Source organism: Pseudomonas zeae (assembly GCF_014268485.2).
GTDB lineage: Bacteria > Pseudomonadota > Gammaproteobacteria > Pseudomonadales > Pseudomonadaceae > Aquipseudomonas > Aquipseudomonas neuropathica.
Map to the genome: position 1 here is coordinate 3,130,319 of NZ_CP077090.1, position 230,686 is coordinate 3,361,004.

Below are 230,686 nucleotides of genomic sequence, written 5' to 3' on the forward strand. Positions count from 1 at the left end.
CGCATCACGTCCTCCAGGAATGAAGAAATAACCTTCACCTTGTCTTTCACTTACAGCCATCCAATATTGCGCGAGTGGATATCCTGCATTTGCAGATTTCTCTAGCCACTTATGATCCAAGGTGATTTCGTACATTAAATACAGAGATTCTGGATCGCCATCATTTGCCTTCGGCAAAGTGATTTTCTTGGCTTCCACGAACCACTCGGCTTGAGTTTTTTTAGCCGGTGGGCAGTTTTCCATTATTACGCAAAGATCGTTTTTTGCTCTGCCCAACTGAATCATAGCGTATATGGAGCCATTCATCGCCGCCGTTTCATACCAGTGCTGTGCTTCTGGCGTCATATATCGGTTGCGCTTTCTTAGCGCTTCGCCTAAGTAGTATTGCGACTCCACATTTCCAGATTGCGCTTCTTTTTCTAATGAGGGAAAGGCCGCGTCAAATTTTAACTGATTATATAAAGCAATGCCTGCAGAAACTTCGCGCGCTGATTTTGACGCAAAAGCAGGCGTGGTAATTATTAAAAATGTTGCAACAAAGAAATACCTGAATAGCCTCACTGGCGTTAATATCCTAGCTTGTCAGGGAAGAACGAGAGAGGCGGATGGTTGGCCTTCCACGTTTTTGCGAGTTCTTTTGCTTTCCCTATCTGCTCTGTTGACAGGTTTTTTTCCACTTCTGGCAAAACATCGTTGACATTGTTTATTACGTTTCCACCACCATCAAGCTCTAGTAGATTTGATAGTAGCGCATATGACGTCACTGGGTCTGAGGTGAATCCGTATTTTGGTTCAACTTCGCCTATATAAGAAGCATAACCAAAAACCGCTGATACGTAGCCTGAATCTGCAGCTTTTTCATTCCAAGTTCTAAACGATGAAAAGTCGGCTTTTTCAAGCCTGGCAGCGGCAAATCCCATCATAGCTGGAGGATAGCCATTCTCTGCAGACGCTTTCATCCACTTTTCGATTTCATCTGATCTTCTGGAGGGCAGTAGGAATACTCCGCCACCTTCTTGATATTTAGTCGCTAAACGAAATTGCGCCAATGCGAAACCTTTTTCTGCAGATTTTTCTAACCATTCATCGTTCCCTGTTATTTCCCATAACAAGTACATAGACTCAGCATTTCCATGAGATGCCTGATCAGTTGCAAGCTTCTTAGCTTCATTCATCCAGCCTTCAGGCGATTGCTCAGAGGGGGAACAATTCTTCATGGTTACGCACAAGTCTTGGTCCGCTCCTCCGAGCCGGATCATAGAATAAATATTGCCTTTTTTTGCTGACTCCTCGTAAGCTTTTTGTGCTTCCCGAGTCAAGTATCTGTTGTTTTTTCTTATTGATTCACCTAGGTAATAGAGTGCCTCATCATCGCCACCATCAGCGGCGATCTTCAAAAACTCAATCGCAGAAGTGGCTTTGTATTGATTGTAGAGTTTTATCCCCTCGTTTTTTGATTTTTGTTGTTGGGTGGATAGCTCGGAGTTTGCATGTTTGCTGAACAGTATGCATGCAAACGCCAAGCTTAGAGTCAAGATTTTGAGTAGTTCAAAGTAACTTGGTCTCGCAATTAAGCTTGTTTTTAATTGTAGAGACTGATGCAAGATTAAAAGCCTATTTTTTCAGGGAAGAAAGAAAGAGGCGGGTGAGTAGCCTTCCATTCAATCGCATATTTTTTTGCTTCCTCAATTTGAGCGGGCGTCATTTTCTCCGCTATTTGAGGTAACTTGCCTTCGACATAAGCTTGAATGTTTCCACCACCATCCAGTTCTTTAAGCAAGGATACGAGTGCGTAGCCTTTAACGAGATCTATGGTATAGCCAACCTTGTCGGGAGTATGGGATAGATACGCACCATAACTTGCAACGGCGGCTTGGTAACCGGTTTTTGCCGCCACTTCCCACCAATATCGAACACTTTCTAAATCGTTCCGTTGGAAAAGGATCGATATATATTCAATCATCGCTGGGGGGTAGCCACCTTCAGAGGCGGATTTTAGCAACTCCTCCTCAGTATTCTTCCTCTTCCAAGGAAGTAAAAATGTGCCTTCGCCCTCGGCATAACGATTGGCGAGTAACCACTGTGAAGGTGCATATCCGGCTGCCGCTGACTTTTCCAACCACTTTAACTCTGCAGTTGCATTGTACAAAATCGCCATTGCTTCGGCATCCCCACTTACGGCGCGAGGAGTTGCGGTTTTTATCAACAGGTCTAACCATTCACTCGGTTTTTTGCTTCCTGGAGGACATTGATTGATGACGGAGCAAAGATCTCCTGAAGTCGTTGCAAGTTTGAACATTGCATAGTAATCGCCTTGGGAGGCCGAAGCCTCATACCACTTTTGTGCCTCGACGGTCATTCGCTGCTTTTGCTGGCGAAGCTCATCTGCTAGATAGAACTGTGCCTCCGAATCTCCAGCCTCTGCGGCAACACGTAGTTCAGATTCCGCCGGTTTGTATTGCTTGAATAACATTATCCCGCGAATTTTTGCAGCTTGTTGGTAAGGAGTCAGTTGGGCGAGCGTATGTCCAGAAAATAGTATTGTGATTGCAGTGAGAATGTTTATTAATGTGCGTGACATCTTATTTTCCCCCTTCAAATTGTTGGGGCGGAGGTGTATAGGTTGCTTTTCCACCGGGAACGAAAGTTTTTCCGTAATATTGAACTCTATGGCATGAGCCATCTAATCTGGCTCCTAAAAGCTTCACATGTGATTTGTAGCGCGAGCGCATCTCGTCATTTTCATCATTGTGTAATCTTAAAACGGCCTCTGACATAAAGTTGTCCATACGCAACCGATTTTCGCAATAATTCTGCTCTGCACCAATAGCTGTTTTGGTCCCAAAGCGATTCATACTCATACAAGCTTCTTCAAATTGTGCTTGAGCAAGTGGTATCGTTCCTTGTGCGTTAGCTTGACGTACAATCAGTCCAAGCATCCGCTCAATAGCTTGTTGTTGAAGTAGTTGGCACTGGTCTTTTGAGTATGTTTTTGTTTTTGCGCCGCTTCCGCCGTATTCCTCTATCTTAAATTCTTCAGCAGCGGAAATTAGTGTCATGAACATAGGGCCAAGCGCACCAGGGGTTGCTGCTAAGATCCATTGGTCCAGCTCAGTTTGATTACGATAGTTCATAATCGTATGAGCGATCGTCGCCCCTCTACCTCCGCCGGTTAACGCCTCATACAACGACATTACGATATCAACACCTTGCATGTAAAACATTGCAACTTCAAAGCCATTAGCACCTAGGAAGTTTAGTTTGTCGATGTACTCGGCAGCTTCATCCGTAACAAAAATCAGCGATTTATCCTGATTTTTGTGCATCTCACGGCGCAGGATATTAATCAAGTCAGTAACACCGTCATAACCGACTTCGAACTGGAATTCGCCGCCGGCTCCGGCACCGACAATGACGGATGCCTTGAACCGCATGATGAAGCGGCCTTCGTGCAAGGAAATACCGATGTCTGCTGATGCACCGAGGCCGTATGCGGCGGTGAAACCGGCGGTCAGTCGCGCCAGACTCGACCATTGGCTGGCTTTGGTACTGTTGACGCTATTGGCCATTCCTGGTGAAGGCGCGGTGCGCAATGCTGCGATTTCTTTTGGCGGCGCCCAGTTCAAGGCGCCTGTCAGTAGGATCCCTGCCTGCACTCCCGCAAAGAGGTTGAACTGGGCTTTGGCGCCGTCCTCTACCCGAACTTTTGCCGCGTTACCTTCCAGCACCGGTTCGCTTCTCGCGGTTGCAGCGGTTGCATGTGTCGTATCCGGTCGTTTTGCGTCGGTGATTTCCGGTAGGTTCAGGCCGCCTTGCACGTTTGCACGTCCCAACTGCACGCTGGAGGAAAGGAGGAGGGTGGCGCCGGTGTATCCCCAAGCTCTAGCGCCCAGGTGGATCGAGAACCGACCTAGATTCAGGTTTTTGCGGTTTTTCTCATAGTCGAGGTAAGGGATCAGGATGTCTTGGGCCTGATCTCTGCCCGGAAGATCCATTTTCATCAATTCAACTTCGCCACGGGCGAGGTCAATGCCCAGACTCACTTCTGCCTTCGCGGAGGCTTTGAAGTTATCCGCCACACTGAATGTCGGGCCGGTTATCTTGGCGCCGGTGTGGATTGATGGCTGTGGCGGTGTGAGGCAACGCACGAGTTGAGCTTGAGGACTATTGTCGAACAGGCGCAAGGAGCTTCTGACTTCTTCCTTGAACAGCAACTGACGAAGACGAAGTCCCCAATCCTTGCGGGCTCCGGCATCCTCAAAGGTTTCGACCTTGTAGTTCTTCGATTTCAGGTAAGAGTGGAACATTTCCACATCAAACCAGCCTTTCTCATCAAACCAGTCACTCTGCTGATCTTTGATGGCGAGTGCACCTTCAAGCCGCAGCCACTCATGGAAAGGATTGTCGTCAGTGTCCGACGTTGCTTTCCCGGTGCTGTTCCCCGGAAGTTTCTGCAAGTCTTTGCTTGCCTTGGCGCCGATTTCACTCGCGTCCTTTTTCAATACCTTTGTGATGCCCTCGAGATTGAGCAGGCTCAGGTGTTTGACAGGACTGTTGGGGCTATTTAAAAGTGCTACTTCGCGCAAAGGAAAGCCTGCTTTGACCAAGCGTTCTTCCGGTTTCGGCTGAAATTGCTCGGGCTCCCACAGCAGATGTCGCAGCGGCAGGGCTGCGGCCACTGCAGCCTCTGCGTCATCGCGAAGTTGCAGGCGATCTTGCTGAATGCGCTGCCATTCTGCCCGTTCCGCCTCCACGATACCTGCAGGTGCCGCGACGTTTTGCCCGCTGGCGTCAATCCAGGCTTTATATTTCGTGCGGATCTGCTCCGTGAGCTTGATCTGCCGCTGCTCCATCTCGAGATATGCCTTGAATTTCTCGATACCTGCGCTGATGTCGCCAGTGTCAGGAATAAGCGCAAATTCCGGTAGGGCCAGCCCATAGTCGGCAACTTTCAAAATCGCATCGATATAAGCAGCAAAGTCTTTTTCGACTTTTTCGCGCTCGTTGGCGACTTCCTTTAAATAACCACACATCCGGGCTTTGCCATCGATGACGCAGTTTGTCGCATCCAGATAGGCCTTTTTGTTTTTCTGAAAGTCTGCCTCTTTCAGAGTCGTCAACTTGCCACTCTTGGTGAGCGCAGCGCGGGCTTTCAAGTAAGTCTGCACGCGATTTCTTGCTTCGATCGCCCCTGGGGAAAACAGGTTGCCGCTTTCGTAGGTGTAGCCAGCAATTTTTGCCTGTGCGACCGCAACCGCTTTCAGCTTTTTCCATTCGTTATAGAGGCGTTGCAGTTTCTGCCCGTCAGAGTTGGCTTCAAGCAGGCTCGCTTGCTGTTGATTGGCAAGCTCCCGATTGCGAGCGTATTCGCTTTGGTCCGGCAGTTTGTCCAGCGCTGCGGAGTTTCGAGCCTCTCGGCTGACAGCCTTCAATCGCATAGCCATCGTGGGCTGCGCGATATCGGGTTCCTGAGCCTCGATTTCGAGCATTCGGCTTTTTTGCTCGCCTTGCAGGAAATTACTCAGCTTCGGCTCTAGAAAGTATTCCAGAAGCCCTGCGGTGTTCATCCCCTTGAGTCGTTCTTCTGGAGATTTGCTGGCGCTGATATGTTGCTCGAGTTCATTCATCGCCTCTTTGATCGAGCTGGCTGCACGTTTAGGCAACAGGTAAAACATTTTTTCTTTGGTGGCGTAGATCACTTCGCCATATTCCGTCGAGCAGGCCGTCTTTACCTGGTCGAACGCGTTGGAACAACTGTCAGGCGCTTCAGGCTGGGGATCAAGTTCCAGGGCAGGCTTGCTCTCGACCGGTACCGCTGAAGTCGATGGGTTCGCAGCTGGTTTGTTGAAATCTACCTTGGGTGCTACTGAGATATCAGTTTCCATTTTGCTTCCATTCATTCTTTACGGACGGGTCATCAAGCAGCGCTGATAGCGAGTTGCTGCAACTGCTGCACTTTGATGAACGACTCTTCCCTGGATTGCAGGATGGCCATTGCCTGAGGGTGCGTCTCGAGCAGCGGGCCGTTGGTGATTTGGCCCAGTTTCAGTAAATGACGACCTTCGTAAATGTTGTGCGCAACCAGCACGTTGAGGTTTTCCACGAGGTTGGGCAGTTGTTCGTCGGTGGGTTCACCGTAGGCAGCGTATTGCTCGTCTGCCCAGTAAACCCAACCCAGATGCTCCTGAACCTTTGGCGCTGTTGGCGGCAGGTTGAACGCTGAGACGTCGCCCAGCCATTCAAGTTCCGAAACGGGGCGCCAGCTGAGCCAGCGACCGCGATTGCGCCCGAAGTGGACCGGTGCCGGGCTGTAAACGTGTTGCCAAGGGCCGAAAAGCTGATGCGAACTTTCACCAGCGGTGTAGGCCAGCGCGGCCCACAGGCTTGGCTTGTGATAGCTCAATAGGCTTTGGCCACCGGAGCCATCGTTGGCACGCAGGAGCCAGCGGGCATGTGCCAGTGCCTTGGCTGGATCTGTTGTGGAGAGGGCAATGCCGGAGAAATTTTCTTCGCAGAGCTTTGCCGCTTCGGCTGCGAGTCGACTGCCCCACGGGGCGACCAGCCAGAGAGGGCCTTCAGCGGCGATTTCAGCGAAGTCGGTGTTGAGAAACAGACCTTGGGTGTCTACGGGCTCACCGACACGGTAGAAGCGGCTCATGGCTTCCGGCTGGCGGACGCGATCGATGATGAAACACAGGGTCAGGTCGGAGCTTTCTCTCGGCAGTTCCTCGAACCCATGGCGTGGCGCTTCGAGGAGGGCGCTCAGCGCTTTTACATGCATGTGCAATCCTTACGGCTGCAGGCGCCGTTGCTTTGTTTTCCGCACAACGGCGTGATACCTGACTCGTTCAGACGCTTTGGAAGCGGGATGAGTACTTTTCCGGCCTTGTCCGCATCCGCCACTTTCATCGGTCCCGGCAGCAATGGTGCCGCAGGCGTCCCAACCCCAGGCGAGCCGCCAGTGTTGACCTTCACCTCGGCGCCGCTGATGGTCACGCCACCCGCGTCGACCTTGACGAAACTCCCACCAGCCTTGGCCGTGAGTTCCATTGCGCCTTCGACCACCACTTTCTGACCGGCGTAGTAATGGATTTCTGACCCAGCCTCAACAAACTGCGCAGTCCCCACCTTCAAATGCTGCGTCACTCCAACCGTCAGATGATCATCCGCCCGCATCTCGCTAATCCGATCCAGATGCGTAATCCGGTGCTCTTCAACCTTGAACTCGCTCAGCGTATTGGCTTCAACGGTGTCGTGCCGTTCATTGCCCACCCGAATCTTCTGGTCGTGCTCGATGTTTTCGTCCCAGTCGCGCTGGGCGTGGATGTAGATCTGCTCGACGCCTTTCTTGTCTTCGATGCGGAACTCGTTGTAGCCCTTGCCGCCCGGTGAACTCAGGGTTTTGAAGGTGCTGCGGGTCTTGTTGGCCGGCAGGTCGTAGGGGACGACGTTTTCCTTGTGGTACAGGCAACCGGTGACCAATGGCTGGTCGGGATCGCCTTCGAGGAAGGTGACGAGGACTTCCATGCCAATGCGCGGGATGGCGATGCCGCCGTACGCGGCGCCGGCCCAGCCGCTGGCGACGCGCATCCAGCAGGTGGTTTTGTCGTTGGACTGACCGTCGCGGTCCCAGTGGAATTGCACTTTGATCCGGCCGTACTGGTCGCAGTGGATTTCTTCGCCTGCGGGGCCGGTGACGACGGCGGTCTGGCTGCCGAGGACTTTTGGTTTCGGGTGTTCGAGGGCAGGGCGGTAGTGCGCGTCCCACGGGGTGGCGAGGAAGCTGTTGCGGTAGCCCTGGTGGAAATCGCTTTTTTTGTCGGTGACGTCGCTGGTGACGTTTTCGCCGAGTACTTGCGGTTGTTTGCCTTCGTGGAAGACTTCCAGCAGCAGCCACAGGTCATTCCATTCGGCGCGCGGGTGTTCGGCGAGGGTGAGGAAATGGCCGCTGGTGAGGGTCGGTTCGTCACCTTTGCCTTCGGCGAGTTTGTAGTCGCTGCGATGGCGTTCGAGGGCGCGGGTGGAGAGGAACTTGCCGCGTTCGCGGGTGGTGAAGCGGCCGGGGTAGTCGTAGTCCTCGAGGTCCGGGGCGAACTCGGTTTTGACTGCGCCTTCGGGGAGGATCTTCGGTTTTTCGAAGTCGTAATCGCGCCGGCTGACGCGGGTGGTGCGGGTTTCTAGGCGCAGGTTGAAGCGTTTGATCACCGGTTTGTCAGCGGCCATGCCGGAGTCTTGCTGGTAGCTCACCGGTTTCAGCTTGCGGAATACGGTCTGGTCGTCGCCGAACACCAGTTTGTGGCCGCTGCTGCTGTGCTGGAAGTGGAAGTGAATGCCTTCCTCTTCGCACAGGCGCTGGATGAAATGCAGGTCGGATTCGTCGTACTGCACGCAGTATTCGCGCTGCGGGTACTCGGCGTTGAGCTGGAAGCTGTAGGCGTCGGCAAGAATGCCGCGATCTTCCAGCACCTGAGCGATGATCTTCGGTACGGTCAGTTGCTGGAAAATCTGCTGATCGTGGTTGTGCCGCAGGTAGGCCAGTTGTGGCACCAGGCTGAGGCTGTAACGGGTCAGGGTTTTGCCGGAGTCGCCTTGCTCGATGCGATAGACCAGACCGTGGATCTTGCCTTCGCCGGTCGGGCCGAAAGTCAGGACGCCGGGCTTGTGCAGCAGCTCTTCGAGTTTGAGGTCGGGGCGGGCGCTGACGAGTTCGAGGTCGAAACGGAACGGTTCGTTGAGGGCTTCGCGACCAGTGAAGCTGAGGACTTGCAGGTCGGCGTTGGCGCCTTCAAGCGTGAGGGTAATGTGGGTTGCGTTGGCGTCCAGCATGCCTTGAATTCCGTCCGTTGAATAAGCAGGTGACGGATGATGGAGGATTCAGCCGCCTCGTTCAAGGCACAAAAGCCGTAGGTCTGGCAGGTTTGCGGTATAGGGAAAACCCTTAGGTGAGGTGTTTCGCCCAATGAAACCGGGCGTTTGCTGCGAATTGGTGTTGATCGCCGGCAACTTTTCCCACGACCCTGCGTTGAAGAATCCTCAGTCAGATTCAGACTAAAGTCGCCTGTAGCACGTCAAAGCCATCTGCCATCATTGCCGTTCACCCCTGCGTGTTCACTTTCTCCTGGTTCAATCTGACCCGGGACGGGAGCTATTTTTCTGGCTTGTTGCGCGCTTGCGCAAACGCTGCATTGTTGGAGTTTTTCATGCGTCCCCCATTTCCCCTCATCACCCCGCGCCAGTCGTTTGGCTTCGGAGCCTTTGTGCTGTGCGCAGGTTTTACCGCACAGGTTCAGGCCAGCGGATTTTTTGAAGACACCACGGCGAAGATCGAATCGCGCACGGTGTACTTCAACCGCGATTTCCGTGATGGGCACACCACGAACGATCAGGGCGCGTCCAAGCGTGAAGAGTCGGCACAGGGTTTTATTCTCAACCTGCAATCGGGCTACACCGAAGGTACGGTGGGTTTTGGTATCGATGCGCTGGGCATGCTCGGCTTTCAACTCGATTCCAGCCCGGACCGCAGCAACAGCGGCTTGCTGCCCTCCAGCGGCAACGACCCGCGCGGCTCGAAAGGCCAGTACGCGAAAATGGGCCTGACCGCCAAGGTCAAGGTCTCGGACACGGTGCTGAAGTACGGCGCACTGCTGCCGGATCTGCCGTTGCTGAAATACAACGACGGCCGTTTGCTGCCGACGATGTTCAACGGCGCCATGCTGACTTCTAAAGAGGTGAAAGACCTGACCTTTATGGCCGCGCGCCTGGACAAGTACACCGCGCGCGATTCCACCGACTCGCAAGACATCCGCGTGCACTGCAAGAACAAGCGTTATGCGTGCAACACCACCGCCGACCATTTCGACATGTACGGCTTCGACTACAAGATCAACGATCGCCTGACCGCGCAGTATCACTACGCCGAACTGGAAGACATTTATCGTCAGCACTTCGTCGGGCTGTTGGGTAATCAACCGATAGGTGGCGGTGTGCTTAAAGCGGATCTGCGTGTGCTGAAAAGTGCCGACAGCGGTGATGCCAAGGCCGGTTCCATCGATAACCGGGCGTTGAGCGGCATGTTGTCGTATGCGCACAGCGGTCACACGTTCAGCGCCGGTTGGCAGCGCATGAACGGCGATAACTCGATGCCGTACCTCGATGGCAGCAATCCGTATCTGGTCAACTACGTGCAGGTCAACGACTTCGCCGCTGCGCAGGAACGCTCGTGGCAGTTGCGTTATGACTATGACTTTAAAGCTATTGGCATTAATGGTTTGAGCTTCCTGACCCGCTATGTGAACGGTGACCACATCAAGGTTTTGGGCAGTGATCAGGAAGGCAAGGAGTGGGAACGCGACAGCGAGTTGAAGTATGTGATTCAGACGGGCACGTTCAAGGATGTGAGTTTGCGTTTGAGGAATGCTACGTATCGCACTAATTATGAGAAGTTTGCCCGGGATGTGGATGAGACCCGGTTGATTGTGAGTTATAGCTTTTCGGTGTTGTAAGGCGTGGAGTTGTAGCGTCTGATCGATTGCTTTCGCGAGCAGGCTCGCTCCCACATGGGATCAATGTCGGACACAACATGTGTGTTCACTGAAGATCTTTGTGGGAGCGAGCCTGTTCGCGAAGGCGTCCTTACAACCAATGCCAGAACCGGCTCCAGAACCCCCGATTCAAATCCTCTTTGCACCCGGCATACTGCCGCGCATACACATCCGAACGATTCTGCACTTTGCGCGCCGTCGGCATCAGCCAGGCTTTGCTCGCGTAAGTCTTGTTGCGGAACCCGCCCCAGCCTTCGTGGTAGTTGAGGTATTGGTTGTAGGCGTCGTACTTGTACACGCCATTGATCGAGTAGGTCTTGTCCATGTACCAGCCGACAAAGTCGATGGCGTCGTCGAAGTCTTCGCGGTCGGCCCAGTTGCGGCCGGTGCTTTTCTGGTAGTCGGCCCAGACTTCATCTTTGGCTTGCGCATAACCCGAGGCGGTCGAGACGCGGCCCCACGGGATTACCCAGAGCAAGTATTTGCGCGGAGTCTTGGCGTCGTAGCGGTAGCCGGATTCCTGATACATGATCGCGAAGGGCACCTGAATCGGCACGCCCCAGCGCTTTTGCGTGACTTGCGCGGCGTCGTACCAGTCGCTTTTTTCCCGGAAGATTTCGCAGATGTCTTCCGGCGAGCGGGGCGGCGAGGTGCCGCACCCGCTCAGAAGCGTTGCCAGTGTCAGTAGTCCAAGCGTCTGCCTGTAATTCAAAAGCCGTTATCCCGTCGTGCGCAAAAAGGCCGACAGTCTACGCGCTCAGCTCAATTGGTGACGATAGGGCAGATCCGGACCGGTCTTGCTGCAAGTCAGCGCGGCGACTTGCACAGCGAACCTGAGCATGGCGTCGATCTGTTCGCGAGCGAGTTGCTGCACGCCTTCGACCGAATCCAGACCGTGCTCGGTCAGCCAGGTGATCAGCGCGGCCTGGAAGGTGTCGCCCGCGCCAACGGTGTCGGCGATCTGCACCGAGGCCGCCGGCACTGACCAGTTGCCATGCTGGCGGCTGAACACGCTGGCACCGTCGCCGCCACGGGTGAGGAAGACGATCTGGCAGCGGTGTTCAAGCCAGCCTTCGATCACGCGTTGTGGGTCCTGCTCGGGGTAGAGCAGGCTCAAGTCTTCGTCGCTGACCTTGATCAGATCGGCCAGTGGCACCAGCGTCGCGATGCGCTCGCGCCACAGGTCGATATTCGGCTGGGGATTGAGGCGTACGTTCGGGTCGAGGGTGATCAGGCGTTTGCCGCTTTCACGCTGTACCAAGGTCAGCAAGGTGTCGCCGATCGGCTGCACCACTAGCGAGAACGAGCCAATGTGCAAGCCGCGCACCTCAGCGCCCAGCTCTGGCAGATGCGCCAGACTCAACTGCCGATCGGCGCAGCCTTCACCGCGAAAGCTGTAGTGCGGCGAGCCATTGGCACCGACGGCGACCATGGCCAGCGTGGTCGGTGCGGCGAAATCCACCAGATAGTCCGGGCACACACCTTCGTCCTGCAGCACTCGCTGCAAACGACGGCCGAGGTAGTCGGTGGACAGCCCGCCAAATAAGGCCGAGTCCACGCCCAAGCGGCGCAAACCGACGGCAACGTTGAACGGCGAGCCGCCAGCAATCGCCTTGAAAGTCACTTTCGAGGCCAGACCGCTGGCGTCGTCTTCACTGAAAAAATCAAACAGGGCTTCGCCACACACCAAATACATAATTGTTTGCTCTTTATAGGGTTGCGACATGCTGTTGATAGCGTTCATAGGCCTGCTGGAACGCCGCGACGTTGGCGGCAATCGGTAGGGTTTCACTGCTTGAGTCGAGTTTCACGCAGCGCTGGCACAGATCGGCGAGGGTGTCTTCGTGGCCGTTCGACCAGGATTTGCACCACGCCACTTGAATCGCTGCGCCCAAGGCTGCGGCTTCACTTTGTTCGGTACAGATCACCGGGGTGTTCATGATGTCGGCGACGATCTGCCGCCACACCGCGCTTTTCGAACCGCCGCCGATCAGGCAAATGCTGCGGCTTTGTAAACCATTCTGGCGGAGCAAATCCAGCCCGTAGCGCAAACCGAAGGTGGTGCCTTCGACGGCGGCGCGGCACAGATTGGCCTGGGTCAGGTTGTCCAGCGTCAGACCGTGCAGGCTGCCGGTGGCGTGGGGCAGGGCGGGGACGCGTTCGCCGTTGAGAAACGGCAGCATGCTCACGCCGTCAGCGCCGATGGGGGCTTGAGCGACGAGGTCGTTGAACTGCTGCAGATCGAGGTCGAACAGCTCGCGGATCGCGCCGGTGGCGTTGGTCAGGTTCATGGTACAGATCAGCGGCAACCATCCGCCGCTGGACGAGCAGAACGTCGCGACCGAGGCGTCCGGGCTGACTTTCGGCACTTCGGAATAGGCGTACACCGTGCCGGAGGAACCGAGGCTCATGGTGATCGCGCCGGGCTGAATATTGCCGGTGCCGATGGCGCCCATCATGTTGTCGCCGCCACCGCTCGATACCAACGCGTTGGGGTTGATGCCGAGGTGTTCGGCAATCGCCGGGAGGAGAGTGCCGACGCTTTGGTGCGCATCGATCAGCTCAGGTAGCGCCGCTTGCAGGCGTCCGCTGGCGTCGATGTCGCGCAGCAGTTGCAAGTCCCATTGGCGGGTGCGCACGTTGAAATAGCCGGTGCCGGAAGCGTCGCCGTATTCGCTGCAGGCGCGGCCGGTCAGCCAGAAATTCAGGTAGTCGTGCGGCAGCAAAATGCGTGCGATGCGCGAGAACACCACAGGGTGTTGTTCTTTGGTCCAGAGCAGTTTCGACACCGTGTAGCCCGGCGCGATGACTACGCCGAGGCGTTCCAGCGAGCCTTTTTCTCCGCCCAGATGAGTGAGCAGACGGTCGTTTTCGGCGCTGGTTTCGGTGTCGCACCAGAGCTTGGCCGGGCGCAGCACTTCACCTTGATCATCGAGCAGGACCAGACCGTGTTGCTGGCCGGAGACGCCGATGCCGAGGATCGACTGGCCATCGACATTTGCCGCCAGTAATGCCTGGCGGGTAGCGATGGCGAAGGCGTCCAGCCATTGCTGGGTGTCTTGTTCGCGACGACCGTTGGCGGCGCTGATCATTGTGTGCGCGGCGGCGCCTTGGCCGAGGACCTGGCCGGTGGCGGCGTCGAGGATGATGGCTTTGGTGCCTTGGGTGCCGCAGTCGATGCCTAGGAACAGTTGTTGTGTTGTCATGTGTGAACCACTCGGGTGTGGTGAAGATCAAGAGCTTACCCCCTCACCCCAACCCTCTCCCCCAAGGGGGCGAGGGGGAAAGGGAGCCGATCGGGGGATGTTCAAAAGCTGAGTTCGACTCCGGTTCTTTCAAACCGGAGCTGTTCAAAAGCTGAGTTCGACTGCGGTTCTCTCAAACCGGAGCTGTTCAAATCCTGAGTTCGACTCCGGACGTTCAGGTCGATGTAACTTGCACAAACCACTCGGTCAGTTCCCTCTCCCTCCGGGAGAGGGCTAGGGTGAGGGGCTTTTCAATCCAGAATCCGCTGGAGAGTCCGCGTCACACCATCCTCGCGCAAGCTGTTGCAGCACCACTCAAACGCCGCGACAAACTCCGCCGAACGCGGAATCACCGTGCCAAAAATCTCCTCAACCGCCAACAACCGCTGCGTGATTAAAGCATCGTCCGCCACCAACGCCTGACAAAACGCCGCGCGCGGATCCGGAATCGAATAGCTATCGCCATTCTCATCCACCCCCTTCAAATACAACGCCCACGCCGCCACCACCAACGCCGCGCGTTTAGTCTCCTGCCCATCAGCAATCAAGCGGTTGATCGTCGGAATGGTGAACTTGGGAAACTTCGACGAACCGTCCGAACACACCCGCTCCAACTGATCGGCAATCGCCTGATTGGAAAACCGCGCCACCAGCGTGTTTTTGTAATCCGTCAGATCAATGCCCGGCACCGGCGCCAGTTGCGGGGTTACGTCCAGGTCCATATAGGCGCGCATATAACGCACGAACAGCGGGTCATTCATGGTTTCGTGCACAAACCGGTAACCCTTCAAAAAGCCCAGATAGGTCAGCGCCAGGTGGCTGCCGTTGAGCAGTTTGATTTTCATCTCTTCATACGGCGAAACATCGTCGGTGAACTGCACACCGACCTTTTCCCACGCCGGGCGGCCATTGACGAATTTATCCTCCAGCACCCATTGCACAAACGGCTCGCAGACCACCGGCCAGGCATCATCGACGCCGTGTTTGTCGGCCAGTTGCAGGCGATGCGCGGTGCTGGTCATTGGCGTGATGCGGTCGACCATGGCGTTGGGGAAACTGACGTTGGCGTCGATCCAGCTGCACAGGTTGCTGTTACGCAACGTGGCAAACGCCAGCAGCGCCTTGCGCGTCACGGCGCCGTTGTGCGGCAGGTTATCGCAGGACATCACGGTAAACGCCGGGATGCCTGCCGCGCGGCGTTTTTCCAGGGCTGCACACAGGAAACCGAACACGGTTTTCGGGTTTTCCGGGTGGGCCAGATCGTGCTGAATCTGCGGCAAGTGCGCCATGAATTCGCCGTTGCTGTCATCGATGCAATAACCGCCCTCGGTGATGGTCAGCGAGACGATGCGGATTTGCGGATCGGCGAGTTTGTCGATCAACGCCTGAGCGCCGTCCTCGGCCAGCAGCATGTCGCGAATCGCGCCGATCACGCGGACTTCGGTGTCGTCGCTGTCGCCGAGTTCGAACAGGGTGAAGAGGTAATCCTGCTCCTTGAGATCGTCGCGGGCGCGGCGATCTTCGGCGCGCAGGCCGACGCCACAGATCGCCCAGTCGAGGGCTTCGCCGGTGTTCATCAAGGCATCGGTGTAATACGCCTGATGCGCGCGGTGGAAGCCGCCGACGCCAATGTGAGCGATGCCCTGGCGCGTGTCGCTGAGGCTGTAGGCCGGCAGTTGCACTTCGCTGGCCAGACGATGGAGATTCTGTTGGTTGAGTTTCATCGGGAATTCTCGAAATCAGGCCGCAGCGCGCAGCGGACGGGTCAACGCGACACCTTGGGCATCGAATAAATGGCAGTGCGCAGCATCTAGGTGCAGGCTCAGTTGTTCGCCGTAACGGCTGGCCAGATCCCCGCGCACGCGCATGGTCAGGGCTTCGCCGGCGTTGGTGGTGACGTGGCAGAAGGTGTCGCTGCCCAGTCGTTCACTGACGTCGGCGGTGACTTGCAGGGAGCAGTCGCCCGGTTGCGCCAGCTCCAGATGTTCCGGGCGAATGCCCAGGGTCACGGCGCTGCCGACACTGAGGTTGGCGGCATTAAAGGGCAGGGTGATGCGCGTACCGGCGTCCAGCGAGACTTCGCAGCTCTGGCCATCGACGCGGGCGATTTTACCTTTGAGGAAACCCATTTTCGGCGTGCCGAGGAACCCCGCGACGAACAGGTTCGCCGGGTTGTGATACAGGTCCAGTGGCGAGCCGACCTGTTCGATCTTGCCGCCATTGAGTACCACAACCTTGTCGGCCATGGTCATCGCTTCGACCTGATCGTGGGTCACGTAGATCATCGTCGCTTGCAGGTCTTTGTGCAGGCGCAGCAGTTCCAGACGCATCTGCACACGTAGCGCGGCGTCGAGGTTGGACAGCGGTTCGTCAAAGAGGAAGATTTTCGGATTACGCACGATGGCGCGACCGATCGCAACGCGTTGACGCTGACCACCGGAGAGCTGTTTCGGCTTGCGCTCAAGCATCGGCCCGAGTTCGAGAATCCGCGCCGCTTCGCCGACTTTCTTCTCGACTTCGGCTTTCGGCACGCCGGCCAGATCGAGGGCGAACGACATGTTCTTTTTCACGGTCATGTGCGGGTACAGCGCGTAGGTCTGGAACACCATCGCCAGATCGCGCTTGGCCGGGCTGACTTCGGTGATGTCGCGGCCATCGAGTTCGATGGTGCCGTCGCTGACTTCTTCCAGACCGGCAATCAGCCGCAGCAAGGTGGATTTGCCGCAGCCCGACGGGCCGACGAAGACCACGAATTCCTTGTCGTTCACTTCAAGGTCGATGCCCTTGATGATGGAGAAACCTTCGAAGCCTTTTTGCAGATTCTTGATTTTCAGGTTGGCCATGATGATGGGCCTCCGCAATTTATTATTGGGTTAAACCAGATCGGCTTTTCTGTGGGAGCGACGGTGCGACGATTCGACCTGCTCGCGAATGCGGTGTGCCATTCAACAACGATGGCGACTGACACGGCCTCATCGCGAGCAGGCTCACTCCTACAGGGGAATGTGTTGGGTTCGGGATGTTCATTTCACGGCGCCAAAGGAGAGGCCGCGTACCAGTTGTTTCTGGCTGATCCAGCCGAAGATCAGGATCGGCGCACAGGCCAGGGTCGACACCGCCGACAACTTGGCCCAGAACAAGCCTTCAGGACTCGAGTAAGAAGCGATCAAAGCAGTCAACGGCGCGGCCTTCGACGAGGTCAGGTTCAGCGACCAGAACGCCTCGTTCCAGCACAGAATCAGCGACAGCAGCACGGTCGAAGCGAGGCCACCCTTGGCGATCGGCAGCAGCACGCGAACCATTTCCTGCCACAGCGTGGCGCCGTCGAGGCGGGCGGCTTCGAGGATGTCTTTGGGGATGTCCTTGAAGTAGGTGTAAACCATCCAGACCACAATCGGCAGGTTGATCAGCGTATAGATCACGATCAGCGCGATGCGCGTGTCGAGCAGGCCGAAACTCTTCGCCAGCAAGTAGATTGGCATCAGCACGCCCACCGGCGGCAGCATCTTGGTCGAGAGCATCCACAGCAGCGTGCCTTTGGTGCGCTGGGTTTCGTAGAACGCCATCGAGTACGCCGCCGGCACCGCGATCAGCAGACAAAGGGCCGTGGCACTGAAGGAAATCACCACTGAATTCCAGGCGAAACTGAAGTAATCGCTGCGCTCATTGATGTGCAGGTAGTTCTCCAGCGTCGGCGTGAAGATGAACTGCGGCGGTGTGGCGAACGCGTCGATTTCGGTTTTGAAACTGGTCATCACCATCCAGAAGATCGGGAAGAAAATCACGATCGCGATGGCCCAGGCCAGGGTGCCGAGCAGCAGGCTTTGCAGCCGGCGGGATTGTTGAAGAGTCATGGCAGGCCTCAGGCTTTGTCAGTCAGGTTTTTGCCGATCATCCGCACCAGAATGATCGCGGCGATGTTGGCGATGACCACGGCAATCAAGCCGCCCGCCGAGGCCATGCCGACATCGAACTGCACCAGCGCCTGGTTGTAGATCAGGTAGGCGAGGTTGGTCGAGGCGTAGCCGGGGCCGCCGTTGGTGGTGGTGAAAATCTCGGCGAACACCGACAGCAGGAAGATCGTTTCGATCATCACCACCACGGCAATTGGTCGCGCCAGATGCGGCAGGGTCAGGTGCCAGAAGATCGCGACCGGCCCGGCGCCGTCGAGGCGCGCGGCTTCCTTCTGTTCCTGGTCGAGGGACTGCATGGCCGTCATCAGAATCAGGATCGCGAACGGCAGCCATTGCCACGAAACAATGATGATGATCGACAGCAGCGGGTAGTGCGCGAGCCAGTCCACCGGTTGCGCGCCGAACAGTTTCCAGATGTAGGCGAGGATCCCCGAGACCGGATGGAAAATCAGGTTCTTCCAGATCAATGCACCGACCGTGGGCATGATGAAAAACGGCGAAATCAGCATGACCCGCACGATGCCGCGCCCGAGGAATTCACTGGCCTCCAGCAATGCACTGATCAGCACGCCGAAGACCACGCTGATCAACAGCACGCTACCGACCAGCAACAGCGTGTTGGTAGCGCCGGGCATGAAGCCCGAGTCGGTCAGAAAGTAGCTGAAATTCTCCAGCCCGACGAACTGGTTTTCACCGGGGTAGAGCAGGTTGTAGCGGATCATCGAGAAGTAAATGGTCATGCCCAGCGGCACGATCATCCACAGCAGCAACAGGGCCACCGAAGGGCTGACCAGAAACCAGCCGGGATTGCGTACGCGGACTTTGCGCGCAGGCTGCGATAGGTCGATGTGGGCTTTGGCAGTTGAAGTATTCATGGTGATCACAACCGAGTCATACAGACCTATGAAGATCCCATGTGGGAGCGAGCCTGGTCGCGAAAGCGCTGGATCAGTGCCATGTGTTTTGGCTGGCACGACGCCTTCGCGAGCAGGCTCGCTCCCACAGGAGGCAGGAGCAAGTCGTTCAGCGGTTACTTGGGATAACCGGCGCGCTTCATCTCGCGTTCAGTGGTTTGCTGCGCAGCCGCCAAGGCTTGATCCACCGTGGTCTGGCCGATCAGCGCCGCCGAGAACAGCTTGCCGACCTGGGTGCCCACCGCCTGGAACTCTGGAATGGTCACCAGTTGAATGCCGATGTACGGCACCGGTTTCAGCGTTGGCTTGCTCGGGTCAGCCGCTTTCAGCGATTCCAGCGTGACCTTGGCAAACGGCGCGGCGCTCATGTAGGCATCGCTGTAGGTCGAGGCGCGGGTGCCTGGCGGTACGTTGGCGATGCCGTCAGTTTTGGCCACCAGCTCGCCGTACTCTTTGGAGGTCGCCCAGGCGCTGAACTCTTTGGCGGCGTCTTTGGCTTTGGAACTGGTCGGAATCGCCAGCGCCCACGAGTACAGCCAGGCCGAGCCTTTGTCAGTCACTTGATGCGGGGCGAAGGTGAAGCCGACATGATCGGCAACCTTGCTCTGGGTCTTGTCGGTGACGAACGAGCCGGCGACGCTGGCATCGACCCAGATCGCGCATTTACCGCTGTTGAACAGTGCGAGGTTTTCGTTGAAACCGTTGCTGGAGGCGCCCGGCGGGCCGGATTTCTTCATGGTGTCGACGTAGAAATTCAGCGCGTTTTTCCATTCCGGCCCGGTAAATTCAGGCTGCCATTTCTCATCGAACCAGCGCGCGCCATAGGCGTTGGCGACGGTGGTGATCAGCGCCATGTTCTCGCCCCAGCCGGCCTTGCCGCGCAGGCAGATGCCGTACTGTTCCTTGTCCTTTTTCGTGAGCTTTTCGGCGAAACCGGCAATCTCTTCCCAGGTCGGACGCTCGGGCATGGTCAGGCCGGCATCCTTGAACAGGTCGGTGCGGTAATAGGTGATCGAGCTTTCCGCGTAGAACGGCAGGGCGTACAGCGAACCCTTGACCGACAGGCCTTCACGCACCGACGGGAACACATCGTCGAGGGCGTAACTGGCCGGCAAATCCTTCATCGGTTCGAGCCAGCCTTTGGCGCCCCACAGTGCCGCTTCGTACATGCCGATGGTCAACACGTCGAACTGGCCACCCTGAGTGGCGATGTCGGTGGTCAGGCGTTGACGCAGGACGTTTTCTTCCAGTACCACCCAGTTGAGCTTGATGTCCGGATGCTCGGTCTCGAAGGTTTTCGAGAGCTTTTGCATGCGGATCATGTCGCTGTTGTTGACGGTGGCGATGGTCAGCGTCTGGGCGCCAAGGCTGACGCTGCTGAGGGTCATGCAGGTGAGGGCAAGCAGAGCTTTTGCAGTCGGTTGCATCGTGCACTCCTTTTCTGCACCCTGAGGGTTACAGAAGGACAGTTATTGTTTTTGTGTCTTCCTGTGCAGGAAGAATGTGCGCTGATTACAGCCTTCAATCGCAGGGCTGACAAATCATCCCTAGCACTTTTATCGATACTTTTTTGCACTGGGCATTTGTGGGGCGAACGCAGGGCAGGGCTTTTCAGCGAGGGGGCGCTATCGAATGCGTACAGGTTTCAGGGCATTGCGATGAACTTTGTGGGAGCGAGCCTGCTCGCGAAAGCGGTGTGTCATTTACCAATGATGGTGACTGACACGGCCCCTTCGCGAGCAGGTTCGCTCCCACAGGGGGAAAGTTGTTTTGTCAGTGATGGTTTTGTTCCGTCAGACGCTGCACCGCGAGCCGTCGGTAATGCGAGGGCGTCATACCCTTGAGCTGCTGAAAGCGCCGATTGAAGTTGGAAATATTGTTGAATCCGGACTCGAAACACACTTCGGTCACCGGTTTGTCGCCATCAGCCAGCAATTCGCAAGACTTGCTGATACGCAGCCGATTGACGAACTCGATGAAATTGCGCCCGGTGGCCTGTTTGAATACGCGACTGAAATAGGTCGGCGTCATGCCCAAATGCTCGGCGACTTCCTCCAGGGAAATGTCGCGGGCGTAGTGGCTGAAGATGTAATCGACCGCGCGGTTAGTGCGGTCGATATTGTGTTCATCGGCCAGTTGCGGCGTGGTCGCACCGGACAGCAATTGGAAATCATCGCTCGCCGCGAGCAACTCCATCAGGATGAAGAAGTGCCCGAGGCGGGTGATGCCCTTGCTGTCGGCGATACGCTGCATCAGCGTCATGGCCTGGCGAATGGTGCGCTTGCAGCGAAATTCGATGCCGTACTGCGCGCGCTCCAGCAGGGGCGCCAGGGTTTTCAGTTCGGCAAACACCTGGTGGCCACTCTCGAATAACTCGTCGGTGAAGTTCACCAGCATGTCACGCTTCTCCACGACCTCGTCTTCGGCCACCTGACTGATCCAGTTATGCGGCAGGTTGGGGCCGGTGAGAAACAGGGTTTCGGGGTAAAAGTTGCCGATGTAGTCGCCGATGAACACCTTGCCTGAGCTGGCCACGATCAAGTGCAGTTCGTATTCCTTGTGGAAATGCCAGCGCACCAGTGGGCACGGAAAACCGTGCTGGCGGTAGATGATGGACAACCCGTTATGGTCATCCATCAACTCGTACGAGGGGTCGGTCACGCGGGCGGTTCGGGTCATGGCCTGAGTACTTTTTCATGATCGCCAGGCGATCATGCCTCGTTTGCCGTGTGGTGCGCCAGCCTCGTTCAAGCCGGCTGTTGGTGGAGGGGCATTCTGGACTTCTCGATGGCTTTCTCCACATTGGCCTGTTGGCAAAAAAACACCACTTTCGAGTTTTTAATGAAGTCGAAGTTAATGATATTGCACTTTTTTGCCCAGTCTGACTTTGCGGGATCAAACCAGTTGTCCAGATTATTGAGAATGCGCAAAGGGCCGCTGGCGATATAACAAGTTGCGCTCAGAGACCAAGGACGCAAGTGGCTGATGGAAGTGCCCATGACTTCTTTTATATAGCCGTGCAACTGGTGGGTGGTCACCAGGGTCTGGTTGATCCATTTATGATTGATTTGTGCCTGGAACCGGCTGTCTCGGGTTTCCCATGTCATCGGCGCAGCAACCAGGACCCGCTGTAGTCGGCTGACTTGTTTAAGTTGGCCTAGTGTCAGGTGGCGGTTTTCGGCAGGAATCATGTGTTGGCCAAAATGCTCGAGCATCAACTGTTTGAATTCAGCGTGGTTGAATTGCGCGTTGCCATTAGCCAATTCGTGGAAGTCAAGAATGATGAACTCATCGAAGCTGCGCTCAAGAAATGCCTTGACGTCGCGGATCAGATCGCCGAGATGGCGCGAAGATGTAAAGCCGTTGTGCTGGAAGCGAAATCTCTCAAGCCCCTGTGCCTGAGCGTCGTACAGCAGGCGCACATCAAGTGCCCGGGAGCCGCGATTGAGTTGCGCATAAAAGGGGATGTCCTGGCATGCCAGCCAGAGGCTCCCGGGGAGCAGAGCGTAGGAGGCTTCCAGGTCGCAGCCTGCATTGTGTGTACCTGGCAACGTCAACTCATTGAGAGACAAGTTATCAATCTGTGGTGTGTTGACCATCCATTGATGGGGTTGGAAATCATGAAAGTTCATGGTGTATATCCTGCGTGGATAGTGATTTAAAGTTATATGAGTGCGCGCAGGATCGTTATAGAGTCAAGTTTGTATTTGGCCAATCGCTGTTTGAATGCAAGTTATGTAGAAGTTCCGGATTGATCTTGGTTTGCTGTGGTGTTGCGGTTTTTTGCTTCAATCCATTGCGCCATATATTGAGTGCTTTTGTGCGCGTGATGGCGCAGCATGCTGCCGGTGAAGTTGTTGTTTCTGAGTGTTTGCAAGTGCTGTTGGCAGTGACGAAGTTTCTCAATAAGTGCCGGTCCGTGTATCGCTTGTTGGTAGCGCTCTGTGAGTAGCTGGGTTCCCGCCAGACAAGCTTCTTGCCAACGCGCCTCGTCCTTGTAAAGCGCCACGGCAGTGTTGGCGAGCTCGATTGCGCTGTTTGAAATGGAACCGGGCCAAGTGTGATCACCCTGCATTGCCTCAGCACCAACCGGCGTCGTGACGCTGGGTGTACCGCACAGCATGGCGTCGACCAGTTTGCCCTTGATCCCGGCACCAAAGCGTAAAGGCGCCAGGCACACCCGCGCAGCAGACATCACCTGCAACGCATCTTCGGCCCAGTTCATGATGTGGAAGCCTTCATTGGCGTTATGCAGCGCCGTGGCTTTGGGCGGCGTGTAGGCGCCGTAGATGTGCAATTGGGCCTGGGGCAACTGTTGGCGAATCAGCGGCCAGATGGTGCTTTTCATCCACAGCACGGCATCCCAGTTGGGCGCATGGCGGAAGTTGCCGATGCTCAAGAAGTTCGCCCGATCTGCAAATGCTGCCGGCCCGGCCGTCGGCGGGTCGATCATCAGCGGGCACCAGTGCAGCAATTGCCGAGGCAAGCCGAACTGCTCGATCAGCAGTTCGATTTCCACTTCGGAGATCATCAGGTTCAGATCGCAACGATACAACGCGGCAATTTCGCGTCTGGCCAGATCGGTCTGGGCCATCAGCTCGAACTCGTCGCGCAGGGCCGGGGCAAATACATCACTGAAATCATTCTGGTCCGGATTGACCTTGAGGCGAGACTTGAGCCGTTGGTGGCGCGCATGCCGCAGACTTTGCAGGTCGGAAGTTTCCAGCACGCGCAGTGCCTGAGGGCATTGTTTTTCAACCCGCCAGCCGAACTGTTCTTCCATCATGAACTGGTCAAACAACACAATGTCCGGCGCCAGTTCACTGATGAAGTGGTCAAAGCTGCTGTTGTTGAGTTCGATGGCCACTTCGCGGATGCCGAGTGCAGCAAGATCTGCTTTGTGCTCACCGGGGCCGGCCGGGCTGCTGAAGGTAATGTCCCAGCCTTGTTGCAGGAAGGTTTCGAGGATCTGCATGACGTGCCCGCTCGCCGCTGAGGAACGCGGTTCTGGCCAGACGTATCCGATGACCAGGACTTTGGTGGCGGGAGGCTGAATCATGCGAGTTTTTCCTGTGCAGCAAACGAGGGATGCGATGAAGGCACAATTAAACCATGGCAGGGGCGGTATTTAACACTGTTATCAATATGCTTGGGCTTTACGGTAAAAATGCAGGTGAGAGGGGTGTTCTGCTATTGATTAATGTAAGTGTTGTGCAAGATTTGCTAATGGTTATTAGCTTTATGAGTGCGCGGCAGTATTGATAGTTTCGCTTGCGCCACAGTCGTTGAAAGATGCCGTCCGCATTTTAGTACTGTGCGCAGGAGACTATATGAGCAATCAACTACCCGGGCTTTATGCCGACTCCGAAGAATCGTTACTGTGGCTGCTGGATCCTTTGGCAGATGCCGATGAGACGTCAGTATTGTCGAGGGCGAGAAACGCCAGTTCGGTCTTGTCGTCAGGGGATGTCGTGGAAGGCGTCAATGTAAAAGAGCTGGCTCAGGAGATACTGCAAGGGTGTGCCGCAGTTATGGATGAGGTGAGTTTTGATCCTGCTCATTTCATTCGCGAGCGTATTGATGAAACTGTATTGGAAATTGTCGTTGAAGACGATGTTCGCAAGCGTATTCAGCATGATTCCGCGGTCAGCGTTAAGTATTACGAGTTGGAGGCGCCCAAGCGCAGCGACTCGCTCCACGGAGAGAAAAAAGCGGTTGTCTGGAAAGAAAAAACATTCACTCTCGCAGAAATCTGCACTGACTATCACGTGCGTGTTTTCAAAGGACTCTATGGGGTGACCATTCAGTGGCCTTCCTATTATCCGCAGAAACTCAGGGAGGTGTTCAATGATGCGGACTATCAAGAGGACTTTAAACAGTATGTAAAAGATAATTTGCGATCGCCTGCGGTTAGCGCATTTGGCCGCTTATTGAAAAAAACAGAGCTGAACAAGTTGGTCGTGGAATTCATCAAGAGTGATGCTCGCTCCCTGGATGATCAAGTCATCGCTTTCGAGTATCTCAAAGGCATGATTCCACCACGCTTGCTTAACTTGCACAGCGATCCTGATTTGAATGTAGATAACGCTGTCTTTATCGGACGAAGCAATCTGGACCGTGGCCTGGTGTTTTTCCTGGGGGAAGACAGTGCGGCCTTCGAGTTTCCCGCCGGACATGATGCCCGTGGGCGTTTTGTTGAAAATAACCAAGACTTCCAGAAGCGCCTGCTCAAGCGCGTGCCGTTACGCGATCAACAGAAACCGTATGTTCGTGATTTCAAATATCGCGGCGCAGAATTTCCCGTGTTCGTCACCCGTGCCAACTACCGGGAATTGGTATTTCGATCCAGTTCGGATATCGGTCAGGATTTGTTCGATCGTCAAATCGCGCGGGCACTTGCCGACATCGATACGCTCGTTTCAACGGAAGCCGAACGCTGGACCGATTTTGCATTGGAGGCGGCCGGTTATCTCCTGCAATGCGTTGCGTTTGCCGCCTCGTTGCCTTACGGCGGAACGGCGGCATTTGCGTCTGCTCCGATTCGCATGCTGATTCCTTTTCTCCTGGGACTCGGGGCCTCCGCGACCGATTTGATTCGTGCAGAGATGTCGGATGATCCTTCCGAGACCGAGCGGTTGCGGATCAACGCCGCGATCGGTTTGCTGGCCGAACTTGCAGGCCCGATAGCCGAAAGGCTGATCGGCAAGACATTGTCGCTTGCGCTCAAGAGAGACGTGGGGCGCCGGGTGCTCCAGGCGCTCAAAAACAGCAATCGGCCTTCGGTCTTTCGCCGCTCGGCGACACGGCTGCGTCAACAGTTGGCGAGCACGACAGGAAAAGAGATTCCACACGCGGCTAAAGGCTTGCTAGTTGCCGGTTATCTCGCCGAGTTGTCAGGCGGCCCGAACGTAGCGCAAAAGCTGGCAACGGAGACGCGGGTCATCCGCTTGTCCGGTCCCGAAAAAGGCTTTGTTTATCAGGGGTTCGTCTTTCGGGGAGACATGCGAGACCCTTCACTCATCTTTCAGAAGGGATTTACCCAGCGCGCACCGATCAAGCACCTCGATCAGATCAACGGTTTGAAGGGGGGATATGGCGGCGCTCATGACGCACTCAGTCCTGATGGCGCGGGTATTTCCACCTCGGCATTCTATAAAAAGGACGGGGCGGGAGCCTTTGTCTATGGGGGACAGAAGGGGGGATTTACCTATTTCATCGACGCACGCCAGGTGGAAGGCTTTCATTTATACGCCAACACCGAACTGGCTTTTCGCCCCAACTCAGGCTTGAAAACCCTGCCACCGCTGGAGATCAATTATGGCGTTGACCTACCACCGGGTCTGATTCTGGGCGCCTATGACCCGGCCGGCAACTTCATCGCCAATCCCAAAGCGATCAATCGGGCCATTGCGGCGAGTGAAATCAACCCGCTGGCGGGAGCGGGCCGGGATGTGGGCAACAAATTACGTCAGCCATTTGCTGACGGTGAGTTGTTGTCACCCGTCGATTTCGGCAACGAAGCGCTGAACGCGCAGGAAGCGCTTGTGATGGCGGCTCAGTCTGCGTCGGAGGGCATGCGACCTGCGACAGGGAAGGTTGATAGCAGTGATATCAGTGCCTTCCGGGAGCGGCAGAACGCTAAACGAGATCGCTTGAACGCGAGAAACTGACACCTCAGGAAACCTCTGCCAGTTCGCGGTAAAGCATTTTGCCGATGAAGAAATGGCAATCGTGCGCCGGACTGGCATCCATGGGCTCGACAAAAACGAGTGTTGCGGGGGCACTGGCTGCGGCTGAGGTAAGCGAATATCAATATGCAGGAGTCGCGCCAAGCTATTCCTTGAACGATACGCTTTGAAGAATGCTCTTGACTTTGTCGCGTAATTGATCGATGGAAAATGGCTTGCCGATAACATGCATGTCAGCAGGGGCGTCAATGTTTTCGGCATAACCACTGGCAAACAGAATCGGCAGGGCGGGGCGCAGTTTTCGTGCTTCGCCTGCCAGTTCGCGGCCATCCATGCCAGGCAAACCGACATCGGTCATCATCAGGTCAACCTCTTTGGTGGCGTCCTGGAGAACCTCCAGAGCCTGTTCGCTCCCATCTGCTTCGAGCACCTTGAACTCCAGCTCCTCCAGCACATCGACGATCAGCATGCGCACGATGTTGTCGTCTTCTACGACAAGGATGGTGGGGGCGGGGTTAGACATATTAAGGCTCTCGAAAGTCAGTTCAGGGTCGCCGGTCGATCAAAAATGCCGGGCTCTTTCATCAGTAAGTGGCGCAGTGCCACAAGTTCCCTGCCCGAGACAAAAAAAGCATAGCCGCAGACGGGGTCGCAAGGATAACTGTTCAAGGCTGTAAAGGTGCTGGTGCATGTAGGAATTTGCGGCGAAAGATGTGAGAAAAATGGATCCACGCCGTCGTTTTGGGGCAAACTGCCGGTTTTTCAACAGTTCGACAAGGCTGCCCCATGTCCTCTCCGTCTACGGTTGATGAGCAACGGTTTCGCAAACTCCTGAGTCGCAACATCAGTCTGCCTTTGGGCGTCGGTGTGCTCAGTGCCGTGTTCTTCGTGTCGCTGATCACTTATCTGCTGTCGGTAATCCAGTGGGTGGAGCACACCGACCGGGTGATCAATAACGCCAACGAAGCGGTGAAGCTGACCGTGGACCTTGAAACCGGCATGCGTGGTTTCCTGCTCAGCGGCGACGAGCATTTCCTCGACCCGTACGAAACGGCCAAGCCGCGCATCGCGGTGGCCCTCAGTACCTTGCTCGAACTGACCGCCGACAACCCTGTACAAACCGATCGTCTGCGCCGTCTGCAAGCTTTGCAGGTTGAGTGGTCCAATTACGCCCAGTCGATGATCGATCTGCAGCGCTCCAGTGGCGATTACCGGGGCGCGGTCAAGGCCGGCCGCGGCAAACGCCTGACGGACGAGATCCGCAAGCAATTCGAAGACGTCATCGAGACCGAACAGGTCCTGCGCACCACGCGTAACGAAGACGTGCGCCGCACCACGATCTGGAGCATCAGCCTCTATCTGGTGTTCATTGCCGGTATCAGTGGCTTGCTGGCCTATATCGGCCGGCGTGATCTGGTCAATCTGTCGACCAACTACAGCGCCAACCTTGCCGCTCAACAAGCCAGTGCCGAACGTCTGGAGCAGCAGGCGTGGTTGCGCAATGGTCAGACCGAACTGGCCGAGCAGGTGCTGGGGCAACTGACGCTGAATTTGCTGGGGCGCAATATTCTGCAATTCTGCGCGCAATATCTGGGCACCGCCGTGGCCGCACTGTATGTGCGTGAAGAACACGGCGGCCTCAAGCGTGTGGCCACTTACGGTTTCTCCCGCGAGCAGGAAGAGCAAGACCAATCGATCTACAGCGGCGAAGGCATTGTTGGCCAAGTGGCGCAGCAGGCGCGGTTGATCCGTCTGGATTCGGTACCGTCGGACTACTTCAAAGTCAGCTCCGGGTTGGGCGAGGGCTTGCCGCACAGTGTGCTGGTGGTGCCGACCAGTGATGACGACCGCGTCAATGGCGTGATCGAACTGGGTTTCCTGCGTCCGCTCTCGGATCGCGATATCGAACTGCTGGAGCTGATTGCCGCCAACATCGGTACGTCCATCGAAGCTGCGCGCTATCGCCAGCGCTTGCAGGAAGTGCTGGCGGAAACCCAGCAGCTCAACGAAGAGTTGCAGGTGCAGCAGGAAGAGTTGAAAACCGCCAACGAAGAACTGGAAGAGCAGTCGCGGATTCTCAAGGAATCCCAGGCGCATCTGGAAACCCAGCAAGTCGAACTGGAACAGACCAACGAGCAACTTGCCGAACAAGCGCAGACGCTGGCCGAACAACGCGACGCCATGGATCTGAAAAACACCGAACTCAATCAGGCTCAGGTACAACTCGAAGAGCGCGCCGAAGAGCTTCAACGCTCGAGCAAGTACAAGTCCGAATTCCTTGCCAACATGTCCCACGAACTGCGCACGCCGCTGAACAGTTCGTTGATTCTGGCCAAGTTGCTCGCGGAGAACCCACAGGACAACCTCAGCGCCGAACAGGTCAAGTTTGCCGAGTCGATCTACTCCGCCGGCAACGATCTGCTCAACCTGATCAACGACATTCTGGACATCTCCAAGGTCGAGGCGGGCAAGCTCGAAGTGATTCCGGAGAACACCAGCGTGGCGCGTCTGGCCGATGGCCTGCGCAGCGTGTTCGAACCTTTGGCAGCGGACAAACAGCTGACCTTCAGCGTCGATGTGCAACCTGGCGCACCGGGCATGCTCTACACCGACCGTCAGCGGCTGGAGCAGGTGATCAAGAACCTGCTGTCCAACGCCGTGAAGTTCACCGAGAAGGGCGCGGTCAGCCTGACCATCGCCGGCCAGCCGGATGATCGGGTCGCGTTCATCGTGCGCGATTCGGGTATCGGCATCGCCGCCGATCAGCAGGAGAGCATTTTCGAAGCCTTCCGCCAAGCCGACGGCACCACCAACCGCAAGTACGGCGGCACCGGTCTGGGCCTGTCGATTTCGCGGGATCTGGCGACCTTGCTTGGCGGTTCGATCAGCGTCAGCAGCACACCGGGGCAGGGCAGTGTGTTCACATTGCTGTTGCCGCAGCAGTTCAACGAGTCCAATGAAGTTGCGTTCGCACCGTTGACCCTTACCCCGCCAGCGGCGGTGGCCAGCGCGCCACTGGCGCCGGTTGTTTCGCCGTTGGCGCCGGTGCATATTCCGCGCTTCGCCGATGACCGCAACAAGGCGCCATTCGCCACGCGCTGCATTCTGGTGGTGGAAGACGAGCCGAACTTTGCGCACATCCTCTACGATCTGGCGCATGAATTGGGCTATCAGTGCCTGGTGGCCCATGGCGCGGACGAAGGTTACGACCTCGCCAAAGAGTTTGTGCCGGACGCGATCCTGCTCGACATGCGCCTGCCGGATCACTCCGGCCTCACCGTGCTGCAACGGTTGAAGGAACACGCTGGAACCCGGCACATCCCGGTGCATGTGATTTCCGTCGAGGACCGTGTCGAAGCGGCAATGCACATGGGCGCGATCGGCTATGCGGTCAAACCGACCACCCGCGAAGAGCTCAAGGACGTGTTCGCCCGTCTCGAAGCCAAGCTGACCCAAAAGGTCAAACGCGTGCTGTTGGTCGAGGACGACGATTTGCAGCGCGAAAGCATTGCCCGACTGATCGGTGACGAAGACATCGAAATCACCGCCGTCGGCCTCGCGCAGGACGCGCTGGAGCTGCTGCGCACGACGATCTACGACTGCATGGTCATCGACCTGAAGTTGCCGGACATGCTCGGCAATGACCTGCTCAAGCGCATGTCCACCGAGGACATCTGCTCGTTCCCGCCGGTTATCGTCTACACCGGGCGCAACCTGACTCGCGATGAAGAGGCCGAACTGCGCAAGTACTCGCGCTCGATCATCATCAAGGGCGCACGTTCGCCAGAGCGCTTGCTGGACGAGGTCACACTCTTTCTGCACAAAGTCGAATCGCAGTTGTCCCATGAACGGCAGAAGATGCTCAAGACCGCGCGCAGCCGCGACAAGGTCTTCGAGGGTCGCAAAGTGCTGTTGGTGGACGACGATGTGCGCAACATTTTCGCCCTCACCAGCGCTCTGGAGACCAAAGGCGCAGTCGTGGTGATCGGTCGTAACGGGCGTGAGGCGATTGAAAGACTCAATGAAGTCGAGGACATCGATCTGGTGTTGATGGACGTGATGATGCCGGAAATGGATGGTTTTGAAGCCACCATTGAAATCCGCAAGGATCCGCGCTGGCGCAAGTTGCCGATCATCGCGGTGACGGCCAAGGCCATGAAAGACGATCAGGAGCGCTGCCTGCAGGCGGGCGCCAATGATTACCTGGCCAAGCCTATCGACCTGGATCGCCTGTTCTCGCTGATTCGCGTGTGGTTACCAAAAATGGAACGCATTTAGTGGAACGCAGTACGCCAGCCGAACGAAACAGTGAAATCGAACTGCGCTTGTTGATTGAGGCGATCTACCTCAAGTACAGCTACGATTTTCGCGATTACTCCGGCGCTTCGATCAAGCGCCGGGTGCAGCACGCGCTGAGCCAGTTCGAGTGCGCGACCATTTCGGCATTGCAGGAAAAGGTTCTGCATGACCCGACAGCGTTCATGCAGTTGCTGCAATTGCTGACGATTCCGGTCAGCGAGATGTTTCGTGACCCTTCGCACTTCCTCGCGATCCGCCGGGAAGTGGTGCCGCTACTGCGCACTTATCCTTCGATCAAGATCTGGATCGCCGGGTGCAGCACGGGCGAGGAGGTCTATTCGATGGCGATTCTGTTGCGCGAAGAAGGCCTGCTCGATCGCACGATCATCTATGCCACCGATATCAACCCGCGCTCGCTGGACAAGGCCAAGCAGGGGATTTTCTCGATGGAGAATGTTCGTGCGTACACGGCCAACTATCAGCAGGCTGGTGGCCAGCGCTCGTTTGCCGACTACTACACTGCAGCTTACGGTTACGCGATTTTCGACAAGAGCCTGTGTGAGAACGTGACCTTCGCCGACCACAGTCTGGCGACGGACAGCGTGTTCTCCGAAACTCAATTGATTTCCTGTCGCAACGTACTGATTTACTTCAACAAGAAACTTCAGGACCGCGCCTTTGGTCTGTTTCATGAATCGCTGTGCCACCGCGGATTTCTGGTGCTGGGCAGCAAGGAAACGCTGGATTTCTCCGGTTACGCGAATCAGTTCGAAGCGCTGGTCAAACAAGAACGGATCTACCGTAAAACATGAATGAGGCTGTGGATTTACCTCGCGTCGAGGCAATAGTGGTCGGAGCTTCCGCCGGTGGCGTCGAGGCGCTGCTGAGCCTGCTCGGACCGCTGCGCCGAGGCTACAGGTTGCCGATCATTGTGGTCCTGCACCTGCCCGAAGAGCGCCGCAGCCAATTGGCCGAGGTCTTCTCTCGGCGTGTGGAGATGCCGGTGCACGAGGCTGCCGACAAACAGGACATCGTTGCCGGCAACGTGTATTTCGCCACGCCGGGTTATCACCTGTCGGTGGAGCAGGATCGCAGCCTCTCGTTGAGCCAGGAGGAGCGCGTGCATTATTCGCGGCCATCGATCGACTATCTGTTTGAATCGGCCGCCGACGCCTACGGTTCTTCCCTGGCCGCTGTACTGCTGACCGGCGCCAATCACGATGGCGCGCGCGGGTTGGCCGAGGTCAAGCGTTGCGGCGGTTTGACCATCGTCCAGGACCCCGAAGACGCGCAAGTCGCCACCATGCCCTTGGCTGCACTGAAGATTCAGCAGCCGGATCATGTCCTACCCATTCACGGCATCGGCCGTCTGCTTGTCGAGCTGGAACGAATCGCATGCTGAGTAATATCCAAGCCAAACTGCTGATCGTCGACGATCTGCCGGAGAACCTGCTGGCGCTCGAAGCGCTGATCAAGCGCGAAGACCGTACCGTCTATAAAGCTCTATCGGCGGATGAAGCGCTGTCGTTGTTGCTGCAACATGAGTTCGCCATGGCCATCCTCGACGTGCAGATGCCGGGCATGAATGGCTTCGAACTCGCCGAGTTGATGCGTGGTACCGAGAAAACCAAGAATATCCCGATCATTTTCGTCAGCGCCGCCGGCCGTGAACTGAATTATGCGTTCAAGGGTTACGAGAGCGGGGCGGTGGACTTTCTGCACAAACCGCTGGATATCCATGCGGTCAAAAGCAAGGTCAATGTCTTCGTCGATCTGTACCGCCAGAGCAAAGCGCTCAAGCAACAGCTCGAAGCCCTGGAGCAGGCCCGTCGCGAGCAGGAAGCGCTGCTGCAACAACTGCAGAATACTCAGCTGGAGCTGGAGCAGGCCGTGCGCATGCGTGATGACTTCATGTCGATCGTTGCCCACGAAGTGCGGACGCCGCTCAACGGCCTGATCCTCGAAACCCAGTTGCGCAAGATGCACTTGGCTCGGGACAACGCTGCGGCGTTTACCCTCGACAAGATGCACGCCATGGTCGACCGCGATGAACGGCAGATCAAAAGCCTGATCCGCCTGATCGAAGACATGCTCGACGTCTCGCGTATTCGCACGGGCAAATTGTCGATCCGACCGAGCCGCTTCGATCTGGTGCAACTGGTGAGCAACCTGCTGCAAAACTTCGCACAACAGATCGAAGCCGCTGAAACCGAAGTGTCGTTTACCGCGCCAGTACCGGTGGAAGGCCATTGGGACGAGTTCCGCATCGAGCAGGTAGTCACCAATCTACTGACTAACGCTCTGCGTTACGGCGGTCGCAGTCCGATCCAGGTGCGGGTTTACTGTGAAGGTGATGAAGCGCGGATCGAGGTGCAGGACCGTGGCATCGGCATCAGCCAGGAGAACCAGAAGCGTATTTTTCAACAGTTCGAACGGGTTTCCGCCAAGACGGTAGTGGCCGGGCTCGGGCTGGGTCTGTTCATTTCCGAGCAGATCGTCGCCGCCCATGGCGGCTCCATCGTCGTCGAGAGTGAAATCAACGAAGGCGCCCTGTTTCGCGTTTGTCTGCCAATCCAGGAAAACGGCAAATCCGACGCAACCTCTGAGTGACCACACGGTCGTATCAGCAGCTATTGACCGAACAAAGGCTTCCCATGAGCGTAGATGCACAAGATGTAGTACTCGTCGTCGAGGACGAACCGGTTATCTTGATGGTCCTGACGGATTACCTGTCAGGGCAGGGGTATCGCGTGTTGCAGGCCGAAAACGGCGAGCAGGCGTTCGAAATTCTTGCGAGCAAGCCACATCTGGACATGTTGATCACCGATTTCCGTTTGCCCGGCGGGATCTCCGGTGTGCAGATCGCCGAGCCGGCCGTTAAGCTGCGCCCGGACCTTAAAGTGATTTTCATCAGCGGTTATCCGCAGGAAATCCGCGAAACCGGCAGCCCGATCACGCGCAAGGCGCCGATCCTGGAAAAGCCGTTCGACCTGGATGTGTTGCAGGAAAAGATTCAGGAATTGCTCGCCTGATATCTGGGTAGAAGCTGCCGCAGGCTCGGGCCGCGATCGGACGATCTTTTGATCTTTTTTAACGATCAACATCAAAAGATCGCAGCCTGCGGCAGCTCCTACAGTTTCAGTATTATCAGCTCTTGATCATCTCCCGCACTTTGGCGGTCAACAGGTCGAAAGTGAACGGTTTGGTGATCATCTGCATCCCCGAATCGAGGAACCCGCCACGCACTCCCGCGTGCTCGGCGTATCCGGTGATAAACAGGACCTTCAGACCTGGCCGATATTGTCGACCAACCTCCGCCAGTTGCCGGCCGTTCATGCCCGGCAGACCGACATCACTGATCAGCAGATCGATGCGCTGCGTCGAATTCAGAATCGGCACCGCGCTGTCCGCATCCCAGGCCTCGACGAAGGCATAACCCAACTCACCGAGTACCGCGCAAACCAGCACGCGCACGGCGGGGTCGTCTTCGACGATCAGCACGGTTTCGCCGTCAAGCGCATCCGGCAATTGCGGAATATCGGCGACGGGGCTGGCCAGTTCTTCGCCGCGAAAGCGCGGCAAGTACAGTCTCACTGTGGTGCCTTCATCGATCTCGCTGTCGATCGAGACATGGCCGCGTGACTGCTTGCTGAAACCGTAGATCATCGACAGGCCCAGTCCCGTGCCCTGGCCGATCGGTTTGGTGGTGAAAAAAGGGTCGAACGCACGGTTGATGACACTTTGTGGCATGCCACTGCCGTTGTCGGTGACGCTGAGCATCACGTAATCACCGGGTTCGAGGTTGTTGTAGGCCTCGGTGAATTCGCGCTTGAGCACCTGGTTGCTGGTCTCGACCACGAGTTTGCCGCCGTCGGGCATCGCGTCGCGGGCATTGATCACCAGATTGAGCAGGGCGCTTTCCAGTTGATTGGGATCCGCCTCCGCAACCCACAGATTGTCGTTGAGGCGCATGTCCAACTGAATGCTTTCATTGAGGCTGCGTTGCAGCAACTCGCCCATGGACTGCACCAGGGCGTTCATCTGCACGGCTTTTGAATCGAGCGACTGCCGACGCGAAAACGCCAACAGGCGATGGGTCAGACCGGCGGCACGGTTGGCCGAAGTCACGCCCAGATCGATCAGGCTGTCGAGGTCATCGGTGCGACCACGGGCCAGACGTCGACGCAACAACTCAAGACTGCCGATGATGCCAGTGAGCATGTTGTTGAAGTCGTGGGCGATACCACCGGTGAGTTGGCCGACCGCTTCCATTTTCTGCGATTGGCGCAGCGCTTCTTCGTTATGGCGCAGTTGTGCGGTGCGCTCTTCGACCTGTTGCTCAAGGGTTTCCAGGGTCGATTGCAGGCGCCGTTCGCTTTCACTCAGATCGATCAGCCGGTCGCGGGCTTCGTATTGTCGTCGACGGCCGCGCAATGCGGCGGAAACCATACTGACCAGCGTCGCCGGATGAAACGGTCGCTCAAGGAACGTCACGTTGCCCAGCAGATCGCTGAGGCGTGAGGAGGGGCCTTGTTCCTGACCGCCGTGATGGGTCAACAGCACAATCGGCAGATCCGACCAGGCAGGTTGCTCTTGCAGATACAGGAACAGCGCTTCCTGTTCCGGCCCGCGCAACGCTTCAGCGGCGACCAGCAACAGACCGGCACCGATTTCCAGTTCCGTACACAACGAACTCAGACTCGGAGTGACGACTCCACCGTAACCCGCCTCGTTGAGGATCATCTGCGCAATCTGGCTGTCGCGACCCACGGGCGCGAGAATCAGCGCCCGTTCGGCCAGCGGAACCTCGACCGTCACAAGCGCTCTTCCTGCAACAACGGATTACTCGCGCCGAGGTAGGTCGGGACGCCGCGCAGTACACCTTGAAAGGCTTCCAGCGGTTCGCCGATGGTCATGCCTTGCGTGGAAATGCGGTATTCGCGAATGGTCGATTCGTGGCTGCCGGTGCGTTTCTTGATGATCGAGATCGCGCGGCGGACTTTGCCCAGTGCTTCGAAGTAGCGCAACAGAATCACCGTGTCAGCCAGATAAGTAATGTCGACCGGCGCTTGCATGTCGCCGACCAGACCATGCTGGGCAACCGTCATGAAAGTCGCCGCGCCTTTGCGGTTCAGGTACAGCAACAGTTCGTGCATGTGCAGCACCAGCGCGTTTTCTTCCGGCATTGCTGCCTGATAGCCGTTGATGCTGTCGATAACCACGGTTTTGATTTGACCTTCATCGACACAGCGCCGCACGCGGTGGGAGAACTCGCCCGGTGACAGTTCGGCGGCGTCGACCTGTTCGATCAACAGATTGCCGGTGGCTTGCAGGGCCTTGAGGTCGATGCCGATGTTTTTCATGCGCTCGAACAGCAGGCCCAGCTCTTCATCGAAGATAAACAGTGCGGCTTTCTCGCCACGGAGCACGGCAGCGGCGGCGAAGATCATCGAGATCAGCGATTTACCGGTACCGGCAGGGCCGAGAATCAGCGTGCTGGAGCCGGTCTCGATGCCGCCGCCGAGCAGGGCGTCCATTTCCGGGATGCCACTGGACAGTTGCAAACGCGCATAGTCGCCACGGTGTTCAGCCGCCACCAGACGCGGGAACACGTGCACGCCGTCGCCCATGATGGTGAAGTCGTGGAAACCGCCGCGATATTTCTGGCCTCGGTACTTGACCACTCGCACGCGTCGCCGCTCAGCGCCGTAGTTAGGCGTCAGCTCTTCGAGGCGGATCACCCCGTGGGCCACGCTGTGCACGGTTTTGTCGAGGGATTCGGTGGTCAGGTCGTCAAGCAGCAGAACCGTGGCGTTGTAGCGCACAAAGTAGTGCTTGATGGCCAGAATCTGGCGGCGATAACGCAACGAACTCTGCGCCAGCAAGCGGATCTCCGACAGGCTGTCGAGCACCACACGCGTGGGCTTGAAACGTTCGACCGCTTCGAAAATCTGCTTGGTGGCTTCGCCCAGTTCCAGGTCGGAGGAATACAGCAGGCTCTGTTGGTGTTCAGCATTGAGCAGGCTTTCCGGGGGCGTCAGCTCGAAGATCTTGATGTTGTCATCCAGCGTCCAGCCGTGCGACGACGCCCCTTGCCTCAGTTCGCGCTCGGTTTCCGAGAGCGTGATGTACAACGAGCGTTCGCCGGCTTTCGCGCCGGCCAGGAGAAAATGCAAAGCGACTGTGGTTTTGCCGGTACCGGGTTCACCCTCCAGCAAAAAAACATGACCGCGAGACAAACCACCGGCCAGGATGTCATCCAGACCCACAATGCCGGTAGCGGCTTTCGCACTGATCAACTCGTTAGAAGTAGACAAAAAATGCCCTCTCATGACTAAGGGAAGCGAGGCCGCCAACTAATTGAGCGGCCTGATTAACTTGACCCTATGGCGTGATGGCAGTTCCGAAATTCCTTGCCGGATGTGTCCAGTGAGCGGTCAAAAGTACTTCAGAGGCCTTGCTGTAACTCAGGATCATCCGGGTTCAGTTGCTCCAGTTGCGCCAGCAGGATCTGCACATTCTGCAGTTGTCCGCTTTCCTTCCAGTAATTGATCAGCAAGACCCGCGCCTTGCGGTCGGCGGGGTGGCGCTGGACGATTTCCTGCAACTGCTTCTGCGCCGCTTCCAGTTCTTCGGCGCTGTGCAGGGTGGTGGCGAGGTCGTAGCGATAATCCTTGTTGTCCGGCTCAAGCTCCACGGCTTTGGACAAACCGAGCAGGGCGTATTCGCGCTGATCGTGGTGCAACAGCCAAAGGCCCAAGGCATGTTGCAGATAAGCCGAGTCAGGTTGTGCCTTGAGTTGCTGGCCCAGCAATTGGCGGGCGGCATCGGTTTGGCCCTGGCGATCGAGGACATCGATCTGCATCACCAGCGCCTGCAGATTGCCGGGATCCAAGCGCAGGGTATTCTCAAGCGCGACCTGTGCCTCCTTGAGTTCGGCGTTGTGTAGATGCAGTCGGGCCAGTTGCGCGTAGTTGCCAGCGCTTTCCGGCAATGCCTTGAGCGTTTGCTCCCAACCGTCGATCGCTTGTTGCAGCGGCGCGAAATACAGCCCCAGCTCATCCGGGGTCAAGCCGAGCAGGGCGTTGATCGCAGCGAAGCGAACAGTTTGATCCTCATCCTCGAGCATTGGCCCGAGCAACAGGCTCCGTTGCCCGCCCGGCACCAGTCCGACCACGCTTCTGATCGCCGCCAGCCGCACGGCGGGGGATTCGTTTTGCAAGTCTGTGTCGGCCAGCTTCAACGCCTGTGGACTCGGGTAGTTAGGCAGCTCGCCATGCAGCCACACGCGGCGCTTGACCGAAATGTCCGGACGGCCCAGTTGCTGATACAGCTGACGCGCCGCGCCCGGTTGACCCTTGCGCGCGGCATCCAACGCCTCGCTATAGCCGTGTTTGATCGCATCGGGTATGACCGGCACGGTGCTGCGCACGGACAACCAAGCGACAATGACGACAAGCACAAGGCCCAGGCTGATAAGCAAGTAGCGGCGAGACTGAGGCATGCAGGTTTCCGAAACAGGCGTTCTTGAGCAGAGCGGCAAGCTTCGGTCAGCTTCGGCCATGAGTCAAACTCTTGCATGCGAATCGCCCTACAAACTGCGTCGACTCAGTTACCCGTCAGTCTTTCGTTGCAGTGTCTACGCTTGCAGAAGTCGCTTCGATGAGTTTACCCATGCAAGCCCTGTTCAATTACTTCAAGGCCGTGATTCACCCTGGTCAGGCCGTCCTGCTGTTCGCCCTGCGAACCATTGCGGCGGGGTTGCTGACGCTGTATCTGGCGTTTCTGTTCGATCTCGATCAGCCCAAGTGGTCGATCATGGCGGTGGTCATTGTCAGCCAGCCGTTGGCCGGAATGGCGCTGGCACGCAGTTTCGGCCAGGTGATCGGCACGACGCTTGGGGCAGCGGTGGCAGTAGTGATCATGGCGATCTTTCCCCAGGCCCCGCTGCCATTCATTACCACCCTGGCCCTGTGGCTGGCGCTGTGCACGGCCGGCGGCACGTTGCTGCGCTACACCAGCTCGCAAGCGTTTGTGCTCAGTGGTTACACCGCTGTGGTCGTGGCGTTATTGGCAATTCCCGACCAGGACGGCACGTTTCTGTTGGCGGTAACCCGCGTCACGGAAACCTTGTTGGCCGTGGCGTGCGTGTGTGTGGTCAGCCTGCTGACGGCGCGCCCACAAGCGGTGGCCAAGGGGTATTTCGCCAAAGTCGATCAGGTGATCAAACTGGCCGCCAGCCATGCCGCCGCCGTGCTCCGTACGGAAGAAAGCGAAGCGGAGTTCCAGCGCCGGCAAATGCAACTGCTCGGCGAGATCAGCGCCCTTGAAGGCCTGCGGCGGCACTTGTATTTCGATGCGCCGCGCTTGCGCAGCGCCAGCCATCTGGTGCTGCTGTTGGGCAACCAACTGATGCTGCTGACCTCTCGGTTGACCGCATTACGTCATCAGCGCGAACTGCTTACCGAACGCTGGGAAGGCGATCTGCCGCTGGACATCCAGCGCTTGCGCGCCGAAGAGCTGGCGCTGCTCGATCAGTTGGCGGAGCAGGGGCGAGCGCTGCCCGAACCCGCACGCCAGCACTTCGTCAAGCTGCAACAACAGTTCGAGGCGTTGGCGTATCAGGCCGAGCAGTTGACTGAAGACATGAGCGCCACCTTGCGCTCGCTGGCCTGGGCGCTGCGCTGGGAACAGGCGCGGCTATTGCAGCAACTGGAGCAAATCCTTGAACTGAGCGATGCGATTCAGGAAGGGCGCGAGGCCAGTTGTCTTTATCGCGGTCAGGTCAGCCCTCTGCATCTGGATTTCACCCTGGCGTCGATGAATGCGATCCGTGCGTTTACCGCGCTGCTGGTCGCCGGATTGATCTGGATCGAAACCGCGTGGGACGGTGCGCGGGGCGGGATGATTCTGGTGGGAATCCTCTGCTCGCTGATGGCGACGTTCCCGCGTCCGCTGATGGCCGCGCAAAGTTACGCCCGTGGCCTGGGGCTGGCGCTGGTGGTCTCGGCGTTCTACCAATTCATGCTGGTGCCGGCGATCAGTGATTTCGAGCTGCTGGCAATGCTGCTGGCGCCGCTGCTGTATGTGATCGCAATCGGTCTGGCCAGCCCGGCGACGGCAGGCATCGGCATGGGGCTGGGGTTGTCGAGTTTCCTGATGCTCGGTCCGCAGAATGTTGGTACCGGGCAGAACACCGCGATTCAATGGTTCGAATTTGCCGGCGCCTACGTCAGTGCGGCCATGCTTGCCCTGATCGTTTATGCGTGGATTTTCCCGTTTCGTCCGGCGTGGCGCCTTCGCCGTTTGTATAACGAAGCGCGCGAGCAGGTGTATGCGCTGACCAAAGCCCCCGCGACCGATGAGCAACAGTTTGCCTTTGAAAGCCGCATGGTCGATCGCCTGACCAGCATGCTCGGCCTGCTGCCGTCGGTGAACAGCCGGCCCATGCAGCAACTGTATGAAATCAGCCTGGCTTGCGTAGCTCTGGGTGTAGCGATGCATCAATTGAGGCAGCAGGCACACAACAATGCATTGCTGACGGACGCTTTCAATCAGCGTCTGGCTTCGGCCGTGCGCAAGACCGGGCGCTTTGTCGCCGGGCGGCAGGACGTTCAACTGGCGCCATTGTTGGCCACGCTACACACATTGGGCGACGAGCTGGATGAACTGCACGTCGCCAGCCACGAGCATGTGTGGTCGCTGTTTCGTATGCGCGTGGCCCTGCTGATCGTGGTGTCATTCCTGCAGCGCCACGGTGACGCCATCCAGCATTCTGTTCCGGAAGGAGAAGCAGCCCTTGCCCATTGATTTCGAGATTGGCGGTGTCTATCTGCCGCCCATTGCTCAGGCGCTATTGTTGGCCATCCCGATATTCATGCTGCTGGACTGGGGATTGCGGCGTCTGGGCGTGTTGCGTCTGGTCTGGCATGAGGCGCTGTTCGAGGGCGCCTTGTATGCCTGTGTGTGTGCCACGCTGATTTTGCTGATGGGAGCCTGATGCCTTGAAAGTGCTATTCACGCGATTGATTACATTGGCAGTGGTGTTGCTGGCGATCGTACTCGGCTGGTTTGCCTGGGAACATTACACGCGCGCGCCATGGACTCGCGATGCCCGGGTCAGGGCAGACGTGGTGACGCTGTCGGCGGATGTATCGGGGCGTATTGTCAGTCTGGCGGTGCAGGACAACCAGCATGTGCAGAAGGGGCAGCTGTTGATGGAGATCGACCCGGCGCGCTACCGCCTGGCGGTAGAGCACTCGCGACGTTCGGTGGAAGTGGCGAAGGCAACGCTGGGGCAGTCGCAAGCGGCCATTGTTGCCAGTGAAGCCTTGCTCAAGCAGCGGCAAAGCGAAGAGCGTCGGCGGCGCACGCTCAAGCAGGGTTTTGCGATTTCCGGGGAGGAGTGGGAGAAGTCCAGTACCGATGTGGCGGTGGCCCAGGCGGATCTGCTGCGCAATCAAGCCAATCTCGGCCTCGCAGAGGCGAACGTGCAGTTGGCGATTGCCGCAATGACCCAGGCCGAACTGGATCTGCAGCGCACCCGCGTCGAGTCCCCAGTCAGCGGTTACGTGACCAACCTCCTGACCCGTGAGGGTGACTACGCGGTGAGCGGCGGTGCTTTGTTGGCGCTGGTCGACAGTGACTCGTTCTACATCAGTGGTTATTTCGAAGAAACCAAACTGCCACGAATCGGCGAGGGCGATCGGGTACGCGTGCAATTGATGAGCGGGGAGACGTTCGGCGGCACGGTGCAAAGCATTGCCTTCGCAATTGCCGACCGCGAAAACGCACCGGGCAGTCGGCTGCTGGCCAACATCAACCCGAGTTACACCTGGGTGAAGCTGGCGCAACGGGTGCCCGTACGGATCGAAATCGATGGCGACTACGCCGGCAAAAATCGCCTGCGTGCGGGCACCACAGCGACCGTCACCGTGCTGGAAAACACCCAATCTGAGGAACACCGTTAACCCTGTGGGAGCGAGCCTGCTCGCGAAAGCAATGGATCAGCCCCGATGGTGTCGCCTGACACACCGCATTCGCGAGCAGGCTCGCTGCCACAAGATTTCATTGATCAAAAATAAAAAAAAGCCCCGCGACCGAATGATACGCGGGGCAAAAAAATTGGTTGGTTGCGGCCAACCAAAGGAGCTCTTTAACAATCGATTACTTGCTGGCGACAGTCTCCGGTTGCCAGCCGCCGCCAAGGGCCTTGTAGATCGCGACGATGCCGCGATACAGGTCGACTTCGGCCTGGGCCTGGCTGTCTTCGGCGTTCAGACGTTCACGCTGAGCGTCGAGCAGTACGAGGAAGTCCGTGGTGCCTTCGCGATAGCGGACTTCAGCCAGGTCAGCAGCCTTGCGGCTTGATTCACTCTGACGGATCAACGAGATCAGGCGTTGCTGACGCTTGCCGTAATCGCTGAAGGCGTTTTCCGATTCTTCCAGTGCCAGCAGCACTTGTTGCTCGTAAGTCGCCAATGCGCCTTCGGCATCAGCATCGGCGCCACGCAAACGCGCGCGCACGCTGCCAAGGTCGAACGCTGCCCACGTAATGCTCGGGCCGAGTGCCCAGGCGTTGGCCGCCGAGGAACCGATCTGCGAACCACGCCCGGCCGTCCAGCCGAGGAAGCCGCTGAGGCTGACCCGTGGGAACAGATCGGCTTTCGCCACGCCGATACGCGCCGTGGCCGAAGCCAGTTTGCGTTCGGCGCTGAGAATGTCCGGACGACGCTGCAGCAGTTCGCCCGGATCACCGATCGGCAAGGCCTTGGCAATCGCTGGCAAGTCTTTTGGACTCAGGTCGACAGTCAGCTTGTCCGGACGCTCACCGAGCAGGGTGGCGATGCGGTTTTTCTGCCGAACCTGTTCCGCCTGCAACTGCGGCACGGTGGCTTCAACGTTGGCCAGACGCGCATCCGCGCGCTCGACATCGAGCTGATCACCGACACCGGCGTCTCGCAGGCTGATGGTGATCTTGCGCGACTCTTCTTGGTTTTTCAGGTTGGCCACGGCGATCTTTTCGCGCAGTTGCGCACCACGCAGTTGACCATAAGCGTCCACCAGTTCGGCAATCATGGTGACTTGCAGTTGGTACAGATCGGCTTCGGCGGCTTGCTGGTCGGCGTCGCTGGCTTCCAGATTGCGCTGAATGCGGCCAAACAGGTCCAGCTCCCAGGCCATGTCCAGACCGAGGTCATAGCGTTCGCTATTGACCCGGTCAGTGGTCTGGCCGGGAATTTGGCCCTTGGCCAGATCACTGCTGGCGCGGCTGGTGATGGTCGGCATCGCATCGTTGCTGGCGTCGTCGCGGATCGCCCGGGCGGCTTTCCAGCGCGCGAACGCCACGCGCAGTTCACGGTTGCCTTGCAGCGATTGGGTCACCAACTGGTTGAGGGTCGGATCGTCGAATTGCTGCCACCAGATGCCTTCGAATTTAGAACGGTCGAAGTTCTTTTGCCCGGCGGCGCCGTCGGTGGCGGCCGTGATATTGGCCGCCTCCGTGGCTGGGGTCTTGTAGTCGGGGCCGACGGCGCAGGCACTGAGGGCCAGCACCAGCAGACTCGGCAGGAAGACTTTCAGACTCATTGTTGCGCCTCCAGTTTCAGAGCTTTGGCCGCTTTGCGGGCTTCGCCGCGTTCGACAAAGTTACGGATCAGTACGTAGAACACTGGTGTCAGCAACAGACCGAAGAAGGTCACCCCGAGCATGCCGGAGAACACCGCCACACCCATGGCGTGACGCATCTCGGCACCTGCACCGCTGGAGAACACCAGTGGCACCACACCCATGATGAACGCGAAGGAGGTCATCAGGATCGGCCGCAGACGCAGACGGCAGGCTTCGAGTACCGCCGCGAGCGGATCGAGGCCTTCTTCCTGTTTGTCCTTGGCGAACTCGACGATCAGAATCGCGTTCTTACAGGCAAGTCCCACCAGTACGATCAAGCCGATCTGGGTGAAGATGTTGTTGTCACCGCCCGAGATGATCACGCCGGTGATGGCCGACAGCAGGGTCATCGGTACGATCAGGATCACCGCCAGTGGCAGGCTCCAGCTTTCGTATTGAGCGGCAAGCACCAGGAACGCCAGCAGTACGCAGAGCGGGAACACGAACAGCGCGGTGTTGCCGGACAGGATCTGCTGGTAAGTCAGGTCGGTCCACTCGTAGGTCATGCCATTTGGCAGTTCATCCTTCAGCAGTTTCTCGATGGCTTTCTCGGCCTGGCCGGAGCTGTAACCCGGGGCCGCCGCGCCGTTGATTTCTGCAGTGATGAAGCCGTTGTAGTGCATCACGCGATCCGGACCCGAGGTGTCGCTGACCTTGATGAAGGTCGCCAGCGGGATCATTTCGCCTTTGTTGTTGCGTACTTTCAGCTGACCGATCTGATCGGATTCGAGGCGGAACTGTTGCTCGGCCTGAACGTTGACCTGATAGGTGCGCCCGAAGCGGTTGAAGTCGTTGGCATACAGCGAACCCAGGTAGATCTGCAGGGTGTCGAAGATGTCGCTGACGGCCACGCCGTGAGTCTTGGCTTTTTCACGGTCGATGGCGGCATCGACCTGAGGCACGTTCACGGTGTAGCTGGTGAACAGCCCGGCCAGTTCCGGCACGCTGTGGCTTTTGTTGATGATGTTCATGGTCTCTTTGTACAGCTCGTCGTAGCCCAGGTTGCCCCGGTCTTCGATTTGCAGGCGGAAACCACCAATAGTGCCCAGACCTTGTACCGGCGGTGGCGGGAAGATCGCCATGTACGCCTCTTGAATGTTCGCGTACTGGCCGTTCAAGGCCCCGGCAATCGCACCGGCGGACATGCTCGGGTCTTTACGTTCGTCGAACGGTTTCAGGGTCACGAAGACGATGCCGGCGTTCGGGCTGTTGGTGAAGCCGTTGATCGACAAGCCCGGAAACGCTACGGCGCTTTCCACGCCTGGCTGTTTCAGCGCCAGGTCGGACATGCGCTTGATCACGTCTTCGGTGCGATCCAGGCTAGAAGCGTCCGGCAACTGCGCGAAAGCCACCAGGTATTGCTTGTCCTGGCCGGGTACGAAACCAGTCGGGGTACTGGAGAAACCGAAGAAGGTCAGCACCATCAGGCCTGCGTACAGCAGCAGGGCGATGCCGCTGCCACGGATAACCCGGCGCACGGTGCCGACATAACCATGGCTGGCACGGTCGAAGAAACGGTTGAACGGACGGAACAACCAGCCACCGAAGATCTTGTCGAGCACTTTGGAGAAGCGGTCTTTCGGTGCGTCATGGCTTTTCAGCAACACAGCGGCCAGTGCTGGCGACAGGGTCAGCGAGTTGAACGCCGAGATCACGGTCGAGATTGCAATGGTCAGTGCGAACTGCTTGTAGAACTGCCCGGTGAGGCCGGAGATAAACGCCGCCGGAATGAACACCGCACACAGCACCAGAGCCGTAGCAACGATCGGGCCGGTCACTTCACGCATGGCGCGCTTGGTGGCTTCGACCGGATTCAATCCGAGCTCGATATTGCGCTCGACGTTCTCCACCACCACGATGGCGTCGTCCACCACGATACCGATCGCCAGTACCAGGCCGAACAGCGACAAAGCGTTGAGCGAGAAGCCGAACAGGTGCATCACCGCAAACGTACCGATCAACGACACCGGCACTGCCACCAGCGGAATGATCGAGGCACGCCAGGTTTGCAGGAACAGGATCACTACCAGCACCACGAGAATCAGCGCTTCAAAGAGGGTGTGAACCACCGCCTCGATCGAGCCTCGCACGAAGATCGTCGGGTCATAGACGATGCTGTAATCCATGCCTTGCGGGAAGTTTTTCTTCAGCTCGTCCATCTTGCCGCGAACTTCGTTCGAGATGTCGATGGCATTGGAGCCTGGGCGCTGGAAGATCGGAATGGCCACTGCCGGCTGGTTGTCCAGCAACGAACGCAGCGCGTATTGGCTGGAGCCCAGCTCGACGCGAGCGATGTCTTTGAGGCGAGTGATTTCACCGTTGTCGCCTGCGCGAATAATGATGTTCTCGAACTCTTCCTCGCTGACCAGTCGGCCCTGAGTGTTGACCGACAGCTGGAAGCTCTGGGCATTCGGGGCAGGGGGCGCACCGAGTTGACCGGCCGCGACTTGACGGTTCTGTTCACGAATTGCCGTGACCACATCAGTCGCCGTCAGATTGCGCGAAGCGGTCTTGTTCGGGTCAAGCCAGACACGCAGCGAGTAGTCGCCCATACCGAACAGCTGCACGTCACCGACACCGTTCAGACGAGCCAGCTCATCCTTGATGTTGAGGATTGCGTAGTTGGACAGGTAGAGCATGTCGTAGCGCTTGTCCGGAGAGGTCAAGTGCACAACCATGGTCAGGTCGGGCGACGCTTTGTCGACGGTGATACCGATGCGCGTCACTTCCTCGGGAAGCTTCGGCTCGGTGCGGGTCACCCGGTTTTGCACCTGCACCTGCGCATTGTCCAGGTCAGTGCCCAGGGCGAAGGTGATGGTCAGGGTGATCTTGCCGTCAGCGGTCGACTGCGAGGACATGTAGAGCATGTTCTCGACGCCGGTGATGGCCTGCTCCAGCGGAGCGGCCACGGTTTCACCGATGACTTTAGGGTTGGCGCCCGGGAAGTTGGCACGTACCACCACGGTAGGTGGCACGACTTCCGGGTATTCGCTGATCGGTAGCTGGAACAGCGAGATTGCACCGGCGATCAGGATCAACAGCGACAGCACCGCTGCGAAGATCGGCCGTGAAATGAAGAATTGGGAAAAATTCATCGGAGTTGTCGTCCCTTAACCGCGTGGGGTCGTAGCAGCCAGCTTCACAACCGAACCGGACGCGCCTTTGGCAGGAGCGACTTTGGGCAGGTTGCTGGCTTCCAGCGCTTGACGTTGTTGAGCGAGTGCCGCGATGGTCTGTTCGCTGGCCATCGGCACCACTTCAGGGGTAACCGGGGAGCCAGGACGAACCCGTTGCAGACCCTTGACGATGATCGTGTCGTCCTTGTTCAGGCCGGTACGGACGATGCGCAGGCCTTCGATCTTCGGACCCAGTTCAACGGCGCGGTACGCGGTTTTGTTGTCCGCATCCATCACCAGTACGAACTTCTTGCCCAGGTCAGTGCCGACCGCTTCATCGTTGATCAGCATGGCGTTGTAGGTGCCGCTGCCGACCAGTTTCAGGCGTGCGTACAGGCCCGGGGTGTAGGTGCCATCGCTGTTGTCGAACACCGCGCGACCACGAATGGTGCCGGTTTTCGGGTTGACCTGGTTATCGACGAAGTTCATCTGACCGAGGTGCGGGTTGCCGTCTTCGTTGGACAGGCCCATGTACACCGGGGTGGTCGCGCCGCGCTGACCGTTACGGGCGAGTTGGGTGTATTTGAGGAACACACGCTCGTCGGCGTCGAAGTAGGCATAAACACGGTCGGTGGAAACCACGCTGGTCAGCGGCGTGGTGTCGGCGGTCACCAGGTTACCGGCGGTGATCTCGGCACGGCTGACGCGGCCACTGATCGGCGCGGTGACGCGGGTGAAGCTGAGGTTCAGTTTGGCCAGATCCAGTTGCGCTTGCAGGGCACCGACGGCGGCGCGGGCTTCTTGAGCGGCGCTGGTGCGCGAGTCGGCCAGTTCGGCGGAAATGGCGTTGCTGGCACGCAGGCGTTCACCACGACCGGCTTCGTTTTCACTGCGGGTGGCGTTGGCGCGGGATTGAGCGACCAGGGCTTCGAGGCGGCGTACCTCAGCCTGGAATGGACGCGGATCGATCTGGAACAGCAGGTCGCCTTTCTTGACCAGTGCGCCTTCAGTGAAAGCGACGTCATCAATCTGGCCGGAGACCCGTGGACGGATTTCAACGGTTTCCGGCGCTTCGAGGCGCCCGGTGAATTCGTCCCACTCGTTGACCGGTTGCTCGAGCACCTTGGCCACGCTGACTTTCGCAGCGGGCATAGTGGCGGCAGTCTCCGGAGTCTTGCCGCAGGCGCTCATCACCAGTACGGCCAACATGGCCAACGGGAAGCGCAAATGTTTGAGTGACTGTTCCATGGATGCATCCGCCAATGTATTGAAGATGGGCGGATGATGCTCGGCGGGGTGTGATGGCACGAATCGAATGAAGCAAAGGTAACTATCATTCGGAATGATATAAGACCCGAACGAGCCCTCTAGCCTGCACCTTTCGTTAGGTGGCTATCAATCTACTTGGTGGCAATTCTCTGTTGCCTGACCTGCAAAAGTCAGGAGCGAGGCTGCGCGGCGGGGATTACGCGGGGATTAAAAATGCCGAACCCGCCACGGCGGCGGGTTCGACAATACGGTCAGAGTTTCGGCAACTGGCCGATGCGTCCGATCATTTCCGTCACGATCTGCAGATCCAGCTGGAATTGCTCCACAGTCTTGAACTCGCCATCGGTGTGACCGGTGTATTTCACGTTCGGCATGGCCAGACCAAACTGCACACCGTTCGGCAATTCATGCACCGAGGTGGCGCCAGCGGAAGTGCCGAACTCGTGCTTCATACCGAGGTTTTCAGTCGATACCGCCAGCAGCGCCTTGACCCACTCACCTTCAGGGTTGCGGTACATCGGCTCCGCGATCGAGTAATCGAAGGCAACGGCTACATGGCTCTTCTTGCTCCACGCCGCCAGTTTCTCAGCGATTTCAGCTTTGAGCTTCTCCGGCGACTTACCTTTCGGAACGCGCAGGTTGACCGCGAGTTTGAACGCTTTTTCGTCCATGCCGACGTAGGTCAGCGAGGTCGTCAGCGGTCCCATAAAGGCATCGGAGAAACCGACATTCAACGTGTTGCCCAGGTAATCCAGACCCCAATTGTCGGCAGCGTAACGTGCGGCATCGGTGATGTGGTTGTGCTTGAACGCGACTTTGCCATCAAGGCTATTGATAAAGACCAGCATCCGCGCGACCGGGTTGACCCCGGATTCGGGCTCGGAGGAGTGCGCAGATACGCCAGTCACGGTGAGTTTGACGTCTTTGCCGTCGACCTTGGCGCTCACCTGGAAATCGCCGCCATTGCGCTTGGCAAACTCGTCACCGGCCTTTTGCAGACTGGCGGCCAGTTCCGCAGGCTTGTCGGTTACCAGGGTGGCGACCGACGCCGACGGAATCTGGTTGGTTGCCAGGCCACCGGTCATCGAGATGATTTCCGCGCCTTTGCCTTCACCTTTGCGCTTGGCAAAGTTGGCCATGACGGTGCCGTAGCCTTTCTCGGCAATCACCACCGGGTAGCCGCCGTCCAGCGCCAGGTTGTAGTTTGGCGTCGGGTTGTGTTCGAAGTAGTAAGGGATCGCGTCGCCCGTGGTTTCTTCGGTGGTGTCGACCAGCAACTTGAAGTTGCGCACCAGCGGCAGTTTTTCTTCCTTGATGACTTTCATGGCATACAGCGTGACGACGATACCGTTCTTGTCATCCTCGGTGCCGCGACCGTACATGCGATCGCCGATCAGGGTGATCTTGAACGGGTCGAGGCGAGTGCCGTCCTTGAGCACCCAGTTTTCCGGCGTCACCGGCACCACGTCGGCGTGCGCGTGAATACCAACCACTTCATCACCGCTGCCATCGAGGGAAATCTCGTAGACGCGGTTGTCGATGTTGCGGAATTTCAGATTGAACGACTCGGCGAGACTTTTGATCTTCGCCGCGATCTTGATGAATTCCGGGTTGTCGTGCTGCTCAACGCCGTCCTTGCGAAAGGTCGGGATTTCCACCAGTTCGCGCAGGGTTTCAGTGGCGGCAGCGCTGTATTTCGCTCGCGTGTAGAGACCCAGCAGACGATAGATTTCGTTCTGCTGATCGGCGTTTAAAGTCTTGTTATCGAGATAGGCGCCAATTGCCGGACCAATGTTTGCGGTTTTCGCCAGATCGCTCTTGCTCAGGCTGCCGAGGAACTGACGGAAGTCTGTGGCTTTGTCTGCACTGTAAGTCTTGAGAATTTCAGCGCTCTGCTGCGGGGTGATATTGGCTTGCGCGGGCGCCGTGAACACGGCAAGACCGGCCAGCATCAACGTGGTGGCAGCCAGTTTTTTGAAAGGGACATTCATTACGAAGGGCATTCCTTTGCAGGGCAGTGAGTTAGGCGTGTCTCAAGGTTGAGACACATACGCTTACAACCTAACACCGTGTCAGAGCCTTGCGGGAGTCCTGAAAGGGGATGTGTCGCACAAAAATGCAAAAGAGGCGCACAAATGAAAAAGCCCGGGGAAGGTTTACGGGCTTTTTTATGGGTGCTCGCCTGACAACCAGTGCTTCTCCAAATCCTTGCGCCAGGTTCAGCAAAGCGCGGCTATCTGAAGATCTGTTCAATCATGATCCTGGAGGGGATGAATAACGTATTCGTGTAATAGGCCTCATACCCATAGGCGGTTATGCGAACTTTGCACGGGATGGAAGTTTGCGACGTCAGCAACGGTTTGATGGCGTCGTAGTCATTCAAGTCGCGTTGCGTACCATCCGGATTGGTGTAGTAGAAGATCAGGTCGGAGGAAAACTTGTAATTGGGCCTGGCTTGACCGCTTGCGTTCACTCGCCCTTCGGCTTTTACCGCGATTGAATGCTCGGATGAGAACTCCATGTCGCGATTGAGAGAGCAGATCAGGGTAGGGTTGAGCTGGTTGGAGTTTTCGTAATCATTGAAAGCGTTCTGCAAATCCACGGTGGAGTTGAAGTGTGCCGTGAACAGATTGGCGGGGCCGAGCTCAAACGACGATAGCGTGAGGTCGGCGGGCGGAATGCTGGCCGTTTTTACGCAGCCGGTGCAGAGTAGAACGCCCAGGTATATGACCGCGCGGAAGCTGTTCATTGGCCGAAAATACCGTTGATTGAGTCAAAAATCAGATCGCAGGCGGACTTCGTCCCTTGCACAGGTTCTATAAACATCCAGTCAGCAGATGCATGGTGCCTATCAATGGTCTTGTTGATGGTCGGACCAGACTCGATCATCCAACGCTCCCCGAATTCTGCGACACCGTCAGATTGGTCAGGTGTACTGGCGTTGGCCCGGATGTTGATCCATGTTTCAGCGACAGGCGTTGGCTCCGAAAAATAGATGTCGGAACCCAGCCATACCAAGAATCCCTCACCCACTGGATCGAGTGTCACCAGATATTTGATGGTGTAACCGGCTTCGGAAAGGATCTGTGACAGATGTGCGCCGTTCCATCCGCCGAGGCTGTGGCCGACGATGTAAACCGGACAGGATTTGCTGGGAATGTTGTCGATGAAGTGAGTCTGGATATCGCCGGAACCCCTTGCATCTTTATAACTTTTAGGGAATCCCGTGTACTTCGCCGGCAGCTTGGCGCTGGCGGCAATTTTGCCGTCGAGCTGTTTTTTTGCGTCGTCGATATTGTGGAACGCGCCTTGAAAATAGTATTTCTCTTGGTCGGCAGCCCCACCAATGAAAAAAACGATCGCCTTCTTTACGGGAACGGGAGCCGTCTTTACCGACTGATCCTTCACGAGTGTTAATGTCGGCGTGACGGCCAGACTCGCGGTATTTCCATTGGGAAGCTGGATTTGCTCTGCCGGCATGTTTTCAATCTTCCAGAAATAGTTTGAAGGTTTCTGCCACGTGTGAACTCACGACATGCGTGAACCCCAGCGAATCACTGGTGCCGTATTCGAAACTGCCGTCCGCGCGCTGGATCGCGTAGGCATGATTAGGCATGGGCTCACCGGTGCTTTCGTCGATCAATTTGATCTTGTCGCTGAAGTGCACCGGCATCGGCAGCAGACCGCTGAAAGGTGCCGAGACGAAGGTGTCGCCGATGATGACTGTTCCGGAACCGCCCACAACGATGTTGCCGTGTCCGCCCGTGCTGTCGATCGTCGCTGCATTCAAACCATTGATGAAAACGGTCGAGCTGACGCCTCCCGTGATCGGACTGCCACAAGCGGATTTGTCGGTCATCCGGGCGGCAGCAAGCCCGTCAAAGTTCACATTGGGCGAGCCACTGGCAATGGGATTCGTGCCATGTCCCGGAAGAGGGCAGCTAGTGGGGTCCGTGAGGCGTGCAGCAGGTTTCCGCTCATGCGAAGTTCCGTTTCAAGAGGGCAGATCGGGCAGCCGTGATGAATAGCCGTATCGTAGAACAGCCAGGGCTGTTCGCTGGATCGACAGCCTTGGTGGTCGTAGTAATCGGGAATGGTGAGGATGTGGTGTCAGCTCTGCGAGACATTGACCCCATGTGCATCCGGACGGATGCGAGTGTTCGCCTTCAATCACACCGGTGGTGTTTGAAGAGGCGAGGGGCACAAGCGCTTGCATACGTGAAGTACGCATCAAATTTTACCGTCCCTGGAAATTTCGTTGCGAAGAATGCCGCAAGCTACGCTTGCGTTCAATAATATTCAGAACTGCCAGCGCGGATTCACAGGCTATCTGGATCGCCAAAAAACATTTTGACTGGGCTCTACAACAGCAGTTTCAGCTTAAAAAACTCGAATTATGCCCCCAGCTGTGCCCCCAATTGCACCCAGTGTTCGAGCGCGATCGCGAATGGCGATTTCTGACAGTGCTAGGTGGCGCAGTACGGACTTCAGTTTACATCCGTGCATTAAGTACGCGAAGGGTAAATGGAGTTAACTGCGGCAAGTAGACTGAGCTTGCATCCCCATCATTCAATACTGATGAAAAAGGAAGTATAGGTGTAGCCCGCAGGGACTTGCCCCATCCCTTCAGGCTACGGGGAAAATCAACACTACTTCAAATCAATTGCCTGCTCTATCCAGTCCGCAAGGTTTGCGTTAATGTCGTTATAAGCGTCGGTGGATTTAGGGTTGAAAACCAGTGGTTTGACAACCTTGTCACCTATCTTGAACGTTGTCTGATCAAAAGGATTGGCACCTTGAGTTGACTTGCCGGAATTTGGGCACGAAAGGTTATGGATATACACCCCGAGCAAAGCTTTACCATCATCCCAGGCTTTCTTTATTTCATACTGAACCCAAGGCCGCTCAGATGTATCCTTACCAATCAATACCACGACACAGGATTTGCCGCTCATATTGTCATTGATCCATTTCTTGATCGACGTGTCACCTGCGTTTTTTACTTTTTCCCACTCATTGACCGTGACTTCGGCGTTACCTTCAATCACCCCCATGTTGCGGATCTGTTGAACGCGCATTACGTCATTGTCGAAATGAAAGCTGTAAAAAACCTTACGTTTGGCCATGATTATCTTCCTAGGCGATTAAGAATTGTGAGAATTTTGCTAACAATTTCCTTGCGTTTTATCTGTGGATTACAGATCTCATCGATTAACGGAAGCATCCACTCGAGTCCTGTGAAGAGCTCCGTTCTCTCGGAAATTATTTTCCACACCGATTGAGCAGCAAAGCCGGTTGCACCTACTGGGATAATGATGCAGCCCCTTTCTATCGCTATCTCCGCTTCACGAATAACGCCGCTAGCTTCTATGACCTTGCCTTCCACATCCCGCTTGTTCCCAAACACGAAGATGGCAATGCCTGTAAGAGCGATCATGCGCTGACGATACTGTTCCCATAGCTGTTTCAGGTCAGCAGTCTTTGTGGCCATCTGCGGAAATGGCCTCATTATCAATTGGTCTTCAGAGAATTTTTCAGGGTTGGCGTAGATTGCTTCCAGAGCTCCATTAATTACAGCACTACCAACGCCCCAGCCAAAGCCATTCACAATGCGTAGGTTGTTTTTGACTAGGGAAGCAGAGAGGGTGTGAATAAATTCTTGAGCTTCTTGCTGGCTCCAGTCACCGAAGTCTTCGGCACTACCAGAAATAAAAACTGTTTTTTTCAGGAAGCGGCTTTCTATTTCCTGCAGGATTGCAGGGACGTCCTCATATTCTTCAATGAGCAGTGACTGGATACCGTATCGTTTCAGGTCGTCAATGCGAAGTTCCTGCTTCCTACGTTTATAGGACTTAACTTCGTCGTCATCTTTGGGATCGATACGTTCTCGACGAATAAAGCAGTAATGATTGCGTTTGGTAGTTGTGTGGAGCCGGCTAAGGACGTAGTCCAGGTTCGGGTCGGTGAAGCTAAACCCAATGAACAGAAAGGTTTTTGAGACAAGATCACCGCTCAAGGCTGTAACGAACGCCTCGTGCGTACGGTAGTAACGCTCATACTGTTCTTTGTAGAGAACAGCGTCGTTAGGGTGATGTGCATCACCGTGCATTTTGTAGACCACTGCATCCCGCTTGGGGCGCGTAGTGTTGAGTTGCGCAACACTATGCTTGACGTCAGGAACCTTGTACGCGCGTTTCAGAGCGTCCTCGACGAGAGTGTCGTAGTTAGTTGTCCAGTACGTACGAATCGGCAAGCGAGCCAGAATTTCATGGGATTGCGATGGCTCAGCCTGCTCAGAAAATTCTTCGAGAATTTTTCGTGAAAGCTTTGCCGACCCCTTGAGCTTATTTACGTGAAATTGGGCAAGGGAGATCAGGTCATCCTCTTGTTCAATTTTCAGGTCAAGCTCCTCAGCGATGTCCCTCAGCAGCTCTTTCCAGTCTACAAAGCCAACGCTCTTGGACATGCCCGCGCCTGCGAATACAGCGGCATTGTCCTCACTCAGATCTTTAACAAATTCTCTAATAAATGAATTTATTTCACCTGAAAACGCCATTTCTACATCCTTGTGAGAAATATTTTATACAGTCTGGCCGTATGCAAACATGGCAGAATTCAAAATGCAGCACTTGTCTTTCGTTGAGACTAATCCGGCGAAAGCCTGGGTGTGTAGCACTGACACAGAGACCTTGTAGTGGCCTTTTAGTATCGATCAGGTTATCCCTACCTTCAGCAAGGAGCAACTGTGGATTTCCGGTTTGCACAAGACTTTAGTCGTATACCCATTTCTGAATTGAGCTATGGGGGGCACATTGAAAAACGTTTCAGCTGCACCGGTGCTGTATGGCCACATCCGGAGCACAGAGGAGACGGAGTCTTGCATGCGAATCCTTGCGAATGAACACTGGAGAGTCAAATGGCCGCGCATTGGCCTCTGCTAGGTTTAGGGCTTGTTCAGCTTTGGACGGGTTTCGCTGGGTGCAGTCAAGGGTTTGGGGCCTTACTCCACCGACGATGCTAGGTTGCTGACCAAGGCAGCATTGGGTGCGCTTGAACGTGTGTACGGCCAGGTTTTAAGTGCAGCAAGGTCGAGGTCATGCTTCTCAACCTTTGCCAGCCAAGCGAGTACACGGATGATCTGTTTGCAGTCTCACAGCCGTCAGAGCCGACCAATGTGATGGCTGTGTTGGATAAGATTAATGAGCGGTGGGGAAGGGGAACGCCATGTGCGGCAAGCGTGTCGAGCAATCCTGATTGGTCGACGCGGAGTGAGCAGGTACGCCTCAAGCTTGCTAAGAGCCTGCTCCATGCCGCAACCCATTTTGCCGTTGCGCCTGCACCATGATGAGAGGTCGCTAATGGTACCGAAACGTTCTGACGGTTACTCCGATTAAGAATTCACTCGGCCGCAGCCTGGATAGATTTAATCAGCACCGACGTAGCCTCATCTTTCGGTTCGATCGATGTAGCAATTTCAGCCGCGGATTGTTTCTGTATCTCATCGGCAAGGGGAACCGTCTGACTAAGGACCACGAGCAGGTTACGTTGGCCGTCTTCGCTTGATTCTGGAAACTGTTGAATGACCAAAGGAATAGCACGCGGATCCTTTAAGTTGACTAGGACATTAGTTGCGTAGGATCGTACGGTGCCGTCGTCACTTACGGACGCCTTGGTCAGAGCCTTCAAATCGTCTTCTTCAACAACTGCTTTTAGTGCTCCGCTTTGGCCAGCATTTGATTGAGCAATTTCATTGAGGGAGACGAGCGCACCAAGCTTTGTTCGATAGGAACTGTCAGTGCTCTGTACTTTGGCTAACAGGGGTCTTGCTGCGGGCATTCCTTTTTTTCCGAGCTCAGAGCGGGCATCGCGCCTCACATAGGTACTGTCGGAGTTCAAGTTATTGATTAATTCATCAACCGTTGGAGTTTCCTCATCCGCATAAGCCGTTTGAAACAGCGACCAAGACGAACCATTGATAGCGGGCATTACTTCAACGACAACGCCTGTGCTGGTCCCACTAAGACATGGGCCAACCTTGGCAATTAATTTATTGGTCTCGTCGTTTAGGCTTGCATCCTGGGAGTTGTAACGCCATTGAAGGGTATCTCCTGATCCTAGATATGGTCTTAATAAAGCAGCATCAATGCAGCTAAATATTTGTTCTCTATCACCAATGCTGACGATGAGAGCCAGTTTTTTGCGAACAATGTCCTTGTCGAAAACTACAAAGTCATAACTGGTTTTTAATCGGGACCCAAAAAAATCATTGTCGCCCTCGAAAACCATCGTAGCCTCTCTAGTATCCCCCTCTATTTTTATACGTAGGTAACGTCCGTCCATGCGGTCCAAAATTATAAAGAATATGACGACTGCGAGTGCCGCACACCCAATGATCGTCATTGATTGGCCCGGTAGGGTGACGCTGGCCTTAGAACCAAAAGCACCAAGAATCATTCCTAGCCCCGTACAGAACATGAAAATTTTTAATGTAAAGTTCCCAATGTGCATTACTTCGAAAAAGGTGCCTATTCCAATCATAATCAACCCCATAATTAGGGCGGAGTAAAAAATAGGGCCTGTCTCAACTGATCGCTTATCGGGCTCTAACTTGTCGTTCATGGCTGCTCCGGATTGCTGATTATAAGTGAGTCACCACTAGACTCAACAACCCAATGAGTGCATGTGCTTAAAGTGGTGGTTGGATCAACGTTAGTCGGCACCTTGACACTTGTCCAGCAATGGTGGAGGTGAGGGTGCTGTACAAAAATTTTCATTTGTATAAAATTTGTCTAACTAATTGACTATGCTAGAAAAGTGCATTGTTAATGCTTTCTTCCTGAAAAGGCTGCTGGTTTTCAATTTTAATTTTTGCTGCCATCGAGAGGTTTTCCCTTACACAGTTGGGAGCACTCAGCGTCTAGATGGGTACTTTTGGTTCGCGAAATTGTCATGGCTCAAAGTCCATCTAGTATTCGACATGTTTCGTTACAAGTTCAGAGGATGGCGCTGGTGACGCGATGTCCAAATAATTGCATTTTGCTACTTCTGTGCTGTTCTAGGAGGACTGCACGCGCGGCTCAGCTTTGTCGCGCAAGGATCATTTTTGATCACAGAGCTGTTAGAGCCTCTGGTTGAGGTTTAGGAGCAAGGATGGCCCAGTCCAAAAAAATCAAGGTCATGCTTTCGAGTCGTTGCAACGACCGTTTCCCCATTGATAGCGATCACACCCTTAGCTCAATTCGAGAGCAGCTCAAGCGCGGGATTGAAGGTACAAAGCTGTTCGGCAGGCAGGTGTTTGAAGTCTGGATCAATGAAGACGCTCCCCCCGCCGATGCTATGGACGATAGCTGGGATACCTGTCTACAGGCTGTTCGTGATTGCGATGTGATGCTTGTGTTGTCCAATGGCAATGCAGGTTGGGCCAAGCGTGCTGGCGACATTGGCATTTGCCATGCTGAATACATGGAAGGCCTGGCCACCAGCCGCGGCAAGGTGCGCCTGATTGCTATGCCGAATATTCCGGTGGGTGAAGGGCAGGACGCAGAGACTGCACGCAATAAACTGTTCCAAGATTTTGTCTGGCTGCAGACACCTTTTCGAGGCGGTACTGTTTCCACTGTCGAGCAATTGCGCACCCGGGTGCATGAAGCGCTTCTTGACGCGTTGGTTGTGCTAACCCAGCGAGGTGTTACGGCAGCAGCCTCTACACGTTTTGACATGGGGCAGGCGCTCGACTGGACCCGTCTCGATTTCCGTCAGCGCAAACGAGCAATGGAAGCCGTTCTGTTGAGAGCGCTTACCGGGACAGATGCACCTTCTGGTGAGACTGCCGTCGTTGTTCCCATTGCCGGCGCGAAAGTCGCGGTTCTGGTCCACGCCATCCCGGCCGCATTCAGTGTTGCGGCTGCGCGCGAGCTTGTTGGCAAACCCTTTTTACGTGATCACCTTCATGCAGATGCTTTGAAAGCTGCGGTTGGGCCATTGCATCTGATTGCCTGTCATCGAGGTGCAACAGAGACGCAGGCGACCGCGTTGCTAGGCTTCGCCGATGCCACGGTGGTCAGTGGTTCTTTCGGCATTTTCGTCGCGGACGATGTACAGAAAGTGCAGTTTGCATTCCTGGCAAATTGCCGTGATGAATCACAAACCCGCCATGCCCTACAACGATTCATGGAGTGGCTGGATCAAACCGGTGAGGCTGACATCTTGGCGAAAAGGGCCGCTTCGCGCGCCAAGATCGTCAGGGTGATCGCTGCTGAATATCAAGGGAGATAACAATGATGGCCAAATCGCTTTTCACCGTGGGGCCCGTGCTCTCGTTTCGAGGAACCAGTGCAGGAAAGTGGAGGGTCACTGCGTTGATTGGTATCACCACCGGTTCGCCTGTACCGAAGTTCTCTATCGAAGGAAAAGCGTGCCCAGTCCCTGTGGTTCTGTTGGCGGGACTTAAGGAAACCATCCTTCGTTATGACCTGAGCTGTGCCCTTCAGAAGGAGGAGCGAGTCGTAGAGTTTGGTTTGGTGGGGGAAAATTTTAGATGGAAGTTCTCTGTGCCCGGGAAAGACTATGCGCCCAGGATGGCGTATGTCTCCTGCAATGGCTTTTCCGACCCCGCTGCAATGCGCAAGTTGGCGAAACCTGAAAATGCTGTCTGGGCAGATCTAATCGAAAATCATGACAGTGAACTGCGCCCCAACAGTTTCGAGCTGGACAAGGAACAGCTTTGGCACGAGAGCAGAATTCATGACAAACACTTGAAGCGCTTCCACTTGCTGCTAATGGGTGGGGATCAGATTTACTTCGACTCGATATGGGAGGATGTCAAACCCCTGAAGCATTGGGTCGGGTTGTCGCGTAAGGACCAGTTGAAATTTAAGGTGAATGCTGCGCTTGAGCAGGAGATCGAGTCGTATTATTTCGAGCTCTATGCCAAGCGCTGGTTACCGGACACGCGTCGCGACTGGGGCAAGGGTTTGCCGAACCTGGATGCGGCCGATGCGATGTCGCGTATACCAACGGTGATGATGTGGGATGACCACGACATCTTCGATGGCTGGGGCTCCTACAGTCCTGAGATGCAGCACTGCTCGGTGTTCCAAGTGTTGATACGTTGTGCTCGCCAGGCGTTTTGGGTCTTTCAGCTTCAGCACGCACTCGAGGATTTGCCACCCTTGCTGGCGCAGCAACAGCGGGTGAATATTTCAAAACAGGATCCGCAGTTTGAGCCGATCGAATGGAGTGTGGAGCTCGCGGGCGATCCATTGGCGCTGCCGTTTCTCGATCAGCAGCCGGGGTTCAGTTTTGCTCATCACATAGGACCTGTGTCCTTGTATGTGGGGGATTTACGTACGGAGCGCTCTCGCACTCAGGTGCTTGGTGAGAGAAGCTGGAAGGCGATGCAGGACTGGCTCGACACGCTTCGCGATGGCAAGCCGGCTCACCCAGGTAGCAAGTGTCAGCATTTGATTTTCATGTCATCTGTGCCTGTTGCACATCCTAAGTTGTCGTTGGCTGAGGGGTTGCTTGATACGTTTGGTCAGGATCAGGTGCTCGACAGCAATGCCGATGATTTGAAGGATCATTGGTCGCACGGAGATCACGAGGGTGAGCGTAAGCGGCTTCTGGAGACGCTAACACGCGTTGCTGAGAAAAAGCTGCTACGCGTATCGATTGCCTCTGGAGATGTGCATGTGGCGGCTTGGGGGAGTTGCTATCGACGGGATATCCCTCCTACCTCCAACTGGGCGCAGGTTCAACAGTTCACCTCTTCCGGTGTGGTTCATCCTTCGCTGATAGGGGTGTCGGAATGGCTTTTCCTTCAGCTGTTGAACCAGACCGCCAGTAAGGTTCAGTCGATTGATGTACAGCATTGCGTTGAGATGATGCTTTTTCCGGGATCTAACCGTTACATGATGCCCGCCAGGAACTGGCTGGCGTTCGAGCTGGATGTGGGGGAAGGGAAGGGGTGTAAGTTGTGGGCGACGTGGCGGTGTGAGACTGACTCGGGATTTTCGAATCATTTGCAGGCGGTGCAGCCGTTTCAGTTGTGAAGGGTGCAGCGGGCCTGATGGTTTGAATTGGCCGGGGCGCTCCGAATGTTCGTTGCAGTTTTCTAGATTGGCCATTTCAGTTTTTTAGTGCACGCCTTAATAGTTTTCGACTTGGGTTCATAGGTAGTAAGACGCTGTCGTTGCATGCTGATAACCGCAGGTTTCGGCTAGAAACGAACATTGGTCAGAGGGCCTGCGCACCCAACTAAATTACCTGGTGCGTCTAAAAACGTGGAAGCGACTCATTCAGTGTTAAAAAACTATCTTCAGGGAGCGGAGTGATATGCATATTGAGACCGTTTGGGTGCGTAATTTCCGTCGTCTGAGGGATACTCGCATAGATTTGGCGTCCGATATTTCAATATTTGTTGGGGCCAACAACAGCGGTAAAACATCTGCGGCGCACGCTTTGCAGCTTTTTACCTCAGCTTCGAAGGATCGATTTACCCTCCATGATTTCAGCTCAGAATGCTGGGATGCCATCAACGCTTTCGGAGAAGGGGCGGACGGAGTCGAACTGCCAACCATCTCCCTCGACATTTGGTTTTGCGTCACGCCAGCCGATCTGCATCGAGTTGTAGATCTGCTACCTAGCCTAGATTGGCAAGGTAGCCGGGTTGGTATTCGAGTGGAGCTCGCAGCAGCAGATGCCGGCCTTCTGAGAAGCAGTTTCCAAGACGCGCGGGCCAGCGCACGGCATGCTCAGTTGCAGCCTGCAGGGGAGGGCGTGGTACAGGGAAACGTGGAGCCAGCCATTGCGCAAGACGGGTACAACCCGCGACCGCGTGACCTTTGTGACTTCATTGCAGACACCGTAGGTGACAGGCTACGGCGTGATTTCGAATTGCGGTACTACATACTCGATAGCGCCGGATTTGACACTGAGTTTAAACAGCTTGATGGTTACGTGCCTCTACGCCTGGTTCCTGATAAGGGTCGCAGTGGCAGGGATGTGTTGGGTAGCTTGGTAAAGGTCGACTGTTTACATGCCCAGCGTCACCTGTCCGACTCTAATGCTGGATCTCGATCCGAAGATCTCTCCCGCTGTTTGAGTCGTTTCTATGAACGGAACCTTGAGAAGCGCGGCGAGGATTATGACGCTCAGCGCGCACTATACCAGTCCGAGAGTCTGCTGAATGAGCACCTGGAACGTGTCTTCGGTCCCACTTTGGAGCGTTTGGCCGATCTGGGCTATCCCGGGGTCAACAATCCTCGGCTGCTGATCAAGACTGCATTGAACCCTGCGACCATTCTGAGTAGCCATGAAGGGGCACGTGTGCACTACGCGCTCGGCGCTCTCGGAGCAGCAGAGGTCACGGCAACCTTGCCTGATAGGTACAACGGCCTAGGTTTCAAGAACCTGATTTATATGGTTGTTGAACTGCTCGATGTTCACGGCCGATGGTTAGACATTGAGGAAAACCGCCCACCGCTCCACCTGATATTCATAGAAGAACCGGAGGCGCATCTCCATGCTCAGCTGCAGCAGGTTTTCATTCGGAAAGTGTTAGACATCCTCGCCGTGCCCGAGGAAGACAGCCCATATTGCACCAGCCAGCTTGTAGTCTCGACGCACTCGCCTCACGTCCTTTACGAGCGAGGCTTTAAACCTATCCGATATTTTCGGCGAGTAGCGGATGCCGGCATACAGCAATCTCAAGTGCTCAGCATGGCAGCTTTTTATGAGGCGGCCGTAGATCCTAACGACCCAAATGACCGCACCAGGGATTTTCTTGAGCGATATCTCAGGCTAACTCACTGCGACATGTTCTTCGCTGATGCGGCCATTTTGGTTGAAGGGAACGTCGAGCGGCTGCTGATGCCGCAAATGATTGCTAAAGCTGCACCTCGACTTCAGTCGAACTATTTGAGCGTTTTAGAGGTAGGTGGCGCGTTCGGACATCGATTCAAAGGCCTCATTGATTTCTTGGGGCTCACTTCTCTGATCGTGACCGACATTGACAGTGTTTCTCCGCCCGCAGCGGGCGCTTTAGCCGCAAACGGCGAGTTGCCACTTGATGAGGATCCAGCGGATGCACAGCCTGACGACAATGAGGACGCGGAGGAGGCTGAAGCGAGACGTAAAGGGCGCAAGGCGTGCATGGTTCATGAAGCCGGGGCTCTTACTTCAAACCAAACGTTGATCAAGTGGCTGCCTGGGCACACCACGATTGACGATCTGCTGACTGCGACTGCCGAACAGCGCACTCAACTCCGAGACGAAGAAGGCGACGCCCTTGTACGCGTTGCTTACCAGACACCAGTAGCGGTGGTGTGGGGCGGAGCGACTCAGGTGAGGACAGGCAGGACATTGGAGGAAGCGTTTGCACTGCAAAATCTAACCTGGACGCAGCACCTGGACCGCAAGGATCTCGGCCTACGTATCAAGGGTTCCAATAATCTGGAAATCGCAGGTATTGCGGATCGCCTTTACCGTAAGGTCAAAAGCTCAAGTTTTCGTAAAACTGATTTCGCTCTCGGGCTGCTGGCTCAAGAGCCGTCGGCATGGACGGTGCCAAATTACATCTCGGACGGCCTTCGTTGGTTGGAGGATCTGGTCGCCCCGCCACCGCCCGCAGTAGCTGAGGCGGAGGCGCCTCTCAACGGGGGTGAGGTATGACTGCGCGTATCGGTCAGCCGGATACTCAAGCAGATATCGAACTAAGGTTGTGCTTGGACCAGCGTCCTCAACGCAGCTTTGTCATGGTTGCTGGCGCGGGTTCTGGAAAGACGACGTCGCTGGTAAAGGCCCTTGCGCACCTCGGCCAGACGCGAAGACTTAAGCTCAACATGCGTGGTCAGAGAGTCGCTTGCATTACCTACACTGAAGTAGCGGTCAAGGAGATCTGGGGGGACGTAGGTAACGATCCGCTGTTCCATGTCTCGACGATTCATAGTTTTCTGTGGACTGTAATCAGGCCATTCCAAGTGAACTTGAAGGCTTGGGTCATCGCAAGGATCCACGAGAAAATCGCCGAGGCGCAGCAGCATCACGACAAGCCTAGGACTCGGGCAGCAACTCGTGAGCGGCTCGTGAAAGATATCGCGCGTTACCAGCGTCACCTTGAGGCCGTAAGGCATTTGACTCATTTTAACTACGGCGCCGGAAGCGATTTCGGGCGAGGTGTACTCGGGCACTTCGACGTTATTTCGGCGGCGGTCGAGCTAATCGAGCAGAGCCAGTTGCTTCGTGATGTCATCGCCAGCAGGTATCCAGTCCTTTTCATTGATGAAAGCCAAGACACGCGTCCGGAAGTAGTGGCTGCATTTAGAAGGATCGCCGAGACGACTCCTGTGGAGTTCTGCCTCGGATTTTTTGGCGATCCGATGCAAAAAATCTACCTTGAAGGTGCTGGAGTCATTGAGACGGCCGCAGGCTGGGAGCAAATCACCAAGCCAGAAAATTTTAGGTGTCCGCAGCGAGTGCTCCAGGTAGTTAATGCTATCCGGGAGCCCGATGACGGTTTGTCTCAAACACGAGGCCGGATGAACTGGGTCGACGGCAATCCTGAGCCTGTTATGGGATCTGTTCGATTCTTCCTACTGAGAGCAGATGACCATCGCTCTATGAAGCTAGCTAAAGTTCGTGAATGGATGCGGCGTACGAACGATGACGATCATTGGGTGAGTGATGATCCTGCCGCTGACTTCAGGGTTTTGGTTGTCGTGCATCGGATGGCGGCAGCGAGGCTCGGCTTTCCTAATCTTTACGCTGCTTTGAATGACAACGAAGCACCACCGTCCATCAAGGAGGGGCTCAAGGACGGCACCGCATGGCCACTGCGGCCGTTTCTGAATTACTTGCTACCCTTGGCAACGGCGGTTTCAGAAAACCGAAAGCTCGACGTCATGACTTTTCTGCGTTCGGAATGTCCATTACTGCAGCCAACGGCTCTGGTCGGTAGCGATCCGGTAACGGTGCTTCGGGCATTGCAAGCATCCACAACAGAGTTGGCCAGACTCATTTTTTCGAGCGATGCATTGCTGCAGGACGTGCTCGTTCACTCCCAGGCAGCAGGTCTGCTACAACTGGACGAAGCGTGGACAAAATACTTGGGCCCAGATCGCACAGCCGACGATGATGATCCTGAGATCCCCGCCGTGTCGGCTTTCCTACGTTGCGGTGTCGGTGAGTTGGCTGGCTATCGTCACTACCTCGAAGATCTTTCACCGTTTGCGACCCAGCAGGGAGTGAAGGGGGCGGAATTCGAACGCGTTTTGGTGCTCATAGATGACGAAGAAGGTAGAGGACAAAGGCAGTTCTCCTACGAAAAATACTTCGGCATTGTGGAGCCCTCAGATACTGATCTGGAAAACCTTGCACAGGGCAAGGATAGCGTGATGGATCGCACCAGAAGGCTTTTCTACGTGTGTTGCTCCCGAGCGACTAGGGATCTCGCTGTGGTCATGTTCGTGCAGGACATCGAAAATGCTCTAGCAAAAATCGCCGAGACCGGAATCTTCGAGTCTGGCGACATCGTGGATGAGTATGCTTTGGAAGCCGCTCTAACTTAGCTCTGGATTGTTTCCGCGTTCATTGCCTGTGCCTTTCATGAGTGAACGGCATCGGTAGACTGCCGCTTACGGCGACTTACTCATGTCGACCCAACGCTGCCCGTCATTGGTTACGACAATCGGTTTAGAACAGACATCGAGACTAGTAGAGTAGAGCCGACACTCTATTGCTAATGATCAAAACAGTTGGTGCGATGGTTGTTTGCGAGCAGTAGCGTATGACTTTTTCGAAAAAGGGCTGTTGGACTTCAGGCTGGGGGCATCCCTTTTCGAACCATCCCAAGATGCCCTCAGATATGCCCCCAATGTAGCAATCCACTGGTAGTGAATAGATCTCCATGGCCTATGAAAAGCCAGAAATGATCAGCTAAACAGCCTGCCCGACGAAACCTAAAGACTATCTGGATCGCCAAAAAACATCTGAATCCGCGACCGCAACCACCGCTCACCCGGATCATTATCCTGCGACCCACGCCACGCCATGTGCAGTTCAAACGTGCGCGTCGGCAACGGCGGATCTTCCGCCCGAACCCCACCAGCCGCCGTCAGCGCGTCCGCCGTGTAATCCGGTACGGTCGCCACGATGTCGGTGCCCGCGAGCAACGTACTCAAACCATTGAACTGCGGCACCGCTAGCACCACATGCCGCTTGCGCCCCAGTTTTTCCAGCTCTTCATCAATAAAGCCACTGAGATCGCCAGCAAACGACACCAGCGCATGCGGACGCGCGCAATAGTCGTCCAGGCTCAACGGCCCCGGCACGGTATCGGCGCGCAGCAATTTTGGCGCGCTGCGGCGCAGGACCTTGCGCTTGGCATTGGCCGGCAGGTCTGTGGTGTAGCTGACGCCAATGGATATCTCGCCGGAGGCCAGCAGGCCCGGCATCAATATGTAATTGACGCGACGGATCACCAGCACGATTCCCGGTGCTTCCGCGCGCAGGCGTTTGAGCAGCATTGGCAGCAGGGCGAATTCGACGTCGTCGGACAGGCCAATGCGAAATACCGAGGTGCTGGTCGCCGGGTCGAATTCGGCCGCACGGCTGACGGCGGTCGAAATCGAATCGAGGGCCGGCGAGAGCAGGGCGAAGATTTCCACCGCTCGGGCGGACGGTTCCATGCTGCGCCCGGTGCGCACAAATAGCGGGTCATCGAACAGGCTGCGCAGGCGCGAAAGGGCCGCACTGATTGCCGGCTGACCGAGAAAGAGCTTTTCTGCCGCCCGGGTCACACTGCGTTCGTGCATCAATGTTTCGAATACGATCAACAGGTTCAGGTCGACACGACGCAGGTCATTACGATTCATCTGGAGTCCTGGCAGAGTCATCAAGCTTGACGAGAGCAGCCATATGAGAACAATGGCCGGCATGAATCTTACGGGGAAAGGCTGGTACTCTGCACCGGAAAATTCAGCTTGAGTGAGACGTTGGCAGCAGTTTTTTCATGGATTTTGCCAATGCCGCCCCTGGTGCGGAATCAATGACAGGCATGTCGACTATTAATAGCCACTGATAGTCTTGGGTCAAAAGCCCAGATAGAGTTCAGGGCATTAGAGGTTACTTTGACGAGGTTTGCGATGTCCCGCACGATCCGTTTTCACAAGTTTGGTCCGGCCGAGGTGCTCAAATGCGAAGAGCATGCGGCCGCTCAGCCAGGTCCTGGCGAAGTGCAGGTGCGTGTCGAGGCGATCGGCATCAGCTGGTATGACACCCTTTGGCGTCAGAATCTGGCCTCATCTCAGGCGCGACTGCCTGCGGGTCTTGGTCACGAGATGGCCGGTGTGATCACCGCTGTCGGCGACGGTGTCGATGATCTGGCAGTGGGTGACAAGGTCGCCAGCTTTCCGGCTGAGAGTGCGAACGACTACCCGGTCTACGGCGAATCGATCGTGCTGCCGCGTACTGCGCTGACCCGTTATCCGGATGTACTCAGCCCGATCGAGGCCAGCGTGCACTACACGCCGCTGCTGATCGCCTACTTTGCCTACGCCGATCTGGCGCGGGTCAAGCCGGGGCAGTTCGCGCTGGTCACTGACGCCAGCCATTGCGCCGGTCCTTCGTTTGTCCAGTTGGGCAAGGCGATGGGCGTACGGGTGATTGCCGCGACCAAGGAGGCCGAGGAGCGCGAGTACTTGCTGTCACTGGGCGCTGAGAAGGTTATCGTCACCGAAGAGGAAGATCTGTTGATGCGAATCAACAAGATCACCGACAACCGTGGTGTCGACGTGGTGTTCGACGGTCTCGGCGGCCCGCAGATGTCGCTGTTGGGCGATGTGCTGGCGCCACGTGGCAGCCTGGTGTTGTACGGTTTGCAAGGCGGTAACCAGACGCCGTTCCCGGCCTGCGCAGCGTTCCAGAAGAACATCCAGTTCTTTGTGCACTGCATCGGCAACTTCACCGGCAAGCCGGAATTGGGCATCACTCAGGATCACGTCGCCTTGCAACGTGCCTTGCGTGACATCAACCAGTTGACCGCTGACCGCGTGCTGCTGCCGCTCAAGACGCGTGTATTTCCGTTCAACGAGTTCGTCGAAGCGCATCGTTATATGGACGAATGCCCATGCCGCGAACGGGTCGCTCTGCAGGTCGAACCGGCGTAAGCCCCTTTAATCAGAGTCCGTGGCCCCACGGACTCTTGTGCGTTTATCCTCCCCTGAAAACCGAGCTCCCTGGCGCTATGCCCGGGTCCGTTCAGCAACTGAACTGGTTTTTGCTCTCTATCTGTATCTTCTAATCACAATATAAGCCCTGATAATTGAATGATTACTTTCATCTCAAGGAATGAGCCATGTCTGTGCATTCAATTTGTCCTGTTCGATATAACGCGTCGAAAACCGTTGATCGCGGCAACTTTTGTTTAATTGTTGTAGGGCTATTCGGAAACTGCTTCTCTTTTTCTTGTGCTCACTTGGCGTGGGACCCTGTGGGAAATTTCCTAGGACTGCGCTCCGAAAAAAATATCCCAGTAATTACAGAGGTTTGAGACCGTTTTTGAGCGGCGGAAGGCGCTTTGTCAGTTCAAGTGTTTCAAATAACTTCAAACTTGTAAGTGTTAGCATCTGAGCGTCTATTACTTATTGATCAATTGTCGCTGGGCTGATGTGTCAGTCTGCGCGGCATGAAACTTTTTATACCGGGTAAATACCGATGAGCACGATCCATGATCAGGCAATGAACTATGTCTACCAGCAAGTATTGCAACGTTTGCTGAGTTTCTTCTCGCGCGCAGAACGCACGGCGCTGCAACTGCTGATCCAGCGACTGGCAGTGGCCGCCGGCGGCATGGAGAACATCGGTCATTTCAAGGTGCTGGTGAACCAGTCAGGGTCGCGCGACAGTTGTTACACGCTGGCGTTATTGCGGGCGGCGCAGTTGACCATCGCTGGCCGTTCACCCGCGACCTTTCAGTTGCGGGTGGCCAACCTGCGCTGGAACGGCAGCAGCCAGGTGTCCCTGCAAAACATGCATCGCAGCTACAGCGCACTGTTCCTGTATGACGATCCCCGGGTAGAACTGGTGATGGTCGACCACCGCGAGGTATTGCCGTTTGATCACCAGCTACCCATAAGCGAAGCCGGGCGCGAGGCCAACCGTATCAACCTGCTGCTGATCGGGCATCGTCGAACCTGGAACGAACCGCTTGAGCTATGGGATGACGCTTATCTGGCAACTGCCGAGTTCTATGGTCAGGTGGCCCGCTGGAACAATGGCGTCGATGCCATGGTCGGCAGTGAGTCCCCGCGTCGACAGAGCCACTTCCTCGAAGGGCTGGGGCGTGCCGCGCAGAAGGCTGAGATTGCCGCGCCGCCGGAGAGTTCTTGCGGCTTTGAAATGCTGTTTACGCTGCTCGACGGGCTGGGCGGTGATTATTACCGTGAGTTTTATCCCGAAGAGGAGCGGGTGGCGTGGCGTCCGGAGGGTCAATTCGAGGCCTGTCGGCGTACCAGCTTTATCAGTATCAACGACATGATTGTCGGCAAACTCGAAGAGCGCTGGCCTTTGTTGAGTGATTTTCTGGGGTTTCAGGTTGACGATCTGACGCTTTATCAAGGTGATGACGAACACGTAGAGCCTAAGGTGGCTGCACATTTACGAGGTTTGCAGGCGCAACTCATCGAGGAGCGGAACTATGAGGACGGCGTCGGTGATTACCTCAAACGCAGCCTGATAACGATGCGGCAAAAACAGGTCCCTGAACCGGTATGCGAACAGTTGCTGGCCAGCTTCGACAATTTGCAGGAGCCCGGGAATCTGCGCGCCCAGGCGGAAAGCTCTCTGCTGGCCAGTTTTGAACTGAATGAAATCCAGCTGACGTGCCTGTTGTTTTCACCGTTCATTAACGCGGGGGCCGGACTTGAGCGATTTTTGCGTAATTGTCACCCCGGCATGTTGGTGGCATTGCCGGATCTGCACCGGGCGATGCAGGGCCTGCATGCGCCGGAACAGGTGATGAAATGGATGACGGATGTCAGTGGGCTGCCGGTCAGGTTGATTGTGCGTTTGTATGCAATGGGGCCGGTTCGTATGTCTGCGCCGGGAGATTCGGCCGCGCAGAGCCTCGGTGCGGTTGACGCGGCGGCCGAGCCGACCGCTGATCGATCGGCGGAAGGTTGATCGTGAGCCGCTTGCCTGGAGATGAACCCATGCCCACGGATACGGGGTTGTGAAGGGGTCGAGGGAGAATGACTTCGTTTATCAGGCGGTTTATCGATACCTGACGCTGCTGATAGATGAGGCGGGGAACGGTGGGGCGGTGCGCCTGCCCTCACTCCGGCAATTGTCTGACCGGCTCAATGTGTCGATCTCGACCGTCCAGTACGCCTACTCGCTGCTGGAAAAGGAAGGCCGCGTCTATTCAATTGCCAAGTCCGGGTACTACGCGCAAGCGCTGCACATGATGGATTCGCCGGATAGCGGCAGTGATTTGCTGGAAACCGTTTACGTCAATGCCAGGCGCCCGGGCATGTGCGTGCTGAGCGCCGATGAGCCGGCCTCGCTACAGCCGCTGGATAGCCCGTTATTGATGTTGGAGCGGGAATTGCTGCGTCAGTACCCGCGTCAGCCACATGCGTTGGTGCAACCTTGTGGAGAGCTGGAGTTGCGCACGGTGCTGGCCGCCCGCTACACCTCATCCACGGCCAATTACTGGCGTGCGGATGACGTCTATATCGGCGCCGACCTGCGCGGTGTATTGGAAATTCTGATTTCCGTGCTTGAGTTGCGTCGGGCCACCGTGGTCGTCGAATCGCCCTGTGACTGGGTGATCCTGCGTCTGCTGGAGGCCGCCGAAGTACGGGTCATCGAGTTGCCGCTGCTTCCCGGGGGCATGATTGATCTTCAGCGGCTGGAGTCGGTGCTCAAGAGCGAGACGGTACGTTTGATGCTTTTGTCGTCAGTGCTGAGCATGCCCCGGGGCAGTCTTCTACCGCTGAGCAATCAGCAGGCAGTCGCGCATTTGCTTGGCCGTCATGGTACCTGGGTGCTGGAAAACGATTGTTACAGCGAACTCCATGAAGGCAATGACGCGCAACGGATGCGCGATTGGCTGGACCCCGATCGTTTAGTGGTGTTTTCCACGTTCGAAAAGTTCGTCGGGGCCGAGGCGCCTTTCGGTTATGTGCTGTCGCGTCATTGGCGCAGTGAGTTGCAGCGGCATTTCCTGTTGCGCGCGTTTCGGTTGTCGCCGATTCGCCAGAAAGCCATTGCCAGGTTGTTGGGGGGCGGCCGACTGGATCAGCATTTATTGGTACTGCGGCGAATGCTCAAGGAGCGTCGTACGCAATTGATCGAATTGTTGCGCGAACGTCTTGGCGATGCGATGCAGGTTGTCGAACCCGAGGGTGGCGCGACCGTGTGGGTACATTCGCTGCGACCAGTGAACATGGCGCAGGTCTTCCAGCGATTGCTCAGACAGCAGATCGTTATTGCACCTGGCGAGCTATTCAGCCTGCAAAGCCTGCATGCGCACCATCTGCGGTTGAGCCCGCTGAGCCATGGTGACCATGACCTGGCCAGTGTGGTCGGGCTAATCGGTGACGCCTTGCGCCTTGCACCTGCTGACTAACGTTAAAAAACATCGGGAGAGTCCCGGATAGATCCCATCGCACTGCGGTCAAACTGCCAGTAAACTGCGCTCTATTCCTGAACCACTCTATTTCAGAGGTTTTGCATGACACTCAGTCCTTTTGCGGGCAAACCGGCACCGGCAGAATTGTTGGTCGATATCCCGCGACTGGTGACGGCTTACTACACTGGACAGCCCGACGCCTCGATTTCCACTCAGCGTGTGGCGTTCGGTACGTCCGGGCACCGGGGCAGCTCGTTCGACTTGAGTTTCAACGAGTGGCACGTTCTGGCCATCAGCCAGGCGATCTGTCTGTACCGCGAAGCCCAAGGGATCACCGGGCCGCTGTTTGTCGGCATCGACACCCACGCACTGTCGACTCCGGCCGGCGCCAGCGCGCTGGAAGTCCTGGCCGCCAACGGTGTGACCGTGATGATTGCCGAAGGTGATGAGTACACGCCGACACCCGCCATTTCCCACGCCATTCTGTGCTACAACCGTGGCCGTACTTCGGGCCTGGCTGACGGCATCGTCATCACGCCGTCGCACAACCCGCCACAAAGCGGTGGGTACAAGTACAACCCAACCAACGGCGGGCCGGCCGATACCCACATCACCAAGTGGATCGAAGCCAAAGCCAATGAATTGCTGGCCAACAAGCTGGCCGGTGTGAAACGCATCAGCTACGAGCAGGCGCTCAAGGCCAGCACCACGCATCGTCATGACTACGTGAACACCTATGTTGCCGACCTGATCAACGTGATCGACTTCGACGCCATCCGTGACGCCAAGCTGCGTCTGGGCGTTGATCCGCTGGGTGGAGCAGGGGTGCGCTACTGGTCGGCGATTGCCGAGCATTACCGCCTCGATCTGCAAGTGGTGAACAAGGAAGTCGACGCGACGTTCCGTTTCATGACCGTCGACTGGGATGGCCAGATTCGCATGGACCCGTCGTCCAGCCACGCGATGCAAGGCCTGATCGGTCTCAAAGAACGTTTCGACGTGGCCTTCGCTTGCGACCCGGATCACGACCGCCACGGTATCGTCACGCCGTCCGGTGGACTGCTTGCGCCGAACAACTATCTGGCCGTTTCGATCGATTACCTGTTCCAGAACCGCCCGCAGTGGCGTGCGGATGCCGGCGTGGGTAAAACCGTGGTCAGCAGCGGTCTGATCGATCGCGTGGCCAAGCGCTTGGGGCGTCGTCTGTACGAAGTTCCGGTCGGTTTCAAATGGTTCGCCGACGGCCTGTTCGATGGCTCGCTCGGCTTCGGTGGCGAAGAGAGCGCGGGCGCATCGTTCCTGCGCAAGGACGGTGGCGTGTGGAGCACCGACAAGGACGGTCTGATCCCTGCGTTGCTCGCCGCTGAAATGACCGCACGCACCGGTCGCGATCCGAGCCAGGCCTACAAGGCATTGACCGATGAGCTGGGCGAGCCGTTCTCGGTACGTGTCGACGCCAAGGCCAATCCGGAGCAGAAAGCGTTGCTGAGCAAGTTGTCGCCTGCACAGGTCACCTCGACCGAACTGGCTGGCGAGAAGATCCAGAGCATTCTCAGCCATGCACCGGGCAACGATCAGGCGATTGGCGGTCTGAAAGTGATGACGGAAAACGGTTGGTTCGCCGCGCGTCCGTCGGGCACTGAAGACATCTACAAGATCTACGCCGAAAGCTTCATCGGTGACGACCACCTCAAGCAACTGGTCGTCGAAGCGCAGGCGCTGGTGGATGGCGCAATCGCCGGCTGATGATGTTGGCGAGCGCATGAAAAAAGGGGCAACCGTGATGGTTGCCCCTTTTTTTGTCTGCCATTCAAGCCATCAGGCCAGATCCACCAGAACGATTTCGCTGTCCTCAAGGGCCGTAACGCTCAGCACTCGCTCCTGCGCTACCGCCACGCCGTCTCGAGCTTGTGCGCGCAAGCCGTTGACTTCAATCAGGCCAGTGGCCGGCACCAGATAGGCGCGACGGCCTTCATCCAGATGATATTCGGCAGTTTCGCCCGCCTTGAGGTTGGCTGCGACCAATCGCGCATCAGCGCGAATCCGCAGGCTCTGGTCATCGCCGTCCTTGCCGCTGGCCAAGGTGACAAAGCCTTCACGCTGGCCTTTCGGGAACGGTTTGGCCCCCCAGGAGGGCGGTGCGCCGGTTTCCGTTGGCAGGATCCAGATCTGGAAGATCTTGGTGTCCTTGGCTTCCAGGTTGTATTCGCTGTGAGCAATGCCGGTACCCGCGCTCATCACCTGCACGTCGCCCGCTTCGGTGCGGCCCTTGTTGCCCAGGTTGTCCTGGTGAGTAATCGCACCTTCACGGACATACGTGATGATTTCCATGTCGCGATGCGGATGCTGGGGAAAGCCAGTGCCGGCTGCGATCACGTCATCGTTCCACACCCGCAGGTTGCCCCAGCTCATGCGCTGCGGGTCGTAGTACTCGGCGAACGAAAAGTGGTGATGGGCATCCAGCCAGCCGTGATGGGCGCCGCCCAGCGAGCTGAAGGGTCTGAGTTCAAGCATGATCGTCTCCTCAAAAGGTTCGACGCGAGGTGTGAAGGGCGCACCCGACGCGAGACCGGTGGTTTATGACGGCCATCATCTATCAGTCAATAATCGATAAAAAGCGTAAAAAGTGCGGCGTTATAATCGAAATGCTCGATAAGAAATTAGCTGTGAAGCATCTCATCCCACCTTCAGTTCATCGCCTAAACCGATGACCTGAAAGCATTTCGCTAGAACTGGGCGGCAAATACAGACACCATAGCCGCAACAGCCTCACACACTGGAGCCCGTCAGCGTGGCGCAACACACCCCCGATCTTCCTCCCGAACTTCGCCTCTTGGCCGAGATGCCATGGTTCAAACGCCTGGCTGCACGCTTCTTCGGCCACGGTTTGACCCGACTGCGCGCACAGCACCGTGCGTCGTGGTTGCACGGTCAGGCCGATGGTTTCCGCAGTGGCCATACCGCTGGCGTCGAATATGGCTTTAAGGAAGGCAAGCTTGAGGGGCTGGAAGAGGGCCGGCAGGTGCTGCTGATCCGTGACAGTCGCAACACCGAGCATCGCCCGCCCAGCGTCGACAATCATCTGTTCGATGATTGGCGCCTGCCGTTGACGGCCGAGCTGAAAAAACGCATGAAGGCCGATGTTGCCCGTTTGTTGCCTGAGCATGCTCAGCCAAGTACCACGCAATGGAAGATGATTTTCAGCGAAACCCCGTCAACCTCAGTGGTTGCCGGCGCGGGCGCGGGTAAGTCCACCACGCTGGTTCTGCGTATTCTGTTGCTCAACCACTATCTGGGTTTTGAGCTGGATTCGATGACCGTAGTGACCTTCACCCGCGAGTCGCGCAAGGATTTCATCAACAAACTGATCGAGCTGTTCGCGCTCTGGGGGCATGCGCTGAACCTGCGCCAGGCACGCGAACTGGTGCGTACCTTCCACTCGCGCATTCTGCCGATGGTGCGCAGCTTGCCGGGTTTCGAGCGCTTGCAGGCCTTTGAAAACCTCAGTCATCGAGTTCAGGGTGCTGAGGAGGAGGTCGACAGTAATCCGTTCGACCTGCGCATCAACGATGCGCAACGTCAGCAACTCAACGCCTGCTATCACCGCTTGTTCAACGAGGACGAGCGTTTTCGACATTTGATTCAGCCACTGTCCCGCGCCGGTTTGCAGCTCAAGGAGCTGGAGCGTGATCACCCGGATGTGCAGAAGCGCGTCGCGGTAACGGAGCTGGCATCGCGGCGCGACGAAGAGCTGTGCGACGCCATCGAAGATCTGTGGTTCCGCGCGGGTGCCTGGCCGATCAAGGGCATTGAGCCGAATCGGCAGAGTTTCGATATCAACGGCGCGAAATTTCATTGTCATGGTTACATTCCGAGCCTGGATGCGTGGGTGGTGCTCGGTTTCGATCCGCGGGAAAACCCGCAGGTCAGTCGGCCAAACGCCAAGCTCAGCGTGCGCGCAGAGTGGGCAGTCAAGCGCACCCTGTTTCAAGCTTTCTGTCGTAAGCCTTTGATTTGGCTTGATAGTTATGAGTCATCAAAACGTGTTCTGGCTACTTTGGCAGGCGATGCCAGTGCCGGGCCGGGCTTCGATTACAAGGTCAAAGGTGAGCTGGCTTCCGCGCCATTGCTCGACTGTTTTGTGGCGGCGGCAGGCTTCATCGAGAACCTCGGCCTGGATGTGCCTGACGCGGTCGGTCGCATGAGTTTCGCCAAGGACGACCCGGATCGTTTTTTCTTTGAAGCCTTGAGTCTGTTCTGGCGCGCCTTTGAAGATCATTTGCTCGATCAGAAACCGCCGATCATGACCTACAACCGCATGTTCGCGCTGTTCAGCGAGCATTCACCGGAGAACCTCAAGCTGTTGAGCGACGAGTTACTCAGGCCGTTGTCGCACTTGATGATCGACGAATTTCAGGACGTTTCACCACAGATCGTTTCGTGGATTCGCGCAAGTCTGACGGAAATCCGCAGTCGTGGCCCGGCCATGCACGTCGGGCGGGGCGCGCAGCGTTCGTCGTTGCTGTGCGTCGGTGATGACTGGCAGTCGATTTACGGTTGGCGCGGCAGTTCGCCGAGTTATTTCATGGCGTTCGACAAGGAGTTCCCGTCGCCGAGCACTACGCGGGTAATGCTCAGTGATAACTACCGCAGTCACCAGCACATCATTGATGCCGCTGAACATATCGTTCGCGCGGCGCCGGCGATCCCGGGTAAAAAAGCCAAGGCCAGCGGCGCACCCAAGCCGTTGCAACCGGTCAACGTGCTGGAACGCGACGATCAGGCCTTGGGCCAGCGCCTTGCCGAACATTATCGTCAAGGTCATTCGATCTTGATGCTCTATCGAAAAAGCAGCGATAAGTTATTGATTGAAGAGCATATTCAGTCTGTAGTTAATGTGGATTCGAGCTTGCCGTACGAAGCGCGACGCTTGAAGCAACTGACCTACCACAGCGCCAAAGGCTTGCAGGCTGACGCGGTGTTTCTGCTCGGCGATTGCCAGCACCTGAGCAGTTCGCCCTACAAGAACCAGGTCTATCGCATGGCGGGACTGGGCAAGTCGGGCGACAGCGAGCCCTACGACACGGCGCAAAAAGACGAAATCCTGCGCCTGGCGTATGTCGGCATCACGCGGGCGGTCAGCCATTGCTACTGGTATGTCGAACCGCAGGAAGCGCAAGCGGTGAACATGCCCCGGGCGTCCGACCGGGTGGCCAAGGGCAAGCCGTTCTTCATTGATCACCGCACCGCCAAGCAAACCGCGTGAACACAAAAAAGCCCGCATCGCTGCGGGCTTTTCGTTTTAAATCATAAGCTTACGCGTAACTCCTGAGAGACTCCGGAGGTACGAATGCTTCCAGCTCGTCCTCCACAGCCTCGATGATTCGCTCGACATCCGCTGCATTCATCACCGTCGCGCACGGGATCCCGGCGATAGCGATCATGGTTTCGCCGCTGGCACGATCGAACAGTCGGGCGATCATACTGCCCGGTGCGTCCATCGTTGCCTCGAAACCCATCGGATGGAAATGCCAGCGCATCAACTGGCATGCGTTGGGAAACGTGACTTTGCTTGACCCTTTATTCATATGTTGCCCGCCTTCTTCATCGAGCGCTTCCGTTTGCTCATGTTAGGTGGGAAGAGCCTTCATTGGCTCAACCGGTGACTGACATTAAAAGTAGCATCCGCATGTGAAATTCCTGTGAGATTTTTCAGTTCATTTTGCGATTGCTTCGCATTTTTTGATGTAAGTCACGGCCTACGCAATCATCGCCAAAACGCCATTACGGATTAGTCATTGAAGCCTGTGGCGAACTTGGGCAAGCTCGGTTTTTTTGCGCCGAGCCTTTTATGCACGCCGACGACGACGGCCCTGAACAGACCCAAGCCACGGCTGCAACGGTCATGCGCTATCACCTGAGCTGGAAACACCGCGACCTCGACAGCGTCATGGCGCTGTATCATCCGGACATTCAGTACAACGATTTCTTCCAGAACCGCGTGCTCGGCCTCAACGAGTTACGCGAGTACGTGCGCGTCAGCATGCCGCGAGAATCCGACGAACTGCTTGAGCATTGCGACCGTATTCGCGTCGACGGCAACACCGCATTCATCCAATACGAAGTGACCTTGCGCGGCGGCGACGGTCTGGTGTCGTTTCGCTCCAGCGAGGCGCTCACGGTCAGGGACGGGCTGATCTGGCGCGTCAACGAATACGCTTCGCTGGTGCGCACGCAAACGGCGGGCAAGGCCTCGTCAAGTCAGCGCCCGGCAGTCAGTCGCCTGGGCTTGTCGCCGCGTCAGTTGAGCTTTATGGCCGAAGACCTGCAGCAGTATTTCGAAAAGCAACAGCCGTATCTTGATCCCGAACTCGATTTGCAGCGGGTGGCGAAGGAGTGCGGGTACAGCCGCAATCAGATTTCCTATCTGCTCAACCAGGTGCTTGGGCAAAGCTTCTATCGCTACGTCAATCAGGCGCGCCTGCAACATCTGCTGCGCTCGCTCGATAACGCCGCGCCGCCGGTGCGCATCGATGAACTGGCTTTCGCTGCGGGTTTCAATTCGTTATCGGCGTTCTACAGTTGTTTCCGCCAGCACACCGGCCAGTCGCCGAAGGCTTACGCCAAACAAATTTCTTTGCGGGCACGCGCGCAAGACATCCACTGAGCACAGCCACTAGGATCGACGCCATCGAAGGTTTTCAGTGGCGGAGTCTTGCATGCCGGCGTGGCGCACTATCAGTTTGTGGATGGACCAACTCGATGAGCCGCTGACCGCGCGGCCCGAGCTTGAGCGTGATCTGGACGTCGACGTGGCGATCATCGGCGCCGGTTACACGGGCCTGTGGACCGCGTACTACCTGAAGAAACTCGCGCCGGGACTCGACATCGCGATTGTCGAAGCACAGACCGCCGGTTTCGGCGCTTCGGGTCGCAATGGCGGCTGGTTGATGGGCAACCTGCTCGGCGAAGATCGGTTGTTGGCCGGCCTCTCGCCGGAACAGCGCCGCGCTTCCTTTGATCTGCTGCACAGCATTCCCGATGAAGTGGAAGTCGTCCTCGAACGCGAAGGCATCGATTGCGATTACCGCAAGGGCGGCGTTTTGTACTGCGCGGCGCGTTATCCGGAACAAGAAGCCTCTCTGCGCGAGTACTTGGGCAAACTGCACGCCCAAGGCCTGACCGACGACGATTATCGTTGGCTCAGCCCCGAGCAACTGGCGCAGCAGATCCGCGTCGCCAAGCCTTATGGCGGGATTTACGCGCCGCACGTGGCGACCATCCACCCGGCGAAACTGGTGCGCGGCCTGGCGCGCACCGTGCAGAGCATGGGCGTGAAGATCTACGAAAACAGCCCGGTTACCCATTGGCAGTCGGGCAGTCTACGCACGGCGAAAGCCTCCGTGCGCAGTCGCTGGATTGTGCCAGCCGTCGAAGGTTATTCGGTGACCTTGCCCCCGCTGGGCCGCTATCAGCTACCGGTGCAAAGCCTGATTGTCGCCACCGAGCCATTGTCTGCCGCGACATGGGACGAAATTGGCCTCAGCCGTGGTCAGGCGTTCAGCGAATTCAGTCGTCAGGTCACTTATGGCCAGCGCAGCGCCGACAATCGGCTGATCTTCGGCGCCCGTGGCGGTTACCAGTTCGCCGGCAAGTTGCGCCATAACTTCGATCTGACCCGCGATGAAGTCGAGCTGCGCCGCTATCTGTTCGGCGAACTGTTCCCGCAACTGAAAAACGTGCAGATCACCCACGCGTGGGGCGGCAACCTCGGTATGTCCCGTCATTTCAAGCCGCACATGCTTTGCGATCGCGCCAACGGCATCGCGCTGTCCGGCGGTTATGGCGGGGAGGGCGTCGGCGCGAGCAATCTCGGCGGCCGCACCCTGGCGGACTTGATTCTTGAGCGCGACACCGAACTGACCCAGCAACCGTGGGTGCTGCCGGACGGCGGCATTCATGCCTTGCGCGCCTGGGAGCCAGAGCCGTGCCGCTGGCTCGGCTACAACGCGATCATCAAAAGTTTCGTCCACGAAGACCAGACCCTGGCCAACCCGGCGACCGCGCCATGGCGGCGCAAACTCGCCAGCCAGGTGGCGGGTTTCATGGAAGGCTTCATGCATTGAACGTCGATTTACTTTAAGAAAGCCCAAAAGACAGGTCAGACCATGAGCATTACCCAGTTTAAAAACACTGCAACCCTGCAACTGGATGAGTCCAACCCGGTGGCCGTGCCCCTCGGCGAGCCGGTGGCGATTGCTTCGACCACCAGCGTCGAGCGCGATGACGGCGTCGAAACCGGCGTCTGGGAATGCACGCCCGGGCGCTGGCGTCGGCAGATCACCGCGCAGGAGTTCTGCCATTTCATTTCCGGGCGCTGCACGTTCACCCCCGACGGTGGCGGCGAAACCCTGCACATACAAGGTGGCGACGCACTGATGTTGCCGGCCAACACGCTCGGTATCTGGGATATCCAGGAAACCGTGCGCAAGAGCTACGTGCTGATTTTCTGATTGTTTGATCCTTTGATTGCCTGCCAACAAAAAAGAAAACCCACACAGGAATCGATCCATGATCCGCAAGACCCTCGCTCTGGCACCGCTGATGCTCGCCGTTTCCCTTGCTCAGGCAGCGGAAACGGTCAAGGTTTACAACTGGTCCGACTACATCGCGCCGGACACCACCAAGAACTTCGAAAAAGAGACGGGCGTGGGGGTCACCTATGACGTCTACGACAGCAACGAAACCCTCGACGGCAAGTTGATGACCGGCAAATCCGGGTACGACGTGGTGTTTCCGTCCAACCACTTCATGGCTCGGCAGATTCAGGGCGGGGCGCTGAAGAAACTCGACAAGAGTCAGCTGCCGAACTGGAAGAATCTCAATCCGGTGCTGCTCAAAGCGCTACAGACCAATGACCCGAACAACGAACACGGCTTCCCTTATCTGTGGGGCAGCACCGGCATCGGCTACAACATCGCCAAGGTCAAAGCGGTGCTGGGCGACAACGCCCCCGTGGACTCCTGGGACCTGATCTTCAAGCCCGAATACATGGAAAAGCTGCAGAAGTGCGGCGTGGCGATCCTCGACAACGGCCCGGAATTGCTCCCGGCGGCGCTCAACTACCTGGGCCTGCCGCACCACAGCAAAAATCCCGAAGACTATAAAAAAGCTGAAGCACTGCTGATGAAAGTGCGGCCGTACGTCAGCTACTTCCACTCCTCGAAATACACCAGCGATCTGGCCAACGGCGATATCTGCGTGGCGGTCGGTTTCTCTGGCGACATCCTGCAAGCCGAGTACCGCGCCAAGGAAGCCAAGAATGGTGTCGACATCGGCTACAACATTCCCAAGGAAGGCGCAGCCATCTGGTTCGACATGGTCGCCATGCCGGCCGATGCGCCGGACGAGAAGGCCGGTTACGCCTTCATGAACTACCTGCTGCGCCCGGATGTGATGGCCGGCATCAGCAACTACGTGCACTACGCCAATGGTAACGAGCAGGCCGACAGCCTGATCGACCCGGCGATCAAGAACGACACCAAGGTTTATCCGAGCCCGGAGATGATGGGCAAGCTGTTCGCGCTGGAGGCGATGCCGTTGAATATCGACCGGATCCGCACGCGGGTGTGGAACAAGATCCGGACTGGTAGCTGACTCGCACATAAATCCCCTGTGGGAGCGAGCCTGCTCGCGAAGGCGATCTGTCATTCAACATCAATGTTGTCTGACTCGACGCCTTCGTCGGAACGCCGCCCGGAGCAGGCTCGCTCCCACAATGTCTTTCAGCGTTTAAAGGGTTGATATCAATACAATGTCATTGCACTAATAAAGTGCAGCAAAGTGAGACGCGCCTAACAAAAAACAACTTACCCATATTTAATATTTAAATAGAAAATCGTCAGACAATTAGGCAAAAGCTCCGCAACTAAAACATTCTTTCGACCTCGCACGCTTTGTTTACGGCAGTTTCCGGAAACAGCTCGATTTGATCTCAAAAAAATCCTTTACGGCAGATTTCAAATTGTGTCAGGTTTCTTACGCCTTCATTGGGCGAGTGATAGGACGATCTCGCCAGAGAGAGTCCTATCGGACAAAAACTGTTCCATTGCTAAACAAGGAAGTGTGTTTATGTCGAAAGTTAAAACGAATGCTATTGATACCGCCGAACAGGCTTTCCAGCTGTCAGCCTTCAGCTCGGCGTACAACCAGATCAATAGCTTCAGCCATCAATACGATCGTGGCGGCAACCTCACGGTCAATGGCAAACCCTCCTTTTCCGTCGATCAGGCCGCAACCCAGTTGCTGCGCGACGGCGCTGCCTACCAGGACAAGGACGGCAGCGGCAAGATCGAACTCACCTATACGTTCCTGACCTCGGCATCGTCCAGCACGATGAACAAGCACGGGATCACTGGGTTCAGTCAGTTCAGTGCACAACAACAGGCCCAGGCCAAGCTCGCCATGCAATCCTGGGCTGACGTGGCCAACGTGACCTTCACCGAGAAAGCCTCGGGCGGTGACGGCCACATGACCTTCGGTAACTACAGCGGTGGCCAGGATGGCGCTGCAGCGTTCGCCTATCTGCCAGGCACCGGCGCCGGTTATGACGGCACCTCGTGGTACCTGATCAACAGTGGCTACACGCAGAACAAGAATCCGGATCTGAACAACTACGGTCGTCAGACCCTGACTCACGAAATCGGCCACAGCCTGGGCCTCGCTCACCCTGGTGACTACAACGCCGGGAATGGCAATCCGACCTACAACGACGCGTCCTACGGCCAAGACACTCGCGGCTACAGCGTCATGAGCTACTGGAGCGAAAGCAACACCAGTCAGAACTTCAGCAAGGGCGGTGTCGAAGCGTATTCGTCCGGCCCGCTGATGGACGATATCGCTGCCATCCAGAAGCTCTACGGTGCCAACACCACCACCCGTACCGGTGACACCACCTACGGCTTCAACTCCAACACTGGCCGTGATTTCCTCAGCGCTTCGTCGTCGAGTGACAAAGTGGTGTTCTCGGTGTGGGACGCGGGCGGCAAGGATACTCTGGACTTCTCGGGCTTCACCCAGAACCAGAAGATCAACCTCAATGACGCCTCGTTCTCCGACGTTGGCGGCATGGTGGGCAACGTATCCATCGCCAAAGGCGCGATCATCGAGAACGCAATCGGTGGTTCCGGCAACGATCTGCTGATCGGCAACAGTGTGGCCAACGAACTCAAGGGCGGTGCCGGCAACGACATCCTCTGGGGTGGCGGTGGTGCCGACAAGCTGTGGGGCGGCGCCGGTTCCGACACCTTTGTGTTCGCTGCCAGCTCGGACTCCAAGCCAGGTGCGATCGATCAGATCCTCGATTTCGTCAGCGGTCTGGACAAAATCGATCTGACCGGTATCACCAACGGTGCCGGCCTGCACTTCGTCAGCAGCTTCACCGGTTCTGCCGGCGACGCCATCCTGACTTCGTCGGGTGGCAATAGCCTGCTGTCGGTGGACTTTTCCGGGCACGGCGTGGCGGACTTCCAGGTCAGCACCGTTGGCCAGGCAGTCACCAGCGACATCGTGGCGTGATGTAGAAGTGGAAAGCGGCGTGTGATACGCCGCTTTCTCCACTTGCATCGTGTTGCTCGGTAAGCAAGGCTACACGCCGGAGCGAATATTCCTATGATCTGTAAAGCTTTTACCTACAAGGCAATGGCGTGGCTCTCGGCGACGCTGATCATGATTTCAGGAGAAACCAGCATGGCAAGCAGCCTCAGACTTGAAGAACCCTCCGTATTTGCCGGGCAGTGGCAAGCGACATTGTCAGAGCGTTCTGATGATGCAAAAGCGCAAAAGCACCAGGACAAGCCTTCGAACACGTGCATCGTCGAATTGCAGGCAAACAAAACCTTGAGTAAAGGTGCTGACTGCCTCGGATCATGGCTTGAAGCAACCCCGATCGGCTGGTTTCCCGATCCGGACGGCCTGTCGATCACCGGCAAGGAAGGTTCAAGAATCCAGTTTTTCAGTCGACAACGTGACGGGTTTTATCAGACTACTTTGAAGTCTGGCTTGATGATTACCCTTGAGCGCGTGGCGCAATAACCTTGATTATCCAGAACGCGACAAAGTTTTAATATAAAGCGCCACGCTATGGTTATAAGCAGCGCGGACTGACAACTGCACCGCAATTAATTACGCAAGTTGTTATGAAAGTGTAAGCGGGTACTTGCAAGTCATCTTTCGCAGGTAAGCGGAACATTAATTGAAGGCTCACCCAAGTGTGGCGGGTCCAATCATTTCAGGACGAATCGATGAAGATGGCGAAGGCCCCAGCCACCGCTCCCTTATTCAAGGCATTGGCTGACTATAAAAGTATCCTGATCAGCGTCGGCTGTTTTACCGCACTGATTAACGTGCTGATGCTGGTGCCCTCCATCTATATGCTCCAGGTCTATGACCGGGTGCTGTCGTCGCAGAACGAAACGACCCTGGCGATGTTGTCGCTGATGGTGGTCGGTTTCTTCGCCTTTATCGGCCTGCTGGAAGTGGTGCGCAGCTTTATCGTGATTCGCATCGGTAGCCAGTTGGAGCGCCGCTTCAACCTGCGCGTCTACCAAGCTGCGTTCGAGCGCAACCTGTTCAAGGGCGAGGGCAACGCTGGGCAATCACTGGGCGATCTGACGCACATTCGTCAATTCGTTACCGGGCCGGCGCTGTTCGCGTTTTTCGATGCGCCATGGTTCCCGGTCTACCTGTTTGTGATTTACCTGTTCAACGTCTGGCTCGGTGTGCTCGCCACAGCAGGCGCACTGCTGCTGATCGGCCTGGCCTGCCTCAACGAATACATGACCAAAAAGCCGCTGGGCGAAGCGGCCGGTTATTCGCAGAAGTCCAGCCAGTTGGCCACCAGCCATTTGCACAATGCCGAAACCATTCAGGCGATGGGCATGCTGGGTTCGCTGCGCAAGCGCTGGTTCCAGGTGCATTCGCGTTTCCTCGGCCTGCAAAACCAGGCCAGTGACACCGGTGCGGTGATCAGCTCGTTGAGCAAAACCCTGCGCCTGTGCCTGCAATCGTTGGTGCTGGGCTTGGGTGCTTTGCTGGTGATCAAGGGTGATATGACCGCCGGGATGATGATCGCCGGTTCGATCCTGATGGGCCGCGTGCTCAGCCCGATCGACCAATTGATCGCGGTGTGGAAGCAATGGAGCGGGGCGAAGCTGGCTTACCGCCGTCTCGATGCCTTGCTGCAAGCGTTCCCGCCCAGCGACGACGCCATGGCGCTGCCGCCGCCGAAAGGCCAGATCACTTTCGAACAGGTCAGCGCCGGCCCACCGGGACAACGTGCGGCGACTTTGCAGATGGTCAATTTCAACTTGGGCGCCGGTGAAGTGCTGGGTGTGCTGGGTGCTTCCGGTTCCGGCAAGTCGACGCTGGCCCGTGTGCTGGTCGGCGTCTGGCCGACTCTCGGCGGTACCGTGCGTCTCGATGGCGCGGATATCCATCGCTGGAACCGCGACCAACTCGGTCCCTATATCGGTTATCTGCCGCAAGACATCGAGCTGTTCAGCGGCAGCATCGCCGAGAACATTGCGCGTTTCAGCGAGGCCGATCCGCAGAAAGTCGTCGCCGCTGCGCAACAGGCCGGCGTCCACGAAATGATCCTGCGCCTGCCGCAAGGCTACGACACGCAACTGGGCGAGGACGGCAGTGGTTTGTCCGGCGGCCAGAAGCAGCGTGTGGCACTGGCGCGTTCAATGTACGGCACGCCGAGTCTAGTGGTGCTGGATGAGCCGAATTCCAACCTCGATACCGTCGGTGAAGCGGCACTGGCCAGCGCCATCGCCGCGCTCAAAGCCCAAGGCACTACGGTGGTGCTGGTCACGCACCGTTCTTCGGTGTTGGCCCAGGCCGACAAACTGCTGGTGCTCAATGACGGGCGTCTGCAAGCCTTCGGCCCGAGTCAGGATGTGCTTAAGGCACTTTCCGGCCAGCAAGAACAACAACGGGAAAAAGCTGCACCGGCACCGGGCGGGCTCAGCATGAGCCGACAGTATCAGCCCTCGACAAGGAATTCGGGTGTATGAGCAGCGCAAGCATGAACACTGAAAACGAAGCGAGCATGGAGCACGCCTACATCACCGAACGCCCGGAGCGCGATGCGAAGTTTTTCGCGCGCATGGGCTGGATTCTGGCGATCGTTGGCGCCGGCAGTTTCTTCACCTGGGCGGCCCTGGCGCCGCTGGATCAAGGTATTCCGGTGCAAGGCACGGTCGTCGTGTCGGGCAAACGCAAAGCCGTGCAGTCGATGAGCAGCGGCGTGGTCAGCCGGATCCTGGTGCGCGAAGGCGAGATCGTCAAGCAGGGCCAGCCGCTGTTCCGCCTCGACCAGACGCAAGTCGCCGCTGACGTGCAGTCGCTGCAAGCACAGTACCGCATGGCTTGGGCCAGCCTCGCGCGCTGGCAGGCCGAGCGCGACAACCTCAAGCAAGTGACCTTTCCCGCCGAGCTGAGCAATGACCCGGATCCGCGCCTGGCGCTGGTGCTTGAAGGTCAGCGGCAACTGTTCAGCAGCCGTCGCGAGGCTTACTACCGCGAGCAGGCCGGACTGCGTGCGAGCATCGAAGGCGCCACCGCACAACTGGCCGGCATGCGCCGCGCCCGTACCGATCTCAATGCCCAGGCCGACTCGCTGCAACAGCAGTTGAGCAACTTGCAACCGCTGGCCGACAACGGTTACATCCCGCGTAACCGCTTGATGGAGTACCAGCGGCAACTGTCGCAAGTGCAGCAGCAACTGGCGGAAAACACCGGCGAAAGCGGCCGGGTCGAGCAGGGCATCCTCGAGTCGCGGCTGAAACTGCAACAGCACGCCGAGGAGTATCAGAAGGAGGTCCGTACGCAACTGGCCGACGCGCAGCTGAAAAGCGTGACTCTGTCGGAGCAACTGACTTCCGCCGGTTTCGATCTGCAACACAGCGAAATCATCGCCACTGCCGATGGCGTGGCGGTCAATCTCGGCGTGCACACTGAGGGCGCGGTGGTGCGTCAGGGCGAAACATTGCTGGAGATCGTCCCGCAAGGCACGACGCTGGAAGTGGAAGGGCACTTGCCGATCAACCTGATCGACAAGGTTGGCGCGCATTTGCCGGTGGACATCCTGTTTACCGCGTTCAACCAGAGCAAAACCCCGCGTGTACCGGGCGAAGTCAGCCTGATTTCCGCCGACCAGATGGTCGATGAGAAAACCGGCGTGCCGTACTACGTGTTGCGCAGCAGTGTCAGCGACCAGGCCATGGAAAAACTCAACGGTCTGGTGATCAAGCCCGGCATGCCGGCAGAAATGTTCGTGCGTACGGGTGAGCGTTCACTGCTCAACTATCTGTTCAAACCGCTGCTTGACCGGGCCGGCTCTGCGCTGACCGAAGAATAAGGATGTTCGGCTGTATGAATAAGCTTTCCACGCTCGCAGCAGCATTCTTGCTGCTCGCGAGTCACTCGGCAGTGGCGGCCATGGGGCCGTTCGAGATCTACGAACAGGCGTTGCGCAATGACCCGGTGTTCCTCGGCGCGATAAAGGAACGCGATGCCGGCCTGGAAAACCGCGCCATAGGCCGCGCCGGCCTGTTGCCGCGCATCGGTTACACCTACAACAAGGGGCGCAACTCGTCGAAAGCGACGTCTCTCGATGAGCGCGCGCGTAACCGTACCGACGATCGTAACTACAGCAGTTACGGCTCGGCGCTGACCCTGCAACAACCGCTGCTCGACTACGAGGCTTATGCCGCGTATCGCAAAGGTGTCGCGCAGTCGTTGTTTGCCGACGAGAACTTTCGCGGCAAGAGCCAGGAGTTGCTGGTTCGCGTGCTGGACAACTACACCAAGGCACTGTTCGCGCAGGACCAGATCGACATCGCTCAGGCGAAGAAAAAGGCGTACGAGCAGCAGTTCCAGCAGAACGAACACATGTTCAAGCAAGGCGAGGGCACGCGTACCGATATTCTCGAGGCTGAGTCGCGTTATGAACTGGCGACTGCCGAGGAGATAGAGGCGCGTAACGAACAGGACGCCGCGCTACGGGAGCTGGGTGCGCTGGTGGGTACGCCGGCGGTGGACATCGGTGATCTGGCGCCGCTCGATCAGAACTTCCAGACATTCGCGCTGATGCCTGCCAATTACGACACCTGGCATGAAATGGCGGTGAGCAATAACCCGAATCTGGCTTCGCAACGCCAGGCCGTGGAAGTCGCGCGGTATGAAGTGGAACGCAATCGCGCCGGGCATCTGCCGAAAATCAATGCCTACGCCTCGATGCGCCAGAACGAATCGGAAAGCGGCAACACCTACAACCAGCGCTACGAAACCAACACCATCGGTTTTGAAGTCAGTGTGCCGCTGTATGCCGGTGGCGGGGTGTCGGCGTCGACGCGTCAGGCCAGCCGCACTATGGAGCAGGCCGAATACGAGCTTGATGGCAAGACGCGTGAGACGTTGATTGAACTGCGGCGGCAGTTCAGCGCCTGTTTGTCGGGGGTGAGCAAATTGCGCGCTTATCAGAAAGCGCTGAGCTCGGCGGAAGCGCTGGTGGTGTCGACCAAGCAGAGCATTCTCGGTGGCGAGCGGACCAACCTCGACGCGTTGAACGCCGAGCAGCAACTGTTCACCACACGCCGCGATCTGGCGCAGGCGCGGTACGACTATTTGATGGCCTGGACCAAGTTGCATTACTACGCCGGGACCTTGAACGAGCAGGATCTGGCGCGGGTGGATGAGGCATTTGTGGTCGCTCAACAGCCCTCACCCTAACCCTCTCCCAGGGGGAGAGGGGACCGTTCCGGGGATATTGCAGAAGTACACCGACCTGAACGAGCGGCACCGAATCCAACATCGAGCCGGTTTTTCAGCTCGATGCATGACGCAAGACACCTCGGTCAGCTCCCTCTCCTGAGGGAGAGGGCTGGGGTGAGGGGATAAGCGACCCGGTTTTTCAGCTCGATGCATGACGCAAAACACCTCGGTCAGCTCCCTCTCCTCGGGGAGAGGGCTGGGGTGAGGGGATGAGCGACCCGGTCTTTCAGGTCGATGCATGACGCAAGACACCGCGGTCAGCTCCCTCTCCTGGGGGAGAGGGCTGGGGTGAGGGGAACAGGCAACACCGCAAAAGAACCTGCATAAAACAAAAAAAGTGAGTGGTGAACATGGACGTACGCATCAAGCCAATTTCGGTCGGTACCCTGCTGCTTGTGATTTCCGCAACCCAGGCTCAGGCCCAGTACCTTGAAACCGGCCAACCCGGCGATCCCGGCAGTTGGCGCAGCGCCGAATTCCTCCGCGACTGGGGCCTGAGCCGGATGCAGGCTGAGCAAGCCTACGCCGTCGGCATCACCGGTAAAGGCGTGAAAATCGGCGCCCTCGACTCCGGTTTCGATGCCGCCCACCCGGAATTCGCCAGCGACCGCTATCACCCGGTAATAGCCAGCGGCAGCTACATTGACGGTTCACTGTTCAACGTCAATGGCATCCTCAACCCCAACAACGACTCCCACGGCACGCATGTCGTTGGCACCATGGGCGCCTCACGCGACGGTACCGGCATGCACGGCGTGGCGTACAACGCACAAATCTACGTCGGCAACACCAACAAGAACGACAGCTTCCTCTTCGGCCCCAACCCCGATCCGCGCTATTTCAAAGCGGTATACGACGCCCTCGCCGATGCCGGCGTGCGCGCGATCAACAACAGCTGGGGCAGCCAGCCGCCGGATGTCAGCTACCGGACACTGGCCGATCTGCACGCCGCGTACGCTCAGCACTGGAATAAAGGCACCTGGCTCGATGCGGCAGCGGATGTTTCCCGGCGCGGCGTGATCAACGTATTCAGCGCCGGCAACAGCGGCTATCCGAACGCCAGTGTGCGTTCCGCGCTGCCGTATTTTCAGCCGGATCTGGAGGGCCACTGGCTGGCCGTGTCGGGCCTCGATCAAAGCAATCAGCAAAAGTACAACCAGTGCGGCCTCGCCAAATACTGGTGCATCACCACGCCGGGGGCGAAGATCGACAGCACCATTCCCGGGGGGGATTACGCGATCAAGTCCGGCACCTCGATGTCGGCGCCGCATGCGACCGGGGCACTGGCGCTGGTGATGGAACGCTACCCGTACATGACCAATCAGCAGGCGCTCGAAGTGCTGCTGACTACCGCAACGCAACTGGATGGCTCGGTCACCGCTGCGCCGACCGAGCGGGTCGGCTGGGGCGTGGCCAACCTGAACCGGGCGATGCTCGGGCCAGGGCAATTGCTCGGTGCGTTTGATGCCAACTTGGGGGCAGGGCAGCGCGATGTCTGGAGCAATGACATCTCCGACAAGGCGCTCATCCAGCGGCAGGCTGAAGACCTCGCTGAGCACAGTGCCTGGCAGCAAACCCTGCAAGACAAGGGCTGGCAGAACGGCGTTGCTGCCGGTGCCAGCCAACAGGATCAGACCGATTACGCGGTCGGCACTGCCCGTGATACGGCAGCGGCGAGCCGGGTGTATCAAGGCAGCCTGATCAAGTCCGGCGGCGGCCAGTTGATCCTCACCGGCGACAACAGCTATCGCGGTGCAACCACAGTCAATGGCGGCTTGCTCACGGTCAACGGCTCGCTGACTTCCGCTGTAACGGTGAATGACAGCGGCAGCCTCGGCGGTTCCGGCCGCATCGCCGCGTTGACCGCCAACAGCGGCGGCCGCGTGGCGCCGGGCAACTCCATCGGCATCTTGAATGTCGCTGGCGATGTGAACTTCGCGCCGGGCTCGACCTACGCCGTTGAACTGTCGCCAACCAGCAGCGACCGCATCGTTGCTGGCGGCACCGCCAACATCAGCGGCGCCACGGTCAGCCTGTCGCTGGAAAACAGCCCGACGCTGCTCAGCACCACCGAGGCGCAAAGCCTGCTCGGTCGCCAGTACGACATCCTGCAAGCGGCCGGCGGCATTCAGGGCCAGTTCGGTGCGGTGCTGCCGAATTACCTGTTTATCGGCGGCAGCCTCGACTACGCCGCCAATGGCATTCAACTCGATATCGAACGTAACTCAACCACCTTCGCCAGCGTCGGGCAAACGCCGAATCAGCGCTCAGTAGCGGCTGCCGTCGAAGGTCTGGGCGCGGGTAACTCGGTGTACGAAAGCCTGTTGCGTTCACCCGATGCGAGTTCCGCACAACAGGCGTTTCAGCAGTTGAGCGGCGAGATCTACCCGGCGTTGAGTTCGATGCTGATCAACGACAGCCGGCAGTTGCGCGATGCGGTGGGCGAGCGCCTGCACGATACCAATGCTGCGCAAAGCAATGGCTGGGTCAAGGCGCTCGGCGCCTGGGGCACGACTGATTCGAGCCACGACACGGCGGGCTACAACACCTCGATTGGCGGGCTGCTGGCCGGTGTCGATGGCGCGCTGGACGAGCAGACCCGCATCGGTCTGGTCAGCGGTTACAGCGACAGTTCGCTGAGCATGGGTTCGGGCACGCATTCCTCGGCCAAGGTCGACAGCTATCACCTCGGCGCGTACGCCGGCCGTGAACTCGGCGCCTGGCGCTTGAGCACGGGCGCGGCCTACAGCTGGCATCGCGCCGATGTGAAGCGTGATCTGCAATACGGCAACGTCAGTGCCAAACAGAAAGCCAAAGTCGATGCGGCGACCACGCAAGTGTTCGGCGAGGCGGCTTATCGCTTGCACCTGCAACCACTGGCGCTGGAGCCATTCGCCAACCTGGCTTACGTGCATCTGGACACTGAAGGTTTGACCGAGAAGGGCGACGCTGCGGCGTTGAAAAGCTCCGGCGATCAACGTGACGCGGTGCTGAGCACCCTCGGCGTGCGAGCGATCAAGACCTTCAATCTTTCGCCCGCGCAATCACTCGACGTGAGTGGCCATCTCGGCTGGCAGCACAGCCTCAGCGACATCGATTCCGAGCAGCATCTGCGCTTCGCCAGCGGTGGCACGCCGTACGCGGTGGAGAGTTCAGCGCTGGTGCGTGATGCGGCGCTGGTGGGTGTGCAGGCCAGCCTGGCCTTGAGCAAGGACGTGCGGGTCAACCTTGATTACAACGGACAACTGGCCAGTCGCGAAAAGCTGCATGGCGTTGGCCTGAGCCTGAACTGGCAGTTCTAACCCACGCTGATCGTTCCCACGCGGAGCGTGGGAACGATCAACAGCTGAAGAGACGGATTTTTCGCAACATCACTAAGGAAGGTCGCTGGATGAATAACAACAATACCCCCGCGCAAACGGGAGGCCGCTTTGCCCTGAAAACCCTCACGCTCGCCGTGCTCTGTGCCATCGGCACCGCCCACGCCGCACCCTACGTGGAGAGCGGTCGCACGGGTGATCCGTCGAGTTGGCGCAGTGCCGAATTTCAGGCCGATTGGGGCCTGGGCGCGATCGGTGCCGATCACGCCTACGCCGCCGGCTATACCGGCAAAGGCGTGAAACTGGGGATCTTTGATCAGCCGGTGTATGCCGCGCACCCGGAGTTTTCCGGCAGCAATAAAGTCGTCACCCTGGTCACCAGCGGGATTCGCGAATACACCGACCCGTACATCCCGGTCAAAGCCGGCGATGCGTTCCGTTATGACGGTTCGCCCTCGGTCGGTTCCGACGGCAAACTCGGCGCCCACGGCACCCACGTCGGCGGTATCGCCGCCGGCAGTCGCGACGGCGGGCCGATGCACGGCGTGGCATTCGGTGCGCAGATCATCAGCGCCGACAACGGCGACCCGGGCCCGGAAGACGGCATCGTTCGCGGTAACGACGGCGCGGTGTACAAGGCCGGTTGGGACGCACTGATCGCCAGCGGCGCGCGGATCATCAACAACAGCTGGGGCATCGGCATTACTGACCGTTTCGACCTCGGCGGCCGCGATCCGGCGTACCCGCACTTCACCGTCAATGACGCGCAAGTGCAGTTCAACGAAATCCGCACGCTGCTCGGCACCAAGCCCGGCGGCGCCTACGACGGTGCGATTGCCGCCGCGCGCAGTGGCATCGTGACGATCTTCGCCGCCGGCAACGACTACAACCTCAACAACCCGGACGCCATCGCCGGTCTCGGCTATTTCGTTCCGGACATCGCGCCGAACTGGATCACCGTCGCCGCGCTGCAGAAGAACCCGGACCTGGCCAGCGCCAATCCGTACATCATGAGTACGTTCTCTTCGCGTTGCGGCTATACCGCGAGTTTCTGCGTCTCGGCGCCGGGTACGAAGATTTTCAGCGCGATCATCGAAGGCACCAACGCCGACAACCTGACCACCGGCTACAAAAACTACAACGGCACCTCGATGGCCGCGCCACACGTGGCCGGTTCCATGGCGGTGCTGATGGAACGCTTCCCGTACATGAGCGGTGATCAAGTCGCCACGGTCTTGCGTACCACCGCCACTGACCTCGGCGCGCCGGGCATCGACGCCTTGTACGGCTGGGGCATGATCAACCTGCGCAAGGGCATCGACGGCCCGTCGATGTTCGTCACCGAGCAGGACATCCCGGCCGAATTCCGCATCGACGGCGCTTACGGCTCCGGCCAGTTTGTCGCGGATCTGCCGGGTATCGGCGCGATCATTGATCAAGGCAAACCGACCGAGCGCGTGTGCACTGACATCACCTGCGGCCTCGACACCTGGCGCAACGACATTTCCGGCCACGGCGGGCTGACCAAGCAAGGTATCGGCACGCTGGTGCTGACCGGCAACAACACTTACAGCGGCCCGACCCTGGTCAATCAGGGCCGCCTGGCCATCAACGGTTCGCTGCAATCGGCGGTGACGGTGAATGACGGCGGTATCCTCGGCGGCAATGGCCACATCGGCACGCTGTCGGTGAACAGCGGCGGTACGGTGGCGCCGGGTAATTCCATCGGCACAATGAATGTGGCCGGTGACGTGACCTTTGCACCGGGTTCGACCTACGCCGTAGAGCTGTCGCCGACCAGCAGCGATCAGATCATCGCCACTGGCAAAGCGCTCATCGAAGGCGCGACGGTGAGCCTGTCGCTGGAAAACAGCCCGACGCTGCTGAGCACCAATGAAGTGCAAAGCCTGCTCGGCACGCGCTACAACATCCTGCAAGCGGCGGGCGGTATTGAAGGCCGCTTCGGTCAGGTGTTGCCGGATTACGCCTTTCTCGGCGGCACGCTGGCGTACTCGGCCGATGGCATCCAGTTGGCGGTCGGGCGTAACGACGCTTCGTTCGCCAGCGTCGGTTTGACGCCGAACCAGCGTGCGGTCGGTGCGGCGGCCGAGCGTCTGGGCGCTGGTAACGCGCTGTTTGAAACCCTGTTGCTGTCGCCGAATGCGGCGTCGGCGCAGCAAGCCTTCCAGCAGTTGTCCGGCGAAATCCATCCGGCCATTGGCACGATGCTGATCAACGACAGCCGTTACCTGCGTGAAGCCGTTGGCGAACGTCTGCGCGAGCGTGATCTGTTCAACGCCGGTGCACCGACTGACGATCGCAGCAACGCCTGGGTCAAGGTCCTGGGTTCGTGGGGCAAAAGCGATGGCGGGCATGACAATGCCGACTCCAACAGCTCCATTGGCGGCCTGCTGGCCGGTGTTGACGGCTTGATCGCTGAAGATACCCGTCTCGGTTTCGTTACCGGTTATAGCGACAGCTCATTGAGCATGGGCAGCGGCACGCATTCGTCGGCATCAGTCGACAGCTACCACTTGGGTGCGTACCTGGGCCATCAGATCGATGCGCTGCGTCTGACCGTCGGTGGCGCCTATAGCTGGCACCGTGTCGACGTCAAACGTGACCTGCAGTTCGGGGACGTCAGCGGAAAACAAAAGACCAAGCACGATGCCGCAACCACTCAAGTCTTCACCGAGGCCGCCTATGATCTGGGCCTGCAACCGATGAACCTGGAGCCGTTCGCCAATCTGTCCTATGTGCACCTGAACACCGAAAGCTTCACCGAAAAAGGTGACGCCGCCGCGCTGAAGGGCGGTGAGGACAACCGCGATGTGGTGCTGTCGACCCTCGGCGTGCGCGCCAAGCGCAGCTTCGCGCTGTCGGATCAGCATCAGTTGGAACTGGGCGCGAGCCTCGGCTGGCAGCACAACCTGAGCAACGTTGATGCCGACAGCCATCTGGCGTTTGCCAATGGCAACAGCGCGTTCACCGTGCAGAGCGTGTCGATGGATCGCGATGCGGCGGTGGTCGGTGTGCGTGCGGGTCTGGCGCTCAATCGCGATGTGCGGGTGAACCTGGATTACAACGGCCTGATCGGTAACAACGAGAAAGACCACGGCGTGGGTCTGACCCTCGACTGGCAGTTCTAAGGCGTTCCGGCAGTTCTGCGGAGCTGCCGGTTTTTGAAGGAAGAGAGAGCACAACATGGGACTGTTCGATTATAAAAATGCCGATGGCAAAGCGTTGTACAGCGACGCCATCGCACTGACGCTGTATGCCTACACGCCGACCGGCAAACCGTTGCCGGCCACCGCTTGGGCGCCGCTCACGGCGACGGCGCTGGGCTATCAGGGCAAGGTCGGGCCACAAGGCACGTTCTTTGGCGAGAAGGACGGCTTCACCAGCGCCGAGGCCGAAGTGCTCGGCAAGTACGACGCCGCCGGCAAATTGATCGGCATCGGCGTCGCTTTTCGTGGCACCGGCGGGCTGGGTTACAGCGACACCTTCGGCGACCTGAAAAACAACCTGCTGGCCGCCATCGGGCCGTCGGATTACGCGAGCAATTACGCGAAAAACGCTTTCGACAATTTGCTCAAGGCGGTCGCCACATTCGCCATCGCCAACGGCATTGCCGCCAAGGACGTGCTGCTCAGCGGCCACAGCCTCGGCGGGCTCGGGGTCAACAGCGTCGCCGAATTGAGCGCGAGCAACTGGGGCGGCTTCTTCAAGGACGCCAACTACATCACCTTCGCCTCGCCAACCCAGAGCAGCACCGGCAATAACGTGCTGAACATCGGTTTCGAGAACGACCCGGTGTTCCGCGTGCTCGACGGCACCACGTTCAGCAGCGCGTCGATGGGCAAGCACGACAAGCCGCACGATTCGACCACCGACAACATCGTCAACTTCAACGACAACTACGCGTCCACCGCGCAGAACCTGGTGCCGTTCAGCATCGTCAATCCGCTGAACTGGTCGGCCCACAGCTCGTTGGGCTATGCCGATGGCTTGAATCGGGTCATCGATTCGAAGTTTTACAACCTTACGCATAAAGACTCGACGATCATCGTCTCCAATCTGGAAGAAGCGTCTCGCGGCAAGACCTGGGTCGAAGATCTCGGCCGCAGTGGCGAGCCGCACACCGGCAGCACGTTCATCATCGGCACCCAGAGCAGCGACTGGCTCAAGGGCGGCGCGGGCAACGACTTCCTCGAAGGCCTGGGCGGTGATGACCGGTTCCGTGATGACGGCGGCTACAACATCCTGCTCGGTGGCCAGGGCCACAACACCTTCGAACTGCAGAAACCATTGCAGAACTTCAGCTTCGCCAACGATGGGGACGGCACGCTGTACGTGCGCGACGCCTACGGCGGCATCAGCATGACCCGCGACATCGGCGCGCTGGTGAGCAAGGAGTCGGGTTCGTGGTGGGGCAGCAAGGAAATCACCTGGAGCGTCACCGCCAAGGGTTTGACCAATGGCAACGAACTGACCCAGTACAACCACTCGCTCAGCGGCGATGGCTACGGCAATGCGCTGCACGCCACGGCTGACGGTGACTGGCTGTTCGGCCTCGGTGGCGATGACAAGCTGATCAGCGACAAGGGCCATGTGACTTTCGTCGGTGGCGCCGGCAATGACGTGATGACCGCCGTGGGTGGCAACAACACCTTCCTGTTCAGTGGCGCGTTCGGTTTTGATGGCATCAACGGTTATCAGGGCAGCGACAAACTGGTGTTCATGGGCGTCGAAGGCGCGGGGCAGGGCTACGACTACAAGCAGCACGCGGCGCAGGCCGGCAACGACACCGTGCTGAAGATTGGCGACTTTGCCGTGACCCTGGTCGGGGTGGGAGTGGCTAACCTGTCGGACTCGGCGTTCGTTTTCGCCTAAAAACCTGTAGGAGTGAGCCTGCTCGCGATAGCGGTGTGTCAGTTTGCATTTTTTCATCTGGCACACCGCTATCGCGAGCAGGCTCACTCCTACATTAAAAGCAACGCGTAGTTTCTGAAATGCTCCGGGGCGTCCCCGTGGGGCGCCCTGGCTGTGAGCTATCTCTAACAATTCCAACAAGAGAGAGGCAATAGCAATGGGTGTGTATGACTACAAGAACTTCGGCACAGCCGATTCCAAGGCGTTGTTCAACGATGCCATGGCGATCACGCTGTATTCCTATCACAACCTCGATAACGGCTTTGCCGCCGGTTATCAGCACAACGGTTTCGGCCTCGGCCTGCCCGCCACGCTGGTCACGGCGCTGCTCGGCGGCACCGATTCGCAAGGGGTGATTCCCGGCATTCCGTGGAATCCCGACTCGGAAAAACTCGCCCTCGACGCGGTGAAAAAGGCCGGCTGGACGCCCATCACCGCCTCGCAACTGGGCTACGACGGCAAGACCGATGCGCGGGGTACCTTCTTCGGCGAGAAGGCCGGTTACACCACCGCCCAAGTGGAAATCCTCGGCAAGTACGACGCCCAGGGCCATCTCACCGAACTCGGCGTTGCCTTTCGCGGCACCAGCGGCCCGCGGGAGAACCTGATCCTCGACTCCATCGGCGACGTGATCAACGACCTGCTCGCCGCCTTCGGTCCCAAGGATTACGCGAAGAATTACGTCGGCGAAGCCTTCGGCAATCTGCTCAATGACCTGGTGGCGTTTGCCAAGGCCAACGGCCTCAGCGGCAAGGACGTTCTCGTCAGTGGTCACAGCCTCGGTGGCCTGGCGGTCAACAGCATGGCCGACCTGAGCGGGGGCAAGTGGGGTGGTTTCTTCGCCGATTCCAACTACATCGCCTACGCCTCGCCAACGCAAAGCAGCACCGACAAAGTGCTCAACGTCGGCTACGAAAACGACCCGGTGTTCCGCGCCCTCGACGGCTCGACCTTCACCGGTGCTTCGATCGGCGTGCACGATGCGCCCAAGGTCTCGGCCACCGACAACATCGTCAGCTTCAACGATCACTACGCCTCGACCGCGTGGAATCTGCTGCCGTACTCGATCCTCAACATTCCCACCTGGATCTCGCACTTGCCGACCGCGTATGGCGACGGTATGAACCGGGTGATCGACTCAAAATTCTACGACCTGACCAGCCGCGACTCGACGATCATCGTCGCCAACCTCTCGGACCCGGCGCGGGCCAACACCTGGGTACAGGACCTCAACCGCAACGCCGAAACCCACAAGGGCAGCACGTTCATCATTGGCAGTGACGCCAACGATCTGATCCAGGGCGGTAGCGGCAACGATTACCTGGAAGGTCGCGCCGGCAATGACACCTTCCGCGACAGTGGTGGCTACAACGTTATCCTCGGCGGGCAGGGCAGCAACACCCTCGATCTGCAAAGTGCGGTGAAATACTTCGACTTCGCCAATGACGGTGCCGGCAATTTGTACGTGCGCGACGCCAACGGCGGGATCAGCATCACCCGCGATATCGGCAGCATTGTCACCAAGGAACCGGGCTTTCTCTGGGGCCTGTTCAAGGACGATGTGACCCACAGCGTCACGGCCAGCGGTTTGAAGGTCGGCAACAACGTCACCGCGTACGAGTCCAGCGTCAAAGGCACCAGCGGCGCCGATACGTTGAACGCGCATGCCGGTGGCGACTGGTTGTTCGGGCTGGACGGCAACGATCACCTGATGGGTGGCGCGGGCAATGACGTGTTTGTCGGCGGCGCCGGTAACGACCTGATGGAGTCGGGGGGCGGGGCGGATACGTTTCTGTTCAACGGTGCGTTTGGGCAGGATCGGGTGCTCGGTTTCACGTCCAATGACAAACTGGTGTTTCTCGGAGTGCAGGGTGTGTTGCCGGCGGAGGATTTCCGGGCTCATGCTGCGACTGTCGGGCAGGACACGGTGCTGACGTTTGGCAACGATTCGGTGACGTTGGTCGGGGTGTCGCTGAATAGCCTGAGTGCTGACGGTGTAGTGATCGCCTAAGGTTGATGGGGTGCCGGTAAGGGCCTCTTCGCGAGCAGGCTCGCTCCCACACTGGATCTGTGTCGTTTACAAAACCCCTGTGGGAGCGAGCCTGCTCGCGAAGAACGATAACGCGGTGTCAAAAGTGACTCAACAGCCATTCCCTGACTCAAACCCCTGCAAAACAGGAATTGCGGCCTAAAGCCAGCATGTGCACACACGTTCTATAGCTAGCCGCCATTGAGTACAGGAGATTCAAACGTGAAAGGTTTCAAGGGGTATGTCGGGTTCGTCGCACTGGCGCTGTGTTCGGCCAATGCCTGCGCCGATCTGCCTCAAAGTTCGATTCTGAGCCGTTACGGCGTCACCACCGAGCAACTGCCGAGCCCGCCGAAAACCGCGGCGGCCGAACCGGTCGAAGAGAAGAGCCGCTTTCAGATTCAGCCCGAACAACCGTTCGTGACCCTGCGTCTGGGTGACGGTAAACAGCCGCAAACCACCGGCAATCTGAGCATCGATCGCATGACGCAGCAGGACCTGGAACGTTGCCAGCGTTTGCAGGGCGAAGTGGTCAAGCGGGGTGGCACGTACATGCCGTGCGACGGCAGCCTGCCGGGCATGCCGACCTTCGAATAACACGCGATGATTGTTCCCACGCTCTGCGTGGGAATGCCTCAACGGACGCTCCGCGTTCGGCTCTGGATGGGACGCGGAGCGTCCCGGGCTGCAATCCCACGCAGAGCGTGGGAGCGATAGACGCGAGCGAAACCTAGTCTTCTTCGCGCACAGTGGCCACTTCATCGGCACGGACCTTCACCTTGGCCCCGGAAATATCCTCGAACTCATAGAAGCCGTCCTTGGTTTTGGTCTTCGGCATGTCCTTGGTCAGGTACTGGGTGCCGTTCTGCAGGGTGACCACCGTCGGGGTCGAGCAACCGGCCAGTGCCAGTGCGGCGGCGATGGCGAAAGGGATGCCCAGTGCTTTGATTTTCATACCCACCTCTAAATCCTCATTCGATGTGATGCCGAGCATTGTCGGCCCTCTAACGCGGTTGGTGCCATCCCCGGCGGAAAAGTTCGATAGCCCGGCGAAAAAATGCCATTGATCATTTTCCGTTTGCACCGGGCAGGGCACAGCTGGTATCTGTACGCATAACCAGTACTCGCTTGCCATGGCCCAGAATCCCCGTGACTGCCGATCCCCTCGACGACCCGTTCTATTACCTTAACAACTTCCGGCAAGTGCTTGATTGGCTTGAGCTTCGTTATGCCGATGTAATGAGCGAACCGGAACACGCGTTCATCCGCGACTTCAAGGCCTTGCCGCGCGCGTCGCAGGGTTTGCTGGTGCGGATGGTCATGCGCAAGGGTGTGCATTTTCGTGCCGGCAAACTCAATTACCTTGAAATCGGTGACATCGCCGAGGCCGCGCAGCCCTTGCTGGAGCACGGCTGGATCGACGAACACGCGCCGCTGGTCCTCGCCGAGTTGTTCGATGTGTTGCTCAAGGCCGAGATCCTGCAAGCGTTCGCAGCCTTTATCGAGCAACCCAAGGGCCGCAAGGACGATTGGCTGCCGCTCCTCGCCGAGCAGTTTGCAGAAGCTCGCAGCCTGCGCGACTGGGCGCCGCTGCTCGATGATCGCTTGTTCAGTCTGACCATCATGGACCTGTGCGACCGCTTGCGGCTGATGTTCTTCGGCAACCTGTATCAGGACTGGTCGGAATTCGTCCTCGCCGACCTTGGCATCTTCACTTATGAAAAAGTCGAATTCTGCGCCGACTCGCGGGGCCTGCGCAGTCGCGAAGACGTCGATGCGTGCCTGTTCCTGCACAACTGTCAATTGCGTTTCGAAGCCGGTGAGCCACTGGACACCATTGTTGCGCAGGTCAGCGCCTTGCACTTCGACAACCCGTGGCTGCAACGCCGGCGTGGCAAGGTGCTGTTCCAGATCGGCCAGTATTGCGAGCGCATCGGCGAGTTTGCCCTGGCCCTGAGCATTTACCGCGACTGCGCCTATCCCGGCGCCCGTTTACGCATGATCCGCGTGCTGGAGCGCAGCGGCGAATACTCGTTGGCGCTGGAGCTCGCCACGCTGGCGGAGCAGGCGCCGGAAAGCGCTGCCGAGCAGCAAGGCCTGCAACGGATATTGCCAAGGGTGCGGCGCAAACTCGGTGGCCCGCCGCTCAAACGCGTAGCGGCCAGACCGGTCGAGCGGCTGGATCTGCAATTGCCACGCACCGATCCAGCCTTGTCTGTGGAGTTTTACGTGCAGGCGCATCTGCACGATGACGACGGCCCGGTGCATTACGTGGAAAACAGTCTGATCAACTCGCTGTTTGGCCTGTTGTGCTGGCCGGCGATTTTCGCACCGTTGCCTGGGGCATTCTTCCACCCGTTTCAGCGCGGCCCGGTGGACCTGCTCAACGAAGATTTCCAGCAACGCCGCGCTGAGCTGTTCCAGGCGTGCCTGAGCGAACTCGACGACGGCCGCTATGCCGCGACCATTCGCCAGCGCTTTGTCGACAAATGGGGCGTCCAGTCGCCATTCGTATTCTGGGGCGCGGTGAATGAACAATTGCTTGAGCAGGCGTTGGCCTGTCTACCCGCTGAGCACCTTAAACATTGGTTTAACCGTTTGCTGCTCGACATCAAGGCCAACCGCGCCGGCATGCCCGACCTGATCCAGTTCTGGCCGCAGCACAAAACTTACCGAATGATTGAAGTGAAAGGCCCCGGCGATCGCCTGCAGGACAACCAGCTGCGCTGGCTTGAGTTCTGTCACCAACACCAGATGCCGGTGGCCGTGTGTTATGTGCAATGGGCGGAGCAGAGCGCTTGAGTTACAGCATTGCCGTGCGCGCACTCTGTGAGTTCACCGCCAAGGCCGGCGACCTTGACCTGCGTTTTACGCCATCACCCACGGCGCTGGAAGGCATCGCCGGCCACCGCACTGTGGCCTCGCGGCGCAGCGAAAAGTATCAAAGCGAAGTGGCGCTCGAAGGCGAGTTTCTGCAGTTGAAGGTCAAGGGCAGGGCGGACGGCTACGACCCGGCGCAGACTTGCCTTGAAGAGGTTAAAACCTACCGTGGCGACCTGAGTAAGCAACCGGCCAATCACCGCCAGTTGCACTGGGCACAGGCGAAGATCTACGGCTGGTTGATGTGCCGCAAACTCGAACTTGAGCAAATCAATCTGGCGCTGGTGTATTTCGATATCGTCAGCGAAAAAGAGTCCTGTCTGGTCGAGGCCTTCAGCGCCGAGACCCTCAAGGCCTTTTTCGAACAGCAATGCACGCTGTTCCTGCAATGGGCCGAACAGGAAATGGCCCATCGAGAAGCGCGCAATCTGGCCGCGCAGCAACTGGCGTTTCCCCATGCCGATTTTCGTCCCGGTCAGCGGCACTTGGCGGAATCAGTGTTCAAAGCCGTCAGCACCGGCCGTTGCCTGATGGCCCAGGCACCGACCGGCATCGGCAAAACCCTCGGCACGCTGTTCCCGATGCTCAAGGCCCTGGCGCCGCAGCAACTGGACAAGGTGTTCTTCCTGACCGCGAAGACACCGGGGCGCAAACTGGCGCTGGATGCCAGTCAGGTGTTGTTCGATCGGTCACCAGCCTTGCCCCTGCGGGTGCTGGAAATGGTCGCCCGGGACAAGGCCTGCGAACATCCGGACAAAGCCTGTCACGGCGAATCCTGCCCGTTGGCTCAGGGCTTTTATGATCGTTTGCCGGCCGCGCGGGAAGCGGCCAGTCGAATCCGCCTGCTCGACCAAGCCGCCATGCGCGAGGTCGCCGCGCAACACGCGGTGTGCCCGTATTACCTGAGTCAGGAGATGGCCCGTTGGGTAGACGTGGTGATCGCCGACTACAACTATTACTTCGACTTCAGCGCCATGCTGTTCGGTCTGGCCCAGCTTAATCAATGGAAAGTCGCGGTGCTGGCGGACGAGGCGCACAACCTGGTCGAACGCGGCCGGCAAATGTACAGCGCCAGTCTTGATCAATTCACCCTTGGCAGTGTGCGCAAAACCGCGCCGGCACCGCTGAAAAGCTCCCTGCAACGGATCAACCGTGAATGGAACGCGCTGCATGCGCCGCAACTGGCGGCGTATCAGGCTTACGACAAGGCCCCGGAAAAACTCCTGCAAGCGATCTCGTTGTGTTGCGCGGCCATTGGCGATTACCTCAATGACCATCCGCAGGGCCTCGACAGCGCCTTGCAGAACTTCTATTTCGACCTGTTGCAATTCGCCCGGGTGGCGGAGCTGTACGACGAGCATTACCTGTTCGACATCAGCAAGCGCGACCTCGACCGCAAAAAGCCGCTGTCGCAGTTATGCCTGCGCAACGTGGTGCCGGCCGCGTTCATTGGCCCGCGGCTGAAAGCGGCGCGCAGCAGCGTGTTGTTTTCCGCGACCCTCAGCCCGCGTCACTATTACGCCGATTTGCTCGGTACGCCGGCCGACACCGTGTGGATCGACGTCGAATCGCCGTTTTGCGCCGAGCAGTTGCAGGTGCAGATCGTCAGCCGCATTTCGACACGCTTCAACCATCGTCAGGCCTCGCTGGAGCCGATCGTCGAATTGATCGCGCGGCAGTTCAGCGAACGTCCGGGCAACTATCTGGCGTTTTTCAGCAGCTTCGATTATCTGCAACAAGTGGCGTCGTTACTCGCTGAGCGTTACCCGCACATCAGCCTGTGGCAGCAATCGCGGGGCATGCTCGAAGGGGCGCGGCAGGCCTTTCTCGATCAGTTCACCGCGCACAGCCAGGGCGTCGGCTTTGCCGTGTTGGGCGGTGCGTTCGGCGAAGGCATCGATTTACCCGGTGCGCGGCTGATCGGCGCGTTCATTGCCACCCTGGGGCTGGCGCAGTTCAATCCGGTCAACGAACAACTCAAACACCGCATGGCCGCCATCTTCGGCGCCGGTTACGACTACACCTACCTGTACCCGGGCGTGCAGAAAGTGGTGCAGGCCGCCGGGCGAGTCATCCGCACCCGTGAGGATAGCGGCGTGGTGATGCTGATTGACGATCGCTTTGCCGAGAGCCGGATCAAACAGCTGCTGCCGCGCTGGTGGGCAATCAATCACGAGACGGACGCTTCCCAATTTGCCGGATTACCGCATACTTCTGCTCATGACAATGGCTGGTGAGTGTGATGAGCGAGAAAAACAAGACCGCGGCGATCGAAGAGATGCGTTTTCGTCTGCTGATCGATGCGGTGGTCGACTATGCGATCTACATGATCGATCCCGACGGCATCATCACCAGTTGGAACTCCGGCGCCAAACGCTTCAAGGGCTACGAAGAAGCGGAAATTCTCGGCGAACATTTCTCCCGCTTCTATACCGCTGAGGATCGCGCCGCCGGTCTGCCGCAACGTGCGCTCGATACGGCGATCCGTGAGGGACGTTTCGAAGGCGAGGGCTGGCGGGTGCGCAAGGACGGCACCAATTTCTGGTCGCATGTGGTCATCGATCCGATCATTGATCCCGACGGCAAATTGCTCGGTTTCGCCAAGATCACCCGCGACCTGACCGACCGCAAAATGGCTGAAGAAACCCTCAAGCAAAGCGAGCAGCAGTTCCGCTTGCTGGTGCAGGGCGTCACCGACTACGCCATCTACATGCTCAGCCCCGAAGGCCGGGTCAGCAACTGGAACCAGGGCGCGCAGCGGATCAAAGGCTATCTGCCGGAAGAAATCATCGGTCAGCATTTTTCGCTGTTCTATACCCCCGAAGACCGCGAACTCGGCGAGCCGCAACGGGCGCTGGAAATCGCCACCCGCGAGGGCCGTTTCGAGAACAAGAGCTGGCGCATGCGCAAGGACGGCACGCGGTTTCTCGCTCATGTGGTGGTCGATGCGATTCGTGGTGACACCGGCACATTGCTTGGTTTTGCCAAGATCACCCGCGACATCACCGAAGCCCACCAGGCGCAACAGGCGCTGGAGAAAACCCGTGAAGCGCTGTTCCAGGCGCAGAAGATGCAGGCCATCGGTCAGCTCAGCGGTGGCATCGCCCATGACTTCAATAATCTGCTGACGGTGATTCTCGGTAACCTCGAGATTGTGCAAAAGCGCGTGGGCGACGATGCGAAAATCAGCCGCCTGCTGGAAAACGCCACCCAAGGCGCCTTGCGTGGCGTGTCGCTGACCCAGCGCATGCTGGCATTCGCCCGCCGACAGGAACTGAAGACCGAGTCGGTCGATATCGCGCAATTGGTTCAGGGCATCAGCGGTTTGCTGCGCAGTTCGCTGGGGCCGGGTATCCGTGTCGACACGCGGTTTCCCGACGATCTCGAGCCGGTGCTGGCGGACACCAATCAGTTGGAGCTGGCCCTGCTCAATCTGGCGACCAACGCCCGCGACGCCATGCCCGATGGAGGTACGGTGAGCATCAGCGCTGAACCGCGAGTGGTGCTTGAACTGGGGCATTCGGACCTGCCTGCGGGGCGTTACGTCTGCCTCAGCGTAATCGACACCGGGGAGGGCATGGATGAGCACACGCTGGCGTCGGCCAGGGATCCGTTCTTCACCACCAAAGGATTGGGCAAGGGTACCGGGCTGGGCTTGTCGATGGTCCACGGCTTCATGGAGCAACTCGGTGGCCGTTTCATCCTCAAGAGTGCCAAGGCCCAGGGCACCACGGCAGAACTGTGGATTCCGGTGGCCGGCGAGGGTACCGTCAGCAAGTCGCTGCAGCCACACGCCGAGCCCGTGGTGGTACCAAGACTCAGCGTGCTGGTGGTGGATGACGACTCACTGGTGTTGACCAGTACCAGCCTGCTGCTCGAAGACCTCGGCCATCGGGTGGTCAGTGCGACGTCCGGTGCGCAAGCGCTGGCGTTGTTCGATCAGGGCGAGGTCATCGACCTGATGATCACCGACATGGCCATGCCGAAGATGAGCGGCGCGCAACTGGCCCATGCCGTGCGCGTGCTCAAACCGGATCTGCCGATCATCCTGGCCACCGGCTACGCCGAACGTCTGGAAGGCTTTGCCGCGCAACTGCCACGGCTGCCCAAGCCGTTTACGCAGATGAATCTGGTGGCAATCATTGCCCAATCGATGAAACAAGGCGTCGGTCAATCCGTCTGAACTTGCGCGCCAACGGGGACTTCTAAACGTTTTCCCCACCCCGGAGCGTGCATCTTTTGTCTCGCATACTGACTGAGCCCACCGCTGAAGAAACCCTGACCGAACATGACGCCAAGATGTTTGGCTCACCCAAGGAACGGCTGGATTTCTATCGGCGGGAGATCCAGTACGAAACCAGCATCCTCGCCAACCGTACCGACGCTTATCTGGCGGCGCAGTCGTTTCTGGTGATTGCCTTTGCCTCGTGCATGGCCAACCTCAACCCGGAGTGGGGCAAGTTGTTCACGCTGGTGGTGCCACCGTTTCTTGCGCTGCTCGGGCTGCTCAGCTCACTGAACGCCTGGCCGGGGATTCGCGCGGCGTACGACATCATTGATCACTGGCATTTCAAGCAGAGCCACTTGCTGCACAGCGAACCGCTGATGGGCCTGGCGTATGACGAATCGCCGCTGTTCAGCGAGATGGAATCGAGCCACAAGGGCTACCGCAAATCCCTGCTGTTTTCGGTGCGTACGCCGTGGATCTTTGCAACGTTCTGGGTGTTGCTGGGGAGTTATGCGGTGTTTATTCAGGTGACCAATCCGGGCGGGTGATGGGCAAAAATAGAAAAGCCCGGCTTATGTGGCCGGGCTTTTTCATTCGCTTGGATTTTGTGTTGCCATTCAGATCGATCCCCCTCACCCCAACCCTCCCGAAACGTCGGACCGCCCCCAATGGGGGCGAGGGGGAAGGGAGCAGATCTTCGTTGTACTCAAAATCTGCGTTCGACTCGGTATCTCAGGTCGGCGTACCTCGACCATTCACCTCGGTCAGTTCCCTCTCCCTCTGGGAGAGGGCTAGGGTGAGGGGCTTTTCTGCCTCACTCCACGGTCTCAAGCTCTCGACGCAGCGCCACCGAGTTTTGCGACGACATCGGGATCGGCGGGAAGTCTTCGTTCAAGACGCACAAATGATCGATCGCATCTTCAAACATCAAATCGGCTTTCTTGCGCAGCGCTCGGTAATGTTCAAATTGCTCGATATCCAGGTGTTCAACGTCAAGCAGCGCATTGGCCGCGCGGTTGAGGGTGTGAGCGTTATCGAACAATTGACGATTGCGTTCCAGAGCCAGTGCTCTGCAAGCCTTGATTTGCGCAGGAGTCGAGCATTCTTTCATGACCGTGACCTTAATCTTCAAGGATTCCGTTTCATAGGCGTAGCGCCGCAGGGGAACCGAACCTGCCGGGCCCCGCCGGACACATCCGGCGAGGGGTTATGCTTGTGACTGCCGGCCATTAATCAGGGATCCATTTTTTTATAGAAAAAAATTCGATCAATTCCCGGTTAAATCCGCAAATCAAAAATCAGTTTTTTTGTTTTTTTGCGCTGTTCGTAACGGGCGAGGATCGGTTGCGTGCTGATGCCGTGGAGCAAGATGCTCAGCGCCACCACCGACAAGGTCAGATCGGTACACAGGCTGGCCACCGTGTCGGTCAGCCCGTGGTTCAAGGCATAAAACAAATAGAACAGGCTGCCGATACCGCGAATGCCAAACCAGCCGATCAACAGCCGTTGCCTTCCTTTGAGCAGTGCGCCCCAAGGCATCAGCGCGACGCAGGCCGGGCGGATCAGGCAGAACAGCACGCCGCCCACCAGCAACGCCCGCCAGTCCCAGTGCGCCACCAGCACCACGCCGAGCAGGGTCACCAGAAATACTTCCATGGCGCGCTCGACCAGACTGCCGAACGACAGCATGTCGCCCATCATGATCCCGGCGGCGACCTGGCTGCTTTCCAGCCGTTCGGTGTCGCCGTGCACCGCGTGCTGCGGTTCGACGTTCTGATGACCGACCACCGGCTGCACCAAGTGCTCGGCGGGCGGTTGCCCGGCGCCGGTGGATTTGACTTCGACCTGACGCAGGCCCAACCCGGCAGCGAACACCGACAGAAAACCATAGCCGCCAATCGCCTCGGCAACGACATACGCCAGGGCAATCAACGACAACGCCAGATAGTCGTTCGGGCTGAGCGTGCTGTCGTCATTGTGAATGCGCAGCGACAGGGTCACGCGGCCGATACCACGGCCCATCCAGTAACCGGTGAGCAGGCCTGCGGGCACCGCCCACAACAAACTGCGCAAGACCCAGCCCTGCCACTCGGCGGCAGAGCCATCACCGTGAATCAACAACAAGCCGAGAATCACAAACGGAAACGCCACCCCGTCATTCAGCCCGGCCTCACCCGACAGGCCGAAACGCACGCTGTCGACATCCCGCGCATCATTGACCTGCACCAGCGCCGCCAGCACCGGGTCGGTGGGCGCCAGCATCGCCCCGATCAACAACGCCGGCCCCCACGGCAAGCGCAAAGCAAAATGCAGCAGCAGGCACACCCCGGCGATGGTCAGAACCATTACTGGGCCGGCGAGGCCGAAGGCGATTCGCCAACGCTTGTCGCGCAGCGGCAGGCGCAATTTCAGGCCGCAGACGAACAGAGAGAAGAGCACCGCGACTTCCGTCAGGTGCTCCATCCACAGCGAGGCGTCTTCCAGGGATAGTTTCAGCAGATCGAGGCCACTGGGACCGATGCCGATACCCAGCAGCAAACAAACCGCCGAGGTGGTCACCGGCATCCAGCGCAGGTATGACGACGTCAGCGCCAGGGTCAGCAGGACTGCGCCGAGTACGGCGACCCACACGATAAAACTCATGATCTGCCGCCTTCAAATGTTTGATGTGACGGCAATCGCACCGTGTTCAATGGGCCTTCAGTTTTACTGTAGGCGTTGGCGAAGGCGTCATCACAGCATCGGTTTGCCACCGGTCACGCCATAGCGCTGGCCGGTGATGTAACTGGCTTCGTCCGAGGCCAGCAACACGTAGATCGGCGCCACTTCGACCGGTTGGCCGGGGCGGCCGAGCGGGGTGTTGCCGCCGAAGTTCTGCACTTCTTCATCGGGCATGGTCGAGACGATCAGCGGCGTCCAGATCGGCCCCGGTGCCACGCAGTTCACGCGGATTTCCTTTGGCCCGAGCATCTGCGCCAGACCGCCGGTGAAATTGGCGATCGCGCCTTTGGTGGTGGCGTAGGCGAGCAGGGTGGGTTTGGGCATGTCCGAGTTGATCGAGCTGGTGTTGATGATCGACGAACCGGCGCCCATGTGCTTTATCGCGGCCTGACACAAGCGGAAGATCGCGGTGATGTTGACGTCGAAGGTCATCACCCATTCGTCGTCGGGGATTTCTTCGAAGGTTTCGTGGGTCATCTGGAACGCGGCGTTGTTGACCAGCACATCAATGCGGCCGAAGCGTTCCACGGTCTTGTCGACCAAGGCCTGGCAATGGGCCTTTTGCGCAATATCGCCGGGTAACAGCAGGCACTGGCGCCCGGCCTGCTCGACCCAGTGCGCGGTTTCCTGGGCGTCTTCGTGTTCATTCAGATAGGCGACCGCAACGTCGGCGCCTTCACGGGCGAAAGCAATGGCCACAGCGCGGCCGATACCGCTGTCGGCACCGGTGATCAGGGCGATCTTGCCGGACAGTCGCCCGGAGCCGACATAGCTCTGCTCGCCGCAATCGGGATAGGGCTCCATCTTGCGTTGCGAACCGGGAACGGCCTGAGCCTGTTTGGGGAAGGGCGGTTTTGGATAGTCGGTCATCGCGGGTCTCCGAAGTTTCAGGGCAGGTATGGGCGGTTGACCCGGTGTGTTTGCCGTGAGTTCGATCGGATTTACGCCGCATTTCTCGACTTGGAAATGCAAAACCCCTGTAGGAGTGAGCCTGCTCGCGATAGCGGTATTTCAGTCAACAATGATGTTGGATGTCAGGACGCTATCGCGAGCAGGCTCACTCCTACACGGGGATGTGGTGCTCTTAAGTGTGGCGTTGTGTCAGGGCGCGTTCCATGCGGGCGATGCCTTCTTCGAGCAGCGAACGCGGGCAGCCGAAGTTCAGACGGACGAACTGCTGGTGTTGATCGCCGAAGTCCAGACCGGCGCTGAGGCCAACCTTGCCCTGCTCAAGGAAGAACTGCTGCGGGTTGTCCAGGTCCAGCGCCGAGCAGTCCAGCCACGCCAGATACGTGCCCTGCGGCACATTGATGGTCACGCCCGGCAAGCGTTTGCGCACCGCTTCTACCAGCCAGTCGCGATTGGCTTGCAGGTAGGTTTTCAGCTCGGCCAGCCACGGCCCGCCTTCGCTGTACGCCACGCGAGTGGCTTCCATGCCCAGCGGATTGACGCTGTCGACCATGCCGCAACGGGCGTGATTGACGCGTTCGCGCAGGGCGGCGTTCTGGATGATCATGAACGAGGTCTTGAGGCCGGCGATGTTGTAGGCCTTGCTCGCCGACATCAGCGTGATGGTGCGCTCAGCGATCTCAGGGCTCAACGAGGCGGTCGGAATATGTACGCGACCGTCGAAGCACAGCTCGGCGTGGATTTCGTCGGAAATGATCCACGCGTCCTGCGCCACGCAAATGTCGGCCACGGCTTGCAACTCTTCACGGCCAAACACTTTGCCGATCGGGTTGTGCGGGTTGCTCAGCAACAGCGCGCCACCGCCGTTCAGCGACTCACGCAACACGTCCAGCGGCGTCAGGTAAGTGCCGTCAGCCTGGGCGACGAACTCCAGTTCAACCTTGTTCAAGCCCCAATGCCCCGGCGCGTGGCGCAGTGGCGGGTAGTTGGGCACTTGCACCACGACGTTCTGCTGCGCCTGCACCAGCGCTTTCAAAGCCATGTTGAAGCCCGACTCGACGCCCGGCAGAAAAATCAGTTCCTGCGGTTTGACCTTCCAGGAAAACTTGTTCCAGAGGTCGGCGACGATGGCTTCGCGCAAGTTGTCCTGCGCCACGCTGTAGCCCACCAGCGGATGCAGCAAGCGTTGTTGCAGCGCCTCGATCACCACCGGCGGCGCGGCGAAATCCATATCAGCGACCCACATCGGCAACACGTCGGCGCAATAGCGGCTCCACTTGGTGCTGCCGGTGTTGTGGCGGTCGAATACCTGATCAAAATCGAAAGTCATGCGCGGTCTCGTGAAGGCGGGAATGGTCCTGCCGGCATGATAAGCCCACGGCCGTGTAGGAGCACACAAAACCTGTGGGAGCGAGCCTGCTCGCGAAGGCGGTGTGTCAGTCAATATTTGTTTCAACTGACAGGGCCTCTTCGCGAGCAGGCTCGCTCCCACAGGTTTTCCAGTGCATGACCGATTGTCGCCGACGGTCGGTTTTCACACAGATCGTGTGGTCATTGTCTACAGTGAAAAAGTCGGCAGACGTTTGCCGCAACCGTGATTGTCCAGATAAAACCCGGCACCAGTACCGGGTTCCACCTGATCAGGAGTGCACGATGGATCTCAGCCGTCGTCAGTTCTTCAAGGTCGCCGGTATCGGCCTTGCAGGCTCTAGCCTGGGCGCGTTGGGCATGGCCCCGACGCCAGCCTTCGCCGAGCAGGTGCGCCACTTCAAGCTTGCCCACACCCATGAAACCCGCAACACCTGCCCGTATTGCTCGGTCGGTTGCGGGTTGATCATGTACAGCCAGGGCGATGCCGCGAAGAATGTCGCGCAAAGCATCATTCACATTGAGGGCGACGCCGACCACCCGGTCAACCGCGGCACCCTCTGCCCGAAAGGCGCAGGCCTGCTCGACTTCATTCACAGCCCCGGCCGTTTGCTCTACCCGCAAACGCGCAAACCGGGCAGCAGCGAATGGACACGGATCAGTTGGGACGAAGCGCTTGATCGCATCGTCGACCTGATGAAAGCCGACCGCGATGCCAATTTCATCGAGAAAAATGCCAACGGGCAAACGGTGAATCGCTGGCTGAGCACCGGTTTTCTCGCGGCGTCGGCGGCGTCCAACGAAGCCGGCTACATCACCCAGAAGGTGATTCGCAGTCTTGGCATGCTGGGGTTCGATAACCAGGCGCGTGTCTGACACGGCCCGACGGTGGCAAGTCTTGCCCCGACGTACGGCCGTGGTGCCATGACCAATACCTGGACCGATATCGCCAACGCGAATCTGATTCTGGTGATGGGCGGCAACGCAGCAGAAGCGCATCCGTGCGGCTTCAAATGGGTAACCGAGGCCAAAGCGCACAACGCTGCGCGGCTGATCGTGGTCGATCCGCGTTTTACCCGGACCGCGTCTGTGGCCGACTATTACGCGCCGATCCGCACCGGCACCGACATCGCCTTCATGGGCGGTTTGATCAATTACCTGCTGACCGAGGACAAGATCCAGCACGAGTACGTGCGCAACTACACCGACATGTCGTTCATCGTCAGAGCAGGCTACGGCTTCGAAGACGGGATCTTCAGCGGCTACGATGCGGAGAAACGCAGCTACACCGACAAATCCGGCTGGGGTTACGAGATGGGCGACGACGGTTTCGTCAGAGTCGACCCGACCCTGCAAGACCCGCGCTGCGTCTATCAACTGATGAAGCAGCATTACAGCCGCTACACCATCGACCTCGCCAGCCAGATCTGCGGCATGCCGGTCGATGCCATGCAGAAAATCTGGGAAGAGATCGCCACCTGCTCGACACCGGGCAAGACCATGACGATTCTCTACGCCCTCGGCTGGACGCAGCACTCGATCGGCGCGCAGATCATTCGCAGCGCGGCGATGGTGCAATTGCTGCTGGGCAACGTCGGCATGCCCGGCGGCGGGGTCAACGCCTTGCGCGGTCACTCGAACATTCAGGGCCTGACCGACCTTGGCTTGCTCTCCAATGCGCTACCGGGCTATCTGACCCTGGGCAGCGACACCGAGCAGGATTACGCCCAGTTCATCCACAAACGCACGCAAGTCCCGCTGCGGCCGGGGCAATTGTCCTATTGGCAGAACTACAGCAAATTCCACGTCAGCCTGATGAAATCGTGGTACGGCGCCAACGCCACTGCCGAGAACAATTGGTGCTACGACCATTTGCCGAAGCTCGACATCCCCAACTACGACGTGCTGAAAATGTTCGACCTGATGAGTCAGGGCAAGGTCAACGGCTACTTCTGTCAGGGCTTCAACCCGATCGCCGCGTTGCCGGACAAGAACCGCGTGATGGGCGCCTTGGCGAAGCTGAAATGGCTGGTGGTGATGGACCCGCTCGCTACCGAAACCTCGGAGTTCTGGCACAACGTCGGGCCGTACAACGACGTGAAAAGCGCGGAGATCCAGACCGAAGTCATTCGCCTGCCCACCACCTGTTTTGCCGAAGAGGACGGCTCACTGGTCAACAGCAGTCGCTGGCTGCAATGGCACTGGAAAGGCGCCGATGGCCCGGGCGAAGCGCAGACCGACATTCGCATCATGAGCGAACTGTTCCTGCGCCTGCGCAAGCGCTATCAGGCCGAGGGCGGCAAATTCCCTGATCCCCTGCTGAAACTGACGTGGCCGTACAAGATCCCCGACGAGCCTTCGCCGGAAGAGCTAGCCAAGGAAATCAACGGCAGCGCCGTGGCAGATTTCACCGATGCCACCGGCGTCGCGGTCAAGGCCGGCTCGCAACTGGCAGGTTTCGGCTTGCTCAAGGATGACGGCAGCACCGCGTCCGGTTGCTGGATCTTCGCCGGCAGCTGGACCGAGGCCGGTAACCAGATGGCCCGCCGCGACAACGCCGATCCGTACGGCATGCATCAGCATCTCGGCTGGGCGTGGGCCTGGCCGGCCAACCGGCGGATTCTCTACAACCGCGCTTCGGCGGACGTCGCCGGCAAACCGTGGGACCCGAAAAAACGTCTGGTGTGGTGGAACGGCAAGGCCTGGGGCGGCACCGACGTGCCGGACTACAAGGCTGATGTGCCGCCGGAAGCCGGGATGAACCCGTTCATCATGAACCCCGAGGGCGTGGCGCGGTTCTTCGCCGTCGACAAGATGAACGAAGGGCCATTTCCCGAGCACTACGAGCCGTTCGAAACGCCGATCGGCATCAACCCGCTGCACCCGCAAAACAAGAAAGCCACCAGTAACCCGGCGGCGCGGATCTTCGATTCGGTCTGGGAAACCCTCGGCGAGGCCAAGGACTTCCCGTACGCCGGCACCAGTTACCGGCTCACCGAGCATTTCCACTTCTGGAGCAAGCACTGCAAGTTGAACGCGATTGCCCAACCCGAGCAGTTCGTCGAAATCGGCGAAGTGCTGGCGAAAGAGAAGGGCATCGCTGCCGGTGATCGCGTACGGGTCAGTTGCAAGCGCGGCTTTATCGAAGCGGTGGCGGTGGTGACGAAAAGGATCCGGCCGCTGCAGGTCAACGGCCAGGTCGTGCACCAGATCGGCATCCCGCTGCATTGGGGGTTCACCGGCCTGACGCGCCACGGTTACCTGACCAACACCCTGGTGCCGTTCCTCGGCGATGGCAATACCCAGACCCCGGAATCCAAGTCATTCCTGGTCAACGTGGAGAAACTGTAAATGGCCAGCCAAGACATCATTGCCCGCTCGGCCACCACAACCGTGCCGCCGTCGGTGAGGAATCAGGAGGCGGTGGCGAAGCTGATCGACACCACCAAATGCATCGGCTGCAAGGCCTGCCAGGTCGCCTGCTCGGAATGGAACGAGCTGCGCGACGAGGTCGGCCACAACCACGGCACCTACGACAACCCGCAAGACCTGAGCGCGGAAACCTGGACGTTGATGCGCTTTACCGAGCACGAAACCGACGCCGGCAACCTTGAGTGGCTGATCCGCAAGGACGGCTGCATGCACTGCGCCGAGCCGGGTTGTCTGGCGGCGTGCCCGAGTCCCGGCGCAATCATCAAGCATGCCAACGGCATCGTCGATTTCGATCAGGACCACTGCATCGGTTGCGGCTATTGCATCACCGGTTGCCCGTTCAACATTCCGCGCATTTCGCAGAAGGATCACAAGGCCTACAAGTGCACCTTGTGTTCGGATCGCGTGGCGGTAGGGCTGGAACCGGCCTGTGTGAAAACCTGCCCGACCGGCGCCATCGTCTTCGGCACCAAGGAAGACATGAAGGAACACGCCGCCGAGCGCATCGTCGACCTGAAAAGCCGTGGCTTTGAAAACGCCGGTCTGTATGACCCGGCAGGTGTTGGCGGCACGCACGTGATGTACGTGCTGCACCACGCCGACACGCCGAAAATCTATGCTGGGTTACCGCTAGATCCGGCAATCAGTCCGTTGGTGGGCCTGTGGAAAGGCATCAGTAAACCGCTGGGCCTGCTGGCCATGGGTGCGGCGGTGCTGGCCGGGTTCTTCCATTACGTGCGCATCGGCCCGAATCGCGTCGAAGAAGATGAACATCCGACGCCGCCCGACACCTCGGTGCATGTCGTCGATCCGGCGGTGCACACCTTCGATCCACGCGGGGAGGACCGGCCATGAGCAACAAGACGATCCTGCGTTACACCGCCAACCAGCGCACTAATCACTGGCTGGTGGCGATCCTGTTTTTCATGGCCGGGCTGTCGGGTCTGGCGTTGTTTCATCCGTCGTTGTTCTGGCTGAGCAACCTGTTTGGCGGCGGGCCGTGGACGCGGATTCTGCATCCGTACATGGGCATCGCGATGTTTGTGTTGTTCCTCGGTCTGGTGTTCCGTTTCTGGCGTTCGAATTTCTTTATCGACAACGACTGGAAGTGGATGCGCCGCATTGACCGAGTGTTGGTCAACGATGAAGTAAGCGTGCCACCGGTAGGCAAATACAACGCCGGGCAGAAGTTGCTGTTCTGGACTTTACTCCTGTGCATGCTGGGTTTGCTGTTCACCGGACTGGTGATCTGGCGCGCCTGGTTCAGTGCGTATTTCGGCATCACCGTGATTCGCTGGGCAATGCTGCTGCATGCGCTGGCCGGGTTCATTCTGGTGCTGAGCATCATCATTCACATCTACGCCGGGCTGTGGATCAAGGGTTCGGTGGACGCGATGATGCATGGCTGGGTCAGCCGCGCCTGGGCGAAGAAACACCATGAACTCTGGTATCGCGAGATCACCCGCGATGAGCGCCAACCGGACGTGCCGGAGCGACCGATCACCAAAAAGGGCTGACTTTTGCCAACCATTCTTGAACCTGGGGAAATCGAAGCGGCGGCGAGTTCGCCGCCGTTTCTGCATCTGCCGCCTTCGAACCTGTTTGCGCTGCGGGCTGATCGACTGGAACAACTGGCCGAGGGGCATGCGCTGGCAGAGTATCTGCGACTGATTGCCGGGCTGTGCCGGGTGCAGCAGCAGGTGTTTGATGATCCGCCGCTGACCGCACCGTTCGATCAGCAACGGATTGAGGCTTGTCAGCAGCATGGTTTGCCGCCGTTTGCGGCTGACACGTTAGTGCGTGAAGAGGGTTGGCAGGCTTATCTCGATGCTTTGTTGCAGCGCTATGAACCTGATGATCAGCCCGCCGTCATTGAGGCGGTGACAACGTTGCGGGTCGCCAGTCCCGGCCAGTTACGTGCATGGGCCGTGGCGTTGGTCAGTGGTCAGTATTCGATGGTGCCGGCGCAGTTGGTGCCGTTTCTTGGCGCGGCACTGCAAGTGGCGTGGAGTCACTGGCTGCTCAGCGCGGCGAATCTGCAACTGAAACCCGGCGACAGCCTCAGCCAATGCCCAGCCTGTGGTTCACCGGCCATGGCCGGGGTGATTCGCCATCGCGGCAAGCACAACGGTCTGCGTTATCTGGTGTGTTCGCTGTGTGCGTGCGAATGGCATGTGGTGCGGGTCAAGTGCGTGTATTGCGAGTCGAGCAAAGGCCTCGACTATTTCAGCCTCGAGGATGATCGCCACGCGGCGAATCAAGCGCCGCTGCGGGCTGAAGTCTGCCCAAGTTGTAACAGCTATTTGAAACTGGTTTATCTGGAAAACGATGCTGACGCCGAGGCTTTTTCGGCCGATCTCGACAGTTTGCTGCTGGATATGCGCCTGGCGCAGGACGGCTATCAGCGTCTGGCACCGAATCTGTTGCTGGCCCCGGGAGACGAATGACGAGAGCAAAACTGTGGGAGGGAGCCTGCTCCCGAAGGGGCCATTTCAGCCACATCAGCTTTGACTGACTTACCGCCTTCGCGAGCAGGCTCGCTCCCCAGTGCGTCTACACTTCTGAAACCCTTGTGGGAGGGAGCTTGTTCCCGAAGGGGTTGTTTCAGTGGAATCAGGAGTGGCTGATGTCTTCCAGCGTTGCCCTGCGGTTGCCGTCTATTGACGGCTTGTTGCGTCACCCGGCGTGCGCGCCGTTGGCCGAGCGTTACGGCCGGGATTCGTTACTGACGGGGCTGCGTCAGCTGCTCGATGAGCTGCGCCCCGGTGTGTTGAACGGGCAATTGTCAGCCGTCGAAATCAGCCCTGAAGTGCTCGCTGGCCGCGTCAGTGAACGCCTGCTCCAGCAACATCGCAGCCACGTGCGCCGGGTCTTCAACCTCACCGGCACGGTGTTGCACACCAACCTCGGTCGCGCCTTGCTGCCCGACGAAGCCATCGACGCGGTGCAAATGGCCGCACGTTATCCGCTCAATCTGGAATTCGATCTGGCCAGCGGCAAACGCGGTGATCGCGATGACCTGATCGAAGGCCTGATCCGCGAACTGACCGGCGCCGAAGCCGTCACCGTGGTCAACAATAATGCCGCCGCCGTGCTGCTAACGCTAAACAGCCTGGGCGCGCGCAAGGAAGGCATCATTTCCCGTGGCGAGCTGATCGAAATCGGCGGCGCCTTCCGCATCCCCGACATCATGGCCCGCGCCGGCGTGCGCCTGCATGAGGTCGGCACGACCAATCGCACCCATGCCCGCGACTACGAAGCAGCGATCAGCCCGCGCAGCGGTTTGATCATGCGTGTGCATGCGAGCAACTACAGCATCGAAGGGTTTACCGCGCGGGTGCCGACTGCGGAATTGGCCGAGTTGGCCCATCGGCATGGCTTGCCGTTGCTGGAAGATCTGGGCAGCGGCAGCCTGTTGGATCTGACCCGCTGGGGTTTGCCGGCCGAACCAACGGTGCGGCAGGCGCTGCTGGACGGCGCGGACATCGTCACTTTCAGCGGCGACAAACTACTCGGCGGCCCGCAGGCCGGGCTGATCGTCGGGCGCAAAGAATTGATCGCGAAGATCAAGAAGAACCCGTTGAAACGTGCGCTGCGGGTGGACAAGTTGACCCTGGCGGCACTGGAGGCGGTGCTCGGGTTGTATCGCGATCCTGATCGCCTCGCTGAACGTCTGCCGAGCTTGCGTCTGCTCACCCGGCCGCAGGCAGATATCTTTGCGCAGGCCTCACGCTTGCAGCCCTTGATGGCTGAAATCCTGGGGTCGGTTTGGCAGGTTAGCGCAGTCGAGTCCTTGGGCATGATCGGCAGCGGCAGCCAACCGGTCGCGCGTTTGCCGAGTGCGGCATTGTGTCTGCGCCCGCAAGTCTCCAAGCGTTTGCGCGGGCGCTGCCTGCTGAATCTGGAAGCGGCGTTGCGCGCGTTGCCGATCCCCGTTCTTGGGCGGATTGACGACGATGCCCTGTGGCTGGATCTGCGTCAGCTCGACGAAGAACCGGCATGGCTCGCGCAATTGCCACAGTTGCAGGTCGACCCGTGATCGTCGGCACGGCAGGGCACATCGACCACGGCAAGACGTCGCTGCTACAAGCGCTGACCGGACAAACCGGCGACCGCCGCCCGCAGGAACGTGCACGCGGCATGACCATCGACCTCGGTTATCTCTATGCCGAACTGGAACCCGGCGCGGGGCTGACCGGGTTTATCGACGTGCCCGGCCACGAGAAATTCACCCACAACATGCTCGCTGGCGCGCAGGGTATCGATCTGGTCTTGCTGGTGATTGCCGCAGACGATGGCGTGATGCCGCAGACCCGCGAGCATCTGGCGATTGTCGAATTGCTCGGCATCCCGCGCGCCGTGGTGGCGATCAGCAAATGCGACCGGGTCGAAGCGGGCAGGGTGGAGGAGGTGCAGCGGCAGGTGCTGGATCTGCTTGAGGTCGGGCCATTTGCTGAAGCGCTGATCGTGCTTGTGTCGAGCGTGACCGGGCAGGGCGTTGATGATTTGCGCGAGACGTTATTGCAGACGCAACGTGAAGTACTGGAGCGCAGTCGTGACGGCGGTTTTCGTCTGGCCATCGACCGCGCGTTCAGCGTCGCCGGTGCGGGGATTGTCGTGACCGGCACGGCATTGTCGGGGGCGGTGGTTGTCGGCGACAAGCTCAGCCTCGGGCCTTCGGGCAAATCGGTACGAGTGCGCGGCCTACATGCGCAGAACCAACCCGCCGAACAGGCCTTCGCCGGGCAACGGGTGGCGTTGAACCTGACCGGCGAGCGCCTCGAACTGGCGCAGATCCATCGCGGCCAGTGGCTGCTGAGCGAATGGCTGCACGCGTCAACGCAACGGGTCGACATCGACTTTCAACTGCTGCCCGGCGAACGCACCTTCGAACACTTTCACCCGGTGCACGTGCACCTCGGCACGCAAGATGTCATCGCCCGGGTGGCCTTGCTCGAGGGGCCGCGCTTGAGACCCGGCGAGCGCATGTTCGCGCAACTGCTGATCAATGCGCCGGTGCACGCGGTGAAGGGCGATCGCCTGATCCTGCGCGACCAAAGTGCGCAACGCACCCTCGGTGGCGGTCAGGTCCTCGACCCGTTCGCCCCGGCACGACAACGCCGTAGCCCCGAACGTCTCGAGCAACTGCGCGCCTTGGGCTCGGGCGACGAGTTCGAACAACTCTTGCCCGCGCTGCTCAACTACAGCGCTGGCGGCCTTGACCCGCTGCGCCTGGAACGTCAGTTCAATCGCCCGCGATCAACCTGGGCGTTACCTGAAAACGTCCGCCTGATCGACACCCGTCAAGGCCCGCTGCTGTTCAACGTGCAGCGCTGGGCACAGCTGAAGTTCACCCTGTTGGAGCAACTGACGCAGTTCCATGAACTGGAACCCGACCAGATGGGGCCGGATCGCGATCGGTTGCGGCGCTTCAGTGGATTGGCGCTGGAGCGTGCGACGTTTGTCAGTTTGCTGGATGAATTGCTCGCGGCCGGCTCGATCCAAGCGAGCGGCCCATGGCTGCACCTGCCGGATCATCAGGTGCGCCTGAATGCCGAGGATGAAAGTCTCTGGCTAGGGCTGCAGCCGTTGTTTGAACAAGCCGGTTTCGACCCGCCGTGGGTGCGTGATGTGGCCAACGTCCTGGGGCAGGACGACGCCGTCGTGCGCCTGTTGCTGCGTAAACTGGCGCGTTTGGGTTTGATGCATCAAGTTGTGCGCGACCTGTTCTTGAGTGACGTGCAACTGCGCCAAATGGCCGACGTGCTGCTCAAACTGGCCAAGGAAAATCCGCAGATCCAGGTGACAACCTTCCGCGATGCGCTAGGCTTGGGACGCAAACGCTGTATTCAGTACCTCGAATATTTCGACCGTGTCGGCCTGACCCGACGCCTCGGCGAATCCCGCCAGATCCGCCCCGACAACGCGCTGGCTAACGCCTGCGCACAATGAGTTCAAGGAAGGCAATCGCGCCCGGTGGCGCGGCCGGGCTTCAAACCCGGTTGGGGACGGCATCCGTTCCCGGGCAGGTTCGACTCCGGCTGCCTTCCGCCAGTTTCCAACAAGCCAAAGAACGGCTGCCGTAGATTGATCGTTCCCACGCTCCGCGTGGGAATGCAGCCCGGGACGCTCTGCGTCCCATCCAGAGCCGAACGCGGAGCGTCCGTTGAGGCATTCCCACGCAGAGCGTGGGAACGATCTGTATCCCCGCTACTGCGGCAACTCCAGATTATCCATCACCCGATTCACCGCTAGCTCACCGAGCATGATCAATTGCGCAATCCCCAACAGCGTCCGTCGTTGCGACGCGGGTATGAGGTGGGCGAAGTCATGGGCGATGGTTCTGGCGGAGGCGAGTGTTTCGCTGGCATCAGCCAGTAGTTCCTCGTTTTTGAAGTCTGCGGTGACGGCGTACATCCGGCGGGTTTTACGGGGCGGCGGGGTGGAGCCGGGTGGGCAGAGGTAGTGATCGAGGGCGCGTTCGGCGGCGTCGTTGAGTTTTTTTGAATCGAGGGATTCGTAGGGGGAGGCGAGGTCGATTTCGGGTGGGTTGGGTGTTGGTTTGATCATGGTGAAGCTCCTTGAGATGTGGAGCCGTCATTCCATCGCTGCTAAACGGATAGGGTGGCGGCTGTACGCGGGTTAGCAGACCAGGCTCAAGGATCCCGGCGCACCGAAGTGCCCCACGCAAAGCCGCCATAACGTAATGGCGATACTCGCGTGCCTTGAAATTTGCCGAGCTGCTAAACCCGATCGCTGATTCGTCAGCGACGGCACCACAATAGAACCCGCCCCCAAGGCGCACAAGCCGGCGGATTCTGGCGTAGCTGTAGGCAATGGCGCAAGAATTTGTAGCCTGAAAGGCGTATCTGAAGGTGTCTTTTAAACACTTGGGTTTAAAGGCGCTCCTGCCAGAACGCCGTGAACGACCTGTCGATTAAACGGTCATGTGGCGGCATGAAGCCCAATAGCACTCGCACGGGCGCCTACTGCAAAGCCAGAAAACGCCTGCCTGTGGAAATGGTTTCCACGCTGGTCAGGCACACCGGTGCTTCGATAAGTGATAACACACCCGCGTCGTGGCGCTGGATGGGACGACCTGTGCGGCTGGTGGATGGCACGACGGTCAGCATGCCCGACGCAGCGGCCAATCAGGGCGCCTATCCGCAATCTCGCGGCCAGAAAATCGGTCTTGGTTTTCCGTTGTGTCGAGTGGTGGGCATCGTCTGCCTCTCCAGCGGCGCCGTTTTAGATGCTGCCCTTGGGCGTTTCCGAGGCAAGGGCGGCGATGAACAGACACTGCTCAGATCAATGCTCGACACGTTGAAAACAGGTGACATTTTGTTAGGCGACGCTTACTACGCTACCTATTTCTTGCTGTGCGAGTTGCAACGAAGAGGTATCGATGGCGTGTTCGAACAATACGGTGCTCGACGGCGCAGCACGGACTTTCGCCTAGGGCAGAGTCTCGGTTCGGAAGATCACCTGATCGAATTGAAAAAGCCTGCAAGAAGACCGCTGTGGATGAGTCAAACGCATTACGAAAAGGCGCCTGAAAAACTGACCGTGCGGGAGTTGAAGGCGGGTGGGAAAACGTTGGTCACCACGTTGCATTGCCCAAAGCAGACACCTAAAACAGCCCTGAAATCGCTGTACAAGGGTCGATGGCATGTTGAACTGGATCTGCGCAATCTCAAAGCTACGCTGGGACTTGGAAAGTTAAGCTGCAAAACCCCAGGCATGGCAGTAAAGGAGTTATGGGTCTATCTGTTAGCTCACAATCTGATCCGAATGCTGATGGCACAATCGGCTCTGTTAGCTGACTGTTTACCTCGCGAACTGAGCTTCAAACACAGCCTTCAGCTATGGCTGGCACTGCGACAATATGGCAGCCCCGAAGACGAGGATGGCCTGTCGAATTTATTGATGCTGATTGCTCAGAGGCGCGTCGGGAATCGGCCTGGTCGTATCGAGCCGCGAGCCATAAAATGAAGACCTCAAGCCTACCCCTTGCTGACCAAACCACATTGGTCAGCAAGGGCAAATGTCAGAAAAAACGGGCACCAAAAACGGGCACCAAAAACATGTTAAGTCAGTGCCATTCACATCCGTCCCCTTTGTTGAAACATTGGATGTCCCTGTTAACCACGGAGGCTTTTGAGGTGCACTAACGTTTTTCGTGTCAACGCCTTCGATGCGGAGGTGGTTCGTTGTTTACCGACCCAGGCGCGATCTATATACGATGACGGGGCATTGGGCGGATGCCAAGATATCACGGTAGTTAATGATGCCGTGGGTGTGTGGGGGGACTTGCCATTGAGCGGGTAAACCAGAGGGCCGTATGACTTGTGAAATCGCGCCGCCTGAATGGGTGTAAGGATAATACCAATAATGGTAGGTCGGACTTACCATTTGAAAACTAAAAGACGCGGCTACGGCGAGTGGGTCATTTGTGGCGGGGGGGAATTCATTTGGAAATAGTTGGGCGCCTATGGATGCGGCCCAAGCTATGGCCTCTGCGTGGGTGAGTTGATGGTTGTTGCATACCAGTTCATACACGTTTTTACAGCTGATCTCGTAACTGACAGTCGCACCCTTCGCATCATCGACATTGATGCGGGCGGTTCCGTTTCCTGTGGAAACCACGTGTCCGGTAGTTGAATCAACAGAGGCGATGTTAAGGTTTGACGAGCTGTATTTATAAGGGGGAACTCCGCCCACAGCTTCTCGAGTTCGCTGAGCATCAGGATGCACATAAGCTGTTTTCTCGAAAGGCGGGCTGTTTGGCGCTGCTGCTGGGTATAGCTGGTATCCATCCAGAACCATTGGGGTCGTATCTATTTCCAGCGTTGGCGTCGCCTTAACCACATAAGTGCGCAGCATGAACCGCTTCGCCAAACCCAAATCCTCACTCTTCCCAAACGCCACCCACATCTCCATGGTCAGTGGCGTCCCATCCTTCAACCCTTTCAAATCCTCATAAGGCGCAGGCGCTTCGAAGTGTCGATTCTTTACCCAATCATCATTGACGAAGGCAAACGGCGCCGCCCAAATGTATTTTTCATAGGCCGAACCATCGGCATTGGTGCCCTCGAACAGCAACCAGACATATTGCCCCACCGCATTGAAGGGAAACCCCGAACACCACATTTTGCCTTCAGGTGTCAGCTCGGCCAGATTCAGCTCCGATCCTTCACCCGCATTGCTCGCTTCCTTCAAGCGAGGAGCGATGAGTTCTGCCTGGGGCAGTTCCTGCACGTTGAGGGTGAACGGGTCTGACGGTTGCGGCTGGCCGTTGCCCCGGGTGATGGTGTAGCTGACGGTTACTTTTTCGCCCAGACAAAACGCCAAGAGCGCCGGCGCAATATCGATGCTCAGACCGATCTCACTGATCGGCCGTGGAACACTGGTAAATGTACCTTCGGCGTGGCTGCCGGGTTCGGCGATCCAGCTAACGCTGAGCAGGTCCGTGGGGAGTGTGGTGCCTTGCGGCACAACGATGGTGAGTCGGGACACGGCCGCCATCGGTTCCAACATGGCACCGTTGGCTTGTAATACACCCGGCTCTTTCAGATCCAGCGCCACCCCGATCCGCAATTTCAACTCCCGCGAATACCCCAACGTTTCTCCCCCCCGCTCAATCCTGTAATCCGCCACCACCGTTCCGTCGCGGTTGGCTGTGACGTACTGTTTCTGCACGGTCATCCGCACCGGCTTGCCAGCAGTGGCGGGGATCAGGTCGATATGGTCACTGAAGCTGCCGCCGCTGGCCGAGCCTTTCCAGTTGAAGTAAAACCGGTCTTTGTCCTGGGTATCGGTGTGGGTCAAGACCAAGGTTGCGCCGGAGGGCGGCACGTTGTCCGGATCCAGCACGTTGTTGTCGTCTGCTTCTACGACTTCCGGGCGATCAAAGGTTGGCTTCGCCACGCCGACCTGCATGATGAACGACAGCGATTCGCGCACGCTCAGCAGGGTGGTTTCGCTGTTGGTGACGACGTAGTAGACCTTGACGCTCAAACCATCGAAACGCTGAATTTCGGTTTTGCTTACGTTGCGCAGAACGGGCTCGCCTTCCGCTACGTTGCCGACCGGACGCGGGTCTTCGTAGTAAACAGTGTCGCCGCCGGGCGCCTGCGCTTTCCAGATCACGTTCAGCAGATCACTGCCGTTGCGACCGAAGTACCACGGAACACTCGTCGTCGCCCACAAAGTGCCAACTGGCAACGTCCCGTCCGGGGCCTCGATGACGCTAGGCGCGGGCAGCTGGCTGATATCGCCTACGACGCTGACGCTGGCGTTTTTCGAGGGGCGGTCGGATTCACCTTCGCGGCGCCGGACAAAGCCCACCGATGCGCTGCCCTTGGCGATGGCGCGTACGGCTTCGTTGGGGATGATGAAGTCGAGCTGAAAGGGCACGAATTCCACCGTTTTCGATAACGGGCCGACGATGATTTGCGGGCCTTGGGCGGGGGTGCCGGTCCAGGTGAGGAGCGCTTCGTCGTTCACGGCAAAGTCTTTAGGCGGTGTGTACACGCGAACGATGACGTCGTCGTCACCCAGTGTGTCGAGGTCCACCCGATCGGTCGGCTGGCCTTTGACCAGCACCAGCGGTGCGTCCAATCGGTCACCGTTCATGTCCACCAGCACCCGCTGCTGGGCCGACCATGGTGCGCGCTCATCCGGGTAGTTGCCGCAGCGGTCGACCACCTGAAACGCCACCGCCACCGCTGAGCCATCGCCGGCGGCCTTGATCAGGTCGTAATCGAAAGTGATGTCGATCGGATTTTTCAGCGGATCCGCCGCTTGTTCCGGGGTGACCAGATGCATCACTTGCTGGCTGCCCCAGCGGGCGTGGATGTGGTCGTAGCGGGTCAGGTTGCGGTAGGGAACGATGCGCATCGTCACCACGCCGTTTTGCGGAAAGTCCTGATCGACTTCGTGGCGGTCGAGGGAAAAGTTGAGGTCAGAGTGCCCGTCATCGCCGGGGATGTCGTCGTATCCGCCGGGGCGGGTCAGTTTGACCAGCAGTTTCAAGCGCGGCTTGGACTCTTCGCCGGGATAGTTTTTGCCGGAAATCTTGTAGTACACGTTGGTGGCATCACCGTCGAGCACAAAATCCTTGGCCAGGGTGAAGATCACATCCCGATTGAGTTCGGACTCGTATTGAATGGTCTTGCTCCACACTTCCTGCGTAGCGTTGTTCCAAAACACATCGACCCGGTCGCCGATGCTCATGGAAAGCCAGGCAGGCACGGTGCCTTGCAAGCCGTTTTCCACGCCACGAATGGGAATACCGCCATCGTAGTCTTCCGCTGGGTCGAGCGGGTTCAGGGCAGGGAAGTAGAGGGACTTCAGGGCATCCGGTGTTGGGTTGGACATGGGGGCGTGCTCCGTTCGGTGAGGTAACGGAGTGATTGAAAGCGCATTGGCGGGATTGCGCACCTGTCAGATCTGACAGGTGGCGACGAATGGTCATTGGTGCGATCTTTTTAAAACGTGGTCTGGCCCGTTTAGCCCTCTTTTAAACACCGGAGTTTAAAAGGCAGAAGATCGGGCGACTGGCTGGGTGCAAGCGTGGTTTGTCCCTGTTACGAACCCGTCAACCGACACGAAACTAGCGAATTTCCTCATCCCCTTGTAGGAGTGAGCCTGCTCCCGATAACGGTGTATCAGTCAGCATGAATGTTGCTGGAATAACGCTATCGCGAGCAGGCTCACTCCTACAGGGGATAGCGTTTCAAATCGGGATGGGGTAGTGGGTTAGAAACCAAGTGGGTACTGGATGACCACGTAGATACGGTCAATGTCATCACCGGCCTGCGCCTCGTTGGCCCGGTGCGATACGTGCGAGACCTGCACCGACAGATCCTTCGCCGTGCCCGATTGCACGACGTACTTCAGATCAATATCGCGCTCCCAATGCTTGCCGCCGTCACCTTGCTGCGGCTGGTAACTGCCACTGTCCGGATCAAACGGGTTGTAGGAGCCGCCCTTGGGCGCGTGGGTGCCGTCGATGTGGCTGCCGGAGACGTAGCGGCTCATGAAGCTCAGGCCGGGGATGCCGAAGGCGCCGAGGTCGAGGTCGTAGCGCGCTTGCCAGGAGCGTTCGTTGGCGCCGTTGAAATCGGCGTATTTGATCGAGTTGGCGAGGTAGATCGAGTCGCCGCCGACGAAATCGAACGGTGTGTCGCCATTGATCTTTTGCCAGCCGAGCATTACCGCGTGGGGGCCGAAGGCGTATTTGCCGGAGAGGCTGAACGCGGTGTTGTCGATGGCGCCGGCCAGCGCTCGGCCGCTGTCGCGGGTGTGGTAGAGGTTGGCGTCGAGCAGCACGCCGGACTGCTTGAAGTGCAGATTGCCGTAGTACTGATGCCAGGTGTCGCTCAGGTCGGAGGCATACAGCGCGCCGCCCACTGGGCTGTCGGTGAACAGGTCGGCGCCGAGAAAACTGATCCCACCGGCCTCGGTATTGGCGCCGTAGCCATAGAAATCGCCTTTGCCGGATGAGCTGTCCTGATTCTTGAACGCGGTGAAATGCCCGGCCACCAGATTGATGTGGTCGAACTCGGCGCTGTTGAGCAGAAAACCGGTGGCGTACTCCGGTTGCAGGCGTTTGTCGGAGGTGTCGAATACCGGGGTTTCCACGGTCATTTCACCGAAGGCGAGCGTGGTGCGCGAGGCTTTCAGCTTGAGTGCGCCGCCCGCGCTGGAGTAATCGTTTTCGCTGCGGCCATCGCTGTCGACCGGTAGCAGACCGGTCCCGGAATGGCCTTTGCCGCCGTCGAGTTTGAGCCCGGCGAAGGCGTGGGCATCGATGCCAAAACCGACCGTTCCGGCGGTGAAACCAGATGAGAAAGTGCCGATAAAGCCTTGAGCCCATTCCTGTTTGTAGTTCTTGCCGGAGGGTGAGGGCGAGCGGTAGTCGTTGCTCAGATAGAAGTTGCGGCTGAGGATTTCGCTTTTGGCATCGTCGAAGAAACCGCTGGCGTGGGCGCTGGTGGTCAGACCGCAGAGCAGCGCGAGGAGGGTGAGACGCGAAGGGGCGCGGTCGATCATGGTCGGTGGCCAGCGGCAATTAAGGTGGCTGGGATGATCGCGGGAATGTAGGGCAGGGGATTGAGCGGATGTGCTCAATGAACGGCATCACACAACCCCCTGTAGGAGTGAGCCTGCTCGCGATAGCGGTGTGTCAGTCTCGATAAATTTAACTGACAGACCGCTATCGCGAGCAGGCTCACTCCTACAGTTTTAACCGCGTTTACGCCAGCGGCGGCGTACGTGGCGGGATCTGGCGTTTGCTGCCGGTCGATTCAAACGCGGCGGCGAAACGCAGCAGGTTCGAGTCGTCGTAGGCGCGGCCAGCGAAGGTCAGGCCGACCGGCATGCCGATATCGGCCATCACGCCCATCGGCACGGTGACGGTCGGTACGCCGAGGTGGCGGATCGCGAGGTTGCCGTTGGCCACCCAGATGCCGTTGCTCCAGGCGATGTCAGCCGACGCCGGGTTGACGTCCGCGTCCGCCGGGCCGACGTCGGCAACAGTCGGGAACAGCACGGCATCGAGGCCCAGCGTGTCCATCCAGTCTTCGAGGTCGATGCGTCGGGTTTGCTCCAGGCCGCGCAGGCCGTCAGGCACGGTGCCGATTTCATTCCACGGGGTGATACCGCGCTCGGCCATGCGCACGTACTCATCCATGCCGGCAGCCAGATCGCCTTCACGGTTGGGCAGGGTGCCCGGGTCGTGCGGGAAGATTTTCGGCCCGTCGACGTCGACCAGACGATTGAGTTTCGGATCACCGTTGGCTTGCAGGAAGTCGTCGAACGCCCATGCGGTCAGGTCCCACAGCTCATGGTGAAGGAACTCTTTGGAGACCAGCCCCCGAGTGAACACGGTTGGCGCGCCGGGGCGATCGCCTTCGCAGTTGGAGACCAGCGGAAAGTCGGTTTCGATGACTTCGGCACCGGCCGCTTCCAGAGCCTGACGCGCGTGCTTCCACAAGTCGATCACCGAGGCGCGGGTGTTGATGCGCTGGCCGGTCGGGCCACCGATGCCCGGGGCTTCGCTGGTGCCAGCCTCGGGGTCGGCATTGATGAACATACGTGGCACGGCGAAACGCTTGCCGGCCAGCGCTTTGGCGTCGGCGGCCAGATCGGCGTAGGCGGCGGGGCGCACCTCGTTGACGCTCGGGATCGGCACCCACGGTTGCAGGCGCCAGAGGTCGCCACGGGTGTCCGGGTCTTCGGCGACGACGATGTCGAGGACTTCGAGCAGATCGGCCATGGTCCGCGCGTAAGGCACGACGACGTCCATGGTCGGGGTCAACGGCCAGTTGCCGCGCACCGAGATCACCCCGCGTGACGGCGTGTAGGCGCACAAACCATTGTTCGACGCCGGGCCACGCCCGCTCGACCAGGTTTCTTCAGCCAGACCGAACGCGGCAAAACTCGCGGCAGTGGCGGTACCGGCACCGTTCGACGAACCGGAGGCAAATGGCGCGGTGAGGTAATTGGCGTTGTAAGGACTTTCGGCGCGACCGTAGACGCCACGTTGCATGCCGCCATTGGCCATCGGCGGCATGTTGGTCTTGCCCAGGCAAATCGCCCCGGCCGCGCGCAGGCGTTCAATGGTGAAGGCATCGCGATAAGCGACCAGATCGGCGAAGGCCGGGCTGCCGGACGCTGCCGTGAGGCCTTTGACCAGATAGCTGTCTTTGGCGGTGTAGGGGATGCCGTCGAGCGGGCCGAGGGTTTTGCCTTCGGCACGACGGGCATCGGACGCCCGGGCTTCGTTCAACGCTTCAGGGTTGCGCACGACCACGGCATTCAGCGCCGTTGGGGTGTCGGCGCCATCGTAGGCATCGATGCGTGCGAAATATGCCTGCACCAGTTCGACTGCGGTGGTCTGGCCGGACTCGAGCGCGGCGCGCAGTTGGGCAATGGAAACTTCGGTGACTTCGATCATGCGCTCACCGCTGTTTGAATTTGGGTGTTTTTCTTGGAAGAGGTGTTCATAGCGGTTCTCGTTGCACGGCTTTACGCGACAAGGTTAAGACTGGCGCCTATTTAACACCAAGCGGCGCATGGAGTAATCGGCGGGATTGATCTCCAACCGATTTTCTACCCGACTGGCCCCTTCGCGAGCAGGCTCGCTCCCACAGGGATCGCATTTCAAACAGGCATCCAGGCTGCCAAAGTGGAATGCATTCCAAATGTGGGAGCGAGCCTGCTCGCGAAAGCGGAGCATCTGCCAACCCATCACTTCAGTCGATCACAGCACCCCGTACTCCTGCGCCGTCCGATCCACCGCAATCCGCGTCTTGTCTATCAACTCATCCAGCTCCGTGCGCGTGGCCACCAGCGCCGGGGCCATGATCATCCGCCCCAGTGTCGAGCGAATGATCAATCCCTCCTCAAAGCCAATCGTGCGGCAACGCCAGGCAATGTCGTTTTCATTGGCAAAACGCTTGCGCGTCGCTTTGTCCTCAGCAAACTGCAACGCAGCCACCAAACCAACCCCCTGAATCTCACCCACCAACGGATGACTGCCGAACACCTCGCGCAGGCAATTCTGCAGATACGGCCCGGTGTCGGTTTTCACCTGAGCCACCACGCCCTCATCACGCAACGCCTTGAGGTTGGCAATCGCCACGGCGGCCGCGACCGGGTGCCCGGAATAGGTCAGGCCATGGGCAAACACGCCACCTTTCTCGACCAATGCTTCAGCCATGCGCCGCGACAGAATCAAACCACCCATGGGGATGTAACCGGAGGTCAAGCCTTTGGCGATCGACAACGTGTCGGGCTCAAAACCAAATGCCTGATGGGCGAACCATTCACCGGTGCGACCAAAACCGCCAATCACTTCATCCGCACACAACAACACATCGTATTGACGGCAGATACGCTGGATTTCCGGCCAGTACGTCGCCGGCGGAATGATCATCCCTCCCGCACCCTGAAACGGTTCGGCGACGAACGCGGCGACCTTGTCGGCGCCTAGCTCCAGAATCTTGTCTTCCAGTTGCCGCGCCGCTTGCAGGCCAAACTCTTCCGGGCTGAGGTTACCTTCGTGGGCGAACCAGTACGGCTCATCAATGTGCGCGACATCGGGAATGGTCCCGCCCATCTCATGCATGAATTTCATCCCGCCCAACGCCGTCGCGGCCAGGGTCGAGCCGTGGTAGCCGTTCCAGCGGCCGATCATGATTTTCTTCTCGGGTTTGCCCATGACCTGCCAGAACTTGCGCACGGTACGGATCAGCACTTCGTTGGCTTCGGAGCCGGAGTTGGTGTAGATCGCGTGGCTGTAGTGCTTGGGCAACAGGCTGAAGAGCAGTTCGGACAGCTCGATCACCGCCGGGTGAGTGGTGTGGAAGAACATGTTGTAGTAGGGCAGTTGTTCCAGCTGTGCGGTCGCCGCAGCGGCGAGATCCTTGCGCCCGTAGCCGAGGTTGGTGCACCACAGGCCGGACATGCCATCCAGATAACGCTTGCCGTCGTTATCCCACAACGCCAGGCGATCGCCGCTGACCATCACCCGTGGACCTTCCTCGTTGAGGGCCTTCTGATCAACGAACGCGTGGATGTGGTGAGCGGCGTCAGAGGCTTGGTAATCGCGGGTACTGCGGGTCGAATCGAATTCGGCGGACATGGCGGATCTCCAGAGCAAAGGGCAAGTGGGTGCGTTCGTCACAGCGCTGCACGGGGAAAGTTTTGTCATCTAAAAATATTTTTGTAAAGAAAATATTTGTCGGTAAAAAAAGATAACCGTAGGCTGACCGCCATTGGCAACGATCAACAGAGGCAACATGAGCGGACTCAGAGAACGGCAGAAGGAACAGCGCCGGCAGTTGATTGCCGAGGCGGCGCTCGAGTTGTTCAAGCGCAACGGTTTTGCGGCCACCACGCTGGACCAGATCGCCGTGCAGGCGGGGGTTTCCGCCCCCACCGTGGTCAATTATTTCGGCGGCAAGCAGGAGATTTTGCTGGCCCTGCTCAAGCAACCCGACGAGCAAGCCATGCGCGAGGCGCGGGCGAATCTCGACGATGCCAGCAATCCGCTGGAAGCGCTGTGCGAGTTCGAAGGGCTGATGACCGATTACCAGCTACAAGCGATGCCGGCTTCGCTGTGGCGGGAACTGGCGCCGTTTCTGCTGACCGGTGAGTTGGCTGAGGCGATGAGCCCGTGGAACGCGGCCGTGATCGAAGAAACCAAAGCGCTGCTTCTGCATTTTCAGCAGGCCGGCAAAGTGCGCGAATCGATCGATCTCGACGTGGTGGCGACGCTGTTCAACCAATACGCAAACATGGCGTTCATTCGCCTCGCCACGCAGGAAGTCCCGGATCGGGCCGCGCACGCCTTGCACATGCGCGGGGTTTTGAATCTGTTGTGTCACGGCATGCTGGAGCGCTAAGGCTAAAAGACGATGTGCCGGAAGTGGACTAGGCTCACAGCGGTTCAACGCTGGCCCACCCAGGAGCGCCGACATGGAAGACAAACCGCTGATCACGTTTCAGAGTTCCAGAGCACTGCTGGACGTGCTCATTCGCGCGGGCCTGATCACCGTTCTGGTGCTGTTCTGCTACGACATTTTCCATCCGTTTCTCAATGTCATGCTGTGGGCGCTGATCCTGGCCGTCACGCTGTATCCGCTGAATCAGGCTCTGGGCGCGAAACTCGGTAATCGCTACGGCTGGGCGGCAATCATTCTGGTGCTGCTGGGCTTGGTGATTCTGATGCTGCCGTTGAGCCTGCTGGGTGCTTCGATCGCCGATTCGATCAAGGGCAGCATGCACACGTTCGAAGCGGGGCAGTTCGAGATACCGCCGCCACCGGCCAGTGTTGAGGGCTGGCCGTTGATTGGCGCGCCGCTTTACGGCATCTGGATGCACGCTTCGCAGGACCTGAGCTGGGCGTTTCAGGAGCTGGCGCCGCACCTCAAGGACTGGAGCAAAGTGGTGTTGCATCAAGCCGCCGGTGTCGGCGCAGGCATCGTGGTGTTTGTGATTGCGTTGATCGTTGCCGGGTTGATCATGCACCACGGCGAGCGCGGTCACCGCACAGCGGTTGCAGTCACCACACGCATTTCCGGGCCGGTGCGCGGCCCGCAGATTGCCGAACTGTGCACGGCAACCATCCGCGCCGTGGCGCAGGGTGTGGTCGGCATCGCCTTTATTCAGATGCTGCTGGTTGGCGTGGCACTGGTGGTCATGGGCGTACCGGCGGCCGGCATTCTTGCCTTGATGGTGTTGCTGCTGGGCATCACCCAATTGCCGGTGTTGCTGATCACGCTGCCCATCGTGATTTATGTCTTCGCCGTGGACGGGGTCAGCGCCAGCACGATTATCTTTGCGGTGTGGATGGCGATTGCCGGGCTTGCCGACAACGTGCTCAAACCGATGCTGCTGGGACGCGGCGTCGCGGTGCCGATGCCAGTAGTACTGATCGGCGCGCTCGGGGGCATGGTCACCAGCGGCATTATTGGTTTGTTCACCGGGCCGGTGATTCTGGCGGTTGGCTATGAATTGTTCATCGGCTGGGTCTATCAACCGGCCGATATCACCGAGCTTCTGGAGAGCCAGCGCAAAGAAAATCTACCGTGACACTCATCCCTCTCGCTGACGCATTGGCGTACACCTCAGCGGACGTCTAGGCTGGTCAGTCAGTCGCCCTTCGGGCGCAACGCCCACGCAGGGACAGGAGCGGAACCGATGAAAGCCCCAGCCAGTATTGTCTGCCTGATGTTCACACTGGTTCTCGCGCCGGGAGTCCGCGCCGAAGACCCGCCGGCGACGCCCCCTCACGCGGCCACCGATGATGCGTCGTTGATCAACCCGCAAGTGGTCGACAAGCTCATCGATATGGGCGATTACCTGCGCAGCCTGCCGAAATTCCAGGTCGACGCCCAAGTCTCGCGCGACACGGTTCTGGAATCCGGGCAGAAGATCAAGACCGAGTCCGCCAACACCCTGAAAGTGGTCGGCCATGATCGCCTGTATGCGAAAAGCGAAGGCGATGTGCGCACCCGCGAGTTTTTCTATAACGGCAAAAAACTCACCCAGTATTCGCCATACCTGAAGTACTACACCACCGTCGACGCCCCGGCCACGGTGGCGGAAACCCTGCACAAGGTCGAAAACTTCTACGGTGTGCAGGTGCCGATGGAGGATCTGTTTCTGTTCGGCAGTGATCAGTCGCAGATCGATGCCTTGAAAGCCGCGTTGTACGTGGGCCCGTCGGTCATCAAGGGTCAGCTCTGCGACCATTTGGCGTTTCGCCAGGAGGGCATCGACTGGCAATTGTGGCTGACCCGCTCCGACAAACCCTTACCGTGCAAGCTGGTGATCACCACCACCGACGATAAGAGCTTCCCCGAGTACAGCGCGGTGTATCAGTGGAACCTCAAGCCGACCATTCCGGACACGCAGTTCACCTTCAAACCGGGCAAAGGCGATGTGGCGATTGCGTTTAAACAGGCCAGCGATCAGGGAGGGCAGTGACATGAACAAGTCGATGACGTGGAGTTTGTTGTTGTCGCTGGCCGCCGCCACGCTGCTGACCGCCGGTTATGTCGCCGAAGCCGATGCCCGGGGGCAACGCGCCCAGGGGCATGCCCGCGCCAACGTCAACCGCGCGCCGGCGCCGAATGCGCAACGGGCGCAGCGGATCAATGCGCCGCAGCGCATCAACAATGTCAGTGCCGGTAACCGGGTCAATTCGGGCAATCGGGTCAATTCGGGTAACCGGGTCAATGCCGGCAACAACGTTGGTAACCGCACGAACGTCAACAACGGCAACCGAAACGTCAACATCGACAACAGTCGCGATGTCGATATTGATGTCGACGGCCATGGCCGTTATGGCTACGACGATCACTACCATCCGGTGGCGGCCGCAGTGGCGGTAACGGCAACCGTCGCGGCCACTGCGGCGGTGGTAGGGGCGATCTTTACCCCGGCGCAAATGCCCAGCAGTTGTGTGCAGGTGATTCAGTACAACGTCGCCTACATGCAATGCGGCTCGACCTGGTACCAGCCGCAGTATCAGGGCAGTGATGTGACGTATGTGGTGGTCAATGCGCCTTGATCAGGCTTTCGGCACCCACGCTTGCATCTGCGCCAACATGCCACGGCCGCCACGGCGTAACCCGGTGGCCAGGGTCAGCCACGGCAGCTCAGTAACGATGACCTGTGCGGCCGGCACCAGTCGCACTTCACCGGCAGTGCTACCCGCCGGGCCACCGTCCGGCATGAAAATCGTCAGCCAGTCATCCACGCTTTCGACGATCAGGCACAGGCGAAAGCCTTCGCCCTCGGCAATCAGGCCGACCTTGGAACCGTCCTCGTTTTCCAGCCCGGCAAACCGCGCCGTGGTGTCCTTGAACAACTGGTAACCGGGCAGGTTGCTGAGCAGCTTGTTTTCCGTGGCCTCCAGCGCCCGCGCCGCCGCAGAAGTGCGTGCCAGCAGCCCGGCGAGAAAACACAGGACGATCAGGCCCAGCAACGCCGCCAGACTCACCAGCGTCACGCCCGCGACGTCATAGCCTTTGAACATCGGCAACAGCTTTTCCACCGGCCCGCGCAGCAGGTGGATAGCTTTTTCGATCAGCACGACGATCAACACCAACGGCAGGATGAACAGCAGCCCGCCGATCACGGTGGTCTTGATGAACTTGAACATGACGGCTCCTTGAATGACGGGCGATGCGGATTCAAGGCTAGCTGATCTGTGTTCGCCTGCCGGAAGCGCTCGCCCTTACGGCGGGTCACTTTTTCCAGACGCCGGAATGCCGGCCCAGCGAAAAGTAACCAAAAAGGCTTGCTCCTGCGTGCGGCCCGCTCGCTGGGGCTCGGGGTTCCTTCGCTGAGGGATCGATCCGGGCGCAGCGCCTACGGTTTGCTTCGCTGCACCTCCTCTCGCTGTGTTTGGCTGCGCCAAACGGTCGCTGCGCTCCCACGCCCGGATCAATCCCTCCACTCAGCCTTCCGACGTCGCCCGTGGATCAAGATCAAAAGCAGGCGAGCTGACACTCGGCCTATTGAGTGGTGAAGAGCACGGCGCGCTTGGCTTTGGTTTTTGTGGTGCTCTCGCCCCTCACCCCAGCCCTCTCCCAGAGGGAGAGGGGGCCGATTTGTGCTCACGGCCTGAGTTCAACGTGGTATCGCACGTCGGCGTACCTCGCCCAAACAACTCGGTCAGTTCCCTCTCCCTCTGGGAGAGGGCTAGGGTGAGGGGCTCTTGATCTTGATCTGGCTTTTGATCTTTAGCCCCTTCGGCAGGCCGAGCGGAGGTGTTCATCCGGGGGTTAGGCGCGCAGCGCCGTGCGGCGAAGCCGCATACATCGAGAGGAGGTGCAGCGAAGCAAACCGTAGGCGATGCCCCCGGATGGACACCGTAGCGAGGGAACACTGAGCCTCAGCGAAGTGCCGTACGCCAGGGCAAAGCCTTTTGGGTTACCTTTTCGGCGTTTGGAAAAGGTGACTCGCTGTAAGAGCAAGCGCTGGAGCGGGCTTTATCAGCGCCGCCAGCTGCCCAAGGGTAATTCGACCTCGCGCTCGGCGGCAGCCAAGGCTCTTGTCAGCCCGGACTTCTCCAGCGGCGCGCAGTAAGCCGGTTTCGCCCGCTCGAATCGCCAGCTCTCATCGAGGCCTCCGGCGTCGACCGCATCAAAGCCGAGTTCGTCCAGCAAACCCACGACCAATGCCTTGGCGTCAGCGTCATCTGCGGCGACGGGCAGGGCGCGCCGCTCGCTGGAATCATGCGGGCGGCCATCCGTAAGCAAGTCCGCGGCGAGAATGGCATTGAACACCTTGACCACCGTGGCACCGCGCAAATGCTCTGCGAGCATGCGGCTGGTGGTGCTCTGGAACGTGTCGAGCGCGGCGATGTGGCCGTCGCGATCCGGGTAATAGTTGTTGGCGTCGAGCACGGTTTTCCCTTCGAACCAGGCTGGCGGCAGGCTCGGGATGTGTTCGTAGGGGATGGCCAGCAACACCACGTCGGCAAACTGTGTGGCCTGTTCGGCCGTGCCGATCTGGCAGCCGGTGATGCCGGCGAGCACGCTGCTCATGGTCTTCGGGCCGCGTGAGTTACTGAGCATTACTTCGTGCCCGGCGGCGAGGACGATTTGCGCGACGGCGCGCCCGATGAATCCGGCTCCAACGATTCCAATGCGCATGGTGTGTTCCTCTGTCAGGTGGGGAGCCACTATGATGATTCCTGCCCAGATGCAGATAAATTGCACTCTGTTACTTACTTTCGCTAACAGGAGTTTCGAATGGATCGGCTGACCAGCATGGCGGCTTTCGTGATGGCGGCTGAAGCGGGCTCGTACGCCAGCGCTGCGCAACGCCTCGACATGTCGGCGCAAATGGTCGCCAAACACGTGGCCGCCCTTGAACAGCGGCTGGGTGCGCGGTTGCTCAATCGCACCACGCGCCGGCAGAGCCTGACCGAACTGGGCCAGGCCTACTACGAGCGCTGCAAGCACATCGTCACTGAGGCAGAGGCCGCTGATTCGCTGGCGCAGATCATGAATGACACGCCGCGCGGCAAGCTCAGGGTCAGCGCGCCGGTGAGCTTTGGCTCTTACAGTCTGATGCCGTTCATGACCGCGTTCTTGCGCGAATTCCCTGAGGTGGAAATCGACTTGCACCTGACCGACCGCGCCGTGGATCTGGTGGAGGAGGGGTTTGAGGTGGCTTTCCGGATCGGCCCGTTGGCCACGGCCAGTCTGACCGCGAGGCCATTGGCTCCGTATCGACTGATCGTCTGCGCGGCGCCACGCTATCTGGCGGAACACGGCACACCGCAAGTGCCCGCCGATCTGCAACAACATGAGTGCCTGGGTTATGCCTATTGGTCACGGCCTGCCGATCACGAGTGGTCGTTTTTCAACGGTGCGCAGGTCGAGCGCGTGCCGGTGAGCAGTCGCTTGCACGTCAACGAGAGCAAGGCGTTGTTGTCAGCGGCGGTGGATGGTTTCGGGATTGTGCTGGGGCCTGCCGACTTTCTTGAACCGGCATTGCGCAGAGGCGAGTTGGTGAGGTTGTTGGAGGGGTTTGAGGCGCCGAGCAGAGCGATGCATCTGCTGTACACGGCGCATCGGCAGAAGACCGCGAAAGTGCGCCAGTTCATCGATGCCGCGGTCAGCCGATTTGGCTGACCGGGCGATTTGGATGAGTGAATAAAGCGACTCAGTTAATTCGCGGATGCTGCTGCACCAGTTCCTTGCGCTTGGCTTCCAGCGCGGCGATTTCGGCGTCGATGTCTTCGATCTTCTGCTCGATGTTGTCGTGGTGCTCTTGCAGCAGTTCCTTGGCTTCCTCGAGGTCCGAGGCTGCCGGCGCGGCACCGCGCAACGGCTTGTTCGCGGTTTCCTTCATGGTCACCCCGGTGGCCAGACCGATCACGGCGATGACCATCAGGTAATACGCCGGCATGTACAGATTATTGGTGCTCTCAACCAGCCAGGCGACCACGGTCGGAGTCAGGCCGGCAATCAATACCGAGACGTTGAAAGCAGCCGCCAGCGCGCTGTAGCGAATGTGCGTGGGAAACATCGCCGGCAGGGTCGAGGCCATCACGCCGATAAAGAAGTTCAGCAGCACGGCCAGCATCAGCAGACCGGCGAAGATCAAACCGATCTTGCCGCTGTTGATCAGCATGAACGCCGGGATTGCCAGAATGAACAAGCCGATGCTGCCGACGACGATGAAAGGCTTGCGGCCGATCTTGTCGCTGATGAAGCCAATCGCCGGTTGTACGAAGAGCATGCCGACCATGATCGCAATGATGATCAGCACGCCACGGTTTTCGCTGTAGTGCAGATTGTGCGAGAGGTAACTCGGCATATAGGTGAGCAGCATGTAGTAGGTGACGTTGGTCACCGCCACCACGCCAATGCAGGTCATCAGGCTGCGCCAGTGTTTGGTCGCGACCTCCTTGAACGAGACTTTCGGGCCACCGGCGAGGCCTTCGCGATCGCCTTGCTCAAGCTTTTCGACGTGCTGCTGGAACGCCGGGGTTTCTTCCAGGGCGTGACGCAAATAGAGGCCGATCATGCCCAGCGGCAAGGCGAGGAAGAACGGCAGACGCCAGCCCCATTCTTCGAACTTGGCTTCGCCCAGCGTCGTCGAGATCAACACCACCACACCAGCACCCAGGACAAAACCGGCAATCGAACCGAAATCCAGCCAACTGCCGAGGAAGCCACGCTTGCGGTCCGGTGCGTATTCGGCGACGAAGATCGACGCACCGGTGTATTCACCGCCCACCGAGAAGCCTTGGGCCATTTTCGCCAGCAACAGCAGGATCGGCGCCCAGATGCCAATCGAGGCATAGGACGGAATGAGGCCAATGGCGAAGGTGCTCAGAGACATGATCACGATGGTCGCGGCGAGGACTTTCTGTCGCCCGTACTTGTCGCCCAAGGCGCCGAAGAACAAGCCGCCCAGCGGCCGGATCAGGAAGGGCACCGAGAACGTCGCCAGCGCGGCGATCATCTGGGTGCCGGGGTCGGCGCCGGGGAAGAACACTTTGCCGAGCACATAGGCGACGAAGCCGTAAACACCAAAGTCGAACCATTCCATGGCATTGCCCAGGGCGGCAGCGGTAATCGCTTTGCGCATCTTGGCGTCGTCGACAATGGTGATGTCGTTCAGGCCGATCGGCTTGACGGTTTTCTTGCGTGATTTCATCCGGGTCTTCTCTTTGCTGATCCATCGTGCCGCGTAGATGCCATCTTTTTGATGGCGCGTACTCTTTGGCTCAGATACATGAGGACACGAAATAATTCACTGCCCGGCGCTTTTTTTCCTGGCACACCTGTGTAGGAGTTGCCGAAGGCTGCGATTGATCGTTCCCACGCTCTGCGTGGGAATGCAGCCGGGGACGCTCCGCGTCCCAATAAGATCGCAGCCTTCGGCAGCTCCTACAGGGGATATGTGTTTACCGGCGGATGGCCGTATACGATTGCCGCAGGTCGCTGGCCCAGCCGTCCAGCACCACTTTGATGTCGTCGGCGGTTAACACCTGCTTGTCGTTCTCCAAGGGCACGCCGGTGCCTTTGCGCACCACTTCAGCAATCACTTCGCCGGTCGAACCGTCCTCGAACGAAACCTCGGTGGCGACCTGACTGTCCTGATCGCGGATGCCGGTCGCCGTGCTCACACCGGCAGCGACGAGGGTGACGGGCAGCCACTCATAAAAGCGCAAACCCTGAGTGCTGGTCGCCACTTGGGTGATGGCGGGGCGCACCACCAACGTGTTCGGCCCCGGTTGGTTGACCAGATGCATCACCTTGCCCAATTCCAGTCGCAGCGCCGCATCGTAGTAGTCAGTAACCCCGGACAGCGTGCTCAGCGGAATCCGCGAAGTCGGCTCGGCACTCGGGTAAAACTGGCTTGGCGCCAGGTAAACCTGGGTATATCGACCCCGAGCGAGTGCCGGGCTGACCCACGCCAGGACAGGCTGGCCGGACGGCGACTGGCGCTCGGTCAAGACGCTGTAGTCATGCAGAAAGCCGCTGTGTTCGACCTTGTTACTGCTGCAGGCGGACAGGCTCAGGGTGGTGGCGAGGGCCAGCGACAGCGAACGAATGCGGGTCATTAACGGGTTTCCTTGTGAGGTTGCGTGGCGATGCTGTCCGAGCATTCGATGTGCAACTGGCCGTGGCTCATGATCCATTGGATCAGGTCGGCGGCAGCGATGCTGTGGACGTATTCGACCCAGTGCGCATTGGTCGGGCTGAACTGCTCGAAGTAGCGGCGCAGGACGATGCGGCTCTGATCGCTGGAAACGCTCAGGCACGACTCCTGAAACACAATCGGCGTGTCGGGGCCGAGCGCGGCGGTGCGCTGGCTGAGGATCAAGGGACGATTGCTGTTGTGCCCCTCGGCGCAATGGTTGTCGTTCAATAGCTTCATGCGAACCCCCTGGATTGGAATGGCCGCAGAATGCCCGCGCGGTTTTGCCAGAGAATGTCCGCTTGATGTCTGGCGCGTAGAAATGTTGCTCGATTGAAATAAATGACCCGGGCCGCGAAATGGCTTTAGATTGGCGTTTTTTCGCCGCATGGATCTGTAACTGTGAGCAGACTGCTGTTCGTCGACGACGACGTGGAAATTCTCGCGCTGCTGAAGAAATTCTTCGTGCAGCACGCCTATGAAGTCGACGTTGCGCCGCATGGCGAGGCCATGTGGGCGGCGATCGCGCAGAACCGTCCGGACACGATCATTCTTGATCTGATGATGCCCGGCGAAAGCGGTTTGAGCCTGTGCCAGAAGGTGCATACGCAACTGGGCATACCGATCATCATGCTCACTGCCATGGCTGAACTGAGTGATCGCATTGTCGGGCTGGAACTGGGCGCGGACGACTACCTGACCAAACCGTTCGCCCCACAAGAACTGCTCGCTCGCGTACGTGCCTTGCAGCGTCGCGCCGCTGAACAGCGCAACCCGGTCGAGCCTTCGCGCCCGGTGATCGGCTTCGCCGGTTGGCATCTGGACATCACCTGTCGCGAACTGCGCTCGCCGGAAAACGTGATGATTCCACTGTCCGGCGGCGAGTTCGATTTGCTGGTGGTGTTCCTCGATCATCCACAGCGCATACTCACCCGCGAGCAGTTGATCGACCTGACCCACGGCCATGGTCACGACGCTTTTGATCGCAGTATCGATGTGCAAGTCAGCCGCCTGCGGCGCAAGATCGAGCCGGACAGCAAGCGCCCGGACCTGATCCGTACTGTGCGCAACGGCGGTTATCTGTTCACCGCCAAGGTCAGCCGCTCGTGATTCGCCGACTGTGGCGTAGCGACACCCTGCGCCGGCGCATCGCCCTGACGATCATTGCGGCGATGGTCGCGTCGCTGGCGTTGAATGCACTGTTCGTGCAAGTCGCCGGGATCTGGGCGCGGCCACCGATTGAGCGCACCGGCCTGCTCGAGCAAATTGCCGCGACATCCCGGGTGATCGAGGCAGCCCCGGCCAACCTGCGCCCGCAACTGGCCGCAGCGGCGAGCAGCGCCATGCTGCAAGTGTCGTGGAAAGCACAGCGCGCCGACTTCGATCTGCCCAATGACGGCCTTCGCCTGCCAGCGAGCCGGGTGCCGGTGCTGCAGCAACTGCTGGGCAATGATCGAAAAATCGAGGTGTTCAGCCCGGGCGACTGGCCGAAAGGCAGTGCCCAGGCGCATTACGCCGCCGTCGTGCAATTGGTCGATGGCAGTTGGTTGTCATTTATCCCGCCGGAGCGCAGTTGGGGTCTGGAATTTGGCGTGCGTATCGTGATCGTCATCGCGTTGGGACTGATTGCCACATTGCTCGTCGCCTGGGTCGCCACCCGGCAACTGGCCAATCCGTTGCAGCGCTTCACGCGTGCCGCCAGACGATTTGGCACCGATCTGCGCGCACCGCCGATCAAGCTCGAAGGCCCCGACGAAATCCGTCAAGCGATCCTCGCTTTCAACACCATGCAGGCGCAGATCCAGCATTTCATTGCCGAGCGTACGCACATGCTGGCGTCGATCTCCCACGATTTACGTGCGCCGCTGACACGCATGCGTTTGCGCAGTGAGTTCATGGAAGACCTCGATCATCAGGGCAAACTGATTCGCGACGTTGAAGAGATGCAGTCGATGATCAACGCCGCGCTGGCGTTCTTCCGCGAAGACACCCACCGCGAGCAGACCACAGCATTTGATCTGTCGGAGCTGCTGCAAACCATCGTCGACGATTACCGTGATCAGCAGATCAATGTCGACTTCGGCGGCCCGGCGCATCTGGTGTACGAAGGTCGCCCGCTGGGGATCAAGCGGGTGATCGTCAATCTGCTGGAGAATGCGTTGAAGTATGCGCAGCACCCGGGCATTGCATTGAAGCGTGACGAGTATTCGATTCGCATCGAGGTCAGCGACGAAGGCCCCGGCATTCCCGAGGTGGCGTTGGAGCAGGTCTTCGATCCGTTCTTTCGGCTGGAGACTTCACGCAATCGTGACACCGGCGGTGTGGGTCTGGGTCTTTCCGCAGCGCGAGCCATCGTCCGTGAGCAGGGCGGTGAATTGACGCTGAGCAATCGCAAGAGCGGAGGGTTGATCGCGAAGGTCGAGTTGCCTGTGTGAAATTTCTTCTGTAGATTTTCATGAAATTACAAGAAACAAATTTCATGGGGTCGTGAATGTTTCAGCAATCCAGCCAGCACGTCGACAGCTATTACGCCCACAGTTGCGCCGATATTCTGCGTGATCGAGTGGTGCTGGAAGGCGAACATGACGCCGACGTGGTGGTCATCGGCGCCGGTTTCAGTGGCCTGCACACCGCGTTGCGTCTGGCCTTGGCGGGTAAACGCGTGATCGTGCTGGAGGCCAGTCGCGTGGCGTGGGCGGCCTCGGGGCGTAATGGCGGGCAGGCGATTCTCGGTTGGTCGTGCGATATGCCGCCGCTGGAAGCCGCGCTCGGTTATGAGCGGGCCAGACGGCTTTGGGATGGTATGCGCTGGGCTGCCGACGAACTGCGCGAATTGCCCGGCCGCCATGGTTTCGATTGCGACTATCGCCCCGGGCATTTGTGGACGTCGGTGATGCCACGGCGGGTCAGCTTGCTCAGCGAATGGCAACACGAGGCCAGCCATAAGTGGGGCCATGATGGGTTGCAGTTCATTCCTCGTGAACAATTGCCGGAATGGGTGGCCACCGATCGCTATCAGGCCGGGCTTTACGATCCTGAGGGCGCACACCTCAATCCTCTGAAACTGGCCTTGGGCCTGGCGGCCGCCATCGAGCGGGCCGGCGGGCGTATTCATGAACAAAGCAAGGCGCTGAGTTATCAGGAGCAGGGCGACGGCTTTCGGGTCAACACCGAGCGCGGTTTGGTGCGCGCCGATGTGCTGGTGTTGGCCTGCAATGCCTACCTCGATGAACTCGACCCGCAACTGTCCAGTTGCATACTGCCGGTGGGCACTTATCAGGTCGCCACTGCACCGCTCACCCCTGAGCAGGCCAGCGCGCTGTTGCCGCGCAACGTTTGCGTGACCGACAACCAGTTCGTCCTCGATTACTTCCGCCGCACACCGGACAACCGCTTGTTGTTCGGCGGCGGCTGCACTTACCTGGGCGGCATGCCCAAGGACATCGCGGCGGCGACGCGGCCGTTTCTTGAACGAGTGTTCCCGCAGCTCAAAGGTGTCGGCATCGAGTTTGCCTGGGGCGGGCATATCGACCTGACGATCAACCGCACGCCGGACGTGGGCGGCGAGGGTAACCGTTATTGGCTGCAAGGTTACTCGGGCCACGGCGTCCTGCCGACATTGGCTGCCGCACGTGCGTTGTCCAATGCGATCCTCGGCGATAGCGATGAATTGGCGTTGTACCAGGGCCTGAGCAATGGCCGTTTTCCCGGTGGCAAACATTTCGCGGCACCGCTGGAAGCCATCGGCAAGGCCTGGTATCGACTGCGCGACAGCATTTGATGAGACTTTTTTTGGAATCGCGGCCATGAACAAGCAAGAAGAAATCGCCGCGCTGGCGATCCTCATCCACGACCTGCGCAAGCACAAGAAATGGACCCTCAAGGAACTGGCCGACAAGATCGGCCGTTCGGTCGGCTTCCTGTCGCAGGTCGAGCGCGGTTTGTCGCGGCCTACCGTGGCGGACCTGACTGCGATCAGCGAAACCTTCGGCGTGCCGACCACGTATTTCTACAGCCTGCCCAAGCCCAAGGAATTGCCGTGGGTGACGCGCCCGGACGAGCGTCGCACGTTGTATTACGCCAATGGCATCACCGACATTCTGGTGTCGCCGCAGATGCGCGCCTCGTTCTCCATGCTCGAAAGCCATCTCGAAGCCGGCGCGAGCAGCGGTGATCGCCATTTGACCGACAGCTCGGAGCAGGGCGGTTACGTCCTTGAAGGCGAGCTGACGCTGTGGCTGGGCGACGATGAAGAGCCGGCTACGTTGAAGGCCGGCGACAGCTTTCAGTTCGACAGCCATACCCGCTGCCGCTACGGCAACCTCACCGAGCAGCTGACCCGCGTGCTCTGGGTCTACACCTGATAACCATAAAGGATGAACACGATGGACGCTGTCTGCGCTGACCTGCTCGCCGAAGTACGGGCGTTTCGCCAACGCTACCCCGAGGTGCGTTATGTCGACCTGATTTGCCTGGACATTCCCGGGCACTTCTATGGCAAGCGTTATCCAATCGACATGCTCGAAAAAGTCGCCGCCGGCAGCGTACTGAAGCTGCCGCAGAATTGCGTACTGTTGGGCGTGCAGGGTGGCTTGTTCCCGATCGGCGATTACTGCTTCAACGACGGCGACCCGGATGCCGTGCGCCGTTTGGTGCCGGGCACCTTGAAGCCGGTGACCTGGGAAGCGCAGCCGCTGGGGCAGATGCTGATCACTTCCGACGGCACTGAAAAGCCGATCGAATTCGAACCCCGTGAAGTGCTCGCGCAGGTGCTAAAGCGCCTGGCGCGCAAAGGCATTCACCCGGTGGTGGCCTTTGAGCTGGAGTTCTACCTGTTCGATAAAAAGCTGCGCGACGGTCTGCCACAATTCCCCCGCGACGACCTGACCGACGATGCCGATGATCAACCGAACCTGCACATCGAACGTCTTTCACGCTTCGCGCCGGTGCTCGATGACATGGTCGAAGCCACTCGGGCGCAGGGCATCGACGCCACGGTGATTACCGCTGAACTCGGCCCCGGACAGTTTGAAATCAACTTCGGCCATCTCGACGACGGTTTGCGTGCGGCGGATTGGGCGGCGTTATTCTGCCGCAGCACGCGCGGTGTGGCGCTCAAGCATGGTTATCGCGCCAGTTTCATGGCCAAGCCGTACTTGCAACATCCGGGCAGCGGCATGCATGTGCATGTCAGTTTGTACGACGCAGCCGGCAATAATCTGTTGGCGGCCAATGAGCAGCAGCCGCTACGCCATGCAGTCGCGGGGTGCCTGGAATTGCTCCCGCACAGCATGCCGATCTTCGCGCCGAACCAGAACTCAATGCGCCGATTGGGCGGCACGGTGAACACCGCGACCAAAGCCAGTTGGGGCTTTGAGGATCGTGATGCGTGCTTGCGGATTCCGGAGTCGGACGTGAAGAACCTGCGGGTTGAATATCGCTTGGCGGGCGCGGATGCCAATCCGTATCTGGTGCTGGCGGCGATTCTGGTGGGGCTGGAGCACGGGCTGGAATCGGCTAAAGAACCGATCGCACCGCTGAATGAAGACCGCAGCAGCGGGATTGATTTCCCCAAGGAGATGTTCGAGGCAGTGCGTGCGATGCAACATCAGCCGCAGTTGCGGGAAGGGTTGGGCGCGGAGTTTGTCGATGTGTATTGCGAGAATAAACGCCAGGATCATTTGGCGTTTATGCAGGAGATCAGTGCGCGGGAGTATCGCTGGTATTTGTGACCCAGTGCTTATCCAGAGCGCGCCTTGAATGGCCGCTTTTACGCGCATTGCACGTCTGCTGGCGTGGAAATCGCGTTGCGCAGAGACGCAAGGAAAGTGATGTCGAGTAACAAATCGGCCCATTGAAAGGAATCATGTATGACCACCCCTTCACCTGCTCACACCCTGAGGGCATTGCCTGATCTTGATTACTATCACAGCCGATCGGTGCTGCTGCCTGTTGAAATAACCACTCTTGAAGCCTGGAACTGCATGCGGGCCAAGCCGGGACTGGTCATGCGACTGGCGTTTCGAACGAGGGATGCGATTTGCTCGTTAGTTGGCGTGAAGCGCATCGGCGGTTTCTCTGGCGCCCGTCGAGAGGCAATACAGGCTGGCGAAAAGCTGGATTTTTTTCTGGTGGAGCATAGTGCCCCCGACGTGCTCGTTCTGAGCGTAAGAGACCGACATCTGGATGTCATGATTTGCCTGTCGATAACAGATCATGTGTTCACAATCACATCGTCTGTCGTAACGCATAACGTCTTTGGGCGCGTCTATATGTTGCCGGTGGGCGTAGTCCATAAGGTGCTGGTCAATAGGGACCTCGAGCGTCTCAAGCGGAATACAGGCGCCGCCGAAGTGTAGTTAACGGTGCCCGCGCCGGGACAGCCGCGGTGGGGCAGAGGCAGACGTTGACTGTGGAACGAGTAGCAGCAAGAAGATTTGGAGTGGAACCATGCAATGCACCTGCAACGGTCAAGACAACCTGGTAGATATCAGTCAGCGTTACACGGCGTTTGTCGCAGGAATGCGCTGCCTGGCGACGGGGGACTGGATCAAACTATTGCAATGTGCCGGGTGCGGGCAGCTTTGGCGAGCGGATGAGTGGGATAAATATCAAACCCTGTACGCCCGCAAACTGGACTCGCCCGAGGGCTGGGAATCAGCTGAAATGGAAACTTTGATAAAGCTGCGCATGGTCGAGAATCATGGCGGTCTGGATACATCTGCTTGTCTGGCGAAGGATTGCCAGCAACCTGTACTCAAGGGAAGAGCCTATTGCGTTGACCACTTTTATGAAACCGGAGCAAGAGCATGAACTGCTGAAACTGGCCAGTAGAGCGGGATTAAAGGACTGATCACGTTTTTTCTGAATGTGGTCTGTCTCTGAAATTTTCCCCAGCCCCTCAACCCTTCAAAGACATCGGCTTGTCCCCACCCGGCGGCAAACCAAACAGCTTCCGCACCCGATTAAGAAACGCCCCATAGGGTCGCCCCAGAGCCAGCATCATCACGGCCGCACCCAGTGTGCCGCGCACCAGACCTTCGCCCGATGCACCACTGAAGCCAATGATCGCGGCATAGATCGGCACCTGAAAACTGACCAGGGCGATGCTGTCCCAGAGCAACCTCGACACCCGACCCTGACCGGCGCGCGTCATCACCCAATCGCGCCAGATACCGTAAGGTCGCGCGACCGGAATCATCAGCGCCGCGCCCAGCAGGCGCGCGTGCAGAACCTGATCCCACGTCATGCCGGCAATGAAACGTTCATTGAGGATGCCGGTGGTGGTGAAAAACAGGATCAGCGCTGTGGTGTCTGCGATAAATGCAGTCCGACGCGTTGACTGTTGCAGGCGTTGCGGCACCACACTTCTCCTTTCATGGCTTCAGGACCGAACTTTCCTCAGCTGGACGCCGACATTTCATCGTGCTGTGACAGCGGCTGCACGGCGAGGTGCGGAGATTCGCCGAAGTACTCGATCAGCAGATCCGTGAGCACGCGGATCTTGCGCGCGGGATGCGGGCCCGGCGCGCGGAGGAGGTAGGCACCGGCCGGGGGCGGGGGATGGTTAGTCATGATCGGCACGAGTGCACCCGAGGCAATGTGTTCGTGGGTGAGGCAATCGGGCAAGTAGGCGACGCCGAGGCCGGCAGCCGCGGCTGCGGCGAGGGCCGTGCCGTTGTCAGCCTTGAAGCGTCCTTGCGGGCGAACCGTGATGATCTTGTCAGCCGCCATGAATTGCCAGGCTTCGGTGCCTTGCATGAGCGCCTGATGGGCGTGCAGTTCGTCCGGGGTTTCGGGGGCGCCGTGCGCTTTGATGTAGTCGGGGCTTGCGACGAGCTTGGTGTAGACCGGGCCGATACGCCTCGCGATCAAGTTGGAGTCCTGCAGGTAACCCACGCGAATGGCGCAATCATAGCCCTCGGTAATCAGGTCAACGAAGCGATCGCTGTAGCAGGTCTGCATGTGCAACTGAGGGTGACGGCGAGCCATTTCCGCCAGCACCGGGGCAAAGTGCGTCGGCCCGAACGACAATGGCACTGCTACTCGCAGGCGGCCACGCAGGGCGCCTGCGGGCAGGATGGTTTCCTTGGCGATGTCGATTTCGCTGCACACTCGGGCGGCGTAATCGCGAAATGTCGCGCCGGCTTCGGTGAGTGAAGCCCCACGCGTGGAGCGTGCCAGCAATTGCACGCCGAGTTCCGTTTCAAGCCGCGCCAGCCGGCGGCTGACGATTGACTTCGAAACCCCGAGCCGCAGCGCTGCCTGTGAAATGCCCCCGGCATCGGCCACTTCGACGAAGGTTTGCAGTTCTTCGATATCCATTCTCGCGTTCCCCTTGGCGCGACACAGTTCGCCTCGGGATGCTACTACTGCAGCGAAGAGGGGAACAGCACAATGGGTTTTCCAGGCACGGCGTCACTCGCGTGCATTCTGGAACCATTAGCCGCACGGGCTCCGGCCGTTTTACCGACGTGCGTTACCCATACAAAAGGACCTGCAAATGGCAAGCGAACCCATCCGTAACCCGCACACCGATCAACTCCTGACGCCCGACAATTCAGCGTTGATCATCATCGACTATCAACCGGTTCAGGTGTCTTCGATCCGCTCGATGCCACGGGATGAACTGGTCTTCAATATCACCAGCGTTGCGAAGGCGGCGCTCAACTACAACCTGCCGATCATCCACTCGACCGTCAATGTCGCGACCGGTCGCAACAAACCGCCGATTCAAGAGTTGCAAGCGGTACTCGGCCATCTGCCCACCTATGACCGCACGTCGATCAACAGTTGGGAGGACACCGGGTTCAAGCAGGCAGTCAAAGCGCTCGGGCGCAAGAAACTGATCATGACCGCACTGTGGACCGAAGCCTGCCTGACCTTCCCGGTGCTCGACGCCATTCAGGAAGGCTATGAAGTTTACGTGCCGGTCGATGCGGTGGGCGGCACGTCGCTCGCCGCACACGAGGCAGCGTTGCGCCGAATGGAGCAGGCGGGGGCGAAGCTCATCAGCCGGGTACAGATGTACTGCGAACTGCAGCGCGACTGGGCGCGCGAGGTGACCGTGCCAGGCTTCATGGGCGTGTTTGAAAACTTCGACGGTTTCAATGCTGAAAAGGCGCTGGAAGCAGCGGGCAACAAGGCCTGATTCACGAGGTGTTGCTGAAGGTGGCGTGGGCGATAGCCGGCGCTGCCTTCATTTGGCCTGTTTCAACGCTTGAAAATAATCTGAACCGCTGTCGGAGCCGCTCGCCTAATGATTAGCTTGTGGTCAATCGCACAGGCGATGTGTCAATAACGGCACACTCCGAGAGGTGGTCAACGTGGCTAAAGACGAAAAGAAAAGCAAAGACAAAGGTGACGCTTCGAAAGCCAGCAAGGATCTGAAAGACAAAAAGTCATCACCAGAAAAGAAATCAGCGGCAGCTTCGACGCTTTCAAAGTCTTCCGACAAGAAAGACAAGAAGAAAGACGCCGAGCCCAAGAAGTCGGCGAAAAAAGCCGACAGCAAGCCTGAGAAGGCCAAGGATTCGAAGAAGGCTGATAAGCCGGCCAAAAAGAAAAAGTGATCTTGAAGGCAAGAAAAAACCCGGCAATTCGAGCCGGGTTTTTTATTGTCTGCTATTTGGAGATCAGAGCGCCGCTTTGACCTGCAAACCAATCACCAGCGCATTGTCGATGTCCTGCCCGGAAAACGCGCCCGGCTCGATGATGTACTGCATATTTGGACGCAGCGTCAGCCAGGGCGTGGCCTGATAGCCGTAGCCGAGTTCGATCAGTTGCTCGGCGCTGTCCAGGTTCGGGAACGCCGTGCCGTTGTTCAATGCGGCGTCCTGCTGCACATCGCGGCTGCGCGGGTTCGGCACGGCGCGGCCGTAACCGAGAGCAACGGTGTCACGCGGGCGACCTTCGAACGGTTTGTACAGGACCACGCCGGTGCCGTACCACTTGCTGAACGGCGACGCCGCTTCGCTGGCCGCCGAGTATTGGCCGAACGCGTGCAAGCTGCGGCCTTCGGACGTCGACGAACTCCAGACGGCCTGGTCGATCAGCAGATAATGACCGCCGCGACCGGACACTTCTTTGTCGCTGCCGATGCGTTTTACGTCGGAGCTGTCGTAGTAGTAGCCGAGCTTGTATTCGCCGGGCAGGGCGCCCGCGTGTTTGTAAACCAGCTCAATCGGCACCACGGTGCCGGTGGTGTGTTTCGGATCAAGGTGCCAGGCACGGCTGGAATTGCCGTTGCTTTCCGGGTCGACGTTGAACGCGGCCACGCGCAGTTGCCAGGAAGACGACAAGTCGTATTTCACCCGCACACCGAGGCGCGCATTGGGGTAGTTGGTCCAGCCGCTGCCGCCGGACATGTTCAGCGGATGGCCGCAGAAACCGGCGTTCATGAAGTTGCACAGAATGCCGCTGTCGAGGCCGCCGAGGTCGTTGCCCATCGCCATGTAGCCGAGTTTCACATTGAGCGCTGGAGTGAACAGCGTGCGCTCGTAACTCAGTTCGGTCAGGCGCGTGTACAGGCCACCGTAGTTTTCCTGGATCGGCAGACGGTTGCCGACCAGATCTTCCGAGGCGCTGTTGCCGCGACGATCGTTGATGGTCAACTGGACCTTGCCGGCGTTGTCTACGCCGTACAGTTTGCTCAGGTCGAACTGCACGCCGAGCTTGATGTTCTGCGAGTAACGCGCCGAGCGATGCAAGCCACCGTCGGCGTTGTAAGCCATTTCGCCGCTGTAGTCGCCAGTGAACTTGATGCCCTGTTCATCCATCTGGTGACGCAAGCCACCCCAGTCACCAGTGAGGGTGCTGCGGGTCAACAGATCGGAATCGATGTCGGCCAGCGCGGGGAGAGCGGTGGTGCACGTCAGGCCCAGCAACAGGCCTTTGAACAGGTCGGAACGGGAAAAACCAACAGCCGATAGCATGTAAATCTTCCTGCAAAAAACATGAGCAATAGGGGGAAAGCAGCGCGGCACCCGAAGGTGCCGCGCTTTACGTGAACACCGTGGTTTACGGCAGGGCGTAAGCCATCACGTAGTCGCCGCGATCGGTCGACTGGCGGGCACCACCGGCGGTGATAACGATGTATTGCTTGCCGGTTTTCGGCGAAACATAGGTCATCGGGCCACCTTGGCTGCCGACCGGCAGACGTGCTTTCCAGACTTCTTCACCGTTGCCGCTGTTGAACGCGCGCAGGTAGAAGTCCTGGGTGCCGGCGATGAAGATCAAACCACCTTGGGTCGACAGGGTGCCGCCGAGGGTTGGCAGACCAATCTTGATCGGCAGGTGCATGCGGATGCCCAGTGGACCGGTGTCTTCAACGGTACCGACCGGAACCTGCCAGGCGATTTTCTGGGTCTTCATGTCGATCGCCGTCAGCGTGCCGAACGGTGGGGCCTGGCACGGAATGCCGGCTACCGACAGGAAGCGGTTTTTGTTAACGGCGTACGGCGTACCTTTCAACGGCACGGCGCCCATGCCGGTGTTCAGCGCTTCGCCGCCACCAGCAGCCTGGCCTTTGTTCTGCGACGGGATCATCTGGATCCACAGGCCCAGACGCATGTCGTTGACGAAGATAAAGCCGTGTACCGGGTCAGTGGAGAGGCTGCCCCAGTTCATGCCGCCCAGCGAGCCCGGGAAGCTCAGCGATTTATCGGTGCCCGGCGCGGTGTACAACCCGTCGTAGCGCATGCCTTTGAAGTCGATGCGGCAAAGCAACTGATCGTAAGGGGTCGCGCCCCACATGTCCGATTCAGTCAGGTGCTGTGCGCCGATCTGCGGCATGCCCAGCGATTTTGGCTGAGTAGGCGAGTACGGTTCGTTCGGGATGTTCGCCGCTTTCACCGGGACTTCTTTAACGTCGGTCAGCGGTTTGCCGGTGGCGCGGTCGAGCACGTAGATCTGCCCGGCCTTGGTGCCGATGACCACGGCTGGTACGGTTTTTCCGTCCTTGGTGAAGTCGATCAGGCTCGGCTGCATCGGCAGGTCGAAGTCCCACAGATCGTTGTGCACGGTCTGGAATACCCAGCGCTCTTCACCGCTGGTGGCGTCCAGCGCGAGGATCGAAGCGCCGTAGGTGTGATCGAGTTTGCTGCGCTCGACACCATAAATGTCGGTAGACGAGCTGCCCATCGGCAGGAACACGGTGTTGGTCGCCGGGTCGTAGGACATCGGTGCCCAGCTGTTCGGCGTGCTGCGCACATAGGTGCTGCCGTCTGCCGGCGCTTTTTTATCCTGCGGGTTGCCCGGGTCGAAGGCCCAGCGCATGGCACCAGTCATCACGTCAAAACCACGGATCACGCCGCCGGGCATGTCGGTCTGCACGTTGTCAGCCACGCGACCGCCAACCACCACGGTGGTGCCGGCCATCAGCGGAGCGGACGACAACTGATAGTAGCTGTCCGGAACATCACCCAGACCGGCCTTCAGATCGACCTGGCCGTTGTTGCCGAAACCCTGGCAGAACTCGCCAGTGTCAGCATCAACCGCGATCAAACGGGCATCGATGGTGTTGGTCAGCAGACGGCGCTGGCAGTTGGCGGCCGGCGCCGGTTTGGCTTCGATGATTTTCGAACTGGCCGGCTGAGCAATGGCAGCGCTGGCGTCGAAATAGGCCATGCCACGGCAACGCTGCCAGACTTTCGACTGGGCGTTGATCGCGTTCTTCCACAGCTCTTTACCGGTGTCGGCATCAAGGGCGATCAGGTTGTTGTGCGGGGTGCAGATGAACACCTTGTTGCCAACCTGCAGCGGGGTGAGCTGGTCTTCAGCGCCATTGCCATCGCTCTCGGCGACGTCACCGGTGTGGTAGGTCCACGCGACTTTCAGCTTGTCGACGTTGTTGCGGTTGATCTGGTCCAGCGCGGCGAAGCGGCTGCCACCTTCGGTATTACCGTAGTGCGCCCAGTCCTTTTGCGCCTTGTCCGGCTCGACCGGGGTCAGGCCCGGGCCAGTGCCGGTGGCGGCAACGGTAGGGTGCGCGACGAACATGTTGCCAGCCGCCACAACCACGCCGACCGCCAGCACCGCAGCCACAGCGTAAGCGCCGCGACCCGCAACGCCACCGTTGGCACGTTTGAGCAGCGGATAGACCAGCGCCACGACCAGGCCGATCACACTGAACATGAACAGTCGCGAGAACACCGGCCAGAACACCAGCCCGGCATCGCTCACCGCCCAGATCGCTGTTCCGACCAGGAACGCGGCAAACAACCACGCACCGGCTGGCTTGTAGCGCGCGATCAGCAGACCGGAAACGGCCATGACCAAGCCACCCACCAGGAAGTACCACGAGCCTCCCAGGCTGACCAACTTCACGCCGCCCGCAGCCAGCGCCAAGCCGAGCAGGGCGATGACGACGCCCAGCCCGACCAGAATGAATTTTGATATGCCCGAGAGGCGTTGACTCTGCTTCACGTTGAATGTCCCGTTGAAATGAGGAGGGCATTATATAGTTAGGTAACTACCTAGTTAAATCACTAATTCAGTAATAAAGCGTTGTTGGTTCTTCGATAACGCGCCTGAGCCGAAACTGGCAGTCTCATGGGGTTCAGCTGAGCTTTTGAATGTCTGCAAAAAACGCATTTGTGTCAGAAAAAATGCCGGTTATGACAGTTCTTTCGTTGTGCGGTGTTCAACCTGGCCTTAAAGATCAGCCGACCCACGGCATTAAAACCAGCTTAGCCCACATATAGCTCAAGTCCTGCGAGCAGGGTTTCGAAGGTCACTCTGCAGCGCGGGCTGCTGCGTAAATCTTCGTGCATGGTCAGCCAGGTGGTCAGTCGGGGTTTGAAGGCTTGGGCGAGTACGCGCACCAGTTCGGGGTCACGTTGCGCCACTCGCACCTGGCACACGCCGATGCCCACACCAGCGCGGATCATCACCAGTTGGGCCAGATCACTGTCAGTGCGCAAGGTGAAGTGTTCGCGCCGCCATTGTGGCAACCAGTGTCTGGCGCTGCGCAGAAAGGGCGTTTCCTGGTCGAACCCGATCAGTGCGTGATCGGTGAGTGCTTCCAGTGTCTGCGGAGTGCCGCGCGCATCGAGGTAGCGACGGTGGGCATGCAGGCCCAGTTCGATGTCGCCGATCCGTCGGGCAATGAGCGAGCCCTGTTCGGGGGCGACCATGCGCACGGCGATATCGGCCTCACGATGCAACAGGTCTTGCACGCGATTGGTCAGCACCAGCTCCACCTTCAGTTCCGGGTAGCGGCTTTGCAGTCCGGCAATCACCGGGGGCAGTACTTCTGCGCCGACCACCTCGCTGGTGCTGATGCGCACCGTTCCTCTGACTGCGCTCCCTTGTGCCTCGGCGGCGCGCAACAGTGCAGCGGCATTGGCGCGCATGGCTTCGGCGAAAGGCTTGAGTGCCAGCGCAGCTTCTGTCGCCAACAGGCCTTGTTGTGACCGAGTAAACAGGCTCACGCCCAGTTGCTGCTCGAGCGTATCGATGTGGCGCCCGACCGTGGGCTGGGCAACACCCAGTGCCCGCGCGGCGGCCGACAATGATCCTTCCTGCAACACGCTCAGGTAGGAGCGGTACAGTTCCCAGCTAATGTTATTGTCCATGCATAAATGTATAGCGGGTCGCCGAAATTAGGCAATTTCATAGAGCGATGAGCGCCTTCAGAATTCTCTCATTCCATCGAGAGGGCGGTAACATGATCACGAGTCGGCGCGTTTTGGTTTTGGGGGCAACCGGTGGCATTGGCGGTGAGGTGGCGCGCAAGTTGCGCGAATCCGGTTGGGAAGTGTGTGCATTGCGTCGCGGTGGCCGTCCGCGAAACCAAGGGGTGGAAGGCATTACTTGGTTCGACGGTGACGCGATGAATCGTCAGCAGGTCATGGCCGCTGCGCAGGGTTGCTCGGCCATCGTCCATGCGGTCAATCCGCCGGGGTATCGTGGCTGGGACCAGCAGGTGTTGCCCATGCTCGACAACACCATCGCCGCCGCCATTGCCCAAGGCGCGACGATTGTCCTGCCGGGCACCGTTTACAACTACGGGCCGGATGCCTTTCCACTGCTGCACGAGGATTCGCCCCAACAACCTTTGACCCGCAAAGGCGCCTTGCGAGTGGAACTTGAGCGACGACTGCGCGCCGCCAGCACTCAAGGCTGCCGCGTGATCATTGTGCGCGCCGGCAATTTTTTCGGGCCGGTACCGGGCAATAACTGGTTTTCTCAAGGCTTGATCAAACCGGGCAGGACGGTGGCCCGCGTGCTCCTGCCGAGTGCCAAGGGCATCGGCAACCAGTGGGCCTATTTGCCCGATGTCGCCAACACCATGGTGCAACTGCTGGAGCGTCGCCAGACCCTTGATCCTTTTGCAACCTTTCATATGGCGGGTCATTGGGATGCGGACGGTCGGCAAATGGCCGAAGCCATCCGCCGCGTTGTCGCAAAACGCAGCGGCAAGGCACCGAAGATCAAAGCCTTCCCGTGGTGGTTGATCAGCGTGCTGTCACCCGTTGTCGAAACCTTTCGCGAAATGCAGGAGATGCGCTACCTGTGGAACGAGCCGGTGCGTTTGAGCGGCGCGCGCTTGCAGGCGACATTGGGTCGTGAGCCGCACACGCCGCTGGATGAGGCTGTCGAAGCAACGCTGGCAGGTCTGGGTTGCCTGGATTGAATGAAGCCGCGCCTGGCGGGAAATGCGCCACGCGCCTGACGGCTCCAGATCAGCTCATACGCCCGGCGTACCTACGGCTTCACGGTATTGGGGCGTATCCACAGATGACAGGTCACGTCAGGCCAGCGTGGGAATCCGTCTGGCCGCCAGCGCTGATTGCGAGTTGAACGACAGTGTCCGACTCATGCCGGCGTGGTGAGCGAAAACGGAATGCGCAGCTCTTCGACAGGCCCTGAATCGCGCCCGCACATTTCGTCGTGCACGCATTGCTGCACCAGTACGCAGGGAAAGGCCGGCACGGTCTGTAGCAAGTCCCGCAGGTGGGTGATCGAGCGCAGGTGCATCGGCTTGGCCGCGTCATCCAGCAAGGTGAACTGGCCGTGATCCAGGCGGATCCGCGCCAGATAAAAACCACCTTCGAGTGACAGCAGCTCCAGTTCGCGTATTTCACTGTTGGCCGCACGTTCGGTGAGGGCTTGCAGGTTCATGCTTCACTCCTTGCCTACCAGGGTAGGCGTTCTCCATCGTAGGCAAAGAAATGGCCGCTGTCGGCCGGCGTCAACTGGTCAATCAAGGTCAGTAACTGTTCAGCGGCAACGTCTGCCGGACGGGCGCTGGAGGCGCCGCGAAAAGGTTGCGACAACCCCGACACCACCGTGCCCGGGTGCAGACTGAGCAAGCGACTCTGCGGGCGCGTGCGTGCCAGTTCGATGGCGGCGGTCTTGATCAGCATGTTCAGCGCAGCCTTGGAGGCGCGGTAGGCGTACCAGCCGCCCAATCGGTTGTCGCCAATGCTTCCGACCTTGGCCGAAAGCATCGCCATCGCTCCCCGAGGATCGAGCAGTGGCAGGAAATGACGCAACACCAATGCCGGACCCAGCGTGTTCACTTGAAACACGGTTTGCAGCGCCTCCGGCTCGATCGCGCTGAAGCTTTTTTCCGGCTTGATCCCTTCGCGATGGAGCAGACCGGCCGCGTGGATGATCAGTTGATACGGCGCTTCGCTTGCCAGTTCGGCGGCGGCGCTGGCAATCGTTTCAGGTCGTTCAAGGTCGAGCGCGGGGAGGGTACGGCGCCCCAGCGCGCGAACGTCGGCACAGCGCGGATCCTGTTTCAGCAGTTGGCAAAAGGCTGTGCCGAGGGCGCCACTGGCGCCGATCACCAGCGCGCGGTAACCATCGCCAAACGAGGCCAGGGTCAATGCGCGGTTCACTCGCTGACTCCCGCGCCTTGGCGACGGAAGAACAGTGTCACTTGGCCGACCTCTACGCCGAACTTGGACATGCTGGTGCGGTTGATCAACGTGTCCTCGTCCATCAAGTACATCCAGTCGTCCATGCTCATTTCGTAGGTCGAGTCGTCGACCGGCAGGTTCAGGCGATAACGCCAGTGCAGCGTATTGCCCGCGACCTGGCCCTCGGCGACACCCACTACGTCAGCCGCGCGACCGCTCCAACGCCCCTGGCCTTCGGGCGTGAGAGTCCAGACGCGACGTTGGCGGGTGCCGTCGCTGTACAGGAAGCGCTCGTCGAGAATCAGGTTGTTACCCTCACGCCGGCTGACGATGTTGACCTCAAAACGCTTGGCCACTTCACCGCTGCGCTTCTGAAACATTCCCCAGGCTTTGACGGGCTGGCTGAAAAATCGCTGCAGGTCCAAGGCCGGTTGTTGCTCGGCATAACGGGCAACATCCACGCTGCCGCAGCTTGCGATGCTGAGTGCCAGTGTCAGTAACAGCAGAAATCGGGTCATTGCCTAACTCCCTGAAACGCACGAGTGAAGACGGTGAGATTCGAACTGGCGGCTTGTACAGTGACTGTCTCCTGTATAGCTTTATCGCCGCCCGATCAGTTGCAGGAATTCCTGCCGTGTCGTCGAACTGTCCCGAAAAGCACCCAGCATCACGGAGGAGGTCATGACCGAATTCTGCTTCTCAACGCCGCGCATCATCATGCACATGTGCCGGGCTTCAATGACCACCGCGACACCGGCGGCATCGGTGATTTGCTGAATGGCATCGGCAATCTGCCGCGTGAGGTTTTCCTGGATCTGCAGGCGCCGCGCGAACATGTCTACCACCCGCGCGACCTTCGACAGCCCCAGCACCCGGCCGGTGGGGATGTACGCGACATGTGCCTTGCCGATAAAGGGCAGCATGTGGTGCTCGCACAAGGAATACAGCTCGATGTCGCTGACGATCACCATTTCATCGCTCTGCGACTCGAACAGGGCACCGTTGGTGACGTCTTCCAGGCTCATCGTGTAGCCATTGCACAGGTACTGCATCGCTTTGGCGGCGCGTTGGGGTGTGTCCAACAGTCCTTCGCGCTCGGGGTTTTCACCGACGCCGACGAGAATTTCACGGTAATGGCTGGCTAATAGTGGGTTCATTCAAGGTGCTCGCGGCAGTGCTGTGCGTGGGGCCAATCCATAGCGAAAGAGTTGTACGCAATGAAGTGCTTTGTATAGGTTTTATTGAAGATAGGCTGAAAAAAATCACCTGACAATGAATCGGCAATCTTTTTTATGCAGATGCGAAAACCTCACATCGGAAAATGTGAGACCGCGAGGAGCGGGAAGCAGAGGGGGAATGACGGTGAGCGCTCGGGGAAATGTGTGAGCGCGGTGCGATAACAAGCGATGTTGTGCGGCGTTCTGATTGATTCGGGAACCGTCAGACATCCTGACGGTTCCCGATTACTGCACCTCAAACGTTCTCTGCAAGCCTGCGCACGTCACCCAGGGAGTCACGCTGCATCGACTGCAGATTCTTCTCGATGGTTTCGCACAGCGCTTCCATCTGAATCTGATGCTCGCTGTGGCGAAACGGACTTTGCAGGTCGGTGCCGATGCGCTCGATGGCCAGCAGCATAAAGCCCACCACGGTCGACGCCAGCGGCGTGAACCAGCCCAGCGATTCCACCAGACCGACCGGGACGATCAGGCAAAACAGCGAGATAAACAGCCGTGGGAAATACACATAAGGGTAGGGCAGCGGCGTATTGGCAATTCGCTCCATGCCACCCTGGCTGTTGGACAGGTCCACCAGCGTCGATTCCAACCGCGCCAGGCGAATGCTGTCCAGGCGCCCGGCCTTGTATTCCCGCGCGAGCAAAGTCGCCGAGCCGGTGAGGATATCGTTGGCAAAGTTATTGGTGGTGCCGCTGCGGGCGAACTCCTCGGCGGGAATGAACGCGCGGACTTCCTCAGGGCAAGGCTGGCCTTGCAGATGCGCTGCGAGGCAATTCACATAGGCGACGTGGCGGCGTAATAGAGTCGACTTGACCGGATTGACCTCGTTGTCAGCGTCATCCAGCAACGTCAGCACCTGCCGGGCGAAACTGCGCGAGTTGTTGATCATCGCCCCCCACAGCGTCCTTGCTTCCCACCAGCGGTTGTAGGCGCTGCTGTTGCGGAAACTGATCAACACAATCAACGCCGAACCCAATAAAGTCAGGGGCATGAGGGGTAAATTCAGCTTGGTGTTGAGAAACAACATGAAGTCGACAGTGACAGCGATGTCCCAGAGCAAAAGCCAGAACAAGGCCCAGCCGACGTAGCCCAGCGTTTTGATGATCAATCGGTATTTTCTGACGATGGCAGCTTTCAAACGGAAACCTCGTGGCGAGCGGTAAGCGTTAACGCTTTAGCTCGGACGCTGTTTTCGGGACAAAGGTTCGCTCATCGATGCAGCGCCCGGGTGATCATCGGCAAAGACGTTACACGCTATGTGCTCGATACGCCTGGCACATCCATATTGATCTTGCGCCAGCAAGCTTCCGACAGACTGTAGACCGAGAACGCCATCAGCCCCAGGGCTATTACCATCAAGATCAGCCAGCCAGCGGGTAGATTCTGCAGTGCATTGAGCGCTTCTTTCATACCCGGGGGATCCATGGCTTGATAGGTAGAGCCGCTGATTGCCAGCAGCAATGCGATCTCGATAAACACGACGCCGCGCGCGATCAGACCAAACCGCGAGACCGGGCGGACGTAGCGCATGACCTCTTCGTCGGCCTCGAAATACTTCTCGAACGACGCTTTCCAGCCCTTGATGATGTGAGCAATGCCTACACCGAGCGGCACGAGGGCGATCAGGTACACCAGCCAGTTCGAATGTTCCCAGGACAGAAGATGCGCCAGCCAGTCTTTGGTTTGTCCTGCGGAATTGCCCGAGCTTTTAATCCCGCTGATGAGCAGGCCCAATGCAAAGAACGCCAGAGCACCGTTGACCAGACCTCCCACAAACAGCCCTGTGCGAATCACCAGACCTTTGAGTTTTGTGCCGTGATGATCGACATCACGCGTTGCCTGCAGAACACGCCAGGCGGCAAATGCGAGCAGTCCCGCCACGACAAGTCCAACCAGAAAATAGCCGAATGGCTGGGCCAGCAAGGCTTCCAGACTCTTGTGGCTGTCCTTCGGTTTAGTCGAATCCTGGGCTGCCAGCAACGCAAAGATACCGATGATCAGATAAAGCATTCCTCGGGCGGCATAGCCTCCCCGAGCGAGGAGGACAAGGTTGCGTTGCGCGGACATGGGGGGATTCCTGAGAGGTTATAAGAGAGCAGACCCTTCTTGCCGGGAGGGGTTCTATGACCTGTCGAAGAACGCAGTGAGCTGGTTTCTACGGATAATTCAGCAATAGCCGGAATCTTCACTTGATCAAAACGACGACCTTGCCCTTCGCGCGTCCCTGCTCGACGTAATTCAACGCCTCGGCCGTTGATTCAAAGGGGAACGTTCGATCAATCACCGGTTTGATGATGCCGGCCGCAACCAGCGAGCTGATTTGTTGCAGTTGGGCGCCGTTGGCGCGCATGAACACGAACGCGTAATTGACGTCACGCTTGCGGGCCTTGCGCCGAATAGCGAAGCTCAGCAAGCGCATGACCTGCTGCAAGGGCCAGGACAAACCTTGCTCCTGTGCGAATTGCGCAGTCGGCGGCCCGGAAATGGAAATGAGCTGTCCGCCGGGTTTGAGTACCTTGATTGACTTCTCCAGGACATCAGAACCGAGGCTGTTCAACACCACGTCGTAGCCGTGCAAGACATTCTCGAAGTTCTGCTGTTTGTAGTCGATGACCACGTCAGCCCCTAGCGCCTTGACCCATTCGACATTCGCGGTGCTGGTGGTTGTGGCGACAAAGGCACCGAGGTGTTTGGCAAGCTGAATGGCGACGGTGCCGACGCCGCCGGAACCGGCGTGAATCAGTACTTTCTGGCCTTTTTTCAGCTGGGCGGTGTCGACCAGCACTTGCCAGGCAGTCAGTGCCACCAAGGGCAGGGAAGCAGCCTGTGCCATGTCGATATTGGCCGGTTTCAGGGCAATCGCGTTTTCGTTCACGGCGATCAACTCGGCGAAGGTACCGATTCGTGCTTCCGGCGGGCGAGCGTACACCTCGTCTCCCGGTTTGAAGCGTGTCACTTGCGTGCCGACTTCAGTCACCACGCCTGCCAGATCGTTGCCCAGAATCAATGGAAACGCGTAGGGCAGGATCAACTTGAATTCGCCGGTGCTGATCTTCGAGTCCAGTACGTTGACGCTGCTGGCATGGACCTCGATCAAGACGTCGTGAGGACCGATTGCCGGGACGGGCGCTTCGCCGATGCGTCCGGGGTGCTTGCCATAGCGATCAATCAAAAAAGCTTTCATCGAGGTGCGGCTCTTGTCGGTGTACGGATGGTAGTCGCTGCGTTGCGGATTCGATGCAGCGCCTTGTGACTGCATCGAATGCGCCGAGCATGCTCGCTAGCTGAAGATCACTCTGGCGTCTGGTAGCGCTGGGCAACCTCAGATTGGCGGATTTGCCCGATCAGGCCCAGCCGTGCGCCCTGCAAGGCATCCCAGCGCTCTGCTTCGTGCAGCGGCGGAATCGTCACCGGTTCGCGACGATCGAAGCCGACGAGCGCAGCATCCACCAGATCACCGACCTCCATGATTTCGCTCAAAGTGTTGATGTCGACGCCGGAACGATCCCAGATTTCCGTGCGCGTGGCGGCGGGCAGGACGGCTTGCACGTAGACGCCCTGAGGCGACAGTTCCAGGCTCAGTCCTTGGGACAGGAACAATACAAACGCCTTGGTCGCGCCGTAGACCGTCATGCCGAACTCCGGTGCGAGGCCCACCACTGAACCGATGTTGATGATCGCACCGTCACCGGCCTTGGCCAGGCGTGGAGCGATGGCGCTGGCAAGCCGCACCAGTGCGGTGGTGTTGAGGGCGACCAGTTGCGCCACTTTATCGGTGCTTTGCTCGACGAAATGGCCAGACAGCGCCGCGCCGGCGTTATTGACGAGGATGCCGATGCGGGCATCGTCGCGCAGGCGGTTTTCAACGGTGTTCAGATCGCCCGGTTGGGTCAGGTCCGCCGGGATCACATCGACGGCGACGTCGTGTTCGCTGCGCAAGCGCGCAGCCAGTGCATCCAGGCGCGCCTGATCGCGGGCGACCAGTACCAGGTCGTGGCCGCGTTGCGCAAAGCGTTCGGCGTAGACCGCGCCGATGCCGGTGGAGGCGCCAGTGATCAGAACAGTAGGGCGAGTGCTCATGGTTTATCTCTCTTTGAGGGTGTGAGAAACAGAACGCGCTCAGCTTGCGCTGATGCTTGATTCAGCCAGCGGCGATTGATGTTGTTCCGTGCCCGTTGATGAAGATCGTTGTTGCGAGCAATTAGGATGATGATCTAAATCTAAACTGTCAACGGTTTTAATTATGGCCAACATCTATGTATCATCGGACGCAGGATTTCCCCGGAAACACGAGGTATTGCACGTGAGAGTGACCAAGGCCCAGGCGCAGGCCAATCGAGAGCACATCGTTGAAACCGCTTCAGAGCTGTTCCGTGAGCGCGGCTTTGACGGCGTCGGCGTGGCGGACCTCATGGCGGCCGCCGGTTTTACCCATGGTGGTTTCTACAAACATTTCGGGTCGAAGGCCGACCTGATGGCCGAAGCCTCGGCGTGCAGTCTGGCCAAATCGCTGACAGCCGCCCAAGCACTGGATGTTCCGGGCTTCATCAACGTTTATGTGAACAGAGAACATCGCGACGGACGCGGCGACGGTTGCACCATGGCCGCGTTGGGCGGCGACGCGGCGCGTCAGTCGGATGAGGTGAAAGCGACGTTTGCCGAGGGCATTGAGCACACCCTGCAAACCCTGGGCGAGAAGTACCCGAGCGGGCCGGATGCCGAGGCGGGTGAGGGGCGCAGGAAGATGATCGACCTGCTGTCGCGGGCCGTCGGCACGATTATCCTGTCGCGTGCCTGCCCGGATGATTCCGCGCTGGCAGACGAGATTCTTGAGGTATGCCGCGCAGAAATGCTCGCTTCGTTGCCGACCGAAAACGCCGTCGCAGAGTAGCAGCGCGGCTCATTCGGCGAGCGCTTTGGCCCTGACAATGGAAAACGCTTGCGGCAGCTGGGCGCCATTCTTCGCCGCAAGAATCTCGGCCATCACGCTGACGGCGATTTCCGCAGGCGTCTTGCTGCCAATGTACAGACCGATCGGCCCGTGTAGACGCGCGAGCGACGCCTCGGTCTCGCCAAAATGCTCGATCAGGCGTTCGCGACGCAGCTGGCTGTTGCGCCGCGAGCCGATGGCGCCGATATAGAACGCCGGGCCGTGGAGCGCTTCGAGCAAGGCCAGATCGTCGAGCTTGGGGTCATGACTCAAGGCGACGATGCAGGTGCGCAGATCGACCGCGAAGTCGCGGACCACGTCGTCCGGCATGCCGACAATGCGCTCCACACCGTCTACCGCCCAAGTCTCGATGTACTCGGGACGCGGATCGCACACTGCCACCTTGAAACCGTTGAACAAAGCCATGGTCGCCAGATACTCGGCCAGCGCGCCGGCACCGATCATCAGCATTCGATAGCCCGGCCCCAAGGTGTTGAGCATCTGCACGCCATCGAAGCTGAATTGTTCCGGCGTTGCGGTAGATTCAACTGTGACCTGACCGGACTCCAGCGTCAGGCGACGGCGAACCAGTTGCCCGGCGTCCAGTTGCGTCAGCAGTTCATCGAGCGACTGCCACGCCGGGTTGAACTCAAGGATCAGTTCAAGCGTGCCGCCACAGGGCAAGCCAAAGCGATGCGCTTCATCGGCGCTGACGCCATAACGCACCACTTCTGGCGTGCTGCCACTGAAAGCGCTGCCGCCATGGGCCGTGGTATAGCGATGGATCAGATCGTCCTCGATGCAGCCGCCAGACACGCTGCCCACCACGCGACCATCGTCACGCAAAGCCATCATCGAACCGGTCGGACGCGGTGACGAACCCCAGGTGCGCGCCACCGTGGCGAGCAACACACGCTCGCCAGCGGCAAGCCAGTCCCGCGCTGTGCGCAGGACCAGCAAGTCGATGCTTTCCATCAGTGTCTCCTCTTAGCGCATCTGCAGAATGATCGGGCTGCTGCTGGCCGGATCGGTGTGTTCACGCAGTTTGCCCACCGTCTGCGCATCAACCGCAGTGCTTTGGTTACCCCAGGTGCTGCGCATGAAGGTCAGCACTTCGGCGATCTGCTGATCCGACAACTGCTCACGGAAGGCCGGCATGCGATAGGCGTCCGGCACGCCGGCCGCCACCACGCGTTGCGAACCGTTCAGGGTGATGTTGATCGCCGAGGCGCTTTCCTTGGCCAGTGCAGAAGTCGCGCCGGCCAGCGGCGGCATCCATTCGGACTGGCCCTTGCCGTCCAGACCATGGCAGGAAGCACAGCGCGTCACGTAGGTATGAGCACCGGGCGAGTCCAGACGTTGCGCCGCCGAAACCGCTTGATACTGCCAAGGCTCGCCATCGCGCTGGCGGTCGCCAGGCAAGGACTTCAGGTAGTGGGCAATCGCGGTCAGATCGTCATCGCTCATGAACTGCGTGGAGTTGTTGAATGCTTCGGTCATCGAGCCGTAGACCACCGCATGTTTGTTGCGACCGGTCTTGAGGAACTGGACGATCTCCGGTTCGCTCCAGCGGCCCAGCCCAGTGTTGTGATCATCACGCAGGCTCGGTGCGTACCAGCCATCGAGCAACGCACCAGCGAGATACGGCTTGCCGGCCTCATCCAGTGCCTTCTCGTTGAACGCCAAACCGCGCGGCGTGTGGCAACTGCCGCAATGCCCGGCGCCTTGAACGAGGTAAGCGCCACGGTTCCACTGTTCATCCTGCGACGGTTTGGCTACGTAGGGTTCGGCGTCGACAAACACGCCATTCCACAGCGCAATCGGCCAGCGCAGGTTCAGCGGAAACGGAATCGCGCTGGGGATGTTCGCCTGTTTCACGGGCGCCACGCCTTTCATGAAGAACGCATACAGCGCACGCACATCGTCATCACTGAGCTTGGCGTAGGACGGGTAGGGCATCGCCGGGTACAGACGGCGACGGTCGGGTGCTACGCCGTGGCGCACCGCCCGGTCGAAGTCTGCCAGGCTGTAGTGGCCGATGCCGGTTTCCGTGTCCGGGGTGATATTTGTCGCATGGATTGAGCCCAGCGGTGTGGCCATTTCCAGGCCGCCAGCGAACGGCGCGCCGCCCGGCACGCTGTGGCAGGCCACGCAATCGCTGAGCCGGGCGACGTATTCGCCACGGGCGACCAGTGCCGGGTCGATGTCGGCCACGGCGATCTGATGGTTTTCCAGGCGCGAGACAGGCTCGTGGGTGACATACCAGGCCAGCAGGCCTGCCGCGACCAGGCACGGCACTGCCAGCCAGCCAGCGGTTCTTGCGAATCGGCTGTTATTCATGGACGCTCCGGCGCTGATCAAGTGAAGGTGTGTCGGCTCATGGGCAGGCTGCGCACCCGCTGACCGGTTAGCCTTGCCACCGCGTTAGCGACGGCGGGCGCGACCGCAGGCAACGGCGGTTCACCGATGCCACCCATTTTTTCCCCGCTCTCGACCACACGCACATGGACCCGCGCCATCCGCGCAGGCGGCAGGATCGGATACAAGTCGTAGTTGCGCGCCCGGGGTTTGCCATCCACCCACACGGCTTCTTCCACCAGGGTTTGCGACAGCCCCAGCGCCACGGCGCCATTGACCTGCGCCTCGACAATCGCCGGGTTGACGATGCTGCCCGGATCGATCGCCTGCCAGATGTCGTGCACCTTGACTTGGCCGTTCTCGATGGACACCTCGGCGATCACCGCCGTCTCCGTACCGAACGGCGAAGCCATGGCCACGCCGCGCGCACGTTTGCTGCCATCCTCGGCGGTAAACGGCCCGCGCTTCCAGCCTCCGGACAGTTCACCCACCGCTTGCAGCAGAGTGGTCAGGCGTTTGTTGTCGCGTAACAGATGCAGGCGCAGATCAAACGGATCCTTGCCGCCCTTGTCGGCCAGTTCATCGAGGAACGATTCATAGAAGAAGTCGTTCAGCGAGTTGCCCACCGAACGCCAGTAACCGAGCATCGCCGGGCCTTTGACGTAGATCTGCGCGATGCGTTTGTTGGGGATCGCATAGGTTTTGCCTGACAACCCTTCAAGCGCTGTGGGGTCGAGTTTTTCACCCTGTTTGCCAGCGAGCGCTTCGGTCGGGCCTTCGGTGGCACTGATCGCTTCGATTGCCAGCGGCCAGCCGTCGCTGTCCAGCGCGGCGCGGAAATTCACCGCGGCAACGGGACGGAGCACGTCACGCAGGAACTCTTCTTCGCGACTCCAGATCAGTTTGACCGGGCGGCCAACCGCTTTCGCCAGCGCGATCGCCTGCGGATAGGGACTGGCCGAGTCGTAGAGGAAATGCCGACCAAAAAACCCGCCCAGCAGCGGCGAATGCAAGGTGATGCGTGACGGATCCAGCCCTGTGCGTTTGGCAATGTCGGCGCGGAACATGTCCGGCGCCTGATTCGGCAACCAGACTTCCAGCGAACCGTCCGGGTTGAATCGGGCCAGTGCCGAAGGCGGCTCCAACTGGCCGTGGTTCAAGTATTGGTTGTGGTAAGTGGCGTCAATCCGGGTCTTGGTCTCCTTGAGAATCGCCGCCACGTCGCCTTCGTTTTCATCATCTTTGGCCGGGCTTTTATCTTCAGCGAGGCGCTTGAACCAGGCATCGCTGGAAAAGTCAGCAGGCATCGGCCGCACTTTGCTGTCGGCCGTTGGCTCTTGCCAGTCAACCTGAATCGCCTCGACGGCACGTTTGGCGTGCCACCAGCGCTCGGCGACCACCGCCACGGCACCCGGCAGACGATGCACGGAATGCACGCCTTTCATCGCCTTGACCTGCTCTTCGTTGCGCAGGTTACCCACGGTCATGCCCAGGCGCGGGGCATGTTGCACGGCGGCATGGAGCATGTCGTCGACCTTCAGATCGATGCTGTACAGCGCCTTGCCGGTGGACTTGTCGTAAGCATCGAGGCGCTTCACCGGTTTGCCGATCCAGCGGAACTGGCTCGGATCACGCAGCTTCACGGAGGCCGGATCGGGAACCGGCAGATCCATCGCGCGCTCGGCCAGTTCACCGTAGGCCAGCGAGCGGCCCGACTTGGCGTGCACGACTTTGCCTGGCTCGGTGGTCAATTCACTTACCGGCACGCCAAGTTGCTGCGCGCCCGCCTGCAATAACATGGCGCGGGCAAGGGCGCCGAGGCGGCGCATCACCGGGTAACTCATGCGCACCGACATGCTGCCGCCAGTGATGCGCATGCCGTTTTCCAACACCACATAGGCTTCGCCGGGCGGCGCCGCTTCGACCAGGAAGGTCGCCGGGTCGGCATCCAGTTCTTCACCGACAATCTGCGCCATTGCCGTGAAAGTGCCTTGCCCGCCCTCCATGAACGGGCAGAGCAGACGCACGCGATTGTCTGGACGGATTTCGAGAAACGCCGGGACCTGCGTGCCGCGCTCAGCCGTCGCCGTTGCCACGGCAGCTTGCACGCGCGTCGCACCCAGCGGCAGGCCGAAGCCGAGAACCAGAGCGCCGACGGCGGTGCCGGTGAGAAAACGTCTGCGCGAAACATTGATCGGTTCGTGCAGATCCAGTACCGAGGCTTGCTGTGAAGGGTCGATACGAACGTTCATCACGCTTCTCCCTTGCCGGCCAGCTCATGCACGGCGGCATGAATCGCGTTGTACGTTCCGCAGCGGCACAGATTGACCATCGCTGCCTCGATCTGCGCGTCACTCGGTTTAGGGTTTTGTTTGAGCAGCGCAGTGGCGGCCATCACCTGGCCGGACTGGCAGTAGCCGCACTGCGCGACCTGCAGATCGACCCAGGTCGAGACCACTCGTTTGCCCACCTCATCGCTTTCGATAGCCTCAATCGTGGTGACCTCGCGGCCGACCACACCCGCCACCGGCGTGACGCACGAGCGCACGACGTTGCCATCCACCAGCACCGAGCAGGCGCCACATTGCGCCAGTCCGCAGCCGTACTTGGTCCCGGTCATGCCCAGATCATCGCGGATCACCCAGAGCAAGGGCGTATCGGCGTCGGCATCGACCTGATAGGTCTTCTGGTTGATTCGTAGTTCCATGATTCACCCGCTGATCATCGGTTGACGTGCATTGTTATGAGCGGTGGCGCGGCGAGGCGCATCACCGGTGTTCGTTCAATTCGCGACTGTGCCGAGCGCTTCTGCCTCGAATGGCTGCCCGCGCAAAAGGGCGATGTCACGACTCGGCGCGGTGCCGAACAGCCGGGCATATTCGCGGCTGAACTGCGACGGACTTTCATAGCCGACCGCAAACGCCGCTCGCGAAACGTCGAGGCGTTCTACCAGCATCAGACGGCGGGCCTCGTTGAGCCGCAGCCATTTCTGGTACTGCAGCGGACTCATGCCGGTGAGCTGGCGGAAATGATGGTGAAAGGTCGGCGCGCTCATCTGCACCCGCGCGGCCAGATCGTCGATGCGCAATGCATCTGCGTAGTTGAGCTTGAGCCAGTCAATCGCCTTGGCGATACGATAACCCTGACCATCGACGGCCGTGATCTGCCGCAGCCGTGCGCCTTGGTCGGTGTGCAGCAAGCGATAGTGGATTTCGCGCAGAATCAGCGGCGCCAGCACCGGGATCGCCTCGGGTTCATCGAGCAATGCCAGCAGGCGATCAAGTGCGCCCTCCAGCGCGGACGACAGGCTGCCAATCGCGGCGCCCGTGCCCGTTGCTGGCTGACGCTTGGCCGGCAAGCCACTCTTGGTGATGACTTCGGCGAGCATGCTCACATCCAGTTTCAGCACGAGGCCGACACAAGGCTGTTGGGGACTGGCGAGCATCACTTCGGAGTTGGCGGGCAGGTCCAGCGACGTCACCAGAAACCGTGAAGGGTCATAACTGTAGCCCTCACCACCGACCCACAAGCGCTTTTCGCCGCGACCGACGAGAATCAGGCTGGGTTCGATCATGCACACCACGGGCGGCGCTGGCTGGTCGCGACGAAACAGCGACAGCCCGGGTATGGCTGTGGCGAAGTCACCCGGCGCGCTCACACGCGGGTCGATGTTCAACGCCAAAGGCGATTCCTGGGGCAGAGGGGTAGGGATCATGTCGGGTCACTCCTGTTGACCGAACTCTAATCCGCGCGCGAGACGTTTCCTATCCATCACCCTGCATCCCCAGAGGATCAGGCAAGCATTCAAGAGGAATGCGCTAGGGAAGGGCCGGATTGACCGGGAGAATGTGTCTATCTGTTACAGGGGCAGTGCCCGGATGGGCATCAAACTGCTTGCCCCTGCGCATCACATCCACAAGTTTTTCGCACCACAGGTAGTTCCCATGACGTTTCCTTCTACAGATCCTTCTAAAAGAACAGGCGGCTGGAGCGCCGTGCTGGCCATGTCGCTCGCCGCATTCGCCCTGGTCGCTTCAGAGTTCATGCCGGTCAGCCTGCTGACGCCGATTGCGGCCGACCTGCACATCACCGAAGGCCAGGCCGGGCAGGGGATTTCCGTGTCCGGAGCCTTTGCCTTGATCACCAGCCTGCTGATTGCCTCGGTCGCCGCGCGCGTCGAACGCAAGAAGCTGCTGCTGGGCCTGACCTTGCTGATGATCGTCTCCGGTACGGTCGTCGCGGTCGCACCGGGTTACCCGTCATTCATGTTCGGACGTGCGTTGATCGGGATCGCGATTGGTGGTTTCTGGTCTCTGTCGGCGGCGACCGCAATGCGTCTGGTGAAGCCTGAACAGGTTTCGCGAGCGCTGGCCATCGTCAATGGCGGTAACGCGCTGGCGACGGTCATCGCCGCTCCGGCAGGGAGCTTTCTCGGCTCGCTGATCGGCTGGCGTGGGGCATTCTTCTGTGTGGTTCCGGTCGCAGTGCTGGCCGCCGTCTGGCTGCTGATCAGCCTGCCGTCCTTTAAGGCCGAACGCCAGGCCGGTAGCGGCAACGTCTTGCGGCTGATGAAGCAATTGCCAGTGGCCTTGGGCATGGTCGCCGTCAGCGTCTTTTTCATGGGCCAGTTCATGCTGTTCACCTATCTGCGGCCCTTTCTTGAAGGCGTGACGGGCGTCAGTGTTTCAACCTTGTCCTTGATGTTGCTGGGGCTGGGACTGGCCGGTTTTATCGGCACCTTTCTGATCGAACGGTTCATGGGGCGCGGCCTCTATCGCACGCTGACCATCATCCCGCTGATCATGGCGGCCATCGCGCTGGCGTTGGTCAGCTTCGGCAAATCACCGGTACTCACCGCGATGTTGCTCGGACTCTGGGGACTGGTTGCGACGGCCGCGCCGGTTGGCTGGTGGACATGGTTGGCGCAGACGCTTCCGGATGATGCGGAAGCCGGAGGCGGCTTGCTCGTGGCGATTGTTCAACTGGCGATCGCAGGAGGCGCAATCATTGGAGGTCTGGCCTTCGATCTGAGTGGTTACAAAGCCACATTCGAGCTTAGCGCCGCTGTCTTGGTTGTCGCCTCAGTGCTGGCCTGGCTGGCGGGGCGCAATGCCACGGAAGTGCATCTTGTCGAACCGACAGCTCATTCGAGCGCTGTTTCCGGCGCTCCTGAGTCCCGATTTGTCTGATCACGCAGGAAGCGGCTCAGTGCACCAATGACGGTTGGGTCGCGACCGAGACAGTGAAGACCACGACAAACAGCACGACGAGCCCCCAGAACAACACCATGACTGTCAGCATGACGACCTTAAGGCCTTGATAAAGCCTGCGCAGCCAATGGCCTTCGGGTTTTGCGTCTGCGCGGGCTCTGAGTAGGCCTTTCAAATAAAAACCAAGCAGCGCAAGCAGTGCGCCATCTATCGCCAGCGCAGGCAGGCCGGCTAGGGGGAAAATGCTTTCCCAGCGATAGAAAGAAGACCGGCTCAGAAAGACCACATAACAAGTCAGACTGCCGTAGGGCAGTGCTCTCCACCATTTGCCGGCCAGCGCCCCGACCATCAGGCACATGATCACCATGAACGGGCTGAGGAGAATATGGATCATCCACTCCAGTACGTTGGGCAAGTAGTCCGGGGAATGGATGCTGCGCCAGAGGTGTTCCAACATTGATCGGGTTCCTGCCGTCCATGAAGTAAGTGCTGCTGCGGTGCTTCCTTGCTGCAGCACGGTATCGGCGTGTTTTCGGGTTACATAAGGGTGTTATGTGAATTGGGTAAGAACCGACGTTCGCGAAGGACCGGTTCCGCCCCTTAACCACCGTTTACACAGCTCGATCGCTAGAGTTCCAGCCAGTCAGAATGAAGCTGCGGAAATCGCTCTTGCAGCCACTCGATAAAGGCTTGAACCTGGGGCGCCAGATGAGTCCGGCTCGGGTATAGCAACGACACCGGGCGAGGGGCTGGCCGATAAGGCTTTAGAATTTCCACCAAACCGCGACTTTCCAAATGCTTGGCCACGGCGATCCCGGGTGCCTGAATTATTCCGAAGCCCGACACGCCACACTGAACGTACGCATTCGACTCGGTAACGGTGATGCCAGCGTCAGGCACAAAGGACCGATTTTGACCTTTCACCGAAAAATGCCAGGGCTCAACGAGCACAAGATCCGTCCCGTGATCGATCAGGTTTATCCATTCGAGACAGCACGAGAAGCTTACGAGCATCTCGCGAGGGGAGCATTTGGAAAGGTTGTGATCAAAGTCGCTTAATAACGTAAAGGCGCCAATTTGGCGCCTTTTTTCTCGCTCATCGCAGCAGATTTGCCCGCAGATTCTAATGTCAACGCGTGAGCAGGGAGAGTCGAACACTAAACCGCCGGACGGCACTAGTCATCAAGCTGCTCCATGCGTTTGAAAAATCTTGCTGATCACAGTCCACTTGCCATCAACTTTCAGCAGATGAAAAAAGTCGGTGAAAGAGATGCCTGACATGTCGTTGGCGTCGATGCGAGCACTAGCCGCCGTACCGACGACTTCGACGCGGACGATAGCTGCTGGTGCGTCAGGAGAAGGGCGGAAACCCTTGTCGATCCCGTTGAACAGGATTGAAATTGCGCCGCCCGCCAGCTTACCGTCGCCATCGACGCTGAACATGGTCGCTTGCTCACTGAAAGCCGGCTTCATGATGCTGCTTTTGGCCTGCTTGCAGCCCTCAATGTACTGGTTAAGCACCTCGGTGATGGCTTGGTATTCTTCAACGTAAGTCGGTTTGCTCATGTGCTTGCTCCTGCTTCATAGGATTAGTGCAACAAAGGCATCAGGCTTTGGTATCAAGCCAGACAGATCCATAACGTGTGTAGGCGGTAGGAATCTCGATGATTTCCTTAAGATCATCTGCAGCGGTGCGAACCCAGAATGGGTCTCGGAGCATTTGCCGCCCGACAAACACCAGATCAGCTCGGCCGTTCTGCAAGATTTCTTCAGCCTGACGCCCACTCTGGATCACCCCCACAGCGCCTGTCGCAATATGCAATTCCTTACGCAGTAATTCAGCGGCCGGCACCTGGTAACCCGGGTAGGTCTCGACCTTGACCATCTTGACCCCGCCGGAACTGCAGTCGATCAAGTCAACGCCCTGAGCTTTCATCCAGCGACCATATTCGAGGAACGACTCGGGCGTGTTTCCGCCTTCGGCGTAATCAGAGCTGGAGATGCGAACAAATAGAGGGCGATCCCCCCAATGAGTTTTAACCTCTTCCAGTACCTCGCGCAGGAAGCGATAACGACGCTTGGCATCACCGCCATATTCGTCGTCGCGAGTGTTAGCCAGCGGCGAGAGAAACTCACTTAACAAGTAGCCGTGCGCGGCATGGATCTCAAGCACATCGAAGCCCGCTTCGCTGGCGCGACGTGCGGCATCGCCGTAAAGCTTTACCAGAGCCGGAATCTCATCAGCCGCGAGTTCGCGAGGAACGGGGCTGGTTTGCGTAAATGGAATCGCCGATGGCGCGATGTGAATCAGACCGGGCAGGTCAGCATTGCGCCCCGCATGGCCGATTTGAGCGCCGGCTTTTGCACCAAAGCCGTGAAGCAATTCTGTTAGCGCCTTCAAACCGGCAACGTGCTCATCGCTCCAGATGCCAAGGTCACCGGCTCCAATACGACCGTCAGCCTGAATCGCCAGCGTTTCGGGAAAAATCAGTGCTGCCTGACCCAGGGCACGAGCTCCGTAATGAACGCGGTGCCAGTCAGTCACGAAGCCATCATCCGCCGCCATGTGCATGCACATAGGGGACATGACGACCCGGTTTTTCAGGGTGAGGCCCTTAATTTCATAGGGTGATAACAACAAACTCATCTGGCAGATTCCATCGTGGTGAACATGGAATCATGCTAACTTTTGCAGCACATCGACGTAAGTACGCACAATTTTGTGCGGTAGGCACACTTTTTATACCAAGGTGATAACAGTGAAAAAATGTAACCCTCAGGATGAGATTGAGGCTTTCGCGTGTCCCGTCGCCTTCACTGTTGATGTCATTGGTGGAAAATGGAAATCGCTCATACTTTTTCACCTGATGTCAGGCACGAAGCGCTTTAACGAGCTACGTCGGCTGATTCCAGATATCACGCAGAGGATGCTGACACTCCAGCTGAGAGAGCTGGAGACTGACGGGGTGATTCATCGCGAAATCTATCGCGAGGTGCCACCCAAAGTGGAGTATTCGCTTACAGCGTTAGGTGACTCACTCGCGCCATTGGTGAGTGCGATGCGAGAGTGGGGAGCAGTGCATGAACGCACGATCCTGGAACTCAGGCGCTCTGCCGTCTGTGACGACAAGTTGGAATCTCTGGCTTGAATCACGCCGATGTTGAGAGGTGGAGGGGGTGAACAATGCGAAGTTTGATGCCCGCTTGGCGCAGGGTTGAAACTGCACGAGAGAAATCACTCGCGCGTGATGAGGCGAATTTTTGAGGTCGCACTGCCGTTACGAAAAATTCTGGCCGCCACCTTATTTCATGTCACGCCATCGGCTTCGGGCGTGTAGATACGCCGTCAAATCGCTGTAACCTAGTTGAGCTGCAATCTCCGTTAATGACTCTCCCTGCAATTCAAGATGCATTTCCAATTCTGCGCGAATCTGATCGAGCAATTGTCTGAAGGTTGTACCTTGTTCTTCCAGCCGTCTGCGCAAGGTCCTTGGCGTCTGGTGCAGCGACTTCGCCAGATTTTCCAGATTGGGAGTTTCACGTCTCGCTAGAGATCGTCGCGCTCCTTCAGCAACCTTGGCTGACCAACCGCTGAAATTCCGATGCGCGGCGATCCGTCGATCCAGCTCCTGCGTTAATAATTCCAACATGCCGTGATGACGGGTTTGCATTGGCAGGCTCAAGCTTCGAGCATGAAAATAGAAGCAGTTGATCGAGCAATCAAACTCAACACGATCACCAAACCATTCGGTGTATTGCTTGTAATACGACGGACGCGAATGAGTGAACTTTGCCAAAATCGGCTGCACATTGTGTCCTGTACCTCGTCGTAACTGCGCTATGGACATCACACCGTAGTGTTCGACGACATACCGCGCCAACTCTCCTGGCGCATCAACGTTCAATTCGACTCCGACGCCGTTTTCGTCATTAACCAACCTGACATTGTCTGTGTCCGAGGCAAGAGGTGCGTAACGGGCCCAAAGGTGCATGGCTGACAAAATATCTGGACTGTACAAGCAAAGATAAGCCAAGACATGCCAGTCCTGGGGGGTGAATAGCGCGAACAATTTTAATCCGATCGCCGGATCGATACGTGCCGCTTCGCGCCACAGTTGATCCAGTTCGATCAGGTTGTAATCCGTACTTTTCCGGGCAACCTGGCTATCAAGGAAGCGCTCCAATACCTGGCCCAGCCTACCGCGATGAAAGCGTTGGGGGGGGCGGTTGGCCGGTTCTAGCTCAATTTTGTCCATTTCGCGCATTGGGAGGACTTGCTCGCAGGTTTCTAATGAAAGGGCATTGCCCGGAAGGGCCTAAATCGAGAGTGCCATGAATACAACAATGCTCGTCAATAACCCCGCTGTGATAGTAGCCGGGATTTTCCTCTCCTTCATTTTACTGGAACTTGCCTGTTCCTCGCTTCGTCAGTCGTCAGGTAGTAAACGTGACGTACTCATTGAAGTCGTCGGCTCCGGTATATTAGTGATGGTCACATTCCCTTTAGTCATGTGGCTAAGTGGCCTGATATTAAATCACGCCATCCCGGAAATGAAGGGCGCACTGTCCTCTATTCCATGGATCGCAGGATTTGCGTTGTTTCTACTGCTGGATGACATGACCCAATATTGGTGGCATCGCCTGACGCATCGTATTCCTGCTCTTTATGCATTGCATCGCGCACATCATTCCGCGCCCTATATGAGCATCCGCATCGTCTATCGCAATAATAGTTTCTACTATCTCTTGATGCCGGGCATCTGGCTGTCTGGCGTGTTGATTTATCTGGGGCTCGCACCCGTTTATTATGTTTATTTGATTATAAAAATGACTGTGATCTTCGCCGCACACAGCAATGTTGCGTGGGACGACAAACTTTATCGCATTCGCGCTTTACGGCCGATCATCTGGGTTCTTGAGCGAACCATTTCCACTCCATCCACTCATTCTGCGCATCACGGTTTGACTGCAGAGGATGGCGTGACTCACTACAAAGGTAATTTCGGTAACCTGTTATTTTTATGGGATGTGTTGTTCGGGACAGCCAAAATTACCCGTAGGCGTCCGCCAGCATACGGTATCGAACACTTGTCACCGATAACCTGGAAAGAAGAATTGTTCTGGCCAATCGTTCGCTCCCATCGCACGGCACCCAAGGTAAGTGAAGCTAAACAGAAGGTCGCACAATGAGTCGTCATATCGTTCTGCTGTCTGGATCGAATAGATCCAACAGTCAATCAATCAAAGTTGCGCATTATCTGCGCGAGCGGTTAGAAGCACTTGAGCTTTGTGACTCAAGCGAACTAATAGATCTGGCGTCGAGTCCGCTACCGCTGTGGCCAGAAGAAGACACTCAGAAAGCCTGGAGTGCCCAGCAATCCACCCTCAAAAAAGCAACAGCATTGATCGTGATTAGCCCAGAGTGGAATGGCATGGCTTGCCCGGCCCTGAAGAACTTCTTTTTGTACGCAGGATTCAGCGAACTAGGACATAAACCCGCGCTTCTAGTTGGCGTTTCGGCTGGACTTGGGGGAGCCTACCCAATTACAGAGTTACGTGCTTCAAGCTATAAAAATAGCCGGATCCTGTATTTGCCTGAGCAACTGATTATTAGAAACGTTGAATCAATGTTTAACAGTGAGTGCCCTTCAGATGAAAATGATATGCGCATCCGCGCACGTACCGATTGGGTTTTGCATGTTCTTTGCCAATACGATGACGCTTTGCGTACGATACGAACTTCAATCAAACATCCTCCTGAGTTCTCTACGGGGATGTGAGATTGTCGCACCTCAATAAGTTTAAAGTGCAACTGTTAAAGCTAAACATTAGTGGCTGCCGGTAAAGGTCAACTATTTCCAACTCAGTCCAGATCAAACCACAGTGGGCCGTAACTCCTGCGCCAGTTCAATCAGAGCGCGCAATCGCGCCGGCACGAAGCGATGGCCCGAGTAGTAGAGCCTCAACCCGCCAAACGACGGGCACCACGGCAGCAACACCGGCACCAGGGCGCCGCTCGCCAGTTCTTCCTGGATGAACCACTCGGAAATGAACCCAATGCCGAGGCCCGACACCACGGCCTGTTTGATGGCCAGCAACTCGTTGGACGCGAAGCACACCGGCAGATCCATCTGCAGTTTTTGGCCATCGCACTCCAATTCCCACTGGTAGAGGCCACCATGGGCCATGCGCATGCCGATGCTCCGGTGGGTGAGCAGATCTCGCGGATGCTCGGGCACGCCTTGGCGTTCGAGGTACTCGGGCGTGGCCACCACAAGCATGCGGATGTCACCTGAGAGTGCCACGGCAATCATGTCTTGCGGTACGGACTCTGCCAGGCGAATCCCGGCGTCGAAGCCACCGGCGATGATGTCGACCATGCTTGATTCGCTGACAATGTCGATGCGCACTTCGGGATAGCGCTGAGCGTACTGCTTCAATAGCGGATCCAACAGCAGGTAGGCCGCGCCATGCGGTGCATTGATGCGCAATGTGCCGCTGGGTTCATCGGGGCCGGCGCTGGCTTCCTCGCCGGCACTTTTGATCTGTGCCAACGCAGGTGCGATGCGTGCCACATAGCGTTGGCCGATGTCGGTGAGGGCAACGCTGCGCGTGGAGCGATTGAACAGGCGCACTTTCAGGCGAGCTTCCAGGCCGGCCACCGCGCTGCTCACGGCGGTGGTGGACATGCCCAACTCCTGTGCTGCGCCGCGAAAACTGCTGCGGCGCGCCACGGCCAGTACCACTTCCAGCTCGGTCATTGCTGTTCTGTGCATGGATTGTCCTGAATATAAGGATGCTTCATCAGCCAAAGGATGGCTTATCGGAATAATGAACCCTTCTTAGACTCCTTCACAGAGGCTCGATTCAGGCGAGCCGTTTTTGCGCGAGGAGTCGCCATGCAACGCATTGAACATATCTACATCAACGGCGAGTTCGTCCTTCCACACGGTCAGGAATGGTTTGATCTTCATAACCCGAGTACCGAGGAAGTCATCGGCCAGGTTCGGCTGGGCGACGCACTGGACGCACAGCGTGCGATCGCAGCCGCCAAGGTTGCGTTCCCGGCGTGGGCCCGTACCAGCCGGGAGGAGCGCATTGCGGCACTGCACCGCATGCACCGGGCCATGGCGGCAAGGGAGGAGGAGCTGCTGGAAGCCATCCTCGTGGAGTACGGCGCACCTGCGGTTCGCGGGCGCTGGATGGCGACTTATCCGGCCGAGGTGATCGCGCAGGCAATCGATGCACTGGAGGCATTCGATTTCGAGGAACAGGTCGGCATGGCCAGGGTCATTCTGACGCCGGTGGGCGTGACCGGTCTGATCACGCCCTGGAACAGCAATGCAGGCTTCATCTGCAACAAGCTGGCCACCGCGCTGGCAGCAGGCTGCACCGCCGTCATCAAGCCTAGCGAGATGAGCGCATTGCAGACGCAGGTCGTGGTCAGGGCGTTGCACGAAGCGGGGCTGCCACCGGGTGTATTCAACATCGTCAACGGGCGAGGAGATGTGGTCGGTGAGGAAATCGCGCGACATCCCGATGTCGCCAAGATCTCGTTCACGGGCTCGTCCGCTATCGGGCGACACCTGGTAAAAACCGGTGCTGACACCATGAAGCGCGTGACGCTTGAACTCGGCGGCAAGTCGCCCACCGTCGTACTTGACGATGCGGATTTCCAGGCAGTCATGCCGCTGGTGCTGCAAGCCGGATTTCTCAACAGCGGCCAGGCTTGCATCGCAGGCACTCGCATCCTCGTGCCGCGCCGCCGGCTGGCAGAGTTCGAGCGCATTGCGAAGGAGGGCGTCTCACAGATCCGATCGGGCGATCCGCGTAACACCGACACCGACATCGGTCCGATGGTGAGCCAGAAACAATGGGAACGGGTGCAGCGCTACATCCGTACCGGCCAGGAAGAAGGCGCGAGGTTGCTGGCGGGTGGCGAAGGTCGCCCGCAAGGCTTGCATGCCGGATGGTTCGTGAAGCCCACGATCTTCACTGATGCCAACAACCGGATGCGCATCGCGCGTGAGGAAATCTTCGGCCCCGTGCTGACAATCATTCCCTACGAGGGTGATGCCGATGCGATCAGCATTGCCAACGATACGGACTATGGGCTGAGCGCCCTGGTGCTGGGAAAAAGCTCGGAACGTTGTATGAACGTCGCTCGTCAGATCGATGCGGGGCGCGTGCTCATCAACACCCTGGCCCACGAATCACGTGCGCCCTTCGGTGGATTCAAGCATTCAGGCCTTGGGCGCGAAATGGGCAGGTGGGGGATGAGTGCGTATTTGGAGCCGAAGGCGTTGATCAGCTCTGCCCCATTGAAATGACTGGGTCAGGTTCCTGTCTGGGGGCACTGGGGGGGAATGGCAATTTAGCGTTCACTGGGCGACTGAAAACGGCCCGAAGCTGCCCTTGATGTCTGTTTGTTGTCGTCATATGTTACGGGCATTCATGGAGGATCCTGGCTGATGACTCGCGTGGGTTTGATACTGAAACCCGGTTTTGCGGACTGAGAATATGCTTTCCCCGTTTTACGGGATCGACGTCAGGTTTTTTGCTCCTGCTATGGGGCAGTTTCGTTCGCAGGGTGGATTGGCTGTACTGCTCCAGGCACCGCCCCGTCAGCTTCACCTGCGCAGTGTTTGAAGGTGCCGGGCTATCTTCAGAGAGCATTGCTCAGTTCAGGTCAATGTTGGCAGCGGAACATGGATGATCGCGTCGTCCCGGCATGTCGGGCACATTCTCAGGAGATAATTGATGAGCGCTGGCGATGTACCTGTGGGGCAAGTGGTACAAGGCTACGTAACGTTTGTGGGGAGTGAGGGGACGTGGATTGGAGCGCAGTTCATGAGCTTCAGTTATAGCGCCAATGGGAAGCGGTTTCACAAGTCTCTCAACGAAACCATTGACGCTTGGTCAACTGCAACTCTGCGTAAAGCCTCATACGGGCTGAAGGTAGGCGATCCGGTGTCGGTTTGGTGCTCTCTCAGCGACCCGGATGTGTTTTGCATCGGCGAAAAACCAGCCGAAAAACCAGCATTGGTGCGTTTGATTGAGTCTCTGGGAGCGATAGGGTATTTAAGTTGATCCACGCTCTCCAGGCCGACATATGTTGAATTCAACACCACCAGTATCAGCAAATATCAGCTTACGTCTCGGCTGACATCCGATGATGTTCCACCAAGAAGTCGACGAACAATCGCACCCGCGCCGGCATTGCCGCGCCACCGACGAATACCGCATGAATCGGTTCCTGGTCCCCCGGGTTCCACGCTTCCAGCAGCGCAATCAGTTTGCCGCGCTGCAGATCCTCACTCACGCTGAACTCCCCGATACGGGCAATGCCGGCGCCCATTCGCGCGAATTGCGCCAGCGCTTCACCACTGCTGCATTCGATGTTGCCGCTGACCTTCAGGGCAAACGCTTTGCCATCGCGGATAAATGGCCAGTTGGGTTCGGCACGCTTGAAATTGAAGCGCAGGCAGTTGTGTTGGAGCAGGTCTTCCGGTTCCTGCGGGACGCCGTGGCGCTGCAGATACTCGGGCGATGCCACCACGACCTGGCCGGTGGTGCCGATCCTGCGTGCGGTCAGCGGGCTGTCGGGCAGATGGCCGAAGCGCACCGCGACGTCGGCTTGCCCGCCAAGAATGTCGACCACTTCGTCGCCGAGGTTGAGGTCGACGACGATGTTCGGGTAACGGGCGCTGAAGGCTGCGATCAAGGGAACGATGGCCAGCCGTCCATGGCCAAGGGCGGCACTGACCCGCAGTCGCCCCTTGGGCACGCCTTGATCGGCGATGGCTTCTTCGACTTCATCCATGTCGGCGAGGATTCGTCGGGCGCCGCGCAGGAACGCTTCGCCCTCGGCGGTGAAGGTGATCGCTCGGGTGGTGCGCAACAGCAGGCGGGTGCCAAGCCGTTGCTCGGTGCGCGCGATGATCCGACTGACTGCCGAGGGTGTCAGGCCCAGTGCACGCGCGGCGGCCGACAGGCTGCCTTCCTGCGCAACGGTGGTGAATACGCTCATTTCACCTGATCTGCCGTTGAAATCCACTTGTGCCTCCTGCGCAAAGGTGATTGCCAAAAATGCTATCTACCGCCTGAAAAGACGGGATCGTAGCATTGGCGGCATAGATAAGGAGCTTTCCATGCGTATCAATCCACCACTTGTTGCACTCGCCATCGGTGCCTTCGGCATCGGCGTCACAGAATTCGCCCCCATGGGCATGTTGCCGGGTATCGCTGCGGATCTGGGCGTTTCCATTCCCGCTGCCGGTTTGCTGGTCAGTGCTTATGCGCTGGGCGTATTGCTCGGCGCACCGCTGATGACCCTGACCACCGGCAAGATTCCCCGACGCTATCTGCTGATCGGGCTTATGGCGATTTTCACCCTGGGTAATCTGATGTCAGCGTTGGCCACCGATTACTACAGCCTCATGGTCGCCAGGGTGGTCACCTCACTGAACCACGGTGCCTTTTTTGGCGTCGGCTCCGTCGTCGCCGCCACCCTGGTCGCCCCGGAAAAACGTGCCGGGGCGGTTGCGGCGATGTTCATGGGCCTGACGCTGGCGACCATCGGCGGTGTGCCGCTGGCTGCCTGGTTTGGTGAACTGTTCGGTTGGCGCACGGCTTTCTGGGGCATTACCGGCCTGGGCGTGCTGACCATGGCTGCGTTGTGGTTCGCCTTGCCCAACGTGCGGGCGCCGCAAAGCGTCGGTGTCATGGCGGAAATTCGGGTATTGGGGCGCGGTCCGGTGCTGGCCGCGCTGGCCCTGACCGTCGTCGGCTCGAGCGCCATGTTCACCGTCTTCACTTACATCGCGCCGATCCTCAGCAGCGAGACCCATGCGTCCACCGCCTACATCACCGCCATGCTGATGCTTTACGGTGTCGGGTTGACGCTGGGCAACATGTGGGGCGGCAAGGCTGCTGACCGCTCGATCGATCGCACCCTGATCGTCTCGCTGAGCGTGCTGATTCTGATCTTGTTGGCGTTCACCGTACTGATGCGGTGGCCGCTGCCGGCCGCCGTGGCCATCCTGATCTGGGGTATCGCCAGCTTCGCTCTGGTGCCACCGCTACAGATGCGTGTAATGGAAGCAGCCAAGGACGCGCCCAATCTGGCCTCGGCGGTGAACATCGGCGCCTTCAACTTCGGCAATGCGATTGGCGCGGCGCTGGGCGGCGCGGTGATCAGCAGCGGGCTGGGTTACCCGGCGATCTCCCTGGCCGGCGCGGCAATGGCGGGCCTGGGGCTGCTGATGGTGTTGGGATTTGCGTGGCGTTCCAGAACGGTTGAAGTCGCCGTGGTGTAACACGTTCAACAATGCTCGGCGAGTTGTCAGTCATTCATAGGGTGAGTAAGCTGCCCCCATGAATCAGCCATCCCTATCTGCCTCCTCGCCGAGCATTCGCGGCCCCGCCGAACACGACATTCGCGACCAGATTGTCGCCGCGGCCAACGAGCACTTCAGCCAATACGGCTACGGTAAAACCACGGTTTCCGACCTGGCCAAGGCCATCGGTTTTTCCAAGGCGTACATCTATAAATTCTTTGATTCCAAGCAGGCGATTGGCGAGGCCATTTGCGCCAACTGCCTGGGCCAAATCGCTGCAGCCGTCGAACAAGCGGTTAACGCAGAAGCGCTTTCAGCCACCGAGCGTTTGCGCAGGCTGGTCAAAACCGTGATCGCCACGGGTGTGGATCTGTTCTTCAACGATCGCAAGCTCTACGACATCGCGGCGTTTTCCGCTTCGGAGCGCTGGAACAGCGCCCAGGTGTACGAAGCGCAGATCAAGGGCTTTATCCTCGACATCGTGCGTCAGGGACGAGAAGCGGGAGAGTTCGAGCGCAAGACCCCGCTGGACGAGACCGTCGAGGCGATCAATCTGGCGCTGCGACCTTTCGTCAACCCGCTGCTGTTGCAACACAATCTGGATCTGATCGAGCAAGCGCCCACGCTGACCACCAACCTCATCCTGCGCAGCCTCATGCCTTGACCCATCGCTGAGCAAAGTTTTCAGGCGATTCGAGTCAACGCGGCATCCTCCTATTAAATTTCCTGTTCCCTGCACATGAGTGGCGGGCGAGCTATACATTTAGCTAGAGGTGACCATTATCTGAATTGGTCATATGAATGGTATGGCTATATACAAGTCTAGATGCCAGGTAACCATAACAATAGCGATTCGGGCCAGTCAGTCGATGGACAGTCCTATATTGCTGCTGGTCAGGATGCAGTCGTTTCCTGAGGTGTGACCATTGACGATATTGGTCACAGGTCGGAGAATATGATGATCATCCTATTCCTCAGTAAGGGAACCTATGCGCCGGCTCCGACCTTTCCCCATTGCCGCATGCTTGTTGCCTCTTGCCCTGAGTGCCTGTGGCGAGTCTTCCAGCGTTGCAGATCCCCGCACACAGGCGCCGCTGGTCAGATCCGCTGCTGTTCAGGCGTCACCCGATGTCGCTCGCTCTTTCACCGGAGTGGTCGCGGCGCGCGTTCAGGGCGACCTGGGTTTTCGCGTATCGGGCAAAGTGCTCGAACGCCTGGTTGATACAGGACAGGCCGTGAAGCAAGGGCAGCCGCTGATGCGTCTCGACCCGGTCGACCTCGGGCTGCAAGCGCGGGCGCAGCAGGCGGAGGTGATAGCGGCTCGCGCCCGTGCCAAACAGACAGCTGACGACGAGGCTCGCTATCGCAAACTGGTTGGCGTTGGCGCTATTTCGGCATCAGCCTACGATCAGTTCAGAGCCGCCGCGGAGACGGCAAAGGCGCAGCTCAACGCCGCGCAAGCGCAGGCCGACGTGGCCCGCAATGCTTCGGGTTATGCGCTGCTGGTCGCTGATGCGGACGGCGTGGTGGTAGAAACACTCGCCGAACCCGGACAAGTCGTCAGTCCGGGACAACCGGTGGTGCGATTGGCCCGCGCAGGGCAACGCGAAGCCATCGTGCATCTGCCCGAAACCCTGCGCCCGGTTGTCGGCTCCACCGCGCAAGCCAGCCTCTACGGCATGAATTCAGCGGCTATCACGGCAAAACTGCGGCTGCTTTCGGACTCCGCAGACCGAACAACACGCACATTCGAAGCGCGGTATGTGCTCGAAGGGCCGCTGGCCAATGCGCCGATCGGTGCGACCGTGACCCTCAGCATTGCCGAGGGCGCCACCCAGACTCAAGCGTTACAAGTCCCCATCGCCGCCGTTTACGACCCAGGCAAAGGACCCGGTGTGTGGGTGGTCGCCGGAACGCCGGCAAAGGTGACCTGGCGAGCGGTTCAGGTGCTGGGGGTGAGCGATGATTCGGCGCGCATCGCCGGCGACCTCACTGCCGGTGAGCAGGTTGTAGCGTTGGGCGCCCATCTGCTGCGCGATGGCGAAGAAGTACGATTGCCGCAGCAGAGCGAAGCCAGCGCGGCCGGGAGTCGTCCATGAGCCAGGGACGCTTCAACCTTTCGGCCATCGCCGTGCGCGAGCGGGCGATCACGGTGTTCCTGATTTTTCTGATTGCCGTTGCGGGGACTTTGTCGTTCTTTCAACTGGGGCGTGCGGAGGATCCACCGTTCACGGTCAAGCAGTTGACCGTGATTACCGCGTGGCCCGGTGCGACGGCGCAAGAGATGCAGGATCAGGTCGCCGAACCCCTTGAAAAGCGCCTGCAAGAACTCAAGTGGTACGACCGCTCGGAAACCTACACACGCCCTGGACTGGCGTTCACGATGGTGTCGTTGCTCGATAGCACGCCGCCCTCGCAAGTGCAGGAAGAGTTCTATCAAGCGCGCAAGAAACTCGACGATGAAGCCATCAGGTTGCCGGCCGGTGTGATCGGGCCGATGGTCAACGATGAATTTTCCGATGTGACCTTTGCGCTGTTCGCCTTGAAAGCCAAAGGCGAGCCACAGCGCTTGCTGGTGCGTGATGCGGAAGCCATGCGCCAGCGTCTGCTGCACGTGCCGGGGGTGAAGAAGGTCAACATCATCGGTGAGCAAGCCGAGCGCATCTACGTTTCGTTTTCCCATGACCGGTTGGCGACCCTCGGCTTGTCGCCGCAGGACATCTTCGCCGCGCTGAACAGTCAGAACGTGCTGACGCCCGCCGGCTCCATCGAAACCAATGGGCCGCAGGTTTTTCTGCGTCTCGACGGTGCCTTCGACAAGGTGCAGAAAATTCGCGACACACCGGTCTCCGTGCAGGGGCGCACACTCAAGCTCTCTGATGTGGCGACGGTTGAACGCGGTTACGAAGACCCGGCCACCTTTGTTGTGCGCAATAACGGTGAAGACGCGCTGCTGCTGGGCGTGGTGATGCGCGAGGGCTGGAACGGTCTCGATCTGGGCAAGGCGCTGGATGCCGAGTCCGCGCGGATAAACGCGGAAATGCCATTGGGCATGACACTCGCCAAAGTCACCGACCAAGCGGTCAATATCGACTCGGCGGTCGGCGAGTTCATGGTCAAGTTTTTTGTCGCGCTGCTGGTGGTCATGCTCGTTTGTTTTCTGAGTATGGGCTGGCGGGTAGGGGTGGTGGTCGCCGCGGCTGTGCCGTTGACCCTGGCGATTGTGTTCGTGGTGATGGCCGCCACTGGCAAGAACTTCGATCGCATTACCCTCGGCTCATTGATCCTTGCGCTCGGGCTGTTGGTCGATGACGCGATCATCGCCATTGAAATGATGGTGGTGAAAATGGAGGAGGGCTACGACCGCATCAAGGCGTCTGCCTATGCCTGGAGCCATACGGCGGCGCCGATGCTGTCCGGTACGCTGGTGACGGCAATCGGTTTTTTGCCCAACGGTTTTGCCCAGTCCACTGCCGGCGAGTACACCAGCAACATGTTCTGGATCGTCGGCATCGCATTGATCGCTTCCTGGGTCGTCGCGGTGGCGTTCACCCCGTATCTGGGCGTGAAATTGTTGCCGGACATCAAGAAGGTCGAAGGTGGCCACGCGGCGATCTATAACACGCCGAATTACAACCGCTTCCGCCGGCTGCTGACCGCGGTGATCGCCCGCAAATGGTTAGTAGCAGGCACGGTGGTCACGCTGTTTTTTGTCGCCGTGCCAGGCATGGGGCTGGTGAAGAAACAGTTCTTCCCGACCTCTGACCGCCCCGAGGTGATGATCGAGGTGCAAATGCCCTACGGCACTTCGATCGAGCAGACCAGCGCCACGGCCGCCAAGGTCGAAGCCTGGTTGCAAAAGCAGGATGAGGCCAAAATCGTCACGGCCTATATCGGCCAGGGTGCGCCGCGTTTCTTCCTGGCGATGGCGCCAGAATTACCCGACCCTTCGTTTGCGAAAATCGTGGTGCTGACGGACAGTCAGGAAGCACGCGAAACCCTCAAGTTCCGACTTCGAGAAGCGGTTGCTGAAGGCCTCGCGCCGGAGGCCCGTGTGCGGGCCACGCAAATTGTCTTTGGCCCTTATTCGCCGTTTCCGGTTGCCTACCGGGTGATGGGCCCTGATCCGGCGAAGCTGCGCAATATCGCCGAGCAGGTACGTGGCGTGCTGCAAGACAGCCCGATGATGAGAACGGTGAACACCGATTGGGGGCCGCTGACCCCGACATTGCATTTCAGTCTCGATCAGGACCGTCTGCAGGCAGTGGGGCTGACCTCGAATGCGGTCGCCCAGCAATTGCAGTTTCTGCTGAGCGGAGTGCCGATAACGGCGGTTCGCGAGGATATTCGTTCCGTGCAGGTCGTCGGGCGTGCGGCGGGCAATATCCGGCTCGACCCGGCGCAAATCAAAGGTTTCACCCTGGTCGGCGCGGCAGGGCAACGCATCCCGTTGTCGCAGATCGGCGAGGTTGATGTGCGCATGGAAGATCCGATTCTGCGTCGCCGTGATCGCACACCGACGATCACTGTGCGTGGCGACATTGCCGAAGGTTTGCAGCCACCGGATGTATCGAGTTCGATCATCAAGCAGTTGCAGCCGATCATCGACACGTTGCCTTCCGGTTACCGCATCGAGCAGGCGGGGGCTATCGAGGAGTCCGGCAAGGCGGGCAAGGCGATCTTGCCCTTGCTGCCGATCATGATCGCCATGACGTTGCTGATCATCATCGTGCAGGTGCGTTCGATCGCGGCGATGATCATGGTCTTCCTCACATCACCGCTAGGCTTGATTGGCGTGGTGCCGACGCTGCTGATCTTCAATCAGCCGTTTGGCATCAATGCGCTGGTCGGTCTGATTGCGCTGTCGGGGATCCTGATGCGCAATACGCTGATTCTGATCGGGCAGATCCATCACAACACGCTGGAAGGGCTGGACCCGTTCCACGCCGTGGTCGAAGCCACGGTGCAACGTGCGCGACCGGTACTGCTGACGGCAATGGCGGCCATCCTGGCCTTTATCCCCCTGACACACTCGGTGTTCTGGGGCACGCTGGCCTACACCCTGATCGGTGGCACATTCGTCGGCACCATCATGACGCTGGTGTTCCTGCCGGCGATGTATTCCATCTGGTTCAAGATCCGCCCTGAGCACCAGGCTCAGACTGGAACAGTCAGACTGGCGTAGTAACAACGCCTGCAATCGAGGCCCGCTTTCGCGGGCCTCTTTGTCCCCCCCGTCAAAGTGTGGTGATCTGTCCGTTGCGGTCCAGCTCATACACCTTGTTGCCCTGCAATTTCTCCTTCAGCCACCGCTCGGCCTTGCCCAGCGGTCGCTGCCGCGCCCACAACAAATCCACACCGATCTGCCAGTCCGTATGCGGATACGCCGAGAGCTGCAGTTCCACCAGCTCACCCTTGGCCAGTTCACGCTGAACAAGCTGCCGGGGCAGGGTGGCCCAGCCTAGCCCGGCGCGGACCATTTCCAATAACGCCAGATAGCTTTCCGCTTGCCACAACTGGGTCGAGCGCAGGTATTCGCTGCTCGGCAGTTTGCTTGCGTGGGCGCTGAAGGCCAGGCGGCGATGGACGTGCAGGTCGTCGAAGGTGACGTCATCGAGTTGCGCCAGTGGATGATCGGGATGGCAGACGTGCAGCATGATCAGTTTGCCCAGTTGCTGGAACGCCAGTTCCTTGGGGTAGCCGGGCTGCGAAAACGCCACACCGAGTACCGCTTCGCCGCTGCTGACCAGTTCGCTGACGTCGCCATACACCGGATGGCGGATGATCAGGTCGACGAAGGGGAACGCGGCTTCGAAGGCTTTGAGCACCGGCATGATCGGGCCGTACGGCGTTTCAATGGCGAGCGTCAGGCTGGTTTCGACGTTGTCCGACAGGCAATCGGCGTGGGCTTCGAAGGTCATGCAGCGTTCGAGCACGGCTTCGGCCTGCACCAGCAATTTATGGCCGCTGGCGGTGAGGGCAGGGCTGCGGTTGCTGCGGTCGAACAGGTCGACGCCAAGGTCGGTTTCGAGGTTGGCAATCGCCGCGCTGATGGTCGATTGGGTCTTGCCCAGTTGGCGCCCGGCGGCGGAAAACGATCCGCTTTTGACCACTTGGACGAACATCAACAGTTGATCGAGTGAGAAGCGCAAGCGGTGAACTCCCGGGTCGAAAATAAAGGTTTGGAGTGGCTAACGAATGCCTGATTGTGCCATCGAAAAAAACGATGGTTGCTAATTTGTTTCATCGTAATAAACGTTCAACTATGGCCCCGCGTCAAACGATCTCCGGGGCGGATCTGACTTTCAAGCGCCCCTGAGCATGCCCGCGATCTCAACAGATGCCGCACCTTCAGGAGCGTGTGAAATGACTACACAACGCATTCATCCGGTGGACGAGGTTTTGCCACTGCGACAGTTGTTCACGTTTGGCTTGCAGCATGTGCTGGTGATGTACGCGGGAGCGGTGGCAGTGCCGCTGATTCTCGGCAATGCCATGGGGCTGACCTCGGCGCAGATCGTTTTACTGATTAACGCCAACCTGTTGACCTCGGGTGTGGCGACGTTGATTCAAACCCTTGGCTTCTGGAAGTTCGGCGCGCGGCTGCCGCTGATTCAGGGCTGCTCGTTCATAGCCCTGGCGCCGATGATCATGATCGGCAAGGAATTCGGCCTCAGTCAGATTTTCGGTGCGGTGATCGCGGCAGGCTTTATCACCATTGCTCTGGCACCGGTGTTCAGCCGCTTGCTGCGGTTTTTTCCGCCGGTGGTGATTGGCAGTCTGATCACCATTATCGGCATCTCGCTGATGCCGGCAGCGGCGATCTGGCTGGGCGGGGGCAATCCCGACTCGGCGGACTTCGGCAATCCCGCGAACTTGTTGCTGGGCCTGGCCACAGTCAGCGTGACGTTGCTGATCTACGCCAAATTCAAGGGTTTCATTGGCAACCTCAGCGTGCTGATTGGTCTGTTCGTCGGCAGCCTGATCGCAGCGGCTTGCGGCATGACTCACTTCGGTCGGGTCAGCGAAGCGGCGTGGTTTGAGCTGAGTGCGCCGATGGCCTTCGGCGCCCCGGAATTCGCGCCGGTGCCGATTCTGATCATGACCCTGGCGATGCTGGTGATCATGGCCGAGACCACCGGCAACTGTCTGGCGATCGGCAAACTGACCGGCAAAGCCACCACGCAACAGACCCTCGGCAACGCGTTCCGCGCCGATGGCCTATCGACCATGCTGGGTGGCTTGTTCAACAGTTTTCCCTACAACGCTTTCACTCAAAACACCGGTTTGATCGCGCTTTCGAACGTGAAAAGCCGCTTCGTCGTGGCCGCGGCCGGGGCAATCATGGTGCTGATGGGCTTGTTCCCGAAACTCGGCGCGTTGATCGCCGCAGTGCCGACGCCAGTGCTCGGTGGCTGCGCGATCGTGATGTTCGGCATGACCACGGTGGCGGGGATTCAGGAACTGTCACGGGTGCAATTCGAGGACACTCGCAACGGCATCATCGTCGCCGTATCGGTGAGCGTCGGCGTGCTGCCAATGTCCTTTCCGGCGCTGTTCGAGCACGTCGGCCCGACCCTGAAACTGGTGCTCGACAGCGGGATTTTCCTCGGTGCGATCACCGCCATCGTCCTCAACATCCTGCTCAACCACGATAAAAAATCCACTGAAACCATCGGCGCTGAACTGGCCGACTGACTGTTTGTTTTCCACTGCCCAGGAGTTACCCATGAATCAATTCACTCAGCTCATCCCGGCCGGCGTCAGCGAGCTTGATCTGACGTTGCTGCGCCAGACCATCGCCTTGTCCGAGGCATCGAAACAACGCGGTCGCCATCCGTTCGCGGCATTGGTGGCCGATCGCAACGGCAAGGTGATTGTTGAAGCCGGGAACAATTCGATGCCACCGGAAGGCGATCCGACTCAGCATGCCGAGTTGGTGGCGGCCGCAGCAGCGGCAAAACTGCTGTCACCGCAAGAGCTGGAACTGTGCACGCTGTACACCAGCGCCGAACCTTGCTGCATGTGTGCCGGCGCTGTGTATTGGACGGGCATCGGGCGGGTGGTTTACGCCTTGTCGGAGCATGCGTTGCTGGGATTGACCGGTGACCATCCGGAGAACCCGACGTTCTCGCTGCCATGCCGCGAGGTGTTCGCCAAGGGGCAGCGCAAGGTCAGTGTGTTGGGTCCGATGCTGGAGGGCGAGGCGGCTGAGCCGCACAAGGGTTTTTGGTCGTAACAGGGAGCTCCAGAAACGACAAGGCTCTGAATAAATCAGAGCCTTGTCGTTTAAGACTGACGAATTGAACGTGTTATTTCGATGTGTCTACGCTGGTTGAGCAAGAAAGCCTGTAATGCTCATAGTTCAAATCCTTTAGCCTTTCTGGCAGCTTGTAAGGGGCGGGGCAACTTTTACCCTGCCACTTGATTGTGATAATGCCTTGATCTTGGGTAACAAGCGCTAACGCCTTGCCGGTGGGGTCGGAAAGCGCCAGTTGTTTACCATCGGCGTCCATCAATACGGCTCCGAATGGGAGGGGTTTGCCCTCGGCATCGTAGAGTTCGAACTGGATCCGTCTCCCTTTGCTGCCTTCGAAGCGCGCGAGCACGACTGAACCTCGTCTCGGTACGAGTTGTTGAGTGGCGTTGTCCAACTCGATTTCAGCGCCGAGATTGCGTGTATCCAACGTCACCCAGTTCACGCGATAGGGCTGTGCATTTGGAACGACGGCATAGCCGTTGAGGCCGGTTTTTACGCCGGAGTAGCTGCTGACTTCTACCCCTGACATGCCAGGCACCGCGACCAGTGCGAATGTTTCGCCGACGGTCTGGCCCATGTTGATGCCCCCCGCGTGGGCCACGATTGATCCGGCCGCGCTCAGGTTCTGTGATTCATAACCGCTGCCTCGGCTATAGCCCAATCCAAGATCACCCATCGCTGTACGGGTACTCAGGCTCAGTGAGCCAGAGCGATCACCTTGCACACTGCGCCCGGTCTGTACGGAATAGTAGGTGTCACTGTCTTCAGTCAGATAACCATTGATCCCGGCTTGTGTACTGGTGCCGGTATTCTGATGATTGCTGGAAATATAGGCGCGAGGTGCGCGAGGTGTCGATCCGAGTGGGAATGAAATCGAAACGCTCAATTGGGTGTCGTGAGTGGTGTCACCGCGTGCGCCGAACTCTTCGGTTTTACTCAAACTGATGTTGTAGTTCAGGTCGCGCCAATTATTGTTGTAACCGGCAGAAAAGCTGCGCGAACCACCGCGATCCCAATAGCGCTGATCACTGGCATTCAAGTACAGCGAGCCGTACTGGCGCGCTTCGCCCAGGGTCTGGTTGACCGTGAGGTCGGTACGGGTTTTGGCGTTACCTGCGCGCCGCGTAGCGCCGGTGCTGGTGTCCTGAACGTGGTCGGTCAGCGTGCGGTAACCCTCGGTCGAATAACGATAGGCGGCGAGGGTGAAGCTGGTATCGGTGCCGGTGAAGGTCTTTGCATAGAGCGCGCGTACGCTGCTGCCCTGGGTCGTTTTACCGAATGCCTTGCTGGACGATTGCGTGAGGTCCAGTGACATCGCGCCAATCGACGTGTTCTTCGCCGCACCGACGGAAAGCGCCTTGAAACCATTGCTGGCCTGAATGCCGGCAATGCCTGTCAGGTTGCTGGTCAAACCGTAGGCGAAAGTACCGCCCAGGAAGGCCGGCTTGTCGTAGCCTTCGCTGTTGTTGTTGAATTTGCCGCTCGACAGGCTGTACTTCAATTGACCCTCACGCACCATCGTCGGCAAGGCGGAGAACGCCTGCCGGGTGACCTTGCGCCGACCATCCGCTTCGACAACGGTGATCTCCAGATCACCATTGGAGCCCGATGGATAGATATCACTGATCTCGAACGGCCCCGGCGGTACGTTGGTGGTGTAAAGAATGTAGTTATCCTGGCGGACCTCGATCTTCGCATTGGTTTCAGCCACGCCACGAATGATTGGCGCATAGCCGCGCTCGCTGTCTGCGCGCATGCCCTCATCAGAGGCCACCTTGACGCCTTGATAGCGCACGCTGTCGAACAGGTCTGAGTCGGAAAAGATTTCACCCGCGCTCAGTTGCCCCTTGATCGCCGTGAGGTCGCGCTGGATGAACGTGCGGTTGCTGACAAACCGGTTGGGCCGGCCGGTGGCACTGCTCAGATTGGACTCGTTGCGCAAACGCCAGGCACCGAAGTTGATGCCGTTGCGCAGACCCAGGTTATTGGAGATTTGCGTCGAGTAATCGGTTTTGCTGCGGGTGCTGCTCAACTGATAGTTGATGAACCCGGCGGCCACGCCATCGTCCCAAAGCTCTGGGTCCACATAGCCGCGCATGCCGCGCGCCATCGCGACCTGCGGCACGCTGATATTGAGGCGCAGGCGGTTGGCGTCAAAACTGAGACTGGCTTGTTCGATCATCGACGCAAGATCGTAGTGATCGGCCGGCCGTTGCTCATCAACCAGGCCTTGCTCACGCAGTTTGCGCATGTCTACGCCCAGCTGCTGTAACAATTCCAGGGTGATACGTGGCTCGACTTTGCCGTTGAGCGGGTTGGCCGCGAAATCAACGTCGCGACGACCGACCAGCGTGCCGTTGCTGAACACGTCAACGCGATATCGGCCCGGCAGAACGCTGTTGGCATTCAACAAGGGTTGCAGATCGACCGCCGATGAACCTTCAAGAAACAAGGTATTGAAAGCTTCACCCGCTACCGCGGCGGGGGCATCGGCACCCATGGCGAATCCACAAATGGCCATATTGATGGCAAAGCACAATGGATGCAGGCAGCCCAACGCCGTTTTGTTTTTATGGCGCGCAACGTGATGCTTTACACAACTTGCAGATGTGTGGTGTTGGGAGGAAAACATGCAATTTGCCTTATCAGTCCGTGTTGCTTCAACCGGAGTCCGGAACTCGTAAATAGCTTGTGAATTGGCGGGGTGGGGCGGGGAAGTTACTGGGCGGATGCATCTTTCACGCGCTCGGCATGACTTTCGGTAGCGCTGAGTGGTGCATCGAATCGTTGTTGTGCGCCGTAATCATTAATGGCTGAAAACGTCAGACGCGGAGATCCAGGTGGCAACTCTTTCAAGTTGAATGAACGAACTTCGCCCGGAACGATCATTGTCGAATCAATCACCAACTCTGCTTTTTTTCCTGCAGCGACTTTCAGGTCGGCCAGCGACACATGGTAATTACTCTGGTTTTTTACTTTCAGTACCGACTTGCCAGCTTGCGTGACCAATTGCCATACAAGTTGCACCGGCGCTTGCGCAGCGTCACCGGTCAGTCCGTCCGGACGGAAGAACACCTTGATGCGCTGACGTACCGCCAGTTGCAGCGTATTGACATCGGCAGCACTGGCCTGAGGGATTTCCTGCACGTTCAGCCACACCACTGACTCTTTGTCCGCAGGCATGCCCCGGCCTTCATACAGAATCCTCAACAGTTGCTGTTGATTGGGTTCGAGTCGGGCCAGCGGTGGAGTCACCGCAAATGGCGGCGCGCTGCCAGCCGTGTCGCCGGCATCCAGCCACGATTGCGCGAGGATGGTTTGCCCGCCGTTGCGCACGGTGACGTTTGCCTCTTTGTGCGCGCCATCGAAGATGATCCGGGTGGAACTCAAGGAGATGCTGGCGAATGCCGAGTGCGTCATCAACAACCCGGCAAGCCCCAGACACAGCGGAAAATAGCGACTTAACATAGTTTTCACCGATTGATCTGGTCGGGAAGGACGAGGCACAGCGGCCCCGTCCAGGTATTACGCGCTGCTTATTCGTATTCGAGAACGAACGGCAGAGTGGCGTTACCGGTACCTGCAGTAGCGGTGGTCTTGTCGCCGGTGGTGACGTAAGCGGCTGCGAAGGACAGGGTGCCGTCGCCGCCAGTGGTGCCGTCGCCAGTCAGGCTGGTCTGTACTTTGGCTGTGGCTTCGGAGCTCAGGTCGATCAACTGGCCGTTGCTGTCCAGCAGCGCGATACCTACGCCTTTGGCCGCATCAGTACCTTGCAGCTTGAGAACTTTCTTGCCATCAACCAGGCCCGAACCGCCGTTGACGGTTGGTTTGAACAGCATCGACACCTTGGTGCCGGCGTTGCAGTTCACTTTCAGGTTGAAATCGTTGGCAGCCACGCGACCAGCACCCGGGGCAGAATCGGTGCCCATGTCTTTGATCGATACGCTGCCCATGTCCACAGCGATCATCTTGTCGTTACCCGAAGCGCCATCTACCGAGCACGCATCGTTGTTGATGACGCCGGTAAAGCTGATTTGACCGCTGCCGCCCTTGACGGCTTTAGCGGCTTCTTCTTCAGCCAGTGCACCAGTGGAGGCAGCCAGTACGGAAAGAGTGAGTACTGCGAAAGCGAACTTTTTCATGTTTATATCCGAAGTTATTGTGAAGTGCTGCATTGAAATGCCAGGCCATGTTAGGTCGGTGATAGCGATGGGTCTTTGAGATTTGTCTTAAAGCGTGGCAAGTGCGAACAAGGCGGCAATATCGGAAGTGCGTATTTATATTCTCAGTAAAGTACAGCGAATTAAATGAGACAATTCTCAAAGTCGCGCGAGCTCTATCTGATTAGTATTCGCGGAGGCAGAAATTCTCAGTCAATGCAAAGTTTGTGAGCGATCTTTCTGTTGGAAGATGATTCAGGCTTTTCGCTATTAATGGCTGATAGAAAGAGGTTCCCGGTTTGTGAACACGCTTCGTATATTGGTATTGGAAGATCACGCCTTCCAGCGCACGGCTGCGGTCAGCGCGCTTAATAGTCTGGGTTACAAAAATATCTTTCAGGCGGCTGACGGCAAAGATGCGCTGGCTGTGATCTCCCAGGCAGGGGGCGTGGACGTTGCGTTGTGTGACCTGAGCATGGCCGGGATGGATGGTTTGACCTTTTTGCGCCTGGCGAGAGAGGCTGGATTGATTCGCGCAGTGATCATCTGCAGTTCACTGCCTGAAGACTTGTTGCGCACGGTTGATCGAATTGTCACGTTGCAGGGCCTGGAATTGCTCGGCAGTGTCGCAAAGCCGTTGATGGTCGATGTGCTGGCGCCATTGCTGGCGCGCTATCGCCCGCACAGCCAGGTCGATGTCAAAGTGGCGGAAAGTCATCTCGATCAGCCTTCGGAGAACGAAGTGCTTGAAGCGATACGTCGGCAGGAATTTCGCGCGTACTTCCAGCCCAAGTTTCATCTGCGCAGTGGTGAAGTGGATGGCGCCGAGGTGCTGGTGCGCTGGCAAAGCCCCAGTCGCGGGTTACTTTCACCGGGCATGTTCTTGCCCACGATCGAGCGTTGCGGGCTGCTTGACGAAATGTTTTTCAGCCTGCTCACGCAAGGATTGAGTCTGCAGCGTTTCGTGCAGTCCCACGGCAAACCGTTCAAGCTCGCGTTCAATCTCGACGTGACGCAGATGGCCAACCCGAATCTTGTCGATCGGATCAAGGCGCTGTTGCGCATTCACGGTGCCTCGCCAGCCGGGCTGATATTCGAGCTGACGGAAACCGGTCTGCTGCAGATGCCCGAGATCAGCATGGAAAACATGGTGCGTCTGCGCATGCTCGGCTTCAGCCTGGCAATCGATGATTTCGGTGTCGGCTATTCTTCGCTGGAGCGACTGTGTCAGATGCCGTTCAACGAAATCAAACTCGACGCCGGCTTCGTGCAGAATTTCCAGCAGGCTCGCTACAGTGCGGTCATCCACGGTGCCTTGGCCTTGGCGCGCGAGCTGGACATGCGTGTGGTGGCAGAAGGTATTGAAACCGCAGACCAGGTTCATCACCTGGCTCGACTCGGTTGCCAGTGGGGGCAGGGCTTCTTCTACGCTCGCCCCATGAATTGGGCGCATCTGGTCGATTGGCGCTTCGAGGGTCAAAAGTCGTCCTGGCGCCGCGCAATAGGTACGTCCGACCTTTGATGCGCGCTCGCGGTCTGACTTTTGGGACAAAGCCCTATTTCGTCGTGTCTTCAAAACAATCATCATGTGCCGAGAAATCAATCAGATGCACCTGAAAGCTTCGGTGATGCCCGGGATCTGCTGCGGTTGCCAAGTGCTGATGATCCTTCAACCCTCCTCATCATGGAGTCGCTCATGCATTGGTCAGTCGTGAATCCGTTACGCGTTGCCATCCTTGATGATCACTCGCTCATACGTCTGGCGATGAAATCGCGGCTGACGCGCGAAGCCGAGTTCAGTGTCGTGGGCGTGTACGGGAGCAGCGCGCAGTTGCTCGCTGGATTGCGCGAGGTCGAAATCGACCTGCTGATACTCGACTACAAGCTGCACGATGGTGAGCTGGACGGGCTCAATCTGATTCGGCTTCTGCGCAAGCAATATCCAGACATGCGCATCCTCGTCTCATCCTCTGAAGAGCGCCCGGCGGTGGTGAACATGGCGATCGGAGCGGGCGTCAGCGGATTCTTCGGCAAGTCCCAGCCAGTCGATGACCTGATCACGGGCATCCGTTGCGCAGCGTCCGGCCAGTTGTACCTGTCGCCGGCAATGGCCTTCGAGCTTGATGTGCTGCCTGCGTCGGTCGATGAACCTGCTGGTGCCAATGATGACGGCGCGGCGCACAGCGACGATTTCCTGAGCAATCCTTTGCTGTCGCCGAAAGAGAAAGAAGTCTTGCGCTGCTGCCTCGAGGGTATGGGGGTGACGCAGATTGCTTTGAAGTTCTCGCGCAGTCGCAAAACCATCAGTGGGCAAAAACAGGCCGCTTTCAAAAAGCTTGGCATTCGTGGTGATGCAGAGCTGTTCAAGTTGCAGCACAGCCTGACAGCCGACAACCAGGGATAACACGCTTATGTTTCAACTGTTGCGCGGTGTTTTGCTCGTCAGTGTGCTTTTCGTATTCGGTAGCGGGTCGTTGTGGGCAGCAGAGCCGCGCACTCTGCAGGTGTTCGGTCGATCAGACTGCAAGACGCTGCAGGTCGATCTGGGCAATGAAGACTGGAGTTGGCTGCGGCAGAAACGCAGCCTCGTATTGGGATCGGCACTTCCGGATTTCCCGCCTTATGTCATGACCGCCAGCGGTACGCGTTATGAGGGCATTGCCGCCGACATTGCCTGCATTATCGGCCAGGCCTTGCATGTCGAAGTTACCGTCAAGGCATATCCCGACCGTCGCGATGCCATGGCGGCGCTTGAACGCGGCGACATCGACATGTTGGGCAGCTCCAACAGTTTTGAGTTGATCGACGGCCTCGTCGCGCTCAGCAAGCCTTATGTCGAAGACGTGCCGGCAATGTTCATGCGCGGCGATGATCGGCGACCGATGCCGGCCAATCTGGCCGGTTTGCGTATTGCGGTTGCCGACGATTACCTGCCATCCAGTCAGCTGCATGGTTTGTATCCCAATGCCGAGTTCGTACTTTTCCCATCCAACGAGTTGGCACTGGCCGCGCTGGCGTTTGGCAAAGTCGATCTGTTTCTGGGCGATACGGTGTCCAGCAACTATCTGATCAATCTCAACTACTTCAACTATGTGCGCCTGCACTCGTTCGTCAAAACGCAAACCAACGGTTTCAGCTTTGCCCTGCGCCGAGGTAATGATCAACTCCTGCGTCTGATCGACTCGGTCATCGAGTCGATGGGTGAGGGCAAGATAGCCGAAATCACCAAGCGCTGGTCCGGTGGCGGCGGGGCACTGACACCCAAACGTATCGATCTGACACCCGGCGAAGCACGCTGGCTTGAGCTGCACCCGGTCGCGCGGTTCGTGATCAATGATGATCAGGCGCCATTTGCGTTCTTTGATGGCGATGGCAACTTTGGCGGAATCGGCGCCGATCTGCTGGAACTGATTCAGCGGCGCACCGGTTTGCAGATCGATGTGGAGCGTACTGACAGTTTTTCCAGCTTGAGCACACGCCTGCTGGATGGCAGCGCCGATATCTCGTTGCTGACGCCAACGGTCTCCCGTGAAGTCGGTATGCGTTTCACTCACCCGTTCCTCGCCAGTCCCTTTGTGATCGTCACCGCCAAGGATGCAGGCGCGCCTTCAAGCCTGCAGGAGCTACGCGGCAAGCGCGTCGCCGTCCCCGAAAGCTCCGCGGAGCGTGAGTTGCTCAAGGATTATCCCGACATTGAAATTGTCGACAGCGAGACAGTGCTGGGTGCGCTGGCTGACGTGAAGGATGGGCGAGCGGACGCGATGATTACCACGTTGCACGGTGCGCGCTACTACATCGCTCACATCTACAGTGACAGTTTGCGCATCTCCAACATCGTCGGCATGAACAAGGGTTTTCTCGCCTTCGCCTCCCGACGTGCCGATACCGAACTGGTCAGCATTCTGAACAAGGCTCTGCTGAGCATTCCACCCGATGAGCTGGACGTAATCCTCAACCGTTGGCGCCCCATTGCTGCGTTCTCGGGCTTGTCATGGCGCGATTACAAGACGTTGATCTACCAGATCAGCGCTGGCGCTTTCTTGATTATCCTCGGATCGCTGGCGTGGAATTTCTATATTCGCCGGCAGATTCGCGAGCGCAGTCGGGCAGAGCGCTTGCTCGGCGATCAACTGAAGTTCATGGGGGCGCTGATCAACGGCACGCCGCATCCCATTTACGTTCGCGATCGGGAAGGTCGGCTTGTCACCTGCAATAACAATTATCTGCAAACGTTTGGCCTGCTGGAAAAGGACGTGATCGGAAAGACCGTGCTCGAAAGCGGCAAGCGCAATCGCCAGGAAGCGTTGCAATTTCACGATGACTATCTGCGTGTCATCGAGCGGGACGAACCTTACGAGGTGGATCGCACGCTGCATGTCGGTGAAACGCGGCTGATCATTTATCACTGGATCCAGCCTTATCACGACACGACGGGCGAAGTCAGAGGCGTGATCTGCGGCTGGATCGACATCAGCGAGCGCCGCGAACTGATCGAAGAGTTGCGTTCGGCGAAAGAGCTGGCCGATGAGTCGAGCCGCGCCAAAACCACATTCCTGGCGACCATGAGCCACGAAATCCGTACGCCGATGAGCGCCGTGATCGGCATGCTTGAACTCACCCTCAAGCGCGCCGAGCAGGGCCACTTCGATCGACCGGCGATTGAAGTCGCCTACGACTCGGCGAAAGGCCTGCTGGAACTGATCGGCGATATCCTCGATGTGGTTCGCATCGAGTCTGGGCACGTCAGTCTTTCGCCGAAGCGCGCCAACCTGCGCGAACTGGTGGAGTCCGTGGCGCGGGTGTTCGACGGCCTGGCCAGGCAGAAGAGCCTGGTATTGAAACTCGATATCGACGCCACTGTCGGCTGTGACGTACTGGTTGATCCGATGCGCTTCCAGCAGGTGCTCTCGAATCTGGTCGGCAATGCCATCAAGTTTACCGATACCGGGCATGTCAGCGTCTCGATTCGCGGCCAACGCCTTGCTGACGAACGTTTGCAGGTCGATCTCAAAGTCGAGGATACCGGCATCGGCATTTCCAGCGCTGATCTGCAGAACCTGTTCCAGCCGTTTTCGCAAGCCAATCACGGCCCCTCGAACCGGGGCGGCACCGGTCTGGGATTGGCGATTTCACGTTCGTTGTGCGAGTTGATGGGCGGGCGACTGAACATCACCAGTACGCTGGGCAAAGGCACCTGCCTGGAAGTGTCGCTGTTCTTCAATATCCTCAGTCCGCTCGGCGGCAAGGTGCTGCCTGTTTCGGTTGTCCAGGACAAGCCAGTGCCGACGCTACGGATTCTGGTAGTGGATGACCAGAGCGCCAACCGTCTGCTGCTGACGCAGCAGCTCAGCTTTCTTGGCCAGGCGGTGCGTGATGCTGCCGATGGAGCGCAGGCATTGGCATTGTGGCGTTCGGAGCCGTTCGACATTGTGATCACGGACTGCAACATGCCGGTCATGAACGGCTACGAACTGGCCCGCACTATTCGCCTGGACGAACGCGACAGTGGTGGAGCGCCGTGTATCGTGCTGGGCTTCACAGCCAACGCGCAGCCGGAAGAAAAAGTGAAATGCCGAGAGGCGGGGATGGACGACTGTCTGTTCAAACCGATCAGTCTCAGCACCTTGTCGACCCTGCTTGCCGGCTGGGAAAAGGACGTCGAAACCGAGCCAGTTGAAAGCCCGCCTGCGGTGGGTATCAAGGAGCTGGGGTCGATTCGCGAGCGTCTGACCGAGCTCACCGGAGGCGATCTCGACATGATGAAAGAACTGCTGCGCGAGGCGCTGTCGAGTTGTGAGAAGGATCTGGAGGAGCTGCATTCGCTGATACCCGAAAGCGATCCCGGGTTGTTGGCTGACCTGGCACATCGGATCAAGGGCGCGGCGCGCATTGTCGCCGAGCATCAGGTCATCGAGGCGTGTAACGACCTTGAGGCCGAGTGCGAAGCGCCGGTCATCGATCCACTGGATATCAATCGCAGCGCGTTGAAGCTGGAGCATGCACAGGCTGATCTGATCAAGAAAATCAAACGGGTCGAGCTGTAACCGTATTGGCGCAGGGCTCTGCTGACTGGCCTTGCATTGAAGGGGGACGTTAAAGATCATTTTGCAACGGGCGATACCTTGGTTAATAACCATGGAGTTTCGCGATGATCATTCGACGTCCTTTATTGATTGCCTGTCTCTGCCTGCTGAGTTTTGACACCGTCAGCGCGGCCCAGTCTGCGCCTGTCAGCGGAGTGATTCGCTTCAGCGGACAGATCGTCGAGACAAGTTGCATGGCGAGTGGCGCCAGCCGTGCTTCTGCTTCTGTCGAGCTGCTTGATTGTCCGCAGGCGAGCACTGGTCAGATGTTCTCGGTGACCAACGTCAGTGCGGCAGGGCGGGGTGAGCCGCGCCAGCAAGTGTTCGTGAAGATGATTGCCGATACCCACGAGCAGGAAAAATATTACGACCAGCGTTTGCTGCTCACGGACAACAAGGGCCATCAGATAACGACTGGCAATTACGTCGTGACGTTGACGCTGCCTTGATGGGCTGAGAAAGAATGAGTTTGCGCCCCTTGTTTCAAGGTTACTGACAAAAAGGGGCGTTAATAATGAGAATTGTCTGGTTCGTATACGACCGTCCCGCGCTTCTGGCATTGCGCCGCTCGCCACCGTTGCAAAATCCCTCCCTCCAAAGACTTTGAACCAGGCCGGGCCTCGCTAGCGCGGGCTTGTCATCAAGGTGTGGTTTTCGCTCAGCGATCCCTGCGGTCATTTTGAGACAAGTCTCATATCGGCCAGGTTGGCCCTTTGGTTATTTTCTTGAAAGGAAGAATGGAGCTGCCAAAGGTGTCCGATGTTTCTTGAAAATAACCGAAGTCGATCCTTGCGGATCCTGATCGCCGATAACGACGTGCGTAGAGGTCTGTCGATTGAACAACAGTTCAACAAGCTGGGCTGTCTCAGCGTAGTGAACGTCTGTACTTATCGTGACCTGAGAGTACTGACGTATTACTGCCCCCAACGGCTCAGCCTGGTCGTCGTCAATGCTGAGTTGCTCAACGAGATGGCGATGGATCCGCTCGATTTTTTTGGGGAAAACCCGTTGATTCGTCACCTGCTGATTTTCAACCCCAGTGATGATCATCAGTGGTCGAAGACCGTCTTCAATCCGCATCCGCAACGCTGGATGCGTCTGGTCTCGAAAATCGATCTGCCGCGATTGGCGGATTTTCTGATGCTGGCCGACCCGACGCTCAAGGAGCTGGCGGAGCCGGCCTCATCCGACTCCACGCTTTCTTCGGGCGCAAACCGCTAGCTGTTGCGCCTTCGTGCGGTCATCCGCTTGTGCTTTGAGGTGCTATTGCTCAGCGCCTGCTTTGCTGCCCGCTCGTTTGCCCCATTGTCTTGAATACACTCTAAGGTAAGGCATCATGCTGCTTCGTAAACTCAATCTCGCGCCGCGTTCGGCGCTGTGTTTTGGCTTGTTCTGTCTCATGATTATCGCGATCGGATTGATCGCCTTGCAGCAAGTCGACTTGCTCAATAAGGCGGAGACCTATGTCGAGACGACCATCGTGCCGAGTATCAAGCTACTCGGACAACTGGATCGTGAACTCATCGAAATCAAGGGCAATAACGCCCGCCTGCGCAACCCTATCGAAACACCTGAGCGTAAGGCTCAGGCCTTGATGGACATTCAACAGTCGCGTCAGCTCATCAAAAAACATCAGCGCGCACTCATTGATCTGCTGGCAACTGACGCCGGGCGTGAGGCCTTCGAGGCGTTCGCCAAAGCACAACAAGTCAATGATCAGGCGCAGGACCAATACCTTGAAACCGTGGCAAAAGGGCAGCTTGAAGCGGCCATTGCGCTGTCAAAGAATCAGATGCGTGCCGCCTCGGACGGCGTGCAGGTCGCGCTCAAGAAGCTGATTGCTCTCAACGAGATCGAAGCATATGAAGCGGGCAAGCAGGCCGACAATGTCTACGAACACACGCTGTGGATCGTCAGTGTGTTCATTATCATTGCCATCGGTGCTTCCTTGGCCCTGGCGGTGTTGTACACGCGCAGCCTGACGGTGCCGATTGCAGGCTCACTAAGGGTAGCGGAGTGCATCGCCGCCAACGATTTGAGCGAAACCATCGCGCTGGATGGTTCCGATGAGGCGGCGCAGATGCTGTCGTCGTTGGCCGCGATGCAAGCCAGTTTGCGTGATGCGCTGATCATGATCCGTGACTCGTCCACGCAGTTGGCCGAAACCTCGGAAGTCATGCACGGCGTCACCGAAGATATTTCGCGTATCACTCAGCGTCAGAGTCATGAAATCGAAATGGCCGCCACCGCCGTGACTGAAATGAGTGCGGCGGTGGAGCAGGTCGCGGACAACGCCGCATCGACCTCGCAACTGACGTCGGAATCAAGCGCCGCAGCCATTGCCGGTAAAGCCCAGGTCAGCGAAACGGTCGCGGCAATCAATCTGATGGTTTCCAGCGTGCATGGCACCTCGGCAGAAGTGCAGGCGCTTTCTACGATGGCGAGCGATATCAGCAGCGTGCTGGACGTGATCCGAGAAGTCGCCGAACAAACCAATCTGCTCGCGTTGAACGCGGCCATCGAAGCGGCGCGGGCGGGGGAGGCGGGCCGTGGCTTTGCCGTGGTTGCAGATGAGGTCAGAGGGCTGGCGCAGCGTACGCAGAAATCGACCGAGGACATCGAGTCCATGGTCAGCTCCATTCAGTCGGGCACCAGCAGGGCGGTTTCTTCCATGAGTCACACCCGCTCTCAAGCTGAAAGAACACTCGAGATGGCCAATATCGCCGGCGAAGTGCTGACTGACATCACTGGGTCTCTGAATCTTATCAATGAACGAAACCTGCTGATGGCGACCGCTGCCGAAGAGCAGGCTCAGGTTGCGCGCGAAGTGGATCGCAGCCTGATCAGCATTCGCGACCTGTCTTGCGAAACTGCAGAAGGCTCGAAACAGACCGCCGTTGCGTCGGCGGAGCTTTCGCAATTAGCGGCATCGCTGAATAAGTTGACCAAGGAATTCAAGCTGTAAAGAGTGAGCAGGAAGCCCAGATCACCAGGGCTTTGTTTGATCCGCGGTCAATCCTGTTGTGCAGCGGCCGCTACCTCATTTCTGTGTTGGCTGCTCGGTTTGTGCCGTCAGTTGTTCAATACAGGTGGCGAGTTGTTTTTCATAGCTTTCAAGCACCGCTTCGGCTTCAGCTTCGCGCTCATCACGCAAGCGGAAGAAGTCATCGCGACTGAGCTGGTCCGCTACGAGGCGGATATTTTGCTCGATGATCGCGCACAGTGAATCTTCATCCTCTAACGCGGCGCTGGTTTGCGCCGCGCGTTGAGTGTTTTCGAGCTCCGTCTTTGCCGTCTCGGCGGCCTTCGCCTGTTCCTTCGCGGTAAGCAGGTCAGTCTCCAGTGCCTGCTTTTGTTCTGCCAGACGCTTGAGTTCTGCGCTCATTGACTGGATGGCATCGGCTCGCTGTGTGAGCTGAATCTCCTGCTTTTGCACCACGGCCTTCAGTGGAAACAGATTGTTGAGCTCATAACCGGCGGCGACAGTCATGGCGATCAGCGCCAGTGCCAGAATCGTCAGGCAATAGATGGCGGCGTTGCTCTGGGGTTTTGGGCTATTGAGGGTATCGAGGGCTCTCACGGAATCGTTTCTCCTTTCAAGAGTGGACAGTGTAATGACCGAATTCCGTTGCGCCTTTAAGACGAGTCTTAAATTGTCTGTTGGTTATCTGCGCTGGTAAAGGATGGTGTTCAATAACGTGTCCTTTTATAGGTTTTTCCGATTTGGCTAGTTAGCTATAAATCTATGAGAATTGTCTGTTTGTTGAATAAATAAACTTTTTGCGCAAGTGCTGTTTATTTATTATCTTCTCGTTCCGATTGTGGTGATTTTGCAGCCGATTAAATATTTGCGCCATCGTCAATCATTCAGTTGTTTGCATGCAATGCAGAGTCAGAGAGAGTGCTATGAAGTTATCCCGTATATCAATTGTCGGACTCTTGTATATGCTGTCGTCAAATACAATGGCGGCGGTATGCGAATTTTATCCCGACAATTCCATGGGCGACCTCCGAGTTGTCCTTCCGGCCACGATCTCGGTGCCGCGGGACACGCCGAACGGCACGGTTATCTATGAAAGCCCAATCGTGACCCTGGGAGCCATTCCCAGTTCGTTCAGGTGCTCTGCGGTACACAATGAAGGTGTTCGCAATTCTGTGGGCGTCACCCAATCAGGCGCGCAGATTTTTCCTGTTGGAAATACCGGGATCGGCTGGCAATGGATTCGACCGCCATCGGGCAAAGCATGGAAAGGCTTTCCGGGAGACACCGACGTTGCTGGCGGTTGGGGGTGGAATGGCACTCAGCACATCTTGCGTCTTGTAAAAACGGGTGAGATTTCCGGTAGTGCGACGATACCCTCAGGCCAATTGGGGAAATTTGTCGCTGCTGAAATCGAGCCTCTGGCATTGAATACAAGTGGCACGCGGGTGGTCTCACAGTCTTGCGAAACACCCGATGTAAAAGTTGATATGGGTAGCTATAACTTGAGCGATTTCCCGAAGAACGGTGCCTATGCCAAGGAGCAATACTTTTTTCTCAGTATGAAAAACTGTCCTACCGGAATAAACAACTTCCGCTACTCCTTTTCGCCCACTGCGGGCAGCCCTCTGTGGGACGCTAATACTGGCATGGTAAATCTGAACAGTAGTTCCACTGCCAAAGGTTTGGCATTGCAGATGCGCTTCAGAGACGGGAAGCCACTCAAGCTGAATCAGAACTACATAATGAAAGCGCCTACATCGGAAGGCGGGAATGCATCTGTAGACTTGCAAGCGCGCTTCGTGCGCATTGAGCCCGCAAATTCACAAATGAGAGCGGGCAATGCCAATGCCGAAATTGCCTTTGTCGTTGAGTATCTATGAGGAGGCCAACAGCTTCTTCACCTCAGCCACAATCACTTCAATGTCGAAAGGCTTGGGCAGCACCACGTCAAACAGATCCGAGCGCTGCATGCCGATGTGCGCCTGCGCTCCACTCATGAGAATGATCGGCAGGTGTTTGACGGAAGGCTGAGCACGCACGGCTTCGGCGAATTCGAGGCCGTCCATGACCGGCATCATGAAGTCCGTGATGATCAGTGCTGGCCGTTCTCTCTCCAGCACTTCGAGGGCTTTCTTGCCATTGCTGGCCGTCACCGTCATGTAGCCTTCATCCTCCAGCGCAAAGCCAAGAATGTCAGCAATCAGATACTCGTCGTCGACTACCAGGATGGTGGTCATGTTATTTCAACCCGCTCGAAGACTTACGATATTGAACCAGGCAATGACTCGGATGAGACGGAAGGTTCATTTCTCAAAGCCTTTTCCAGGAACACATCTTGATCACGGATGACTACCTCGAACCGCGAAGGGTTATAGGAGCTATCACGTATCTTGAGAATGGAAAGCGTCCTGCGAAGTTCAGCGTGATTTTCAAAGAAACGCATGAGAATCAGGTTGTCGGCAATACTGGACAGGTCGGAATTCGGTGCGCTGACCTCGGAGCCGAACAGATCGCGCATTTCCCAGGAGGCAAAGACCGTGACGCCTCGGGATCGCAGCTCGTTCATCAGTGCACTGAAAAAGTCGGTGATGCGTTCCGGTGTGGTTGAAACCCGAGTCATGCCGCTGAGGCTGTCGATGAACAGGCGCTTGATACCTTTTTCATCGACCAGGCTCAGCAGGCGCGCACCGAGGGCGTCGAGCAAGCCCTCGGTGGTCGGCTGCCAGGCAATGCTCAGTGCACCGCTGTGTTCCATTTGTTCAATGTTGATGCCCAGCGAACGGCCTTTGAGTCGCAGCCGTTGCGGGCTCTCATAGAAACCGAAATGCAGGCCCGGCGCTTCGGCCGTCGACTGCGCGAGAAACTTCAGCCCCAGCGTGGTTTTGCCGATCCCGGAAGGCCCCATGACGAGCGTGACGCTGGAGCTGTGCAAGCCGCCACCGAGAATGTCATCCAGCGAAGCGATGCCGCTGGGAATGCGTGTCATGTCTGCGCTGTCGGGGGCGGAAGGGCGTTTGTACAGACTTTCCAGGCGCGGATAGACCACCAGGCCTTTTTCGGTGATTTCACACTCGTGAACACCGGTCAACGCGCCGCTGCCGCGGGTCTTGCGCAGGTGAATGCGGCGCACCGATCGGGTGCCGAACAGCTCTTCGCCCATTTCGATGACGCCGTCGACCATCGTGTGTTCCGGGCTGCCGTCGTCCAGGCGCGAGCTGGTGAGAAACAGCACGGTGCAACCGGCGAATGCCGCGTGGCCTTGCAGTTCGGAGATGAATTTTTTCGTGTCGATCGGTGAGTCGGCCTTGGAGCGCGCGTTGAGCAAACCGTCGACGACCATGACCGTCGCTTTCTGCCGGCTGATTTCGCGCCGCAGCAGTTTCACCACTTCATCGAGGCCTTCGTTTTCCAGCGTATCGAAAGCGCTGACAAACTGTATTTCAGCGCCCACTCGCGAGGCGTCGAAAAAACTCATGGTCGACAGAAACTGAAACAGTCGGTCGTGAGACTCGGCCAGCAACGTGGCGACCAGAACGCGACCGCCATTGCGGGCATGATTGAAGCCGAGCTGATTGGCGAGGATGGTCTTGCCGGAACCGGGGCGGCCCTGAACGATGTACGAAGCACCCGCGACCAGGCCACCCTGAAGCAGCGCGTCGAGCCCTTCGATTCCGCTTTGAAGGCGTTTTAGCTTTTCCACTATGCGACCCTGATCTGAAAAAACAGGCTTGTTAAGCCGGATGGATGAAATGCTAACGCCATTTCCATTTTGGAGCCATGGCGGTGGAGGCAAAGTAGCGTTGGAAAGTGGCGCTTGGCGAATGGCGGCACGCAATCCGGGAATAAGGACAACCCGCGCGCAAGAAGATTCGATTGCCAAATCCCGCGAAAGACAAAGGCGGAACAGGCAGGGCTTTGCCTGACCTGAGATAACGCAGGCGATGGGATTCGGACTCATGGCGACGGCCAGCGAATTCTCACGCGCCTGCCGCCGCCGCGGGCGAGTAAAAATTCAGATCCACTGTCGCCTGGATGGACACCCATTGCCTTGAGAGTCCTGGAAAGTCATGTGCGTCGGTACTATTGCGCAATAGGTATGTGCGAGGAGGGGGGGACGATGAGTAAGGGTAGCAAGGGGTCAAAACGATTGAGGCGGGGTCCTGCCATCCAACGTTCATAAAAACTTAACGAGATTGCTGCAGAGTTAAGGAGCCCCTATAAGGAGTTTCCTTGATGAAACGATTGATCAAGTCTGCTGCGTTCGTTGTGACTGCATCTCTGTTGGCTACCTCAATGTCCTTCGCGGCGGAAAACGTCCGGCTGACAGGCTCCGGAGCTAGTTTTCCGGCACCGATCTACCTCACCTGGTTCAAGGATTTCAGCAAAAAGTCGGCGGGTGTCACTGTGGATTACCAATCCAAGGGCAGCGGTGCGGGTGTACAGGACTTTTTGAATAAAACCGTTGATTTCGCCGCCAGTGACTCTGCGATGAAAGACGAAGACATTGCCAAGGTGGGCGAGGGTGTGCAGTTGCTGCCAATGACGGCGGGTGAAATCGTGCTGGCTTATAACCTGCCGGGCAATCCTAAAGGGCTCAAATTGCCACGCGACGTCTACTCCAACATCTTCCTGGGCAAGATCACGCGCTGGAACGACCCGCAGATCGCCGCAGCCAACCCCGAGTTGAAACTGGCCGATACACCGATCACGGTTGTTGTGCGAGCAGACTCCAGCGGTACCACTGCGGTGTTCACCAAGCACCTGGCGGCCATCAATCCGGAGTTCAAGCAGGCGCTGGGTGAGGGCAACACCGTCAACTGGCCGGCCAGCGACAAATTCATCAAATCGCCCAAGAATGACGGTGTGACAGCCACCGTACGCCAGACGCCGGGTGCCATCGGTTACATCGAATACGGCTTTGCCAAACTTGCCAAGGTTGACTTCGCGCAGTTGCAGAACAAGGCCGGTCAGTACGTGGTACCGAACGCGGAAAGCGGCGCCGAGGCACTCGCTGCGGTAAAAATGCCCGAGAGCCTGGTGGCCTGGCTGCCAGATCCGGACGGCGCCAAGTCTTACCCGATCACTTCCTACACCTGGATGATCTTTCGCAAGGACAACGGTAACCCGGCCAAGGCCAAAGCCATGCGCGAGATGGTCGAGTACAGCTTGACCGAAGGGCAGAAAATCGCCGACTCGATGGGTTATATACCTTTGCCACAGTCAGTCGTCGATCAGGTTCGCAAAGCGTCTGCAAACATCCAGTAAGCGCTCGTGAGGCCTCTCTCGGCGCCTGCTTTCAGCGCCGGGAGAGTTTCCCTTCATTCCGGAATTAGCCAATGAACACACCTTTTGTCGTACCGGTTAATCCGGCTTCTGCGTGCCAACCACCGTCCGCAAAGGACTTTCTGGTCGACCGCGTCTTCCGTGCGCTAGCGCAAATAGGCGTGGTGCTGATTCTGACGCTGGTCTTTGCGCTGATATTCGAAGTAGGGCGCAAGGCCATTCCCGGCATTGAGAAGCACGGCCTGGATGTGCTTTTGGGGTCCGTCTGGGATGTCAATCAGGGCAAATACGGCATTCTGCCGGCCATTTGGGGGACGCTCTACAGTGCTTTCATTGCGCTGCTGATCGCCGGTTTTTTCGGTGTCAGCATGGCGATTTTTCTGACCCAGGATTTCCTGCCCGCCAAGCTCGCTGCCGTCTTCCGTACCATCGTCGAGTTGCTGGCAGCCATCCCCAGCGTCGTTTATGGTCTCTGGGGGATCTACGTGGTAATTCCGGCAATTCGGCCGCTGGCGGAGTGGCTGAACAGCGAACTCAGCTGGATACCTTTTTTTGGCACGTCGTTGAGCGGACCTGGACTGCTGCCGGCGGCGCTGGTGCTGGCAATCATGATTCTGCCGACCATTGCTGCCGTGTCGCAGGACGCCCTCACCGGCGTACCGATGAAAACCAAGCAGGCTGCCTACGGCATGGGCACCACCCACTGGGAAGCCATTCTCAAGGTGATGGTGCCATCTGCCGCCACCGGCATCTTTGGTTCCCTCGTCTTGGGGCTGGGCCGCGCGTTGGGTGAAACCATGGCGCTGGCCATGCTGGTAGGCAACGCAAACAACATATCCCTTTCTCTCTTTGCCCCGGCCAATACGCTGGCGGCCTTGCTGGCGTTGAATTTCCCCGAGGCAGGGCCGAATGAGATTGAAGTGTTGATGTACGCGGCATTGGTCCTGATGTTCATCACGCTACTGGTGAACATCATCGGTTCCATGATCATGGTCTATGCCCAGCGTGGTACTAAATAATGACTGACATCACGTCCTCTGAGGCTGCATTTCCTAGCCTGCAGCGCAAGTTTGAAGGTCGCGCGCTGCGCAGCCTGGTGTTGACCATGCTGGTCTGGGGCGGTGCGCTATTGGCCAGCGTGCCATTGATCTCCGTGCTCTACATGCTGATCACTCGCGGCGGGGCACGTCTGAATCTGGAGGTCTTCACCGAACTTCCGCCCACCGGTTTCGAGACGGGTGGTGGCTTCGGCAACGCGATGGCCGGCACTTTCGTCATGGTCGGCATCGCCGCCGCCATTGCGGTACCAGTTGGCATCATGGCGGCCATCTTTCTGGCGGAACTGGGCCCTGACAGCAAGCTGGCAAACGCCGCGCGCTTTGCCGCCAAGATGCTCACGGGGCTGCCCTCCATTCTGGCCGGGGTATTCGCCTACGCGTTGGTCGTGATGACCACTGGTACTTACTCGGCGCCGGCCGGTGGCGTGGCACTGGCGGTGCTGATGTTGCCGATCGTCGTGCTGACGGCTGAAGAGTCGATGCGGATGGTGCCCAAGATCATGAAAGATGCCGCCTACGGCATGGGCTGCACCCGTTCACAGGTCATCTGGAAAATCGTCTTGCCGACCGGCATGCCGGCGATCCTCACCGGGGTCATGCTGGCCGTGGCTCGCGCTGCGGGCGAAACCGCCCCTTTGTTGTTCACGGCGTTGTTCAGCAACTACTGGATCTACCACGATGGCAGCCTGGCGGTCATGAATCCGACGGCCTCGCTCGCCGTGCTGATTTACAACTTTTCCGGCATGCCCTTCGACAACCAACTCGAACTGGCATGGGCGGCCTCGCTGGTGCTGGTGATGATCGTACTGGTCGTCAATATTGTCAGCCGTATTTTCGGCAAGCCCAAGTACTGAGAACGGAGCATCTGAACCTTGAACGCATCAAATCTGCAAGTCGCGGCTCCGTTTGTCACTCAGGCGCCAGTGGTCATGGACTGCAAGCTGGACAAGATTTTCTACGGTAACTTCCTCGCCGTGCGTGACAGCCATGTTCCGATCGAAAAAAACAAGATCACCGGTTTCATCGGTCCATCGGGTTGCGGCAAGAGCACCGTGCTGCGCAGCCTCAACCGGATGAACGATCTGGTGAAGGGATTTCGCTTTGAAGGGCACGTGCATTTCCTCGGACAAGACGTTTATGGAAAGGGCGTTGATCCAGTGGTCGTGCGTCGTTATATCGGCATGGTGTTTCAGCAGCCGAATCCGTTCTCGATGAGCATTTTCGACAACGTTGCATTCGGCCTGCGCCTCAATCGCTACAAGGGCGATCTGGGCGACCGCGTGAAACATGCCTTGCAGGGTGCCGCGCTGTGGGATGAGGTCAAGGACAAGCTCAAGGTCAGCGGCCTGTCCCTCTCCGGTGGCCAGCAGCAACGGCTTTGCATCGCCCGTGCCATTGCGACCGAACCGGAAGTGCTGTTGCTGGACGAGCCGTGCTCGGCACTCGACCCGATCGCGACCCGGCGGGTTGAGGAGTTGATGATCGAGTTGAAGAAGGACTACACCATCGCCCTGGTGACTCACAATATGCAGCAGGCCATCCGCGTCGCTGACACGACCGCTTTTTTCTCGGTTGATATTTCCCAGGGGACGCGCACCGGCTATCTGGTCGAGATGGGGCCGACAACCCAGATATTCGATAAGCCGCGTGAACAAATGACCGAAGACTACATCAGCGGCAAGTTCAGCTAAGCAGCAATTATCCAGTCAAGACGGCAAGCGGCCATGGACAAGGGTGCGGTACTGGCATCCGGCCGTTTGACCCTTTTATCTACCGTTCTCAGGATTGCCAATGTCTGCAACGCGTCGTCTTGATTTGCCCGCGATTGAACGGGTATTGCGAGAGGTTCAGGGCCGTTTCTCCGAACTCAGCAGGCACTTTACCGAGCCTCGCGATCCCTTCACTGACGAAGTGCTGCACAATGTGCTTGAAGGCTATGCGCTGATTGATGACTATGTCGCTCGTGGTGTCGACCTGTTCGACCTTCAGCAACTGAACCTGATGCTGGAGATCAACGCTACCGTCCTCTGTGGCCGGGACCCGGTTCGCCGACTGGAGTACGCTCAACACCTGGCGGCGACCGAAGAGCACTTCTTCAACAACGTTGAGGGGGGGATAAAGGACCTGTTCAACTGGTATTGCGCGTATCGCAGCGAGTCAGTCTGGAAGCGAGCGGCTGGTGTTTATGTTCGAATCCTCAGCAAGCCGCAGTTGTTTATCGAGGGTAATAACCGCAGTGGCTCACTCATCGTCAGCTATTTGCTCATGCGCGCGGGATTACCTCCATTCGTGCTGACGCTGGAAAATGCCGGGGGGTACTTCAATCCGTCCTCGGTCATCCGCAACTCCGCCAAGCATGGGGTAAAGGCGTTATATGAATTGCCCAAAATCAAGAAAAAGTATGCGGCCTTCCTCGAAGGTCAGGCGCCTGAGTCGATGAATTTTTTACTCAAAGACAAGACCTCGCCCGTCTTGCAAGGGGGAGATTGATGAGCGGGCAACCCATTTCCGCCAGGTACCAGGCTTCCGTCAGCCGCGTTTGGCAAGCCATGCTCGGTGCTATCCCCATGAGCGTATTCGCTCGCCAGCGCATACGGGTTTCGTTCGATATCGATGACACGCTGGCCTGCCAGCTGCATCACTGTGCCGTCGAGCAGAGCTGGTTGCCGGTGTGCTTGCATCGTTGGCTCGGCGAGCCACTGCGATGCGGTACGCGCTCATTGACCCGCGAGTTGCGGCGTCAGGGCTGCAGTATCTGGGTTTACACGTCGTCCGGTCGGACCCCGGCCTATATCAGGCGTTGGCTGTTGTTGTATGGCATCCGCGTCGACGGGGTGGTCAACAGTGTGGTGCATAACCAGGCATTGGTGACAAACGGGTTGGCAAACGGACCGTCGAAATTCCCCCCGGCCTTCGATATCGACTTGCATGTCGATGACTCCGAAGGTGTGCGCTCGGAAGGCCATGATCACGGTTTTCGCGTTGTGGTCGTGCACCCGGAGGATGAGCATTGGGCGCAGCGGGTTCTGGATGCCGTCGCTGACGTACAGGCACTGCTCGCCCGGCAACAACAGGGCAGGAGCAGGAATCCGGCGCAACAATGTCCGGAAGCCGTGTCCTGATTTTCAGTGCAGACAAAAACGCCGCTCAATGAGCGGCGTTTTTTGTAGCGGGCAGTGACGCGTCGCGGTTTATTGCGAGCCTCAGGCTACGCCGTTCCAGGGACGATCTCCGTTTTCATCCTTGATGCGGGTCGGCAGTCCCATGACGTCCAGCGCCTTGAGGAACGGCTCAGCCGGCAGTTCCTCGACGTTGGCCATGCGCTGCACATCCCACTCGCCGCGGGCGACCAGCAGGGCAGCGGCAACAGGTGGTACGCCGGCCGTGTAGGAAATGCCCTGGCTGTCGGTTTCGGCAAAGGCTTCCTCGTGGTCGGCCACGTTGTAGATGAACACTTCGCGCGACTGGCCATCCTTGGTGCCCTTGACCAGATCGCCGATGCAGGTCTTGCCGGTGTAGCCGGGCGCCAGCGAGCTCGGATCAGGCAGCACGGCCTTGACCACTTTCAGCGGCACGACTTCCAGGCCTTCGGCGGTCTTGACCGGTTGTTCGGACAGCAGGCCGAGGTTCCTGAGGACCGTGAACACGTTGATGTAGTGCTCGCCGAAACTCATCCAGAAACGCACGTTGGGTACGTCCAGATTCTTCGACAGCGAGTGCACTTCATCGTGACCGGTCAGGTACAGGTTCTGCGAGCCCACGACCGGCAGGTCGTCGGTGCGTTTGACTTCGAACATGGTGTTACTGGTCCACTGGCTGTTCTGCCAGCTCCACACCTGCCCGGTGAATTCACGGAAATTGATTTCCGGATCGAAATTGGTGGCGAAATATTTGCCGTGGGAACCGGCATTGACGTCAAGAATGTCGATCGAATCAATGCGGTCGAAATACTGTTGTTGTGCCAGAGCTGCATAGGCGTTGACCACACCCGGGTCGAAGCCCACGCCGAGAATGGCGGTGATGTTCTTCTCTTGGCACTCGGCGAGGTGCCTCCACTCATAGTTGCCATACCAAGGCGGGGTTTCGCAGATCTTGCCCGGCTCTTCGTGAATGGCGGTGTCGAGATAAGCGACGCCGGTATCGATGCAGGCACGCAACACCGACATGTTGAGGAACGCGGAGCCGACGTTGATGACGATCTCGGATCCGGTTTCGCGGATCAGCGCTTTGGTCGCCTCGACATCCAGCGCATTGAGCGAGAAGGCTTTGATATCGGCGGGTTGTTTGAGGCTACCCTTGGCCTTGACGCTGTCGATGATGGCCTGGCATTTGGAGATGTTGCGCGACGCGATAGCGATACGACCGAGTTCATCGTTATGCTGCGCGCACTTGTGGGCCACCACCTTAGCGACACCTCCTGCACCAATGATAAGAACGTTCTTTTTCAATTGCTTTTTCTCTCCTTTATCTGTCCGTTTCAAGAAAGGCTGGACAGGTAGTCTTCGTAACCGAATTGGCGAACCACTTCGACGGTACCATCGAGTTGTTTCACCACGATGGATGGCATTTTCAGGCCGTTGAACCAGTTCTTCTTGACCATGGTGTAGCCGGCGGTATCGATGAATGACAGTCGATCGCCAATGGCCAGTGGACGGTCAAACTGGAACTCGCCGAAGATGTCTCCGGCCAGGCACGATTTGCCGCACACCATGTAGGTGTGTTCACCCTCGCTCGGCGCCAGCTTGGCGTTCAGGCGATAGATCAACAGGTCGAGCAAGTGGGCTTCAATGGAGCTGTCCACGACGGCCAGGTGCTTGCCGTTGTAGAGAGTGTCGAGCACGGTGACTTCCAGCGAAGCGCTGTTAGTGATCGCCGCTTCGCCAGGCTCCAGATAGACCTGCACGCCGTACTTTTGCGAGAACGCCTTGAGACGAGCGCAGAACGCATCCAGCGCATAGCCTTCACCGGTGAAGTGAATGCCGCCGCCGAGGCTGACCCAGCTGACTTTGTGCAGCAGCTCACCGAAGCGTTCTTCGATGGTGCAGAGCATTTGGTCGAACAGGCCGAAGTCGCCGTTCTCACAGTTATTGTGGAACATGAAACCGGAGATCTGGCTGATAACGCCTTCGATCTTCACCGGGTCCCATTCGCCTAGACGGCTGAACGGACGCGCCGGGTCGGCCAACAGATAATCGGAGCTGCTGACTTGCGGGTTAACGCGCAGGCCACGGACTTTGCCCTCAGAGCGCTCGGCAAAACGTTGCAGCTGGCTGATGGAGTTGAAGATGATCTTGTCGCAATTGTCGAGCATCTCCTCGATCTCATCGTCAGCCCAGGCCACGCTGTAGGCGTGGGTTTCGCCTTCGAACTTCTGACGACCGAGCTTGAGCTCGTACAGCGACGACGACGTGGTGCCGTCCATGTATTGCTGCATCAAGTCGAACACCGACCAGGTCGCGAAGCACTTGAGCGCGAGCAGGGCTTTGGCCCCGGACTGTTCGCGCACATAAGCGATCTTCTGCATGTTGGTCAGCAGTTTCTGTTTGTCGATGAGGTAGTACGGTGTCTTGATCATTTCGAGGCCTCCGGCAAGGCCAGCCAAAAAAGGATGCGCATTGTGCCCGGACTGACCGCATATCGAAAGAGCAGAGCGTATGACTGGTTCAGCAAATACCCCGAAAGGTTGAACGCTCGGGACGTCCGGCCGGGATACAACGTCTTCTTCAAGCAATCAGCAATCCCGAGAACCCGGTAACTGCTCAGTCATAAATCGCCGTCAGTATGGCAGTACCATCCCGTCCCCGAGGTCTTCACCATGCCCTCAGCTCAAGATCAGTTGATACACCGCATTCAGCGCGAGCTGCTCGACCACAGTGACGAGGAGCTGGAGTTGGAGTTGTCCGAAGACGGGCATGACCTGAACACACTGTTCGATGACCACGTTCCGGATGGTATCGAGAAGCACGACCGACGGCTTTATTTCAGCGAGTTGTTTCGCCTGCAGGGTGAACTGGTGAAGTTGCAAAACTGGGTGGTCAAGACCGGACACAAGGTAGTGATCTTGTTTGAAGGGCGCGATGCCGCTGGCAAGGGAGGGGTAATCAAGCGCATAACCCAGCGGCTCAACCCCCGGGTATGCCGAGTCGCTGCCTTGCCCGCGCCCAACGACCGCGAACGAACCCAATGGTACTTCCAGCGATATGTCTCGCACCTGCCGGCAGCAGGTGAGATCGTGCTATTTGACCGCAGTTGGTACAACCGCGCCGGTGTTGAAAAGGTTATGGGATTTTGCAACGACTATCAGTACGAAGAGTTTTTCCGGACCGTGCCAGAGTTTGAACGGATGCTCGCCCGTTCCGGCATTCAGTTGATCAAATACTGGTTTTCCATTTCCGACCAAGAACAACACCTGCGCTTCTTTAGTCGCATTCACGACCCACTCAAGCAGTGGAAACTCAGCCCGATGGATCTGGAGTCACGTCGGCGTTGGGAGGCCTATACCAAGGCCAAGGAAATCATGCTCGAACGCACCCACATTGCCGAAGCACCCTGGTGGGTGGTGCAAGCCGACGACAAGAAAAAAGCCCGACTTAACTGCATCAATCATCTACTCGGCCAAATGCCTTACGAAGAAGTCGAGTTACCGCAGATCGAACTGCCGCAGCGCGTGCGCGAGGAGGACTACTCTCGCAGTCCTACGCCACCGGAACTCATGGTGCCTCAAGTCTATTAAACGGCCGAACCGGGCGGCCCGACGACGGGTTGCCGGGTATCTAAATGACCTCATCCAGTGCCTGCTCAAGCAGGCTGACCGTACGCTCGATATTCTGCAGCTTCTCCAGTCCGAACAGGCCGAGGCGGAAGGTCTGGAAGTCGGCTGGCTCATCGCATTGCAGCGGCACGCCGGCAGCGATCTGCAGGCCGTGCTGGGCAAATTTCTTGCCGTTCTTGATATCGGCATCATCGGTGTAGCTCACCACGACGCCAGGTGCCTGAAAGCCTTCTGCGGCGACGCTTTTGATGCCTTTGCCGGTCAACAGCGCACGCACTCGATCACCCAGCGCCTGTTGTTCATCGCGAACCTTGTCGAACCCGTACGCTTGCGTCTCTTTCATCACGTCATTGAACCGCGCGAGGGAATCGCTGGGCATCGTCGCGTGATAGGCATGTCCGCCCTGTTCGTAGGCCTGCATGATCTGCAGCCACTTTTTCAGGTCGCAGGCGAAGCTGCTGCTTTGCGTCTGTTCGATGCGCTCAAGCGCCAAAGCACTGAACATCACCAGAGCGCAGCACGGGGAGGCGCTCCAGCCTTTCTGCGGAGCGCTGATCAGCAGGTCGACTGAGCATTGGTGCATATCCACCCAAATCGTGCCCGAGGCGATGCAGTCCAGCACGAACAGGCCACCCACTGCATGCACGGCGTCGCCGACCGCTCGCAGGTAGTCGTCGGGCAGGAGGATCCCGGATGAGGTTTCAACGTGGGGTGCGAAGACCACCTGCGGTTTCTGCGCCGCGATGGCGGCCAGTACTTCGTCCAGCGGCGGCGGGGCGTAGGCGGCCTGGCGACCCGGCTCTACCGGCCGTGCCTTGAGCACCGTGGTCGCCGCCGGGATATTGCCCATCTCAAGGATCTGGCTCCAGCGATAACTGAACCAGCCGTTGCGGATCACCAGGCACTGCTGGCCGGTGGCGAACTGCCGCGCCACCGCTTCCATGCCGAATGTGCCGCTGCCCGGAACCACTGCAACCGCCTCGGCGTGGTAGACCTGTTTCAGGGTCTTGGAAATGTTCTTCATCACGCCTTGGAAGGACTGCGACATGTGGTTGAGCGAGCGGTCAGTGTAGACAACCGAGTACTCGACCAGCCCCTCAGGATCGATACTGGGATATAGCTTTGACATGGGCGTGCTCCTTCGGCAGAGAGGTAAACATCATTGGCAAGCAAGTGTAGGCAAAGGGCAGGGCAAGGGCACTGGCAATTCACGTTGGCCAAGTGGAGCCCTCTGGTTTAGTTTTGCATTCCAGGGTTTTTCTGACTTGAACTCACCGTACTGACGGATCGCACGCCCCCCATGCTTACAAACCTGTGGTATGTCGTTCTCCCATCGTCACAGTTGACTGATGGACTGATGCCGGTTCGATTGCTCGGACAACCTTTTGTGGCGTTCCGCGATGACGCAGGCGTCGCGCACGTGCTGTCGGATATCTGCGTGCATCGCGGCGGCTCACTGTCGGCCGGCAGCAAGGTCGGCAACAGCGTGCAGTGTCCCTATCACGGCTGGCGGTTTGGCGCTGATGGTGTGTGCACGCAGATACCGGCGCAGCCCGACCTGCGGATTCCCGCCAAGGCCCGCGTCGATGCGTACCCGACGCTGGAGCGATACGGTTGGATCTGGGCGTTTTTAGGTGATCTGCCGGAATCTGAGCGTCCACCGTTGCCGACGCTCGGCTGGATCGACGATCCCGCCATCCGTGTGGTCGCGGGTCACTTTGACTGGCAGGCCAGTTGGGACCGGATTATCGAAAACGGTCTGGACTTCGCCCACGCACCGTTTGTCCATGGTTCAACCTTCGGTGATCCGGATCATCCCGAGATTGAATCATTCGAGGTCGACAGCGATGCGTGGAGTGGCAGCGCCCAAATGCTCATGCGCAGGCCGGCACGCAAAGGGCTGCTGCGGCGCAAGTCCTCCACCGAGTTTGTCAGTGTGGCCACCGTGCCGGGTTTTCATTTGTCCGGTCCTTGCACAACGCTTGAGCTTGAGTTGCCCAACGGCTGGCGGATCTACATCGTCTCGGCGCATGTGCCGATTGACGCCAATCGCACGCGCACCTGGTGGATGATGGGCAGAACGTTCCTGCGCACCCGACTGCTGGATCGCAGGTTCATTGCCAGCAATATCCGTATCTTCGAACAGGATCATGCCGTGCTGAAAAACGTCCGACCAGAGCGTGTGCCGGACTCTTTTCAGCAGGAGGTTTCGTTGAAATCCGATGCGCTGCAGATTGCCTTTCGCAAAGACGTGCAGGCACTGGAGCAGCGCGGCTGGCGCATCGATGAAGAGCGTCTTGCGCGAACGTTCACCGGACGCAAGGCTTGCGCGATACCCAGCCCTGAACGTCGGCAGATTCGCGCTTGGGCGATTGAGCCGATTCCGCTCGTGGACATCACCCACGAATCTGAATAGCGGTGCGAGCCAGTCTGCGCTTGGCACAGACTGGCGCAACCCTCAGCGCGTCTCACACTGCGGCGAAGGCTCGCCGCTCAACGCATCGACCATCGGCGGATGTTCCTGCACTGCCTGACGCAGATCTTCGGTCACCCGCAGTTCCGCACCTGTCGGCGAGAAGGTTGCTGCCGCTGCAAACGGCGCGGGATTGGCGGGAACCGGGCGTTTGCCCCGGCGCCACAGGAAGAAGGTGACCATACACAGATTGACCAGCGCAAACACCCAGAACAAACCATTGGCACCGAACGAGTTCATCACCGGCGAAATCATCATCGGGCTGATTGCCGAGCCCAGCGAGTTGATCAGCAGCAGTCCCTGAATCATCGGCACCAAGGCTTCGGCAGGCGCACGGTCGGCAGCATGGCTGACGGCAACCGGGTACAGCGCAAACACACCGCCACCGAGCAGAAACAACATCACCGCGAGCAGCGTCGAGGACAACGGCACCAGGACGATCACCAGCGACAACACGGTGCACGCCACTGTCAGAATCGTCAGCACCTGCAAACGATCCTTGCGGTCGGACCAGCGCCCGACCGGGTACTGCAGGAGCATCGCGCCGAGGATCGTCCAGGCCATCATGCTGCCGACTTCACCGACATTCAGACCACTGCGCTGCAAGTACAGCGGCAGCAAGGTGTAAATCGCCGCAATAGTCACACCCGAGCCAAAACAGCCGACCAGCCCGGTCGGTGTCACGCCCAAAAGTTGTCGTGGCTTGAGCGGTTCGACCTGATCGAGCAGCGGCGACACGCGCGGCAGGATCACGATCGGCAGCACCGACAACGAGGCGAGCATGCCGGCCACCATGAACGGTGCGCTGTCGCTCAACCCGGTGATTTTGCCCAACGTTGCCTGGCCCAGCACACCGGCGCCGTACAAGACGATCATGTACAGCGCGAGCAAGCGCCCACGAATCTTCGCGTCGCCCGCCAGCAGCAACCAGCTTTCGATCACCAGAAACACGCCGACCGTGGCCCAGCCGTTGATCAGGCGCAGGGCGAACCAGCCCCAGGTGTCATAGAACAAGCCCTGCAGCAGGATGGTCACGGCGATCAGCGAGGCGAAACTGCCGTAGGCGCGGATATGGCCGATGCGCAGAATCAAACGGTCGTTGAACACCGCACCCAGGGTCAGGCCGATGAAGTAGGCCGAGGAAACGATGCCGATCATCGTGGTCGACGCACCGGCAGCGTCCAGTCGAAGGGTGGTCAGCGACGACATGAAACCGTTGCCCAGCGCAACAATGAACAGCCCGAGCAGGGGCGCCAGCGCCATGGCCAGCAAACGCGGAGACATAAAAACCTCTAGAGATCGAACAGCGCAACGTGCGCCGCTGCGCATGCGATTGCCAAGCCGAAGTGTGTTGTGGTGCAGGCAGACACCGAGGGGGCTGCAAGAGAGCGCGGGATTCTAAGGCTTGTGCAGGATTTGCCAATAGCTGTTTGCTGCGACGTTGGGACGCAGGGGTTGCCACTTAGTTTTGTCCTGAGTGGCCGGAGAAAAAACAGCTTTTTGCCATCATCCAAGTGCTAAATTGCTGCTTTAACCTCAGCCTTGACCACTGATTTACGATAATTCAGCAAGACGATGCCCGTGACCACAATCACCCCGCCGAGAATCTGTCCTCTACTGAGCATTTGGTCCAGCACAATCCAGCCCATCAGCAGCGTTGCCAATGGCTCGATGTTCATCACCGGCGCATTGCGTGGCATGTCGAGTCGAGGCACGGAAATGAACAAGACGATAAAACCTGTACCGTACAGCACTACCAAAGTGGCGAGGGCCAGCCATCCGGTCGAGGTGGCGGGCAGGTTCAATCCGCCGGGAAGGGCGCCCGTCAGCCCTGCCAGGTTGACGCTGCTGAACACGATGAAAATGGTCAGCAGACTGCGCACCGAGCCACGTACCTGAGACAGTTTGTGGTCGGTGATCCACAGCGCGCAGGCGAACACGCTGGCGGCGCAGAACGCGAGCGCGACGCCCGTCAGCCATTGCGCACTGACGTCTGTCGTGGTCGAGAGACGCCCGGGCACGTCCAGCACAAACACCAGACCCAATAGAATCAGACCCATCAATGTCGCGGTGCGTGCGCTCGGTCGCGGGCCACCCAACGCCCATGTGAGCAATGCCAGCAGAATAGGGAATACGTTTGCCACCAACAGGGCCAGCGCCACCGGCACCCGTGCGACAGCGGAATACAGACACAGACTCTGCGCAGTGATCAGCAACCCCAGCAGCAGTTGCCAGCGCCATGCGCCCGCCGGCAAACGCGGGCTTTGTCTTTGCCACAGCACCAGCATGGCGAGCACCAGCAAGGTCCCGCCGGAACGCATCAAAATCGCCAGCAACACACCCGCACCATCATCAAAGGCGACTCGTGCCGCCACATGATTGCCGGCAAACGCACAGCCCATGCACAACAGAATGATCACAGCCAGATAGCGGGGGAAGGGCGGCGGTACGATTTGCGCAGTGGTAGGGCGAGGCATGGCAGATCTCAGGATTGTTAGCCGTTCGAACGACTTGGTTTTTATTAGGTTGTCGTACAACCAGCCCGTTTTATCGCATTCGGCGACGTCGGGCAATAGACCTGAAAGCGCCCAGCTGCGCATATGTTCGGCGTTAAGGTGGATTTTTATGTATTTGATTAAGCGAGGAGATCGTATGACTGGGTAGAGCAGGGGCGCATCGGCCCCTGCTTGCAGGGATTTACACATTCATGAGGGGCGGGTGGTCAGCTTCTGCTCAGGCATGAAATGGATAATCGATGTAGCCACGCTGATCCCCGCCGAAAAAGCTGCCTGGGTCTGGCACGTTGAGTGTCAGGCCATCATGCAGCCGACGCGGCAAGTCCGGGTTGGCCAGGAACGGACGGCCAAACGCGATGATGTCGGCACGGTCGGCAATCAGCGCCTGTTCCGCAGATTGCGCATCGTAGCCGCCGGCCAGGATCAGCACGCCGTTCCAGGTCTTGCGCAACTGGGTAATGATCGCGTCCCAGCGCGGGTCGAAGTTCTCGTCTTTGACTGTGCCGACCATCGCTGGCTCGACCAGGTGCAGGTAGGCCAGATTCCAATGGTTGAGCGCTTCGACGAGGTGGCCGAAGGTCGCCTCCGGGGTGTCATCGCCCATGCCCATGAAGCGCCCCATCGGCGTCAGGCGTACGCCGACCCGTTCGGCACCGACTTCTTCAGCGACGGCCGCGACCACTTCCAGCAGAAACCGCGCGCGATTCTCCACGCTGCCGCCATAGGCATCGTCACGCTGGTTGCTGTTGCTGTTAAGAAACTGGTCGAGCAGGTAACCGTTGCCGGCATGAATCTCTACACCGTCCATGCCCGCTTGCAATGCGTTGCGCGCGGCTACGCGGTAGTCCTCAACGATGCCGGCGATTTCCGCGGTTTCCAGCGCGCGTGGCACCGGCACATCACCCCAGACGCCGTTACCGTTTTCGTCGACGATAAACGTCTTGCCAGGCACCGGCAGCGCGCTGGGCGCAACCGGCAGGCCAGCATCGGGTTGAAAGCTGGGGTGGGACACCCGGCCGACGTGCCACAGTTGCATGAAGATCAGCCCGCCGGCCTCATGCACCGCCGCGCTGACGTCACGCCACGCGCGGACCTGCTCGGAGCTGTAGATGCCCGGCGTCCAGGCGTAACCCTGAGCCTGCCGGGAAATTTGCGTGGCCTCGGTGATGATCAGTGCGGCACTGGCCCGTTGGCGGTAGTACTCGGCGTTCATCGGCGTCGGTACATCGCCCGGTTGGCCGGCGCGTGAGCGCGTCAACGGTGCCATGGCCACGCGATGGGCGAGGGTGTAAGGACCGAGTGCGAGGGGTTGGAACAGACGACGGGTCATGGGTAGCTCCAGATTTCAATAAAAGGAATTCAAGCGCGGCAGTGGGGCCGCGAACCAGTGCCGCTAACTTAACCGGGTGTCGTGAGGGTGATAATCGGTGACCGGCGCTACGCTGTTTTGCGCACGGCGCAATGGCGCCCGTGCTCATCAGCGATGAACACGGACGTGGCTCAGGCGGATTGGTTTGAGCGCGTCAGCGGCAGGTTCAGCCAGCGCCGGCCAGTGGCGTTGGCGACGGCGTTGCCAAGGGCGGCGGCCATCGGACCCTGAACGATTTCAGCGGCGCCAAGGAAGGGTTCTCCCGGCTGGTCGAGCAAATGCACATCGACTTTTTTCGGCAGTTGCGTGAAACGCAGAATCGGATAGCCGCTCCAGTCGTAGCTGCGAATGCCGCCCGCGTCGTAGGCGACTTTTTCGTACAGGGTCCAGCTCGCGGACTGCACGATGCCGCCCTCGACCTGATTGCGCAGGCCATCGGGGCTGACGATCTGGCCAACGTCCACCGCCGTCACCACGTGATCGATGCGGATCTCGCCAGTCTGCGGATGCACTCGAAGTTTCACCGCGATGGCGCAGTAACCCATGATGTTTTTGTAGCGGGCAAAGGCGAAACCGATACCAGCGCCGGGCTCGCTGCTTTTTTGCGGCCAGCCGATCTCGTCACGCACACGTTCCACCACCGCGCGAGCACGTGGGTCGCTGAGATGGGCCAGACGCAAGGCGACCGCGTCGATGCCGGCCCGGATCGCCAGCTCGTCGATACTCGCCTCGATGGCAAAGATGTTGATGTGCGCACCGAGCGAACGCATGGCCGAGGTGCGAAAGGGCATTTTGGTGACGAAGGTCATGTTGATGCGCGTCGAGTTGACGTCGTACAGCGGCACCGCGTTGCGATCACCATCGCCCTCAGGCTGAGCGATTGGCACGGATGGCGCGGAAGCGAAGGGCCGCGCGAGCAAGCGTGCCGGCAACAGCCGCCCGGCGTTGACGATGCGTTCGTTGTGCGGCGTGGTCCAGAGTTCGTAGGCCCAGTCCTGCAGTCGACCGTGGCTGAGGCCGGCGTCGACTTCGGAGACCATCGCCGAGCTATACGGCTCCCAAAGATTTTCCTGCTCGCGCATCCATTGCACGCGCACCGGCGTCCCGGGCACGCGCAGGGCAATCAATGCTGCATCGGCGGCGGCATCATCGGCGCCGTTATGCCCGTAACACCCTGAGCCTTCGGTATGAATACAGCGCACCCGCTCAGGCGGCAGACCGAGCATTTCGGCAATCCCGGCGCGCAGCGGGTAAACACCTTGGGTGTGGGTCCAGACGGTAAGCGTGCCGTCCTTGAACCAGGCGACTGCGCAAGACGGGCCGATCGAACCATGCATCAGATATTGCTTGGTGACCCGCGCCTGAAAACGCGTGTCGGCCGCGCCGTTTGGCGTGCCGCTGTTGCTGATCGGATAGCGCCGTGAGGGCAGACGTTTGAGCAGACCATGAATCTCGGTCGCCTCGGGAATCGCCTCGCCGCCGCTCCATTGCGTCACCTCGCTGGCACGGCGCATGGCTTTGATCGCTTGCCACTCATCACCGGCGACCACCGCCAGATAGTTGCCGTCACGGATCACCTTGACCACGCCAGCCAGCGCTTCGATGGACGCCGCATCGAATGCTTGCAGCGTGCAGCCCGGACGAGGCGGGCGGATCACCCGCGCATGCAGCATGCCCGGCAGGCGCATGTCCTGGACGAAGGCTGCACCACCGCTGACCTTCGCCGGAATGTCGAGGCGCGGCAACGAATGGCCGATCAGTGTGAAGTCAGCAGCGGCCATCGCCGGTGACTGAGCCTTGGCGTATTGGTGCACATCGACATGCTTGACCGCGTCGGCGTAACTCATCCGTTGAGCGGCCGGGCCTACGATCACAGCGTCGCGGGTGCTCAGCAGTGCTGCATCAACCTGCCAACTGCGCGCGGCGGCATCGACGAGCATTTCGCGCACCTGCGCGGCGGCGTTATACAACGCGGTACCGCTGTCGAAAATGCTGTGGCTGCCGGCGGTGTAGCCTTCGTTGGGCGTCAGCGCGGTGTCGGCGGTGAGCAAGTTGATTGATATTGCCGGCACCTGCAAACGCTCGGCGGCGATTTGCAGCAGCGCGGTTTTGACCCCGGTGCCCAATTCAACCTTGCCGGTGTAGACGGTGATGCCGTTGGCGCCGATGCGGATCCAGGCGTCGAGAAACGGGTTGGTGCGCAGGCTTCCGGGCAGGTCGGGCGCGAGGACCACGGTGCCGAGCGTATCGACTTCCGTATCCGCCAACACACGCCGCGCGACCGGCATCAGGGTGAACGCCATCAGCAACGCACCACCACGCAGGAAGGCGCGCCGACTCGGGTTCAATTCATTCGACTCACTCATGTCAGGCTCCCGTTGTGCCCGGCCACCTGCTTGATCGCCTCGATGATGCGCAAGTGCGTACCGCAGCGGCACAGGTTGCCGGCCATGTGCTCGCGAATGGTCGCCTCATCCGGGTGGCGATTACGCTCAAGCAACGCCTGCGCGCGCATCAGCATGCCGGCAATGCAGTAGCCGCATTGCGCGGCCTGTTTCTCGATGAACGCCGCTTGCAGAGGGCCAGGTTTTACCGCACTGCCGAGGCTTTCCACGGTGCGGATTTTTTTGCCTTCGAGGCCGGCGCAGGACGTCAGGCAGGCGAACACCGGTTGATCGTCGACGATCACCGTGCAGGCGCCGCACTGACCGAGACCGCAACCGTATTTGGCGCCGTTGAGGTTCAAGTGGTTGCGCAGCGCATACAGCAGCGGCATGTCCGGCTCCAGCTCAAGCGCTTGCGCGGCTCCGTTGACGTTGAGAGTGATCTGGCTCATTTCGTCTCCTGACGTAACGCTTCAATAGTGGAAGAGAGGTCGACCCACGGCTGATCGGGGCGGGCTTGCTGGCGCAGATACGCGGCCAGTGCGCCGAGTTGCGCGTTGTCGAGGCTGGCGGCGAATGCAGGCATCAGCGGACCGGGCGATCCGGCTGTGGCGGGCAAGCCTTCAAGCACGGTTTTGAGGAAGTTGCGCGAGCTGGCCGCTTGCAGCGCCGAGGTGTTTTGCAGGCCCGGGCGACCATCGATGGTGCGCATCGGCGCCGCCGGGCCATGGCAACCGGCGCAGGCGCTGCTGAAGAGCAGGGCGCCGGTCGAGTGGTCTGCCGCTTCACTGGCAGGCGTCTTTGGCGGCGGTTGCGTCAGTGGGTACGGGTTTTCCAGGCTGAGCAAATACTCGGCAATCGCCTCGGCGTCACTGGCGGGCAAGCGGGCCAGACTCAAGCTGACCGGACGCATCGGCCCGGCGGGTGTGCCGTGGCCATCAACGATCTCGGCGCGCAGATAGCCGACCAGTTGCTCGCGACTCCACGGGTTGCTGCGTTGCCCCATGCCGACTAGCGCCGGCGCGTACCAGCCGTCAACGCTGCCGCCCTGTAGGTATTCCGAGGACTTCTCCGCGCCGATCAGGTTCAGCGGCGAATGGCAGCCGGCGCAATGGCCCGGGCCGTCGACCAGATAACGCCCGCGATTCCACGCCTCGCTACGCCCCGCCAGCGGCGTCAGTGGCTCACCGTGCAGGAACAGCAGGTTCCAGAACGCCACCAACGGACGAATATTCATCGGGAAATTCATCTGGTTGTGCTCGGCCGGCGCGTGCACGGCGGGGCCGCTCATCAAGTAGGCATAGGCGTCGGCGATGTCTGCTGCGCTCATGCGCCGGTAGTGCACGTAGGGGAACGCCGGATAGAGGAAGTGACCATCGCGAGCAATGCCTTGACGCATCGCCCGCTCGAAGGCCGGCAGCGACCATTGGCCGATACCGGTCTCAGCATCCGGGGTGATGTTGGTGCTGTACAGCGTGCCGAATGGCGTCACCAGCGGCAGCCCACCGGCCAGATATTCACCGCCGGGGCGGGTATGGCAGACCGCACAATCGCCGGCCTCGACCACCCGCGCGCCGCGTTGCAACTGCGCAGTATCGAACATCGTCGGGCGCTTGATCGGCGCAATTGCCGGGCGCCACATCAGCCAAACGGCGCCGATCAGGCCGAGCACCGCGACGACGGCCACGCTGATCCATAACGTTCTGGACTTCAGCAAGTGGCGGTTCATGAGACGGAGAAAAACGCGGCAGGCAATGGCAGAACGGATGGGATACGGGTCATGACAACGCTCCTTGTAACAGCCGGGGAAGGGCGCCCCTGGGAACGACGGCGCCAAGGGCCAAAGCGTAGAGAAACCGTCATCACGGGAGAATCACCCGCGCGCGCAACAGCGCGTTGCGCGAGAAGCAACGCTTGCGCCGTTGCACCGGACGCATCACTGCGTTGCTCGCCGCGTGGATTCTGCGCGTCGCCACAGGGCCGTAGCCTTGGCAGCACTTTCCTGAACTCAATGAGGTGTCATCATGCTCACGGGCAACCCGGCCGTTGCGGCAAATGCCGAACAGCCAACTTCACTGTCCGGCCTGATGGTCGCGTTCCTGGCATTTTGCTGTGGCGCGGTCGTGGCCAATCTTTACTACGCGCAGCCGATCGTCGAACTGATTGCACCGCAGATCGGTCTGTCCAGCGCTAATGCCAGCCTGATCGTTTCGCTGACGCAATTTGGCTACGCGCTGGGCCTGTTACTGCTGGTGCCGCTGGCCGACCTGATGGAAAACCGCCGGCTGGTGGTCGGCTTCACTTTGGCGGCGAGCGTCACATTGCTGTGCGCCGGGCTGACCCATTCACCGTCGATGTTCCTGCTGTTGTCTTTACTGATCGGTCTGACCTCGGTGGCCGTGCAGATCCTTGTGCCGTTGGCGGCACACCTGGCGCCCGAGGCCAGTCGTGGCCGCGTCGTCGGCAATATCATGAGCGGTCTGCTGCTGGGCATTCTGTTGTCGCGGCCACTGTCGAGCCTGTTGGTTGAAGTGTTCGGCTGGCGCGGGGTGTTTTACAGCGCGGCGGCCCTGATGGCGGTCATCGCGCTGGTCACTGCGGTGGCGCTGCCGCGTCGGCTGCCGACGCATAAAGCTTCGTATGCTGCGTTGATCGGTTCGGTGTTTGCCTTGGCCCGGCGCTATCCGCTGTTGCGTCAGCGCTCGCTGTATCAAGGGCTGCTGTTTGCCAGTTTCAGCCTGTTCTGGACTCTCGCGCCGATTGAACTGATGCGTCACCACGGCTTCACTCAGGCACACGTCGCGATCTTCGCGCTGGTCGGTGCGGTGGGTGCCATTGCGGCGCCGATTGCCGGGCGTCTGGCCGATGCCGGGCATGGTCGTCGCGGCACGCTGGTCGCATTGCTGCTGGCGCCGGTTTCGCTGCTGATCGCTGCGCTCCCGGGCAGCGGCTATGTCTGGCTGGTGGTGTGCGCGGTGCTGCTGGATTTCGCCGTGCAATTGAACATGGTGCTCGGCCAGCGTGAGGTGTACGCCCTCGATCCGCACAGCCGTGCGCGCCTGAACGCCGTGTACATGACCAGTATTTTCGTCGGCGGCGCGCTGGGATCGCTGGTTGCGAGTCCGTTGTACGAGCATTTCGGCTGGAACCTGTCCGCCGTCGCGGTGGCGCTGTTGCCAGCGCTGGCGCTCGGCTTGTTCCTGAGTCGCCAGGCCGATGTCTGAACAACCGGCGAGTGCGGGCAAGCACGGCGGTACAAGACGAGGGGGGAACAGTGATGCACAATCATCCGCGTTCCCTTTCGACCGGACTCCGCTTATGGACAAGTTGCTGGCACTGAAGATGTTTGTGGAAACCGTGCGCTGCGGGGGCTATTCCTCGGCAGCGCGCAAACTCGGGATATCAACGTCGTCAGTGACCCGGCAAGTCGCGGGGCTGGAACACGAGCTGGGCGCGAGCCTGCTCAATCGCACCACGCGCAACACCAGCGTGACCGTTGCCGGCCAGACCTATTTCGAAAAAGCCGTGGCGATTCTCGACGCGATTGATGAAGCCGATGCCGTCGTTGCCGATCGTGGCGCCGAAGCGCAGGGCCGTCTGCGTATCAGCGTGCCGGTGGAGTTCGGCCGGCGCCTGATTGCGCCGCACCTGAGCCGCTTGCTTGAGCGGCATCCGGGACTTGAGATCAGTCTGTCGCTGAGCGATCAGGTCAGCGACCTGCTCAGCGAGCAGATCGATGTTTCGGTGCGACTGGGGTCGTCGGTGGTCAGTGAAGACATCGTCAGCAAACGCGTGGGGCAGTTCGAACGCTGGGTGGTGGCGAGTCCGGCGTATCTGGCGCGGAGTGCGGCGCTCTGTCACCCACGGGATTTGCTGGAGCATCAATGCCTGCGTTTCGATTACGGCGGCACCCACCAGCACTGGACTTTTCAGAATGAAGACGCGCCCATTCAGCTCAACGTGCATGGGCGCCTGCAAAGCAATAATGCCGACATCCTGCGCGAAGCCGCCATCGGCGGCGGCGGGGTGACGCTGCTGGCCGACTGGCTGGTACGCGACGACGTGGCAGCCGGCCGGCTGACCCGCTTGCTTGAGCAGTACGAGGTCAATCCCGGCAGCGCCAGCACGTGCATCAACGCGTTGTATTTACCCAATCACCGAGGGTCCAGCCGGATCAATGTGTTTATCGATTTCCTCATGGAAATTCTCAGCCCGGTGGCCGCAACCACGCCCGCAGCGTGACCCCTGCGGCTCAACGGCGCCCGGTCCGCGTACTCACATCCACCCAAACTGCCAGCACCAAAATGCTGCCCTTGACGATCATCTGCCAATAGCTGTCGACGTCAAGCATCGACATGCCGTTGTCCAGACTGGTAATGACCAGCGCGCCGAGGAGGGCGCCGTACACCGTGCCGGAACCGCCGCGCATGGAAGTACCGCCGATAAAGCAGGCGGCGATGGCGTCGAGTTCGCCCATGCTCCCGGCCGAGGGCGAACCGGCGGCGAGGCGCGCGGTGTTGACCACGCCGGCGAGGGCGCACATCACGCCCATGATCCCGAAAATCCACAGCTTCACCGCCTGCACATTGATCCCGGACAGGCGCGTCGCTTCCATGTTGCTGCCCACGGCATAGACGCGCCGCCCGAACACGGTCTGACTGGTCACGTAGCTGAACACGCCCAGCAGAATCAGCAACAGCAGGACCGGCACGGGAATGCCGTCATAGCTGTTCAGCGTCTGCACGAAAGCGGCGAGCACGGCGCCGATCACCAACACGCGGACGACATCACGCACCAACGAATGCGCCGCGAGGCCGTGCAGGGCGCGATTGCGCCGCTGTTTCCAGGTCAGGAACACCGTCAGCGCGAACAACAGAATGCCCAGGCCGGTGCCGATCGCGTGGGGCAGGTAGCCCTGGCCAATGTAGACGAGTTCAGGCGATACCGGCGCGATGGTCGTGCCGCCGGTAATCCCCAGCAGAATCCCGCGAAACGCCAGCATGCCGCCCAGACCGACGATAAACGAGGGGATGCGCAGATAAGCCGCCATGTAACCGTTGGCGAGGCCAATCATCAGGCCACACAGGGCGACCAGACTCAGGTTCGCCAACAGCGGAATGTGGTAGACCACATCGAGAATCGCCGCGAGACCCCCGAGCAGACCGAGCAACGAGCCGACCGACAAATCGATCTCGCCGCTGATGATCACCAGCACCATGCCGCAGGCGAGAATGCCGGTGATCGACATTTGCCGCAGCAGATTGGAAAGATTGCGCGGGGTCAGGAATCCGCCCTCGGTCTGCCAGCTGAAGAACAGCCAGATCAGCACCACGGCAAACACCAGCGCGAGCATTTTGTAGCGGGTGAACAGTTGTTTGACCTGATTCATTTACGCGGTTTTCCGATCATTATTGTTATGGCTGCCAGGTTGGCTGAGGGCGGCGGCAAGCACCTGTTCCTGGGTGAGTTCATGGTTGATGAAGTCACCACGCAACTGGCCTTCGCCGATCACCAGCACGCGGTCGGAAACGCCAAGCACTTCGGCCAGTTCCGACGAGACCATGATGATCGACACGCCGGCAGCGGCCAGTGCGCCCATCAACTTGTAGATTTCGTATTTGGCGCCGACGTCCACACCTCGGGTCGGCTCATCGAGAATCAGTACCCGGGGTTTGGCCAGCAGCATCTTCGCCAGCACGGCTTTTTGCTGATTGCCCCCCGAGAGGCTGGTGATCGGCAGGAACGGGCTGGCGGTCTTGAGGTGCAGGCGCGAGATTTCCCGATCAATGCAGCCCAGTTCGGCTTCGGCATCGATGCGGGTCAGTTTTGAGTAGTTGTCCAGCACGGCGAGGGTGATGTTCTGGCCAACGCCTAGGTCAGGAATAATGCCTTGGCGCTTGCGGTCCTCCGGCACCAGGCACAGGCCGGCACGGATGGACTTGAGCGGCGTGCGCGTGTCGATGGCTTGCCCGTCCAGCCAGACTTCGCCCTCGTGGCGCCCGGGGTAAGCGCCGAACAGCGCGGTCACCAGTTCGGTGCGGCCTGCGCCGACCAGCCCGGCGATACCAAGGATCTCGCCGCGTTTGAGCACGAAGGAAACATCGTCGACCCGTTTGCGCTTGGGGTTGTCGATGTCGTAGCAGGTGATATGCCGGGCCTCGAAAATCACCTCGCCAATAGCGTGCGGCTCGGAGGGGTAGAGGTTGCTCATTTCGCGGCCGACCATCTGGGTGATGATCTGCGCAATATCCATGTCGGCCATGGCGGTGGTAGCGATGTGTTTTCCGTCGCGGATCACCGAAATGGTGTCGCACACGGCGGCGACTTCATCGAGCTTGTGCGAGATGTAGACGCAGGCCACGCCTTTGGCTTTGAGGTCGCGAATGATGTCCAGCAACACCTCGATTTCCGAACGGCTTAAGGCCGATGAAGGCTCGTCGAGGATCAGCAGGCGGGCCTTCTTGTTCAGGGCCTTGGCGATTTCCACCAATTGCTGGTAGCCGCCGCCGTACTGCGAAACCGGCAGCGATACGTTCATGTCGGGGACTTTCAATTCGCGCATCAGGGCTTCGGCGCGGTGAATCATCGCCGGGTAATTCATGCGTCCGCCGGGCAGTGTCAGTTCGTGGCCCATGAAAATGTTTTCGGCCACCGACAGGTCGGGCACCAGCGTCAGTTCCTGGTGAATGATGACGATGCCGGCAGCTTCCGTTTCACTGATCGATTGCGCTCTGAGTGGTTGCCCGTCCCAGAGGATTTCACCGTCCCAG

178 protein-coding genes, 1 tRNA gene and 5 pseudogenes (2 of these 184 cut by a window edge) are annotated in these 230,686 nt (G+C 58.6%); 92 read left to right on the forward strand and 92 right to left on the reverse strand.

Going from position 1 to position 230,686, the window contains the following annotated elements; genetic code table 11:
• The 6 genes in view from HU754_RS13725 to HU754_RS13750 are tightly spaced (at most 32 nt apart) and all read right to left on the reverse strand, a layout consistent with a single transcriptional unit that may run on beyond the window.
• Positions 1 to 561, reverse strand: the 5' portion of a protein-coding gene (locus HU754_RS13725) for a tetratricopeptide repeat protein (RefSeq protein ID WP_186621496.1). Its footprint begins 408 nt before the window's first position; only the first 561 of its 969 coding nucleotides appear in the window; its start codon is at positions 559 to 561; the stop codon falls past the left edge of the window.
• Positions 562 to 566: 5 nt separating this feature from the next.
• On the reverse strand, positions 567 to 1,604 hold the full coding sequence (locus tag HU754_RS13730) for a tetratricopeptide repeat protein (protein ID WP_225919983.1): 1,038 nt from the start codon (positions 1,602 to 1,604) through the stop codon (positions 567 to 569).
• Between the two features lie 2 nt (positions 1,605 to 1,606).
• Positions 1,607 to 2,683: a tetratricopeptide repeat protein gene (locus HU754_RS13735; protein WP_225919984.1), complete on the reverse strand. Its 1,077-nt coding sequence runs from the start codon at positions 2,681 to 2,683 to the stop codon at positions 1,607 to 1,609.
• On the reverse strand, positions 2,583 to 5,885 hold the full coding sequence (locus tag HU754_RS13740; RefSeq protein ID WP_225919985.1) for a hypothetical protein: 3,303 nt from the start codon (positions 5,883 to 5,885) through the stop codon (positions 2,583 to 2,585). The genes HU754_RS13735 and HU754_RS13740 overlap by 101 nt, the downstream gene beginning before the upstream one ends.
• Positions 5,886 to 5,917: 32 nt before the next feature.
• Complete coding sequence (locus HU754_RS13745) at positions 5,918 to 6,781, reverse strand: DUF4123 domain-containing protein (RefSeq protein WP_186621506.1); 864 nt, start codon at positions 6,779 to 6,781, stop codon at positions 5,918 to 5,920.
• The gene (locus HU754_RS13750; protein ID WP_186621508.1) at positions 6,772 to 8,826 is read right to left on the reverse strand and encodes a type VI secretion system Vgr family protein; all 2,055 of its coding nucleotides are present in this window, start codon (positions 8,824 to 8,826) and stop codon (positions 6,772 to 6,774) included. Before HU754_RS13750 ends, HU754_RS13745 begins: the two co-directional genes overlap by 10 nt.
• A 374-nt stretch (positions 8,827 to 9,200) precedes the next feature.
• Between HU754_RS13750 and HU754_RS13755 the strand changes: the two genes are divergently transcribed.
• A complete protein-coding gene (locus tag HU754_RS13755; protein ID WP_186621510.1) occupies positions 9,201 to 10,502 on the forward strand; it encodes an OprD family porin in 1,302 nt (433 codons plus the stop codon).
• Positions 10,503 to 10,632: 130 nt separating this feature from the next.
• On the opposite strand, the gene HU754_RS13760 is transcribed toward HU754_RS13755, so the two are convergent.
• The 11 genes from HU754_RS13760 to HU754_RS13810 form a co-directional block, all read right to left on the reverse strand.
• Complete coding sequence (locus tag HU754_RS13760) at positions 10,633 to 11,253, reverse strand: transglycosylase SLT domain-containing protein (protein ID WP_095120893.1); 621 nt, start codon at positions 11,251 to 11,253, stop codon at positions 10,633 to 10,635.
• A 45-nt stretch (positions 11,254 to 11,298) separates the two neighbouring features.
• A complete protein-coding gene (locus HU754_RS13765; protein ID WP_186621512.1) occupies positions 11,299 to 12,237 on the reverse strand; it encodes a carbohydrate kinase family protein in 939 nt (312 codons plus the stop codon).
• 13 nt (positions 12,238 to 12,250) lie between these two features.
• Positions 12,251 to 13,747 carry a xylulokinase gene (xylB, locus tag HU754_RS13770; protein WP_186621513.1) on the reverse strand — a complete coding sequence of 499 codons (1,497 nt, stop codon included), beginning with the start codon at positions 13,745 to 13,747 and terminating at the stop codon, positions 12,251 to 12,253.
• A gap of 290 nt (positions 13,748 to 14,037) precedes the next feature.
• Positions 14,038 to 15,510: a mannitol dehydrogenase family protein gene (locus HU754_RS13775; RefSeq protein WP_186621515.1), complete on the reverse strand. Its 1,473-nt coding sequence runs from the start codon at positions 15,508 to 15,510 to the stop codon at positions 14,038 to 14,040.
• Positions 15,511 to 15,525: 15 nt separating this feature from the next.
• Positions 15,526 to 16,629 (reverse strand): ABC transporter ATP-binding protein, encoded by a 1,104-nt coding sequence (locus tag HU754_RS13780; RefSeq protein WP_116255514.1) that lies wholly within the window; start codon positions 16,627 to 16,629, stop codon positions 15,526 to 15,528.
• 180 nt (positions 16,630 to 16,809) lie between these two features.
• Positions 16,810 to 17,640, reverse strand: a complete 831-nt coding sequence (locus tag HU754_RS13785; RefSeq protein WP_034154211.1) for a carbohydrate ABC transporter permease — start codon at positions 17,638 to 17,640, stop codon at positions 16,810 to 16,812.
• 8 nt (positions 17,641 to 17,648) lie between these two features.
• Positions 17,649 to 18,575, reverse strand: a complete 927-nt coding sequence (locus HU754_RS13790; protein WP_186621524.1) for a carbohydrate ABC transporter permease — start codon at positions 18,573 to 18,575, stop codon at positions 17,649 to 17,651.
• A gap of 155 nt (positions 18,576 to 18,730) precedes the next feature.
• On the reverse strand, positions 18,731 to 20,041 hold the full coding sequence (locus HU754_RS13795; RefSeq protein WP_093431239.1) for an ABC transporter substrate-binding protein: 1,311 nt from the start codon (positions 20,039 to 20,041) through the stop codon (positions 18,731 to 18,733).
• A 346-nt stretch (positions 20,042 to 20,387) separates the two neighbouring features.
• Positions 20,388 to 21,293: an AraC family transcriptional regulator gene (locus HU754_RS13800; RefSeq protein ID WP_077573033.1), complete on the reverse strand. Its 906-nt coding sequence runs from the start codon at positions 21,291 to 21,293 to the stop codon at positions 20,388 to 20,390.
• 68 nt (positions 21,294 to 21,361) lie between these two features.
• Positions 21,362 to 22,246, reverse strand: coding sequence for a phosphatidylinositol-specific phospholipase C domain-containing protein (locus tag HU754_RS13805; protein ID WP_093431242.1), 885 nt, complete (start codon positions 22,244 to 22,246; stop codon positions 21,362 to 21,364).
• Positions 22,247 to 22,347: 101 nt separating this feature from the next.
• Positions 22,348 to 23,673 (reverse strand): glycosyltransferase, encoded by a 1,326-nt coding sequence (locus HU754_RS13810; protein WP_186621525.1) that lies wholly within the window; start codon positions 23,671 to 23,673, stop codon positions 22,348 to 22,350.
• Positions 23,674 to 23,944: 271 nt separating this feature from the next.
• On the opposite strand from HU754_RS13810, the gene HU754_RS13815 reads away from it, so the two are divergent.
• Positions 23,945 to 26,284 carry a hypothetical protein gene (locus HU754_RS13815; RefSeq protein ID WP_186621527.1) on the forward strand — a complete coding sequence of 780 codons (2,340 nt, stop codon included), beginning with the start codon at positions 23,945 to 23,947 and terminating at the stop codon, positions 26,282 to 26,284.
• Positions 26,285 to 26,447: 163 nt separating this feature from the next.
• Here HU754_RS13815 and HU754_RS13820 read toward each other — a convergent pair whose 3' ends face one another.
• Positions 26,448 to 26,825 (reverse strand): response regulator, encoded by a 378-nt coding sequence (locus HU754_RS13820; RefSeq protein ID WP_186621535.1) that lies wholly within the window; start codon positions 26,823 to 26,825, stop codon positions 26,448 to 26,450.
• 263 nt (positions 26,826 to 27,088) lie between these two features.
• Here HU754_RS13820 and HU754_RS13825 point away from each other — a divergent pair, with 263 nt between their 5' ends.
• The 5 genes from HU754_RS13825 to HU754_RS13845 are packed head-to-tail and all read left to right on the forward strand — an operon-like array spanning position 27,089 to position 33,633.
• On the forward strand, positions 27,089 to 30,580 hold the full coding sequence (locus HU754_RS13825) for a response regulator (protein ID WP_186621542.1): 3,492 nt from the start codon (positions 27,089 to 27,091) through the stop codon (positions 30,578 to 30,580).
• Complete coding sequence (locus HU754_RS13830) at positions 30,580 to 31,413, forward strand: CheR family methyltransferase (RefSeq protein ID WP_093431257.1); 834 nt, start codon at positions 30,580 to 30,582, stop codon at positions 31,411 to 31,413. Before HU754_RS13825 ends, HU754_RS13830 begins: the two co-directional genes overlap by 1 nt.
• Positions 31,410 to 32,003, forward strand: coding sequence for a chemotaxis protein CheB (locus HU754_RS13835; RefSeq protein WP_186621544.1), 594 nt, complete (start codon positions 31,410 to 31,412; stop codon positions 32,001 to 32,003). The genes HU754_RS13830 and HU754_RS13835 overlap by 4 nt, the downstream gene beginning before the upstream one ends.
• Positions 31,997 to 33,211 carry a hybrid sensor histidine kinase/response regulator gene (locus tag HU754_RS13840; RefSeq protein WP_186621546.1) on the forward strand — a complete coding sequence of 405 codons (1,215 nt, stop codon included), beginning with the start codon at positions 31,997 to 31,999 and terminating at the stop codon, positions 33,209 to 33,211. Before HU754_RS13835 ends, HU754_RS13840 begins: the two co-directional genes overlap by 7 nt.
• A gap of 44 nt (positions 33,212 to 33,255) precedes the next feature.
• Positions 33,256 to 33,633, forward strand: a complete 378-nt coding sequence (locus HU754_RS13845; protein ID WP_003225116.1) for a response regulator — start codon at positions 33,256 to 33,258, stop codon at positions 33,631 to 33,633.
• A 115-nt stretch (positions 33,634 to 33,748) separates the two neighbouring features.
• On the opposite strand, the gene HU754_RS13850 is transcribed toward HU754_RS13845, so the two are convergent.
• The 3 genes from HU754_RS13850 to HU754_RS13860 form a co-directional block, all read right to left on the reverse strand.
• A complete protein-coding gene (locus HU754_RS13850; RefSeq protein WP_186621548.1) occupies positions 33,749 to 35,419 on the reverse strand; it encodes an ATP-binding protein in 1,671 nt (556 codons plus the stop codon).
• Entirely contained in the window at positions 35,416 to 36,918 is a 1,503-nt protein-coding gene (locus tag HU754_RS13855) for an ATPase domain-containing protein (RefSeq protein ID WP_093431272.1), read from the reverse strand. The genes HU754_RS13850 and HU754_RS13855 overlap by 4 nt, the downstream gene beginning before the upstream one ends.
• A 131-nt stretch (positions 36,919 to 37,049) precedes the next feature.
• On the reverse strand, positions 37,050 to 38,105 hold the full coding sequence (locus HU754_RS13860) for a tetratricopeptide repeat protein (protein ID WP_186621550.1): 1,056 nt from the start codon (positions 38,103 to 38,105) through the stop codon (positions 37,050 to 37,052).
• Positions 38,106 to 38,275: 170 nt separating this feature from the next.
• Between HU754_RS13860 and HU754_RS13865 the strand changes: the two genes are divergently transcribed.
• The 3 genes from HU754_RS13865 to HU754_RS13875 are packed head-to-tail and all read left to right on the forward strand — an operon-like array spanning position 38,276 to position 41,571.
• Entirely contained in the window at positions 38,276 to 40,411 is a 2,136-nt protein-coding gene (locus HU754_RS13865) for an FUSC family protein (protein WP_186621552.1), read from the forward strand.
• Positions 40,401 to 40,601 (forward strand): DUF1656 domain-containing protein, encoded by a 201-nt coding sequence (locus HU754_RS13870; RefSeq protein WP_007914938.1) that lies wholly within the window; start codon positions 40,401 to 40,403, stop codon positions 40,599 to 40,601. The genes HU754_RS13865 and HU754_RS13870 overlap by 11 nt, the downstream gene beginning before the upstream one ends.
• Before the next feature lie 4 nt (positions 40,602 to 40,605).
• Positions 40,606 to 41,571 (forward strand): HlyD family secretion protein, encoded by a 966-nt coding sequence (locus HU754_RS13875; RefSeq protein ID WP_186621554.1) that lies wholly within the window; start codon positions 40,606 to 40,608, stop codon positions 41,569 to 41,571.
• 196 nt (positions 41,572 to 41,767) lie between these two features.
• Here the strand turns inward: HU754_RS13875 and HU754_RS13880 are convergent, their stop codons facing one another.
• The 9 genes and pseudogenes from HU754_RS13880 to HU754_RS13920 all read right to left on the reverse strand — a co-directional run bounded on the left by HU754_RS13880 (position 41,768) and on the right by HU754_RS13920 (position 54,211).
• Entirely contained in the window at positions 41,768 to 43,189 is a 1,422-nt protein-coding gene (locus tag HU754_RS13880; RefSeq protein ID WP_186621556.1) for an efflux transporter outer membrane subunit, read from the reverse strand.
• On the reverse strand, positions 43,186 to 46,365 hold the full coding sequence (locus HU754_RS13885) for an efflux RND transporter permease subunit (protein ID WP_099759239.1): 3,180 nt from the start codon (positions 46,363 to 46,365) through the stop codon (positions 43,186 to 43,188). The genes HU754_RS13880 and HU754_RS13885 overlap by 4 nt, the downstream gene beginning before the upstream one ends.
• Positions 46,366 to 46,380: 15 nt before the next feature.
• Entirely contained in the window at positions 46,381 to 47,634 is a 1,254-nt protein-coding gene (gene mexE, locus HU754_RS13890; RefSeq protein ID WP_093431287.1) for a multidrug efflux RND transporter periplasmic adaptor subunit MexE, read from the reverse strand.
• 272 nt (positions 47,635 to 47,906) lie between these two features.
• A complete protein-coding gene (locus HU754_RS13895; protein ID WP_186621557.1) occupies positions 47,907 to 49,646 on the reverse strand; it encodes a dipeptidase in 1,740 nt (579 codons plus the stop codon).
• A gap of 242 nt (positions 49,647 to 49,888) precedes the next feature.
• Positions 49,889 to 50,404 carry a hypothetical protein gene (locus HU754_RS13900; RefSeq protein WP_093431292.1) on the reverse strand — a complete coding sequence of 172 codons (516 nt, stop codon included), beginning with the start codon at positions 50,402 to 50,404 and terminating at the stop codon, positions 49,889 to 49,891.
• Positions 50,401 to 51,135 carry an alpha/beta hydrolase family protein gene (locus HU754_RS13905; RefSeq protein ID WP_186621559.1) on the reverse strand — a complete coding sequence of 245 codons (735 nt, stop codon included), beginning with the start codon at positions 51,133 to 51,135 and terminating at the stop codon, positions 50,401 to 50,403. Before HU754_RS13905 ends, HU754_RS13900 begins: the two co-directional genes overlap by 4 nt.
• 4 nt (positions 51,136 to 51,139) lie before the next feature.
• Positions 51,140 to 51,628 (reverse strand): annotated as a pseudogene (locus tag HU754_RS13910) (PAAR domain-containing protein); the annotation flags it as partial.
• A 676-nt stretch (positions 51,629 to 52,304) separates the two neighbouring features.
• Positions 52,305 to 52,781, reverse strand: a complete 477-nt coding sequence (locus tag HU754_RS13915; RefSeq protein ID WP_186621562.1) for a TIR domain-containing protein — start codon at positions 52,779 to 52,781, stop codon at positions 52,305 to 52,307.
• A gap of 2 nt (positions 52,782 to 52,783) precedes the next feature.
• Positions 52,784 to 54,211 (reverse strand): SIR2 family protein, encoded by a 1,428-nt coding sequence (locus HU754_RS13920; RefSeq protein ID WP_186621564.1) that lies wholly within the window; start codon positions 54,209 to 54,211, stop codon positions 52,784 to 52,786.
• 442 nt (positions 54,212 to 54,653) lie between these two features.
• Here HU754_RS13920 and HU754_RS13925 point away from each other — a divergent pair.
• Positions 54,654 to 55,000 (forward strand): annotated as a pseudogene (locus HU754_RS13925) (DUF4113 domain-containing protein); the annotation flags it as partial.
• Positions 55,001 to 55,053: 53 nt separating this feature from the next.
• On the opposite strand, the gene HU754_RS13930 reads toward HU754_RS13925, so the two are convergent.
• Complete coding sequence (locus HU754_RS13930) at positions 55,054 to 56,274, reverse strand: HEAT repeat domain-containing protein (protein WP_186621566.1); 1,221 nt, start codon at positions 56,272 to 56,274, stop codon at positions 55,054 to 55,056.
• Between the two features lie 531 nt (positions 56,275 to 56,805).
• Between HU754_RS13930 and HU754_RS13935 the strand changes: the two genes are divergently transcribed.
• The 4 genes from HU754_RS13935 to HU754_RS13950 all read left to right on the forward strand — a co-directional run bounded on the left by HU754_RS13935 (position 56,806) and on the right by HU754_RS13950 (position 64,220).
• Positions 56,806 to 57,930, forward strand: coding sequence for a DUF4062 domain-containing protein (locus HU754_RS13935; protein ID WP_186621569.1), 1,125 nt, complete (start codon positions 56,806 to 56,808; stop codon positions 57,928 to 57,930).
• A gap of 2 nt (positions 57,931 to 57,932) precedes the next feature.
• Positions 57,933 to 59,705 carry an alkaline phosphatase D family protein gene (locus HU754_RS13940; RefSeq protein ID WP_225919986.1) on the forward strand — a complete coding sequence of 591 codons (1,773 nt, stop codon included), beginning with the start codon at positions 57,933 to 57,935 and terminating at the stop codon, positions 59,703 to 59,705.
• A gap of 283 nt (positions 59,706 to 59,988) precedes the next feature.
• Entirely contained in the window at positions 59,989 to 62,325 is a 2,337-nt protein-coding gene (locus HU754_RS13945) for an ATP-dependent nuclease (protein ID WP_186621571.1), read from the forward strand.
• On the forward strand, positions 62,322 to 64,220 hold the full coding sequence (locus HU754_RS13950; protein WP_186621573.1) for a UvrD-helicase domain-containing protein: 1,899 nt from the start codon (positions 62,322 to 62,324) through the stop codon (positions 64,218 to 64,220). Before HU754_RS13945 ends, HU754_RS13950 begins: the two co-directional genes overlap by 4 nt.
• A gap of 390 nt (positions 64,221 to 64,610) precedes the next feature.
• Here HU754_RS13950 and HU754_RS13955 read toward each other — a convergent pair whose 3' ends face one another.
• Positions 64,611 to 65,525 carry a LysR family transcriptional regulator gene (locus HU754_RS13955; RefSeq protein ID WP_093431295.1) on the reverse strand — a complete coding sequence of 305 codons (915 nt, stop codon included), beginning with the start codon at positions 65,523 to 65,525 and terminating at the stop codon, positions 64,611 to 64,613.
• A 270-nt stretch (positions 65,526 to 65,795) separates the two neighbouring features.
• Here HU754_RS13955 and HU754_RS13960 point away from each other — a divergent pair, with 270 nt between their 5' ends.
• The 4 genes from HU754_RS13960 (at position 65,796) to pgm (ending at position 72,031) form a co-directional block, all read left to right on the forward strand.
• Complete coding sequence (locus tag HU754_RS13960; RefSeq protein ID WP_016983050.1) at positions 65,796 to 66,818, forward strand: zinc-dependent alcohol dehydrogenase family protein; 1,023 nt, start codon at positions 65,796 to 65,798, stop codon at positions 66,816 to 66,818.
• 547 nt (positions 66,819 to 67,365) lie between these two features.
• Positions 67,366 to 68,832, forward strand: coding sequence for a hypothetical protein (locus HU754_RS13965; protein ID WP_186621575.1), 1,467 nt, complete (start codon positions 67,366 to 67,368; stop codon positions 68,830 to 68,832).
• Positions 68,833 to 68,881: 49 nt separating this feature from the next.
• Complete coding sequence (locus HU754_RS13970) at positions 68,882 to 70,282, forward strand: aminotransferase-like domain-containing protein (protein WP_099759234.1); 1,401 nt, start codon at positions 68,882 to 68,884, stop codon at positions 70,280 to 70,282.
• Positions 70,283 to 70,387: 105 nt separating this feature from the next.
• Entirely contained in the window at positions 70,388 to 72,031 is a 1,644-nt protein-coding gene (gene pgm, locus HU754_RS13975; protein WP_095126062.1) for a phosphoglucomutase (alpha-D-glucose-1,6-bisphosphate-dependent), read from the forward strand.
• 72 nt (positions 72,032 to 72,103) lie between these two features.
• Here the strand turns inward: pgm and HU754_RS13980 are convergent, their stop codons facing one another.
• On the reverse strand, positions 72,104 to 72,799 hold the full coding sequence (locus tag HU754_RS13980) for a pirin family protein (protein ID WP_093431306.1): 696 nt from the start codon (positions 72,797 to 72,799) through the stop codon (positions 72,104 to 72,106).
• 277 nt (positions 72,800 to 73,076) lie between these two features.
• Here HU754_RS13980 and HU754_RS13985 point away from each other — a divergent pair, with 277 nt between their 5' ends.
• Complete coding sequence (locus HU754_RS13985; protein ID WP_186621589.1) at positions 73,077 to 75,551, forward strand: UvrD-helicase domain-containing protein; 2,475 nt, start codon at positions 73,077 to 73,079, stop codon at positions 75,549 to 75,551.
• Between the two features lie 49 nt (positions 75,552 to 75,600).
• Here the strand turns inward: HU754_RS13985 and HU754_RS13990 are convergent, their stop codons facing one another.
• Positions 75,601 to 75,873, reverse strand: coding sequence for a DUF1652 domain-containing protein (locus HU754_RS13990; protein WP_038367758.1), 273 nt, complete (start codon positions 75,871 to 75,873; stop codon positions 75,601 to 75,603).
• Between the two features lie 263 nt (positions 75,874 to 76,136).
• Here HU754_RS13990 and HU754_RS13995 point away from each other — a divergent pair, with 263 nt between their 5' ends.
• The 14 genes from HU754_RS13995 (at position 76,137) to HU754_RS14060 (ending at position 98,002) form a co-directional block, all read left to right on the forward strand.
• Positions 76,137 to 76,952: a helix-turn-helix domain-containing protein gene (locus HU754_RS13995; protein WP_095049085.1), complete on the forward strand. Its 816-nt coding sequence runs from the start codon at positions 76,137 to 76,139 to the stop codon at positions 76,950 to 76,952.
• 52 nt (positions 76,953 to 77,004) lie between these two features.
• The gene (locus HU754_RS14000; RefSeq protein ID WP_186621598.1) at positions 77,005 to 78,411 is read left to right on the forward strand and encodes an NAD(P)/FAD-dependent oxidoreductase; all 1,407 of its coding nucleotides are present in this window, start codon (positions 77,005 to 77,007) and stop codon (positions 78,409 to 78,411) included.
• A 42-nt stretch (positions 78,412 to 78,453) separates the two neighbouring features.
• Positions 78,454 to 78,798: a cupin domain-containing protein gene (locus HU754_RS14005; RefSeq protein WP_093431317.1), complete on the forward strand. Its 345-nt coding sequence runs from the start codon at positions 78,454 to 78,456 to the stop codon at positions 78,796 to 78,798.
• A 58-nt stretch (positions 78,799 to 78,856) separates the two neighbouring features.
• The gene (locus HU754_RS14010; RefSeq protein WP_186621600.1) at positions 78,857 to 79,942 is read left to right on the forward strand and encodes a polyamine ABC transporter substrate-binding protein; all 1,086 of its coding nucleotides are present in this window, start codon (positions 78,857 to 78,859) and stop codon (positions 79,940 to 79,942) included.
• Positions 79,943 to 80,416: 474 nt separating this feature from the next.
• A complete protein-coding gene (locus HU754_RS14015; RefSeq protein WP_186621607.1) occupies positions 80,417 to 81,862 on the forward strand; it encodes a serralysin family metalloprotease in 1,446 nt (481 codons plus the stop codon).
• Between the two features lie 93 nt (positions 81,863 to 81,955).
• Positions 81,956 to 82,378, forward strand: coding sequence for an AprI/Inh family metalloprotease inhibitor (locus HU754_RS14020; protein ID WP_186621614.1), 423 nt, complete (start codon positions 81,956 to 81,958; stop codon positions 82,376 to 82,378).
• Between the two features lie 209 nt (positions 82,379 to 82,587).
• Positions 82,588 to 84,363: a type I secretion system permease/ATPase gene (locus HU754_RS14025; protein ID WP_095049081.1), complete on the forward strand. Its 1,776-nt coding sequence runs from the start codon at positions 82,588 to 82,590 to the stop codon at positions 84,361 to 84,363.
• On the forward strand, positions 84,360 to 85,709 hold the full coding sequence (locus HU754_RS14030) for an HlyD family type I secretion periplasmic adaptor subunit (RefSeq protein ID WP_034154169.1): 1,350 nt from the start codon (positions 84,360 to 84,362) through the stop codon (positions 85,707 to 85,709). The genes HU754_RS14025 and HU754_RS14030 overlap by 4 nt, the downstream gene beginning before the upstream one ends.
• A gap of 2 nt (positions 85,710 to 85,711) precedes the next feature.
• Positions 85,712 to 87,082, forward strand: coding sequence for a TolC family outer membrane protein (locus HU754_RS14035; protein WP_095126057.1), 1,371 nt, complete (start codon positions 85,712 to 85,714; stop codon positions 87,080 to 87,082).
• Positions 87,083 to 87,474: 392 nt separating this feature from the next.
• Complete coding sequence (eprS, locus tag HU754_RS14040; RefSeq protein ID WP_186621622.1) at positions 87,475 to 90,426, forward strand: autotransporter serine peptidase EprS; 2,952 nt, start codon at positions 87,475 to 87,477, stop codon at positions 90,424 to 90,426.
• Between the two features lie 89 nt (positions 90,427 to 90,515).
• Positions 90,516 to 93,593 (forward strand): autotransporter serine protease, encoded by a 3,078-nt coding sequence (locus HU754_RS14045; protein ID WP_186621629.1) that lies wholly within the window; start codon positions 90,516 to 90,518, stop codon positions 93,591 to 93,593.
• A 55-nt stretch (positions 93,594 to 93,648) separates the two neighbouring features.
• Positions 93,649 to 95,337 carry a polyurethane esterase gene (locus HU754_RS14050; protein WP_186621630.1) on the forward strand — a complete coding sequence of 563 codons (1,689 nt, stop codon included), beginning with the start codon at positions 93,649 to 93,651 and terminating at the stop codon, positions 95,335 to 95,337.
• Between the two features lie 196 nt (positions 95,338 to 95,533).
• Positions 95,534 to 97,387, forward strand: coding sequence for a polyurethane esterase (locus tag HU754_RS14055; protein ID WP_186621631.1), 1,854 nt, complete (start codon positions 95,534 to 95,536; stop codon positions 97,385 to 97,387).
• Between the two features lie 240 nt (positions 97,388 to 97,627).
• Entirely contained in the window at positions 97,628 to 98,002 is a 375-nt protein-coding gene (locus tag HU754_RS14060; RefSeq protein ID WP_186621633.1) for a hypothetical protein, read from the forward strand.
• 133 nt (positions 98,003 to 98,135) lie between these two features.
• Here HU754_RS14060 and HU754_RS14065 read toward each other — a convergent pair whose 3' ends face one another.
• On the reverse strand, positions 98,136 to 98,360 hold the full coding sequence (locus HU754_RS14065) for a YgdI/YgdR family lipoprotein (protein WP_095049074.1): 225 nt from the start codon (positions 98,358 to 98,360) through the stop codon (positions 98,136 to 98,138).
• A 194-nt stretch (positions 98,361 to 98,554) separates the two neighbouring features.
• Here HU754_RS14065 and HU754_RS14070 point away from each other — a divergent pair, with 194 nt between their 5' ends.
• The 4 genes from HU754_RS14070 to HU754_RS14085 are packed head-to-tail and all read left to right on the forward strand — an operon-like array spanning position 98,555 to position 105,061.
• Positions 98,555 to 100,207, forward strand: a complete 1,653-nt coding sequence (locus HU754_RS14070; protein WP_186621635.1) for a VRR-NUC domain-containing protein — start codon at positions 98,555 to 98,557, stop codon at positions 100,205 to 100,207.
• Complete coding sequence (locus tag HU754_RS14075) at positions 100,204 to 102,522, forward strand: ATP-dependent DNA helicase (protein ID WP_186621637.1); 2,319 nt, start codon at positions 100,204 to 100,206, stop codon at positions 102,520 to 102,522. Before HU754_RS14070 ends, HU754_RS14075 begins: the two co-directional genes overlap by 4 nt.
• Positions 102,523 to 102,527: 5 nt before the next feature.
• Positions 102,528 to 104,468 (forward strand): hybrid sensor histidine kinase/response regulator, encoded by a 1,941-nt coding sequence (locus HU754_RS14080; RefSeq protein ID WP_186621639.1) that lies wholly within the window; start codon positions 102,528 to 102,530, stop codon positions 104,466 to 104,468.
• A 56-nt stretch (positions 104,469 to 104,524) separates the two neighbouring features.
• The gene (locus HU754_RS14085) at positions 104,525 to 105,061 is read left to right on the forward strand and encodes a hypothetical protein (RefSeq protein WP_016983364.1); all 537 of its coding nucleotides are present in this window, start codon (positions 104,525 to 104,527) and stop codon (positions 105,059 to 105,061) included.
• 266 nt (positions 105,062 to 105,327) lie between these two features.
• Here HU754_RS14085 and HU754_RS14090 read toward each other — a convergent pair whose 3' ends face one another.
• The 4 genes from HU754_RS14090 to HU754_RS14105 all read right to left on the reverse strand — a co-directional run bounded on the left by HU754_RS14090 (position 105,328) and on the right by HU754_RS14105 (position 109,473).
• Positions 105,328 to 105,624, reverse strand: a complete 297-nt coding sequence (locus tag HU754_RS14090) for a hypothetical protein (protein ID WP_099759219.1) — start codon at positions 105,622 to 105,624, stop codon at positions 105,328 to 105,330.
• A 167-nt stretch (positions 105,625 to 105,791) separates the two neighbouring features.
• Positions 105,792 to 107,156 carry a cation:proton antiporter gene (locus HU754_RS14095; protein ID WP_186621648.1) on the reverse strand — a complete coding sequence of 455 codons (1,365 nt, stop codon included), beginning with the start codon at positions 107,154 to 107,156 and terminating at the stop codon, positions 105,792 to 105,794.
• A 90-nt stretch (positions 107,157 to 107,246) separates the two neighbouring features.
• Positions 107,247 to 108,104 (reverse strand): glucose 1-dehydrogenase, encoded by an 858-nt coding sequence (locus HU754_RS14100; protein ID WP_186621650.1) that lies wholly within the window; start codon positions 108,102 to 108,104, stop codon positions 107,247 to 107,249.
• A 214-nt stretch (positions 108,105 to 108,318) separates the two neighbouring features.
• Positions 108,319 to 109,473, reverse strand: a complete 1,155-nt coding sequence (locus HU754_RS14105; protein ID WP_186621658.1) for a MalY/PatB family protein — start codon at positions 109,471 to 109,473, stop codon at positions 108,319 to 108,321.
• Positions 109,474 to 109,796: 323 nt separating this feature from the next.
• On the opposite strand from HU754_RS14105, the gene fdnG reads away from it, so the two are divergent.
• From fdnG to HU754_RS14140, 7 genes are all read left to right on the forward strand, one after another.
• Entirely contained in the window at positions 109,797 to 112,862 is a 3,066-nt protein-coding gene (fdnG, locus tag HU754_RS14110) for a formate dehydrogenase-N subunit alpha (RefSeq protein WP_139213394.1), read from the forward strand.
• On the forward strand, positions 112,863 to 113,798 hold the full coding sequence (gene fdxH, locus HU754_RS14115) for a formate dehydrogenase subunit beta (protein WP_186621667.1): 936 nt from the start codon (positions 112,863 to 112,865) through the stop codon (positions 113,796 to 113,798).
• Positions 113,795 to 114,460: a formate dehydrogenase subunit gamma gene (locus HU754_RS14120; RefSeq protein ID WP_099759214.1), complete on the forward strand. Its 666-nt coding sequence runs from the start codon at positions 113,795 to 113,797 to the stop codon at positions 114,458 to 114,460. Before fdxH ends, HU754_RS14120 begins: the two co-directional genes overlap by 4 nt.
• A 3-nt stretch (positions 114,461 to 114,463) precedes the next feature.
• Positions 114,464 to 115,390, forward strand: coding sequence for a formate dehydrogenase accessory protein FdhE (gene fdhE, locus HU754_RS14125; protein ID WP_186621675.1), 927 nt, complete (start codon positions 114,464 to 114,466; stop codon positions 115,388 to 115,390).
• Between the two features lie 179 nt (positions 115,391 to 115,569).
• Positions 115,570 to 116,982: an L-seryl-tRNA(Sec) selenium transferase gene (gene selA, locus HU754_RS14130; RefSeq protein ID WP_186621677.1), complete on the forward strand. Its 1,413-nt coding sequence runs from the start codon at positions 115,570 to 115,572 to the stop codon at positions 116,980 to 116,982.
• The gene (gene selB, locus HU754_RS14135) at positions 116,979 to 118,895 is read left to right on the forward strand and encodes a selenocysteine-specific translation elongation factor (RefSeq protein ID WP_186621699.1); all 1,917 of its coding nucleotides are present in this window, start codon (positions 116,979 to 116,981) and stop codon (positions 118,893 to 118,895) included. The genes selA and selB overlap by 4 nt, the downstream gene beginning before the upstream one ends.
• 6 nt (positions 118,896 to 118,901) lie before the next feature.
• A tRNA-Sec gene (locus tag HU754_RS14140) sits at positions 118,902 to 118,997 on the forward strand.
• Between the two features lie 156 nt (positions 118,998 to 119,153).
• Here the strand turns inward: HU754_RS14140 and HU754_RS14145 are convergent.
• On the reverse strand, positions 119,154 to 119,513 hold the full coding sequence (locus tag HU754_RS14145; RefSeq protein WP_038361600.1) for a DUF6124 family protein: 360 nt from the start codon (positions 119,511 to 119,513) through the stop codon (positions 119,154 to 119,156).
• A gap of 333 nt (positions 119,514 to 119,846) precedes the next feature.
• On the opposite strand from HU754_RS14145, the pseudogene HU754_RS14150 reads away from it, so the two are divergent.
• Positions 119,847 to 121,034, forward strand: a pseudogene (locus HU754_RS14150) (IS4 family transposase); the annotation flags it as partial.
• 123 nt (positions 121,035 to 121,157) lie between these two features.
• Here the strand turns inward: HU754_RS14150 and HU754_RS14155 are convergent.
• The 4 genes from HU754_RS14155 to HU754_RS14170 form a co-directional block, all read right to left on the reverse strand.
• Positions 121,158 to 124,322 carry an immunoglobulin-like domain-containing protein gene (locus tag HU754_RS14155; protein ID WP_217827620.1) on the reverse strand — a complete coding sequence of 1,055 codons (3,165 nt, stop codon included), beginning with the start codon at positions 124,320 to 124,322 and terminating at the stop codon, positions 121,158 to 121,160.
• A gap of 381 nt (positions 124,323 to 124,703) precedes the next feature.
• Positions 124,704 to 125,999, reverse strand: coding sequence for an OprD family porin (locus tag HU754_RS14160; RefSeq protein ID WP_186622163.1), 1,296 nt, complete (start codon positions 125,997 to 125,999; stop codon positions 124,704 to 124,706).
• A 202-nt stretch (positions 126,000 to 126,201) separates the two neighbouring features.
• The gene (locus HU754_RS14165) at positions 126,202 to 127,905 is read right to left on the reverse strand and encodes an amidase (protein WP_186622165.1); all 1,704 of its coding nucleotides are present in this window, start codon (positions 127,903 to 127,905) and stop codon (positions 126,202 to 126,204) included.
• A 306-nt stretch (positions 127,906 to 128,211) separates the two neighbouring features.
• Positions 128,212 to 129,594 carry an aspartate aminotransferase family protein gene (locus tag HU754_RS14170; protein ID WP_186622167.1) on the reverse strand — a complete coding sequence of 461 codons (1,383 nt, stop codon included), beginning with the start codon at positions 129,592 to 129,594 and terminating at the stop codon, positions 128,212 to 128,214.
• A gap of 157 nt (positions 129,595 to 129,751) precedes the next feature.
• Here HU754_RS14170 and HU754_RS14175 point away from each other — a divergent pair, with 157 nt between their 5' ends.
• The 4 genes from HU754_RS14175 to HU754_RS14190 all read left to right on the forward strand — a co-directional run bounded on the left by HU754_RS14175 (position 129,752) and on the right by HU754_RS14190 (position 133,029).
• Positions 129,752 to 130,357, forward strand: coding sequence for a TetR/AcrR family transcriptional regulator (locus HU754_RS14175; protein ID WP_186622169.1), 606 nt, complete (start codon positions 129,752 to 129,754; stop codon positions 130,355 to 130,357).
• Between the two features lie 73 nt (positions 130,358 to 130,430).
• A complete protein-coding gene (locus HU754_RS14180) occupies positions 130,431 to 131,546 on the forward strand; it encodes an AI-2E family transporter (protein ID WP_186622176.1) in 1,116 nt (371 codons plus the stop codon).
• 108 nt (positions 131,547 to 131,654) lie between these two features.
• Positions 131,655 to 132,443 (forward strand): DUF2092 domain-containing protein, encoded by a 789-nt coding sequence (locus tag HU754_RS14185; RefSeq protein ID WP_186622178.1) that lies wholly within the window; start codon positions 131,655 to 131,657, stop codon positions 132,441 to 132,443.
• Between the two features lies 1 nt (position 132,444).
• Entirely contained in the window at positions 132,445 to 133,029 is a 585-nt protein-coding gene (locus HU754_RS14190) for a hypothetical protein (protein ID WP_186622180.1), read from the forward strand.
• Here HU754_RS14190 and HU754_RS14195 read toward each other — a convergent pair whose 3' ends face one another.
• Together HU754_RS14195 and HU754_RS14200 are read right to left on the reverse strand one after the other, a co-directional pair.
• Complete coding sequence (locus tag HU754_RS14195) at positions 133,030 to 133,623, reverse strand: DUF502 domain-containing protein (protein ID WP_186622182.1); 594 nt, start codon at positions 133,621 to 133,623, stop codon at positions 133,030 to 133,032. It abuts the gene before it with no gap.
• An 835-nt stretch (positions 133,624 to 134,458) separates the two neighbouring features.
• Positions 134,459 to 135,121: an NADPH-dependent F420 reductase gene (locus HU754_RS14200; RefSeq protein ID WP_186622184.1), complete on the reverse strand. Its 663-nt coding sequence runs from the start codon at positions 135,119 to 135,121 to the stop codon at positions 134,459 to 134,461.
• A gap of 99 nt (positions 135,122 to 135,220) precedes the next feature.
• On the opposite strand from HU754_RS14200, the gene HU754_RS14205 reads away from it, so the two are divergent.
• Positions 135,221 to 136,108 carry a LysR family transcriptional regulator gene (locus tag HU754_RS14205; RefSeq protein ID WP_186622186.1) on the forward strand — a complete coding sequence of 296 codons (888 nt, stop codon included), beginning with the start codon at positions 135,221 to 135,223 and terminating at the stop codon, positions 136,106 to 136,108.
• Positions 136,109 to 136,139: 31 nt separating this feature from the next.
• Here HU754_RS14205 and proP read toward each other — a convergent pair whose 3' ends face one another.
• From proP to HU754_RS14220, 3 genes are all read right to left on the reverse strand, one after another.
• A complete protein-coding gene (proP, locus tag HU754_RS14210; RefSeq protein WP_093431427.1) occupies positions 136,140 to 137,642 on the reverse strand; it encodes a glycine betaine/L-proline transporter ProP in 1,503 nt (500 codons plus the stop codon).
• A gap of 250 nt (positions 137,643 to 137,892) precedes the next feature.
• A complete protein-coding gene (locus HU754_RS14215; RefSeq protein ID WP_186622192.1) occupies positions 137,893 to 138,552 on the reverse strand; it encodes a DUF3313 domain-containing protein in 660 nt (219 codons plus the stop codon).
• Positions 138,552 to 138,869 (reverse strand): hypothetical protein, encoded by a 318-nt coding sequence (locus tag HU754_RS14220; RefSeq protein ID WP_093431433.1) that lies wholly within the window; start codon positions 138,867 to 138,869, stop codon positions 138,552 to 138,554. The genes HU754_RS14215 and HU754_RS14220 overlap by 1 nt, the downstream gene beginning before the upstream one ends.
• A gap of 162 nt (positions 138,870 to 139,031) precedes the next feature.
• Between HU754_RS14220 and HU754_RS14225 the strand changes: the two genes are divergently transcribed.
• From HU754_RS14225 to HU754_RS14255, 7 genes are all read left to right on the forward strand, one after another.
• Positions 139,032 to 139,739, forward strand: a complete 708-nt coding sequence (locus tag HU754_RS14225; protein WP_099759197.1) for a response regulator — start codon at positions 139,032 to 139,034, stop codon at positions 139,737 to 139,739.
• Positions 139,736 to 141,064, forward strand: coding sequence for an ATP-binding protein (locus tag HU754_RS14230; protein ID WP_186622193.1), 1,329 nt, complete (start codon positions 139,736 to 139,738; stop codon positions 141,062 to 141,064). Before HU754_RS14225 ends, HU754_RS14230 begins: the two co-directional genes overlap by 4 nt.
• 56 nt (positions 141,065 to 141,120) lie before the next feature.
• Positions 141,121 to 142,410: an NAD(P)/FAD-dependent oxidoreductase gene (locus tag HU754_RS14235; RefSeq protein WP_186622194.1), complete on the forward strand. Its 1,290-nt coding sequence runs from the start codon at positions 141,121 to 141,123 to the stop codon at positions 142,408 to 142,410.
• Between the two features lie 25 nt (positions 142,411 to 142,435).
• On the forward strand, positions 142,436 to 142,993 hold the full coding sequence (locus tag HU754_RS14240; protein WP_093431445.1) for a helix-turn-helix domain-containing protein: 558 nt from the start codon (positions 142,436 to 142,438) through the stop codon (positions 142,991 to 142,993).
• A gap of 21 nt (positions 142,994 to 143,014) precedes the next feature.
• Positions 143,015 to 144,361, forward strand: a complete 1,347-nt coding sequence (locus tag HU754_RS14245; RefSeq protein WP_186622195.1) for a glutamine synthetase family protein — start codon at positions 143,015 to 143,017, stop codon at positions 144,359 to 144,361.
• Between the two features lie 138 nt (positions 144,362 to 144,499).
• Complete coding sequence (locus HU754_RS14250) at positions 144,500 to 144,988, forward strand: DUF2867 domain-containing protein (protein WP_093431450.1); 489 nt, start codon at positions 144,500 to 144,502, stop codon at positions 144,986 to 144,988.
• Positions 144,989 to 145,079: 91 nt separating this feature from the next.
• Positions 145,080 to 145,442 carry a metal-binding protein gene (locus HU754_RS14255; RefSeq protein ID WP_186622196.1) on the forward strand — a complete coding sequence of 121 codons (363 nt, stop codon included), beginning with the start codon at positions 145,080 to 145,082 and terminating at the stop codon, positions 145,440 to 145,442.
• An 88-nt stretch (positions 145,443 to 145,530) separates the two neighbouring features.
• Here HU754_RS14255 and alaE read toward each other — a convergent pair whose 3' ends face one another.
• Together alaE and HU754_RS14265 are read right to left on the reverse strand one after the other, a co-directional pair.
• Positions 145,531 to 145,992 carry an L-alanine exporter AlaE gene (gene alaE / locus HU754_RS14260; protein ID WP_186622198.1) on the reverse strand — a complete coding sequence of 154 codons (462 nt, stop codon included), beginning with the start codon at positions 145,990 to 145,992 and terminating at the stop codon, positions 145,531 to 145,533.
• A gap of 38 nt (positions 145,993 to 146,030) precedes the next feature.
• Positions 146,031 to 146,954, reverse strand: a complete 924-nt coding sequence (locus HU754_RS14265; protein ID WP_186622201.1) for a LysR family transcriptional regulator — start codon at positions 146,952 to 146,954, stop codon at positions 146,031 to 146,033.
• 178 nt (positions 146,955 to 147,132) lie between these two features.
• On the opposite strand from HU754_RS14265, the gene HU754_RS14270 reads away from it, so the two are divergent.
• Together HU754_RS14270 and HU754_RS14275 are read left to right on the forward strand one after the other, a co-directional pair.
• A complete protein-coding gene (locus HU754_RS14270; RefSeq protein ID WP_093431462.1) occupies positions 147,133 to 147,780 on the forward strand; it encodes a hydrolase in 648 nt (215 codons plus the stop codon).
• A 166-nt stretch (positions 147,781 to 147,946) separates the two neighbouring features.
• The gene (locus HU754_RS14275; protein WP_175559574.1) at positions 147,947 to 148,201 is read left to right on the forward strand and encodes a hypothetical protein; all 255 of its coding nucleotides are present in this window, start codon (positions 147,947 to 147,949) and stop codon (positions 148,199 to 148,201) included.
• A gap of 63 nt (positions 148,202 to 148,264) precedes the next feature.
• Here the strand turns inward: HU754_RS14275 and HU754_RS14280 are convergent, their stop codons facing one another.
• The 3 genes from HU754_RS14280 to HU754_RS14290 form a co-directional block, all read right to left on the reverse strand.
• Complete coding sequence (locus tag HU754_RS14280; RefSeq protein ID WP_186622203.1) at positions 148,265 to 149,563, reverse strand: carbohydrate porin; 1,299 nt, start codon at positions 149,561 to 149,563, stop codon at positions 148,265 to 148,267.
• Positions 149,564 to 149,648: 85 nt separating this feature from the next.
• Positions 149,649 to 152,054, reverse strand: a complete 2,406-nt coding sequence (locus HU754_RS14285) for a glucose/quinate/shikimate family membrane-bound PQQ-dependent dehydrogenase (protein WP_186622205.1) — start codon at positions 152,052 to 152,054, stop codon at positions 149,649 to 149,651.
• Between the two features lie 263 nt (positions 152,055 to 152,317).
• Positions 152,318 to 153,205 (reverse strand): LysR family transcriptional regulator, encoded by an 888-nt coding sequence (locus HU754_RS14290; RefSeq protein WP_186622207.1) that lies wholly within the window; start codon positions 153,203 to 153,205, stop codon positions 152,318 to 152,320.
• A 92-nt stretch (positions 153,206 to 153,297) separates the two neighbouring features.
• On the opposite strand from HU754_RS14290, the gene HU754_RS14295 reads away from it, so the two are divergent.
• Positions 153,298 to 154,266 (forward strand): NAD-dependent epimerase/dehydratase family protein, encoded by a 969-nt coding sequence (locus HU754_RS14295; RefSeq protein ID WP_186622209.1) that lies wholly within the window; start codon positions 153,298 to 153,300, stop codon positions 154,264 to 154,266.
• A gap of 182 nt (positions 154,267 to 154,448) precedes the next feature.
• On the opposite strand, the gene HU754_RS14300 is transcribed toward HU754_RS14295, so the two are convergent.
• From HU754_RS14300 to HU754_RS14335, 8 genes are all read right to left on the reverse strand, one after another.
• The gene (locus HU754_RS14300) at positions 154,449 to 154,754 is read right to left on the reverse strand and encodes a DUF6482 family protein (RefSeq protein ID WP_093431477.1); all 306 of its coding nucleotides are present in this window, start codon (positions 154,752 to 154,754) and stop codon (positions 154,449 to 154,451) included.
• Between the two features lie 14 nt (positions 154,755 to 154,768).
• Entirely contained in the window at positions 154,769 to 155,479 is a 711-nt protein-coding gene (locus HU754_RS14305; RefSeq protein ID WP_186622216.1) for an SDR family NAD(P)-dependent oxidoreductase, read from the reverse strand.
• Positions 155,476 to 156,018, reverse strand: coding sequence for a DUF3833 domain-containing protein (locus tag HU754_RS14310; protein WP_034154115.1), 543 nt, complete (start codon positions 156,016 to 156,018; stop codon positions 155,476 to 155,478). Before HU754_RS14310 ends, HU754_RS14305 begins: the two co-directional genes overlap by 4 nt.
• Before the next feature lie 81 nt (positions 156,019 to 156,099).
• Positions 156,100 to 156,657 (reverse strand): GTP cyclohydrolase I FolE, encoded by a 558-nt coding sequence (gene folE, locus HU754_RS14315; RefSeq protein ID WP_034154114.1) that lies wholly within the window; start codon positions 156,655 to 156,657, stop codon positions 156,100 to 156,102.
• Positions 156,658 to 156,973: 316 nt separating this feature from the next.
• On the reverse strand, positions 156,974 to 157,876 hold the full coding sequence (locus HU754_RS14320) for a bestrophin family protein (RefSeq protein WP_093431486.1): 903 nt from the start codon (positions 157,874 to 157,876) through the stop codon (positions 156,974 to 156,976).
• Between the two features lie 116 nt (positions 157,877 to 157,992).
• Positions 157,993 to 158,805, reverse strand: a complete 813-nt coding sequence (locus HU754_RS14325; RefSeq protein WP_186622218.1) for a DUF1206 domain-containing protein — start codon at positions 158,803 to 158,805, stop codon at positions 157,993 to 157,995.
• 118 nt (positions 158,806 to 158,923) lie between these two features.
• On the reverse strand, positions 158,924 to 159,922 hold the full coding sequence (locus HU754_RS14330; RefSeq protein ID WP_186622449.1) for an NADP-dependent oxidoreductase: 999 nt from the start codon (positions 159,920 to 159,922) through the stop codon (positions 158,924 to 158,926).
• Between the two features lie 107 nt (positions 159,923 to 160,029).
• Entirely contained in the window at positions 160,030 to 160,818 is a 789-nt protein-coding gene (locus HU754_RS14335; RefSeq protein WP_186622220.1) for an SDR family NAD(P)-dependent oxidoreductase, read from the reverse strand.
• A gap of 223 nt (positions 160,819 to 161,041) precedes the next feature.
• On the opposite strand from HU754_RS14335, the gene HU754_RS14340 reads away from it, so the two are divergent.
• Positions 161,042 to 161,629, forward strand: a complete 588-nt coding sequence (locus HU754_RS14340) for a TetR/AcrR family transcriptional regulator (RefSeq protein ID WP_186622222.1) — start codon at positions 161,042 to 161,044, stop codon at positions 161,627 to 161,629.
• Between the two features lie 9 nt (positions 161,630 to 161,638).
• Here HU754_RS14340 and HU754_RS14345 read toward each other — a convergent pair whose 3' ends face one another.
• The 5 genes from HU754_RS14345 to HU754_RS14365 form a co-directional block, all read right to left on the reverse strand.
• Positions 161,639 to 162,643 carry an XdhC family protein gene (locus HU754_RS14345; RefSeq protein WP_186622224.1) on the reverse strand — a complete coding sequence of 335 codons (1,005 nt, stop codon included), beginning with the start codon at positions 162,641 to 162,643 and terminating at the stop codon, positions 161,639 to 161,641.
• 12 nt (positions 162,644 to 162,655) lie between these two features.
• Positions 162,656 to 164,008 carry a c-type cytochrome gene (locus tag HU754_RS14350; protein WP_186622226.1) on the reverse strand — a complete coding sequence of 451 codons (1,353 nt, stop codon included), beginning with the start codon at positions 164,006 to 164,008 and terminating at the stop codon, positions 162,656 to 162,658.
• Positions 164,009 to 164,025: 17 nt separating this feature from the next.
• Positions 164,026 to 166,278 (reverse strand): xanthine dehydrogenase family protein molybdopterin-binding subunit, encoded by a 2,253-nt coding sequence (locus tag HU754_RS14355; RefSeq protein WP_186622228.1) that lies wholly within the window; start codon positions 166,276 to 166,278, stop codon positions 164,026 to 164,028.
• Entirely contained in the window at positions 166,278 to 166,733 is a 456-nt protein-coding gene (locus tag HU754_RS14360) for a (2Fe-2S)-binding protein (RefSeq protein ID WP_186622230.1), read from the reverse strand. The genes HU754_RS14355 and HU754_RS14360 overlap by 1 nt, the downstream gene beginning before the upstream one ends.
• 75 nt (positions 166,734 to 166,808) lie before the next feature.
• A complete protein-coding gene (locus HU754_RS14365; RefSeq protein ID WP_116256113.1) occupies positions 166,809 to 167,741 on the reverse strand; it encodes an AraC family transcriptional regulator in 933 nt (310 codons plus the stop codon).
• 229 nt (positions 167,742 to 167,970) lie between these two features.
• On the opposite strand from HU754_RS14365, the gene HU754_RS14370 reads away from it, so the two are divergent.
• A complete protein-coding gene (locus HU754_RS14370; RefSeq protein WP_093431704.1) occupies positions 167,971 to 169,215 on the forward strand; it encodes an MFS transporter in 1,245 nt (414 codons plus the stop codon).
• 16 nt (positions 169,216 to 169,231) lie between these two features.
• Here the strand turns inward: HU754_RS14370 and HU754_RS14375 are convergent, their stop codons facing one another.
• Positions 169,232 to 169,693, reverse strand: coding sequence for a hypothetical protein (locus tag HU754_RS14375; RefSeq protein ID WP_116256114.1), 462 nt, complete (start codon positions 169,691 to 169,693; stop codon positions 169,232 to 169,234).
• A gap of 170 nt (positions 169,694 to 169,863) precedes the next feature.
• Positions 169,864 to 170,175, reverse strand: a pseudogene (locus HU754_RS14380) (LysR substrate-binding domain-containing protein); the annotation flags it as partial.
• Between HU754_RS14380 and HU754_RS14385 the strand changes: the two are divergent.
• Positions 170,170 to 170,295: pseudogene (locus HU754_RS14385) on the forward strand (zinc-binding dehydrogenase); the annotation flags it as partial. The pseudogenes HU754_RS14380 and HU754_RS14385 sit on opposite strands and share 6 nt — an antisense overlap.
• Before the next feature lie 123 nt (positions 170,296 to 170,418).
• Here the strand turns inward: HU754_RS14385 and HU754_RS14390 are convergent.
• Together HU754_RS14390 and namA are read right to left on the reverse strand one after the other, a co-directional pair.
• On the reverse strand, positions 170,419 to 170,802 hold the full coding sequence (locus HU754_RS14390; protein ID WP_093431509.1) for a nuclear transport factor 2 family protein: 384 nt from the start codon (positions 170,800 to 170,802) through the stop codon (positions 170,419 to 170,421).
• A gap of 40 nt (positions 170,803 to 170,842) precedes the next feature.
• Positions 170,843 to 171,883, reverse strand: a complete 1,041-nt coding sequence (namA, locus tag HU754_RS14395) for an NADPH dehydrogenase NamA (RefSeq protein ID WP_099759174.1) — start codon at positions 171,881 to 171,883, stop codon at positions 170,843 to 170,845.
• A 112-nt stretch (positions 171,884 to 171,995) separates the two neighbouring features.
• Between namA and HU754_RS14400 the strand changes: the two genes are divergently transcribed.
• Positions 171,996 to 172,385: a winged helix-turn-helix transcriptional regulator gene (locus HU754_RS14400; protein WP_093431515.1), complete on the forward strand. Its 390-nt coding sequence runs from the start codon at positions 171,996 to 171,998 to the stop codon at positions 172,383 to 172,385.
• Positions 172,386 to 172,538: 153 nt separating this feature from the next.
• Here HU754_RS14400 and HU754_RS14405 read toward each other — a convergent pair whose 3' ends face one another.
• Complete coding sequence (locus HU754_RS14405; protein ID WP_186622237.1) at positions 172,539 to 173,501, reverse strand: AraC family transcriptional regulator ligand-binding domain-containing protein; 963 nt, start codon at positions 173,499 to 173,501, stop codon at positions 172,539 to 172,541.
• A gap of 67 nt (positions 173,502 to 173,568) precedes the next feature.
• Here HU754_RS14405 and HU754_RS14410 point away from each other — a divergent pair, with 67 nt between their 5' ends.
• Together HU754_RS14410 and HU754_RS14415 are read left to right on the forward strand one after the other, a co-directional pair.
• A complete protein-coding gene (locus HU754_RS14410) occupies positions 173,569 to 174,426 on the forward strand; it encodes a sterol desaturase family protein (protein WP_099759173.1) in 858 nt (285 codons plus the stop codon).
• Positions 174,423 to 175,016 carry an NADPH-dependent FMN reductase gene (locus HU754_RS14415; RefSeq protein WP_186622239.1) on the forward strand — a complete coding sequence of 198 codons (594 nt, stop codon included), beginning with the start codon at positions 174,423 to 174,425 and terminating at the stop codon, positions 175,014 to 175,016. The genes HU754_RS14410 and HU754_RS14415 overlap by 4 nt, the downstream gene beginning before the upstream one ends.
• Positions 175,017 to 175,109: 93 nt before the next feature.
• On the opposite strand, the gene HU754_RS14420 is transcribed toward HU754_RS14415, so the two are convergent.
• Positions 175,110 to 176,012 carry a LysR family transcriptional regulator gene (locus tag HU754_RS14420; RefSeq protein WP_186622241.1) on the reverse strand — a complete coding sequence of 301 codons (903 nt, stop codon included), beginning with the start codon at positions 176,010 to 176,012 and terminating at the stop codon, positions 175,110 to 175,112.
• A 123-nt stretch (positions 176,013 to 176,135) separates the two neighbouring features.
• Between HU754_RS14420 and HU754_RS14425 the strand changes: the two genes are divergently transcribed.
• Entirely contained in the window at positions 176,136 to 177,566 is a 1,431-nt protein-coding gene (locus HU754_RS14425; protein WP_116256120.1) for an aldehyde dehydrogenase family protein, read from the forward strand.
• 430 nt (positions 177,567 to 177,996) lie between these two features.
• Positions 177,997 to 178,326 (forward strand): hypothetical protein, encoded by a 330-nt coding sequence (locus tag HU754_RS14430; RefSeq protein WP_186622243.1) that lies wholly within the window; start codon positions 177,997 to 177,999, stop codon positions 178,324 to 178,326.
• A 61-nt stretch (positions 178,327 to 178,387) separates the two neighbouring features.
• On the opposite strand, the gene HU754_RS14435 is transcribed toward HU754_RS14430, so the two are convergent.
• Positions 178,388 to 179,293, reverse strand: a complete 906-nt coding sequence (locus HU754_RS14435; RefSeq protein WP_186622253.1) for a LysR substrate-binding domain-containing protein — start codon at positions 179,291 to 179,293, stop codon at positions 178,388 to 178,390.
• Between the two features lie 94 nt (positions 179,294 to 179,387).
• Here HU754_RS14435 and HU754_RS14440 point away from each other — a divergent pair, with 94 nt between their 5' ends.
• The 4 genes from HU754_RS14440 (at position 179,388) to HU754_RS14455 (ending at position 185,760) form a co-directional block, all read left to right on the forward strand.
• Positions 179,388 to 180,554, forward strand: coding sequence for an MFS transporter (locus tag HU754_RS14440; protein WP_186622255.1), 1,167 nt, complete (start codon positions 179,388 to 179,390; stop codon positions 180,552 to 180,554).
• A gap of 58 nt (positions 180,555 to 180,612) precedes the next feature.
• Positions 180,613 to 181,239 carry a TetR/AcrR family transcriptional regulator gene (locus HU754_RS14445; protein WP_186622256.1) on the forward strand — a complete coding sequence of 209 codons (627 nt, stop codon included), beginning with the start codon at positions 180,613 to 180,615 and terminating at the stop codon, positions 181,237 to 181,239.
• Between the two features lie 325 nt (positions 181,240 to 181,564).
• Positions 181,565 to 182,674, forward strand: coding sequence for an efflux RND transporter periplasmic adaptor subunit (locus HU754_RS14450; protein WP_186622257.1), 1,110 nt, complete (start codon positions 181,565 to 181,567; stop codon positions 182,672 to 182,674).
• The gene (locus HU754_RS14455; protein ID WP_186622258.1) at positions 182,671 to 185,760 is read left to right on the forward strand and encodes an efflux RND transporter permease subunit; all 3,090 of its coding nucleotides are present in this window, start codon (positions 182,671 to 182,673) and stop codon (positions 185,758 to 185,760) included. Before HU754_RS14450 ends, HU754_RS14455 begins: the two co-directional genes overlap by 4 nt.
• Positions 185,761 to 185,812: 52 nt before the next feature.
• On the opposite strand, the gene HU754_RS14460 is transcribed toward HU754_RS14455, so the two are convergent.
• A complete protein-coding gene (locus HU754_RS14460) occupies positions 185,813 to 186,727 on the reverse strand; it encodes a LysR family transcriptional regulator (RefSeq protein ID WP_186622259.1) in 915 nt (304 codons plus the stop codon).
• A gap of 214 nt (positions 186,728 to 186,941) precedes the next feature.
• On the opposite strand from HU754_RS14460, the gene HU754_RS14465 reads away from it, so the two are divergent.
• Together HU754_RS14465 and HU754_RS14470 are read left to right on the forward strand one after the other, a co-directional pair.
• Positions 186,942 to 188,273 carry a nucleobase:cation symporter-2 family protein gene (locus HU754_RS14465; RefSeq protein WP_186622260.1) on the forward strand — a complete coding sequence of 444 codons (1,332 nt, stop codon included), beginning with the start codon at positions 186,942 to 186,944 and terminating at the stop codon, positions 188,271 to 188,273.
• Positions 188,274 to 188,304: 31 nt separating this feature from the next.
• Positions 188,305 to 188,814, forward strand: coding sequence for a nucleoside deaminase (locus HU754_RS14470; RefSeq protein ID WP_008077533.1), 510 nt, complete (start codon positions 188,305 to 188,307; stop codon positions 188,812 to 188,814).
• 73 nt (positions 188,815 to 188,887) lie between these two features.
• Here the strand turns inward: HU754_RS14470 and HU754_RS14475 are convergent, their stop codons facing one another.
• The 3 genes from HU754_RS14475 to HU754_RS14485 all read right to left on the reverse strand — a co-directional run bounded on the left by HU754_RS14475 (position 188,888) and on the right by HU754_RS14485 (position 192,977).
• Positions 188,888 to 191,356 carry a fimbria/pilus outer membrane usher protein gene (locus HU754_RS14475; RefSeq protein WP_437182487.1) on the reverse strand — a complete coding sequence of 823 codons (2,469 nt, stop codon included), beginning with the start codon at positions 191,354 to 191,356 and terminating at the stop codon, positions 188,888 to 188,890.
• A gap of 197 nt (positions 191,357 to 191,553) precedes the next feature.
• On the reverse strand, positions 191,554 to 192,303 hold the full coding sequence (locus tag HU754_RS14480; protein ID WP_186622451.1) for a fimbrial biogenesis chaperone: 750 nt from the start codon (positions 192,301 to 192,303) through the stop codon (positions 191,554 to 191,556).
• Between the two features lie 68 nt (positions 192,304 to 192,371).
• The gene (locus HU754_RS14485; protein ID WP_034154082.1) at positions 192,372 to 192,977 is read right to left on the reverse strand and encodes a fimbrial protein; all 606 of its coding nucleotides are present in this window, start codon (positions 192,975 to 192,977) and stop codon (positions 192,372 to 192,374) included.
• A 319-nt stretch (positions 192,978 to 193,296) separates the two neighbouring features.
• On the opposite strand from HU754_RS14485, the gene HU754_RS14490 reads away from it, so the two are divergent.
• From HU754_RS14490 to HU754_RS14515, 6 genes are all read left to right on the forward strand, one after another.
• Positions 193,297 to 194,517: an EAL domain-containing response regulator gene (locus HU754_RS14490; protein ID WP_116256129.1), complete on the forward strand. Its 1,221-nt coding sequence runs from the start codon at positions 193,297 to 193,299 to the stop codon at positions 194,515 to 194,517.
• Between the two features lie 174 nt (positions 194,518 to 194,691).
• On the forward strand, positions 194,692 to 195,399 hold the full coding sequence (locus tag HU754_RS14495) for a response regulator transcription factor (protein ID WP_093431564.1): 708 nt from the start codon (positions 194,692 to 194,694) through the stop codon (positions 195,397 to 195,399).
• A gap of 7 nt (positions 195,400 to 195,406) precedes the next feature.
• A complete protein-coding gene (locus tag HU754_RS14500; protein WP_186622262.1) occupies positions 195,407 to 199,039 on the forward strand; it encodes a transporter substrate-binding domain-containing protein in 3,633 nt (1,210 codons plus the stop codon).
• A 104-nt stretch (positions 199,040 to 199,143) separates the two neighbouring features.
• Complete coding sequence (locus tag HU754_RS14505) at positions 199,144 to 199,527, forward strand: hypothetical protein (RefSeq protein ID WP_093431571.1); 384 nt, start codon at positions 199,144 to 199,146, stop codon at positions 199,525 to 199,527.
• Positions 199,528 to 199,837: 310 nt separating this feature from the next.
• Positions 199,838 to 200,299: a hypothetical protein gene (locus tag HU754_RS14510; RefSeq protein WP_093431574.1), complete on the forward strand. Its 462-nt coding sequence runs from the start codon at positions 199,838 to 199,840 to the stop codon at positions 200,297 to 200,299.
• Positions 200,300 to 200,414: 115 nt separating this feature from the next.
• Entirely contained in the window at positions 200,415 to 202,043 is a 1,629-nt protein-coding gene (locus HU754_RS14515; RefSeq protein ID WP_093431577.1) for a methyl-accepting chemotaxis protein, read from the forward strand.
• Positions 202,044 to 202,118: 75 nt separating this feature from the next.
• Here the strand turns inward: HU754_RS14515 and HU754_RS14520 are convergent, their stop codons facing one another.
• Positions 202,119 to 202,658: a hypothetical protein gene (locus tag HU754_RS14520; protein ID WP_093431579.1), complete on the reverse strand. Its 540-nt coding sequence runs from the start codon at positions 202,656 to 202,658 to the stop codon at positions 202,119 to 202,121.
• Positions 202,659 to 203,077: 419 nt separating this feature from the next.
• On the opposite strand from HU754_RS14520, the gene HU754_RS14525 reads away from it, so the two are divergent.
• Positions 203,078 to 203,941 carry a fimbrial protein gene (locus HU754_RS14525; protein ID WP_437182488.1) on the forward strand — a complete coding sequence of 288 codons (864 nt, stop codon included), beginning with the start codon at positions 203,078 to 203,080 and terminating at the stop codon, positions 203,939 to 203,941.
• On the opposite strand, the gene HU754_RS14530 is transcribed toward HU754_RS14525, so the two are convergent.
• The gene (locus HU754_RS14530) at positions 203,936 to 204,298 is read right to left on the reverse strand and encodes a response regulator (protein ID WP_186622265.1); all 363 of its coding nucleotides are present in this window, start codon (positions 204,296 to 204,298) and stop codon (positions 203,936 to 203,938) included. The genes HU754_RS14525 and HU754_RS14530 overlap by 6 nt on opposite strands.
• Positions 204,299 to 204,321: 23 nt before the next feature.
• Positions 204,322 to 205,761 (reverse strand): ATPase domain-containing protein, encoded by a 1,440-nt coding sequence (locus tag HU754_RS14535; protein WP_186622267.1) that lies wholly within the window; start codon positions 205,759 to 205,761, stop codon positions 204,322 to 204,324.
• Positions 205,762 to 206,294: 533 nt separating this feature from the next.
• Between HU754_RS14535 and pstS the strand changes: the two genes are divergently transcribed.
• The 6 genes from pstS to HU754_RS14570 all read left to right on the forward strand — a co-directional run bounded on the left by pstS (position 206,295) and on the right by HU754_RS14570 (position 211,524).
• A complete protein-coding gene (pstS, locus tag HU754_RS14545; protein ID WP_093431591.1) occupies positions 206,295 to 207,326 on the forward strand; it encodes a phosphate ABC transporter substrate-binding protein PstS in 1,032 nt (343 codons plus the stop codon).
• Between the two features lie 71 nt (positions 207,327 to 207,397).
• Positions 207,398 to 208,363: a phosphate ABC transporter permease subunit PstC gene (pstC, locus tag HU754_RS14550; protein WP_186622269.1), complete on the forward strand. Its 966-nt coding sequence runs from the start codon at positions 207,398 to 207,400 to the stop codon at positions 208,361 to 208,363.
• On the forward strand, positions 208,363 to 209,256 hold the full coding sequence (gene pstA, locus HU754_RS14555; RefSeq protein WP_093431597.1) for a phosphate ABC transporter permease PstA: 894 nt from the start codon (positions 208,363 to 208,365) through the stop codon (positions 209,254 to 209,256). Before pstC ends, pstA begins: the two co-directional genes overlap by 1 nt.
• Before the next feature lie 75 nt (positions 209,257 to 209,331).
• On the forward strand, positions 209,332 to 210,093 hold the full coding sequence (pstB, locus tag HU754_RS14560; RefSeq protein ID WP_217827632.1) for a phosphate ABC transporter ATP-binding protein PstB: 762 nt from the start codon (positions 209,332 to 209,334) through the stop codon (positions 210,091 to 210,093).
• 100 nt (positions 210,094 to 210,193) lie between these two features.
• Positions 210,194 to 210,892, forward strand: a complete 699-nt coding sequence (locus HU754_RS14565; RefSeq protein WP_095048981.1) for a hypothetical protein — start codon at positions 210,194 to 210,196, stop codon at positions 210,890 to 210,892.
• Positions 210,892 to 211,524 carry a hypothetical protein gene (locus HU754_RS14570; RefSeq protein ID WP_437182468.1) on the forward strand — a complete coding sequence of 211 codons (633 nt, stop codon included), beginning with the start codon at positions 210,892 to 210,894 and terminating at the stop codon, positions 211,522 to 211,524. The genes HU754_RS14565 and HU754_RS14570 overlap by 1 nt, the downstream gene beginning before the upstream one ends.
• Positions 211,525 to 211,605: 81 nt before the next feature.
• Here the strand turns inward: HU754_RS14570 and HU754_RS14575 are convergent, their stop codons facing one another.
• Positions 211,606 to 212,850 (reverse strand): saccharopine dehydrogenase family protein, encoded by a 1,245-nt coding sequence (locus tag HU754_RS14575; protein WP_186622271.1) that lies wholly within the window; start codon positions 212,848 to 212,850, stop codon positions 211,606 to 211,608.
• A 29-nt stretch (positions 212,851 to 212,879) separates the two neighbouring features.
• The gene (locus HU754_RS14580) at positions 212,880 to 213,977 is read right to left on the reverse strand and encodes a carboxynorspermidine decarboxylase (protein WP_099759153.1); all 1,098 of its coding nucleotides are present in this window, start codon (positions 213,975 to 213,977) and stop codon (positions 212,880 to 212,882) included.
• A 240-nt stretch (positions 213,978 to 214,217) separates the two neighbouring features.
• Between HU754_RS14580 and ppk2 the strand changes: the two genes are divergently transcribed.
• On the forward strand, positions 214,218 to 215,135 hold the full coding sequence (gene ppk2 / locus HU754_RS14585) for a polyphosphate kinase 2 (protein ID WP_186622273.1): 918 nt from the start codon (positions 214,218 to 214,220) through the stop codon (positions 215,133 to 215,135).
• 40 nt (positions 215,136 to 215,175) lie between these two features.
• Here ppk2 and HU754_RS14590 read toward each other — a convergent pair whose 3' ends face one another.
• The gene (locus HU754_RS14590; protein WP_186622275.1) at positions 215,176 to 216,303 is read right to left on the reverse strand and encodes a pyridoxal-phosphate-dependent aminotransferase family protein; all 1,128 of its coding nucleotides are present in this window, start codon (positions 216,301 to 216,303) and stop codon (positions 215,176 to 215,178) included.
• A gap of 171 nt (positions 216,304 to 216,474) precedes the next feature.
• On the opposite strand from HU754_RS14590, the gene HU754_RS14595 reads away from it, so the two are divergent.
• The gene (locus tag HU754_RS14595; RefSeq protein WP_186622277.1) at positions 216,475 to 217,590 is read left to right on the forward strand and encodes an aromatic ring-hydroxylating dioxygenase subunit alpha; all 1,116 of its coding nucleotides are present in this window, start codon (positions 216,475 to 216,477) and stop codon (positions 217,588 to 217,590) included.
• 42 nt (positions 217,591 to 217,632) lie between these two features.
• Here HU754_RS14595 and HU754_RS14600 read toward each other — a convergent pair whose 3' ends face one another.
• The 6 genes from HU754_RS14600 to HU754_RS14625 all read right to left on the reverse strand — a co-directional run bounded on the left by HU754_RS14600 (position 217,633) and on the right by HU754_RS14625 (position 225,633).
• Positions 217,633 to 218,931, reverse strand: coding sequence for an MFS transporter (locus tag HU754_RS14600; RefSeq protein ID WP_093431622.1), 1,299 nt, complete (start codon positions 218,929 to 218,931; stop codon positions 217,633 to 217,635).
• A gap of 233 nt (positions 218,932 to 219,164) precedes the next feature.
• Positions 219,165 to 220,124 carry an EamA family transporter gene (locus HU754_RS14605; protein ID WP_186622278.1) on the reverse strand — a complete coding sequence of 320 codons (960 nt, stop codon included), beginning with the start codon at positions 220,122 to 220,124 and terminating at the stop codon, positions 219,165 to 219,167.
• Positions 220,125 to 220,380: 256 nt separating this feature from the next.
• On the reverse strand, positions 220,381 to 221,493 hold the full coding sequence (locus HU754_RS14610) for an alkene reductase (RefSeq protein WP_186622286.1): 1,113 nt from the start codon (positions 221,491 to 221,493) through the stop codon (positions 220,381 to 220,383).
• 170 nt (positions 221,494 to 221,663) lie between these two features.
• Positions 221,664 to 223,898 carry a xanthine dehydrogenase family protein molybdopterin-binding subunit gene (locus HU754_RS14615; RefSeq protein ID WP_186622288.1) on the reverse strand — a complete coding sequence of 745 codons (2,235 nt, stop codon included), beginning with the start codon at positions 223,896 to 223,898 and terminating at the stop codon, positions 221,664 to 221,666.
• Positions 223,895 to 224,368, reverse strand: coding sequence for a (2Fe-2S)-binding protein (locus HU754_RS14620; protein ID WP_186622290.1), 474 nt, complete (start codon positions 224,366 to 224,368; stop codon positions 223,895 to 223,897). Before HU754_RS14620 ends, HU754_RS14615 begins: the two co-directional genes overlap by 4 nt.
• Positions 224,365 to 225,633, reverse strand: a complete 1,269-nt coding sequence (locus HU754_RS14625; RefSeq protein ID WP_367617429.1) for a c-type cytochrome — start codon at positions 225,631 to 225,633, stop codon at positions 224,365 to 224,367. Before HU754_RS14625 ends, HU754_RS14620 begins: the two co-directional genes overlap by 4 nt.
• Positions 225,634 to 225,940: 307 nt before the next feature.
• On the opposite strand from HU754_RS14625, the gene HU754_RS14630 reads away from it, so the two are divergent.
• Together HU754_RS14630 and HU754_RS14635 are read left to right on the forward strand one after the other, a co-directional pair.
• On the forward strand, positions 225,941 to 227,140 hold the full coding sequence (locus HU754_RS14630; RefSeq protein WP_186622294.1) for an MFS transporter: 1,200 nt from the start codon (positions 225,941 to 225,943) through the stop codon (positions 227,138 to 227,140).
• Between the two features lie 94 nt (positions 227,141 to 227,234).
• Complete coding sequence (locus tag HU754_RS14635; RefSeq protein WP_186622301.1) at positions 227,235 to 228,158, forward strand: LysR family transcriptional regulator; 924 nt, start codon at positions 227,235 to 227,237, stop codon at positions 228,156 to 228,158.
• A 10-nt stretch (positions 228,159 to 228,168) separates the two neighbouring features.
• Here the strand turns inward: HU754_RS14635 and HU754_RS14640 are convergent, their stop codons facing one another.
• Positions 228,169 to 229,305: a sugar ABC transporter permease gene (locus HU754_RS14640; RefSeq protein ID WP_093431645.1), complete on the reverse strand. Its 1,137-nt coding sequence runs from the start codon at positions 229,303 to 229,305 to the stop codon at positions 228,169 to 228,171.
• Positions 229,306 to 230,686: the 3' portion of a D-xylose ABC transporter ATP-binding protein gene (gene xylG / locus HU754_RS14645; protein ID WP_186622303.1), read on the reverse strand. It continues 176 nt past the right edge of the window; the window shows 1,381 of its 1,557 coding nt (coding positions 177-1,557); its start codon lies off the right edge, out of view; the stop codon is at positions 229,306 to 229,308.

What these genes read in the sequence shown, in the direction of transcription:
- HU754_RS13735 (WP_225919984.1), bottom strand. Translation starts at nt 2,683, where the DNA reads ATGGCTCATGCCATAGAGTTCAATATTACGGAAAAACTTTCGTTCCCG.
- HU754_RS13740 (WP_225919985.1), bottom strand. Translation starts at nt 5,885, where the DNA reads ATGGAAACTGATATCTCAGTAGCACCCAAGGTAGATTTCAACAAACCA.
- HU754_RS13745 (WP_186621506.1), bottom strand. Translation starts at nt 6,781, where the DNA reads ATGCATGTAAAAGCGCTGAGCGCCCTCCTCGAAGCGCCACGCCATGGG.
- HU754_RS13750 (WP_186621508.1), bottom strand. Translation starts at nt 8,826, where the DNA reads ATGCTGGACGCCAACGCAACCCACATTACCCTCACGCTTGAAGGCGCC.
- HU754_RS13755 (WP_186621510.1), top strand. Translation starts at nt 9,201, where the DNA reads ATGCGTCCCCCATTTCCCCTCATCACCCCGCGCCAGTCGTTTGGCTTC.
- HU754_RS13765 (WP_186621512.1), bottom strand. Translation starts at nt 12,237, where the DNA reads ATGTATTTGGTGTGTGGCGAAGCCCTGTTTGATTTTTTCAGTGAAGAC.
- xylB (WP_186621513.1), bottom strand. Translation starts at nt 13,747, where the DNA reads ATGACAACACAACAACTGTTCCTAGGCATCGACTGCGGCACCCAAGGC.
- HU754_RS13775 (WP_186621515.1), bottom strand. Translation starts at nt 15,510, where the DNA reads ATGAAACTCAACCAACAGAATCTCCATCGTCTGGCCAGCGAAGTGCAA.
- HU754_RS13780 (WP_116255514.1), bottom strand. Translation starts at nt 16,629, where the DNA reads ATGGCCAACCTGAAAATCAAGAATCTGCAAAAAGGCTTCGAAGGTTTC.
- HU754_RS13785 (WP_034154211.1), bottom strand. Translation starts at nt 17,640, where the DNA reads ATGACTCTTCAACAATCCCGCCGGCTGCAAAGCCTGCTGCTCGGCACC.
- HU754_RS13790 (WP_186621524.1), bottom strand. Translation starts at nt 18,575, where the DNA reads ATGAATACTTCAACTGCCAAAGCCCACATCGACCTATCGCAGCCTGCG.
- HU754_RS13795 (WP_093431239.1), bottom strand. Translation starts at nt 20,041, where the DNA reads ATGCAACCGACTGCAAAAGCTCTGCTTGCCCTCACCTGCATGACCCTC.
- HU754_RS13800 (WP_077573033.1), bottom strand. Translation starts at nt 21,293, where the DNA reads ATGACCCGAACCGCCCGCGTGACCGACCCCTCGTACGAGTTGATGGAT.
- HU754_RS13805 (WP_093431242.1), bottom strand. Translation starts at nt 22,246, where the DNA reads ATGAACTTTCATGATTTCCAACCCCATCAATGGATGGTCAACACACCA.
- HU754_RS13810 (WP_186621525.1), bottom strand. Translation starts at nt 23,673, where the DNA reads ATGATTCAGCCTCCCGCCACCAAAGTCCTGGTCATCGGATACGTCTGG.
- HU754_RS13815 (WP_186621527.1), top strand. Translation starts at nt 23,945, where the DNA reads ATGAGCAATCAACTACCCGGGCTTTATGCCGACTCCGAAGAATCGTTA.
- HU754_RS13820 (WP_186621535.1), bottom strand. Translation starts at nt 26,825, where the DNA reads ATGTCTAACCCCGCCCCCACCATCCTTGTCGTAGAAGACGACAACATC.
- HU754_RS13825 (WP_186621542.1), top strand. Translation starts at nt 27,089, where the DNA reads ATGTCCTCTCCGTCTACGGTTGATGAGCAACGGTTTCGCAAACTCCTG.
- HU754_RS13835 (WP_186621544.1), top strand. Translation starts at nt 31,410, where the DNA reads ATGAATGAGGCTGTGGATTTACCTCGCGTCGAGGCAATAGTGGTCGGA.
- HU754_RS13840 (WP_186621546.1), top strand. Translation starts at nt 31,997, where the DNA reads ATGCTGAGTAATATCCAAGCCAAACTGCTGATCGTCGACGATCTGCCG.
- HU754_RS13845 (WP_003225116.1), top strand. Translation starts at nt 33,256, where the DNA reads ATGAGCGTAGATGCACAAGATGTAGTACTCGTCGTCGAGGACGAACCG.
- HU754_RS13860 (WP_186621550.1), bottom strand. Translation starts at nt 38,105, where the DNA reads ATGCCTCAGTCTCGCCGCTACTTGCTTATCAGCCTGGGCCTTGTGCTT.
- HU754_RS13865 (WP_186621552.1), top strand. Translation starts at nt 38,276, where the DNA reads ATGCAAGCCCTGTTCAATTACTTCAAGGCCGTGATTCACCCTGGTCAG.
- HU754_RS13880 (WP_186621556.1), bottom strand. Translation starts at nt 43,189, where the DNA reads ATGAGTCTGAAAGTCTTCCTGCCGAGTCTGCTGGTGCTGGCCCTCAGT.
- HU754_RS13885 (WP_099759239.1), bottom strand. Translation starts at nt 46,365, where the DNA reads ATGAATTTTTCCCAATTCTTCATTTCACGGCCGATCTTCGCAGCGGTG.
- mexE (WP_093431287.1), bottom strand. Translation starts at nt 47,634, where the DNA reads ATGGAACAGTCACTCAAACATTTGCGCTTCCCGTTGGCCATGTTGGCC.
- HU754_RS13895 (WP_186621557.1), bottom strand. Translation starts at nt 49,646, where the DNA reads ATGAATGTCCCTTTCAAAAAACTGGCTGCCACCACGTTGATGCTGGCC.
- HU754_RS13900 (WP_093431292.1), bottom strand. Translation starts at nt 50,404, where the DNA reads ATGAACAGCTTCCGCGCGGTCATATACCTGGGCGTTCTACTCTGCACC.
- HU754_RS13905 (WP_186621559.1), bottom strand. Translation starts at nt 51,135, where the DNA reads ATGCCGGCAGAGCAAATCCAGCTTCCCAATGGAAATACCGCGAGTCTG.
- HU754_RS13915 (WP_186621562.1), bottom strand. Translation starts at nt 52,781, where the DNA reads ATGGCCAAACGTAAGGTTTTTTACAGCTTTCATTTCGACAATGACGTA.
- HU754_RS13920 (WP_186621564.1), bottom strand. Translation starts at nt 54,211, where the DNA reads ATGGCGTTTTCAGGTGAAATAAATTCATTTATTAGAGAATTTGTTAAA.
- HU754_RS13930 (WP_186621566.1), bottom strand. Translation starts at nt 56,274, where the DNA reads ATGAACGACAAGTTAGAGCCCGATAAGCGATCAGTTGAGACAGGCCCT.
- HU754_RS13935 (WP_186621569.1), top strand. Translation starts at nt 56,806, where the DNA reads ATGGCCCAGTCCAAAAAAATCAAGGTCATGCTTTCGAGTCGTTGCAAC.
- HU754_RS13940 (WP_225919986.1), top strand. Translation starts at nt 57,933, where the DNA reads ATGATGGCCAAATCGCTTTTCACCGTGGGGCCCGTGCTCTCGTTTCGA.
- HU754_RS13945 (WP_186621571.1), top strand. Translation starts at nt 59,989, where the DNA reads ATGCATATTGAGACCGTTTGGGTGCGTAATTTCCGTCGTCTGAGGGAT.
- HU754_RS13950 (WP_186621573.1), top strand. Translation starts at nt 62,322, where the DNA reads ATGACTGCGCGTATCGGTCAGCCGGATACTCAAGCAGATATCGAACTA.
- HU754_RS13955 (WP_093431295.1), bottom strand. Translation starts at nt 65,525, where the DNA reads ATGAATCGTAATGACCTGCGTCGTGTCGACCTGAACCTGTTGATCGTA.
- HU754_RS13960 (WP_016983050.1), top strand. Translation starts at nt 65,796, where the DNA reads ATGTCCCGCACGATCCGTTTTCACAAGTTTGGTCCGGCCGAGGTGCTC.
- HU754_RS13965 (WP_186621575.1), top strand. Translation starts at nt 67,366, where the DNA reads ATGAGCACGATCCATGATCAGGCAATGAACTATGTCTACCAGCAAGTA.
- pgm (WP_095126062.1), top strand. Translation starts at nt 70,388, where the DNA reads ATGACACTCAGTCCTTTTGCGGGCAAACCGGCACCGGCAGAATTGTTG.
- HU754_RS13980 (WP_093431306.1), bottom strand. Translation starts at nt 72,799, where the DNA reads ATGCTTGAACTCAGACCCTTCAGCTCGCTGGGCGGCGCCCATCACGGC.
- HU754_RS13990 (WP_038367758.1), bottom strand. Translation starts at nt 75,873, where the DNA reads ATGAATAAAGGGTCAAGCAAAGTCACGTTTCCCAACGCATGCCAGTTG.
- HU754_RS13995 (WP_095049085.1), top strand. Translation starts at nt 76,137, where the DNA reads ATGCACGCCGACGACGACGGCCCTGAACAGACCCAAGCCACGGCTGCA.
- HU754_RS14000 (WP_186621598.1), top strand. Translation starts at nt 77,005, where the DNA reads ATGCCGGCGTGGCGCACTATCAGTTTGTGGATGGACCAACTCGATGAG.
- HU754_RS14005 (WP_093431317.1), top strand. Translation starts at nt 78,454, where the DNA reads ATGAGCATTACCCAGTTTAAAAACACTGCAACCCTGCAACTGGATGAG.
- HU754_RS14010 (WP_186621600.1), top strand. Translation starts at nt 78,857, where the DNA reads ATGATCCGCAAGACCCTCGCTCTGGCACCGCTGATGCTCGCCGTTTCC.
- HU754_RS14015 (WP_186621607.1), top strand. Translation starts at nt 80,417, where the DNA reads ATGTCGAAAGTTAAAACGAATGCTATTGATACCGCCGAACAGGCTTTC.
- HU754_RS14020 (WP_186621614.1), top strand. Translation starts at nt 81,956, where the DNA reads ATGATCTGTAAAGCTTTTACCTACAAGGCAATGGCGTGGCTCTCGGCG.
- HU754_RS14025 (WP_095049081.1), top strand. Translation starts at nt 82,588, where the DNA reads ATGAAGATGGCGAAGGCCCCAGCCACCGCTCCCTTATTCAAGGCATTG.
- HU754_RS14030 (WP_034154169.1), top strand. Translation starts at nt 84,360, where the DNA reads ATGAGCAGCGCAAGCATGAACACTGAAAACGAAGCGAGCATGGAGCAC.
- HU754_RS14035 (WP_095126057.1), top strand. Translation starts at nt 85,712, where the DNA reads ATGTTCGGCTGTATGAATAAGCTTTCCACGCTCGCAGCAGCATTCTTG.
- eprS (WP_186621622.1), top strand. Translation starts at nt 87,475, where the DNA reads ATGGACGTACGCATCAAGCCAATTTCGGTCGGTACCCTGCTGCTTGTG.
- HU754_RS14045 (WP_186621629.1), top strand. Translation starts at nt 90,516, where the DNA reads ATGAATAACAACAATACCCCCGCGCAAACGGGAGGCCGCTTTGCCCTG.
- HU754_RS14050 (WP_186621630.1), top strand. Translation starts at nt 93,649, where the DNA reads ATGGGACTGTTCGATTATAAAAATGCCGATGGCAAAGCGTTGTACAGC.
- HU754_RS14055 (WP_186621631.1), top strand. Translation starts at nt 95,534, where the DNA reads ATGGGTGTGTATGACTACAAGAACTTCGGCACAGCCGATTCCAAGGCG.
- HU754_RS14065 (WP_095049074.1), bottom strand. Translation starts at nt 98,360, where the DNA reads ATGAAAATCAAAGCACTGGGCATCCCTTTCGCCATCGCCGCCGCACTG.
- HU754_RS14080 (WP_186621639.1), top strand. Translation starts at nt 102,528, where the DNA reads ATGAGCGAGAAAAACAAGACCGCGGCGATCGAAGAGATGCGTTTTCGT.
- HU754_RS14090 (WP_099759219.1), bottom strand. Translation starts at nt 105,624, where the DNA reads ATGAAAGAATGCTCGACTCCTGCGCAAATCAAGGCTTGCAGAGCACTG.
- HU754_RS14095 (WP_186621648.1), bottom strand. Translation starts at nt 107,156, where the DNA reads ATGAGTTTTATCGTGTGGGTCGCCGTACTCGGCGCAGTCCTGCTGACC.
- HU754_RS14100 (WP_186621650.1), bottom strand. Translation starts at nt 108,104, where the DNA reads ATGACCGACTATCCAAAACCGCCCTTCCCCAAACAGGCTCAGGCCGTT.
- HU754_RS14105 (WP_186621658.1), bottom strand. Translation starts at nt 109,473, where the DNA reads ATGACTTTCGATTTTGATCAGGTATTCGACCGCCACAACACCGGCAGC.
- fdxH (WP_186621667.1), top strand. Translation starts at nt 112,863, where the DNA reads ATGGCCAGCCAAGACATCATTGCCCGCTCGGCCACCACAACCGTGCCG.
- HU754_RS14120 (WP_099759214.1), top strand. Translation starts at nt 113,795, where the DNA reads ATGAGCAACAAGACGATCCTGCGTTACACCGCCAACCAGCGCACTAAT.
- selA (WP_186621677.1), top strand. Translation starts at nt 115,570, where the DNA reads ATGTCTTCCAGCGTTGCCCTGCGGTTGCCGTCTATTGACGGCTTGTTG.
- HU754_RS14145 (WP_038361600.1), bottom strand. Translation starts at nt 119,513, where the DNA reads ATGATCAAACCAACACCCAACCCACCCGAAATCGACCTCGCCTCCCCC.
- HU754_RS14155 (WP_217827620.1), bottom strand. Translation starts at nt 124,322, where the DNA reads ATGTCCAACCCAACACCGGATGCCCTGAAGTCCCTCTACTTCCCTGCC.
- HU754_RS14160 (WP_186622163.1), bottom strand. Translation starts at nt 125,999, where the DNA reads ATGATCGACCGCGCCCCTTCGCGTCTCACCCTCCTCGCGCTGCTCTGC.
- HU754_RS14165 (WP_186622165.1), bottom strand. Translation starts at nt 127,905, where the DNA reads ATGATCGAAGTCACCGAAGTTTCCATTGCCCAACTGCGCGCCGCGCTC.
- HU754_RS14170 (WP_186622167.1), bottom strand. Translation starts at nt 129,594, where the DNA reads ATGTCCGCCGAATTCGATTCGACCCGCAGTACCCGCGATTACCAAGCC.
- HU754_RS14175 (WP_186622169.1), top strand. Translation starts at nt 129,752, where the DNA reads ATGAGCGGACTCAGAGAACGGCAGAAGGAACAGCGCCGGCAGTTGATT.
- HU754_RS14180 (WP_186622176.1), top strand. Translation starts at nt 130,431, where the DNA reads ATGGAAGACAAACCGCTGATCACGTTTCAGAGTTCCAGAGCACTGCTG.
- HU754_RS14185 (WP_186622178.1), top strand. Translation starts at nt 131,655, where the DNA reads ATGAAAGCCCCAGCCAGTATTGTCTGCCTGATGTTCACACTGGTTCTC.
- HU754_RS14190 (WP_186622180.1), top strand. Translation starts at nt 132,445, where the DNA reads ATGAACAAGTCGATGACGTGGAGTTTGTTGTTGTCGCTGGCCGCCGCC.
- HU754_RS14195 (WP_186622182.1), bottom strand. Translation starts at nt 133,623, where the DNA reads ATGTTCAAGTTCATCAAGACCACCGTGATCGGCGGGCTGCTGTTCATC.
- HU754_RS14200 (WP_186622184.1), bottom strand. Translation starts at nt 135,121, where the DNA reads ATGCGCATTGGAATCGTTGGAGCCGGATTCATCGGGCGCGCCGTCGCG.
- HU754_RS14205 (WP_186622186.1), top strand. Translation starts at nt 135,221, where the DNA reads ATGGATCGGCTGACCAGCATGGCGGCTTTCGTGATGGCGGCTGAAGCG.
- proP (WP_093431427.1), bottom strand. Translation starts at nt 137,642, where the DNA reads ATGAAATCACGCAAGAAAACCGTCAAGCCGATCGGCCTGAACGACATC.
- HU754_RS14215 (WP_186622192.1), bottom strand. Translation starts at nt 138,552, where the DNA reads ATGACCCGCATTCGTTCGCTGTCGCTGGCCCTCGCCACCACCCTGAGC.
- HU754_RS14220 (WP_093431433.1), bottom strand. Translation starts at nt 138,869, where the DNA reads ATGAAGCTATTGAACGACAACCATTGCGCCGAGGGGCACAACAGCAAT.
- HU754_RS14235 (WP_186622194.1), top strand. Translation starts at nt 141,121, where the DNA reads ATGTTTCAGCAATCCAGCCAGCACGTCGACAGCTATTACGCCCACAGT.
- HU754_RS14240 (WP_093431445.1), top strand. Translation starts at nt 142,436, where the DNA reads ATGAACAAGCAAGAAGAAATCGCCGCGCTGGCGATCCTCATCCACGAC.
- HU754_RS14245 (WP_186622195.1), top strand. Translation starts at nt 143,015, where the DNA reads ATGGACGCTGTCTGCGCTGACCTGCTCGCCGAAGTACGGGCGTTTCGC.
- HU754_RS14250 (WP_093431450.1), top strand. Translation starts at nt 144,500, where the DNA reads ATGACCACCCCTTCACCTGCTCACACCCTGAGGGCATTGCCTGATCTT.
- HU754_RS14255 (WP_186622196.1), top strand. Translation starts at nt 145,080, where the DNA reads ATGCAATGCACCTGCAACGGTCAAGACAACCTGGTAGATATCAGTCAG.
- HU754_RS14265 (WP_186622201.1), bottom strand. Translation starts at nt 146,954, where the DNA reads ATGGATATCGAAGAACTGCAAACCTTCGTCGAAGTGGCCGATGCCGGG.
- HU754_RS14270 (WP_093431462.1), top strand. Translation starts at nt 147,133, where the DNA reads ATGGCAAGCGAACCCATCCGTAACCCGCACACCGATCAACTCCTGACG.
- HU754_RS14280 (WP_186622203.1), bottom strand. Translation starts at nt 149,563, where the DNA reads ATGCTATCGGCTGTTGGTTTTTCCCGTTCCGACCTGTTCAAAGGCCTG.
- HU754_RS14290 (WP_186622207.1), bottom strand. Translation starts at nt 153,205, where the DNA reads ATGGACAATAACATTAGCTGGGAACTGTACCGCTCCTACCTGAGCGTG.
- HU754_RS14295 (WP_186622209.1), top strand. Translation starts at nt 153,298, where the DNA reads ATGATCACGAGTCGGCGCGTTTTGGTTTTGGGGGCAACCGGTGGCATT.
- HU754_RS14300 (WP_093431477.1), bottom strand. Translation starts at nt 154,754, where the DNA reads ATGAACCTGCAAGCCCTCACCGAACGTGCGGCCAACAGTGAAATACGC.
- HU754_RS14310 (WP_034154115.1), bottom strand. Translation starts at nt 156,018, where the DNA reads ATGACCCGATTTCTGCTGTTACTGACACTGGCACTCAGCATCGCAAGC.
- folE (WP_034154114.1), bottom strand. Translation starts at nt 156,657, where the DNA reads ATGAACCCACTATTAGCCAGCCATTACCGTGAAATTCTCGTCGGCGTC.
- HU754_RS14325 (WP_186622218.1), bottom strand. Translation starts at nt 158,805, where the DNA reads ATGTCCGCGCAACGCAACCTTGTCCTCCTCGCTCGGGGAGGCTATGCC.
- HU754_RS14330 (WP_186622449.1), bottom strand. Translation starts at nt 159,922, where the DNA reads ATGAAAGCTTTTTTGATTGATCGCTATGGCAAGCACCCCGGACGCATC.
- HU754_RS14335 (WP_186622220.1), bottom strand. Translation starts at nt 160,818, where the DNA reads ATGAGCACTCGCCCTACTGTTCTGATCACTGGCGCCTCCACCGGCATC.
- HU754_RS14345 (WP_186622224.1), bottom strand. Translation starts at nt 162,643, where the DNA reads ATGGAAAGCATCGACTTGCTGGTCCTGCGCACAGCGCGGGACTGGCTT.
- HU754_RS14350 (WP_186622226.1), bottom strand. Translation starts at nt 164,008, where the DNA reads ATGAATAACAGCCGATTCGCAAGAACCGCTGGCTGGCTGGCAGTGCCG.
- HU754_RS14355 (WP_186622228.1), bottom strand. Translation starts at nt 166,278, where the DNA reads ATGAACGTTCGTATCGACCCTTCACAGCAAGCCTCGGTACTGGATCTG.
- HU754_RS14360 (WP_186622230.1), bottom strand. Translation starts at nt 166,733, where the DNA reads ATGGAACTACGAATCAACCAGAAGACCTATCAGGTCGATGCCGACGCC.
- HU754_RS14365 (WP_116256113.1), bottom strand. Translation starts at nt 167,741, where the DNA reads ATGATCCCTACCCCTCTGCCCCAGGAATCGCCTTTGGCGTTGAACATC.
- HU754_RS14370 (WP_093431704.1), top strand. Translation starts at nt 167,971, where the DNA reads ATGACGTTTCCTTCTACAGATCCTTCTAAAAGAACAGGCGGCTGGAGC.
- HU754_RS14375 (WP_116256114.1), bottom strand. Translation starts at nt 169,693, where the DNA reads ATGTTGGAACACCTCTGGCGCAGCATCCATTCCCCGGACTACTTGCCC.
- HU754_RS14390 (WP_093431509.1), bottom strand. Translation starts at nt 170,802, where the DNA reads ATGAGCAAACCGACTTACGTTGAAGAATACCAAGCCATCACCGAGGTG.
- namA (WP_099759174.1), bottom strand. Translation starts at nt 171,883, where the DNA reads ATGAGTTTGTTGTTATCACCCTATGAAATTAAGGGCCTCACCCTGAAA.
- HU754_RS14405 (WP_186622237.1), bottom strand. Translation starts at nt 173,501, where the DNA reads ATGCGCGAAATGGACAAAATTGAGCTAGAACCGGCCAACCGCCCCCCC.
- HU754_RS14410 (WP_099759173.1), top strand. Translation starts at nt 173,569, where the DNA reads ATGAATACAACAATGCTCGTCAATAACCCCGCTGTGATAGTAGCCGGG.
- HU754_RS14415 (WP_186622239.1), top strand. Translation starts at nt 174,423, where the DNA reads ATGAGTCGTCATATCGTTCTGCTGTCTGGATCGAATAGATCCAACAGT.
- HU754_RS14420 (WP_186622241.1), bottom strand. Translation starts at nt 176,012, where the DNA reads ATGCACAGAACAGCAATGACCGAGCTGGAAGTGGTACTGGCCGTGGCG.
- HU754_RS14425 (WP_116256120.1), top strand. Translation starts at nt 176,136, where the DNA reads ATGCAACGCATTGAACATATCTACATCAACGGCGAGTTCGTCCTTCCA.
- HU754_RS14430 (WP_186622243.1), top strand. Translation starts at nt 177,997, where the DNA reads ATGAGCGCTGGCGATGTACCTGTGGGGCAAGTGGTACAAGGCTACGTA.
- HU754_RS14440 (WP_186622255.1), top strand. Translation starts at nt 179,388, where the DNA reads ATGCGTATCAATCCACCACTTGTTGCACTCGCCATCGGTGCCTTCGGC.
- HU754_RS14445 (WP_186622256.1), top strand. Translation starts at nt 180,613, where the DNA reads ATGAATCAGCCATCCCTATCTGCCTCCTCGCCGAGCATTCGCGGCCCC.
- HU754_RS14450 (WP_186622257.1), top strand. Translation starts at nt 181,565, where the DNA reads ATGCGCCGGCTCCGACCTTTCCCCATTGCCGCATGCTTGTTGCCTCTT.
- HU754_RS14455 (WP_186622258.1), top strand. Translation starts at nt 182,671, where the DNA reads ATGAGCCAGGGACGCTTCAACCTTTCGGCCATCGCCGTGCGCGAGCGG.
- HU754_RS14465 (WP_186622260.1), top strand. Translation starts at nt 186,942, where the DNA reads ATGACTACACAACGCATTCATCCGGTGGACGAGGTTTTGCCACTGCGA.
- HU754_RS14470 (WP_008077533.1), top strand. Translation starts at nt 188,305, where the DNA reads ATGAATCAATTCACTCAGCTCATCCCGGCCGGCGTCAGCGAGCTTGAT.
- HU754_RS14475 (WP_437182487.1), bottom strand. Translation starts at nt 191,356, where the DNA reads ATGGCCATTTGTGGATTCGCCATGGGTGCCGATGCCCCCGCCGCGGTA.
- HU754_RS14480 (WP_186622451.1), bottom strand. Translation starts at nt 192,303, where the DNA reads ATGTTAAGTCGCTATTTTCCGCTGTGTCTGGGGCTTGCCGGGTTGTTG.
- HU754_RS14485 (WP_034154082.1), bottom strand. Translation starts at nt 192,977, where the DNA reads ATGAAAAAGTTCGCTTTCGCAGTACTCACTCTTTCCGTACTGGCTGCC.
- HU754_RS14495 (WP_093431564.1), top strand. Translation starts at nt 194,692, where the DNA reads ATGCATTGGTCAGTCGTGAATCCGTTACGCGTTGCCATCCTTGATGAT.
- HU754_RS14500 (WP_186622262.1), top strand. Translation starts at nt 195,407, where the DNA reads ATGTTTCAACTGTTGCGCGGTGTTTTGCTCGTCAGTGTGCTTTTCGTA.
- HU754_RS14505 (WP_093431571.1), top strand. Translation starts at nt 199,144, where the DNA reads ATGATCATTCGACGTCCTTTATTGATTGCCTGTCTCTGCCTGCTGAGT.
- HU754_RS14510 (WP_093431574.1), top strand. Translation starts at nt 199,838, where the DNA reads ATGTTTCTTGAAAATAACCGAAGTCGATCCTTGCGGATCCTGATCGCC.
- HU754_RS14515 (WP_093431577.1), top strand. Translation starts at nt 200,415, where the DNA reads ATGCTGCTTCGTAAACTCAATCTCGCGCCGCGTTCGGCGCTGTGTTTT.
- HU754_RS14525 (WP_437182488.1), top strand. Translation starts at nt 203,078, where the DNA reads ATGGGCGACCTCCGAGTTGTCCTTCCGGCCACGATCTCGGTGCCGCGG.
- HU754_RS14530 (WP_186622265.1), bottom strand. Translation starts at nt 204,298, where the DNA reads ATGACCACCATCCTGGTAGTCGACGACGAGTATCTGATTGCTGACATT.
- pstS (WP_093431591.1), top strand. Translation starts at nt 206,295, where the DNA reads ATGAAACGATTGATCAAGTCTGCTGCGTTCGTTGTGACTGCATCTCTG.
- pstC (WP_186622269.1), top strand. Translation starts at nt 207,398, where the DNA reads ATGAACACACCTTTTGTCGTACCGGTTAATCCGGCTTCTGCGTGCCAA.
- pstA (WP_093431597.1), top strand. Translation starts at nt 208,363, where the DNA reads ATGACTGACATCACGTCCTCTGAGGCTGCATTTCCTAGCCTGCAGCGC.
- pstB (WP_217827632.1), top strand. Translation starts at nt 209,332, where the DNA reads ATGGACTGCAAGCTGGACAAGATTTTCTACGGTAACTTCCTCGCCGTG.
- HU754_RS14565 (WP_095048981.1), top strand. Translation starts at nt 210,194, where the DNA reads ATGTCTGCAACGCGTCGTCTTGATTTGCCCGCGATTGAACGGGTATTG.
- HU754_RS14570 (WP_437182468.1), top strand. Translation starts at nt 210,892, where the DNA reads ATGAGCGGGCAACCCATTTCCGCCAGGTACCAGGCTTCCGTCAGCCGC.
- HU754_RS14580 (WP_099759153.1), bottom strand. Translation starts at nt 213,977, where the DNA reads ATGATCAAGACACCGTACTACCTCATCGACAAACAGAAACTGCTGACC.
- ppk2 (WP_186622273.1), top strand. Translation starts at nt 214,218, where the DNA reads ATGCCCTCAGCTCAAGATCAGTTGATACACCGCATTCAGCGCGAGCTG.
- HU754_RS14590 (WP_186622275.1), bottom strand. Translation starts at nt 216,303, where the DNA reads ATGTCAAAGCTATATCCCAGTATCGATCCTGAGGGGCTGGTCGAGTAC.
- HU754_RS14595 (WP_186622277.1), top strand. Translation starts at nt 216,475, where the DNA reads ATGCTTACAAACCTGTGGTATGTCGTTCTCCCATCGTCACAGTTGACT.
- HU754_RS14600 (WP_093431622.1), bottom strand. Translation starts at nt 218,931, where the DNA reads ATGTCTCCGCGTTTGCTGGCCATGGCGCTGGCGCCCCTGCTCGGGCTG.
- HU754_RS14605 (WP_186622278.1), bottom strand. Translation starts at nt 220,124, where the DNA reads ATGCCTCGCCCTACCACTGCGCAAATCGTACCGCCGCCCTTCCCCCGC.
- HU754_RS14610 (WP_186622286.1), bottom strand. Translation starts at nt 221,493, where the DNA reads ATGACCCGTCGTCTGTTCCAACCCCTCGCACTCGGTCCTTACACCCTC.
- HU754_RS14615 (WP_186622288.1), bottom strand. Translation starts at nt 223,898, where the DNA reads ATGAGTGAGTCGAATGAATTGAACCCGAGTCGGCGCGCCTTCCTGCGT.
- HU754_RS14620 (WP_186622290.1), bottom strand. Translation starts at nt 224,368, where the DNA reads ATGAGCCAGATCACTCTCAACGTCAACGGAGCCGCGCAAGCGCTTGAG.
- HU754_RS14630 (WP_186622294.1), top strand. Translation starts at nt 225,941, where the DNA reads ATGCTCACGGGCAACCCGGCCGTTGCGGCAAATGCCGAACAGCCAACT.
- HU754_RS14635 (WP_186622301.1), top strand. Translation starts at nt 227,235, where the DNA reads ATGGACAAGTTGCTGGCACTGAAGATGTTTGTGGAAACCGTGCGCTGC.
- HU754_RS14640 (WP_093431645.1), bottom strand. Translation starts at nt 229,305, where the DNA reads ATGAATCAGGTCAAACAACTGTTCACCCGCTACAAAATGCTCGCGCTG.